Annotated in this window: 208 protein-coding genes, 7 tRNA genes, 6 rRNA genes, 1 other RNA gene and 2 pseudogenes (2 of these 224 running past the window's edge); 110 read left to right on the top strand and 114 right to left on the bottom strand. The window is 62.4% G+C overall.

Annotated elements, in window-relative coordinates:
- Positions 1-694 carry the 3' portion of an NADP-dependent oxidoreductase gene (locus tag AC1MBU_RS04755; RefSeq protein WP_479788953.1) on the top strand. The gene continues 236 nt to the left of window position 1, outside the view, so only the last 694 of its 930 coding nucleotides appear in the window; its start codon lies beyond the left edge, outside the window; it ends in the stop codon at positions 692-694.
- A 102-nt stretch (positions 695-796) separates the two neighbouring features.
- Here the strand turns inward: AC1MBU_RS04755 and AC1MBU_RS04750 are convergent, their stop codons facing one another.
- The 3 genes from AC1MBU_RS04750 to AC1MBU_RS04740 form a co-directional block, all read right to left on the bottom strand.
- Positions 797-2,074 (bottom strand): alpha/beta hydrolase, encoded by a 1,278-nt coding sequence (locus AC1MBU_RS04750; RefSeq protein ID WP_479788951.1) that lies wholly within the window; start codon positions 2,072-2,074, stop codon positions 797-799.
- Positions 2,075-2,170: 96 nt separating this feature from the next.
- Positions 2,171-2,710, bottom strand: a complete 540-nt coding sequence (locus tag AC1MBU_RS04745; RefSeq protein ID WP_479788949.1) for a helix-turn-helix domain-containing protein — start codon at positions 2,708-2,710, stop codon at positions 2,171-2,173.
- 112 nt (positions 2,711-2,822) lie between these two features.
- Positions 2,823-3,635, bottom strand: a complete 813-nt coding sequence (locus tag AC1MBU_RS04740) for a CPBP family intramembrane glutamic endopeptidase (protein WP_479788947.1) — start codon at positions 3,633-3,635, stop codon at positions 2,823-2,825.
- Between the two features lie 339 nt (positions 3,636-3,974).
- On the opposite strand from AC1MBU_RS04740, the gene AC1MBU_RS04735 reads away from it, so the two are divergent.
- From AC1MBU_RS04735 to AC1MBU_RS04725, 3 genes are all read left to right on the top strand, one after another.
- Complete coding sequence (locus AC1MBU_RS04735) at positions 3,975-4,544, top strand: cysteine hydrolase family protein (RefSeq protein WP_479788946.1); 570 nt, start codon at positions 3,975-3,977, stop codon at positions 4,542-4,544.
- Between the two features lie 749 nt (positions 4,545-5,293).
- Positions 5,294-5,503, top strand: coding sequence for a hypothetical protein (locus tag AC1MBU_RS04730; RefSeq protein ID WP_479788944.1), 210 nt, complete (start codon positions 5,294-5,296; stop codon positions 5,501-5,503).
- A 365-nt stretch (positions 5,504-5,868) separates the two neighbouring features.
- Positions 5,869-6,126 carry a hypothetical protein gene (locus AC1MBU_RS04725; RefSeq protein ID WP_479788942.1) on the top strand — a complete coding sequence of 86 codons (258 nt, stop codon included), beginning with the start codon at positions 5,869-5,871 and terminating at the stop codon, positions 6,124-6,126.
- 4 nt (positions 6,127-6,130) lie between these two features.
- Here the strand turns inward: AC1MBU_RS04725 and AC1MBU_RS04720 are convergent, their stop codons facing one another.
- The 5 genes from AC1MBU_RS04720 to AC1MBU_RS04700 form a co-directional block, all read right to left on the bottom strand.
- A complete protein-coding gene (locus AC1MBU_RS04720) occupies positions 6,131-6,574 on the bottom strand; it encodes a hypothetical protein (protein ID WP_479788940.1) in 444 nt (147 codons plus the stop codon).
- Positions 6,575-6,659: 85 nt separating this feature from the next.
- Positions 6,660-7,031 carry a hypothetical protein gene (locus AC1MBU_RS04715; protein ID WP_479788938.1) on the bottom strand — a complete coding sequence of 124 codons (372 nt, stop codon included), beginning with the start codon at positions 7,029-7,031 and terminating at the stop codon, positions 6,660-6,662.
- A 4-nt stretch (positions 7,032-7,035) separates the two neighbouring features.
- Entirely contained in the window at positions 7,036-7,389 is a 354-nt protein-coding gene (locus AC1MBU_RS04710) for a hypothetical protein (RefSeq protein WP_056546956.1), read from the bottom strand.
- 161 nt (positions 7,390-7,550) lie between these two features.
- On the bottom strand, positions 7,551-7,886 hold the full coding sequence (locus AC1MBU_RS04705; protein ID WP_479788936.1) for a hypothetical protein: 336 nt from the start codon (positions 7,884-7,886) through the stop codon (positions 7,551-7,553).
- Between the two features lie 243 nt (positions 7,887-8,129).
- A complete protein-coding gene (locus AC1MBU_RS04700) occupies positions 8,130-8,609 on the bottom strand; it encodes a hypothetical protein (RefSeq protein ID WP_479788934.1) in 480 nt (159 codons plus the stop codon).
- 115 nt (positions 8,610-8,724) lie between these two features.
- On the opposite strand from AC1MBU_RS04700, the gene AC1MBU_RS04695 reads away from it, so the two are divergent.
- Together AC1MBU_RS04695 and AC1MBU_RS04690 are read left to right on the top strand one after the other, a co-directional pair.
- A complete protein-coding gene (locus AC1MBU_RS04695; RefSeq protein ID WP_479788932.1) occupies positions 8,725-8,922 on the top strand; it encodes a helix-turn-helix transcriptional regulator in 198 nt (65 codons plus the stop codon).
- Positions 8,906-9,331, top strand: a complete 426-nt coding sequence (locus AC1MBU_RS04690; RefSeq protein WP_479788930.1) for a hypothetical protein — start codon at positions 8,906-8,908, stop codon at positions 9,329-9,331. The genes AC1MBU_RS04695 and AC1MBU_RS04690 overlap by 17 nt, the downstream gene beginning before the upstream one ends.
- 15 nt (positions 9,332-9,346) lie before the next feature.
- Here the strand turns inward: AC1MBU_RS04690 and AC1MBU_RS04685 are convergent, their stop codons facing one another.
- A complete protein-coding gene (locus tag AC1MBU_RS04685) occupies positions 9,347-9,505 on the bottom strand; it encodes a hypothetical protein (RefSeq protein ID WP_479788928.1) in 159 nt (52 codons plus the stop codon).
- Between the two features lie 141 nt (positions 9,506-9,646).
- Between AC1MBU_RS04685 and AC1MBU_RS04680 the strand changes: the two genes are divergently transcribed.
- From AC1MBU_RS04680 to AC1MBU_RS04670, 3 genes are all read left to right on the top strand, one after another.
- On the top strand, positions 9,647-10,372 hold the full coding sequence (locus tag AC1MBU_RS04680) for an SOS response-associated peptidase (protein ID WP_479788926.1): 726 nt from the start codon (positions 9,647-9,649) through the stop codon (positions 10,370-10,372).
- 2 nt (positions 10,373-10,374) lie between these two features.
- Positions 10,375-10,632: a hypothetical protein gene (locus AC1MBU_RS04675; protein ID WP_479788924.1), complete on the top strand. Its 258-nt coding sequence runs from the start codon at positions 10,375-10,377 to the stop codon at positions 10,630-10,632.
- A 415-nt stretch (positions 10,633-11,047) separates the two neighbouring features.
- Entirely contained in the window at positions 11,048-11,314 is a 267-nt protein-coding gene (locus AC1MBU_RS04670) for a YrhK family protein (RefSeq protein ID WP_479788922.1), read from the top strand.
- 35 nt (positions 11,315-11,349) lie between these two features.
- Here AC1MBU_RS04670 and AC1MBU_RS04665 read toward each other — a convergent pair whose 3' ends face one another.
- The 4 genes from AC1MBU_RS04665 to AC1MBU_RS04650 all read right to left on the bottom strand — a co-directional run bounded on the left by AC1MBU_RS04665 (position 11,350) and on the right by AC1MBU_RS04650 (position 13,148).
- Entirely contained in the window at positions 11,350-11,745 is a 396-nt protein-coding gene (locus AC1MBU_RS04665; RefSeq protein WP_479788920.1) for a hypothetical protein, read from the bottom strand.
- Positions 11,746-11,871: 126 nt separating this feature from the next.
- Positions 11,872-12,060 carry a hypothetical protein gene (locus AC1MBU_RS04660; protein WP_479788918.1) on the bottom strand — a complete coding sequence of 63 codons (189 nt, stop codon included), beginning with the start codon at positions 12,058-12,060 and terminating at the stop codon, positions 11,872-11,874.
- A gap of 193 nt (positions 12,061-12,253) precedes the next feature.
- Positions 12,254-12,796: an HAD domain-containing protein gene (locus tag AC1MBU_RS04655; protein WP_479788916.1), complete on the bottom strand. Its 543-nt coding sequence runs from the start codon at positions 12,794-12,796 to the stop codon at positions 12,254-12,256.
- Between the two features lie 22 nt (positions 12,797-12,818).
- Positions 12,819-13,148: a hypothetical protein gene (locus AC1MBU_RS04650; protein ID WP_479788914.1), complete on the bottom strand. Its 330-nt coding sequence runs from the start codon at positions 13,146-13,148 to the stop codon at positions 12,819-12,821.
- Positions 13,149-13,243: 95 nt separating this feature from the next.
- Between AC1MBU_RS04650 and AC1MBU_RS04645 the strand changes: the two genes are divergently transcribed.
- Positions 13,244-13,768: a hypothetical protein gene (locus tag AC1MBU_RS04645; RefSeq protein ID WP_479788912.1), complete on the top strand. Its 525-nt coding sequence runs from the start codon at positions 13,244-13,246 to the stop codon at positions 13,766-13,768.
- 36 nt (positions 13,769-13,804) lie between these two features.
- On the opposite strand, the gene AC1MBU_RS04640 is transcribed toward AC1MBU_RS04645, so the two are convergent.
- The 4 genes from AC1MBU_RS04640 to AC1MBU_RS04625 all read right to left on the bottom strand — a co-directional run bounded on the left by AC1MBU_RS04640 (position 13,805) and on the right by AC1MBU_RS04625 (position 19,921).
- Complete coding sequence (locus AC1MBU_RS04640; RefSeq protein ID WP_479789717.1) at positions 13,805-14,116, bottom strand: DUF3846 domain-containing protein; 312 nt, start codon at positions 14,114-14,116, stop codon at positions 13,805-13,807.
- Positions 14,117-14,219: 103 nt separating this feature from the next.
- Entirely contained in the window at positions 14,220-14,825 is a 606-nt protein-coding gene (locus AC1MBU_RS04635) for a hypothetical protein (protein WP_479788910.1), read from the bottom strand.
- A gap of 95 nt (positions 14,826-14,920) precedes the next feature.
- Entirely contained in the window at positions 14,921-18,484 is a 3,564-nt protein-coding gene (locus AC1MBU_RS04630) for a S8 family serine peptidase (RefSeq protein WP_479788908.1), read from the bottom strand.
- 1,254 nt (positions 18,485-19,738) lie between these two features.
- Positions 19,739-19,921, bottom strand: coding sequence for a hypothetical protein (locus AC1MBU_RS04625; protein WP_479788906.1), 183 nt, complete (start codon positions 19,919-19,921; stop codon positions 19,739-19,741).
- 374 nt (positions 19,922-20,295) lie between these two features.
- Here AC1MBU_RS04625 and AC1MBU_RS04620 point away from each other — a divergent pair, with 374 nt between their 5' ends.
- From AC1MBU_RS04620 to AC1MBU_RS04580, 9 genes are all read left to right on the top strand, one after another.
- Positions 20,296-20,964 carry a hypothetical protein gene (locus AC1MBU_RS04620; protein ID WP_479788904.1) on the top strand — a complete coding sequence of 223 codons (669 nt, stop codon included), beginning with the start codon at positions 20,296-20,298 and terminating at the stop codon, positions 20,962-20,964.
- A gap of 528 nt (positions 20,965-21,492) precedes the next feature.
- Positions 21,493-21,618: a hypothetical protein gene (locus tag AC1MBU_RS04615; protein WP_479788902.1), complete on the top strand. Its 126-nt coding sequence runs from the start codon at positions 21,493-21,495 to the stop codon at positions 21,616-21,618.
- Between the two features lie 50 nt (positions 21,619-21,668).
- Positions 21,669-22,076: a hypothetical protein gene (locus AC1MBU_RS04610; protein ID WP_479788900.1), complete on the top strand. Its 408-nt coding sequence runs from the start codon at positions 21,669-21,671 to the stop codon at positions 22,074-22,076.
- 34 nt (positions 22,077-22,110) lie between these two features.
- On the top strand, positions 22,111-22,473 hold the full coding sequence (locus tag AC1MBU_RS04605; RefSeq protein WP_479788898.1) for a hypothetical protein: 363 nt from the start codon (positions 22,111-22,113) through the stop codon (positions 22,471-22,473).
- 8 nt (positions 22,474-22,481) lie between these two features.
- Entirely contained in the window at positions 22,482-22,895 is a 414-nt protein-coding gene (locus tag AC1MBU_RS04600) for a hypothetical protein (RefSeq protein WP_479788897.1), read from the top strand.
- Positions 22,896-24,086: 1,191 nt separating this feature from the next.
- The gene (locus AC1MBU_RS04595) at positions 24,087-24,317 is read left to right on the top strand and encodes a hypothetical protein (RefSeq protein WP_479788895.1); all 231 of its coding nucleotides are present in this window, start codon (positions 24,087-24,089) and stop codon (positions 24,315-24,317) included.
- A complete protein-coding gene (locus AC1MBU_RS04590; RefSeq protein WP_479788893.1) occupies positions 24,314-25,714 on the top strand; it encodes a hypothetical protein in 1,401 nt (466 codons plus the stop codon). Before AC1MBU_RS04595 ends, AC1MBU_RS04590 begins: the two co-directional genes overlap by 4 nt.
- 592 nt (positions 25,715-26,306) lie before the next feature.
- Positions 26,307-29,012, top strand: a complete 2,706-nt coding sequence (locus AC1MBU_RS04585; RefSeq protein WP_479788891.1) for an N-6 DNA methylase — start codon at positions 26,307-26,309, stop codon at positions 29,010-29,012.
- Positions 29,013-29,015: 3 nt separating this feature from the next.
- Positions 29,016-29,222 (top strand): helix-turn-helix transcriptional regulator, encoded by a 207-nt coding sequence (locus tag AC1MBU_RS04580; RefSeq protein WP_479788887.1) that lies wholly within the window; start codon positions 29,016-29,018, stop codon positions 29,220-29,222.
- Between the two features lie 267 nt (positions 29,223-29,489).
- Here the strand turns inward: AC1MBU_RS04580 and AC1MBU_RS04575 are convergent, their stop codons facing one another.
- Complete coding sequence (locus tag AC1MBU_RS04575; protein ID WP_479788885.1) at positions 29,490-29,756, bottom strand: hypothetical protein; 267 nt, start codon at positions 29,754-29,756, stop codon at positions 29,490-29,492.
- A gap of 499 nt (positions 29,757-30,255) precedes the next feature.
- On the opposite strand from AC1MBU_RS04575, the gene AC1MBU_RS04570 reads away from it, so the two are divergent.
- The 4 genes from AC1MBU_RS04570 (at position 30,256) to AC1MBU_RS04555 (ending at position 31,838) form a co-directional block, all read left to right on the top strand.
- Positions 30,256-30,564, top strand: a complete 309-nt coding sequence (locus AC1MBU_RS04570) for a hypothetical protein (RefSeq protein WP_479788883.1) — start codon at positions 30,256-30,258, stop codon at positions 30,562-30,564.
- A 220-nt stretch (positions 30,565-30,784) separates the two neighbouring features.
- A complete protein-coding gene (locus tag AC1MBU_RS04565) occupies positions 30,785-31,177 on the top strand; it encodes a hypothetical protein (RefSeq protein WP_479788881.1) in 393 nt (130 codons plus the stop codon).
- Positions 31,174-31,563, top strand: coding sequence for a hypothetical protein (locus tag AC1MBU_RS04560; RefSeq protein ID WP_479788879.1), 390 nt, complete (start codon positions 31,174-31,176; stop codon positions 31,561-31,563). Before AC1MBU_RS04565 ends, AC1MBU_RS04560 begins: the two co-directional genes overlap by 4 nt.
- Positions 31,560-31,838 carry a hypothetical protein gene (locus tag AC1MBU_RS04555; protein ID WP_479788877.1) on the top strand — a complete coding sequence of 93 codons (279 nt, stop codon included), beginning with the start codon at positions 31,560-31,562 and terminating at the stop codon, positions 31,836-31,838. Before AC1MBU_RS04560 ends, AC1MBU_RS04555 begins: the two co-directional genes overlap by 4 nt.
- Positions 31,839-32,465: 627 nt before the next feature.
- Here AC1MBU_RS04555 and AC1MBU_RS04550 read toward each other — a convergent pair.
- Together AC1MBU_RS04550 and AC1MBU_RS04545 are read right to left on the bottom strand one after the other, a co-directional pair.
- The gene (locus AC1MBU_RS04550; RefSeq protein WP_479788875.1) at positions 32,466-32,813 is read right to left on the bottom strand and encodes a hypothetical protein; all 348 of its coding nucleotides are present in this window, start codon (positions 32,811-32,813) and stop codon (positions 32,466-32,468) included.
- Positions 32,814-32,913: 100 nt separating this feature from the next.
- Entirely contained in the window at positions 32,914-33,531 is a 618-nt protein-coding gene (locus AC1MBU_RS04545; RefSeq protein ID WP_479788873.1) for a site-specific integrase, read from the bottom strand.
- A 131-nt stretch (positions 33,532-33,662) separates the two neighbouring features.
- Here AC1MBU_RS04545 and AC1MBU_RS04540 point away from each other — a divergent pair.
- A protein-coding gene (locus AC1MBU_RS04540; protein WP_479788025.1) for an IS3 family transposase occupies positions 33,663-34,807 on the top strand; the annotation gives its coding sequence in 2 pieces (ribosomal slippage) (positions 33,663-33,939 and positions 33,939-34,807; 1,146 coding nt in all).
- Between the two features lie 9 nt (positions 34,808-34,816).
- On the opposite strand, the gene AC1MBU_RS04535 is transcribed toward AC1MBU_RS04540, so the two are convergent.
- From AC1MBU_RS04535 to AC1MBU_RS04520, 4 genes are all read right to left on the bottom strand, one after another.
- Positions 34,817-35,410 carry a tyrosine-type recombinase/integrase gene (locus tag AC1MBU_RS04535; RefSeq protein ID WP_479788871.1) on the bottom strand — a complete coding sequence of 198 codons (594 nt, stop codon included), beginning with the start codon at positions 35,408-35,410 and terminating at the stop codon, positions 34,817-34,819.
- Positions 35,410-35,607: a helix-turn-helix transcriptional regulator gene (locus tag AC1MBU_RS04530; protein ID WP_479788869.1), complete on the bottom strand. Its 198-nt coding sequence runs from the start codon at positions 35,605-35,607 to the stop codon at positions 35,410-35,412. Before AC1MBU_RS04530 ends, AC1MBU_RS04535 begins: the two co-directional genes overlap by 1 nt.
- A 151-nt stretch (positions 35,608-35,758) precedes the next feature.
- Positions 35,759-35,835: transfer RNA gene (locus tag AC1MBU_RS04525), tRNA-Thr, on the bottom strand.
- Between the two features lie 109 nt (positions 35,836-35,944).
- A complete protein-coding gene (locus AC1MBU_RS04520) occupies positions 35,945-36,805 on the bottom strand; it encodes a DsbA family protein (RefSeq protein WP_479788867.1) in 861 nt (286 codons plus the stop codon).
- Between the two features lie 121 nt (positions 36,806-36,926).
- Here AC1MBU_RS04520 and otsA point away from each other — a divergent pair, with 121 nt between their 5' ends.
- The 4 genes from otsA to AC1MBU_RS04500 all read left to right on the top strand — a co-directional run bounded on the left by otsA (position 36,927) and on the right by AC1MBU_RS04500 (position 41,861).
- Positions 36,927-38,372 carry an alpha,alpha-trehalose-phosphate synthase (UDP-forming) gene (otsA, locus tag AC1MBU_RS04515; RefSeq protein ID WP_204534256.1) on the top strand — a complete coding sequence of 482 codons (1,446 nt, stop codon included), beginning with the start codon at positions 36,927-36,929 and terminating at the stop codon, positions 38,370-38,372.
- On the top strand, positions 38,365-39,150 hold the full coding sequence (gene otsB / locus AC1MBU_RS04510; RefSeq protein ID WP_471672875.1) for a trehalose-phosphatase: 786 nt from the start codon (positions 38,365-38,367) through the stop codon (positions 39,148-39,150). The genes otsA and otsB overlap by 8 nt, the downstream gene beginning before the upstream one ends.
- Positions 39,151-39,287: 137 nt before the next feature.
- Complete coding sequence (locus AC1MBU_RS04505) at positions 39,288-40,376, top strand: ABC transporter ATP-binding protein (protein WP_277359107.1); 1,089 nt, start codon at positions 39,288-39,290, stop codon at positions 40,374-40,376.
- Between the two features lie 126 nt (positions 40,377-40,502).
- A complete protein-coding gene (locus AC1MBU_RS04500; RefSeq protein ID WP_277359106.1) occupies positions 40,503-41,861 on the top strand; it encodes a DUF4032 domain-containing protein in 1,359 nt (452 codons plus the stop codon).
- Between the two features lie 103 nt (positions 41,862-41,964).
- Here the strand turns inward: AC1MBU_RS04500 and AC1MBU_RS04495 are convergent, their stop codons facing one another.
- The 6 genes from AC1MBU_RS04495 to AC1MBU_RS04470 all read right to left on the bottom strand — a co-directional run bounded on the left by AC1MBU_RS04495 (position 41,965) and on the right by AC1MBU_RS04470 (position 50,126).
- A complete protein-coding gene (locus AC1MBU_RS04495) occupies positions 41,965-42,531 on the bottom strand; it encodes a hypothetical protein (RefSeq protein WP_479788864.1) in 567 nt (188 codons plus the stop codon).
- Positions 42,532-42,655: 124 nt separating this feature from the next.
- Positions 42,656-44,032 (bottom strand): FAD-binding oxidoreductase, encoded by a 1,377-nt coding sequence (locus AC1MBU_RS04490; protein WP_479788862.1) that lies wholly within the window; start codon positions 44,030-44,032, stop codon positions 42,656-42,658.
- A gap of 20 nt (positions 44,033-44,052) precedes the next feature.
- Positions 44,053-44,535, bottom strand: a complete 483-nt coding sequence (locus tag AC1MBU_RS04485) for an SRPBCC family protein (RefSeq protein WP_346028732.1) — start codon at positions 44,533-44,535, stop codon at positions 44,053-44,055.
- 83 nt (positions 44,536-44,618) lie between these two features.
- Positions 44,619-44,735 (bottom strand): 5S ribosomal RNA (rrf, locus tag AC1MBU_RS04480).
- 172 nt (positions 44,736-44,907) lie between these two features.
- Positions 44,908-48,059 (bottom strand): 23S ribosomal RNA (locus tag AC1MBU_RS04475).
- 544 nt (positions 48,060-48,603) lie between these two features.
- Positions 48,604-50,126 (bottom strand): 16S ribosomal RNA (locus AC1MBU_RS04470).
- Together the 16S, 23S and 5S rRNA genes form the textbook arrangement of a ribosomal RNA operon.
- Positions 50,127-50,169: 43 nt before the next feature.
- On the opposite strand from AC1MBU_RS04470, the gene AC1MBU_RS04465 reads away from it, so the two are divergent.
- Together AC1MBU_RS04465 and AC1MBU_RS04460 are read left to right on the top strand one after the other, a co-directional pair.
- Positions 50,170-50,457: a hypothetical protein gene (locus AC1MBU_RS04465; RefSeq protein ID WP_479788860.1), complete on the top strand. Its 288-nt coding sequence runs from the start codon at positions 50,170-50,172 to the stop codon at positions 50,455-50,457.
- 788 nt (positions 50,458-51,245) lie between these two features.
- Positions 51,246-52,625, top strand: a pseudogene (locus AC1MBU_RS04460) (IS3 family transposase).
- A 248-nt stretch (positions 52,626-52,873) separates the two neighbouring features.
- Here AC1MBU_RS04460 and rrf (AC1MBU_RS04455) read toward each other — a convergent pair.
- The 3 genes from rrf (AC1MBU_RS04455) to AC1MBU_RS04445 all read right to left on the bottom strand — a co-directional run bounded on the left by rrf (AC1MBU_RS04455) (position 52,874) and on the right by AC1MBU_RS04445 (position 58,381).
- A 5S ribosomal RNA gene (rrf, locus tag AC1MBU_RS04455) occupies positions 52,874-52,990 on the bottom strand.
- Between the two features lie 172 nt (positions 52,991-53,162).
- Positions 53,163-56,314 (bottom strand): 23S ribosomal RNA (locus tag AC1MBU_RS04450).
- 544 nt (positions 56,315-56,858) lie between these two features.
- Positions 56,859-58,381: ribosomal RNA gene (locus AC1MBU_RS04445) — 16S ribosomal RNA — on the bottom strand.
- 43 nt (positions 58,382-58,424) lie between these two features.
- Here AC1MBU_RS04445 and AC1MBU_RS04440 point away from each other — a divergent pair.
- Positions 58,425-58,688 carry a hypothetical protein gene (locus AC1MBU_RS04440; protein WP_479788858.1) on the top strand — a complete coding sequence of 88 codons (264 nt, stop codon included), beginning with the start codon at positions 58,425-58,427 and terminating at the stop codon, positions 58,686-58,688.
- Positions 58,689-58,800: 112 nt separating this feature from the next.
- On the opposite strand, the gene glgB is transcribed toward AC1MBU_RS04440, so the two are convergent.
- Genes glgB through AC1MBU_RS04425 form a run of 3 tightly spaced genes read right to left on the bottom strand, consistent with a single transcriptional unit; the run spans position 58,801 to position 66,247 of the window.
- Entirely contained in the window at positions 58,801-62,466 is a 3,666-nt protein-coding gene (gene glgB / locus AC1MBU_RS04435) for a 1,4-alpha-glucan branching protein GlgB (protein ID WP_479788856.1), read from the bottom strand.
- Positions 62,466-64,232, bottom strand: coding sequence for a maltose alpha-D-glucosyltransferase (treS, locus tag AC1MBU_RS04430; RefSeq protein WP_346028011.1), 1,767 nt, complete (start codon positions 64,230-64,232; stop codon positions 62,466-62,468). The genes glgB and treS overlap by 1 nt, the downstream gene beginning before the upstream one ends.
- Positions 64,232-66,247: an alpha-1,4-glucan--maltose-1-phosphate maltosyltransferase gene (locus AC1MBU_RS04425; protein WP_479788854.1), complete on the bottom strand. Its 2,016-nt coding sequence runs from the start codon at positions 66,245-66,247 to the stop codon at positions 64,232-64,234. Before AC1MBU_RS04425 ends, treS begins: the two co-directional genes overlap by 1 nt.
- A 189-nt stretch (positions 66,248-66,436) precedes the next feature.
- Between AC1MBU_RS04425 and glgP the strand changes: the two genes are divergently transcribed.
- Positions 66,437-69,049, top strand: a complete 2,613-nt coding sequence (gene glgP, locus AC1MBU_RS04420; RefSeq protein ID WP_346028009.1) for an alpha-glucan family phosphorylase — start codon at positions 66,437-66,439, stop codon at positions 69,047-69,049.
- Here the strand turns inward: glgP and glgX are convergent.
- From glgX to AC1MBU_RS04390, 6 genes are all read right to left on the bottom strand, one after another.
- Entirely contained in the window at positions 69,046-71,124 is a 2,079-nt protein-coding gene (gene glgX / locus AC1MBU_RS04415; protein WP_346028008.1) for a glycogen debranching protein GlgX, read from the bottom strand. The genes glgP and glgX overlap by 4 nt on opposite strands.
- Positions 71,125-71,140: 16 nt before the next feature.
- Positions 71,141-72,133 (bottom strand): 23S rRNA (guanosine(2251)-2'-O)-methyltransferase RlmB, encoded by a 993-nt coding sequence (rlmB, locus tag AC1MBU_RS04410; RefSeq protein ID WP_346028007.1) that lies wholly within the window; start codon positions 72,131-72,133, stop codon positions 71,141-71,143.
- 87 nt (positions 72,134-72,220) lie between these two features.
- Positions 72,221-73,684 (bottom strand): cysteine--tRNA ligase, encoded by a 1,464-nt coding sequence (cysS, locus tag AC1MBU_RS04405; RefSeq protein WP_479788849.1) that lies wholly within the window; start codon positions 73,682-73,684, stop codon positions 72,221-72,223.
- Between the two features lie 52 nt (positions 73,685-73,736).
- Positions 73,737-74,225: a 2-C-methyl-D-erythritol 2,4-cyclodiphosphate synthase gene (ispF, locus tag AC1MBU_RS04400; RefSeq protein WP_479788845.1), complete on the bottom strand. Its 489-nt coding sequence runs from the start codon at positions 74,223-74,225 to the stop codon at positions 73,737-73,739.
- Positions 74,222-74,866: a 2-C-methyl-D-erythritol 4-phosphate cytidylyltransferase gene (gene ispD, locus AC1MBU_RS04395; protein WP_471673529.1), complete on the bottom strand. Its 645-nt coding sequence runs from the start codon at positions 74,864-74,866 to the stop codon at positions 74,222-74,224. The genes ispF and ispD overlap by 4 nt, the downstream gene beginning before the upstream one ends.
- Before the next feature lie 437 nt (positions 74,867-75,303).
- A complete protein-coding gene (locus AC1MBU_RS04390; protein WP_167990786.1) occupies positions 75,304-75,786 on the bottom strand; it encodes a CarD family transcriptional regulator in 483 nt (160 codons plus the stop codon).
- Positions 75,787-76,053: 267 nt separating this feature from the next.
- Here AC1MBU_RS04390 and AC1MBU_RS04385 point away from each other — a divergent pair, with 267 nt between their 5' ends.
- Positions 76,054-76,584: a hypothetical protein gene (locus tag AC1MBU_RS04385; protein ID WP_056546369.1), complete on the top strand. Its 531-nt coding sequence runs from the start codon at positions 76,054-76,056 to the stop codon at positions 76,582-76,584.
- Here AC1MBU_RS04385 and AC1MBU_RS04380 read toward each other — a convergent pair.
- On the bottom strand, positions 76,581-77,261 hold the full coding sequence (locus AC1MBU_RS04380) for a response regulator transcription factor (protein ID WP_056546368.1): 681 nt from the start codon (positions 77,259-77,261) through the stop codon (positions 76,581-76,583). The genes AC1MBU_RS04385 and AC1MBU_RS04380 overlap by 4 nt on opposite strands.
- A complete protein-coding gene (locus AC1MBU_RS04375) occupies positions 77,258-78,502 on the bottom strand; it encodes a sensor histidine kinase (protein WP_277358018.1) in 1,245 nt (414 codons plus the stop codon). The genes AC1MBU_RS04380 and AC1MBU_RS04375 overlap by 4 nt, the downstream gene beginning before the upstream one ends.
- Positions 78,503-78,675: 173 nt before the next feature.
- Between AC1MBU_RS04375 and phoU the strand changes: the two genes are divergently transcribed.
- Complete coding sequence (phoU, locus tag AC1MBU_RS04370) at positions 78,676-79,335, top strand: phosphate signaling complex protein PhoU (protein ID WP_277358019.1); 660 nt, start codon at positions 78,676-78,678, stop codon at positions 79,333-79,335.
- A gap of 80 nt (positions 79,336-79,415) precedes the next feature.
- On the opposite strand, the gene AC1MBU_RS04365 is transcribed toward phoU, so the two are convergent.
- Positions 79,416-80,171, bottom strand: a complete 756-nt coding sequence (locus tag AC1MBU_RS04365; protein ID WP_346028003.1) for a phosphoglyceromutase — start codon at positions 80,169-80,171, stop codon at positions 79,416-79,418.
- A gap of 155 nt (positions 80,172-80,326) precedes the next feature.
- On the opposite strand from AC1MBU_RS04365, the gene AC1MBU_RS04360 reads away from it, so the two are divergent.
- Complete coding sequence (locus AC1MBU_RS04360) at positions 80,327-81,049, top strand: class I SAM-dependent methyltransferase (protein WP_479789716.1); 723 nt, start codon at positions 80,327-80,329, stop codon at positions 81,047-81,049.
- 14 nt (positions 81,050-81,063) lie between these two features.
- On the opposite strand, the gene AC1MBU_RS04355 is transcribed toward AC1MBU_RS04360, so the two are convergent.
- Complete coding sequence (locus AC1MBU_RS04355) at positions 81,064-81,384, bottom strand: DUF2516 family protein (protein ID WP_056546359.1); 321 nt, start codon at positions 81,382-81,384, stop codon at positions 81,064-81,066.
- Positions 81,385-81,393: 9 nt separating this feature from the next.
- Positions 81,394-82,539, bottom strand: a complete 1,146-nt coding sequence (locus AC1MBU_RS04350) for a trans-sulfuration enzyme family protein (RefSeq protein ID WP_479788830.1) — start codon at positions 82,537-82,539, stop codon at positions 81,394-81,396.
- A gap of 218 nt (positions 82,540-82,757) precedes the next feature.
- Between AC1MBU_RS04350 and tmk the strand changes: the two genes are divergently transcribed.
- The 4 genes from tmk to AC1MBU_RS04330 all read left to right on the top strand — a co-directional run bounded on the left by tmk (position 82,758) and on the right by AC1MBU_RS04330 (position 86,229).
- Complete coding sequence (tmk, locus tag AC1MBU_RS04345; protein ID WP_479789715.1) at positions 82,758-83,372, top strand: dTMP kinase; 615 nt, start codon at positions 82,758-82,760, stop codon at positions 83,370-83,372.
- Positions 83,369-84,532 (top strand): DNA polymerase III subunit delta', encoded by a 1,164-nt coding sequence (locus AC1MBU_RS04340; protein WP_479788826.1) that lies wholly within the window; start codon positions 83,369-83,371, stop codon positions 84,530-84,532. The genes tmk and AC1MBU_RS04340 overlap by 4 nt, the downstream gene beginning before the upstream one ends.
- Positions 84,529-86,076, top strand: coding sequence for an alpha/beta hydrolase (locus tag AC1MBU_RS04335; protein ID WP_479788822.1), 1,548 nt, complete (start codon positions 84,529-84,531; stop codon positions 86,074-86,076). The genes AC1MBU_RS04340 and AC1MBU_RS04335 overlap by 4 nt, the downstream gene beginning before the upstream one ends.
- Positions 86,077-86,156: 80 nt before the next feature.
- Positions 86,157-86,229, top strand: a tRNA-Thr gene (locus AC1MBU_RS04330).
- 58 nt (positions 86,230-86,287) lie between these two features.
- Here AC1MBU_RS04330 and AC1MBU_RS04325 read toward each other — a convergent pair.
- The 10 genes from AC1MBU_RS04325 to AC1MBU_RS04280 form a co-directional block, all read right to left on the bottom strand.
- Positions 86,288-87,517: an MFS transporter gene (locus tag AC1MBU_RS04325; protein WP_479788819.1), complete on the bottom strand. Its 1,230-nt coding sequence runs from the start codon at positions 87,515-87,517 to the stop codon at positions 86,288-86,290.
- Positions 87,518-87,557: 40 nt separating this feature from the next.
- The gene (locus AC1MBU_RS04320; RefSeq protein WP_479788814.1) at positions 87,558-88,112 is read right to left on the bottom strand and encodes a TetR/AcrR family transcriptional regulator; all 555 of its coding nucleotides are present in this window, start codon (positions 88,110-88,112) and stop codon (positions 87,558-87,560) included.
- A gap of 4 nt (positions 88,113-88,116) precedes the next feature.
- Complete coding sequence (locus tag AC1MBU_RS04315) at positions 88,117-88,695, bottom strand: sugar O-acetyltransferase (RefSeq protein WP_471672860.1); 579 nt, start codon at positions 88,693-88,695, stop codon at positions 88,117-88,119.
- 69 nt (positions 88,696-88,764) lie between these two features.
- Entirely contained in the window at positions 88,765-89,811 is a 1,047-nt protein-coding gene (locus tag AC1MBU_RS04310; RefSeq protein ID WP_479788810.1) for a lactonase family protein, read from the bottom strand.
- A gap of 130 nt (positions 89,812-89,941) precedes the next feature.
- Positions 89,942-90,781 (bottom strand): aldo/keto reductase, encoded by an 840-nt coding sequence (locus AC1MBU_RS04305; RefSeq protein WP_479788808.1) that lies wholly within the window; start codon positions 90,779-90,781, stop codon positions 89,942-89,944.
- 87 nt (positions 90,782-90,868) lie between these two features.
- A complete protein-coding gene (locus AC1MBU_RS04300; protein WP_479788804.1) occupies positions 90,869-91,327 on the bottom strand; it encodes a hypothetical protein in 459 nt (152 codons plus the stop codon).
- Positions 91,328-91,333: 6 nt separating this feature from the next.
- A complete protein-coding gene (locus tag AC1MBU_RS04295; RefSeq protein WP_277358033.1) occupies positions 91,334-91,972 on the bottom strand; it encodes a bacterial proteasome activator family protein in 639 nt (212 codons plus the stop codon).
- Between the two features lie 38 nt (positions 91,973-92,010).
- Positions 92,011-92,265: a hypothetical protein gene (locus tag AC1MBU_RS04290; RefSeq protein ID WP_277358034.1), complete on the bottom strand. Its 255-nt coding sequence runs from the start codon at positions 92,263-92,265 to the stop codon at positions 92,011-92,013.
- A 105-nt stretch (positions 92,266-92,370) separates the two neighbouring features.
- Positions 92,371-92,610, bottom strand: coding sequence for a hypothetical protein (locus AC1MBU_RS04285; protein WP_479788794.1), 240 nt, complete (start codon positions 92,608-92,610; stop codon positions 92,371-92,373).
- A 121-nt stretch (positions 92,611-92,731) separates the two neighbouring features.
- Entirely contained in the window at positions 92,732-93,703 is a 972-nt protein-coding gene (locus tag AC1MBU_RS04280; protein WP_479788789.1) for an NAD(P)H-quinone oxidoreductase, read from the bottom strand.
- 77 nt (positions 93,704-93,780) lie between these two features.
- Here AC1MBU_RS04280 and AC1MBU_RS04275 point away from each other — a divergent pair.
- The 3 genes from AC1MBU_RS04275 (at position 93,781) to AC1MBU_RS04265 (ending at position 99,318) form a co-directional block, all read left to right on the top strand.
- A tRNA-Ser gene (locus tag AC1MBU_RS04275) sits at positions 93,781-93,868 on the top strand.
- Positions 93,869-94,005: 137 nt separating this feature from the next.
- Positions 94,006-94,524: a septum formation family protein gene (locus AC1MBU_RS04270; RefSeq protein WP_479788787.1), complete on the top strand. Its 519-nt coding sequence runs from the start codon at positions 94,006-94,008 to the stop codon at positions 94,522-94,524.
- A 318-nt stretch (positions 94,525-94,842) separates the two neighbouring features.
- Positions 94,843-99,318 (top strand): ExeM/NucH family extracellular endonuclease, encoded by a 4,476-nt coding sequence (locus AC1MBU_RS04265; RefSeq protein ID WP_479788785.1) that lies wholly within the window; start codon positions 94,843-94,845, stop codon positions 99,316-99,318.
- A gap of 121 nt (positions 99,319-99,439) precedes the next feature.
- On the opposite strand, the gene AC1MBU_RS04260 is transcribed toward AC1MBU_RS04265, so the two are convergent.
- Both AC1MBU_RS04260 and AC1MBU_RS04255 read right to left on the bottom strand, forming a co-directional pair.
- Positions 99,440-101,356 (bottom strand): FAD/NAD(P)-binding protein, encoded by a 1,917-nt coding sequence (locus AC1MBU_RS04260; protein WP_479788783.1) that lies wholly within the window; start codon positions 101,354-101,356, stop codon positions 99,440-99,442.
- A gap of 60 nt (positions 101,357-101,416) precedes the next feature.
- Positions 101,417-103,774 (bottom strand): ATP-binding cassette domain-containing protein, encoded by a 2,358-nt coding sequence (locus AC1MBU_RS04255; RefSeq protein ID WP_479788781.1) that lies wholly within the window; start codon positions 103,772-103,774, stop codon positions 101,417-101,419.
- A gap of 91 nt (positions 103,775-103,865) precedes the next feature.
- On the opposite strand from AC1MBU_RS04255, the gene AC1MBU_RS04250 reads away from it, so the two are divergent.
- On the top strand, positions 103,866-105,956 hold the full coding sequence (locus tag AC1MBU_RS04250) for a prolyl oligopeptidase family serine peptidase (RefSeq protein ID WP_479788779.1): 2,091 nt from the start codon (positions 103,866-103,868) through the stop codon (positions 105,954-105,956).
- Positions 105,957-106,021: 65 nt separating this feature from the next.
- Positions 106,022-106,109 (top strand) — tRNA-Ser (locus tag AC1MBU_RS04245).
- 70 nt (positions 106,110-106,179) lie between these two features.
- On the opposite strand, the gene AC1MBU_RS04240 is transcribed toward AC1MBU_RS04245, so the two are convergent.
- Complete coding sequence (locus tag AC1MBU_RS04240; protein WP_479788777.1) at positions 106,180-108,294, bottom strand: RecQ family ATP-dependent DNA helicase; 2,115 nt, start codon at positions 108,292-108,294, stop codon at positions 106,180-106,182.
- Positions 108,295-108,417: 123 nt separating this feature from the next.
- Between AC1MBU_RS04240 and AC1MBU_RS04235 the strand changes: the two genes are divergently transcribed.
- Positions 108,418-109,824, top strand: coding sequence for a phosphomannomutase/phosphoglucomutase (locus tag AC1MBU_RS04235; protein WP_479788775.1), 1,407 nt, complete (start codon positions 108,418-108,420; stop codon positions 109,822-109,824).
- Between the two features lie 89 nt (positions 109,825-109,913).
- Here the strand turns inward: AC1MBU_RS04235 and AC1MBU_RS04230 are convergent, their stop codons facing one another.
- Positions 109,914-111,773, bottom strand: a complete 1,860-nt coding sequence (locus tag AC1MBU_RS04230) for a phosphoenolpyruvate carboxykinase (GTP) (protein ID WP_471672850.1) — start codon at positions 111,771-111,773, stop codon at positions 109,914-109,916.
- A gap of 292 nt (positions 111,774-112,065) precedes the next feature.
- Between AC1MBU_RS04230 and AC1MBU_RS04225 the strand changes: the two genes are divergently transcribed.
- Both AC1MBU_RS04225 and AC1MBU_RS04220 read left to right on the top strand, forming a co-directional pair.
- Positions 112,066-112,141: transfer RNA gene (locus AC1MBU_RS04225), tRNA-Arg, on the top strand.
- Positions 112,142-112,239: 98 nt separating this feature from the next.
- On the top strand, positions 112,240-113,652 hold the full coding sequence (locus AC1MBU_RS04220; RefSeq protein WP_471672849.1) for a dihydrolipoyl dehydrogenase family protein: 1,413 nt from the start codon (positions 112,240-112,242) through the stop codon (positions 113,650-113,652).
- Between the two features lie 14 nt (positions 113,653-113,666).
- Here AC1MBU_RS04220 and AC1MBU_RS04215 read toward each other — a convergent pair whose 3' ends face one another.
- Genes AC1MBU_RS04215 through AC1MBU_RS04195 form a run of 5 tightly spaced genes read right to left on the bottom strand, consistent with a single transcriptional unit; the run spans position 113,667 to position 120,506 of the window.
- The gene (locus AC1MBU_RS04215) at positions 113,667-114,923 is read right to left on the bottom strand and encodes an endo-1,4-beta-xylanase (RefSeq protein ID WP_277358045.1); all 1,257 of its coding nucleotides are present in this window, start codon (positions 114,921-114,923) and stop codon (positions 113,667-113,669) included.
- A complete protein-coding gene (locus AC1MBU_RS04210) occupies positions 114,920-117,292 on the bottom strand; it encodes a beta-xylosidase/alpha-l-arabinosidase (RefSeq protein ID WP_479788771.1) in 2,373 nt (790 codons plus the stop codon). The genes AC1MBU_RS04215 and AC1MBU_RS04210 overlap by 4 nt, the downstream gene beginning before the upstream one ends.
- A gap of 8 nt (positions 117,293-117,300) precedes the next feature.
- Positions 117,301-118,173 (bottom strand): carbohydrate ABC transporter permease, encoded by an 873-nt coding sequence (locus AC1MBU_RS04205; RefSeq protein ID WP_277358047.1) that lies wholly within the window; start codon positions 118,171-118,173, stop codon positions 117,301-117,303.
- Positions 118,173-119,198: a carbohydrate ABC transporter permease gene (locus AC1MBU_RS04200; RefSeq protein WP_277358048.1), complete on the bottom strand. Its 1,026-nt coding sequence runs from the start codon at positions 119,196-119,198 to the stop codon at positions 118,173-118,175. Before AC1MBU_RS04200 ends, AC1MBU_RS04205 begins: the two co-directional genes overlap by 1 nt.
- Before the next feature lie 9 nt (positions 119,199-119,207).
- Positions 119,208-120,506: an ABC transporter substrate-binding protein gene (locus tag AC1MBU_RS04195; RefSeq protein ID WP_479788764.1), complete on the bottom strand. Its 1,299-nt coding sequence runs from the start codon at positions 120,504-120,506 to the stop codon at positions 119,208-119,210.
- A gap of 120 nt (positions 120,507-120,626) precedes the next feature.
- On the opposite strand from AC1MBU_RS04195, the gene AC1MBU_RS04190 reads away from it, so the two are divergent.
- Complete coding sequence (locus AC1MBU_RS04190; RefSeq protein ID WP_277358050.1) at positions 120,627-121,643, top strand: LacI family DNA-binding transcriptional regulator; 1,017 nt, start codon at positions 120,627-120,629, stop codon at positions 121,641-121,643.
- A gap of 29 nt (positions 121,644-121,672) precedes the next feature.
- Here the strand turns inward: AC1MBU_RS04190 and AC1MBU_RS04185 are convergent, their stop codons facing one another.
- The 3 genes from AC1MBU_RS04185 to upp form a co-directional block, all read right to left on the bottom strand.
- Positions 121,673-122,197: a SixA phosphatase family protein gene (locus AC1MBU_RS04185; RefSeq protein WP_056546294.1), complete on the bottom strand. Its 525-nt coding sequence runs from the start codon at positions 122,195-122,197 to the stop codon at positions 121,673-121,675.
- 28 nt (positions 122,198-122,225) lie between these two features.
- Positions 122,226-123,068: a winged helix-turn-helix domain-containing protein gene (locus tag AC1MBU_RS04180; RefSeq protein ID WP_479788761.1), complete on the bottom strand. Its 843-nt coding sequence runs from the start codon at positions 123,066-123,068 to the stop codon at positions 122,226-122,228.
- 451 nt (positions 123,069-123,519) lie between these two features.
- The gene (gene upp / locus AC1MBU_RS04175) at positions 123,520-124,155 is read right to left on the bottom strand and encodes a uracil phosphoribosyltransferase (protein ID WP_056546288.1); all 636 of its coding nucleotides are present in this window, start codon (positions 124,153-124,155) and stop codon (positions 123,520-123,522) included.
- A 22-nt stretch (positions 124,156-124,177) separates the two neighbouring features.
- Between upp and tadA the strand changes: the two genes are divergently transcribed.
- The 14 genes from tadA (at position 124,178) to AC1MBU_RS04105 (ending at position 139,354) form a co-directional block, all read left to right on the top strand.
- Positions 124,178-124,657, top strand: a complete 480-nt coding sequence (gene tadA, locus AC1MBU_RS04170) for a tRNA adenosine(34) deaminase TadA (RefSeq protein ID WP_479788759.1) — start codon at positions 124,178-124,180, stop codon at positions 124,655-124,657.
- Between the two features lie 56 nt (positions 124,658-124,713).
- A complete protein-coding gene (locus tag AC1MBU_RS04165; RefSeq protein WP_479788757.1) occupies positions 124,714-125,196 on the top strand; it encodes a pyridoxamine 5'-phosphate oxidase family protein in 483 nt (160 codons plus the stop codon).
- Between the two features lie 50 nt (positions 125,197-125,246).
- Positions 125,247-125,336, top strand: a tRNA-Ser gene (locus AC1MBU_RS04160).
- Between the two features lie 217 nt (positions 125,337-125,553).
- A complete protein-coding gene (locus AC1MBU_RS04155) occupies positions 125,554-125,961 on the top strand; it encodes an ester cyclase (RefSeq protein ID WP_479788755.1) in 408 nt (135 codons plus the stop codon).
- Between the two features lie 91 nt (positions 125,962-126,052).
- Positions 126,053-126,520, top strand: a complete 468-nt coding sequence (locus AC1MBU_RS04150; RefSeq protein ID WP_479788750.1) for a 23S rRNA (pseudouridine(1915)-N(3))-methyltransferase RlmH — start codon at positions 126,053-126,055, stop codon at positions 126,518-126,520.
- A gap of 117 nt (positions 126,521-126,637) precedes the next feature.
- A complete protein-coding gene (locus tag AC1MBU_RS04145) occupies positions 126,638-127,237 on the top strand; it encodes a hypothetical protein (protein ID WP_479788747.1) in 600 nt (199 codons plus the stop codon).
- Positions 127,238-127,313: 76 nt separating this feature from the next.
- Positions 127,314-128,036, top strand: a complete 723-nt coding sequence (locus AC1MBU_RS04140) for a YcnI family copper-binding membrane protein (RefSeq protein WP_479788744.1) — start codon at positions 127,314-127,316, stop codon at positions 128,034-128,036.
- Positions 128,037-128,118: 82 nt separating this feature from the next.
- Positions 128,119-128,802 (top strand): DUF4232 domain-containing protein, encoded by a 684-nt coding sequence (locus AC1MBU_RS04135; RefSeq protein ID WP_479788740.1) that lies wholly within the window; start codon positions 128,119-128,121, stop codon positions 128,800-128,802.
- 72 nt (positions 128,803-128,874) lie between these two features.
- Positions 128,875-133,608: an ATP-dependent helicase gene (locus tag AC1MBU_RS04130; protein ID WP_479788738.1), complete on the top strand. Its 4,734-nt coding sequence runs from the start codon at positions 128,875-128,877 to the stop codon at positions 133,606-133,608.
- A complete protein-coding gene (locus AC1MBU_RS04125) occupies positions 133,601-134,395 on the top strand; it encodes an Fpg/Nei family DNA glycosylase (protein WP_346027977.1) in 795 nt (264 codons plus the stop codon). Before AC1MBU_RS04130 ends, AC1MBU_RS04125 begins: the two co-directional genes overlap by 8 nt.
- Positions 134,396-134,471: 76 nt before the next feature.
- On the top strand, positions 134,472-136,394 hold the full coding sequence (locus AC1MBU_RS04120; RefSeq protein WP_346027976.1) for a DUF6541 family protein: 1,923 nt from the start codon (positions 134,472-134,474) through the stop codon (positions 136,392-136,394).
- Positions 136,395-136,433: 39 nt separating this feature from the next.
- Complete coding sequence (locus AC1MBU_RS04115; RefSeq protein ID WP_479789714.1) at positions 136,434-137,342, top strand: RluA family pseudouridine synthase; 909 nt, start codon at positions 136,434-136,436, stop codon at positions 137,340-137,342.
- Between the two features lie 61 nt (positions 137,343-137,403).
- Positions 137,404-138,111, top strand: a complete 708-nt coding sequence (locus tag AC1MBU_RS04110; RefSeq protein ID WP_479788735.1) for a DedA family protein — start codon at positions 137,404-137,406, stop codon at positions 138,109-138,111.
- Positions 138,008-139,354 (top strand): hypothetical protein, encoded by a 1,347-nt coding sequence (locus AC1MBU_RS04105; protein ID WP_479788733.1) that lies wholly within the window; start codon positions 138,008-138,010, stop codon positions 139,352-139,354. Before AC1MBU_RS04110 ends, AC1MBU_RS04105 begins: the two co-directional genes overlap by 104 nt.
- Here AC1MBU_RS04105 and AC1MBU_RS04100 read toward each other — a convergent pair.
- The 4 genes from AC1MBU_RS04100 to AC1MBU_RS04085 form a co-directional block, all read right to left on the bottom strand.
- A complete protein-coding gene (locus AC1MBU_RS04100) occupies positions 139,351-140,274 on the bottom strand; it encodes an NADP-dependent oxidoreductase (protein ID WP_277359697.1) in 924 nt (307 codons plus the stop codon). The genes AC1MBU_RS04105 and AC1MBU_RS04100 overlap by 4 nt on opposite strands.
- A gap of 111 nt (positions 140,275-140,385) precedes the next feature.
- Positions 140,386-141,720 carry a cytochrome P450 gene (locus AC1MBU_RS04095; protein ID WP_479788730.1) on the bottom strand — a complete coding sequence of 445 codons (1,335 nt, stop codon included), beginning with the start codon at positions 141,718-141,720 and terminating at the stop codon, positions 140,386-140,388.
- Positions 141,721-141,788: 68 nt separating this feature from the next.
- Positions 141,789-142,994 carry an acyl-CoA dehydrogenase family protein gene (locus AC1MBU_RS04090; protein ID WP_479788728.1) on the bottom strand — a complete coding sequence of 402 codons (1,206 nt, stop codon included), beginning with the start codon at positions 142,992-142,994 and terminating at the stop codon, positions 141,789-141,791.
- Between the two features lie 39 nt (positions 142,995-143,033).
- On the bottom strand, positions 143,034-143,810 hold the full coding sequence (locus tag AC1MBU_RS04085) for a 3-hydroxyacyl-CoA dehydrogenase (protein WP_277359700.1): 777 nt from the start codon (positions 143,808-143,810) through the stop codon (positions 143,034-143,036).
- A 164-nt stretch (positions 143,811-143,974) separates the two neighbouring features.
- Between AC1MBU_RS04085 and AC1MBU_RS04080 the strand changes: the two genes are divergently transcribed.
- Positions 143,975-145,072: a glycoside hydrolase family 76 protein gene (locus tag AC1MBU_RS04080; protein WP_479788725.1), complete on the top strand. Its 1,098-nt coding sequence runs from the start codon at positions 143,975-143,977 to the stop codon at positions 145,070-145,072.
- Here the strand turns inward: AC1MBU_RS04080 and AC1MBU_RS04075 are convergent.
- Complete coding sequence (locus AC1MBU_RS04075) at positions 145,041-145,625, bottom strand: DUF2238 domain-containing protein (protein WP_056546241.1); 585 nt, start codon at positions 145,623-145,625, stop codon at positions 145,041-145,043. The genes AC1MBU_RS04080 and AC1MBU_RS04075 overlap by 32 nt on opposite strands.
- Before the next feature lie 145 nt (positions 145,626-145,770).
- Here AC1MBU_RS04075 and AC1MBU_RS04070 point away from each other — a divergent pair, with 145 nt between their 5' ends.
- Genes AC1MBU_RS04070 through AC1MBU_RS04060 form a run of 3 tightly spaced genes read left to right on the top strand, consistent with a single transcriptional unit; the run spans position 145,771 to position 147,223 of the window.
- Entirely contained in the window at positions 145,771-146,232 is a 462-nt protein-coding gene (locus AC1MBU_RS04070) for a hypothetical protein (RefSeq protein ID WP_479788723.1), read from the top strand.
- Position 146,233: 1 nt separating this feature from the next.
- Positions 146,234-146,455 carry a helix-turn-helix transcriptional regulator gene (locus AC1MBU_RS04065; RefSeq protein WP_277359924.1) on the top strand — a complete coding sequence of 74 codons (222 nt, stop codon included), beginning with the start codon at positions 146,234-146,236 and terminating at the stop codon, positions 146,453-146,455.
- Between the two features lie 9 nt (positions 146,456-146,464).
- The gene (locus tag AC1MBU_RS04060) at positions 146,465-147,223 is read left to right on the top strand and encodes a glycosyltransferase family 2 protein (RefSeq protein ID WP_471672832.1); all 759 of its coding nucleotides are present in this window, start codon (positions 146,465-146,467) and stop codon (positions 147,221-147,223) included.
- Between the two features lie 20 nt (positions 147,224-147,243).
- Here the strand turns inward: AC1MBU_RS04060 and idi are convergent, their stop codons facing one another.
- Positions 147,244-147,786, bottom strand: a complete 543-nt coding sequence (idi, locus tag AC1MBU_RS04055; RefSeq protein WP_471672831.1) for an isopentenyl-diphosphate Delta-isomerase — start codon at positions 147,784-147,786, stop codon at positions 147,244-147,246.
- A 35-nt stretch (positions 147,787-147,821) separates the two neighbouring features.
- Here idi and AC1MBU_RS04050 point away from each other — a divergent pair, with 35 nt between their 5' ends.
- The 6 genes from AC1MBU_RS04050 to AC1MBU_RS04025 are packed head-to-tail and all read left to right on the top strand — an operon-like array spanning position 147,822 to position 152,952.
- On the top strand, positions 147,822-148,892 hold the full coding sequence (locus AC1MBU_RS04050) for a polyprenyl synthetase family protein (protein ID WP_277359031.1): 1,071 nt from the start codon (positions 147,822-147,824) through the stop codon (positions 148,890-148,892).
- A complete protein-coding gene (locus AC1MBU_RS04045) occupies positions 148,889-149,803 on the top strand; it encodes a phytoene/squalene synthase family protein (protein WP_479788719.1) in 915 nt (304 codons plus the stop codon). Before AC1MBU_RS04050 ends, AC1MBU_RS04045 begins: the two co-directional genes overlap by 4 nt.
- Positions 149,800-151,407 (top strand): phytoene desaturase family protein, encoded by a 1,608-nt coding sequence (gene crtI, locus AC1MBU_RS04040; RefSeq protein ID WP_479788717.1) that lies wholly within the window; start codon positions 149,800-149,802, stop codon positions 151,405-151,407. The genes AC1MBU_RS04045 and crtI overlap by 4 nt, the downstream gene beginning before the upstream one ends.
- On the top strand, positions 151,407-151,772 hold the full coding sequence (locus AC1MBU_RS04035) for a lycopene cyclase domain-containing protein (protein ID WP_479788715.1): 366 nt from the start codon (positions 151,407-151,409) through the stop codon (positions 151,770-151,772). The genes crtI and AC1MBU_RS04035 overlap by 1 nt, the downstream gene beginning before the upstream one ends.
- A complete protein-coding gene (locus AC1MBU_RS04030; RefSeq protein ID WP_346027964.1) occupies positions 151,769-152,092 on the top strand; it encodes a lycopene cyclase domain-containing protein in 324 nt (107 codons plus the stop codon). Before AC1MBU_RS04035 ends, AC1MBU_RS04030 begins: the two co-directional genes overlap by 4 nt.
- A complete protein-coding gene (locus AC1MBU_RS04025) occupies positions 152,089-152,952 on the top strand; it encodes a prenyltransferase (RefSeq protein WP_471672828.1) in 864 nt (287 codons plus the stop codon). The genes AC1MBU_RS04030 and AC1MBU_RS04025 overlap by 4 nt, the downstream gene beginning before the upstream one ends.
- A 122-nt stretch (positions 152,953-153,074) precedes the next feature.
- On the opposite strand, the gene AC1MBU_RS04020 is transcribed toward AC1MBU_RS04025, so the two are convergent.
- A complete protein-coding gene (locus AC1MBU_RS04020) occupies positions 153,075-153,653 on the bottom strand; it encodes a recombinase family protein (RefSeq protein WP_277359025.1) in 579 nt (192 codons plus the stop codon).
- Between the two features lie 157 nt (positions 153,654-153,810).
- Between AC1MBU_RS04020 and AC1MBU_RS04015 the strand changes: the two genes are divergently transcribed.
- Positions 153,811-154,482 (top strand): Type 1 glutamine amidotransferase-like domain-containing protein, encoded by a 672-nt coding sequence (locus AC1MBU_RS04015; protein WP_277359024.1) that lies wholly within the window; start codon positions 153,811-153,813, stop codon positions 154,480-154,482.
- Between the two features lie 168 nt (positions 154,483-154,650).
- Here AC1MBU_RS04015 and AC1MBU_RS04010 read toward each other — a convergent pair whose 3' ends face one another.
- A complete protein-coding gene (locus AC1MBU_RS04010; protein WP_479788711.1) occupies positions 154,651-155,106 on the bottom strand; it encodes a toll/interleukin-1 receptor domain-containing protein in 456 nt (151 codons plus the stop codon).
- 474 nt (positions 155,107-155,580) lie between these two features.
- Positions 155,581-156,033, bottom strand: a complete 453-nt coding sequence (locus tag AC1MBU_RS04005) for a hypothetical protein (RefSeq protein ID WP_479788709.1) — start codon at positions 156,031-156,033, stop codon at positions 155,581-155,583.
- 322 nt (positions 156,034-156,355) lie between these two features.
- Here AC1MBU_RS04005 and AC1MBU_RS04000 point away from each other — a divergent pair.
- From AC1MBU_RS04000 to AC1MBU_RS03985, 4 genes and pseudogenes are all read left to right on the top strand, one after another.
- Positions 156,356-157,504 (top strand): annotated as a pseudogene (locus AC1MBU_RS04000) (IS3 family transposase).
- A 176-nt stretch (positions 157,505-157,680) separates the two neighbouring features.
- A complete protein-coding gene (locus tag AC1MBU_RS03995) occupies positions 157,681-158,286 on the top strand; it encodes an Abi family protein (RefSeq protein WP_479788707.1) in 606 nt (201 codons plus the stop codon).
- Positions 158,283-158,381 carry a hypothetical protein gene (locus tag AC1MBU_RS03990; protein WP_479788704.1) on the top strand — a complete coding sequence of 33 codons (99 nt, stop codon included), beginning with the start codon at positions 158,283-158,285 and terminating at the stop codon, positions 158,379-158,381. Before AC1MBU_RS03995 ends, AC1MBU_RS03990 begins: the two co-directional genes overlap by 4 nt.
- A 14-nt stretch (positions 158,382-158,395) precedes the next feature.
- On the top strand, positions 158,396-158,938 hold the full coding sequence (locus AC1MBU_RS03985) for a hypothetical protein (RefSeq protein WP_146070920.1): 543 nt from the start codon (positions 158,396-158,398) through the stop codon (positions 158,936-158,938).
- Positions 158,939-159,215: 277 nt separating this feature from the next.
- Here the strand turns inward: AC1MBU_RS03985 and AC1MBU_RS03980 are convergent, their stop codons facing one another.
- Positions 159,216-159,611, bottom strand: a complete 396-nt coding sequence (locus tag AC1MBU_RS03980) for a single-stranded DNA-binding protein (protein ID WP_479788702.1) — start codon at positions 159,609-159,611, stop codon at positions 159,216-159,218.
- Positions 159,612-159,709: 98 nt separating this feature from the next.
- Complete coding sequence (locus AC1MBU_RS03975; protein ID WP_479788700.1) at positions 159,710-159,982, bottom strand: glutaredoxin family protein; 273 nt, start codon at positions 159,980-159,982, stop codon at positions 159,710-159,712.
- Positions 159,983-160,761: 779 nt separating this feature from the next.
- On the opposite strand from AC1MBU_RS03975, the gene AC1MBU_RS03970 reads away from it, so the two are divergent.
- Positions 160,762-161,184, top strand: coding sequence for a hypothetical protein (locus AC1MBU_RS03970; RefSeq protein WP_479788698.1), 423 nt, complete (start codon positions 160,762-160,764; stop codon positions 161,182-161,184).
- 96 nt (positions 161,185-161,280) lie between these two features.
- Here the strand turns inward: AC1MBU_RS03970 and AC1MBU_RS03965 are convergent, their stop codons facing one another.
- Positions 161,281-161,718: a hypothetical protein gene (locus tag AC1MBU_RS03965; protein ID WP_479788696.1), complete on the bottom strand. Its 438-nt coding sequence runs from the start codon at positions 161,716-161,718 to the stop codon at positions 161,281-161,283.
- A 1,115-nt stretch (positions 161,719-162,833) separates the two neighbouring features.
- Here AC1MBU_RS03965 and AC1MBU_RS03960 point away from each other — a divergent pair.
- Both AC1MBU_RS03960 and AC1MBU_RS03955 read left to right on the top strand, forming a co-directional pair.
- On the top strand, positions 162,834-163,214 hold the full coding sequence (locus tag AC1MBU_RS03960) for a hypothetical protein (protein ID WP_479788693.1): 381 nt from the start codon (positions 162,834-162,836) through the stop codon (positions 163,212-163,214).
- A 421-nt stretch (positions 163,215-163,635) separates the two neighbouring features.
- Complete coding sequence (locus tag AC1MBU_RS03955) at positions 163,636-164,196, top strand: uridine kinase family protein (RefSeq protein ID WP_479788691.1); 561 nt, start codon at positions 163,636-163,638, stop codon at positions 164,194-164,196.
- 159 nt (positions 164,197-164,355) lie between these two features.
- Here the strand turns inward: AC1MBU_RS03955 and AC1MBU_RS03950 are convergent.
- Both AC1MBU_RS03950 and AC1MBU_RS03945 read right to left on the bottom strand, forming a co-directional pair.
- A protein-coding gene (locus AC1MBU_RS03950) for an IS3 family transposase (RefSeq protein ID WP_479788025.1) occupies positions 164,356-165,500 on the bottom strand; the annotation gives its coding sequence in 2 pieces (ribosomal slippage) (positions 164,356-165,224 and positions 165,224-165,500; 1,146 coding nt in all).
- Positions 165,501-166,007: 507 nt separating this feature from the next.
- Positions 166,008-167,152, bottom strand: a protein-coding gene (locus AC1MBU_RS03945) for an IS3 family transposase (RefSeq protein WP_479788025.1) whose coding sequence is annotated in 2 segments (ribosomal slippage) — positions 166,008-166,876 and positions 166,876-167,152 — 1,146 coding nt in all. Because the reading frame shifts where the segments join, the coding sequence is not laid out codon by codon here.
- Positions 167,153-168,093: 941 nt separating this feature from the next.
- Between AC1MBU_RS03945 and AC1MBU_RS03940 the strand changes: the two genes are divergently transcribed.
- From AC1MBU_RS03940 to AC1MBU_RS03915, 6 genes are all read left to right on the top strand, one after another.
- Complete coding sequence (locus tag AC1MBU_RS03940; RefSeq protein WP_479788689.1) at positions 168,094-169,392, top strand: MFS transporter; 1,299 nt, start codon at positions 168,094-168,096, stop codon at positions 169,390-169,392.
- Between the two features lie 1,171 nt (positions 169,393-170,563).
- The gene (locus AC1MBU_RS03935) at positions 170,564-170,899 is read left to right on the top strand and encodes a winged helix-turn-helix domain-containing protein (RefSeq protein WP_479788687.1); all 336 of its coding nucleotides are present in this window, start codon (positions 170,564-170,566) and stop codon (positions 170,897-170,899) included.
- An 884-nt stretch (positions 170,900-171,783) separates the two neighbouring features.
- Positions 171,784-171,939: a hypothetical protein gene (locus AC1MBU_RS03930; RefSeq protein ID WP_479788685.1), complete on the top strand. Its 156-nt coding sequence runs from the start codon at positions 171,784-171,786 to the stop codon at positions 171,937-171,939.
- Positions 171,940-173,028: 1,089 nt separating this feature from the next.
- Positions 173,029-173,472, top strand: coding sequence for a type III secretion system chaperone family protein (locus AC1MBU_RS03925; protein WP_479788683.1), 444 nt, complete (start codon positions 173,029-173,031; stop codon positions 173,470-173,472).
- Between the two features lie 370 nt (positions 173,473-173,842).
- A protein-coding gene (locus AC1MBU_RS03920; RefSeq protein ID WP_479788025.1) for an IS3 family transposase occupies positions 173,843-174,987 on the top strand; the annotation gives its coding sequence in 2 pieces (ribosomal slippage) (positions 173,843-174,119 and positions 174,119-174,987; 1,146 coding nt in all).
- A 589-nt stretch (positions 174,988-175,576) separates the two neighbouring features.
- A complete protein-coding gene (locus AC1MBU_RS03915; protein ID WP_479788681.1) occupies positions 175,577-175,774 on the top strand; it encodes a hypothetical protein in 198 nt (65 codons plus the stop codon).
- A 250-nt stretch (positions 175,775-176,024) separates the two neighbouring features.
- Here AC1MBU_RS03915 and AC1MBU_RS03910 read toward each other — a convergent pair.
- Both AC1MBU_RS03910 and AC1MBU_RS03905 read right to left on the bottom strand, forming a co-directional pair.
- A protein-coding gene (locus AC1MBU_RS03910) for an IS3 family transposase (RefSeq protein WP_479788679.1) occupies positions 176,025-177,172 on the bottom strand; the annotation gives its coding sequence in 2 pieces (ribosomal slippage) (positions 176,025-176,899 and positions 176,899-177,172; 1,149 coding nt in all).
- Between the two features lie 646 nt (positions 177,173-177,818).
- The gene (locus AC1MBU_RS03905) at positions 177,819-178,094 is read right to left on the bottom strand and encodes a PLDc N-terminal domain-containing protein (RefSeq protein ID WP_479788677.1); all 276 of its coding nucleotides are present in this window, start codon (positions 178,092-178,094) and stop codon (positions 177,819-177,821) included.
- 202 nt (positions 178,095-178,296) lie between these two features.
- On the opposite strand from AC1MBU_RS03905, the gene AC1MBU_RS03900 reads away from it, so the two are divergent.
- Positions 178,297-178,659 (top strand): hypothetical protein, encoded by a 363-nt coding sequence (locus AC1MBU_RS03900; protein ID WP_479788673.1) that lies wholly within the window; start codon positions 178,297-178,299, stop codon positions 178,657-178,659.
- 1,667 nt (positions 178,660-180,326) lie between these two features.
- On the opposite strand, the gene AC1MBU_RS03895 is transcribed toward AC1MBU_RS03900, so the two are convergent.
- From AC1MBU_RS03895 to AC1MBU_RS03875, 5 genes are all read right to left on the bottom strand, one after another.
- Positions 180,327-181,235, bottom strand: a complete 909-nt coding sequence (locus tag AC1MBU_RS03895; RefSeq protein ID WP_479788670.1) for a hypothetical protein — start codon at positions 181,233-181,235, stop codon at positions 180,327-180,329.
- Between the two features lie 112 nt (positions 181,236-181,347).
- Positions 181,348-182,706, bottom strand: coding sequence for a hypothetical protein (locus AC1MBU_RS03890; RefSeq protein ID WP_479788668.1), 1,359 nt, complete (start codon positions 182,704-182,706; stop codon positions 181,348-181,350).
- Between the two features lie 99 nt (positions 182,707-182,805).
- The gene (locus AC1MBU_RS03885) at positions 182,806-184,041 is read right to left on the bottom strand and encodes an MFS transporter (protein WP_479788666.1); all 1,236 of its coding nucleotides are present in this window, start codon (positions 184,039-184,041) and stop codon (positions 182,806-182,808) included.
- Positions 184,042-184,115: 74 nt separating this feature from the next.
- Positions 184,116-184,841 (bottom strand): AAA family ATPase, encoded by a 726-nt coding sequence (locus AC1MBU_RS03880; RefSeq protein WP_479788664.1) that lies wholly within the window; start codon positions 184,839-184,841, stop codon positions 184,116-184,118.
- 117 nt (positions 184,842-184,958) lie between these two features.
- Entirely contained in the window at positions 184,959-186,449 is a 1,491-nt protein-coding gene (locus tag AC1MBU_RS03875; protein ID WP_479788663.1) for a peptidase M16 family protein, read from the bottom strand.
- 148 nt (positions 186,450-186,597) lie between these two features.
- Here AC1MBU_RS03875 and AC1MBU_RS03870 point away from each other — a divergent pair, with 148 nt between their 5' ends.
- Positions 186,598-187,110 carry a hypothetical protein gene (locus AC1MBU_RS03870; protein WP_479788660.1) on the top strand — a complete coding sequence of 171 codons (513 nt, stop codon included), beginning with the start codon at positions 186,598-186,600 and terminating at the stop codon, positions 187,108-187,110.
- A 189-nt stretch (positions 187,111-187,299) separates the two neighbouring features.
- On the opposite strand, the gene AC1MBU_RS03865 is transcribed toward AC1MBU_RS03870, so the two are convergent.
- The 3 genes from AC1MBU_RS03865 to AC1MBU_RS03855 all read right to left on the bottom strand — a co-directional run bounded on the left by AC1MBU_RS03865 (position 187,300) and on the right by AC1MBU_RS03855 (position 189,769).
- Positions 187,300-188,190 carry a hypothetical protein gene (locus tag AC1MBU_RS03865; protein WP_479788658.1) on the bottom strand — a complete coding sequence of 297 codons (891 nt, stop codon included), beginning with the start codon at positions 188,188-188,190 and terminating at the stop codon, positions 187,300-187,302.
- Between the two features lie 239 nt (positions 188,191-188,429).
- On the bottom strand, positions 188,430-189,173 hold the full coding sequence (locus AC1MBU_RS03860; RefSeq protein ID WP_479788656.1) for a hypothetical protein: 744 nt from the start codon (positions 189,171-189,173) through the stop codon (positions 188,430-188,432).
- Positions 189,170-189,769, bottom strand: coding sequence for an RNA polymerase sigma factor (locus AC1MBU_RS03855; protein WP_479788654.1), 600 nt, complete (start codon positions 189,767-189,769; stop codon positions 189,170-189,172). Before AC1MBU_RS03855 ends, AC1MBU_RS03860 begins: the two co-directional genes overlap by 4 nt.
- Positions 189,770-190,227: 458 nt before the next feature.
- On the opposite strand from AC1MBU_RS03855, the gene AC1MBU_RS03850 reads away from it, so the two are divergent.
- Positions 190,228-190,428: a helix-hairpin-helix domain-containing protein gene (locus AC1MBU_RS03850; RefSeq protein WP_479788652.1), complete on the top strand. Its 201-nt coding sequence runs from the start codon at positions 190,228-190,230 to the stop codon at positions 190,426-190,428.
- Positions 190,429-190,551: 123 nt separating this feature from the next.
- Positions 190,552-191,040, top strand: coding sequence for a hypothetical protein (locus AC1MBU_RS03845; protein ID WP_479788650.1), 489 nt, complete (start codon positions 190,552-190,554; stop codon positions 191,038-191,040).
- A gap of 61 nt (positions 191,041-191,101) precedes the next feature.
- Here AC1MBU_RS03845 and AC1MBU_RS03840 read toward each other — a convergent pair whose 3' ends face one another.
- From AC1MBU_RS03840 to AC1MBU_RS03810, 7 genes are all read right to left on the bottom strand, one after another.
- Positions 191,102-191,350: a hypothetical protein gene (locus AC1MBU_RS03840; RefSeq protein ID WP_479788648.1), complete on the bottom strand. Its 249-nt coding sequence runs from the start codon at positions 191,348-191,350 to the stop codon at positions 191,102-191,104.
- A 704-nt stretch (positions 191,351-192,054) separates the two neighbouring features.
- Entirely contained in the window at positions 192,055-192,351 is a 297-nt protein-coding gene (locus AC1MBU_RS03835) for a toxin-antitoxin system YwqK family antitoxin (RefSeq protein WP_346027936.1), read from the bottom strand.
- 45 nt (positions 192,352-192,396) lie between these two features.
- Positions 192,397-192,960: a dihydrofolate reductase family protein gene (locus tag AC1MBU_RS03830; RefSeq protein WP_479788646.1), complete on the bottom strand. Its 564-nt coding sequence runs from the start codon at positions 192,958-192,960 to the stop codon at positions 192,397-192,399.
- Positions 192,961-192,988: 28 nt separating this feature from the next.
- Entirely contained in the window at positions 192,989-193,822 is an 834-nt protein-coding gene (locus AC1MBU_RS03825) for an alpha/beta fold hydrolase (RefSeq protein ID WP_479788644.1), read from the bottom strand.
- Between the two features lie 48 nt (positions 193,823-193,870).
- The gene (locus tag AC1MBU_RS03820) at positions 193,871-194,746 is read right to left on the bottom strand and encodes a class I SAM-dependent methyltransferase (protein WP_479788642.1); all 876 of its coding nucleotides are present in this window, start codon (positions 194,744-194,746) and stop codon (positions 193,871-193,873) included.
- Positions 194,747-194,838: 92 nt separating this feature from the next.
- Positions 194,839-195,555, bottom strand: a complete 717-nt coding sequence (locus AC1MBU_RS03815) for a VldE C-terminal domain-containing protein (protein WP_479788641.1) — start codon at positions 195,553-195,555, stop codon at positions 194,839-194,841.
- Positions 195,556-195,662: 107 nt separating this feature from the next.
- Positions 195,663-195,983, bottom strand: coding sequence for a hypothetical protein (locus tag AC1MBU_RS03810; protein WP_346027932.1), 321 nt, complete (start codon positions 195,981-195,983; stop codon positions 195,663-195,665).
- Positions 195,984-196,130: 147 nt separating this feature from the next.
- Between AC1MBU_RS03810 and AC1MBU_RS03805 the strand changes: the two genes are divergently transcribed.
- Positions 196,131-196,922 (top strand): tryptophan-rich sensory protein, encoded by a 792-nt coding sequence (locus AC1MBU_RS03805; RefSeq protein ID WP_479788638.1) that lies wholly within the window; start codon positions 196,131-196,133, stop codon positions 196,920-196,922.
- A gap of 8 nt (positions 196,923-196,930) precedes the next feature.
- Here AC1MBU_RS03805 and AC1MBU_RS03800 read toward each other — a convergent pair whose 3' ends face one another.
- On the bottom strand, positions 196,931-197,521 hold the full coding sequence (locus AC1MBU_RS03800; RefSeq protein ID WP_277359412.1) for a YdeI/OmpD-associated family protein: 591 nt from the start codon (positions 197,519-197,521) through the stop codon (positions 196,931-196,933).
- A gap of 68 nt (positions 197,522-197,589) precedes the next feature.
- Between AC1MBU_RS03800 and AC1MBU_RS03795 the strand changes: the two genes are divergently transcribed.
- The 6 genes from AC1MBU_RS03795 (at position 197,590) to AC1MBU_RS03770 (ending at position 203,126) form a co-directional block, all read left to right on the top strand.
- Entirely contained in the window at positions 197,590-198,282 is a 693-nt protein-coding gene (locus AC1MBU_RS03795; protein ID WP_479788636.1) for a VOC family protein, read from the top strand.
- Positions 198,283-198,363: 81 nt separating this feature from the next.
- A complete protein-coding gene (locus AC1MBU_RS03790) occupies positions 198,364-198,903 on the top strand; it encodes an NUDIX hydrolase family protein (protein ID WP_056546148.1) in 540 nt (179 codons plus the stop codon).
- A 72-nt stretch (positions 198,904-198,975) separates the two neighbouring features.
- Positions 198,976-199,836, top strand: a complete 861-nt coding sequence (locus tag AC1MBU_RS03785) for a DUF6707 family protein (RefSeq protein ID WP_479788631.1) — start codon at positions 198,976-198,978, stop codon at positions 199,834-199,836.
- A gap of 29 nt (positions 199,837-199,865) precedes the next feature.
- Positions 199,866-200,651, top strand: a complete 786-nt coding sequence (locus AC1MBU_RS03780) for an SRPBCC family protein (RefSeq protein ID WP_479788629.1) — start codon at positions 199,866-199,868, stop codon at positions 200,649-200,651.
- Between the two features lie 49 nt (positions 200,652-200,700).
- Entirely contained in the window at positions 200,701-201,951 is a 1,251-nt protein-coding gene (gene tgt / locus AC1MBU_RS03775; RefSeq protein WP_479788627.1) for a tRNA guanosine(34) transglycosylase Tgt, read from the top strand.
- Between the two features lie 236 nt (positions 201,952-202,187).
- Positions 202,188-203,126, top strand: coding sequence for a type IV toxin-antitoxin system AbiEi family antitoxin domain-containing protein (locus AC1MBU_RS03770; protein ID WP_479788625.1), 939 nt, complete (start codon positions 202,188-202,190; stop codon positions 203,124-203,126).
- Positions 203,127-203,220: 94 nt separating this feature from the next.
- Here AC1MBU_RS03770 and AC1MBU_RS03765 read toward each other — a convergent pair whose 3' ends face one another.
- Entirely contained in the window at positions 203,221-203,928 is a 708-nt protein-coding gene (locus AC1MBU_RS03765) for a queuosine precursor transporter (RefSeq protein ID WP_277359418.1), read from the bottom strand.
- A 159-nt stretch (positions 203,929-204,087) separates the two neighbouring features.
- Between AC1MBU_RS03765 and AC1MBU_RS03760 the strand changes: the two genes are divergently transcribed.
- From AC1MBU_RS03760 to AC1MBU_RS03750, 3 genes are all read left to right on the top strand, one after another.
- The gene (locus AC1MBU_RS03760; protein WP_056546138.1) at positions 204,088-204,537 is read left to right on the top strand and encodes a YdeI/OmpD-associated family protein; all 450 of its coding nucleotides are present in this window, start codon (positions 204,088-204,090) and stop codon (positions 204,535-204,537) included.
- A gap of 42 nt (positions 204,538-204,579) precedes the next feature.
- Positions 204,580-205,392 (top strand): bifunctional hydroxymethylpyrimidine kinase/phosphomethylpyrimidine kinase, encoded by an 813-nt coding sequence (gene thiD / locus AC1MBU_RS03755; protein WP_479788621.1) that lies wholly within the window; start codon positions 204,580-204,582, stop codon positions 205,390-205,392.
- Positions 205,393-205,631: 239 nt separating this feature from the next.
- Complete coding sequence (locus AC1MBU_RS03750) at positions 205,632-209,732, top strand: S8 family serine peptidase (RefSeq protein WP_479788619.1); 4,101 nt, start codon at positions 205,632-205,634, stop codon at positions 209,730-209,732.
- A gap of 87 nt (positions 209,733-209,819) precedes the next feature.
- On the opposite strand, the gene AC1MBU_RS03745 is transcribed toward AC1MBU_RS03750, so the two are convergent.
- Together AC1MBU_RS03745 and AC1MBU_RS03740 are read right to left on the bottom strand one after the other, a co-directional pair.
- Complete coding sequence (locus AC1MBU_RS03745) at positions 209,820-210,365, bottom strand: CGNR zinc finger domain-containing protein (RefSeq protein WP_346027923.1); 546 nt, start codon at positions 210,363-210,365, stop codon at positions 209,820-209,822.
- A gap of 26 nt (positions 210,366-210,391) precedes the next feature.
- The gene (locus AC1MBU_RS03740) at positions 210,392-211,873 is read right to left on the bottom strand and encodes a helix-turn-helix domain-containing protein (RefSeq protein WP_277359423.1); all 1,482 of its coding nucleotides are present in this window, start codon (positions 211,871-211,873) and stop codon (positions 210,392-210,394) included.
- Between the two features lie 132 nt (positions 211,874-212,005).
- Here AC1MBU_RS03740 and aceA point away from each other — a divergent pair, with 132 nt between their 5' ends.
- The 3 genes from aceA to AC1MBU_RS03725 all read left to right on the top strand — a co-directional run bounded on the left by aceA (position 212,006) and on the right by AC1MBU_RS03725 (position 215,788).
- Entirely contained in the window at positions 212,006-213,325 is a 1,320-nt protein-coding gene (aceA, locus tag AC1MBU_RS03735; protein WP_277359424.1) for an isocitrate lyase, read from the top strand.
- Between the two features lie 30 nt (positions 213,326-213,355).
- Positions 213,356-214,972, top strand: a complete 1,617-nt coding sequence (aceB, locus tag AC1MBU_RS03730) for a malate synthase A (RefSeq protein WP_479788615.1) — start codon at positions 213,356-213,358, stop codon at positions 214,970-214,972.
- 120 nt (positions 214,973-215,092) lie between these two features.
- Positions 215,093-215,788 (top strand): DsbA family oxidoreductase, encoded by a 696-nt coding sequence (locus AC1MBU_RS03725; RefSeq protein WP_346027920.1) that lies wholly within the window; start codon positions 215,093-215,095, stop codon positions 215,786-215,788.
- Positions 215,789-215,826: 38 nt separating this feature from the next.
- Here AC1MBU_RS03725 and AC1MBU_RS03720 read toward each other — a convergent pair whose 3' ends face one another.
- The 3 genes from AC1MBU_RS03720 to AC1MBU_RS03710 all read right to left on the bottom strand — a co-directional run bounded on the left by AC1MBU_RS03720 (position 215,827) and on the right by AC1MBU_RS03710 (position 218,015).
- Complete coding sequence (locus AC1MBU_RS03720; protein WP_056546125.1) at positions 215,827-216,507, bottom strand: LytR C-terminal domain-containing protein; 681 nt, start codon at positions 216,505-216,507, stop codon at positions 215,827-215,829.
- Positions 216,500-216,799 carry a type II toxin-antitoxin system VapB family antitoxin gene (locus AC1MBU_RS03715; RefSeq protein ID WP_056546123.1) on the bottom strand — a complete coding sequence of 100 codons (300 nt, stop codon included), beginning with the start codon at positions 216,797-216,799 and terminating at the stop codon, positions 216,500-216,502. Before AC1MBU_RS03715 ends, AC1MBU_RS03720 begins: the two co-directional genes overlap by 8 nt.
- Positions 216,800-216,911: 112 nt before the next feature.
- A complete protein-coding gene (locus AC1MBU_RS03710; protein ID WP_346027918.1) occupies positions 216,912-218,015 on the bottom strand; it encodes a multicopper oxidase domain-containing protein in 1,104 nt (367 codons plus the stop codon).
- An 82-nt stretch (positions 218,016-218,097) separates the two neighbouring features.
- Here AC1MBU_RS03710 and AC1MBU_RS03705 point away from each other — a divergent pair, with 82 nt between their 5' ends.
- Positions 218,098-218,517: a hypothetical protein gene (locus tag AC1MBU_RS03705; RefSeq protein ID WP_471672797.1), complete on the top strand. Its 420-nt coding sequence runs from the start codon at positions 218,098-218,100 to the stop codon at positions 218,515-218,517.
- Here AC1MBU_RS03705 and AC1MBU_RS03700 read toward each other — a convergent pair.
- Together AC1MBU_RS03700 and AC1MBU_RS03695 are read right to left on the bottom strand one after the other, a co-directional pair.
- Complete coding sequence (locus tag AC1MBU_RS03700) at positions 218,486-219,874, bottom strand: multicopper oxidase domain-containing protein (protein WP_471672796.1); 1,389 nt, start codon at positions 219,872-219,874, stop codon at positions 218,486-218,488. The genes AC1MBU_RS03705 and AC1MBU_RS03700 overlap by 32 nt on opposite strands.
- Positions 219,867-220,493 carry a hypothetical protein gene (locus AC1MBU_RS03695; protein ID WP_277359817.1) on the bottom strand — a complete coding sequence of 209 codons (627 nt, stop codon included), beginning with the start codon at positions 220,491-220,493 and terminating at the stop codon, positions 219,867-219,869. The genes AC1MBU_RS03700 and AC1MBU_RS03695 overlap by 8 nt, the downstream gene beginning before the upstream one ends.
- Before the next feature lie 119 nt (positions 220,494-220,612).
- Here AC1MBU_RS03695 and AC1MBU_RS03690 point away from each other — a divergent pair, with 119 nt between their 5' ends.
- Positions 220,613-221,503, top strand: coding sequence for a Cof-type HAD-IIB family hydrolase (locus tag AC1MBU_RS03690; RefSeq protein ID WP_479789713.1), 891 nt, complete (start codon positions 220,613-220,615; stop codon positions 221,501-221,503).
- Here the strand turns inward: AC1MBU_RS03690 and AC1MBU_RS03685 are convergent.
- Positions 221,500-221,958 (bottom strand): glutathione peroxidase, encoded by a 459-nt coding sequence (locus AC1MBU_RS03685; protein ID WP_056546787.1) that lies wholly within the window; start codon positions 221,956-221,958, stop codon positions 221,500-221,502. The genes AC1MBU_RS03690 and AC1MBU_RS03685 overlap by 4 nt on opposite strands.
- Positions 221,959-222,104: 146 nt before the next feature.
- Here AC1MBU_RS03685 and AC1MBU_RS03680 point away from each other — a divergent pair, with 146 nt between their 5' ends.
- Positions 222,105-223,022 (top strand): oxygenase MpaB family protein, encoded by a 918-nt coding sequence (locus AC1MBU_RS03680; protein WP_277359819.1) that lies wholly within the window; start codon positions 222,105-222,107, stop codon positions 223,020-223,022.
- 15 nt (positions 223,023-223,037) lie between these two features.
- Here the strand turns inward: AC1MBU_RS03680 and AC1MBU_RS03675 are convergent, their stop codons facing one another.
- The 3 genes from AC1MBU_RS03675 to AC1MBU_RS03665 form a co-directional block, all read right to left on the bottom strand.
- Entirely contained in the window at positions 223,038-224,216 is a 1,179-nt protein-coding gene (locus AC1MBU_RS03675; protein ID WP_277359820.1) for a fatty acid desaturase family protein, read from the bottom strand.
- 10 nt (positions 224,217-224,226) lie between these two features.
- Positions 224,227-225,288, bottom strand: coding sequence for a ferredoxin reductase (locus AC1MBU_RS03670; protein ID WP_346027915.1), 1,062 nt, complete (start codon positions 225,286-225,288; stop codon positions 224,227-224,229).
- Positions 225,289-225,505: 217 nt separating this feature from the next.
- Positions 225,506-225,590 (bottom strand) — tRNA-Ser (locus AC1MBU_RS03665).
- A 103-nt stretch (positions 225,591-225,693) separates the two neighbouring features.
- On the opposite strand from AC1MBU_RS03665, the gene ffs reads away from it, so the two are divergent.
- The 4 genes from ffs (at position 225,694) to recR (ending at position 229,936) form a co-directional block, all read left to right on the top strand.
- Positions 225,694-225,790, top strand: an RNA gene (gene ffs / locus AC1MBU_RS03660) — signal recognition particle sRNA small type.
- A gap of 45 nt (positions 225,791-225,835) precedes the next feature.
- Positions 225,836-226,756, top strand: coding sequence for a tRNA glutamyl-Q(34) synthetase GluQRS (gene gluQRS, locus AC1MBU_RS03655; RefSeq protein ID WP_479788607.1), 921 nt, complete (start codon positions 225,836-225,838; stop codon positions 226,754-226,756).
- A gap of 9 nt (positions 226,757-226,765) precedes the next feature.
- Positions 226,766-229,288, top strand: coding sequence for a DNA polymerase III subunit gamma and tau (locus AC1MBU_RS03650; protein ID WP_479788604.1), 2,523 nt, complete (start codon positions 226,766-226,768; stop codon positions 229,286-229,288).
- 51 nt (positions 229,289-229,339) lie between these two features.
- On the top strand, positions 229,340-229,936 hold the full coding sequence (gene recR, locus AC1MBU_RS03645; protein WP_056546101.1) for a recombination mediator RecR: 597 nt from the start codon (positions 229,340-229,342) through the stop codon (positions 229,934-229,936).
- Between the two features lie 68 nt (positions 229,937-230,004).
- Here the strand turns inward: recR and AC1MBU_RS03640 are convergent, their stop codons facing one another.
- Positions 230,005-230,686, bottom strand: the 3' portion of a protein-coding gene (locus tag AC1MBU_RS03640) for an ABC transporter permease (RefSeq protein ID WP_277358806.1). It continues 449 nt past the right edge of the window; the window shows 682 of its 1,131 coding nt (coding positions 450-1,131); the start codon falls outside the window, past its right edge — the gene reads right to left on this strand; it ends in the stop codon at positions 230,005-230,007.

Raw genomic sequence — 230,686 nt, 5'->3', positions numbered from 1 at the left:
GGAATGGCCGCCTGGGACGGCCGTCATGGCGTATTTAGGGACGCGGGATTCCGGAGGTACCGCCCGGTATGTTCTCGTCAGCGAAGCAGATGCGGCCCCGGTGCCCGAAACGGTGCCGCTGGTGGATGCAGCCGCGATACCTACCGCGGGCCTTACAGCCTTCCAAACGATCTACGAGCACGCCCTCGTGGCCGCGGGTGATCACGTCATGGTTCTAGGTGCCGGAGGTGGCGTCGGCTCTTTTGCCGTGCAGCTGTGCAAGCACGCTGGGGCGACGGTGAGCGCTGTGACGAGCAGGAGGAGCGCGGACCGGGCACGTGAGGTGGGTGCGGACGCCGTGTTCGTGGCCGGTGAGAGCCTGGATTTGCCTGGACCTGTTGACGTGCTCCTGGTTTTCGCGGAGGTGTCGCAGGACCAGTTGGCTGCAGCGGCCGCCCTGGTGCGCCCGGGCGGCAGGATCGTCTCTGCGACGACTTCCGTGACGGGATCCCTTGAGCTTCGTGCAGGGGTGACGACGAAGAACATGGTCGCGTACAGCTCCGGGAACGACCTGTCGAGGATCGCGTCGATCATCGACTCCGGGGGCTTCGACCTCGGCATCTCGGCGCGGCTTCCCATGGGCGATCTTGCGCGGGTGCATGCCCGCCACCACGCAGGTGAGCTGCACGGCAGGGTTGTCCTCCTCGCCGACTGAGGCGCCCCTTGGACCGCACCCGGCTGCCCACAGCCTGTCTCAGGGGCCCACCGACCACCTGAAAGGTCCTGCGGGACGGGCTGCGGGCAGGCGGGTCGACAGTCAGACGCGGGTGGTTGCGTGTGCCGCGACCCACTCGGTGACCAGGTCGACCGTGAGTGCGTCGGTGGGTTTGCGCATGAGTTTCTTGTAGCTGGCGAAGCTTGCCGGATTCGGGTCTGAGCGCAACAGGTGGGTGAGGTCGGCCGGTCGCTGGAGTTCCACCGGACCGGCGACCTGCTCGCGGATGATCTCGAGGTCATCCGGGTTCACCTGGAGGTCTTTACCTCCGGTGATGGCCAGGACGGGAGCGGTGATGCGCGGCAGCACCGTGGCAGGGTTGAAGTCGAGCAGTTCGCGCTGCCACCTCGCGTTGATCATCCTTCCCTGCATCCGGACGGTGTCGGTGTCGCTGGCGCGAAGTTTCGCGACGGACTTCCTCTGCTGTTTTGTGATGTCGATTCGCAGCAGTTTGATGAGCGCGTCGGCGACGGGGGGAAGTGCCCGGGCGAGCTGCTTGGTCTGCCAGGCCATCGTTTCCTCCCCTGTGGTCCCTGGTGCTGCGAGCAGGACGACGCCCGCGAGCTGGTCATGATCGGCGGCAAGAAGTTCCGCGATCATCGCTCCTTCGCTGTGGCCGATAAGGAAGACCGGCACAGCCGAGGCGGGGGCCGACTCCTGCAGCCAGGTCAGTGCAGCGGCGGCGTCGGCCTGATTGTCCGAGAGCCCGGCGTGGAGGTAGGAGCCTGAGGACCGACCCACTCCCCTCTTGTCATAGCGCAGGGACGCGATCCCTTTGGCAGCAAGGGCGTGGGCGAGATCACGACTGACACCGAGAGGGATCCTGCGGTGGTCCGCATCGCGGTTGACCTCACCGGACCCCGGCAGCAGCAGCACCTGCGCCACGGGATGCTCACCGGCGTGCGTATACGTTCCCGAGAGCCGTACATCGTCGGCGTCGATCGTCACCTCGGTCTCGGTAAGGATCGCCTGCGAAGATGCGGAAATCAGCGCTTCGGCGAGATCTGACGCCGCCTCAATGCTGAGTGCCAGCGTAGAAAACTTCTCGTCGCGGAGCCTGACGACAATACCTGCTTCGTTCTTCGCCACTGCGGTCAGAGTCCGCCGCCCGACCGATCTCCACGTGCCGATCCGCGCACGGGCGGGCAGGGCGAACCCCGGGGCCCGAAGGCCGGTGACCGACGCGAAAGGATCGTCGGAGACGGTAACTGAGACGACCGAGGAGACTGGAACGGCGAAATCCTGTACCAGCCCTAGCACCTTCTCGGCGCTCCTGAACCGAACCTTCAACTGACCGTCACGAACCTGAACCTGTGCCACTAGACATACTCCTCTATGACGCCGTCCGGACCATCCGGATACCTTTAATAATATTGACAACGCAACCGTTGTCAAGAGTGATAACGGTTGCGTTCGTCAGGCTGCGGGCATGATGATGCTGGTGACCAGTCGGCGGCGGCGGTTCTCCGACGGTCCGTGCTCCGAGGCGCGTGCGAGAGCACTGCTAAAGGTGGACAAAAGGTCAGTCAGTTCTTGGTCTGATAGCCAGACGGCGGTCTGTCGGTAGCCAACTCCGTCCCGGACGAGGTCGACGTCGTCCGACTGGTCGGCGTAGCTGTCGAAGCTTCCCAGGAGGCCGGCGATGAAGGACGTGAAGGCCTGCTTATGCTGCCCGGGGGTCATTGCGGCGAGCTCTTCGGCGGACAGTTCGCTGGCTTCGAGCCGGAGGGCATAGGTTCGCTCGACCGCTCCACGGATGCGCTGCTCCCGGACCACATCCAGGATTCCGGCGCCGGACAATGTGGCGATGTGACGGTAGAGGGTCGGCGTGGTCACTTCCGGCAGGTGCTCGGCGAGTTGCGTCGTCGTGAGCTGCCGGCCGCCTAGGAAGCTCTGGATGATGCGCAGGCGCACCGGGTGAAGAACCATATCTGCCGTGCTTTGATTGCGAGTCATACCATCCATCATTCTCATATTCGCAACCAATCGCAACCTTGTGGTGACCGGCATGCGTGGGCAGTAAGGGGCTTCGTTCGTCGGGGTGGCCCGTCGCCCTATGGGCGGGCGGTCAGACGGCGACCGTCGCGGTCGTTGTCCTCGGGGACAGCGGTGCATCCTGTCCCCGCTGGAGGATGGCTATGGTTCCGGCCGTCGCAGCGGTCGCAACGACGAAGATCCAAAACAGCTGGCCGTCGCCCCACAGCACATTCGTGGCAGCCCACCATGTGTTCATGGCTGCATGGAACAGGGCAGCGATCAGGATGCTGCCGCGCGTCCGATCGAAGATCCAGGTCATTATTACGCTGATCGAGACGATTAGGATCACGAAGCCCACGAAAGGGTAAGTCTGCCGTGTGCCCGTCACGAAGAACATTGGGATGTGCCATGCGCCCCAGATCAGTCCGAGCACAGTGCTGGCGGCCAACGGCCCGAACCTGGCGCGCAACCGGGGAAGGGCGAACCCCCGCCAGCCGAGCTCCTCGGTCAGCAGATGCAGCAGGACCTGAGTGAGCAGCAACGGAATGATCGCGGACGGCGCCACCAATGCGCCCATCTCATGACTGCCGCCCCTCGTGAAGTGGATTGCAAGCGCCACCACGGCAGGAACACCTGGGATCAGCAGGGCCGCAATGTACCACTTCACGTGAACCCGCCACAGAATCATGCGGCGGAACAGGTTTCTGATTCCGCTCCGTCCGGCAGACAAGGCCGTAACCGTAAGCGCTGCCATGGTGACCGCGATGAACGACAGCGGATCGCCCGGCAGTCTCCAGCCAAGGAGGCCGTTCTGAAAGGCGAGGGTAGTCCCCCAGATACCCCAGGAAAGCGCGAAGGTGAGGGCGAGAAACGCTACTAGGGCGCGACGGTCGGAGCGGAGCATCGGTTACAACCACCTTATTACTTGCAACAATGATAGTGTTATTACGCATGAGAATGTACCATGCGCAAGGACGTCAAATCCACACCTTCGCCATATTTATGAATCACGAAAATAGCGCGCTTCGTGACAGCCGGGCCACGCTTCCCCGACCAGGGGCGAAGGATCGTCATGTGGCGCGCAGACGGCGAGGAAGTACGCGCCGGCGCTGGCCTTTCACCGACGAACGAGGCGTGCACGAGATGTGGATGAGCCATGCTTGAGAGTCGACAGCTGCCCTGCGTGCCAACCTTAGATTCCGCGCACGCGCGCACCGGATCTACCAAGTGCTACTGTCCATCAATGATCACCTCTCGCATCGCGCTGGACCGACCCGCGCTTCTAGTGATTGACGTCCAGCAGGGCTTTGAAGACTCTGCGTTCTGGGGCGAAAGAGACAATCCCGCATGCGAGGACAACATTGCAGCGCTGGTCTCCAATTGGCGCCGGCAAGACTGGCCGGTCGTCTTCGTGCAGCACGATTCACAGGACCCGAGATCGCCACTCTCACCCTCGCAGTCCGGTCACGCCTTCAAAGAGATCCTCACGGGCCATCCCGATCTACTCGTTCGTAAGAGCGTGAACTCCAGCTTCTACGGAACACCGAATCTGCACGACTGGTTACAAGGCCAGAACATCACCCAAGTCGTCATTTGCGGTATCACAACCAATCACTGCTGCGAAACAACAGCCCGCATGGCCGGCAATCTGGGTTACGACACCTTTTTCGCCATTGATGCCACGCACACCTTCGGCCGCGTGTCGCCGAGCGGTGACCTGGTTTCTGCCGAGACACTCTCAGCTATTACCGCAACCAATCTTCACCAAGAATTTGCTACGGTACTCACCACCTCGGACCTCATCGACCGCTGAAAATCCTTTCTCCAGCCGAGGGCGCATGACCGCGCCCTGTCACCGGAGGCCTGAAGCGCAAAGTTGACGGCGAGTTCAAACCCGAGAAGCGATGGGCCAATAGGTCGTACACCGCGTTTACGGATGCAGGCACCCGCGTTATTGCGCATCTTCCACAAAGGTCTTAACGGCATCGGCGGGTCTTCAGCAGAGTTGCCGACACCGCGAAGACGCCACAAGCGCAACGGCGCCTCGGACCACCCTGTTCTCCTCTTGCCCTCTCGCCGAAGTCAGTCTGGTTGCGCACGCGTTCCTTGATGAAAATCAGCTCCAAAGACCACGAAAAAAATAGATTGACACTCATCGATATACAGATCCATAATTACATCGAAGGTTATCGATGTGAAGTGTGAAGTTCCAATCCGACTGTCAGCTCACGCCACTCGTTCCTCCCCTCGGAATCCAAACGTTAGAACGCCTCAACACGGCGTTATTTCTACCCTCAAATCGCCCCGAAAGAAGATCATGCTGAACTTGCCACCGGAATACTTCCTCCGCGACTATCACGAAGACCTTCGCCGTCGACAAGCTATGGAGAGCCGAAACCGTCGAGCAGCCTCTATCAGGACCGCGCCGCGTGGATTTACCCCCTCCCTACTGCTCGAAGGGATTCAAGCACAACTTAGGAAGGTGTTCTCAGACACCGCAACAACGCACAGCGGAACGGTGTGCTGTAGCCCAGGTATGTAAAGGGCACACACCTTTCAACCGTGTCGCCTGTACCTGCGGTGATCGTGCCGCCGGACCTCCACGGAGACTGGCTGAACCCGGCAACAGATGACGAGAACGAGGTGCGGCAGCTGCTGGAAGCCATCCCGGAACCGCACCTGCCCCTTCGCGTCGTGGACAAAGCGGTCGGCAACGTCCGCGCCCACGTCGATCGGATGCCAGAGTTTCCAGGTGTGTACCCACTGAACTAGCGCGGAACCACATGCATCCGCTTGAAGTGGACGAAGGGGGGGGCGAGGGCAGATGGCGGCCCTGTAAGGACTTGCGCATTCCGCAGCAATCTTTTTGAACTTGGTCCGTCCACGCGTCCCACACCTGGATGATGAAGGACTGGTACCTCGGATCGGTCAAACGCAACCCTGGGAGTCGGACGGGTCCTGCAGCTGCGCGTGGCAGTCGATTCAGACAGCGGCGACGATGTCATGTTCGCCTACGAAACCCCCAGCCGGCTTACCATCCGCGACTAGCCACACCACTACGGGCGTCCGACCGCACTCAACACAGCGCCACCCGCTACTAGGGCCATCAGCAGAAGGGTGATTCCCACTCGAAGTTGGTGGCCGAGTTGGAGCACCGCGGTTTGCGCAGTGTCTATCACGATCTTGAGGGCGTAGAACAGGGCGGCGAGCCGCATCCGACGTTCTACCGGGACCGAAATGACCAGCAGTCCCACCACGTCGACTATGCGTTCCTCAGCGCTGGCACGGCGGCGCGCATCACTATCGGTGATCGCGAGGACTGGCTCGAGCACAGCAGCCACATGCCGCTGATCCTCGACATCGAGCACGGCGCCAGGGTCATACCAGTAGGCTGAGGGCTCAGTCCTTGCCCGTCACAGTGATGCCGCCGTCGGCGCGCAGCCGGGAAAACTCTTCCTGCTCACGAATGAATCCCGTCCTGAGTTTGTCGAAGGCTGCTTTAGCGGCAGCATTCTGTGCTGATCCGGATGAGCGGAAGTGTCTCGGCTCCACGCCGGGCTCATAAGATGCAAACTCAATTTCGTACCCTTGGCCGAGCTCGTCAGCCAACAGTTGTGCGAGGCGGTTGCCCTCAACCGTGAATCGGCGTGCCAGATCGGCTAACCTCCACTCGAATTCGGGTGTCAGTGCTTCGTAGTAGGACAGCTCCCACGCCTGAAGGGCAGCGACCAGCCCAGGTCCCAACCCAGAGTCCTCATAGCCCACCGGCCCGTCGAACCACAAGGCAGTGTCCGCAATGTCCGGGAAGAGGCGAATGATCGGCGGTGTGGCTTGTTCCGGCATAGCCGAAGCTTATGCCAGCGCCGCGTCCGCCTAACGGATGGCATCGTGCTGTGCTGCAGATCAAAGCACCCGCACCGACGGTTTGCTACGGGTTGGCCTGCTCGAGGTCGGCGAGCAGATTAAGCCGGTCGACGAGCAATCCCCCTGCAACACTCATGCCCGTGAACGCGTAGATGATGACTACCGCAGCGAAAATCACCATCGCTATGACGGACCGGGCCGGGTAGCGCCGCTTGATGGTGAGGATGACGGCTGTGACGGCGCTGAGGATGGCAATCGTCTGCCCTGCCACGGTGGCGGCCGCCATGCGCAGCGCGCTGTCGACCGTCAGCGGACCGTAGCTGTTCAGTGCCAGCCCCAGCAGAACCGGTACCGCGATGACGCCCAGGAAGAGGATCGTGGAGCGGCGGATGCGGCGGGGCTGCTCAACGGCTGCTTCGACGTGCGCCTTGTTCACGCGCTCACTTTCGCTTCTGGCCGTAGTTGTCGCCCATGTGGTTCGCCGGCCTGTCCATCCAGGCCGGCCGATCCCCGAACATCGACGGACGTGCACTTGCTGCCTCAGGCTCTTGCCGGGAGTCCCAGGTCTGCACCGTATTCATGTACGAGCGCTTCAGGAGGAGGCCGCGGATGACCAGCACGGCGCTGGCCAGTACAGTCACCCCACCAGCGGCCAGGAAAAACCATGTTGATCCGTGGACGCCGGTGTCCCTCACGGTTGCCGTCGAATACTCTGAGATCCCGGGTGCCAGCAGGAGAAACCCTGCAATGAAAAGCGCGCCACCCAAGACGAACAACTTGCTGTACTTCTGCATAGCTCCCCCAACGCCGTCGTTGATCCAGCCTACTAATCAGCGCCGGCACAAGGCTTGGTTCTTCAAAGTGTTCGATTCTTCACTGTGTTCGATTCTTCACGGTGTTCCGAATGCGCGCCTGCTCAGAACCGCGCGCTGGATTCTTGCAGCACGCAGGTCACTCAGTCCTGGGGGCTGAGCCCGCTGCTGACCGTATCCGAAGCAGCTGGCGGAAGGCTGCGGTCCGCGATGTTGTGGCGGAGTTCGAAGAGCATCCGGTCCATGTCGTCGAGGTCCCGTACTGCCGCGCTGAGCAGTAATTGGGTGATGCTGGCGTTCTTCTTCTGGCACGCGGAAAGGGCTTCGAACACGGTCTGCACCAGGAGGGACCGGGTGTTTTCCAGCGACACCAACCTCAAGGTTTCTTTGTCCCGGGTAGGTCCGGGAGGCACCGACTCACTGAGGGGGCGCAGGCCCATTGTGGACGGAAAGTTCGCTGAGTCGAGTGGTCTGAGCATGGCAGGGGCCTCCGGTTGAGCTCGCCGTGCGGTCAGACGGTGATCAGTAATTCTCGTGCAGGCGGGGGTGACTCGAGGCCCTCGCGGTCCGCATCAATGCGTCCGCGAAGCTTCCCCGGCGCCCTGGTGCTCAATGCCGTGCTCTCAGCAGCGGCCCTTCTACGATGCCCGCAGCCGGAATGATTCGTCAAGGCCATCATCCGGTGCGTTTGCACACCGGGTACCCGGTTACCGGATGTGCGCTCATGCCTGATCGTCCACGATGAGATCGACGCCAACAGAGGCCAGAAGTCCGAAAGCGGTTCCCCACAGGATGATCGAAATGAGTTGCCAGAAGATCACCTTGTTCTTGGGCGCCCCAAACGAGACGAGGGCGGCTGAGGTGATCTGGCTGGGCAGGATCGTCTGACCGAGCAGGCTCACGCCGGCGATGCCGTACTTGTCGAAGGCTTCCCGCAGCCGGCGCCGTTTCGGAGACGCTTCGGCAGCTGGTCTGCCGAACCGGGATCGCACCGTGTGCGCTCCGAGCACCATGGCAAGCATCGTGGCGATGTTGCCGATGACGGCGGCCGCAATGGCAGTTGCGGTATTCATCCCTGCCATCACGCCGATGACAGCACCGAAATAGGACTCGATGAAGGGAATCGCTCCGGCCACTATCACCCCGAGCCATTGCAGGTAGGAAGGCATGGACTCGGTGAAGTTCTGGAGTGCCTCGAGCACGGGTCTACCTCCTGGTCTGTAGGGAATGTGGCCGGCAACGGCCGGCGAAATGGAAAGTGGGCTTGTCGACAAGCGTGCTTGACATCAAGTCGCAGTGTCAAGCAGGCTTGTCATCGTGAAAAGCCAGATACGTGAGCTGCGGCAGGCCAGCGGACAATCGCAGGAAGCATTAGCTGCGCAGCTGGGAGTGTCCCGACAGACGATCAACTCGATCGAAACGGGGCGGTACGAGCCGTCCTTGCGTCTCGCGGTGCACCTGGCGCAACACTTCGACAAACCAGTGGAGGAAATATTTGATGTCGACGCAGAATAGAAGCCGAACCACAGCCTCGATCGCGAACGCTGTGCTCGTCGGGATCCTAGTGCTCGGGGCAGCCGTCATAGCGTTCACCGGGCACTGGGTGGAAGCAGGACTACTTGGCGTACTGGCCCTCGTGGTGCTCGCAGCGGCGGCATACGCACGGCATCTCCAGCCCGAAGATGTCGCCAGGGTCAATGCGATGAAGTATCAGGACGAACGGGACCGGCATCTTGGGCAGGTCGGATTCGCCGCGGTCGGCGTGGCCGCCCTCGCCCTGTCCGCCGTTGAGTTCCTGGCTGTAACGCTCGTCGTGGATGGCCTGCAGTGGTCGCGGACCGCGCAACTCATCGCTGCCGGCCAACTCGTCCTGCTGTGCCTCGTCTGGGCTGTGGCGAACTCTATCGCGGCGCGACGCCAGTGAACCCGACCGCCTCAGTCAGGATGCTTTAGCGCGTTCCTCGTCCTGTTCTTTCCACACGGTGACCACCTTGTGTCCAGGGTTCAGGTAGGTGTGGTTCTCGGCGATGACCTTCTCGGTCTTCGGTGTGGAGACTGTCCATGTGCCAGGACAGGTCTTGCATTTGATTGTTCCCATATCCGCCCCAAAGTAATCCTGCTGTCGCAGTCGATAACAGCATCTGGCACTGACAAAGGAGCCGTCAACCGCCTTCGTCCAAACGTGAGACTCCTTTGAGGGAACCTTGAACTACCGACACCGTAGGGCAGAATCGATGCCATGTGCGGACGCTTCGTAGTGGCAGGGAACAAGGCCGACCTGGTCAACTCCTTCGAGATTCAGGAGGCACCGGCCGAGCCACGCCGCTCCTGGAACGTGGCTCCGATGACGGACATCCCGATCATCACCGAGAAAGCCGGTTCTGGAGAAGACACAGCCGACGGCGTGACGCGGCGGCTCGAGACGGCCCGGTGGGGTCTGGTGCCGTCCTGGTCGAAGGACCCGAAGGCCGGTGCACGGTTGATCAACGCACGCTCGGAGACAGTCCTGGAGAAGCCGTCGTTCCGGAAGGCCGCGGTGAAGCGCCGCGCACTTGTTCCTGCTGACGGGTTCTACGAGTGGTTGAAGGATCCTGACGGGTCCAAGACGCCGATCTACCTGCATCCGGAGGACGAGAACGAGCTGCTGGGTTTCGCGGCCCTGTACGAGTTCTGGCCGGACCCCGACCTTCCTGAGGATGATCCGGACAAGTGGCTGGTGACGGCGACCATCCTTACACGCACTGCCACTGATGCGCTGGGACACATCCACGATCGAACGCCCGTCATAGTGCCACCTGATCTGCGCGGAGACTGGCTGAACCCAGCCCTGGACGACAAAGACGAGGTGCGCCAACTGCTCGAAGCCATCCCGGAACCGCACCTGCTCCCCCGCGTCGTCGACAAAGCGGTCGGCAACGTCCGCAACGACGGGCCACATCTGATCGAACCGGTCGGTAAGGAGTAGTCGTGATGAAGCAAAGCATGGTCGCAGTCGCATCCGATTCCCCCGCTATCGGAGCGGTGATCGGTTTCGTGATACTCATCCTCCTCGTTGCCGGAGTCGTCACCCGGCTCATTGTGGTCCTAGCCCGCCGGGGTAGGAGCGGAGCCAAGAGGGACGTTGCTGGACCAATCGTCGGCTCTGGTGGCGTGCAGTCCGGACTGTACGGTTACAAGCCGACCGAGCATCAGGATATGAAACCGGAAGAGCCCCGAAAGAAGTGAGCGGGGCGGGGCGGTCCTGGGGGTGGGCGGCCCCGCCCGGCAAAGGAGCTCTCGCCCTCGTACGGCGGCTACTCCTGGCGCAAGCGTGAACGACGGGGCTTGTTGATTCCTTGGAGTGTGAGGCGGCGGGGCCTCGGCCGGGGAAACCGGGCCCCGCCTTGTGAGGAGGATCTCGCCAGCGTCCCGGCATCTCCTCGAACCATTGTGGCTGCGAGACGACCAACATGCCAGCGGCACCGGGCACTGTTTCCCGCTGCGCCACACACGTGAAGCTCATGACCGTTCCTACTGTCAAATATGAGCGCCGCATACCGGCCAAACTGATCGTCCGACTCGACAACGGCGAGGAGTTCGATGCGACCGCCGAAGACCGCACTAAGTTTGGTGCGCGCTGAATTTTTGAAAGGATTCCCAAATGGGCAATGATCTAGACCTAAATCTTGGACACAAGGACCTTATCCTCCACAACAGGTATGAGACCCTCTCAATCCTCAACGACGTAATGATCGCCCTCTGGTTCATCGTAGGCAGCATCCTCTTCTTCAACGAGAGCACCACCACTACGGGAACCTGGCTGTTCCTGGCAGGGTCAGTGGAATTACTGATCCGGCCCGTCATCCGGCTCACCCGGAATATCCACATCAAATCGGTATCAAATTCGAACGCGACGGATGACTTCTAACCAGTCAGCCCATGATGCCGGGGCCCGCCAGCGCCCTACGACGCCCGTAGCCGGGTGATGATCTCGTAGTCCGCACCGTGCGCGGCCCGGTCCTCATCGGACGGGTGGTGTCCAAGTGCCCGGAAGTATGCGGCCACCGTGTACACGGCCAGGGTGGTCTTGCCGCTCACCACTTTGCGGGCGATCTGTGCGTCATGGCCGACGGCTTCACCGAGCTGCTCGTAGTCGAGCCCTGAGTCCTCGAAGTCGGCTGCAAGCTTGGCTCGTGCTGTGCCGTCCAGGAGTGACCGGTTCGCCGCGTGGTAGTGGACGTCCCGGTCCGACCACATGTCCTTGATAGGCGCTGCATCCTCGAGACCGGTCAAGGCCGGCCCGTCGTAGCCGTATTCGGAGAGGTCGTTCCCGTCGGTGAAGATCAAGCGCGCCGGCACGTCGGCGGTGATGATCGGCCAGTCGTCTTACTGGTCTTCCTGGATGGCGTGCTCGCGCGCATAGGCCTCGGACAGGGTGACCCAGTCGGCCGGGTTGATGGCCCCGATACCTGGAGGCAGAGCCCGTTAGATGCGCACCGTGGCGTCCGGGTTTCCGCGGGCTGCCTGCAGCTGCCGGAGGGTCTCCTCATCGGCTTCACCGTGATACTCGGGATGCTCGTAGACGTCGTCGCCGAAGGCATCAGCGAGCTTATCCAGGGAGCTGCTGTAGCCGTCATTGCTGGGCGCCTGATGGAACACCCGATAATCGCTCACAGGCTCCATGCTAGCCCCGGAAAGCGCCACAGGAGCCTCCGCGTGCGAGGTGCTGGCGAACTGTCCGCCAGCAGTTATTCCGGGCGGCTGGCGGGGCTGGAAACTGGTCATGTCTGGTTGTGTGCGGCTGTCAGCTTACGTGTCGCCTTAGAAAGACTTTTCGATGCGGGACACACCATCACGCCCGGTCTTCCTATTGGTCGTCGGTACCGAGGAACCAGTCGATACGGCTCACTTCGGCGTCCGAGAGGCCGACGAATCCATCGGGCTCCACCAGAAGTAAATCGGATATGCGCGTGTGGCGCTCCAGCAGTGAGGCACGAGCGTCGGCGGCCCTGAAGAAGAAGGCGTCGTCGTCGATCCAGACGATGCGGATCTCTTCGGAGCCCGACTCGAGGAAGCGCTCCACCGCTGGCTTCTTCCACGAGCGTTGACTTCTCCCCCAGTCATACACCTCGTAGGGGTGCGGGTCGTAGAAAATCGGCAGCTGGGGCAGGCCGATCTGGTCCAGCCACTGCGCGCGCCAGCCCCAGGAAGATAGCCACTGCACATCCGCGCCGGACACCGCCCACCGATTCACGGCCTCAATGACCGAGGGCCGGGTCGCTATCTCGCGTGGCGACCACGGTGGGATTGCAACCCGTTGAGCAACCTCATCCGGGGCTGGCACGACCTTTCGGTGGCGCATCGGTGTCAGCACGCCATCGATGTCGATCAGAACCAGCGTTCGCTGCATCTATCCAACCTTTCTTACTGACTCAATCCTCGGCAAGCAGCACCCGTACCGTGTGCAGGACGAGCTCACGTTGGCGGGCGTTCAGCCTGCTCGCTGACTCCGGCAGGACGAACGGCTCCAACTCCCCCGCCGGCAGCTCCGCGGCTTCACGCAGCTTGGTCATCGGTATGTCCAAGGCCAGCGAGAACGCCTGGAGGATCTTTTCGCTGGGCTCCTCCGGCACCGCCCGCAGGTACTTCGAGATCGACGTGTTGGACACCTCCACACCCTTCGAGGCGGCGATGGCGGTAATCCGGCGGGCGGAGAGCTGCTCAGTATTCGAGTCGTTCAGCAGGTCGGACAGGACGCTCATGGTTTGAGCCTAATCGGTCTCCCTCTGTCCCCGATCGGCCTTACGCCCAGTCGGTTGCACGGGAACAATGGGAATCAGGAAACAAGGAGGGACAAATGGGCGCTGCAGTTCCCGAGCCGCTTAGCGCAGAGGCGGAGCGGGCCGTCATCAACCTACACCGCAGCATGGCTGCCCTTGGTGCCGCCGTTTTAGCGGTGAACGTGCCGGTCAGCCCTCAGATGGCCAGCGGCGTCCAGGCGACCGAGAACGCTTGGCGGGAAATCGAAGCAGAGTTCGGCTTCCTCAACGGCGTTGAAGTCGCCGGGCTCCTCGGCTCGCGCTCCAGCAACCCGACCGAATACGCAACGGACAAGCGGCGTGCCGGGAAGCTGATCGGCGTCCGCCGCCGCAACGCCTTCGTCTATCCGGGATTCCAGTTCGACCGCACGGAGGGGCAAGTCCTGCCGGTCATTCCCGAGCTGCTGAAGGTCGCCGAGAAGTACGACAAAACTCCGGAAGGTTTGACCCAATGGCTGTGCGCTCCCACCGGGCAACTCGACGGAGACCGACCCGTCGAGCATCTCCACGAACCAGGCATGGTCCTTGAGGCGGCGGAGAACCACTACGGCGTCGAGTGGTAACCGGACCAAAGGGTGTCTTCTTGGATAGTTAGCTGCCTATGCCGCGGATCTATTTCCTTCGGGAAGTTCTTCCAGCAGCTCGTTGAGGGCCGTGATGCTGGCATCATTCAGGTCGTTTAGCTCACCGTCGTCGGTGTAGCCGCCGGTGATGAGGATGTTCCCGACGATGTAGTCCTCCGGGGAGATGGACTCGAACCACCAGGCCAGCGTGGACGCCCGCTCGTTCAGTTCGAAGTCGCGCAGCTTGCCGTCCTCGGCGAGGATCATCAGGGCGTTGAGGCCGCGGATGCTGATGATCTGGAAGTCGCTGCCGACAGCACTGTAGAGCGATTCGACGTCCTCATTGATTTCCTCGACGCGGATCGGTTCGGACCGATCGGTGGGAATGACTGCCGCACGCCTGGCTACTCCTTCAGTGGTTGTCTGGGACCCATGTGTACGGAGTGGCCGGTCAGCGTCTCCGCTTCGAGGGCTTCACGATGACCACCGGATGCTCTGGCACCGGGATCGTTGAGGACCGCTGGAACACCTTCCGGCCGTTCCGGAACCTCTTCATCCTCGGGTCGACCGGCTCGAGACCTGCCAGCAGCTGCTCGAACAACTCGATTGCTCTCTCCGTTGTGAGCGTTCCCGCGTACGGGTCGCCGGTCACGCCGGAGATTGAGGCGTAGGCGACTTCGTTCGATGGATGCCGGGCCAGGACGCTGTCCCTGCGACTGTTCAGGTTCATCAGGGCAATCTGGTAGTCGAATGACCAGCGCTCGTACTTCCCGCGCCGGAGGGCCCGGCGATGCTTGTATCGACTGAGCCTGTCGCGCCCGGCCATTCCCCGGATGTCCGGGTATCCGACCGTCAGCGACGCGCAGTCGTGGCGGAAACGGAAGTAGAAGTAGCGGCGGCCGATGCGCCCATTGCCCTGGACGGGTACGAACCCGTGGAAGCCTGTGTCGAAACGCAGTCCCTGGTCCTGATACTTGGCTTCCAGACCCGCAAGCAGCGGCCCCTGATCATCGTTCGTGCGTGGGAATCTGCGGACGAATGATTTCGAAGATGGCATGGAAGACATGTGTGCGGAGTGCGGTAAGACCATCACCACCGACGGTACAAGGAAGGCCGCCACCCGTTTCCAGGTGGCGGCCTTCCAGGTGATAGCTAGGACAGGCTGTTCATGATGTTCCAGCCGCTTCCGGCCTGAACACGGCCGAGCCAGCCGCCCTTACCGTTGCCCTTATAGAGCCACAGTGCGCCGGCCTTGTCGCGGGCCAGGACATCGACGTTGCCGTCGCCGTTGAAGTCACCGGGGGTGACGAGGGCGGTGAAACCCTGCCAGCCGGAGCCTATCGACGCCTTGCCGAGCCAGCCGCCCTTGCCGTTGCCCTTGTAGAGGGAGAGTGCACCGCGGGAGTCGCGGGTCATTACGTCGGCGTTGCCGTCGCCGTTGAAGTCACCCGAACCATGGATGGCGTTGAAGCCGTTCCAGCCGGAGCCGATTGTGGTTTTGCCGAGCCAGCCGCCCTTGCCGTTGCCCTTGTAGAGCCACAGTGCGCCGGTCGTCGAGCGAGCCATCACGTCAACGTTGCCGTCGCCGCTGAAGTCACCCGGAGTGGTCAGATCAGTGAAACCCTGCCACCCGGAACCAATGGTCACCCGGGTCTTCCAGCCACCTTGGCCGTTGCCTGGGTAGAGGTGGAAGCCGCCGCGGGAGTCGCGGCCGATGACGTCAGGGTTTCCGTCGCCGTTGAAGTCACCGGGCGTCAGGATCGCGGTGAAGCCCTGCCAGCCGGAGCCGACCTGGACGCGTCCGAGCCATCCGCCCTTGCCGTTGCCCTTGTAGAGCCACAGCTTGCCTGCCGTATCGCGGGCCAGGACATCAGTCGTCCCGTCGCCGTTGAAATCATTCGACGCTGGCTGTGTGATAAGTCCGGCAACAGGTGCAGTTGCGGCCGAGGTCTTGTTGGCGGTGGTGTAGCCCTCCTTGGTTCCGGTGACCCGCACGGCGATTTTTTTGCCAGAGTCAGCATCAGTGAGCGCATACTGGACGGCTGTTGCTCCGCCGATGACTGTTCCGTCGCGCAGCCACTGGTAGGACAGGTTGGTTCCGGTTGTCCAGGTGCCCGGCGATGCCGTCAGCAGCTCGCCGACCTTCGCGGTACCGCTGATCGTCGGGGTAGGCGCAGTCAAGGTCCCCGCAGTTACAGGCGAGGATGCGCTGCTGGTTGCGGTTGCTGGCTGGTAGTTAGTGAAGTCCACGGTTACGCGAACGCTAACGACGAAGCCTCGGTCCTCTGGTGTGAGGGTGTATTTGTATGCTGTTGCTCCCTCTATCGGGATTGAACCACGCAGCCACAGGTAGGTGATCCCTGGTTCATTGGGGTCTGAGTACCCAAGGTCGGCGGAGAGTGTGTTGCCAACAGAGGGTGTGCCGCCGACAGTCAGTGGCGGCATCTGATACGGCGCCTCCTGTATCGCTACGGTCTCTTTGGTGGTCACACTCACATCGGCGTATCCCTGCTTGGAAGCCACGTACCTGACGCTTAGCTTCGCGCCGATGTCGGGGATGCGAGCAACGTACTGCGACCCGGTGGCGCCTGAAATCGGGGTTCCGTTGCGGAGCCACTGTCGCGACAGCGTAACGGGAGCGGGCCCCCAATTGCCGTCGTCAACGGTGAGTGTTCCGGCGAGCACGAAGTTGCCGGAGATGACGGGTGTGCCGGGGGTGATCGTCCCGGCACTGATCGGCGAGGTTGGCACGGTTCCGCGGGACACCGTGGTGTAACCGGCTTTGGCTCCGGTGACGGATCCTCCAATCGATTTTCCGACGTCTTCGGTCGTCAATGTGTAGCTGGTTGACGTGGCGCCCGGGATTGGGGTTCCGTCTCGAAGCCAGGAGTAAGTCAACGCAACGGGAGCCGGCCCCCAGGCACCGGGGGTCATCTTGAGCGTGGTTCCTACAACAAAGTCTCCGTCGGAGCCGAAAGCAGGGAATGGAGCGTTCAGTGTTCCGGGCTGGACAGCCGCGGTGCGGTTGGATTCGACGGTGACCGGTTCGAAGTCGGGCTTCGTCCCTGTGGCCTTTACCCAGAGCACCTGCCCAACGTCAGCCGGCTGAACCAGATAGTTGATTCCGGTTGCCCCAGCAATGGGGTTGTTGCCGCGCATCCACTGCAAGGCCACCTCGACGATAGCTGGCTCCCACACGGTCGAGGAGTATGTGAGGGTTTCACCGACGGCCGCATTCCCGTTGACTGTGACAATTCCCGGCTCAATGCTGGGCGCCGGTGCCGGAGGAAGCTCACCGGCGACGGCTGCTGCCACCGCCGCAGGCGCGTTGACGATGCCCGTACCGCAGGGGTACCAGCAGCTGTTGACCTGCTTGGTGGTGCCCTTCAGGAGTTCTTCAATCTTCGCCGGTGTCAGCGTCGGGTTGGCCGAGACCATGAGGGCGGCCAGACCTGCGACGTGAGGTGTCGCCATCGAGGTGCCCTGCATGAAGGCGTAGGAGCTTCCGCCGTCGATGGGTGCCTGTGAGCCGGTGTTGACGGTGGAAAGGACCGTCCCTTCGCCGCCGTACTGGTCGTCTCCGCCGGGTGCGCTCACATCGACCGGGGTGCCCCAGTTGGAGTAGTACGCCGCGTCTCCGGTGGGTCCGGTTGCGCCGACGGTGATGACGTTGTTGCAGCTGGCCGGTGAGTAGAACGCTGTGTCTTCGGCTGCGTTTCCTGCTGCTGCGATCACGACGCTGCCGCGAGAGACGGCTGCGTTGATGGCGTTCTGGTAGCTGATCGAGCAGGCACTCTTCCCGCCGAGGCTCAGGTTGATGACCTTGGCCGGGTTCGCGTTTGCCGGTACGTTCGCCACCGTGCCGCCGGAAGCCCAGGTGATGCCGTCGATGATGTCGGAGATGTAGCCGCTTCCGCAGCGTCCCAGCGCCCGGATCGGGATGACCTTGGCCGATGGTGCTACGCCGGCGATGCCTGCACCGTTGTTGGTGGCGGCCGCAATGGTTCCGGCCACATGGGAGCCATGCCAGGAGGAGTCGTCAGCGGCACAGTTGATGCCGTCGCCGTAGGTTCCTTCGTCACGCGGGTTGGAGTCGCGGCCGCCGCCGTCACGAGCCATGGCAGGGTCTGACATCATGTCGTAGCCGGGGAGGATGTTCGCGTCCAGATCCTCGTGGGCGACGATGCCGGAATCGATGACGGCTACGACGACACCAGCACCCGTGGAGGTATCCCAGGCCGGCTGGACGTCCAGCCCGTGAGGGACCTGGGTGTAATGCCACTGGTAGTCGTAGAACGGGTCGTTCGGAGCGACCGCCAGGGCTGACGCCAGGGTATCCACCTCGGCGTATTCGATAGCAGGGTTGGCTTCAAGGTCGGTGATGAACTCGTCCGCCTGGTCTGCGTTCAGCTCCGCGCCGGTCTGCACAACGTTGGCGCCGGTGCTGATGGTGCGAAGTTCTTTGACGCTGACACCGAGGTCCTTGGCTGCCACCCCGAACGCTTTGCCGCGGGCGGCCGACGTGGCGCCGGCTGTCTCCTTGAACTTCACGATGAAGCGGTCCGTCGGCAGCTGTTCCGGAGCCGTGCGGACCGTGTTGTCCACCTTCGGCTCGGGCAGCTCCTCGGCCGACGCCGGCACAGCGAAGAGGGTGGAGGTTAGGAGGGCTGAAATGGTTGCGGTGACTGCAGCGCTAGACAGGCGCGGTCGGCTCATGGTCGTCCTAGTGGTGAAAACCCGGTGCGACGGGCGACGGGAGCGCCCAGTTGCATCCCCCGCAGGTAGCCTATCTGAGAGACGACGGACGAAGTGATGCTCCGGGTCACCCGGCTTGTTGTCGGTGGAAAGGCTCATACAAGTAAACATGCGTAGACGCCAGAAAGGACTTCCGGGTGCACCGTCGGTCGCATGCAATAGCCGGGAAGTCTTTGCTCAGAGGATGCATCACCCGAGCACCCCTTGCCGTGTGCCAATTCACCACTGGCTGCCGGTCAGCAGACCATCCTACGGCGGGGGCGCTACTGCATATCCGTGTTGAGCCATCGTGCGACATCTTCGAACGCGCACAGGGCGGACAGAAGTTCCTCGCCGACAAGCATCCAGTCGTGCATTTCCAGGATGTAGTCCTTCCAGCTTTTGGGCCGGTGGGCAACGGGTGGCGTAAACAGCCAGGGCGCGAACCATCGGAGTTAGTTGCTGGGCCGGCCGGAGTGAGGTCAGCAGGTGTGCGTGGGCGGCGTTCGCGAGCTCCTCTTGGGAGGGCTGCGGGAGGGTCTGGGCCGGCTCTGAAAACGGGGGCTGGAGCAGTCAGCGTGATGGCCGGCTCCGAGTACTGGGGAGAGTGAACTGGGACCCGTTCAGATGAGCGGGAGCACCCCGGCGGCACCGAAACCAAGGTCTTGGGCCTGTCCGACCTGTCCGACCACTGTCCGACCAGGTGGTCGGACACCAACTTCCGCGCCGTTACTGGCCAAAAGGGGGTATATATCTATCTGTCCGACCAGTCCGACTTAAGTTAAGTACCTCTACACGCAAGGGACTCATATATAGGAGCTCTCCCTCCTCAGAGGTATATATACCCTTCCTCTCTTAAGTGTCCTGTTTTCCTCGCGGTCTGGTCGGACACGGCCGTTTTTCGACCCGAAAAGGGCCTCTGACTAGGCATTATGCTGTCCGACCACGACGCCGTTTTTGGTGGCCGGCGGTCGGACACGGTCGGACACAACAGCCCAAAAACCCCGTTTTCGGGTGTTTCAAGGCCCAAAACGCATCTCCTCCTCGCCTATCGTTTATCGATAAGAAGCATTGGAGGGGCCGTTTTTGGCCAGGATTCGAGTTACCGTCGAGACATCGGGGCACCCGGACAGACGTGATTATGACTTATTGCCGACGCTCCCGAGGGCCTCAAAGCATGGGAAAGGGCCGCTTCGAAGAGGAACGGCCCTTCAAAAAGCAGTTGCTGAAGCACCTTCAGGCGGCCCTGGCGAGGTCCAGAACCGGCAATAACCAGTCCATCCGGTTCTCTCGGGAGGCGGTCCGGCGAGGGGTCTGGACGTGGCCGTTGTACTCCTGATCGACCACCACATGAGTCCACGACGACGAATGCGCGCCGGTCATTTCGGGCTTGTCATCAACCGGGATATTGGCCCTCAAGAGGTCTTGTCATGGGTCAGAATCAGCCCCTATCCCACCCCTCACCAAACAGCCCTTGGATGCTCGAGATCCTGCCCGGTGCGCGAACATCAAGTAGATCACTGCAACAGCGGTACGAAATGATGTACGTCTCATCCATTATCCGCGCGACAACGATCTCAACGGGTAGAACCGCGAGTTCCAGATTGCATCCGCCGTCACGAAGGCAACCGTATAGAAGGCGGTGAACTGAAGCTCGAGAACGGCTCCGGTTCTTGATCGAGAGCCTGCCTGTACTCGGGGCGAGCCGACGCGACTCCCCCAGTGTGGCGGCGTCTCGATTGCTCCGTCAATACGCCATATCTGTCAACACGCCGAGAAGAAGAGAGAATGATATGAATCAAGCGGAAAAGCTTCTGGTTGCCAGATATGTCGTCACCCTGTGTGACCCCTTGGTCGACTTGGAATCCCGGACCGAGACCGAAAAGGCGATCGCGGATCTGGCCAGCACCGACCCACATTGGCTCGCCGCCTGGGCTTCCGGCCTACTATCGGACATCGTCCGTTCCCTGGACCCGGACGACCCGTGGCGCAATCTGAAGCAATCTGACCAGGGCGTCCTCCATCCGGATGGAAGCCCCTTCGGGTCGTATGTTGATGCGACCGATGTCGTTCACGCAAACACCGATGATCTACGTTCGGACTTGGGTCTTGTCGCGGTGGAAAAGCGCCTCTCCCCGGACGCCGCAACCCTCATCGCTGTCGCCAACCAGGGCTGGAGTAAAACCTTGGTCTGGATGCGCGCGAACATGATCTCGGACGCCGCTCTGTCGTCGGAGGAAGCGAAGAAGTTCTACGCCACGATTAATTCCGCGCTGCGCTGGGCCACATACCGTCGCCGGCTCTTCGTGGGCTTCGATGACCACTTCGTTCCTGTCTTCGGTGTGGAGTGGACGAACCGCGCCTACAAAATCCTTAGCGGTGAATCGTGGGATGAAGCCCGCGCCGCACGTTCCCTGCTCCAGGCTTGCGTCCCGCCAGGGTCATACGCACAGTTCACCTAACCCATGTGGCGGATGCCCCGCCTCTTTCCCCGCACACTTGTCATCTCAAGCAATACCGCTAATAAGCGTGATGCGTCACTGGGTGACCGTCCTGTCCGGGGGCTTGCAGCGATCTGGACTTACAATCTTGCTCCCTCCGCATTCGTCCCACTCCGACGACAGTCATCTCCACCAATCGCTCTGGGCCGCCTTGCGAAGTGAATCCACACGCGGATGTTCGGCCCGCGGTCGAGCGAAGTGCCGATCAACTCGCCGTCGCGATCGACGCAGACCTCCCTGGGAGGAAGACCACACTCCTAGCCGATCAGCTCAGCGAACCCAAGACACTCGTCCTCCTTCATCAGCTCGAGTATGCAGACAGCTCCGAGCTGCTCCATCTGTACCGCTCCTTGCCGAGCAACGTGGCCTGTTGGCGTCCAATCTGACCATCACCTCCCACCGGCGTCAGCATCCGCCCCATCGGTCTCGCCGTCTGGCGGCGGGCTCCCGGTGAATAGAGGAATACATGACGCCGCACACATGGTGGCCATGTCACGATCCACCATGAAGCCCGCACCCGCCCCGAAGAAGACGAGCCGCTTCCAGGTCGTCGTCACCCTCGTCCTCGTTTCGGTCCTCGCGACCAGTCTGCTCTCGGCGTTCACGGCTTTCTGATCGGTTACACTCGCTGGCAGTGCGCGAGGGCTCGCGTGGATCGGGGGATCATGACGGACACACCGCACGACGGCAAACTCCAGGGCGTCAAACGGCAGGACATCACACCAGCAGGATCATTTGCAGCGGTTGTGCTCTGCATCCTGGCCGTCGTGGTGTGCGCGCTGCCTGCCGCCATGGTTGGTGTAGCGATCGGCGACTTCCCGAGCCGGATGGTTTGCCCGCCGGGCTTCTATGCCAATGGCTGCGATGAAGGCTATCTCCTCCTGACCGGGATCTTCTTCCTTGTCCTGTTCATTCCGTGCACGCTGATGAGCTTGTGGTTGACGCTCTGCTGCCGCTGGCATAAGACACCGCTGATGAAGTGGCTGTCCTTCGCCGCACAGGTCGGGCTCACTTTGCTGATCGTGGCTGTGTACGCGGTCTCCGTGCTGCTGGATCCCCACGCGTACATTTGAGCCAAGCAGAAACGAGTTCAAGACGACGATGACCATGAAGGAATCAGCACAGCCTGCTACCCCCGAGCCGACACCGGGATCGCCCCTCATCGCGCTGTATCGTGCCGCGCTGGTGATCGCTTCCGTGTTCGTCGGCATCCTGCTGCCGTTGTACTTCCACCTCGAGATGCTCAGGAGTTCGTTCGCGTTCTTCGGCACGACGCTGCCGGCCCGGTCCGCTGAACTTGTCTTCCAGTACAAGCTGGACCTCGGCGTGTGCCTGGTCGTCCAGCTGGGGATCACCGTCCTTGCCTTCGTCGAAGACCGCCGCCGCCGTTACCCGCTCGGCCGTGCCTGGGCGGTCGCGTGTTCCATCGCCGCTGTCGCCCTGTTCCTGTTCGGCCTCCCCTTCGACTGAAAGCTGCCATGAGCCAACACCATTCATCTGAAGCGACGCCGGAGGATCCGCACCGTCACACGTCCGGTGTATCAAGCGTGCGGTCGGCGACGACCGAACCAAATGCGCCACGATCGATCTACCGCACCGTGCTCATCGTCGGGTCACTGATCCTGGGCCTTGCTGCGCCCCTGGTCCTGCTTGCCATCAGCTACATGCAGTCGACCAGCTTCCTCGGCGCTCTACCCAACGGATCTTCAGGAGAACTCGAAGCACTTAGATTTAATCTCGGCGTGTGCTTTTTCGCGCAAGTCATCGTCGTCGTCCTTGCCCTCATTGAAGGTGCCCGCCGCCGATTCCGCGCCGGGCTAGCGACGGCCATCTTCATGGCACTCCTGAGCGCCGCGTTCTTCTGGTTCAGTTTCCAGCTTCGCTACGTGTGAAGACACGACCGAGCCCGCTCTGCTGGGTCGGTGTTGTCCGGCGGTAGCCGCGGTCACGGGTGTCGGTTGGTGGCCGGTGGTGGATGGGCATAGAAGACGACTCGGGGCTGGCGCCCCTCGTCCTTCATGTGTTCCGTGATGTTCCCGTCGTGTTTTTCGATGTGGTTCTGTTCCCGTCATGATGCTCGTTGTGCTCCTGCCCTTCGTGCGCTGCGCGCCCTTGGGCGGTGTGTGTTGTGGCCGCGGCGCGGCCGGCGGCAGGTCGCCGACGTCGCGCTGACTTCCTCGTGACCGGTACGTGCCCTGGGCGCTGCGCGCGGGCGGTGTGTCCCGCCGGGTCGCTTTCACCTTCGTTCGCCGCGCTCTCTGCAATTTCCGCTTTCCCGGCTGTTCGGGTGCCTATCTTTTGTCCGTCTGCGCCGCTGCGCGGCTTGTCTCTTCTCGCTGTTCGTCTCCCGACATATGGTCGATGTGTCTTGCAGGGGCTGCGCCCCGCGGACGGGGATGCACATGGCCGGTAGTTGGTTTCCGGCTGAACGAGTTCAGTCTGCGTGTGAAACCTTGATGACATCTGGTCTCTGGCTGCGCCGCGGTCACGCTATCGTCCTGGCGTTCTGCATCGGGGTGCTGTCCAGTGATGCGCTGCGCGCTGCGGGAACGTGGACCATCCGTTCTGATGGACGATTCGGCAGTATGCGGGACCCGTCATGATTTCCAGGGCGGCGCCCACTCCGCGAAGCGATTTGCTGGCAGTTGCACAGCGAATCGTTCCCCATGAATTGCAGCCGTATGATCCATACCGCCGCCCGCAGGGCACCCACCAAAGAATCCTCAACGCTGAACATCCCAGCCACGGTCTAAAGGCCCGCCGCCGGGCGCCACCGGTCTCTCATCTGCACGTTTAGTCTTGGACCGACAAGTCAGCATTAAGTGATGACGGACTGTGCTGCGTCAGTAGCAAAATCTTCACCGGAGACAATCACAACGACAGCTTCACAGCAGACAGAAAGAGTGACGGTCAGAAGCGTGGCGAAGACCCCATCGAAAAGATCCCGTACCTGTGGCGGCATCCGGTGACCCGGCACCGATGATTCCGGGCGGGGAGGAGCAACGCTTCGCAGCGCCAGACACCCGTAATCTCCGGCCTGATGCGAGCACCCGTGCTCCCGTTATCTACGCATGTTCCTAGATATGGAACACATCATCTACGAGCTGGCCCGCACCGACAGGGGCGGGACCACGCCGGTTGCGCTCAGCAGGCGGCCCCTCACCTCCGCCTCCCCCGCAGGCTTCGCTGGCCACAACATCTCCCATACCTATCCATCGCTTGCTCCGCCTTTCGACGTCAGTTCGTCCTCCTCAGGAGTCGGTACGAAGCACTGGCCCAAGTTACAGAACGCCGTGTCAGGGGTCACCGTATGAGCTCCAGCGCTGTACCGACTCGCAGGTCCGGTGGCGATGCAGTGCACGCCGAACTGGTTCCATCTGCCTGCACTGATGATGAACTCGCCATGCACTCGCGACGTGATCCGTACTGGGATCAGCTCTGGGCTCCTGGCGCGCAAGCGCTCTGGGCTAATGGCGGCATGTCGAGGAAGTTCAACCGGGAGAACGGCGGGCGCGTCAACAACAGGCTTCTTATGGACGAGGAAGAGGCGATGCGCTACCTCACCTCAAACCGGAGCCGAGGACCACGTCAGGCACTGTGGGGTGTTGTCGATTCCTGGCGTACCGTGTCCGCCGAGCAGGCTGCCGCGATCTGCGGGTACAAGCTCCTGCTGGACCCGAACTTCTCTCAAGTCGCTGCATCCTTCGCGATGAACATCTTGGACATCGGCACATTCTTGAGTCCGCTGAAGACGCAGTCACGTCTTGGACGGACGAGCCTCTACAGACCGAGCGACTCCAATGTCTTCGAGAAGGAAATGAAGGACACTTTGACCTGGCCGGAGTGGCTGTCAGTCACCGGTAGTTACCCGTGGAAAGCCGGCGGCCAATACGACCGCCACAATGTTCTCTCGACAGAGCTTGCCCTCCGCGCCGCAGAGTTTCTTCCCATCGGGACAATTCTCGGCGAGAAGTTCTCGACCGTTGACCTGCTCGCAGGATCGGGGTTGGGAAAGAAGGTTAAGAAGCCTGACAACCGCAGCGCCGATGGCACCATCGTGCGGTCTGACGGCATGCGTGTGGCCTTTGAGCTAACCGCGTCGGCGACCAAGGGCTTCGAGAGCAAGATCCGGCGATGGGCGCAGATCATCAGCGAGCGTCCCCTGGAAACCTCCGGACTCACAGTCGTCTTTGTCGCGGCCCCGCATACCAATCACTCCGTGCGTGTGGGCACCGATCCACGCCAGGAAATCTACCGGCGCCTTGCCAAAGTCCTGCGCGAGTTCCCCGGCACCGGCAAGGACTCCCCCGCCGCCCGCATCGGTGTTGCCTCCTGGAGTGAATGGTTTCCGGCGCGGCACGAGATGAGCGAAGCGTTCTTCAGTCTCCGGGCCGACTTCGCGATCAACGACGCCAAGGGGTCGGACCGATGGGCAACTCGGAGTCTTCTCGACATGGAGTTCATGCCCTGGCATACCTTCGACGCGACCGCTGTCATCGAGAACTCCAAACTACTGACGGCCACGCCGCACTGGCTGCGGAAGGGTGAACACACCCACCTGATCGGTACACCCATGGACCGGGCAGGAGTTACGGTTCCGCACCCGGCGCCAGCCCGGCCCGAGCTGTCGAAAGGCCGCCCGCTGGGGGCCGGAGTCGGCGTCGCGGGGGACGCGCAATTACCTGACCGACTGCGCATCAACGGCCTTTGACGGCAGCTGCGCCCCTTTGAGGCAATGGACGGCAACAGGACCCATGACTACTCCAACCACCCAGGAGCCTGAAAATGTCTGGATCTCTCGCTACATGGTGACCTTGTGCGACCCACTAATCGGTTCCGATTCCCGAATCGAAATTGAACAGCAAGCTACCACCACTATTTGGCGGTTTGGGGCGCGGGATTTTTAGCTGACGTCGTCCGCTCACTCGGCCCGAATTACCCATGGCGGAAGCTCACCGCGTCAGTCGATGGTGCAACAAAGATCGATGAAACCCCGTTTGAGACCGATGCAGGGCTAGTTGTGATGTCCAACCTTCGTCAGAGCGCCCTTCGTGGTCATTCCATGATTATGATTCTTCAGACGACCTACTTCGAGCGCTCGCCTTAACCTATGAATTTCATGTGTCTTGCGGGCTGCCACGTTCTCAGCCTTCTCGGCTGCAAGCAGCGCGCGCCAACAATCAGGCTTCCCCGCTTACTGGCTCTTGCAACTTGAATCGCAGGGTACGGTCGCCTTGTGCGTACCGAGATTAATGTAAAGTTTTTGATACATAGTAAGAAACGTAAGTCGAGGATGGAGCGTCATGGCGACGTCGATTGAGCCCACGGTCGCCTCGTGGGCCGAAAAGCAAATAAGCACTTTCGGTTGGCAGCACGGACCCCAGCAGAATGGTCGCAACCTTGACGCCCGTGTGGATGACGCCTTAAGGAACGCGCCTACTAAATCCGGCGGCGATGGGGTGAATAAGCCCGACCACGTCATCATTCTCGACGACGGCGCGGTTCGCATCCCGGTGCTTTGTGAATGGAAGGGAACCAAGGGCGCGTTCCGAGACAAGAAGGTTGTGACACTACGGGACGCTGGCGGTTATCTACGCTACGGAGCCTCGGGCATCGACCGTTACGCCAGTCTTGGCGCCTCATACTACGCGAGCCGTGTCGTCGGCCCTACGGGCCACTCGCGCGCGTTAGCCCTGGCCGTCAACGGGTACTTCAAGGCCAACTCCGACCTTGGCCCTTTTTTTGAAGTTGCCCTGTACGTCGTTAGCAAGGACGACACTGAGAAGGTCATGTGGGTCGGTGACTACAAGGACCTCTCATTCCTCAAGAAGGAGAACTTGAAGTCCCTCCTCCAAGAGATCGAGGACGCCCTCGATCCCGAGACCGCCAAGCTCCGCAAAGCCAACAAGACTGAGTCGCTTGACGAAGCACTCAAGCGCCTTAACGAGTTTCTTCACGCCGAGCACGGTATCGTGCCGTCCCACCGAGTCAACGTCATATCGGCGCTAATGATCGCTTCCCTAGGTGTTCAGGACTCCAGCGGCGGAGTGCTGGTCAAGCCGTTAGTCGACGAGGACCTCTATGGAGGCAAGGGCAACGGGGCAGATGGCGCGATCATCCTCGCCCGCGTCGAGGACTACCTCAAGCAGCGCACGCCGAAGCTGCCGCAGGACAAACAGCAGTCGGTACTCAACGCGCTGCGGCCGACCTTGCTCGACTCCTCTCTGAGTGCCAAGAAGAAGACCGGCATGTCGGCGCTCAAGGCAGCCTTCCACATTGTCTCCCACGGCTTACTGCCGCACTATCACGACGATCGGGCCATAGATTTTGCAGGGAAGCTCTTCAATGAAATGTACGCTTGGATCGACGTGCCGGACTCCGGCGCGAACGACGTTGTACTCACTCCAAAGCGCACGACCGACCTTATGGTCCAACTCACGCGGGTCAACTCCGACTCCTACGTATGGGACTGGACGCTAGGCACCGGCGCATTCCTCGTCTCAGCAATGAATGTAATGATGGCCGACGCGCGTGAGCGCTACCAGGGCGATGCTCTGCGGAAGAAGGAAAACCAGATCAAGGTTGAGCAACTGCTTGGCATTGAGAAGTTGGGCTCAATCTACGTTCTCGCTGTGTTGAATATGATCCTCATGGGTGATGGCTCATCCAACATCATCCACGGAGACTCGCACGTCTACGACGGCATGTACCAAGAGCGCGAAGGACGCCAGCGTGAATACTTCCCGGCGACCGCCCTCGTGCTCAATCCTCCGTATTCAGCCCCAGGCAATGGACTCATCTTCGTAAAGGAAGCATTCACCATGATGAACGCGCGCCGCACGGGTGAGTACGGCGCCGTCATCATTCAGGATTCAGCGGGCTCCGGCAAGGCCGCCGACTACTGCAAAGACATCCTTAGGGGCTCGACGCTTGAAGCATCGATCAAGATGCCCGATGATCTCTTCATCGGCAAGTCGGGCGTGCAGACGTCGATCTACGTATTCAAGGTCGGCATGCCGCATCCAAAGGACCATTTGGTCAAATTCATCGACTTGCGCAACGACGGCTACAAACGTTTTAACCGCAAGAAGGTCAAAAATCCAAGCATCAATCTGCGCCCAGTGGACCACCCGGACGAGCGTTACGCCGAGGTCGCTGCCATAGTCACCGGGCGCAAGTACGACACCAACTACTATCCCCTCGGCGAGTACTACTTTGAGGACACCATCGACCCGACCGCGGGGAACGATTGGAACTTCGACCAACACATCAAGATCGACACAAAACCGACATTCGACGACTTTCGCCAGACTGTCGCCGACTATCAGGCATGGGAAGTCGACCGAGTCCTAAAAGGTGAATTCCCCGAGGCCGACAGCCGGTTGATGCAGGCTGACTTGGAGGCTTTTCACACATTGACCGAGAAAGAAGAAGCGGCTCTTCGCGAGTTCCACACGCGAGAGTTCGTCGATTTTCCGATCGGCGGCGAGGACGGCTTGTTCACTTTGATCAACAACCCGCAACTCGATCAGCGCAATTTTACCTTCGGGCCGAACAGTGAGTACCCCTACTTCACACGCACCGTGTACAACAACGGAATTCTGGGCTACGTCGATTACCTGAATGAGAAAAATCTCATCCCGGGGAACAGCTTGGCGGTGGGAATGATAGCTATGCGGTTCTTTTACATGGAGCATGACTTCTACGCGGGCCAGTTCACTAAGACGGCCTTGCCGACAAAGGCCGTCCTGAACAAGAAGACCGCACAGTACTTCATAACCTGCCTCAACCGGTTCCAGCGCCTTCACCAAGGCATGTTGGTCCGGGACTTCGCATCGACGTTCCATAACTCGAAAATCCCCCTGCCGGCAACGCTAGACGGAGCGCCTGACTACGAATGGATCGAGTCCTTTGTGGCTGCTCTTCAGAAGATCGCCACCAGCAACCTTGCGGATGAATTTGCGCAACGACTCAGCGCGACGCGGCACATCATGGGTCTTGCAGAGTAGCCCATGAATGCCAAGGAGCTTGGCCTGGCCATCCGGACCGCCCGAAAGAAACGCGGATGGTCCCAGACTGACCTCGCCGCGCGGGCTGGTATCTCTCGTCCGACTGTCGCCCGCGCCGAGGCCGGACGAGAAATTTCAACGGCCACCCTGGCGAAGATTGCTCGGGCATTGGAACTTAAGATGGAGCTCGAGCCGACTCATAAGTCCTAGGCGGGTGCTCGACCAGAGCTCGAGTACTTCTGGTGAATCTTTCTCAGCGGAGCAGCAATCTACCTCGCCCTCTTCAACGACAGCGAAGCTTATACGCTCCTGCTCTTCATCACCGGAGCGTCCTACTGGTGCTGTGTCCCTTCTGGGCTGAGTACTTCGTCAACGTCCGCTCGATCTCGGTACGAGAGGCTGTCCCGCTGACCGTGGTCTCCTTCGCATAAGGCGTGGGGCACATCCCCGTTCTATGCGCCCTGACATTGACGGCCGTTAGGCTTCCTGGGCCGGGTCGAGGTTGACGTCCCCAGCATCGACGATCGGGGTCACCAGCTCCGGCGCCACGCCCCGCCTGTACCGCTCGTTGATGAAGATGGTCAGCGTTCGCATAGTGTGCTCGTGCTGGATAACCGCCAGTTCCTGCGTCTGCTTCTTGGCTGCACGGCGTCCGCGGAAAGCAATCGTGTTGGGCTGGCTGCAGGATTTGCAAGCTCCGCCATGCCCGGTAGCTACGGTGCCTGGGGCCCGCTCACGGCTCATGCCCCGGGGTCGCATCGGTCTGCCGCACTCCTTGTTTTTACAGGACCGGTACTTCGATAGATAGGAGGCCATTCGAAAGGCTTTCAATGATCGGAGGGCTCTGGGGATCAAACTGCATCTGGGGATAAACAGCGTTCGGCGGAGGCTCCGTAGTCGCGCTCTTGGCGCACAAGTATTCGATGCGGCTGCTGTGCAACACTGTCATGTCTTCTGCTGTGCGGAGCTGACCTTGAAGAATGGTAGCGCAAAAAACTGACCAGGTGGAACATCGAAAACGGGTCCTTGCCTACTCCGAGCCGGCGACTCACGACCGGTTTCTTCAGTCTTACAAGCTAGAGGTTGGCGGACACCGCCGAAACCCCTGTTCCGGACTTCGACACGCCGCGCGTAACTGTCTTACATGTCGTCTCACCCGTACAGTCTCACAAGCCCTTGAGGACTGAGTGAGACAACCGCCGTGCTTTCCCAACTAATCGAACATGTGTTCTATATTTGATGAGTGGGCCAGAACAAGCGCTACGGTGCCGCGCACGTGGACAGGTGGATCGAGGGATGGATCCTCCGCGAAGAGCCCATGATGCTCACTCCCATTGAGATCGACCTCGAGAACCACCCGCCGACGGACTTTCCGATACCACGCAGGGTCAACGTTTGGATCAGATACCCCACCAAGGCCGTGCGTCTCAAAGCGCATGCCCTCGCCTGGAACAACCGGGCAGTGAAAATCCGCTTCCTTGAACCCACCATCAAGACCGAGCGCGAAGGCTGGGTGTGGGCCAATGCCGTAACTCCGGAAAAGCCCTCATAGGCGGCGCAAACAACTATCGCGAACCTGCAATAGTTGACAGATATGCGTCGGCATCAGCGCACATCGGTCAATATCCCTGTTCCGAGATCCGAGCTCACAATGCTCACACAAACACCGAACAGATGGTGTTCGAGGTGCAACCGGCGAAACTGGGCTCGACAAGTAAATATATCGCTGTGAACAGATTTATTTTGGGGGACCCCCGCCGTAACCTGTTCACATGGTCGAGCAGATACATGCAGCGGAGCACGGGGACTGGCAGATCCGCACCGCCAGCGGAACGATTTACCGCTTTGAGGCCTCGGCTGCCGGTTCATTCCTGACCCGGTATGCGCAAATCATGGCGACCACTCCCGAGTACCACCACTTGCCGGTGTATGACATGAGAAAGGACGGCGAGCCGATTCCCGTCCTCGCGTTCTCCGGAGTGCAGCTCGGCGAGGAGATTCTCTTCACACTGCAGCTCAGAAGCGACGGTGTTGAAACAATTCGTCGTACTACTCCGGCGGTTGGTATCGATGTCTGGGAGAGCGAGCCAACACCTGAGGAGCTACCGTACCGGTCTCCTCGTCGGCCGTGGGTTCCGGCCGAAATAAGGATCATCGAGCTATGACTGGTCGGCCCGCCAACGCATTGGTTGAGAAGGGCAGCCCATTTTACGACGTCGTTGGGCTGGCGGCCTGGCTGGGTCTCACTCGCCAGGAGATCCAAGAGCAGCGGGAAGCGAGAACACTCCTCGGTTGCCCTACGGCCGAAGGTGAGCTCATCTACCCGGTCTGGCAGTTCCAGGGAAACGGCGAGTTACTGGCGGGGCTATCCCCCGTTCTCAAGGTGCTGTCCGAGGGTACGGATGACAGTTGGACGTGGGTGCTGTGGCTTCAGACCGCCGTTCCGGGTGAACTGGATGGCAAGACGGTGACGGAGTGGCTGCGCGACGGAGGGGACGTTGAGCCGGTTCTCCAGCTTGCTGCTAACGATGCTGCAGCGTGGGCAACATGACGAGCCGGCACGCCGCTAGGCGCAGATCTGGGAGCGAGCGGGACGAGGAGGCGGTGCGCATCTACGCCGCAAGGCTCAGGATAACGACCGACCGCAAGCTCGGCAAGGAGACACCCGACTGGGTGAAAGAGCTAGCTGCCAGGCCGATTCCTGCACCTGAGAATGTTGACGAGACCGTGCGTATCTACGCGGCTAGGCTCAGGGTGACAACAGACCGCAAGCTCGGCAAAGAGACGCCTGATTGGGTGAAAGAGCTGGCTGCCACACGCCTCTGACGTGAATCGGATCGGAGCATGAATGCCGCCTCAGAACCAGCAATCCTGGTGAGCCAAGCCAAGTCTCGCCTGTCCTGAGATGCCACCCGCGGGCTTCGGCGCCAGCGGCCTGTAGCAGATCGAATGCCGGGAGGATGCGAGTCGTTCGCGGACCATGGCATGAAGGTCAGCCTTCAAGACTGTAATCCGCTGCTGCAGAGCTTCAGAGTTGAGCCGGTCCTTCACCTCTTCACCTCTTCACCTCTTCACCTCTTCACCTCTGACGATGCAGCCTGGCGGAAGCCGTACGGCGGATTAGGAAGTAGCGGGTGAGGTCCTTGTGTTAGCGACTCCACAGAGGGTGCCGTCCTCGGTGCGGACAATCGCGATTCGATTAGGCGTCCCATCCAAACTCACATCGGCAGCAGTCGGGAAGCGCATCAGGCTTCAGGATGGCGGTGAACTGCGCGCCAGCACCTACTTTGGAGGAGCTACGAGGTCCCGGAGTCCTCAACTCTCGAAGTCACGGCGTCCCGAACTCACGGAGCCTCGATGTCCCGGTGCCCCGATGCCCCGATGCCCCGGTGCCCCGAACTCACGAACTCAGCGGGGCGCGCGAGGGGTGTCCTTTATCGACATAAGGCAGGTTCACCCGTTCCAGCCGCCCTCAAGATAGCTGGTTACCGCGGCTGAAACATCGTGCCAGCGATTCTCACGGATGGCGGTCAGCGGAGTGCCTTCATCCAGGCGGGGGTTGCCGCAGATGAACCAGTTGCGAGCCGCATCCTCGCCTTCATCAGCTGCGAGAAGAGCCCAGTGCTCGTGCGCGAACCGAAGGCGCTGCGCAGACTCCGGGCAAGGCTCCGGGCCGTCAGGCTGCGCCCACTGCGCCGGTAGCTCTCGCTCCCTGGTCCCGGATAACGACGCGACCAGGGTTGGGCCAAGCACCGCAACGAGCGCCCGCGCGACCTGGTGAATGTCCGTACGCTCGGTCATAGCGTGTGTGCCTCGTTTCTCGTCATGGTCACCAAGTAACGCAGCATAAGGCAAGTTCTAACTCCTCCACACCGGCGAAACCCGCCGACCCGAGAGATCACTATTGGCTGCTCCCCATGAATGCCTCCAAGGTTGCTCGGTGGTCCTCCACCCGCTCTGGTCGCTGGATGTAGCTGCGTTCCGTTACGGCCAAGCTGGAGTGCCCAAGAACGGATCGCGCAGCTTCCGCACCGACCTCTAGAGCCAGGATAGTAGCTACGGTTCTCCTGAAGGTGTGAGGGGTGACGTCGAGATTCAATTTCAGGCCTGCTTCCTGCAGTGCGCTTCGGAATGACCGGCGTACCGAAGAAGGCTGGCGGAATGTGCCCTTGTTCGACCAGAACACGGCGTTTGCGAGGTTGTTCTCAGGGGAGGCAATCCGGCGCCGTAGCAACATGTCTACTACGAACCGCGGAATTGGAATCTCGCGGTAACCGCTCATGGACTTTGGCTTTGCCTGACGGTACTTCGGGCCTTTCCGTGGCTCGACGATGGTGCCGGTTATAAAAACAGTGGGCACCGGACCTTCCAGATTTACGTCAGTCCAACGGAGAGCGAGGGCTTCTCCAATCCGGACTCCGGTCGCCGCCAGCAAGTCAACGATGTCCGTCAAAGCGCCGTCGTTGGCCGGACCGAACAATCCCGGGGATGCCCGCCACTCACGAACAGCTTTGCGCACATCATGCATGGAAGAGGCATCGAGCGCCTGGGGCGACGTCCGCTTCCTCTTGGATGGATTTACGTGGGACTGCCCCCGGTTTTGTTGACTCCTTGACCTAGCGAGCTTGTGCTCGTGGAAGGATGTTGACCATGCCCACGGCTTATGGGGCGGAGTTCCGCCAGGATGTTATTGATGTGGCCCGGAAGGGCGAGGCCCCGCTAACTCAAATAGCGAAGGATTTCGGGCTGTCGGTCACGACGTTGAAGCGCTGGATGGCGATAGCTGATCGGAAGGATGCAGGCGCTGGTCCGGCGGTTGCGGAGTCCGCGGAGATGCGGGATCTGAAGAAACGCAACCGTTTATTGGAGCAGGAGAACGAGATCCTGCGTCGTGCCGCCGCCTACCTGGCGAGGGACATCAACCCAAAATGACGTACCCGCTGGTCACGGATCTTGCCGCCGAAGGGATTCCCGTGGCGGTGACCTGCAGGGTGTTGAAGTTCAGCAAGCAAGGCTATTACCGGTGGAGAGCCAACCCGGTGACCGACCGGGACTGGTCGGACGCCCACCTGATCAATGCCGCCCTGGACATTCACGCCGACGACCCGGCGTTCGGGTACCGGTTCATCGCCGACGAACTCCCAGAAAAGGGCGTCACAGCCGGCGAGAACAGGGTCCAGCGCCTGTGCCGGGACCATGGCATCTGGTCGGTGTTCTCCAAGAAACGAGGCCTGAACCGCAAGCCCGGGCCACCGGTTCATGATGACCTGGTGGAACGGGACTTCGCCGCTACAGCACCGAACGAACTGTGGCTCACGGACATCACCGAGCACCCCACCACCGAGGGCAAGCTCTACCTCTGCGCGGTGAAAGACGTCTACTCCGGCAGGATCGTTGGCTACTCGATGGACGCCCGCATGAAATCATCGCTGGCAGTCGCGGCGTTGGAGAACGCCGTACGGGCACGCCGCCCTGCAGGGACAGTGGTGCATTCCGATCGCGGTTCCCAGTTCCGGTCGCGCCGTTTCGTGGAATCACTGCGTCATCACGGGCTGACCGGTTCGATGGGCCGGGTCGGCGCGTGCGCGGATAACGCCGCCATGGAATCGTTTTTCTCGCTGCTGCAGAAGAACGTCCTTGACCGTCAACGCTGGCTCACACGGCAGGATCTGCGCCTCGCCATCACGACATGGATCGAGCGGTCTTACCACCGCCGACGCCGGCAGCGGCGTCTGGGGAAACTCACGCCAGTCGAATATGAAACAATCAACCGGTCCGCGCTCACCGCGGCCTAAGACCCCGAGTCAACTAAAGCCGGGGCAGTCCCCGTTGTTGATGGGGTTGTACGGAATGGTTTCGTCTTGGACCGCGACGTTGAGGATGCCCTTGAGCACTACGCGTGTCAACCGGGCTCGGGTAAGGCCAGTTCCTCCGTCAACCAGCTCCTCGAGGAAACTTGCGCACACCTTGGTCCCAACGTCGGCCACCTTCAACCCCCCGAGAGCGGGGTAGATGTGGTTGCGGTAGGTGGATCTGTACTGATCGAAGGTCTGACGGCGGATCCCGGCCTGGTATGCCGGCAGTAATTCGTCGCCCTTCGGGCCAACTTTCACGGGTGCGGGTTCAATGGCTTTGAACCAGCGTTCGGCCAGCTGACTGATGGTGGGGATGGCCTGATCGAGCGCTACTTGTTCCGCCTGGTCCCACAGCCGAACTCGAGCCGCAGCGGCCTCTTCGACAGCGCGAATCGCGATCGCCTTGGTGCGCCCCGTCCGCTTGATAACGCGAGTGAGACCGTCCTGATCACCGAACCGGGCCCATGCCTGCCACTGGCCCTTGCCGCTCTGCTGCGCGCCCGGTGTTCCCAACTCGCCCTTACCCAATCGATTCCGGCCCATCAGACAGCTGCCTTGAAAGATTCGTACCAGGTCAGGAACTGCGCTTCGTCATACCGCACGATGCCATGGAGTCGCATCGCGGGCGGTCCGATCCCTGAGGAGTGCCAATTAGCGAGCGTTTTCGGTGCCACCCCGAGGATCCTGGCGACATCGCTTCTGGTGAGGACTTTCACTACTGCAGACTCATGCTGCGTCATATTTTCATTCATGGGCACCATGTGTGCGGCGCCAAGAGGAACCCTAACCGCACCGGTGCTGGCCAAAACGTTCCTTAAACGTCCCCTGAACAAGTTGAACCGCATGACAAAACCCCTCCTACTGGTGTTTTGCCTAGTCAGAGGGGTCTAGTGGAGCCCCCTGTCGGATTCGAACCGACGACCCCCGCTTTACAAGAGCGGTGCTCTGGCCAACTGAGCTAAGGAGGCGGACTGGCTGAGCCAGCGGGCGCCGTCGTCGTTATCCAAATTCAACAGCGCTAGACAAGGTTAGCCCAGCGCCGCCGCCAGCGGGAAATCAACCGGGTCTCAGAGATCCTCAGTTCTTCGCTTCAATCTGCTCCTGGGTGACCGTGGCGAAGTCGGATACCGCATCCGGCACTTCTTCGCCGTCCACGAAAACCGTTGGAGTCCCGCTGACGCCATAGGTCTCTGCTGCCTGGGTGCCGAACTTCACCCATGGTCGGAAGGTATCTTCCTCCAGGCAGGCGGAGATGTCGCCGGCCCCGGCGGTTGCTGCCATCTCGGCGAGTTCCCCATCGGAGAGCTCGCCGTTCTCGAAGTTGCCGAACAAGGCTGCAGAGAAGTCCCAGTAGGCCCGCGGCGAGGTGTCCGCCACACAGGCAAGCGCCGCAGCACCGCGGGACGAATACTCCGTCTGCGAATTGGGATCCAGGTATGCCACATTCCGGTACTCGAACGTGATGGCGCCCTCATCCAGCCAGGTCTGAATTTGCTCGGCATGCGTCTGCTCGAAGTTGGCGCAGTGCACGCAGTTCACGTCGACGTATGCCACAACCTGTACAGGCTGGTCAGTAGCAGACGCCTCGACGCCGGGCGGAGGATCCGCTGCGTTCGGGGCTTCATCAGGGAGGGACGCGACGTCGACCGTTTCAATGGACGTTGTTGCCAGCTCCGTTGTGGAGGTCAGAGTGATACCGCCGTACTTATTGCCATGCGCAGGAGCCGGGCCGGCATCGGGAACCTGACTCCGAAGGTTTCCGGCAACGATCAACCCAATGATCACAAGGATTGCAACGATAGCGGCAACAACGCCCCACTTGATGAGGAACGATGCACGCTTCTCACGGCGCTCCCGCTCCTCCACCACCCGCCGTGCCTGCTCCCGCGACTCTGACTTCCGTTGTGCCTTGCTCGGTCTGGGGTTGCTGGAAGTCATCAGTCCTCATTGCTCACTCGGTTACGCGTCCTACCATTTTAGGTGATGCTGCTGTCCGCTCCCCCTACCCACCCAACCGGCTAAAGTCGTCAGTAGGCCTACGATCGTCAGAGGAGACAGTATGCAATCAGGGGACACACCGTACGGTGAGTTCGAATTCATTGTGGTGTCCAACCGACTTCCGGTTGACCGCGTGAACGACGACGACGGCAACGGCTCCTGGCGTCGCTCACCCGGCGGTCTGGTCACCGCACTGGCTCCTGTGATGGAGAAGGCCGACGGCGCATGGGTAGGATGGCACGGCGCCGCGGACGAGGCACTTGAATCCTTCGACCACAGTGAGATCCGGCTGGTTCCCGTTCCGCTGAGCGCTGAGGAAGTCGAGTTCTACTATGAGGGCTTCTCCAACGCGACCCTGTGGCCGCTCTACCACGACGTCATCGCCCCGCCTGAGTTTCACCGCCACTGGTGGGATTCCTACCGGAAGGTCAACGAGCGCTTCGCAGCGGAGACTGCGGCCGTCGCAGCCGAAGGCGCCACCATCTGGGTCCAGGACTACCAGCTTCAGCTCGTTCCCAAGCTGTTGCGCGAGGCCCGTCCTGATCTGAAGATCGGCTTCTTCAACCACATTCCGTTCCCTCCGCTCGAAATCTATGCCCAGCTCCCATGGCGGCGCCAGGTGATCGAGGGCCTGCTCGGCGCTGACCTGATCGGGTTCCAGCGACCGAGCGACGCCAGCAACTTCCTGCGCTGCGTACGCAGATTCCTGGGGCTCGCGGTCCGTCAGCAGCAGGTACAGGTGAAGGGCGCAGACGGATCCCCTGACTACGTTTCACGGGCAGAGGCGTTCCCCATTTCCATCGATGTCCAGCGCATCGTCGACCTCGCCAACCGCCCCGACATCATCGAGCGGTCTCAGGAGATCCGTCGTGAGCTCGGTAATCCCCGGCACATCCTGCTCGGAGTTGACCGGCTGGACTACACCAAGGGCATCGGCCACCGCCTGAAGGCCTACGAGGAACTACTCGCCGACGGCCTGATCCAGGTCGAGGACGCCGCCCTCATCCAGGTCGCCAGCCCCAGCCGTGAACGGGTGGAGCAATACAGGCTCCTGCGTGAAGAGGTGGAGGGCGCCGTCGGGCGTATCAACGGCACGTACGACACCATCAAGAACACTGCTATCCGCTACCTCCACCACAGCTATCCGGTGGAGGAAATGGTGGCTCTCTACCTGGCTGCCGACGTCATGCTCGTGACAGCGCTCCGCGACGGTATGAACCTCGTGGCGAAGGAGTATGTCGCAGCCCGTACGGGAAACCGCGGAGCGCTGGTCCTGAGCGAGTTCGCCGGAGCAGCTGACACGCTCCGGCAGGCAATCCTGGTCAATCCGCATGACATCGACGGTCTCAAGAGCGCCATCCGCGGTGCCCTCGATATGAGCGCCTCCGAGGCAACCCGCCGGATGCGCACCATGCGCCGTCAAGTACTGCAGAATGACGTGGAGCGCTGGTCGAAGGCCTTCCTCTCAGAACTGCAGAAAGGCGCACGGGAGGATCTCCTTGTCTGATTCACTCAGCCCGGAATTGCTTGCCGCTCTCGCGACGGCGGCCGCGACGAAGACGCTGCTGGTTGCGCTCGATTTCGACGGCACCATGTCCCCGCTGGTTGACCGCGCGGAAGACGCCCGTGCGCTGCCCGGATCGGCGGCAGCATTGCGCGATCTGGCGCAACTGCCAAGGACGACGACGGCGCTCATCTCCGGACGCGCTCTGGACAGTCTGCGCCGGGTCGCCTCTCCAGAGCCGGAAACGCTCCTCATCGGCAGTCACGGAGCTGAGGCGTGGACCGGTCCCGGTGGTGCGCCCCTTGAACTGACGCCCTCGCAGGTGGAAATCCTGCGCCATGCGACCGGCGCCGTCCAACAGGTGGTCGATGCCCATCCCGGTACGCTGCTGGAACTGAAACCAGCCGGCGTCGTGCTGCATATGCGGACGGCAGACGCAGAGACAGCCCAGTCGGCCGCAACTGCGGCGCGTGCCGCACTGTCATCGCTGGACGGCGTCCACCTGAGCAACGGCAAGAACGTCCTGGAACTCTCCGTGGTGCAGGCGGACAAGGGAAGGGGTCTGCAGTCCCTTCGTGAACTCACCGCGGCAACCGCAGTAGTGTTTGCCGGTGACGACGTCACCGACGAACACGCGCTGAAGACCCTCCAGGCACCCGACGTCGGGATCAAGGTCGGAGACGGAGAGAGCGCTGCGACGTACCGCATCACCTCCCCGGAGCAGCTCGTTGAGGTCCTTCAGGAGTTGGTGAGGTTACGTCGTGCTGGCGTCTCTACCTGACTTCGTGCCATACTTTTCCTTGTGACGCAGTTCACGGTGGGTCAACTTCGGCCTCCGTCCTGATCACGCCAACTGAATATTTCCATTCACAACGGATCGTCGGGCACGTACCTGCCCGTGAAAAGGATAAGAAAAAAATGGCAACGGTAACGTTTGACCAGGCTACGCGCCTGTACCCGGGCACTGACAAGCCCGCAGTAGACGGCCTCAACATCGAGATCGCAGACGGCGAATTCCTCGTTCTCGTCGGGCCCTCCGGTTGCGGAAAGTCCACCTCCCTCCGCATGCTGGCCGGCCTCGAGGATGTGAACTCCGGCCGCATCCTCATCGGTGACCGCGATGTCACCGACGTTCCGCCGAAAGACCGAGATATCGCGATGGTCTTCCAGAACTACGCGCTGTACCCGCACATGTCCGTTGCCGACAACATGGGCTTCGCACTGAAGATCGCGGGCATCTCCAAGGAAGAGCGCGCCCAGCGTGTCCGGGAAGCCGCAAAGCTCCTCGATCTCGAGGACTACCTCGACCGCAAGCCGAAGGCTCTTTCCGGTGGTCAGCGCCAGCGTGTTGCCATGGGTCGTGCAATCGTCCGCAACCCGCAGGTCTTCCTCATGGATGAGCCGCTGTCCAACCTCGATGCGAAGCTCCGCGTGCAGACCCGTACCCAGATCGCCTCGCTCACCCGTCGCCTCGGTGTCACCACCGTGTACGTGACCCACGACCAGGTCGAGGCCATGACCATGGGCGATCGCGTCGCAGTGCTGAAGGACGGCATCCTTCAGCAGGTGGATACCCCCCGCAACCTCTACGAGCGCCCGAAGAACGTCTTCGTTGCCGGCTTCATCGGCTCCCCCGCCATGAACCTGCTGGAGCTGCCGACCTCGGAGGACGGCGTGAAGTTTGGCGACACCACGTACCCGGTGGCGCGCGAGGTCCTGAGCTCCGCACACGGCGGTACAGTCACGCTGGGTGTTCGTCCCGAAGATCTTGGCCTCGTCGGTGCCGGCGAAGGCCTGCAGGTTGAGGTGGATGTCGTGGAGGAACTTGGCGCTGACGCTTACCTCTACGGCCACACCACGCTCAACGGCCAGGACCACGACATCGTGGCACGCGTAGACGGACGCCGCCCTCCAATGAAGGGTGACACGGTATATGTACGGCCGGTAAAGGGCCACGTGCACCTGTTCGACACCAAGGACGGCCTTCGCCTGGCCGACCACGTGTAGCAATTTGACCGCTAGCGGTTAGATGCACATTCCGCGGTGGCCCCTGTTGGTTGACGGTAAACTCAACCAGCGGGGGCCATCGTCGTTGTTAGGACATACAGGTCGCCGTGAGGACACCCAATCACCATGACTGATTCGACCGAAGCCAACTGGCATCACGAGCCAACGGACTATGACCAGGCCGGCAAACTGCCCAGGACCCGAAGTGCGTTCGGGGAAGGCTCGCTGGGATCGCTCAACATCACGGCAGCGGCCACCGACCCGGAGCTCCTCGACCTCCCATGGCATCTGGGACTGGAGGAGTGGCCGGCCGAGTATCTCGCTGCTCTGCCCCGTGGAATCTCCCGCCATATTGTCCGATTCGCCCACCTCGGCGGATCCGTGATCGCTGTGAAGGAAACCAGCGAACATATTGCACGCCACGAGTATCACATGCTCCGCAAGCTGCAGCGCCTGGACGTTCCGTGCGTGGAGCCGGTTGCCGTCATCGCAGGCCGGAAGACGCGTGACGGCGAGGACCTGAACCCGGTGCTGGTCACCCGCCACCTGAAGTTCTCCATGCCGTACCGGGCGCTGTTCTCACAGATGCTGCGCAAGGACACTCTGACCCGCCTCATCGATGCCCAGGCGCTGCTCCTTGTCCGTCTCCACCTCATCGGTTTCTATTGGGGAGACGTATCACTCTCCAATACCCTGTTCAGGCGAGATGCCGGGGCGTTCGCTGCTTACCTCGTGGACGCTGAGACCGGTGAACTGTATCCGGAATTGTCTACCGGGCAGCGCGAGTATGATCTCGAGATTGCCCGGGTGAACATCGCCGGTGAACTGATGGACCTGGCAGAGGGCGGTCTCATTGAGGAAAAGGTGGACCCACTGGCTACCAGCGAGCTCATCATGGACAGCTACCGACGCCTGTGGGCCGAACTCACCGACAAGGAGTCGTTCGAGCTCGGTGAGCGCTGGCGGGTGAACGCAAGGATTCGGCGCCTGAACGAACTCGGCTTCGACGTCGAGGAGTACGCCATACGGACAGTTTCCGAGACTTCCCAGATCCAGCTGCAGCCCAAAGTGGTCGACGCCGGGCATCACAGCCGTCGTCTTATCCGGCTCACCGGCATAGATGCCCAGGAGAACCAGGCCCGCCGGCTGCTCAATGACATGGACGCCTACCGGGCAGACAACAGTCCGGGCCTCGACGAAGAGATCAGCGCACACCAGTGGTTCAATGATGTCTTCGAGCCGATCGTTCGGGCAGTTCCGCGGGAGCTCGGCGGAAAGCTGGAGCCGGCGGAAGTGGTCCATGAGGTGCTGGAGCACCGATGGTACATGTCTGAAAAGCAAGACAGAAACGTTCCGCTTGCCGAAGCCGTGCAGTCATACCTGGATTCGGTGCTGCGGCATCGCCGCGACGAAGCCGCGATCATGCTGACTGCTGACACCAAGACGTTGGACATCATCAGCGGTGGGGCGCAAGAGGGCAGCTGAGCCGTCCTGTGAGCAAGCAATACCTAGAGAGCGTCTGCGGTCCCGGCTTGAGCCGGGACCGCAGACGCTCTCTGATTGGAAGTTTCCGCGCTTCCCGCCTTGCTTACGGGGTCAGCTGACTGCAGTCAATTTGCTGGCCCTGGAACTCCTGAATGCCGGGCCCTGCACTCTGGCAGAATTCGACGACCTCCTGCGAGAACGGAATGAGCGCAATCAAGCCGATTACCGCGATGATGCCCGTAATGACGCCGATCGCTCCGATGATAATGCCGGCAAGTGCGAAGCCATTGCCCATCCCGGCCTTCCTCGACTTCACCATCGCGACGATAGAGATGATCAGACCCACGATCGAAATGGGCCAGATGATAGAGCAGACCAGACCGACAATGCCGAGCGTCTTTCCAGGGTTCTCCGTCGGTTGACCGTAACCGCCGCCGTAGCCGCCGGGTGTGCCATACGGTGAAGCCGGCGCCTGGCCATAGCCCTGAACTGGCTGCTGGCCGTAGGACTGACCGGACTGCTGGCCATAAGACTGACCGTAACCGGACGGCTGCTGTCCCGAACGCTGGTCGGACGACCTGGGCTGCTGCCACTGCTGCCCCGCCGGGTATCGGCGGGAGTCGTCCTGGCCGTCATCGTTGCCCGGTTGACCGGTGGTGTTGTCTGACACGGTGTTGTCCCCATTCTTCAGTGCGATGCCACTGGCCTCTTCCAGGGCGCTGGCTCAATCCAGTCTATCCGTCTGGAAGGTTCGGCAACGGTAGCGGGATACCGATGGTTTCAGCGGCGTGTTCTCAGGTGATCGCCTTGCCCGGATTGAGTATCCCGAGTGGATCAAACGCTTCCTTGACCCGTCGTTGCAGGCTCAGCACCTCAGCACTCTGTTCCCACGCCAGCCAACGTAACTTGTACTGCCCCACCCCATGCTCGCCGGTGATGGTTCCACCCAGCCCCAGGGCAACCCGCACCGACTCGTCGAGCGCTGCCTGCAGCCTGAGCATTCCCGCCTGCCCTTCGTCTCGATTAACCCAGAACGTGGGGTGGAGGTTGCCGTCTCCCGCGTGCGCAACGAGGCGAAGCCTCACGCCGTGTTCCGCGGCCATCCGTTCAAGCTCACCCGCATAGTGCACCAACTGGGATCGCGGAACTGCGACATCCTCCCCAACGCGGAAATCGTCGTCGACGCCGTCGCCTCTCGCGTTGCGCCGCAAGTCGAGGAGCATAGCGGCTTCCGAGCCGTCCTCCGCTTCGACGGTCGCGCCTGCCTGGGTCAGGACTTTGCGCACGACGGCGGATTCCGCTTCAGCGCCAAAGCCGTCAGTCTGGATGAGCAGCAGGGCTCCGCCCCTGGCTGCAAGGTTCGATTGGAAGGCGGCGTCCAGGACGCCCAGGGTATTACCGTCAAGAAGTTCAAGAATGGCCGGCTGAACGCGGGCAGCACCAATGGCGAGAACGCCTGCGGCCGCTGCTGGAAAGTCCGGGAAGAAGGCGGCCAGAGTTCGGGTTTGGATCGGAAGGTACTTCAGGCGCACGGTGATTCCCACAACAATGCCGAGCGTACCTTCAGATCCCACGAATAGCGCGGTCAGGTCATACCCGGCAACGCCCTTGAACGTGGTGTGCCCCGTATGGATGAGCGTGCCGTCTGCAAGCACCACGTCGAGGGCCAGAACCGAATCCCGGGTTACACCATACTTGGCACACCGCAGCCCGCCCGCGTTGGTGGCGACGTTGCCGCCCAGTGTGGATATTGTGTGACTCGCCGGATCGGGTGCATACATCAAGCCGTGCGGTGCAACCGCGAGATTCAGGTCCGCGTTGATGACCCCCGGCTCCACAATGGCAAGCTCATCCTGCGGACGCACCTCGAGGATGCGATTCATCCGCTCAAGGCTGAGGACAATGCACCCGGACACCGCATGGGCGCCGCCCGAAAGGCTGGTCCCGGTTCCGCGTGCTACGACCGCCACCTTGAAGAGATGCGCACACCGCATAACGTGCTGCACTTCCTCAACGCTCTCCACCAGTACGACGACGGCGGGCATCGCCGGTTGCGTGACCGGGCCCTGATCCCGCGAATACTCCTCAAGCACCCCGCTGCTCATCAGAATGCGGGAGCTGTGCACGCCGAGGTGCAACTCCCTCACGAGGGAGGAGGTTTGATCGGACATTTCGCGCGCAGCCGCATTCGTCACGAAGCGCCACCCATGAATCGTCGATAGGAAGCCATCACGGTTGCCCAATTGGGCGCAGCAGCACGCTGCTCGTGACCCAGCTCGCCGTCGGTCCACCCGTCATGAACCAGGCTCACCTGCGTGCTTCCGCGACCCGCGGTGAAGGTGACCACGACACGACTCGACAAATTCGGGTTGCCAAGGTAGTGCCACCTGAGCTCCAGCTCTCCGCCAGATGTCTCTCCTGCCACGGTTGCCCATGACGCCGAGTTGCCCGCGGCATCCTCCTCAAAGAGCTCCCCGCTGGTGAATTCCGGATGGGTACCATCGCCGAATCGGGTCTGATCAACGGGCCACCACAGATGGATACCGTCGGTGAACCCTGCGAATGACTCGTCGCGGGTCCGAGGGACGGTCACCTCTGCAGTGAGTGGTCCCGGCTTAGTACCTGGTTCGCGATCTGTGGAGCCGGCATCACGATGGGAGAAGAGACTGTCCATAGTGGAACTCTAGTTGGTGTTGTTGGTGTGGGTTTAAAGCAGGAAAGGCCTCACCGTGAAGGTGAGGCCTTTCCGTAAGTGTTGTCCGGCGGTGTCCTACTCTCCCACACTCTCTCGGGTGCAGTACCATCGGCGCTGTGGGTCTTAGCTTCCGGGTTCGGAATGGGACCGGGCGTTTCCCCCACGCTATGACCGCCGTAACCCTTGTACCCGACCCCGTACCGGTGTGAGCGGTGGTGGGGTGGGAAGTATGTGGTTACAACTGTTCAGTGTAGTTGTACGTAATTGTCAATATTGTGTTGTGTGTTCCCTGGTAACCGGTGTTATTGGTTGGGAACCGCATAGTGGACGCGTAGCATTCGTGTTTTGTGTGGTGTCAAGTTATCGGCGTATTAGTACCGGTCAGCTTCACGAGTCGTTAGTCCTCGCTTCCACATCCGGCCTATCAACCCAGTGGTCTGGCTGGGGGCCTCTCACACCAAATGGTGTATGGAAATCTCATCTTGAAGCAGGCTTCCCGCTTAGATGCTTTCAGCGGTTATCCCATCCGAACGTAGCTAATCAGCGGTGCACTTGGCAGTACAACTGACACACCAGAGGTTCGTCCGTCCCGGTCCTCTCGTACTAAGGACAGCCCTTCTCAAATTTCCTACGCGCGCAGCGGATAGGGACCGAACTGTCTCACGACGTTCTAAACCCAGCTCGCGTACCGCTTTAATGGGCGAACAGCCCAACCCTTGGGACCTACTCCAGCCCCAGGATGCGACGAGCCGACATCGAGGTGCCAAACCATGCCGTCGATATGGACTCTTGGGCAAGATCAGCCTGTTATCCCCGAGGTACCTTTTATCCGTTGAGCGACGGCCATTCCACAATGTACCGCCGGATCACTAGTCCCGACTTTCGTCCCTGCTTGAGATGTCTCTCTCACAGTCAAGCTCCCTTGTGCACTTACACTCGACACCTGATTGCCAACCAGGCTGAGGGAACCTTTGGGCGCCTCCGTTACTTTTTAGGAGGCAACCGCCCCAGTTAAACTACCCATCAGGCACTGTCCCTGACCCGGATTACGGGCCGAAGTTAGATATCCAGAGTGACCAGAGTGGTATTTCAACGATGACTCCACCTGAACTAGCGTCCAAGCTTCACAGTCTCCCACCTATCCTACACAAGCCACACCGAACACCAATACCAAACTATAGTGAAGGTCTCGGGGTCTTTCCGTCCTGCTGCGCGTAACGAGCATCTTTACTCGTAGTGCAATTTCGCCGAGTTTATGGTTGAGACAGCGGGGAAGTCGTTACTCCATTCGTGCAGGTCGGAACTTACCCGACAAGGAATTTCGCTACCTTAGGATGGTTATAGTTACCACCGCCGTTTACTGGGGCTTGAATTCCCAGCTTCGCCCACAAGTGAGCTAACCGGTCCTCTTAACCTTCCAGCACCGGGCAGGAGTCAGTCCGTATACATCGTCTTGCGACTTCGCACGGACCTGTGTTTTTAGTAAACAGTCGCTTCCCCCTGGTCTCTGCGGCCCCGATCCGCCTCCCCACAGCAAGTGTGGTTCACGGTTGGGGCCCCCCTTCTCCCGAAGTTACGGGGGCATTTTGCCGAGTTCCTTAACCATAATTCTCTCGATCGCCTTAGTATTCTCTACCTGATCACCTGTGTCGGTTTGGGGTACGGGCAGTTGGAACCTCACGCCGATGCTTTTCTAGGCAGCATAGGATCATCGGATCCCCACCAAAAAGCGGGGCCCATCGGGTCTCAGAGACGGTATCAAAACCAGGACCACGGATTTGCCTATGGTCCCTCCTACATCCTTAGACCGGGACAACCATCGCCCGGCCCGACTACCTTCCTGCGTCACACCTGTTAATACGCTTACCTCCCAAGATCAGGTCCCACGCTCCCCATCAACACGGACCCCGAAGGGCACTGGAAAATGGTTTGGGCGGTTAGTATCCCTTGTTCAGTATGGGCGGTTCTTCACCGGTACGGGAATATCAACCCGTTGTCCATCGACTACGCCTGTCGGCCTCGCCTTAGGTCCCGACTTACCCAGGGCAGATTAGCTTGACCCTGGAACCCTTGATCATTCGGCGGACGGGTTTCTCACCCGTCTTTCGCTACTCATGCCTGCATTCTCACTCGTGTAGGCTCCACCGCTGGTTTACACCGCGACTTCACTGCCCACACGACGCTCCCCTACCACTCCAAACGCCTGAACTCAGGAGAACAAGTCTCCGGCTTGGCTAACATTTGAAATCCACAACTTCGGCGGTGTACTTGAGCCCCGCTACATTGTCGGCGCGGAATCACTTGACCAGTGAGCTATTACGCACTCTTTCAAGGATGGCTGCTTCTAAGCCAACCTCCTGGTTGTCTGAGCAACTCCACATCCTTTCCCACTTAGCACACGCTTAGGGGCCTTAGTTGGTGGTCTGGGCTGTTTCCCTCTCGACTATGAAGCTTATCCCCCACAGTCTCACTGCTGCGCTCTCACTTACCGGCATTCGGAGTTTGGCTGACGTCAGTAACCTTGTAGGGCCCATCGGCCATCCAGTAGCTCTACCTCCGGCAAGAAACACGCAACGCTGCACCTAAATGCATTTCGGGGAGAACCAGCTATCACGAAGTTTGATTGGCCTTTCACCCCTACCCACAGCTCATCCCCTCCATTTTCAACTGAAGTGGGTTCGGTCCTCCACGACGTCTTACCGTCGCTTCAACCTGGCCATGGGTAGATCACTTCGCTTCGGGTCTAGATCACGCCACTCACTCGCCCTATTCAGACTCGCTTTCGCTACGGCTACCCCACACGGGTTAACCTCGCGACGTAACACTAACTCGCAGGCTCATTCTTCAAAAGGCACGCCATCACAGGACAAAATCCCGCTCTGACGGATTGTAGGCACACGGTTTCAGGTACTATTTCACTCCCCTCCCGGGGTACTTTTCACCTTTCCCTCACGGTACTGGTCCGCTATCGGTCATCAGGGAGTATTTAGGCTTACCAGGTGGTCCTGGCAGATTCGCACGGGATTTCTCGGGCCCCGTACTACTTGGGATACTCTCCAAGCGGCAGCACGCATTACAGCTACGGGACTCTCACCCACTCCGGTCGGGCCTTCAAACCCGTTCACCTATACGCCTGCACTCACTTCACCAGTCCGGCAGAACTGATACGGAAAGTCCCGCAACCCCAGAGATGCAACGCCCGCCGGCTATCACACACCACTGGTTTAGCCTCATCCGCGTTCGCTCGCCACTACTAACGGAATCACTATTGTTTTCTCTTCCTGTGGGTACTGAGATGTTTCACTTCCCCACGTTCCCCCCACGCACCCTATGTGTTCAGGTACGGGTCACCCAGTCACTCGCGCGCTGAGCGGGGTTTCCCCATTCGGACATCCTGGGATCAAAGTTCGGTTATCAACTCCCCCAGGCTTATCGCAGATTCCCACGTCCTTCTTCGGCTCCTGATGCCAAGGCATCCACCGTGTGCCCTTAAAAACTTGACGATCACACACAACCAACACAACCAACCCCAAAGAGCCGGCCATGCCAAACGATTGCGTGCATACACAAAATTTAAGATGCTCGCGTCCACTATGCAGTTCTCAAACAACAACCCCAGTCAACACACCACCCACACCCCACAACCCCAAACAAACAGGATCAAGACATGAGCGGTAATGCCCAGGAAAACCAGAAACACCAGCCAACCAAACCCCCACCCGAAACAAACCACACAACCGTGCGACTCATCCCCAGCAGAAACCCAGCCCCTGTTGCCTCAGGACCCAACAGTGTGCCACACACTACCGAACCAGCAACCAACCAGCCCTTTCCCAAACCACACACCCCACCCCGCCAGGACAAACCCGACAGAACAGAAAACATGCGACCCGTACTCAAACCAACCAGCACCAACCCGGCACCTATTCATTGATATTCCACCCATGAGCACCCACCGCAGAACAAACGCCTGCGCAATGGGCATACTCCTGACAACCCCCACACCCCACACAACGCAGGATGCAAACAGTTGTAGGCGCTCCTTAGAAAGGAGGTGATCCAGCCGCACCTTCCGGTACGGCTACCTTGTTACGACTTAGTCCCAATCGCCGGTCCCACCTTCGACGGCTCCCCCCCAAAAGGGTTAGGCCACCGGCTTCGGGTGTTACCAACTTTCGTGACTTGACGGGCGGTGTGTACAAGGCCCGGGAACGTATTCACCGCAGCGTTGCTGATCTGCGATTACTAGCGACTCCGACTTCATGAGGTCGAGTTGCAGACCTCAATCCGAACTGAGACCGGCTTTTTGGGATTAGCTCCACCTCACAGCATCGCAACCCTTTGTACCGGCCATTGTAGCATGCGTGAAGCCCAAGACATAAGGGGCATGATGATTTGACGTCGTCCCCACCTTCCTCCGAGTTGACCCCGGCAGTCTCCCATGAGTCCCCGGCATAACCCGCTGGCAACATGGAACGAGGGTTGCGCTCGTTGCGGGACTTAACCCAACATCTCACGACACGAGCTGACGACAACCATGCACCACCTGTAAACCGGCCACAAGTGGCCGACACATCTCTGCGCCGTTCCGGTTCATGTCAAGCCTTGGTAAGGTTCTTCGCGTTGCATCGAATTAATCCGCATGCTCCGCCGCTTGTGCGGGCCCCCGTCAATTCCTTTGAGTTTTAGCCTTGCGGCCGTACTCCCCAGGCGGGGCACTTAATGCGTTAGCTACGGCGCGGAAAACGTGGAATGTCCCCCACACCTAGTGCCCAACGTTTACGGCATGGACTACCAGGGTATCTAATCCTGTTCGCTCCCCATGCTTTCGCTCCTCAGCGTCAGTTAATGCCCAGAGACCTGCCTTCGCCATCGGTGTTCCTCCTGATATCTGCGCATTTCACCGCTACACCAGGAATTCCAGTCTCCCCTACATCACTCAAGTCTGCCCGTACCCACCGCAGATCCGGAGTTAAGCCCCGGACTTTCACGGCAGACGCGACAAACCGCCTACGAGCTCTTTACGCCCAATAATTCCGGATAACGCTTGCGCCCTACGTATTACCGCGGCTGCTGGCACGTAGTTAGCCGGCGCTTCTTCTGCAGGTACCGTCACTTTCGCTTCTTCCCTACTGAAAGAGGTTTACAACCCGAAGGCCTTCATCCCTCACGCGGCGTCGCTGCATCAGGCTTGCGCCCATTGTGCAATATTCCCCACTGCTGCCTCCCGTAGGAGTCTGGGCCGTGTCTCAGTCCCAGTGTGGCCGTCCACCCTCTCAGGCCGGCTACCCGTCGTCGCCTTGGTAGGCCATTACCCCACCAACAAGCTGATAGGCCGCGAGTCCATCCAAAACCACAAAAGCTTTCCACCAACCACCATGCGATAGTCGGTCATATCCAGTATTAGACCCAGTTTCCCAGGCTTATCCCAGAGTCAAGGGCAGGTTACTCACGTGTTACTCACCCGTTCGCCACTAATCCCCCCAGCAAGCTAGGGATCATCGTTCGACTTGCATGTGTTAAGCACGCCGCCAGCGTTCATCCTGAGCCAGGATCAAACTCTCCGTAAAAAACTACGAACACAACACAAACCCCCCGGAAAAAGAGAAGCCCATGCTGCACAAAATTCGAAACCAGCCAAAAAACCAGCCACCCCACCAGGGCGAGATGACCAGCAAATCAACCAATCAAAAAACAATCGGTATCAACAAACATGGCACACTATTGAGTTCTCAAACAACAGAAACACCCGGCACCAAACACAACCATCAAGGCCGCATCATCGCTCCGGAGCAACTTTTCAAACTTACCCGCCAAACCCCACCCCGTCAAATCCGCCCTGTCGGGCTATCTGACCGGCTGTGGTGCTGTGCCGGCTCCCAAACAGGGCGCACTCCATGACGGAATACATCCAGATTGTGTTGGGAGTTTGTCGCTCTTGCCGGTAAATTTCACTGTCCCGGCCGCCGCGACTCAGAAAACATTACACAAGGATCCGGGGTGCGGCAAATCAGCCGTCGAGAGACCAAAAACCTCGCGGGCATGCGGATGCAGGGCACCACAATGCGCAAATGCACTACGGTTGACGCCGGCACGGTGACGTGACGTCAACCACAATCACGCGCACCTTTCAGTGAGTGGCGCATGCCCGATGGTCTTGCCCGCCCCGCGCGTGAAGCCAAGTAGTCTCGGCAGGGTGGCTATCCCATCGCTGCTGCAGATGTTGGCACAGGAGTCAGGAACACCCGGCCAGGAACACGCATCAGAACAGCTGCTCCGAACCCGCGGCACTGATGACGCCAGGACATCCTCGGCATAAAGAGAACAGAATCCTGCAGGGGGTGTCGCGTTACTTCCGCGCCGCTGTGGTCTCCTCGATCAGCATCGAGTCACCCCTCCTGAAACGCCGAGCACACAACTAGAGTGCGGCAAGCAGCAGCGAGCTGAGCATCCCAGCCGGTCGGGCTGTGTGCTGAATATCTCGTTCGCCGGCCACCGCCAGCAGGCGCTCCACCTCCGGTTGCCCGTGGTTCGACAGCTGGGCCCTCAGCGAGCAGGGGATCCCTACGTGTCAGGCTGGAGCGGTACCACGGTGACAGAGCAAGTCAGCTTAATCGCGTGGGGCGAGAACCAGGAAACCGATCATTATGTCTAATCTAGTTTTGGCCAAGGTAGGCCAAGATGGATCCATGGGTGGTTCCGGACCGCGTGCCGGTGGCCCGACCCCTCGAAGGTCTTTTACCCCAGCGCAGAAGCTTGAGTTTTTAGCGCAGTAGAGGATGCCTGCACCCGTCAGGAGGGCGGTGCGTTCCTGCGTGAGCATGGGCTGTATTCCTCTCAGATCGCTGAGTGGCGCAAGCTGCGTGATGGCGGTGTCCTGGCTGGCAAGAAAGCCGGGGAGACGATCGGGAAGCTGTCCCGGGAGCAGGCCGAGATCGCACGTCTGCGCCGCCAGTTGGAGGTGAGCGAGAGCCGGTTGAACAAGACCGAGGCAGCCTTGGAGGTCATGGGAAAACTCTCGGCGTTCTTCGAGAACGCCATCGCGGAATCGCCGGACGAGCCGAAGTCCAAGAAGAGATGACCAGCGCCTACCGGCAGTTGGTGAACGCTGCCGTTCCGACGCGGCAGGCCGCTGCCTTGGTCGGGCTTTCACGGACCACGATCTACCGCAAGCCTGCCGTACCGGTGGACCAGGAACCGGCGGTGCCGCCGAACAAGCTCAGCACCGCGGAGCGGGCCGAGATCCTGGCGGCCTTGAACTCGCCGGAGTTCGTGGACCTGGCACCGCTGCAGGTCTACGCGAAGCTGCTGGATGCGGGGACCTACCTGGGTTCGGTCTCCACGTTCTACCGGGTACTGGAGGAGAATAAGCAGGTCAAGGAACGCCGCCGGCTGGCCAAGCATCCGGCCCGGGCCATCCCGGAACTGGTTGCCACCGCCCCTGGACAAGTGCTCAGCTGGGATATCACCAAGCTCGCCGGCTCGGTCAAGGGCAAGTACTTCGACTGCTACCTGATGGTGGACATCTATTCGAGGTTCATCGTCGGGGCGCATGTGCACGCCACCGAATCAGGGATCCTGGCCGTGGAGATGATGCGGGAGATCTTCGGCGTCCATGGCATCCCGGAGGTGGTTCACGCCGACCGCGGGACGTCGATGACGTCGAAGACTGTGGCCGCGCTGCTCTCTGACCTGGAGATCACCCGATCCCATTCCCGACCCCGGGTGAGCAACGATAATCCATACTCAGAGTCGCTTTTCAAGTCCATGAAATACGGGCCGACATTCCCCGAACGCTTCGCCTCACTCGGCGGTGCGCGGGCCTTCATCAACGAATTCGTGGACTGGTACAACCACCATCACCAGCACTCCGGCATCGGGTTCCACACCCCGGCCAACGTGCACTACGGCTTCGCCGACGCAGTGGCCATGAAGCGCTCACAAACCCTGGCCGCGGCCAGGAACAAGCACACCGATTCAGTACCGCTACCGATCCCAAGATCCTCGCTCTACCCGGACCGGCATGGATCAACCAACCGACCGAAACCGCCGGAGAAACGGCGGCCTAACCTCCGTCTAACTCACCTTGGTACCGCTTGACTTGAAAAATTCCGGATCGGCACGGCGGGCCGGCCACCACGGAAGCGCCGCAAGCCTCATGGGATGCTCATGGCGGCCCCTACACCCTGATGCCGGGGAACAAGTTCCGCTCCTCCACCACGCTGGCCAGAGCAAATTCGGTCATGCGATGTGTTGTTGGTGTGGGTTTAAAGCAGGAAAGGCCTCACCGTGAAGGTGAGGCCTTTCCGTAAGTGTTGTCCGGCGGTGTCCTACTCTCCCACACTCTCTCGGGTGCAGTACCATCGGCGCTGTGGGTCTTAGCTTCCGGGTTCGGAATGGGACCGGGCGTTTCCCCCACGCTATGACCGCCGTAACCCTTGTACCCGACCCCGTACCGGTGTGAGCGGTGGTGGGGTGGGAAGTATGTGGTTACAACTGTTCAGTGTAGTTGTACGTAATTGTCAATATTGTGTTGTGTGTTCCCTGGTAACCGGTGTTATTGGTTGGGAACCGCATAGTGGACGCGTAGCATTCGTGTTTTGTGTGGTGTCAAGTTATCGGCGTATTAGTACCGGTCAGCTTCACGAGTCGTTAGTCCTCGCTTCCACATCCGGCCTATCAACCCAGTGGTCTGGCTGGGGGCCTCTCACACCAAATGGTGTATGGAAATCTCATCTTGAAGCAGGCTTCCCGCTTAGATGCTTTCAGCGGTTATCCCATCCGAACGTAGCTAATCAGCGGTGCACTTGGCAGTACAACTGACACACCAGAGGTTCGTCCGTCCCGGTCCTCTCGTACTAAGGACAGCCCTTCTCAAATTTCCTACGCGCGCAGCGGATAGGGACCGAACTGTCTCACGACGTTCTAAACCCAGCTCGCGTACCGCTTTAATGGGCGAACAGCCCAACCCTTGGGACCTACTCCAGCCCCAGGATGCGACGAGCCGACATCGAGGTGCCAAACCATGCCGTCGATATGGACTCTTGGGCAAGATCAGCCTGTTATCCCCGAGGTACCTTTTATCCGTTGAGCGACGGCCATTCCACAATGTACCGCCGGATCACTAGTCCCGACTTTCGTCCCTGCTTGAGATGTCTCTCTCACAGTCAAGCTCCCTTGTGCACTTACACTCGACACCTGATTGCCAACCAGGCTGAGGGAACCTTTGGGCGCCTCCGTTACTTTTTAGGAGGCAACCGCCCCAGTTAAACTACCCATCAGGCACTGTCCCTGACCCGGATTACGGGCCGAAGTTAGATATCCAGAGTGACCAGAGTGGTATTTCAACGATGACTCCACCTGAACTAGCGTCCAAGCTTCACAGTCTCCCACCTATCCTACACAAGCCACACCGAACACCAATACCAAACTATAGTGAAGGTCTCGGGGTCTTTCCGTCCTGCTGCGCGTAACGAGCATCTTTACTCGTAGTGCAATTTCGCCGAGTTTATGGTTGAGACAGCGGGGAAGTCGTTACTCCATTCGTGCAGGTCGGAACTTACCCGACAAGGAATTTCGCTACCTTAGGATGGTTATAGTTACCACCGCCGTTTACTGGGGCTTGAATTCCCAGCTTCGCCCACAAGTGAGCTAACCGGTCCTCTTAACCTTCCAGCACCGGGCAGGAGTCAGTCCGTATACATCGTCTTGCGACTTCGCACGGACCTGTGTTTTTAGTAAACAGTCGCTTCCCCCTGGTCTCTGCGGCCCCGATCCGCCTCCCCACAGCAAGTGTGGTTCACGGTTGGGGCCCCCCTTCTCCCGAAGTTACGGGGGCATTTTGCCGAGTTCCTTAACCATAATTCTCTCGATCGCCTTAGTATTCTCTACCTGATCACCTGTGTCGGTTTGGGGTACGGGCAGTTGGAACCTCACGCCGATGCTTTTCTAGGCAGCATAGGATCATCGGATCCCCACCAAAAAGCGGGGCCCATCGGGTCTCAGAGACGGTATCAAAACCAGGACCACGGATTTGCCTATGGTCCCTCCTACATCCTTAGACCGGGACAACCATCGCCCGGCCCGACTACCTTCCTGCGTCACACCTGTTAATACGCTTACCTCCCAAGATCAGGTCCCACGCTCCCCATCAACACGGACCCCGAAGGGCACTGGAAAATGGTTTGGGCGGTTAGTATCCCTTGTTCAGTATGGGCGGTTCTTCACCGGTACGGGAATATCAACCCGTTGTCCATCGACTACGCCTGTCGGCCTCGCCTTAGGTCCCGACTTACCCAGGGCAGATTAGCTTGACCCTGGAACCCTTGATCATTCGGCGGACGGGTTTCTCACCCGTCTTTCGCTACTCATGCCTGCATTCTCACTCGTGTAGGCTCCACCGCTGGTTTACACCGCGACTTCACTGCCCACACGACGCTCCCCTACCACTCCAAACGCCTGAACTCAGGAGAACAAGTCTCCGGCTTGGCTAACATTTGAAATCCACAACTTCGGCGGTGTACTTGAGCCCCGCTACATTGTCGGCGCGGAATCACTTGACCAGTGAGCTATTACGCACTCTTTCAAGGATGGCTGCTTCTAAGCCAACCTCCTGGTTGTCTGAGCAACTCCACATCCTTTCCCACTTAGCACACGCTTAGGGGCCTTAGTTGGTGGTCTGGGCTGTTTCCCTCTCGACTATGAAGCTTATCCCCCACAGTCTCACTGCTGCGCTCTCACTTACCGGCATTCGGAGTTTGGCTGACGTCAGTAACCTTGTAGGGCCCATCGGCCATCCAGTAGCTCTACCTCCGGCAAGAAACACGCAACGCTGCACCTAAATGCATTTCGGGGAGAACCAGCTATCACGAAGTTTGATTGGCCTTTCACCCCTACCCACAGCTCATCCCCTCCATTTTCAACTGAAGTGGGTTCGGTCCTCCACGACGTCTTACCGTCGCTTCAACCTGGCCATGGGTAGATCACTTCGCTTCGGGTCTAGATCACGCCACTCACTCGCCCTATTCAGACTCGCTTTCGCTACGGCTACCCCACACGGGTTAACCTCGCGACGTAACACTAACTCGCAGGCTCATTCTTCAAAAGGCACGCCATCACAGGACAAAATCCCGCTCTGACGGATTGTAGGCACACGGTTTCAGGTACTATTTCACTCCCCTCCCGGGGTACTTTTCACCTTTCCCTCACGGTACTGGTCCGCTATCGGTCATCAGGGAGTATTTAGGCTTACCAGGTGGTCCTGGCAGATTCGCACGGGATTTCTCGGGCCCCGTACTACTTGGGATACTCTCCAAGCGGCAGCACGCATTACAGCTACGGGACTCTCACCCACTCCGGTCGGGCCTTCAAACCCGTTCACCTATACGCCTGCACTCACTTCACCAGCCCGGCAGAACTGATACGGAAAGTCCCGCAACCCCAGAGATGCAACGCCCGCCGGCTATCACACACCACTGGTTTAGCCTCATCCGCGTTCGCTCGCCACTACTAACGGAATCACTATTGTTTTCTCTTCCTGTGGGTACTGAGATGTTTCACTTCCCCACGTTCCCCCCACGCACCCTATGTGTTCAGGTACGGGTCACCCAGTCACTCGCGCGCTGAGCGGGGTTTCCCCATTCGGACATCCTGGGATCAAAGTTCGGTTATCAACTCCCCCAGGCTTATCGCAGATTCCCACGTCCTTCTTCGGCTCCTGATGCCAAGGCATCCACCGTGTGCCCTTAAAAACTTGACGATCACACACAACCAACACAACCAACCCCAAAGAGCCGGCCATGCCAAACGATTGCGTGCATACACAAAATTTAAGATGCTCGCGTCCACTATGCAGTTCTCAAACAACAACCCCAGTCAACACACCACCCACACCCCACAACCCCAAACAAACAGGATCAAGACATGAGCGGTAATGCCCAGGAAAACCAGAAACACCAGCCAACCAAACCCCCACCCGAAACAAACCACACAACCGTGCGACTCATCCCCAGCAGAAACCCAGCCCCTGTTGCCTCAGGACCCAACAGTGTGCCACACACTACCGAACCAGCAACCAACCAGCCCTTTCCCAAACCACACACCCCACCCCGCCAGGACAAACCCGACAGAACAGAAAACATGCGACCCGTACTCAAACCAACCAGCACCAACCCGGCACCTATTCATTGATATTCCACCCATGAGCACCCACCGCAGAACAAACGCCTGCGCAATGGGCATACTCCTGACAACCCCCACACCCCACACAACGCAGGATGCAAACAGTTGTAGGCGCTCCTTAGAAAGGAGGTGATCCAGCCGCACCTTCCGGTACGGCTACCTTGTTACGACTTAGTCCCAATCGCCGGTCCCACCTTCGACGGCTCCCCCCCAAAAGGGTTAGGCCACCGGCTTCGGGTGTTACCAACTTTCGTGACTTGACGGGCGGTGTGTACAAGGCCCGGGAACGTATTCACCGCAGCGTTGCTGATCTGCGATTACTAGCGACTCCGACTTCATGAGGTCGAGTTGCAGACCTCAATCCGAACTGAGACCGGCTTTTTGGGATTAGCTCCACCTCACAGCATCGCAACCCTTTGTACCGGCCATTGTAGCATGCGTGAAGCCCAAGACATAAGGGGCATGATGATTTGACGTCGTCCCCACCTTCCTCCGAGTTGACCCCGGCAGTCTCCCATGAGTCCCCGGCATAACCCGCTGGCAACATGGAACGAGGGTTGCGCTCGTTGCGGGACTTAACCCAACATCTCACGACACGAGCTGACGACAACCATGCACCACCTGTAAACCGGCCACAAGTGGCCGACACATCTCTGCGCCGTTCCGGTTCATGTCAAGCCTTGGTAAGGTTCTTCGCGTTGCATCGAATTAATCCGCATGCTCCGCCGCTTGTGCGGGCCCCCGTCAATTCCTTTGAGTTTTAGCCTTGCGGCCGTACTCCCCAGGCGGGGCACTTAATGCGTTAGCTACGGCGCGGAAAACGTGGAATGTCCCCCACACCTAGTGCCCAACGTTTACGGCATGGACTACCAGGGTATCTAATCCTGTTCGCTCCCCATGCTTTCGCTCCTCAGCGTCAGTTAATGCCCAGAGACCTGCCTTCGCCATCGGTGTTCCTCCTGATATCTGCGCATTTCACCGCTACACCAGGAATTCCAGTCTCCCCTACATCACTCAAGTCTGCCCGTACCCACCGCAGATCCGGAGTTAAGCCCCGGACTTTCACGGCAGACGCGACAAACCGCCTACGAGCTCTTTACGCCCAATAATTCCGGATAACGCTTGCGCCCTACGTATTACCGCGGCTGCTGGCACGTAGTTAGCCGGCGCTTCTTCTGCAGGTACCGTCACTTTCGCTTCTTCCCTACTGAAAGAGGTTTACAACCCGAAGGCCTTCATCCCTCACGCGGCGTCGCTGCATCAGGCTTGCGCCCATTGTGCAATATTCCCCACTGCTGCCTCCCGTAGGAGTCTGGGCCGTGTCTCAGTCCCAGTGTGGCCGTCCACCCTCTCAGGCCGGCTACCCGTCGTCGCCTTGGTAGGCCATTACCCCACCAACAAGCTGATAGGCCGCGAGTCCATCCAAAACCACAAAAGCTTTCCACCAACCACCATGCGATAGTCGGTCATATCCAGTATTAGACCCAGTTTCCCAGGCTTATCCCAGAGTCAAGGGCAGGTTACTCACGTGTTACTCACCCGTTCGCCACTAATCCCCCCAGCAAGCTAGGGATCATCGTTCGACTTGCATGTGTTAAGCACGCCGCCAGCGTTCATCCTGAGCCAGGATCAAACTCTCCGTAAAAAACTACGAACACAACACAAACCCCCCGGAAAAAGAGAAGCCCATGCTGCACAAAATTCGAAACCAGCCAAAAAACCAGCCACCCCACCAGGGCGAGATGACCAGCAAATCAACCAATCAAAAAACAATCGGTATCAACAAACATGGCACACTATTGAGTTCTCAAACAACAGAAACACCCGGCACCAAACACAACCATCAAGGCCGCATCATCGCTCCGGAGCAACTTTTCAAACTTACCCGCCAAACCCCACCCCGTCAAATCCTGCCTTCATTCACAGTCCGCTGCGATCAGAAACGAATCTGATTCCTGCGAATTGTGGATGTCGGCCTGACCCGAAGTGATCGTCGGCGCGGATATAAACTCTAGCACCCCGGAAGCGCAGTTGTAAATCCAGCTTCCGGGGTAGCGGTTCGGGCTAGATGTGGGCTGGGGTCAGATAGAGAACTCCCAGCGGCGGAACCCGCAGATCCGCGTACGCGGGCAGCCCGTTATGCGCTCCTTCTACCGCCTCAACCGGGCCGACGTTCCGTACTCCAGAACCGCCGAACTCCTCGGCATCAGTGTTGAGCAGCTCGGTCCACTGCCCCGACCACGGCATTCCAACCCGGTAGCCCTCGTGCGGCGAACCGGAGAAGTTCGCAACGCAGACAAGAGGATTTCCCTGCGTGTCCCACCGGATGAAGGACAAGGTGTTGTGGGCGCCGTCATTCTCGTCGATCCATTGGAATCCTGAAGGATCGTTATCACGCGCATACAGTGCCGGCGTCTGCCGGTAGATGAAGTTGAGAGACCTGACCATCTCTTGCACGCCCTTATGCGGGATTGTGTCCGACAGCCACCAATCCAGTCCGTACTGTTCGGACCACTCCGACTCCTGGGCAAACTCGGTACCCATGAAGATCAGCTGCTTGCCCGGATGCGCCCACTGGAAAGCTAGATATGCGCGGACGTTGGCCAGCTGCTGCCACCGGTCGCCGGGCATTTTCCGAAGCAGTGAGCCCTTCCCGTGCACGACCTCGTCGTGGCTGATCGGAAGCATGAAGTTTTCGGTGTAGGCGTACACCATGGAGAAGGTAGCTTTGCCGTGATGGTGCACACGGTTGATCGGATCCTCGGCGATGTACTGCAAGGAATCATGCATCCACCCCATGTTCCATTTGATTCCGAAGCCCAGCCCGCCCTGTGAGGTTGGACGGGTAACGCCATCGAAGGCCGTTGATTCCTCGGCGATCATCACGATGCCCGGCACACGCTTGTAGGCGGTCGCATTGACCTCCTGGAGGAAAGAGATTGCCTCAAGGTTTTCACGGCCGCCAAACCTGTTCGGCTGCCATTGACCGTCCTCGCGTGAATAGTCCAGGTACAGCATTGAGGCGACTGCATCGACTCTCAACCCGTCGATGTGGAATTCTTCCAGCCAGTACAAGGCATTGGCCACCAGGAAATTACGCACTTCCCGTCGACCGTAATCAAAGATCAGCGTGCCCCAGTCCGGATGCTCGCCCAGCTGAGGGTTGCCGTGCTCGTAGAGAGTGTCGCCGTCGAACCGGGCGAGAGCCCATTCGTCCTTCGGGAAGTGGGCCGGCACCCAGTCCATGATGACGCCGATACCCGCCTGGTGCAGCTTGTCCACAAGGTATTTGAAGTCGTCCGGGTGCCCGAAACGGGCGGTCGGCGCGAAGTAGGACGTCACCTGGTAGCCCCATGACCCGCCGAACGGGTGCTCAGCGACCGGCATCAGCTCGACGTGGGTGAATCCCTGCCACTGCAGGTACTCAACCAGTTGTTCGGCGAGCTGCTTGTAGTCCAGCCCCAGCCGCCAGGACCCAAGGTGCACTTCGTAGACGCTCATCGGACCGTTGTGTGGATCCTTGGAAGCGCGATCCTTGATCCACTCGTCATCTCCGAATACGTAGCGGGACTCCACCACCCGGGACCCGGTAAGCGGCGGAATTTCCGTGCCTCGTGCCATGGGATCGGCTTTCTCACGCCATTGCCCGTCACGACCAAGGATTTCGAACTTGTAGCGGGCGCCCGCCTCTGCTCCCGGAACGAAGAGCTCCCAAATTCCGGAGCTACCGAGCGACCTCATAGCGTGGACCGAGCCGTCCCAGCCGTTGAAGTCGGCCTTGACCCGGACCGACTGGGCATTCGGAGCCCATACAGCAAAGCTGACCCCAGCGATGTCACCGAGCTCGGAAGCGTAGCGGCGTACATGAGCACCCAGAGCCGTCCACAGGGTCTCGTGCCTTCCTTCCGCAAGTAGGTGCATATCGATTTCGCCCAGAGTGGGCAGGAAGCGGTAGGCATCGTCGACCATTTGGGGAGCGCCGTCATACACCACTTCCAAGCGGTAGTCCGGGACGTGTCCGGGCAGCTCAGGTTCAACAGTGCCAACCCAGATGCCGTTGTGTTCATGGCTCAGCTCGGTCCGGCCACTGCCGGTCACCACAGTGACGCTCTCCGCGAGCCGGCGAAGGGTGCGGATGGTTACGTGCCCGTGTTGGTCCAGGTGGGCTCCGAGTACTGCATGCGGCTGGTAGTACCGCCCTTCGGACACCTGCTGAAGGACATCCGGATCCACCTGGATAGGATCACCGGAAGGTGCGGTGGCGACAGGCTGGTCCTGCGCCGCCGCCGTCGCGCCCGCATCCTCAGGGGAATCCTGATTCGATGCTTCTTCTTTGGCGGACCCGCCGCCCTTGAGCATTCGTCGAACTGCTGACACGGGTACGTCCACCCAATCTGGTCGGTTTCTCAATTCGTACACCACCTCGTAGAGTGCCTTGTCAAGCCATAGCGCACGGAAAAGGGAGCCGGCGCGATCGACCGTTGTTCCAGCCTCACTGGAATAGCCGTCGAGGAAGGCAGTCACTGAATCCGTTGCCCAGGCCTCAGCGGCCGATGGCGAGACTACCGCTTCGTGTACGCCCACTCCTGCCGCGTACTCCAAAGAACGCACGAGCCCGACGACGTCGCGCACAGGAACATCCGGCACGCTTCGTTCGGATGCCGGCCGCAGCGGTTCACCTTCAAAGTCGAGGACGAGCCATTTACTCCCGCGCGTTGCAAGAATCTGCCCCAGGTGCAGATCCGCATGGATGCGTTGAAGTTCGGGAAGTTCTTTCAATCCCTGCACTTCGCCGATGACTGCCTGGATCTGCTCGTCGTATGGTCCTACGGTGGCCCCAGCCTCACGCCACGCCCACTCGATACGGCTGGCCAGGGACTGCCGAAACTCAGCCGACTCCTGTTCGGTTGCGGCGCGGCTCCCGAAGGCCTGTGCGAGCTGATTGTGGATGCGTGCGATGACCCGTCCGAGCTCACCCGCCTCCGTGGTGAACGGTTGTCCCGCTTCCAAGGCGGTGACGGCCTGCCGCCAGGCATCCTTGCTGCCCGGAATGAATTCCCGAAGCACGCTGAGATGCCCGGTGACCCATTCATCAGCGGACCTGGTGTCCTGCCAACTGCCCATCACCCAACCGAAAGTCTGCGGTACGTCGGTTGATCCGGCATCGGTGAGTTTTGCGCTCACCAGGACATCAGGGCTCTCCCCGGCTGCGAGGACCCGGAAGAATTTCAGGATGGTCGGCGTCCCACCGGAGGAAATGACCACGGAGGTGTTCGACTGTTCGCCGCCGAGCACCGAGATATCAGCCGACGCAGGGACGCTGGGAGAGGAACCGAAGTCGCCGAGTGAGGTTGCCCTGGTTCGGCCGTCATCCGTGCCGCCCTGAGTCCGGATGAGCTCGAGCCACGCGGCAATGAATACGGGATCATGGGTGCCGTCGTAGACGTACCTGCGTCCCAGTTCGGCGTGGTCGGTCTCTCCGAGCAGCGCCGACTCCGCCCCCTTGAGGGGCTCCGACCGAAAAGTAAGCGGCACATTGACGACGTCCAGCCGTCTTCCGGACTCAACCGCAACGAGATGCACCTCCAACCCCACTTCATCCGCCGGGTCCTCCAACCGGACACCACCGGCGCGGCTCAGGGATATCTCCCTGCCTTTCGAAGGGAACCAGCGCTGGGTGGGCATCCAGGCCGTGAGCAGTTCGGGAACGGATGACGTCGATACGGCCATTACTGTACTGCCTTCGAGATAGGAATTACGGGCATCGCTTCGGTATGCGGAGAGGCCACATTGGAACTGGCCGAACGCAACCGCAGCCAGTAGAAGTCATGGCTGCCCAGCGTCAGGGTGAGATCGCCGTCATCGCCGAACGCCGGGAACGGGGTACCGCCGAAGAGATCACGCAGTCCCCTGCCCGAGTACTCCGGCAGGTGCAGCCGTGCTGCTACCGGATGCTGCGACAGGTTGAACACGCACAGGATCACCTCCGGCTGCTCCCCTTCAGGGTTGTCGGCCGGAACTTCACGGATGAACGCGAGCACCGGCTCGGCCTCAGTGGGTACGTTGCGATAAGAGCCAAGACCGAACGCGGGGTGGGATCGCCGCACCGCGAGCATCTGCCGCATCCAGTGAAGCAACGAACTCGAGCTTGCGAGCTGCGCTTCGACGTTCACATGGTTGTAGTGATAAACGAGCGATTGAACCACCGGAAGGTAAAGCTTGCCGGGATCGGCGGTCGAGAAGCCCGCGTTCCTGTCCGGGTTCCATTGCATGGGCGTTCGGGAGGCATCGCGGTCCTCAAGCCAGATGTTGTCTCCCATGCCGATCTCATCGCCGTAGTACAGGAACGGGCTGCCTGGCAGGGAGAGCAGCAGTGCATGGATGAGTTCCACTTCCGCCCGCGAGTTGTCCAGCAGCGGCGAAAGACGACGCCGGATACCGATATTGGCGCGCATCCGGGAATCAGGTGCGTACCAGCCAAGCATCGCTTCGCGTTCCTCGTTAGTCACCATCTCCAGCGTGAGTTCATCATGGTTCCGCAGGAAGGTTCCCCACTGGGCACCGGCCGGGATGTCAGGCGTCTCGGCCATCGTCTCGATGATCGGGGCTGCTTTCTGGTCCCGCAGGGCGTAAAAGAGCCGCGGCATGATCGGAAAGTGAAAGCACATGTGGCACTCTGCGCCCTCTTCATCACCGAAGTACTCCACAACCTCGTCGGGCATCTGGTTTGCTTCAGCGATGATGACGCGTCCGGGATAGTTCTCGTCCACCATGGCCCGTAGTTCCTTGAGGAAGGTGTGAGTGGCGGGAAGGTTCTCGCAGTTGGTTCCCTCCTCTTCGAAGAGGTAGGGAATGGCATCTGCCCGGAAGCCGTCAATCCCCTGGTCCAGCCAGAACCGCACGACGTCGAACAGTGCCTCCGTCACCTTCGGGTTCTCGAAGTTGAGGTCAGGCTGGTGGCTGAAGAACCTGTGCCAGAAGAACTGCCGGCGGACTGGATCGAAAGTCCAGTTGGACTCCTCCGTGTCAACGAATATGATCCGGGCGTCCTGGTACTTCTCGTCGGTGTCGCTCCACACGTAGAAGTCGCCGTACGGCCCGTCCGGGTCTGTGCGCGACTCCTCAAACCACTGGTGTTTGTCGGAAGTGTGGTTCAGCGGAAGGTCGATGATGACACGAACGCCACGTGCGTGCGCTTCGGCCACCAGCCGCTTGAAGTCGCTCAGGCTGCCAAACTCGTCGAGCACATCATAGTAATCCGCGATGTCATAGCCGCCATCACGCAGCGGGGACTTGAAGAACGGTGGAAGCCAGAGGCAGTCGACTCCGAGCCACTGCAGATAGTCGAGTTTGTCGATCAGGCCGGTGAAATCCCCGGAGCCATCGCCGTTCGCGTCGGCGAAACCTCGAACCAACACTTCATAGAACACGGCCTTGCGGTACCAGTGCGGGTCATGTGCAAGGCCTGGGGCATGCAGCTGAAACGGATTCGCCACTAACGAGTCCTCCTGACGGAAAGGATGTGAGCCGGTTCCACGTGAGCATCCAGCCTGACATAGTTGTGTGCTCCCCACTGCCAGCTTTGGCCGGTGATGAGGTCATCCACCCAGAAGGTGCCATCCTCATTCCAGTCGCCGTCCGCAAGACCGAGGGCACCGAGGTTGAGGGACACGGTGGACTCCCGTGCGCTGTGCGGATCGACATTGACGACAACGATGAGTGTGTCCTTTTCCTGGCCATCCTCCCCCAGGCCTTCCTTGTGCTTGGAGAAAACCAGGGTGGCCTCGTCCGTGCTGCTGTGGACCGTGAGGTTCTCGAGATCACCGAGTGCCGGATGGGAGCGGCGGATCTCATTCAACCGTGCAAGGAAGGGTGCGAGGCTTCGCCCCTGAGCTTCGGCCGCTTCGTAGTCACGGGGACGGTACTCGAACTTTTCATTGTCGATGTACTCCTCCGCACCCGGCCGGGCAACGTGTTCGTATAGCTCATAGCCGGCGTACACACCCCAGAGCGGGCTTGCCATGGAGGCAAGCACGGCCCTCACCTTGAACGCTGCCGGCCCACCGTACTGGAGGTACTCGGTGAGGATGTCCGGTGTGTTCACAAAGAAGTTGGGGCGGAAGAACGCCGCAGTGTCCCGGCTGACCTCGGTGAAGTACTGCTCCAACTCCTCCTTGGTGTTGCGCCAGGTGAAGTAGGTGTAGGACTGCTGGAAGCCTGCCCGTCCGAGGGCATGCATCATGGCCGGCCGCGTAAACGCCTCGGCCAGGAACACGACATCGGGATGTTTCCTGTTCACCTGCGCGATGAGCCATTCCCAGAACTGCACCGGCTTGGTATGGGGGTTGTCCACGCGGAAAATACGGACGCCGTGGCTCACCCACAGCAGAACTATGCGCAGCACCTCGTTGTAGATGCCGTCCGGATCATTGTCGAAATTGATCGGATAGATGTCCTGGTACTTCTTCGGCGGGTTCTCGGCGTAGGCGATAGACCCGTCCACGCGTGTGGTGAACCACTCGGGGTGTTCCGTGACCCAGGGATGGTCAGGCGAAGCCTGCAGCGCAAGGTCCAGGGCCACTTCGAGGTTCAGGTCATGAGCCCGCTGGACAAAGGCATCGAAGTCCTCGAAAGTTCCCAGATCCGGGTGGATGGCGTCATGACCACCCTCCGGACCGCCGATTGCCCACGGGGAACCGGGATCCCCCGGCCCTGCGTTCAAGGTGTTGTTCGGGCCTTTGCGGTGCGTTTTACCGATCGGGTGGATCGGAGGGAGGTAGACGACGTCGAAACCCATCTGTGCAACAGCGGGGAGCCTTTGGGCTGCGGTGACGAAGTTTCCCGAGGTCCACTCTGCGGCGCCGGGGTCATAACTGGCGCCTTCTGAGCGCGGGAAGAACTCGTACCAGGCGCCCCGGCCGGCAGCCTCGCGCTCCACGAGGATCGGGTACGCGCGGGACGGCGTCACAAGAGCCCGCAACGGCTCACGCTCGACCGCTGCGCGAATGTCCGGGGCGTGCCCGGCGGCGAGACGCTCATCAATGGGCAACTCCCGGTTCCGGAGCCGCTCCGCGGTGGCGAGGAACAGGTCCTTCTCCGGCGCGGGCCGGGAGGAAGACTGGGAGGTGAAGAGCACCGCCCCCTCTTCGAGCATCAGCTCGACGTCGACGCCCACTTCAATTTTTACGGTGGCGTTATGGTGCCAGGTTTCATACAGATCACTCCAGCCCTCGATCAGGAAGGAATGAAGCCCGACGGCGGCTGGCCGGAGCCGGCCTTCATAGTGATCCGTTCCCATCCCGAGCGGCGCCAGCCGTACCCGCTGCACTTCCGCGCCCTGTGGGTCGAGCAGTACTGCCGATACACCGAGTTGGTCGTGGCCCTCCCGGAAAACCGTTGCTCCCACCACAATGTCGGATCCCGGTACGGCCTTCGAGGGGAACAAGCCGCCCTCGACCACCGGAGACACCTTGGTGATGGGAATCCGTCCGAACCGTAAATCTTCGCTCATGGATGCGCCTGCCCTTTTTCGTGTCGCCTCGCTCGAAGTGGTCACAGACTAGACGTTATCCATTATCGCGTCAGATTGCTAAGGCGACTTTCTAAAGGGGACAAGTGTTGCACTTCACATTGCAAGCGTTTACGCACATGAGGGGCCAAGACGTACTCCGGCTCGGAAATGTACGCTAACCTACCCAACGTGAAGGCAATCCGTAGGTTTACTGTCCGTACCGTTCTTCCGCCGAGCATCGCTCCCCTAGGTAAGCTGGCTGGCAATCTGCGCTGGTCCTGGCATTTGCCTACTGCGAGACTGTTCCATGACATCAATCCCGAGGCGTGGGAATCCAGCGGCCACGATCCCGTCCAGTTCCTCGGATCCATCACCCGGGAGCAGCTGAAGCGTATTGCCGTGAACCAGGAACTGGTGTCGCGGATTCAGGATCTCGGAGCTGACCTGGAGCAGTACCTGTCAGAGCCACGGTGGTACCAATCGCTCGGTGAGGACGCACCCAAGTCCATCGCCTACTTCTCCCCCGAGTACGGCATCAGCGCTGTGCTTCCCCAATATTCCGGCGGCCTCGGCATTCTGGCCGGTGACCACCTCAAGGCGGCATCCGACCTGGGCGTGCCGCTGGTCGGTGTCGGGCTTCTTTACCAAGCGGGCTACTTCAAACAGTCCCTCTCCCGCGACGCATGGCAGCAGGAAACCTATCCCGTCCTCGACCCGGACGGACTCCCCCTTACGCTCCTCCGTGAGGAGGACGGCGCCGCTGCAACGGTAGTGCTCCCGCTTCCCAACGGGCGTGAGCTGCGCGCCCACATCTGGAGGGCCGACGTCGGGCGCGTTCCGTTGCTGCTCCTAGATTCCAATGTTCCAGGCAATGACGAAGCGGCGCGCAACGTCACCGACCGCCTGTACGGCGGCGGCGGCGACCAGCGTCTGCAGCAGGAGCTGCTGCTGGGTATGGGCGGAGTGAAGGCACTGCGCATCTTCGAGCGGCTGACCGGTCTTCCCGCCCCCGAGGTCTTCCACACCAACGAGGGACACGCCGGGTTCCTCGGCATTGAGCGCATCCGCGAGCTCATGGACTCCTCCAATGAGCAGCCGATGTCCTGGGAGGAAGCTCTGACAGCCGGCCGTGCATCTACGGTCTTCACCACACATACCCCGGTTCCGGCCGGTATTGACCGATTTGAACGGGCACAGATCCAGCATTTCTTCGATGCTGGGCTGGCGCCTTCCGTTCCCACCGAGCGTGTCCTCGAACTGGGAGCAGAAAATTACGACGGCGGTGACGGGTCGAAGTTCAATATGGCGGTCATGGGCCTGCGGCTGGCGCAGCGCGCCAACGGTGTTGCCAAGCTGCACGGCGAGGTGTCACGCGAAATGTTCTCGGGACTATGGCCGGGCTTCGACTCCCGGGAAGTTCCCATCACCTCGGTGACGAACGGCGTCCACGTACCCACCTGGGTGGACCCCCTCATCGCCGACTTCGCACGGGAGAACTTCGGCGCGGAATCCGTGCTGGACCCGCAGTGGGCACGCGTGTATGACGTTGAGGACGCCGACATCTGGCGGCTGAGGCGGATCATGCGCTCCAACCTCATCGATGATGTCCGCTCCCGGTTGCGGTCTTCCTGGAAGAAGCGCGGCGCAGCCGACGCCGAGCTGGCCTGGACGGATAGTGTCCTCGACCCGGACGTGCTCACCATCGGATTCGCGCGCCGCGTACCCACCTACAAGCGGCTCACCCTGATGCTGCGCGATGCAGACCGCCTCAAGGCGCTTCTGCTGCACCCCACCAATCCCATCCAGCTCGTCATCGCAGGAAAGTCGCACCCCGCAGATGAGCAGGGCAAGCGCATGATCCAGGACCTCGTCCGGTTCACTGACGACCCCGAGGTGCGCCACCGGATTGTGTTCCTGCCGAACTACGACATCGCCATGGCACGCACACTGTTCCCGGGTTGCGATGTGTGGCTCAACAACCCCCTCCGCCCGCTCGAGGCGTGCGGGACGTCCGGGATGAAGTCAGCCATCAACGGTGGGCTCAACCTGTCGGTGCTGGACGGCTGGTGGGATGAAATGTACGACGGCGACAACGGCTGGGCAATCCCGACCGCCAACAACGGTGCCTCCGCCGACGAGCGTGACGACATCGAGGCAGCAGCCCTGTATGACCTCATCGAAGAGCAGGTGGCTCCCCGCTTCTACAGCACGGTCCGCGCACCGGGCGTAAGCGCTGCCGGTCCCTCGTCACCGTCCAGCGACGGCGTCCCGCATCAGTGGGTGTCGATGATCAAGCACACCATGGCGAAGCTGGGCCCTGCGGTTTCCGCCGAGCGCATGCTCCAGGACTATGTAGGCCAGCTGTACCAGCCCGCCTGCCGTGCAGGACGACTGGCAGTCCGCGACGGCTACAGCTCGGCGAAGCAGATGGCCTCCTGGCGTTCGAAGATCAAGGACGGCTGGTCTGCCGTGCAGGTTGAACACGTTGACTCGCTTGGTGTGTCCGAGGAACCACAGATCGGAGACACGCTCACCGTCAACGCCTACGTCTCGCTGGGTAGCGTAGGGCCCGAAGACGTGTCGGTGGAAGTGGTCTACGGCCGCGCCTCCGATAGTGACGACCTGAGCGAGGTAGCCGTAGCGGATCTTCAGGTTGGCGAGGATCTGGGCCGCGGACGGTTCCTGTTCAGTGGAGAGATTGTCATTGACCACTCCGGCTCGTTCGGGTACACCGTCCGCGTGCTGCCCCAACACGAGAGCCTTGCTTCCCGGGCTGAACTTGGACTCGTGGTGAACGCCTAAACGCGATAGACAGTTACTGAGTTCGCCGCCGCGGTGTCCGTTTCTCCTCCACAGAGACGGGCACCGCGGCGTTTTGCGTTGGCATCCGCTGTGGTGAACCGCAGCTCGAACATCTGGTTCTGACTCTCGGGGAAACCCAGCCCATGCAGTGCTGCTGCCGTGGGAAGAACCAGGCTGCGGTCCTCCAGATGTCCATTGACCACAATCAGACCGTCGACGTCCCCGCCGGGCGATCCAAGCAGCAGCTGGACGGTCCGGCACTCAGGATCCGACCATTGCTCCTGGCGCATCGGCTCGCCGTCCGCGTTGAACCAGAGCAGGTACGAGGTATCTTCCCGCGCGGGGTATCCGGCGGGCTGCTCGGTGAGGAACTCCCGGCGGATACGCAGCAGTTCGCGTGTTGCCGTGAGCATGCCGCGAGCGTCCTCGTTGTGGTTCCAGTGGACCCACGCCAGTTCATTGTCCTGGCAGTAAGCGTTGTTGTTCCCATGCTGGGTGCGGCCGAACTCATCGCCGGCCGTGATCATCGGGACCCCGAGCGCGAGCAGCTGCGTAGCCATCAGGTTCCGGGCTGTGAGGGAACGGGCGGCAAGAATGGCCTCCTGCTCCGTTGGTCCCTCGACACCGTGGTTGTAGCTGCGGTTGTCGTTGTGTCCGTCGCGGTTGGCCTCGCCGTTGGCCTCGTTGTGCTTCCGGTTGTAGGCCGTCAGGTCCGCCAGAGTGAAGCCGTCGTGGGCGGTGACGAAGTTGATTGAAGACACCGCCGTCCGACCGGACCGGCCGAACACCTCGGCTGAGCCGGCCAGACAACTGGCCAGGCGTGCCACGGTGCCGCCGCGCCGTCCCTCGGCCAGGGCCGCCTGGTCCGACAGCCAGAAGTCGCGGGCGGTGTCCCGGAAGCGGTCGTTCCAGTCCGCCCAGCCCTGGGGAAAGTTTCCCGTCTGCCAGCCGTTGTAGCCGACGTCCCACGGTTCAGCAATCAGCTTGACACCGCTGAGCACGGTGTCTGCGGCGATGGCGATCAGCAGGGGGTGGCGCGGCGTGAACTGGTGGCTTTCATCCCGGCAGAGGGCGACGGCGAGGTCAAAGCGGAAGCCATCGATCCCGAACTCGTCGACCCAGTACCGCAGAGAGTCCAGCGCGAACTGAATTACGCGCGGTTCGGTGAAATTGACCGTGTTTCCGCAACCGGTGGTGTCGAGGTAACGGCCGTCGTCGTGGTGGCGGTAGTACTTCATCTCACTCAGCCCGCGCCAGCAGAGTGCGGGGCCGCCCTGCGGGCCCTCGGCGGTGTGGTTGTAGACAACATCGAGGATGACCTCGATCCCGGCCTCGTGGAGGAGCCGGACCATGCCCTTCAGCTCGTCCTGCACCGCTTTTGGTCCAGCCTCGCGTGCGGCCTCAGTGGCGTACTCCGGGTGGGGCGCGAAAAACCCGAGCGTGTTGTAGCCCCAGTAGTTGCTCAGCCCGAGCGGTTCCAGGTGGGGCTCATCAATGTGGAAGTGGATCGGCAGGAGCTCAACGGCTGTAACTCCAAGCTCCAACAGGTGCCGGATCATTGCCGGATGAGCCAGGCCCGCGTAAGTGCCGCGGAGCTCCTCAGGCACATCCGGGTGCAGCTGCGTGAGACCTTTGACGTGCGCCTCGTAAATAACGCTGTCCCTCCAGCGGGTACCCGGACGGCGGGATGAGCCCCAGTTGAACGCCTGATCGACCACTACGGAGAAGTAGACCGGGTTTTCATCCACCCGGACGGTGTCGATGGCGCGGCCGTACGGGTCCAGCAACAGCTGCGATGTGCCGGGCTCACCCTGCAGCGGCGCATCGTCAGGCCAGAACGCGTACCTGGAGGATTCGCCCATCCCCTCCACCAAACCGTGGTGAACCCCGTCCGTGAGTTCCGGAAGCACAACGGCGTTCCAGCTGCCCTGAGAGTCCTGATAATGAACCGCCACTGTATCCAGGTCAGGTGCGTACACGGCCACGTCGAACAGGTTCGACTGGTTTCCGGCGCACCGGCGGACCCCCAGCGGGAAAGCTTGGGAACGTTGGGTGATCTCGGTGGTCAGGCTCATAGGGGGAATTCGTTTCCTAACGGGCTTCGGCCGCCCGCTGACGCGAGATTTCATAGAGACTGATGCCCACAGCCATAGAAGCGTTCAGAGATTCCATGGCGGAGTCAATCGGAATGGACACGATTTGGTCGCAGTTCTCCCGCACCAGCCGTGACAGGCCCTTGCCCTCTGAACCCACCACCAGGCATACAGGCTCGACGCCGAGGGTGATTTCCGGCAACGAGACGTCGCCATCCCCGTCCAGCCCCAGAACAAAAATGCCCATGTCCTTGAAGGATTTCAGGGTGGAGTTCAGGTTGCCTACACGGGCAACCGGTACCCGCACAGCCGCTCCGGCACTCGTTTTCCAGGCGGAAGCCGTCACACCGACCGAGCGCCGTTCCGGCACAAGAACGCCGTGGCCGCTGAACGCGGACAGCGACCGGATGATGGCGCCGAGGTTACGGGGGTCAGTGATGCCGTCCAGCGCCACGAACAGCGGCGCCTGGCTGATGTGCCCCTTCTTCCATTTGGCGATGGTCTCGCTGGCGAGGTCGAGGCCGTCTGCGTATTCATACGGCGGAATCTGCAGCATCATGCCCTGGTGAACGGAGCCGTCCGCGAGACGGTCCAGCTCAGGCTTACCCGTTTCCATGAGGGGAATGCCGCGCTCTGTTGCTAGCTTGAGCGACTCACGGACGCGGTCATCCACGTCGATCCGGATGGCGACATACAGTGCCTTGGCAGGGATGCCGGCCCGTAGCGCTTCCACGACGGCGTTCCGCCCGGTGACGTACTCTTCCCCCGGCTTTGCCTTGGACCGGCCGGGAGCTACCCTGCCGGCAAGCCGCTTTGCGGCGGAGCGCTCAGCCAACTGCTTGCTCTTGTGCGACTTGTGGTACGGGCGGTCTTCAGCCTTGGGCGTGGGCCCCTTGCCCTCAAGCGACTTCCGTCCGTGGCCGCCCGTGCCGATGGTGGGACCCTTCTTGGTCTTGCGGATAGCACCAGGACGTCCGTGGGGGTTGGCCATGGGGAAACACCTTCAGATAGGGGACTTGCGTCAGTCCAGTTTACGCGGGCGGATGCCTGGTCCCTCCCCTGCCGATTTTCGGGACCGTCAGTCGCGGGAGAGGCTCCAGCGCGCACCGTCCGGAGAGTCCTCGACCACGACGCCGGCTCCCGCCAGTGCGTCCCGGATGGCATCCGCCCGGGCCCAGTCCCTGGCTGCGCGGGCCGAGGCGCGTTCGCTGAGCTGCGATCGGATCAGGGCGTCGAGGGCTCCGTGTTCCGGGCTCTCCCGGTTCCCTTCGGCCGACCTCGCATCATCAAGCCCCAGCGCAGCGGTCATGGCGGTGACTGCGGCTGCTGCCCGGGCGGCGCCGTCGTCGTCCTTGTTTGCCAGCGCCGAATTGCCGGCACGCACCGTCTCGTGGAGGACAGCGAGTGCGCGGGGAACATTCAGATCCTCGTCCATGGCCTCGGCGAAGGCCTCCGGTAGGTCCTGCCACCGCGGCGCGCTCCCCCCGTCACTCGACTTTGCTGTACCCGCCTTCGCAAGGAACCCGTCAATGCGTTCGACGGCGGCAGCAGCCTCCTGGAGCGACGTGGGCCGGTAGTCGAGAACGGAGCGGTAATGCGCCTGGCCCAGGTAGTAGCGGACTACCCTGGCGTCGGCGAGCTGCAGCATCTCATCCGGGCTGATGGTGTTACCCACCGACTTGGACATTTTCTCGCCCTCGTAGGTCACCATCCCGTTGTGCATCCAGAACCGGGCGAAGGCATGCCCTGCGGCCTGCGACTGCGCCATCTCGTTCTCGTGATGGGGGAAGCGCAGGTCCAGGCCGCCGCCGTGGATGTCGAACTCGGCGCCAAGGTACTTGGTCACCATCGCAGAGCACTCAAGGTGCCAGCCGGGACGGCCCGGGCCCCACGGACTGGGCCACGCCGCCGTCTCCGGTTCGCCCTCTTTCCAACCCTTCCAGAGAGCGAAGTCACGTGGGTCTTTCTTGCGGTTGCTGAACTGCGCTTCGACATCCGGTGCGGCTTGCATGTCATCAACGTCCTGGTTGGTGAGGCTGCCGTAAGCAGGCCAGGACCGCACATCGAAGTAGACGTCACCTGAGCCGTCCGCAGCCGGATACGCATGGCCGCGGTCGATGAGTTGCCCGATGAGCTGGTGCATTTCCAGGATGTGCCCGGTGGCGCGGGGTTCATAGGTGGGCCGCTGCACGCCTAGGGTGTCATACGCCTTAAGGAACTCCTGCTCGTAGCGGTAGGCCAATGCCCACCACTCTTCGTTGGGCACAGCGTCCGGATCTGTGGGCACTTCCTCGAAGGAGGCTTTGGACTTGGCAAGGATTTTGTCATCAATGTCCGTGACGTTCCGGACCACGGTCACCGCGTAACCGCGGATACGCAGCCAGCGGGTGAGCTGGTCGAAGGCGATTGCGGAACGGACGTGCCCCACATGCGGCATCCCCTGGACGGTGGCCCCGCAATAGTAGACCCGCGCTTCCCCGGGATGTACCGGTGTGAACTCTCGGATTACTGCCGTTGCGGTGTCATAGAATCTCAGGCTCACCGATCCAGACTACCGAATCGGGCGGCACCGGCCGGCAGCCGCCGGCGAAGTGTCAGAGCTGAACGACGACGGCGGTGGCGATCGCCGCTATTCCCTCACCACGGCCAGTGAAACCCAGTCCGTCGCTGGTGGTTGACGAGACGCTGACCAATGCTCCGATCGCCGCAGAGAGGAGCGCTTCCGCTTCCGGGCGGCGGGGCGTGAACCGCGGACGGTTCCCAACCAGCTGGACGGCGACATTGCCAATTTCAAAGCCAGCGGCGCGAACAATCCGGGCGGCTTCCGTCAGGAGCAGGACGCCGGACGCACCGGCATATTCGGGACGGTCGGTGCCGAAGTTGGTGCCGAGGTCGCCTGTTCCTGAGGCAGAGAACAGGGCATCGGCTGCTGCGTGCGCAACGGCGTCGCCGTCGGAATGGCCGGCCAGCCCGCGCTCGCCCGGCCATTGAAGCCCGGCCAGCCACAGCGTGCGCGGCTGGTCATCGGGCGCAAAGGCATGGACGTCGATGCCGATACCGGTGCGTGGAAGATTAGCGCTCACTGCTGCTCCCCTGCGTGTTCGCGAGCCCGGCGCACAAGCGCTTCGGCGAGCATCAGATCAAGGGGCGTAGTGACCTTGAAGGCCTCGGGGTGGCCCTCAACTACACGAACAGGCACCCCGAGTGACTCGACTAGCATCGCGTCGTCGGTGATGTCGGCATCGCTCGTTTCCGAATGCACACGCCGCAGGAGCTGCAGAGTAAATCCCTGCGGCGTTTGGATCGCCCGCAGTCCGGCGCGAGCTGGGGTAGCCGCAACCCAGCCGTCGCTCACGCTCTTGATGGTGTCAGCTACCGCGACACCCGGAGTGACCGCTTCTGCGCCGTCCATGAGCGTCTGCAACACACGCCGGAATACTTCTGGTGGCGTCAGTGCGCGAGCCGCGTCATGAACTAGCACGTACCGGACCGTTGAAGGGAGGGTGGATAAGCCCGCTCGCACTGATGCCTGACGTGTCACGCCCCCCTCAACTACGGTCACCGATGGCCCGCCGGAGTGATCAACTACTGCCCGCAAAGTATCGTCGCCAGGCGGGAGAACAACGCACACGTGGGCATCAATTCGAGATGCCAGACATGCTCGGAGGGCGTGCTCCAAGATGGTGGCGTCGCCGATACGCACTTGCGCTTTGGGAACGCCCATTCCGAGGCGGCTACCGGAACCAGCCGCAACAAGAACAATGGCTTGCTTAGGATTCACCACTAACCAGACGATACGCCAATAGTTTGCCAAGCACGCAGAGCGTAGTGCTTGTGTGCTCGCAGGACCATAGGTCGGAACCTCTGGTCCTGCCATAGTGATTTGCTTCGCCGGCGCGGGCGTGGGGTTGTTCCTAGCGGTTATTGCCATCTTCGCTGCCTTGGTCTCCGCTACCACGCCTTGGATTATCGCCGCTTGCGCGGCTAGGGGAGTGTCAGGTTGGGAGTGGCACCGCGAGCTATCTCGACGAGCGCGAACTTGAGAAAATAAGCACTGCTGCTCGCAAGGATCCTCGCTCAGGATTGTGTGCGAAGGCCCCTTGCGAGCAGCAGCCCGGCCATAAGAAAAGGACCGCAGCTATGCGGTCCTTTTCTTTCCTGCTAGGAAGCCAGTACCTCGTCGAGTACCGTAGCTGCCTTCTCTTCGTCTGTTTTCTCCGCCAGGGCCAGCTCGGAGATCAGGATCTGGCGAGCCTTCGCCAGCATCCGTTTCTCACCGGCAGACAGACCGCGATCGTGATCGCGGCGCCAGAGGTCCCGAACTACTTCGGCAACCTTGATGACGTCTCCCGATGCGAGCTTCTCCAGGTTTGCCTTGTACCGGCGTGACCAGTTGGTAGGCTCCTCCGTGAATTCAGCCCGGAGTACGTCGAAGACGTGCTCAAGACCTTCCTTGCCCACAACATCACGTACGCCGACAAGGTCAACGTTCTCTGCTGGAACTTCAATGGTCAGATCACCCTGTGCCACCTTGAGCTTGAGATACATCTTCTCTTCGCCCTTGATGGTGCGCATCTTGATCTCTTCGATCTTCGCTGCGCCGTGGTGAGGGTAAACAACTGTTTCGCCGACCTCAAAAACCATGTGGATAAACCCCTTTCCCGCAGATCAGTTTATCACGGAAACGACACGCCGATGACGCGTTTACGCAGGTCAGCGGGGAGAAGAGCGACCAATTGGATATCATTCCGCTCTTGACGCAGAGCAAAATTGGTGCTTGCGAGGGTGCTTCCACCGGTCACCGGCGGCTGATGAACTTCGTTGAAATCCAACAATCACCCTCTTTGCCGATAGGCTGTTCACCAGTGTTATCCGTCGGTCCGCGCGACCATACCCACAGGAGTTAGTGCCGTGAACAGTGCCCCGAAGAAACGAGTACAGCTGGCAGCTGCCGGAACCGCTGTACTGGCTCTCCTTGGAGCAACCGGCTGTTCCGCAGTGAATGAGCAGGCCACCACCATCGAGTATTCCGCCTCGGACGGAATCGTGGACCGCGTGGGCCCCGTGCTTCTGCGCAACATCCTCATCATCACGTCGGATGAGGGCGAGCCGGGAACCCTGCTGGGTACTCTCTTCAACGAGTCAGACTCCCCTGTCCAGGTAACGATTGACGGCGAGAATGAAAACTCGCAGGTCACCATCGACGCAAACGGCAAGTATGTCTTCGAAGACGAAGTGGGCGACGACGGCATTCTGGAAGGCATCAGCGAGATTCCTGGAGCGCTGGTTGACCTCGAATTCACCGTGAACTCCGAGAGCGAGAGTATCCGGGTGCCGGTCCTCGACGGAACGCTCGAGGAGTACCGCGAGTTTGTTCCCGGCGGTTACACCCCGCCGCCCACCCCCATCGAAGAAGTTGTTGAAGAAGAGGAAGAGCTTTAGGGCTCGTACTTGTAGCCCAGCCCCCGCACCGTCACAAGGTGCCGGGGGCTTGAAGGATCCGGTTCAATTTTTCCGCGCAGACGCTTCACATGGACATCGAGGGTCTTGGTGTCCCCCACATAGTCCGAGCCCCACACCCTGTCAATGAGCTGCCCGCGGGTCAGCACACGCCCGGAATTACGCAGCAGCATCTCGAGCAGCTCGAACTCCTTCAACGGCAGCGAAACCTGCTCCCCGCTGACACTCACAACGTGGCGCTCCACATCCATGCGGACCGGCCCAGCCGCGACAGTGCTTGAGACCAACTCTTCCGGCTCACCCTGCCTGCGCAGCACAGCGCGCACCCTGGCCACCAGCTCCCGTGATGAGTAGGGCTTGGTGACGTAATCATCGGCACCCAGTTCCAGTCCCACGACCTTGTCAATCTCTGAATCCTTGGCGGTCAGCATGATGACCGGGACGCTTGAGCGCTGCCGCAGCTGGCGGCATACTTCCGTACCGGAAAGGCCCGGCAGCTGGAGGTCGAGGAGGACCAGGTCCGCGCCCCCGCGGTCGAACTCGGTCAGCGCATCAAGCCCGTTGTCCACGACGACGGCGTCAAAGCCCTCCTTGCCCAGCAGGTAGGACAGGGGGTCGCTGAAGGATTCTTCGTCTTCAACGATCAGGATGCGGCTCACGCTTTCACTCCTTGATTCTGGACACTGCTGCCCTTGTCATTGCCGGCACTTTCGTGCCTGCTCTCCTGCACCGCGCCCGAGGTGACACTCGCCGCCGGCCCGGCGCCGTCGTCGTCGGCTGTTTCCATCTCCGGCAGACGGACGGTGAACGTGCTGCCCTGGCCCTGCTGCGACCACACCGTCACTTCACCGCCGTGATTCGACACCACATGCTTCACGATGCTCAGCCCGAGGCCCGTGCCGCCGGTCTGCCGTGAACGCGCCGCGTCGATGCGGTAGAAGCGCTCGAAGATCCGCTCCTGCTCCTCGGGAGTGATGCCCAGGCCCTGGTCCGTAACGGAAATCTGCGCCAGGCCGTCGCGTGAGCGCAGCCCAACACCCACCCTGGTTCCATCCGGCGAATAGCGGATGGCATTGTCGATCAGATTCCGGAAGGCGGTCATGAGGAGGTCCGGGTCTCCGTAGACCGGTGCGTCGATCTTTCCGCCGACCACGATGTCGATCTGCTTGCTCTCGGCGGGAAGCTTGTTGCGGTCCACTGCTTCGGCAATCACCGCATTGATATTGACGGCCTTGCCGCGGCGGACGACGTCGGTTCCCTGGAGCCGTGACAGCTCGATGATGTCCTGGACCAGGGCTGAGAGCCTGCCTGATTCCTTATGCATCCGCTGGGCGAACCTGCGGACCGCCACCTCATCGGAGGCTGCATCATCAAGGGCTTCGGCGAGGAGGGAGATAGCACCGACGGGTGTCTTCAGTTCATGGGATACGTTCGCGACGAAGTCATTGCGGATCTCCTCGGTGCGGGTGATCTCGGTGCGGTCGTCCGCGAGGATGAGGATGTATTCCTCGCCGAGGGCCGCGATGCGGGCATGCACAATGATGGTGCCCTGCCCCAGCGGGCCGCGCGGCAGTTCCAGCTGGCGCTCCTCGATGACTCCGTCCCGGCGCACCCGTGCGGTGAGGTCAAGGAGTTCGCTGTGCACGATGGTGTGGCCGCGGACCAGACCGAAAGCGTACGCCGCAGGACTGGCGCGGACAACGCCGTCGATCCCATCGACGATGACATACGCGCGGCCCACGACGGAAAGGACATCAGCAGCCCCTTTGGGGAGCACCGGCTCATCACTATCAAGGCGGGCACGGCGTTGCGCCTCGCTGGCCCGGAACGCCAGCATGCCGGCCACACCGATGGCGAGACCGACCAGCCCGGCCACGAGCATCAGCAGTACAGGATCCACGGATCCAGCTTAGGCCGTGAATGCACCCACCCCTGCTGATCCGGTGGCTTTGGACCGGTGGTTCAACTAACGTTCACCTAAAGATGCGTAACAGTTAAGGGGCAGCTGAAAACGTGCTGAACAGGACTGCGCATCTGCGCCCGTTCAGCACCTCAAAGGGAAAGGACGCCCACGTGCGTAAGGTTTTTCAGGCGGAGCTTCACCAAATCGGCGAAGAACTCATCGAGATCTCGAAGCTGGTTTCGGAGGCCATGCAGAAGGCCACCACAGCGTTCGAGGCAGCGGATACAGAGCTTGCACAGGAAGTCATCGCCGCGGATGCACGCATCGACTTCCTGCAGAACGACCTCGACGAACGCGCGATTGACGTACTCGCCCTCCAGGGACCGGTTGCAAGTGACCTGCGCATGATTGTGGGCGCCCTGCGAATGAGTGCGTCGCTTGAGCGGATGGGCGATCTCGCCCGGCACATCGCGCAATTGGCCCGCCTGCGCTTCCCGGAGAATGTGATTCCAGAGAGCATCCGGCCCACCTTCGTTGAGCTGGCGCAGCTCGACATTGCGATTGCCAACAAGGTCACCGAGTTGCTCGAAACGCGCAACCTCGAGCTGAGCCTCGAGATCAACACCCACAACGCGCGGATCAACGAGCTGCACGCGGGCGTCTTCAAGGCGGTTGCCGCTGCTGACTGGAATGCGTCCGCTCCTACCACCGTGGATGTCACCCTTGCCAGCCGGTACTTCGAGCGTTTCGCCGACCACGGCATCTCCGTTGCGCGTAAGGTCACCTACCTGGTCACCGGTGAGTGGCAGCCCAGCGCTCCGCTGAACTGATGCAACCACCGACGACGGCGGCCCGCTTCCTTTGGGAGGCGGGCCGCCGTCGTGGGTGGGTGCTGGGCGTCGCTCGGCTGCTAGTGCTTGGCCTTGCCCTGGTTGGCGACAGCTTCAATTGCGGCAGCGGCGGCGTCGGCGTCGAGGTAGGTACCACCGGCCTTGACGGGCTTGAGGTCCTCATCCAGTTCATAGACCAGCGGGATGCCGGTGGGGATGTTGAGGGAGGCGATGTCCTCATCACTGATGCCGTCGAGGTGCTTGACGAGGGCACGGAGGGAATTGCCGTGGGCGGCGATAAGGACGGTCTTGCCGGCCTTGATGTCAACACTGATGTCCGATTCCCAGTACGGCAGGAACCGCTCGAGGACGTCCTTTAGGCACTCGGTGCGCGGAAGATCATCGCCGAGGTCCGCGTAACGGGGGTCATTGGCCTGGGAGTACTCGCTCGAATCGTCGAGCGGCGGCGGCGGCGTGTCATAGGAGCGGCGCCACTCCATGAACTGCTCCTCGCCGAACTCGGCGAGGGTCTGGGCCTTGTCCTTGCCCTGCAGGGCACCGTAGTGGCGCTCATTGAGGCGCCAGTTGCGCTTGACGTCGATCCAGGTGCGGTCAGCCGCCTCCAGCGCGAGGTTGGCGGTGATGGTGGCCCGCTTCTGGCGCGAGGTGTACACGATGTCCGGCAGGAGGTCATGCTCCACCAGGAGCTCGCCGCCGCGGACGGCCTCCTTGCGGCCCAGTTCCGTCAGCGCCACGTCCACCCAGCCCGTGAAAAGGTTCTTTTCATTCCACTCGCTCTGGCCATGGCGCAGCAGGATCAGTTTGTAAGAAGTCATGGATCCAGTCTGCCGTATTTGGCCAGCCGGGGCACATGATGTGCTGCGGCAAGCGGTTTCATTACCCGTAACCTTGAACGGTGCCGATACGACAGCCCGCGAAGCCCGTTGGGGCGATCACACGCGGCACAACCAACCCGAACCGCCTTCGGCGCATGGACCGCTGGCTGGCCGGCCCGCAGGCGTGGCGCATCCGGACAGCGGAGGATCCGCTCGTGGTTGACCTCGGTTACGGCGCGACGCCGGTCACGGCTGTTGAACTCTTCACCCGCCTGCGTACGGTGAGGAATGACGTTCAGGTGGTCGGTGTGGAGATAGATCCCGGGCGGGTCCGCGCTGCGCTTCCGCTTGAGCGGCCGGGATTGAGCTTTGTCCAGGGCGGGTTCGAGTTGCCGTTGCAGGGCCGGCGTCCCGTGGTTGTCCGAGCGTTCAACGTGTTGCGCCAGTACGGCGAGGATGAGTACCTGGTGCATTGGGACCGTGTGCGAAGCCGGTTGTCGGAGAACGGGCTCTTTATCGACGGGACCTGCGACGAAATTGGGCGCCGGTCCACCTGGGCGGCGATCAGCGTGGACGGCCCGTCGTCGCTGAGCATCTCGCTGCGGTTCGGCGGATTCGCGGTGCCCTCCGATGTGGCCGAGCGTCTGCCAAAGGCGCTGATCCACCGGAACGTTCCCGGTGAACGCGTATTCGACTACCTGCAGGCGCTCGACCGCGCGTGGCTCGACGCGGCGCCCCTGGGCTCCTTCGGAAACCGGCAGCGCTGGCTGGGGATGTGCTCGGCGATGTCCGACGCCGGATGGCCGCTTCTCGACGGCCCGTCACGGTGGCGTCTGGGCGAGATTACTGTTGCCTGGGACGCAGTTGCTCCTCGGTGAAATGAAGGCAGGGCCTACCAGGGGCCGTACGGCCCGCTTCCCTGGACCTCGCTCACCGCAGGCTTCACGTCAGCGAGGTACACGCAGGCGGCAATAATCGCAACGAGCTGCAGAAGTCCGAACAGGCCGAAACCGCCGAAGTACGCGGTGAGCGCCCCGATCGCTGCAGAGCCAGCAGTCAGGCCGAGCCAGAAACTCTTGGTGCGCTTGAACGTAGCCTCGAAGGAGGCTGGCTTGCGCCGGGCACAATCGACCAGGGCCCACAGTTCAATGGCGAGCGCGAGGTAGCCGAGAACACGAAAGAGCCACAACTCGGTCAGCAGCACAATTTCCACGGATTCAGCCTACCGGGTATTCGCCGCTGAGGAGAGTGCCGCATTCAGGTCCGACCAGAGATCTTCAACGTTCTCAATGCCGACGGACAGCCGGACCAGCGCCTCAGGCACCGTTGTAGGCTCACCGGGCTGGCGCCGTCGTCGTTCAACCAGCGATTCAACGCCGCCCAGCGAGGTGGCGGGCAGCCACAGGCGGACCGCTTCGACCAGCGCGTCAGCGGCTTCTCTGCTGCCAAGTTCGATACTGATGATGCCGCCGTAGCCCTTGAGCTGTGCTGTGGCGCGCTCGTGGCCGGGATCGTTGGGCAGCCCCGGATAGCGAACCCGTTGGACGGCGGCATGCTGCTCGAGTCTGACGGCCAGTTCCAGCGCATTGGCCTGGCTGCGTTCCATCCGGAGCGCGAGTGTGCGTAGACCGCGGAGGGCCAGCCACACCTCGAACGGCCCCGCGATGGCACCGTGAAGTGTCCGGTAGGAGGTCAGCTGGGAGCGCAGCTCAGGATCGGAGGTGACCAGCGCGCCGAGGACGACGTCGGAATGGCCGGCCAGATACTTGGTGACGGAGTGAAGGACGACGTCCGCACCGTAGTCCAGCGGCCGGCACACCAGCGGGGTGTTGAAGGTGTTATCAACGACGACGACGGCGCCCGCTGCGTGGGCAGCTTCCGTCAGCACCGCGGTTTCAGCGACCTCGAGCATCGGGTTGGTGGGACTTTCGAGCCACAGCATGTCAACGCCGTCGAGCTGTGACAGGACCTGCTCGGTGTCAGCAATGTCGACCTGCCTGACCGAGAGGCGGCCGCGCGCTTCCTCTGCGAGCGCGAGCGAAACCGATCCACCATACGCGTGGCGGGGAATGACCACTACTCCCCCGGTGGGCACGAGCGAGAGCGCTGCGGCTGCGGCACCGAGTCCGGAGGCGAAGGCGAGCGCCGGAAGCGCGGCACCTTCCAGCTGCCCGAGGGCTTCCTCGAAGGGATCCCAGGTGGGGTTGGACATGCGCGCGTAGATGCGGTCGGACCCGGTGGGCGGTGCGGTTTCGTGGAAGGTCGATGACAGCACAATGGGCGGGTTGACCGGGGAATCGTGCTCACGGGGCGGGCGGCCTGCGGCCACAGTGAGGGTATCCGGGGCAAGGTCCGCGTGCTGGGTCATTGGATCAGGTTAAGTTGCCGAATGATGCGGGCGGTAATCCAGCGCCGCGGATGACGCGCGCGCTGAAGATAGCCGGTTGAACTATCAACTCTGAGTTGGCAGTTGCCCGGCACAGCCGGTGGATCGATTCTATGTGTTCTCCACAGGCTGCGCGGGCTGTAGGGCTGAGTCGGTAGGCTGATCCAGTGACATCCCAGACTTCCCGCCCTACCCGCGGCATGTTCATTGCCTTCGAGGGCGGAGACAGCGCCGGCAAGTCCACGCAGGCCGCGCGCCTGGCGGAGTCTCTTCAGGCCGACGGCCAAACGGTGGTGCGCACCCGCGAGCCCGGTGGTACTGAAATCGGTGAGAAGCTGCGTTCCCTGGTGCTTGATCACGGGCACGGGCACATCGACGCGCGGACGGAAGCACTGATCTTCGCCGCTTCGCGTGCCGCCCACGTGCATCAGGTGATCCTGCCCGCTCTGGAGCGCGGCGACGTCGTCATCTGTGACAGATACATCGACTCCTCCGTGGCCTACCAGGGCGTGGGCCGTGGTCTCGGAGCGGACAGCGTGCTGGAGATCAATTTATGGGCGGTGGAGGGGCTCCGGCCGGATTTGACGGTATTGCTCGATGTTGACCACGTGGAAGGCCGCAGCCGCCGGACCTCCACAGCGGCACAGGAAGACCGCATGGAATCGGAGCCGGACTCATTTCACGAGCAGATCCGGGCGGCTTTCCGGGACCAGGCGGCGTTGAATCCGGAGGCGTATCTGGTACTGAACGCGTCGGATCCCGCTGATGAGCTGGCAGCGATAATCGCGAGCGCCGTACGGGAGCGTCTGGCATGAGCGTCTGGACGTTCCTGACCGGTCAGGCTGCCGCCGTTGAACAACTGCGCCGCGCCGCGGCCGCTGAGCAGCCCAACCACGCGTGGTTGTTCACCGGACCACCCGGCTCCGGACGCTCCAACGCCGCACGGGCTTTCGCCGCCGCTCTGCTCTGCGACCGCCCGCTGCTGGAGGAACGCGGTTGCGGGGAGTGCAAGGCCTGCACGACGGCGTTGGCCGGCTCGCATGCGGACGTCACCAATGTGACCACCGAGAAAGTCACCATCAGCATCGATGAAGCCCGCGAGCTGGTGCGGAAGGCGCAGGACAAGCCGTCAACGGGCCGCTGGCGCGTCATCATCGTCGAGGATGCGGACCGCATGCAGGAGCGCAGCACCAACGTCCTTTTGAAGGCAATCGAGGAACCGCCCCCGCGCACTATCTGGCTGCTCTGCGCGCCCAGTCCCGGGGACGTGCTGGTGACTATCCGTTCCCGCTGCCGCTCAGTCAGCCTGCGCGTTCCGCCCGTTGACGCTGTCACAGACCTGCTGGTGCGGCGTGACGGGATTGATCCGATCATCGCCGAGGCTGCGGCCCGCGCTGCCCAGAGCCACATTGGAGTGGCGAAGCGCCTTGCCACGGACAGCGATGCCCGCGAGCGGCGCAACCAGATAGTGCGGCTACCCCTCAACCTGCGCAACATTGCCGGCGCCATGAGGGCGGCTGCGGATCTCGTGAAGCTCGCCGAAGCCGAGGCGCAGAGCTCCTTCGAGCAACGCGACGCCGAGGAGAAGGCCGCGCTGCTGGTCTCCCTCGGTGCGCCCGAATCCGGCACCCTCCCGCCTGCCATCCGTGCGCAGGTCAAACGGCTGGAGGACGATCAGAACCGGCGGGCCAAGCGCTCCAAGAACGACTACTTCGACCGCGCGCTGACCGATCTCACCTCGTTCTACCGTGACGTCCTCATGCTGCAGCTCGGCACCTCCGGATACCTGGTGAACGAGCCGTTGCGGCCTGAGCTTGAGCGCTACGCCGAACACGGCACGCCGGAGGAGACCCTGGGGCGCATTGAGGCCATCAACAAAGTGCGCACGCGGATCGTTGGAACAAATATTGCCCCCCTGCTGGCCATCGAAGCGATGGCCGTCAGCCTGCTCCCAGAGAAGGAACTTTCCGCGTGACCCACTCCCAACCCGCGCGCCGCTCACCGCTGCGTGCGCTGGCAGGTGCTGCCGCCGTCGTCGTTGCTCTGGTGCTTTCCGGGTGCACTGCGGGCCCCGAGACCGGCGCGACGACGGCACCGGCCGAGGTGATCGGTGAAGTTCCGGAAGACCTCCGGGAGTTCTACTCGCAGGAGGTTGTCTGGGAGGAGTGCGAGGGAGATTTCGCCTGTGCCACAGTCGAGGTTCCTCTTGATTACAGCGATCCGGGACGGGAATCGATCGAGATCGCGGCCATCCGGCTGGATGCGTCAGGGGATTCGCAGGGCTCTCTCCTGGTCAACCCGGGCGGACCGGGAGCTTCCGGCTATAACCTGGTCCGCGACTCCGCTGAGTTCATCCTCAGCGATCGGCTGCGCCAGTCCTACGACGTGATTGGGTTTGACCCCCGCGGGGTCAACCGGTCTTCTGCGGTGAAGTGCCTGACGGATGAGGAACGCGACGAGGCCCGGACCGAGACGATACCGGCGGATGCCACCGATGCGGAGGCCCTCGAGATTCTCGAAGCGGACTCAGCGGAGTACGCCGAACTGTGCGCCGAGCGCACTGGTGAGTTGCTGGGCTACATCGACACCGTGAGCGCCGCGAAGGACATGGACATCCTGCGCGCCCTTGTCGGTGAGGAACAGCTCGACTATCTCGGGTTTTCCTATGGCACCCAGCTGGGCGCTGCGTACGCAGAGCTGTTCCCCGACAACGTCGGGCGCTTTGTGCTTGATGGCGCTGTAGATCCTTCCCTGAGCTCGGCGGAGATCACTGCCGGGCAGGTCGCGGCGTTCGATGAGGCGCTGCGCAGTTACGTCGCAGACTGCCAATCGCAGGGCGAGTGCCCGCTCCCCGGTGATGTTGACGAGGGTGTGGCTGTTGTGGATGCGTTGTTCGAGTCCGTTGAGGAGAGCCCCATGACGGCTACCGACGGGCGACTGGTCACCATCGGGACCTTCTTTCAGGGCTTTGTGCTTCCGCTGTATGACAGTGCCAGCTGGCCGGCCCTGACCGCCGCAATCGATCAGGCGCTGCAGGGTGACCCCACGGAATTCCTCCGCTTCGCTGACCTCGGCGCAGAGCGGGAGCCCGACGGCGATTACCTCACCAACGCGTCTGCCGCCTTCACCGCAGTGACCTGCCTCGACTACCCCATGCCGGCTGACCCGGCGGTCATGGAGGAACAGGCGGAAGCGCTCGAAGCCTCATCCGCGGTCTTCGGTGAATATCTGAGCTACGGCGCGCTCGCCTGCAAGGAGTGGGCGCACGAACCGGTGCTCGAGCCCTCCCCCGCCAGCGCGCCGGACGCGCCGCCGATGCTCGTGATTGGAACTACCGGAGATCCCGCGACACCCTACGACTGGTCGCTGGCCCTCGCGGACCAGCTGGAGTCCGCCGTGCATGTGACCTGGGAGGGGCAGGGGCATACCGCCTACGGCCGGTCCGGCGAATGCATCGAGTCTCTCGTGGATGATTTCCTGATCGACGGCACCGTTCCCGAGGACGGCGTTCGCTGCTGATTTTGACCGGTGAGCTTATGCTCTTATACAGTTATTCCTTGTGGAATGAGCCTTTGCGCTAGCGAAGTTCACCCGCATCAGCCTCCTTAGCTCAGTCGGTAGAGCGTCTCACTCGTAATGAGAAGGTCGCCAGTTCGACTCTGGCAGGAGGCTCTTTTTGTGCCCTCTTTCTGCGGCAGCCACCGTGAATGACTGGGGCTGCCCGCCCGAGTCAGGACCGGTGCCGCTTCGCGCGCTCGGAGGACAGAACCCCGGCCAGCAGGATGACCAGCAGCCCTGCGAACGGCACCACCAGGAGTCCTACGCGCAGGCTCAGCGAGTCGGCGATCAGGCCGACGACGGGCGGTGAGACCAGGAAGCCCACCCGCATGAGCCAGCTGATCACGGTCAGACCGGTTCCGGGCCGCAGCCCGCGCAGTTCGTCGGCGCCGTGCATAGCGGCGGGAACCAGCGTGGCAACACCAAAGCCCGCGAGGCCGAACCCGATGATCGTTCCGGTGACGGATGGGAAGGCGAGGGCCGCTCCCATACCGAGGAAAACGATCACGCCGCCCGCCCGGGCGACAGCGCGTTGCCCGAAGCGGTCCACGAGCCCGTCGCCCAGCAGTCGCCCGATGAACTGTGCGCCCACCATCGCAACAAAACCGAGGGCAGCGATGCTGACACTGGCGTCCAACTGCCCCGAGAGGTAGACCGCCGCCCATGTACTGCCGGCATCCTCGACCAGCGTCCCGCCAACCGCGATGAGCACCAGCGCAGCAAGTGTGAGGTATGGGCCGGTCCGCCGCGTCTTAGGCGCGCCCCCGTGGACATCGGGTCCCGGAGACACCACCGTCCGCTCGACAGGCTCCGGACCTGCCAGAAGGAACCGGTAGGCAATCAACACGGCGGCAACGCAGAGTGCGCCGGTGACTGAGAGATGGATTCCGCGCGGTACATCGAGTGCAACCGCCAACCCTCCCATCAGCCCACCGGTAACGGCTCCGATCGACCAGACGGCATGGAAGGAGTTTAGGATGGACCGGCCGTACAACCGCTGGACCCGCAAACCATGTGAGTTTTGAGCTACGTCGGTCACCGCATCCATTGCACCGGCGAAGAACAGCGCGCCCGCCAGGGCAATCCAGGTCGGTGAAACACCCGCGATCAACACACCAACCGCAACGAACAGCGTCCCGGCCACCGCCACTCTGGAGGAACGGAATCGGCGGATCAGGGTTGCCGCGGCCAACCCTGCAATCAGGGCGCCCAGCGGAAACGATGCGATTGCCAGCCCGTACTCCGCGTTACTGAGCCCAAGGTCCCGCTTGATCTCCGGATAGCGCGGCAGGAGGTTGGCGAAGATGGCGCCGTTGGTGAAGAACAGCACCGCCACTGCGATCCGTGCGTTTCGTGCGTCCCGTGGAACAGCTACGCGCTGCTCGGTGGTCATTGAGCTCATGAGCGTCTTTCTCGAAATGATTCTGGTGATCGGGGCACGTTCAGTGCACGGGCGCGTCAGTGAGGAAGCGGCGAACCGCCCGTTCGGTGCCTGCCCGGGAGCGGGGCTGCTGGTCAAGGCTCACGTGAATGAACAACCCTTCAATGAGCGCATCCACTTCGAATGCCGCGGTAGCATCCATGTGCCGCTCAAGGACGGCGCGGCTCTGCCCCATCCAGTCGTGGGTGATCCGCCGGAAGTCCGGCTTTCGCGCAGCCAGCGTGTACAGCTCGAGGGTGAGGACCACATCCTCGGGACTCTCGCTGAGGTCGTGATGCACAAGATCGGCGATCGCAGCCACCAGCTGGTCGGTGCCGGACACAGAAGCCAAACGGTCAGCAAAACGCCGGGCGATGCGCCTGGCGTAGCGCGTGAACGCCTCGCGGAGCAGCTCATCCATGTCTGCGAAGTGGTACGTCATGGACCCGAGCGGTACATCGGCATGCTTCGCCACCTTGCGGTGCGTGGTGCCCGCTACGCCATGTTCGGCGATGGTTGCCAATGCGCTGTCGATGATCCGGTCCCGCCGCTCCGGATCATGCCTTCGCTGGCTCATGCGGTCAGATCTCCCGAATCACGCGGGCAGGATTCCCCACGGCGACGACATTCGCCGGAACATCCTTCGTGACGACGGCGCCGGCACCAATGACGCTGTTCTCACCAATCGTCACTCCCGGCAGCACAATAGCCCCGCCACCGAGCCATACATTGTCCCCGATAGTGATGGGAAGGGCCGCTTCGAGCTTGTCGCGACGCGGCTGCGCCTCGACCGGATGCGTGGGAGTCAACAGCTGAACGCTCGGGCCGATCTGGCAGTCCCGGCCGATGGCAATGGGAGCGACGTCAAGTGCGGTGAAGTTGCAGTTGATGAAGGTACCGGCGCCGATGGTGATGTACGTGCCATAGTCCACGGCGAGCGGCGGCCGGATGTGGGCACCTTCGCCAAGCTGACCAATAAGGGATTCAAGGATCGGCCGGGCGGAGTCCACATCCTGGGCGTACGCCTCGTTGTAGTCGTGGGCCAGCTTGACTGCCCTTTGGTGGCCGGCAGCGAGGTCGGGATCGTCGGCGATGTACAGATCACCGGCGAGCATCCGCTCCTTGTTCGTTCTGGAATCACCCTCGAAATAGTTCTGCATGTGTACAAGCGTACATACTATCTGGACGCTCGTACACATCGGGCGTCGGCCGCGGGTCCAAGCAAGCGCTCAATCGGCGGGAATAACGCAAGCCGGCACCGGCAACGCAAGGGAATACACCTGCTCAACGTGACCAACGCCGTCCACGCGCAGCACATCGAGCGTTGACGAGTACTGGTTCGCCGCCACAATGAGGTCCGCGCCATCATCACTGTCGGGTACCACCGCGAAATGCCGCGGCCATGCGCCGCCGATCGGTGAGTCCGACAGATGCCTGAGCGTCTGCCCGTCCTCCACCGCAAACACGGCCAGGACATCGGGCCCTCTGGTTGCTGCGTACAGCAGGTTCCGTGTGGCCGGGGAAACTCCGACATCGATATGCGAGGGCTGGCTCGGCTGCCCGGATGGCACCGGCGTTGCAAGCGCGGCCACGCTCGAGAGGATCGATCCACTCCCGTCAGAGGCCAGAACATGCAGGCGGGAGTCCAGTTCACCGACAACGACGACGGCGCCGCCCGGCAGCGCTGCCTGGTGCCGTGGGCCTGTGGCCGGCGGCAGCACGGCCGCAAGGCCGTCCGGCCCAGACACAGTGAATCGACGGATCTCATCAGTTCCGAGGTCACTTACCCAGACGGACCCGTTGCCGGTGTCATGAACAAAGTGGGCGTGCGGCCCTTCCTGCCGTTCACTGTTGGGTCCCGAACCGGAGTTCCGGTACACGGCAGGCATTCCCGTCGGCTCGCCGTCGTCGTTCAGGTCCAGGCGGCTGACCACGCCATCACCGTAGTTGGCAACCCACAGTGCGTCGTTGAAGGCGAGGAGGTGACACGGGAACGAGCCACCGGTCGGCACTGTGGCTTGAAGTAACAGGTTTTCGCCCTGCACGCTGAACGCGCTCACTTGGCCCTGCTCTGTCTCCTGGACTGCATAAAGCATGTTTCCGGAAGGGTGGAGTGCGAGGAAAGATGGCGCCGTCGTCGTCGTAATGAGGTGATCGCCGCTCAGTGCGCCGCTGCGCCGGTCCAGGGTTACACGCCAGATGCCTTCACCGGATCCCGGCTCGGCGCCGTCGCTCGCGTAGGTCCCGATCAGAAGGTTCACAATGTCGCTGTCCATGGGCACTATTGTTCCCACAAAACGGTGCAGGCACTGCATGCGTTGAAAGCAACGCATGCAGTGCCTGCACTAGTTTGAATGACCTACCGCCGCGGCGATCGAGTCACTCGGGTCAACCGGGGGGAAACGATCAGGCGAAGTCAGCCGTTGCGGGATTGGCGCCGATACGGCCGCTCTCACCCTTGTCGAGGCCGTTAATCGCCTCAATGTCCTCTTCGCTCAGCGAGACCTCGAGCGCACCCCAGTTTTCGATGATGCGCGACTCCGTCACCGACTTTGGAATGACAACGAGCCCGAGTGCGAGGTGCCACGCAATCACAACCTGCGCCGGAGTGGCGCCCAACTTTTCTGCGATACCGGCGAGCACCGGATCCTCAAGCAGGCCCTTGCCGGAACCGAGCGGGGACCAGGACTCGTGGAGGATCCCCTTGTCCGCCTCGAAAGCGCGCAGTTCGGCCTGGTTCAGGTACGGGTGGGTCTCGACCTGGTTGATTGCCGGCACGACGCCGGTTGCGTCAAGGATTTCCTGCAGTGCTTCGACCGTGAAGTTGGAGACACCGATTGAATGGACGCGGCCGCGCTTCTGCAATTCAACGAGCGCCTTCCATGTGTCCACATACTTGCCCTGCTTTGGCTGGAGCCAATGGATCAGGTAGAGGTCGAGTGTTTCGAGGCCCAGCCGCTGCATGGACTCCTCGAATGCCTGGAGGGTGCTCTCATACCCCTGATCGGCGTTCCACAGCTTGGTGGTGATGAACAGTTCCTCGGGGCTGAGACCCGAGGCTTCAATCGCGCGGCCCACGCCTGCTTCATTGCCGTAGATCTTCGCGGTGTCGATGTGCCGGTAGCCGGCCTTGAAAGCTCGTCCGACGACGTCCTCTGCCGTTGCGTCATCGACCTGCCACACGCCGTAACCCAACTGGGGAATGGTGCGGCCGTCGTTGAACGTCAGGTTTGGTGAGGTACTCATATATCCCTTTCGAAGACTGTTGCTCTTGTCGAATGGTGGCAACCTCCACCCGACGGCAAGTATTCCGACAGGTTGCTCTTGACGTAGCTATTGACCGGGAACTGACAGCAAGCGTTCAGCTTCGATGACGTCCTCAGCGACTACTTCCGCCCGGCGCCGGACGTTCTCCAGTCCGGCCGACGCGACACCCCACCGTTCGCCGTCCAGGCGGGCCATCGCGGCCGCCTCCGCTGTGGTTGCCAGGGCGTTGCCCGCGCGGGACAGAGCACGATGTACCTGAAGAAGGGCCCCGGGGATGTCCAGCCCCTCGCTCGGATGCTGAGCCTGCGCGGTGACGCAGCACTCGCGCACGCGCGGCAGCAATTGGGCAAGCTGATTGGCGAAACCCGCCAACTCGTTATAGACGGCGTCATCCTCAACGCCCTCAAGAATCTGGTGATACCGGTCAAGCCCGCGCCGAAAGCGGTCATGCGCGCGCCGCCACACTCCCGTACCGAGCTCCGCGTCATCCTTGCGGCCCTGTCGGGCCGCCGCAAAAAGTGCCACGCGCGTCTAGAGGTACTGGCCCGGACCGTGAGTGTCCGGCATCTGGGGGGAACCGGGCCGCACTCCGGGAGCGCGTTTCGGTTCACCGTCATCGCCGACCACCACGCCCGGAGCAAGAACGGTGCCGGGCGGCAGCTGCTTCAACTGCAGTTGCGCGGCCAGCTGCTGATTGGCCATCTGCTGAGCGGCAAGCGCGGTTTGAATACCGTGGAAGAGACCCTCCAGCCATCCGACCAGCTGTGCCTGTGCAACGCGCAGTTCGGCATCGGTCGGAACAGAGTCTTCCGTGAACGGAAGGTTGATCCGCTGCAGTTCCTCGACCAGTTCCGGGGCAAGTCCGTCCTCAAGCTCACGCACGGACCGCTCATGAATCTCGGCCAGTCGGCTGCGCCCGGCATCATCCAGGGGAGCGCTGCGCACCTCCTCGAGCAACTGCTTGAGCATGGTACCGATGCGCATGACCTTGGCGGGCTCGTCCACCAGTTCAGTCAGTTTGGTGCCCTGCGCCTTTTCACTGCGGGAGCCGCCGTCGTCGTTCTGTTCCGGAAGACCACGCCCCGCGTCCAGTTCTCCGGACAGGACCGGGCTCTCTTTCGACGCATGCTCGGGAGTGCCGTTGTGGTGCTCGGGCTGCTGTTCGGTCATAGCAACATGCTCTCATGCGGCGCGTATGCCGAAGCGTGTCAGTCGGCCTCGTCCCGGTGCGCAAGCTCCTCCTCGCGGCCCTCCTTGTACTCGCCCCCGGGGCTCACCCCTGGAACACGCTGGCCTGCGTTGAGCTGCCCGGAGGTGAAGTGACTTTCGGAGAATTCGGGGCCGCCGTCATTTTCATCGGAGGGAGTGTTGACGTCTTCACGCAAGTGCTCGTCCTCGGATTCAGCGCCGGGTCCGGACGCGCCGATGTCTTCACGAAGGTGTTCAGGAAGGTTCTCAGTCATCACCCCAGCAAACCACGCGCAGTTCGCGGGCGCTAGGGAGTTTTGCGCAGATCAGGCGTGTTCGCCCCCGGTCAAACCCGCCTGATCTGCACTATATTTCGGCGTTCAGTGTGTCGGGTCGTCCCGGCCGTCACGGGAGTTGGATCCCTCGCTGAGGCTGGAGTGCGTGTCCGTCCGTGAGTCAGGCCCGTCATTGGCGGTGTCGTGCGGATTATTCTTCACGCCGTCGTTCACCTGGTCGGCGAGATTCTCTGCCCAACTCTCGGCGGCACGCTCCAGACCGGACTCCTCGTCCTTGCCGTGCGTTGCGCCGTCCGGCTTGCCGTCTGCCCTGTGCTTGGCCATGGTTCCTCCTTGGAGTTCAGGTGAAAGCAAGCTTGTCACACCGCCCGGAATCCACAAAGCAGCCTTAGTGCCCCCGTCTGCGCTCGGCATCGAATTCGCCGCTCACGCCAAATGAGCGGTTCTAAAGCGTCAGAAGTACTTTTCCAGTGTGCTGCCCGGAGTCGAAATACTCATGCGCCTGAACCACTTCTGCGAGCCGAAAGGTGCGGTCAACGGGCACGGAAATGGACCCGTTAGAGATCAGCGGCCAGACATTCTCGCGTACCCCGGCCATAATGGCCGCCTTCTCCTCCCCCGGCCGTGAACGCAGCGTGGTTCCCGTCACGGACGCGCGCTTTCCCATGAGCGAGCCGAGGTTGATCTCGGCTTTTGCGCCGCCCTGCAGTCCGATGACCACAAGGCGGCCTCCTATCGCCAGGGCCTCAATGTTGCGGCCGAGGTATTTTGCGCCAACAACATCGAGAATCACGTCAGCACCGCGCCCATCGGTAGCTGCGTCCACCTCGGCAACGAAATCCTGCTCCCGGTAATTTACGCAGACCTCTGCACCCAGTGACCGGGCGAAATCGAGCTTGTCGGCCGTTCCGGCGGTCACGATCGTACGGGCACCCAGAGCGCGTGCAAGCTGGATAGCCATAGTCCCGATACCCCCGGAAGCACCGTGAATGAGAAGGGTTTCGCCGTTGCGCAGACCCGCAACCAGGACAAGGTTGGAGTAGACCGTCGCAGCCACTTCGGGTAGCGCGGCGGCGGCCACGAGATCCACGCCTGCGGGCACGGGCAATACCTGCCCGGCGGACACTGCCACCTGTTCGGCATAACCGCCGCCCGCAAGGAGCGCGACGACGGCGTCGCCCGGCTGGAACCCCGACTCCCCCGGGTCAGCGATCCTTCCGGAAACCTCAAGGCCCGGATACTCGGAGGCACCGGGAGGCGGCGGGTACACACCCAACCGCTGCTGCACATCCGCGCGGTTCAATCCGGCCGCGACGACGTCGATGAGCACCTCACCGGCCTGGAGACCGGGCGGCGCCACATCGGCTACCTGAAGAACGTCCGGTTCACCGAACCCGCGAAGCACTACTGCTTTCATGATTTCCCTTTCCGGACCTCACCCTGCTGGCTGGAGTTTTGTGCAGCCTGCTCTGCATGAAACACTATTCCCCGTATGGAAGGTTGTCCGAGCGGCCGAAGGAGCTGGTCTTGAAAACCAGTGGACGGTAACCCCGTCTCAAGGGTTCGAATCCCTTACCTTCCGCATCGAGCTGAGCCGAGCTCACCAGTTGCACCCCGTCCTGATGGACGGGGTGCAACTGGTTTAAGGTCCTTCCGGGCGCTTCGAATCCCATCGGGTAGGCTCCGGAAGTGCCTAGTCTCACTCCAAGGAGCCTTTCAATGACGACTGCCGCCCTGCGGCGATTTCTCCTGCCTGCTGCCCTGATAGCGGCAGCTGCAGTGACCGGCTGCACCGCCGGGAACGACGACGGCGCCTCACCTTCCGAACTGACCTCAGCAGCTAGCAGTGCAGCAGCGGAGGCGCAGAAGGCCTCGAGCGTCACGGCAAACGACCTGCAAGAGGGTCAGTGCGTGACCGATTCCGGCACCGCGGCGGAGCCGGACATTCAGGTAATTCCCTGCGAAGAACCTCACGCGTTCGAAGTATTCGCGACAACCGAGCTGGATGAAGGCATTTACCCCGGGCTCGGGGAAGCGGACGCTCAGGCGCAGGAGTTCTGCCGCGGTGAATTCGCTGCGTTCGTCGGCGTGGAGTATGACGCGTCTGCCCTGGAACTCCAGTACTTTTACCCGGTCGAGTCGGAATGGACTGACGAAGGCGGCCGCTCGGTGATTTGCCTCGTCGGCAGTGCCGGCGGTGAGCCCTCAACGGGAACACTCCGCGACTCCAGCCAGTAGTTCCCAACAGCAAGTACTCGTGCTTGAATGTGCAAGGCGCCTGATGTGGTCTACATCACTACGAAGTGGTGAATATTAGGACGCCGACGTCCGGCACCACCGGGCCGACGATGGGAAACGCGTTGATGGTCTCAACCCGGCTGCTCTGTTCTCCGCGAGGTAACCACCCGTTCATTGCGGCGTGCTTGGCTTGCCGCGACCGGAATGTCACCGGCAGATCCTATTGTCACTTTCGTGGCCAGTTCCGCCGAGGCTCACTGCCGAAGCAGGCATCACTCGCGGCCGTAATCCGGCCAAAAGCAAGGAGAAACAGGACGAATGAAAAATTCGTGGAGGGGCGCGCTGTGCTCAGCGCTTTCGGTCGGGCTCATTGCCTCACCGATGGCGTTCTCGCCAGCCAGCGCAGAGGAAACCGTCGACGCCCAAGCGGGCGCCGGCGTCGTTATCAATGAGGCGTACGTCAACGGGGGCAGTGCCAACGCACCGTTCACGCACAAGTTCGTAGAACTGATCAACACCACCGATGCGCCGGTGAGCCTGGACGGCTGGTCGCTCCAGTACCGTTCAGCGACGGGGGTAGTTGCTCCGACCGGCGTTGCGCCGCTGAAGGGAAGCATCCCGGCAAACGGAAACTTCCTCATCCAGGCGTCCAGCAACGGCTCTGTTGGCGCAGCACTTCCGGCGGCTGATGTGACCAGCTCGCTGAATATCAGCGGGAGCAGCGGGACCATCGTCCTGTCCGATCAAGCTACTGCTGTCAGCAACCTGCCTGTCGGCTCTGTTGTGGCCGCGCCCGGCGTCGTTGACCTGTTGGGATACGGAGAGTCCAACACCTTCGAGGCCGCAGGCGAAGAAGGCCCCGGCGGCACCCGCAACCCGCTGTCGATGAACCGCGCAGGCGGAGTTGACACCGACAACAATCTGACAGACTTCACCGTTTCCGAAACCGTCACTCCCACCAATGCCGCTGGTGAGACGGCCGGAAGCGAACCCGAGCCAGAACCGGAACCGCCCACGCCGGGCGAAGTGATCCCCATCGATCAGATCCAGGGCACGGGTGGAGCAACGCCGTATGGAGGGCAGGTTGTCACCACCCGCGGCGTAGTAACTGCCACTTACCCCACCGGCGGATTTGATGGCTACTACATCCAGACCCCCGGGACCGGCGGTGACCTCGGTGCGGATCATGCCGCCTCTGACGGCATCTTCATCTACTCGACCGCCACGGTTGCTGACGTTGCTGTTGGTGACCTCGTGGAGGTCACCGGCACCGCTGGAGAATACTTCGGCCTCTCACAGATCACCGTCCTGGCCGGCGGAATGACCAAGCCCGGGGAGCCCGCGGAGGCTGTGAAGACCGCCTCTATCGCGTACCCCGCGGATGATGTCGCGCGCGAAGCACTCGAGGGAATGCTCGTGCAGCCGACCAACGGCTTCACGGTCTCGGACAACTACTCACTGAACCAGTATGGGGAAATCACTCTTGCCGTCGGGGACAGTCCCCTGGTGCAGCCCACGGAAATCGCTCCGCCGGGAACGGCCGAGAATGCTGCTGTCTCCGCTGACAACGCTGCCCGCCGGGTCAAGCTCGACGACGGCGCCACCACCAATTTCCTCAGCAGCGCCAACATGGACCAGCCGTTGCCCTACCTCACACCGGAGCAGCCGGTGCGGGTCAACTCATCGGCAACTTTCACCTCGCCAGTGGTCTTCGATTTCCGCAACAGCTCCTGGAAGTTCCAGCCGCTGACCGCTCTCACTGCAGTGAACTCCGCCGAAGTTCAGCCCGTCGTGTTCGAGGGCTCACGTCCTGACGCACCGGAGAACGTTGGCGGCAACGTCAAAATTGCGTCCTTCAACGTGCTGAACTACTTCACCACCACAGGTGACCAGCTCAGCGGGTGCACGTACTACGAGGACCGCGACGGCAATCCCGTCACCGTCCGCGGCGGCTGTGATGCCCGCGGCGCCGCGAATGCAGAGAATCTGGAGCGCCAGGAAGCGAAGATCGTTGCGGCGATCAACGGACTGGACGCGGACGTGGTCTCCCTCGAGGAGATTGAGAACTCGGCCACGTTCGGCAAGGACCGGGACGCCGCCCTTGCCACGCTGACTGCCGCGCTCAATGAGGCTGCCCCCGGTGTGTGGGACTACGTCCGTTCACCGGACGCTTTGCCCGCCATCGAGAACGAGGACGTCATCAGGACCGCGTTCATCTACAAGAAGTCGGTTGTGGAGCCCGTTGGCCAGTCCGTCATCCTCGATGACAACGTCGCCTTCTCAAATGCCCGCAAGCCCCTGGCGCAGTCCTTCAACATTGTCGGCGGTGATGACTCCACCAAGTTCCTCGCCATCGCAAACCACTTCAAGTCCAAGGGATCAGGCAGCGGCGAAAACGCAGACCAGGGTGACGGACAGGGCGCATCCAATGCCGACCGCGTTGAGCAGGCAACCGCTCTCGTCGCCTTCGCTGAACAGCTGAAGACTGAAGCGGGCACAGACAAGGTCTTCCTTGCCGGTGACTTCAACTCCTACTCGGCTGAGGATCCCATGCAGGTCCTGTACGAGGCCGGCTACATCAATCAGGGCGCCAAGACTGATGGATACTCCTACGTTTTCTCCGGACTCGTTGGTTCCCTTGACCACATCCTCGCCTCCCCCGCAGCAGACGCGGCGGTATCCGGCGTGGACGTATGGAACATCAACGCGGTGGAATCCGTAGCGCTTGAGTACAGCCGCTACAACTACAACGCCACCGACTTCTACGCGCCGAACCAGTTCCGGGCGAGTGACCACGATCCGGTGATCGTCGGTCTGAACCTGGCACCGGCGGACACCACGACCGAGCTCAACCTCATGGGCATCAATGACTTCCATGGGCGTATCGACTCGAACACCGTGAAGTTCGCTGGAACCATCGAGGAACTGCGCGCCCAGTACGGCGAGGAGAACTCGCTGTTCCTCTCCGCCGGAGACAACATCGGAGCATCACTCTTCGCCTCCTCGGTTGCACAGGACCAACCAACCATCGACGTCCTCAACGCTCTGGATCTTCGCGCTTCGGCTGTCGGTAACCACGAGTTCGACGGCGGTTTTGCGGACCTGGCCGGTCGTGTGGCCGACGCCGCGGAGTTCCCGTACCTGGGCGCCAACGTGTACCAGAAGGGAACCACCACGCCTGCCCTGCAGGAGTACGAAATTGTGAACGTGGGCGGTATTGATGTTGCCATCATCGGTGCCGTCACCCAGGAAACACCTTCGCTGGTGAGCCCTGACGGAATCGCCGCTCTCGACTTCGGCGATCCCGTCGAGGCCGTAAACCGCGTGGCGCAGCAGATCGAGGACCAGGGTCTGGCCGACGTCATCGTTGCCGAGTATCACGAGGGAGCCGGAGACGGCGCCGTCGAGGGTTCCACCATCGAGGCAGAGGTGGCCGCGGGAGGCGCCTTCGCTGACATCGTCACCGGCACCTCGCCGCTCGTCGACGCCATCTTCACCGGCCACACGCACAAGCAGTACGCGTGGGATGCACCTGTACCCGGTGCTGAGGGCGAAACCCGTCCGATCATCCAGACAGGCTCCTACGGCGAGTTCATCGGCCACATCACCCTCACCGTGGATAACGCCACCGGCGAGGTCGAGTCGTATACGGCGCAGAATGTTGCACGCACGGCCACTGACCCGGCTGCGCTGGTAGCAACCTATCCGAGGGTCGCCGAGGTCAAGACGATTGTTGACGCGGCGCTCGCCGAAGCAGCAGTCATCGGCAACCAGCCCGTTGGATCCGTGACAGCGGACATCACTACAGCCTTCGTCAACGGCAAGCGTGATGACCGGACGTCCGAGTCAACGCTCGGCAACCTGATCGCTGACTCACTGCGGGACTCGCTCTCATCCGCTGAACGCGGTGGAGCCGAGATCGGTGTCATCAATCCCGGCGGCATGCGCAACGAGCTCTACTACGGTGAGGACGGCGTCATCACCTACGCCGAAGCGAATGCGGTACTGCCGTTCCTCAACAATCTGTGGACGGTCACCCTGACCGGTGAGCAGTTCATCACGATGCTGGAGCAGCAGTGGCAGCCGGAAGGCTCCTCCCGGTCCTTCCTGGCGCTCGGGCTGTCGGACAACGTGTCCTACACCTACAACCCTGATCTTGCAGCCGGCTCCCGCATCACGTCGGTCACGATTGACGGCGCACCGCTGGACCCGGCTGCAGAGTACCGGATCGGCACCTTCAGTTTCCTGGCGCAGGGCGGCGATAACTTCACCGTCTTCCAGCAGGGAACCGACGTCCGTGACTCGGGACTTGTAGACCGCGACGCCTGGATCAGCTACATCGAGCAGAACAGCCCACTGTCCCCGAGCTTCGACCGTCGCTCAGTGATCGTGAAGAATGCACCGGCCACCGTCACGGCTGGTGACACTGTCACCTTCGACGTTGCAAAGCTGAACCTCACGTCGCTAGGCAGCCCGATCAACACCAGCGTGTCGGCGAGCTTCGTCGACGCCGCCGGCAAGGTCACCCAGCTGGGCACCACGCCCGTCACGGACGGCGCGGCGCAGGTCACGGTCACCGTTCCCGCAGCAACACCGGGAGCGGGGAGCATCGTTCTGGTGGCCAAGGAATCCGGCACGACGGTGACCCTTCCGGTCACCATCGAAGCGGTTGCCGGCGCAGAGTGCGTCGCCCCGGTCAAGCCGGAGCGCGGTCCTGGCGCCGGGCACCCGAACAGCTACGGCAAGGCCATGGCCGAGTACCGCAAGTGCCTTGCGGATGCCCGTCGCGGCTAGATTTCGTCGCGGCCGGTAAGGCCTTGGTGAACCAATGAAGAAGCGCTCCTCCGTGCAGCGGAGGAGCGCTTCTTCGTTCAGCGGCATGTTGTCGGAAAGCTCACGTCAATAACGGCACCCGTCAGGCAAGGATTGCGCGCGCGATGTCGTCGGCGTCCCGCAGCGTACGGCTGCCGGCATCGAGGGAGGCGCCGGCTTCCGCGGCGATCGCCGTCCCCCACTGCACGGAACTCAGCTGCAGGCCGAGGACATAGAGGTTCTCCTGCGCCAGACCATTGGCGCCGATTGCCCGGTACGGCGGCTTGCTGACATCGATTCCGGGAGACACTTCAGGCACGCCATCTTCCGACATCATGGTGCGTGCCCGGACCAGGCCGTCCTCCAATAGCCGGCGAAGCAGGACCGACCGGTTCTGCGCCACACGGTTAGCCGGCATCATCGCCTCAACGAGGACACCGGCGTCGTACTTTCTGCCCTCCACCCAGGGTGAGGAAACAGTGAACCGGCCAAGGGCGGCATCCAGCTCGAACCGCGGCGCAGGGCCCGCAAAACGGACGATGCCCGCGCGTGCCAGCGCTGCCAGTTGCTCGATCCGCAGGGCCGGCGGCCCGCTGGCAAGGCCCTCGACGAGGGGCTCGAACCAACCGCGCAGTTCCGCAGTCCACGACGCCTCGGTGAGACCGCCGTCGGCCACGATCCCCTTGATGACGGACCGGCCGGCGTTCATGGCTCCGATCGCCATCTTCAATGGGTCATTCTCGCCGCGGTCGGAACCGGCGGCGTCCTTTTCCAGATAGTCGAGCACGGCACGGTTGTACTCCTCCTCAGAGGCAAACCGTTGCCGCCAGAAGGGCCGGGCGAGCGCTTCCAGATTCAACCGGTCAGCCGGAGCCACCGTTGCATCGAGGAGCTCCTCCAGCCGTCGGCGCCAGACGTGATCGGCGGCATCCAGCACCTCCTGAAGCGAGGGAAGAAAAGTATCTGGCAAACCTGCTGTGCGCGCCAGCGTCCCGTAGTAAGCCCAGACAGCGTCCCGGTGCAGCAGCGGCCACAGGTCGTGATCGAAGCCGGGCTGGATTCCCTCAGCCGCGAAGCTGGATGCGCGGGTAGGTGTGCAGTAGCGGAGCTGGATGCTGCGCGGCACATAGCTGTCCAGCTTTGCCTTGGCACGGTAAGGGGTGCCGCGACGCGACGCGGCGACTACCAGCGGCTCACGGCCTGAAGGATGGTAATCCAACGCCCGCCCTGCCGGCAGACCACTGGATACGAAGCTTCCACCCCTGCCCTCGGTGAGGTGGGTGATGATGTCGAAAAAGTTAAGGCCGAGCCCGCGCACCAGCACGGGTTTGCGCGCCGGCAACCGGTTCCAATCCGCGTCTGCGGGTACGTTCGGCGCCCAGTACTGCAGGCCGAGCCGGGCCGCGCCGTCGCGCAGCGCTTCCTGTTCCGGATTGAGTTGAGCGGGTAGATGGCCCAACGCAAGCACGACGGCATCACTGACTACCGTGCCGCCCTCACTCAGCCTTACCCGGAAACCCGCAGTCAGCGGCTTCACGTGTTGCGCCTCTGACCGGTGGACCACTACCTCGAAGCCGTCCCCAAGGGCCGCGGTCAGCGAGCTGTAGATCCATTCCAGGTAGCGGCCGTAGAGGGCGCGGCTGGGGAAATCAGCGGAGGTGAGCGACTGGAGTTCCTTCCGGTCATCGTCACTGAGACGATCGTCCGGAGAGTCCGCCATCAGCTGGCGCCAGTCGTCGAAGGACAGCGGAACAAGCGATGGCGCCCGTTCCGCAGCAGCCTCACCCACCGGCACCACCGTGGGAAACAGCGCCGGGGTGTTCATCAGGAAATGCCGTGACTGATCGGTACGCCACACATGGCCCGGCCCTGGCTCGTAGGGCTCGATCAGGTGGACCGCGATGCGCGTCCGGTTGGCTTTGGGCAGGGCCGCCCAGTTGGCTGCCAGACGTTCGAGTACGGAGGTACCACGCGGACCGGCGCCAATGATGGCTACCGTCACCGTCCGCGTTGTTTTCATCCGTCTAGATTATCGGCCGCGCAGCATCCGCCGGTTCAACCGGATGTCCGGCGCATCCGGTCAGCTTCGTCCCACATAGGCGGCCAAGTGCTGGCCCGTGAGGGTGGAACCTCCGCCAGCCACCAGTTCTGCCGGCGTTCCCTCGAAAACGATCCTGCCGCCGTCGTGCCCGGCACCGGGACCAAGATCGATGATCCAGTCAGCGTGCGCCATCACTGCCTGATGGTGCTCGATGACCAGAACCGACTTCCCGGAGTCGACGAGGCGGTCCAGCAAACCGAGCAGCTGCTCGACGTCGGCCAGGTGCAGACCGGTGGTCGGCTCATCGAGAACGTAGATGTCTCCCTTTTCGCCCATCTGGCTGGCCAGCTTCAGGCGTTGCCGCTCACCGCCGGAGAGCGTGGTGAGCGGTTGGCCGAGGCTGAGGTAACCAAGACCGACGTCGGCCAACCGGTCGAGGACCTTGTGCGCCGCCGGGGTGCGGGCATCACCCTCACCGAAGAACGCGGTGGCATCCGACACGGGCATCGCAAGTACCTCGGCAATGTTCATTCCACCCAGGGTGTACTCCAGCACAGATGCCTGAAACCGCTTGCCCTCACAGTCCTCGCACGTGGATTCCATGGTGGCCATGACCCCAAGTTCGGTGTAGATAACGCCGGCGCCGTTGCAGGTGGGGCACGCGCCTTCCGAGTTGGAGCTGAACAGCGCGGGCTTGACCCCGTTCGCTTTGGCGAACGCCTTGCGGATGGGCTCAAGCAGGCCGGTGTACGTGGCGGGATTGCTTCTCCGCGATCCTCGGATGGCTCCCTGGTCGATGACCACGACGCCGTCCCGCTTGGCCACCGAGCCGTGGATCAGTGAGCTTTTGCCTGATCCGGCCACGCCGGTGACAACACACAGCACGCCGAGCGGAATGTCGACGTCCACGTTCTGCAGGTTGTGCGTCGACGCTCCCCTGACCTCCAGCGCCTTCGCCGCCGGACGGACAGTGTCTTTGAGCTTGGCCCGGTCGTCGAGGTGGCGACCGGTGATGGTGTCGGATTTTCGCAGTCCCTCAACGGTTCCCTCGAAGCAGAGGGTCCCGCCCTTCGTGCCTGCTCCGGGTCCCAGGTCGATGACGTGGTCGCCGATCGTGATGGTCTCCGGCTTGTGTTCAACGACGAGCACCGTGTTCCCTTTGTCCCGCAGCTGAAGCAGGAGCCGGTTCATCCGTTCGATGTCGTGCGGATGGAGACCGATGCTGGGCTCGTCGAAAACGTAGGTGACGTCGGTGAGTGAGGAACCGAGGTGGCGGATCATCTTGGTCCGCTGCGCTTCGCCGCCGGAAAGCGTGCCAGCGGGCCGGTCGAGCGAGAGGTAGCCCAGGCCGATGTCGGCGAAAGAATCGAGAAGGTGCTGCAACCCCTTGAGGAGCGGCGCCACGGTGGGTTCTTTGAGATCGCGCAGCCAGTCGGCCAGGTCGCTGATCTGCATCGCGCAGAGCTCGGCGATGTTCTTGCCGTTGATTTTCGAGGAGAGCGCCTCCTTGGTGAGACGTGTCCCTTTGCATTCCGGGCAGGTCTGGAACGTCACTGCGCGTTCGACGAACCGGCGCACGTGCGGCTGCATCGCCTCAGGGTCCTTGGAGAGCATCGACTTCTGGATCTTCGGGATGATGCCCTCATAGGTGAGGTTGATTCCTTCGACCTTGATCTTGGTGGGCTCCGCGTACAGCATGGTGTCGAGCTGTTTCGCTGTGAATTTGGCGATCGGCTTGTCCATCGGCAATCCCATGCCCTCGAACAACCTGCCGTACCAGCCGTCCATTGAGTAACCGGGAACGGTCAGCGCGCCGTCGGCGAGCGTCTTCGCGTCGTCATACAGGGCCGTTCGATCGATGTCATTGACGTTGCCCATCCCCTCGCACCGCGGGCACATCCCACCCAGGTAGACGGCCTGGCTGACAACACTCTTTTCCACCCGGCCGCCCTTGTCTGTCGACATGACGCCGCTCGCCTTGCGGGTAGGAACGTTGAAGGAGTAGGCGGTGGGCGGACCGACGTATGGGGATCCGAGCCTGCTGAAGAGGATGCGCAGCATGGCGTTGGCATCGGTGGCCGTACCGACGGTTGAGCGCGGATTGGCGCCCATCCGCTCCTGATCAACGATGATCGCGGTGGTTACCCCCTCGAGCAGATCGACGTCGGGACGCGCAAGCGTGGGCATGAATCCCTGCACGAAGGCGCTATAGGTTTCGTTGATCATCCGCTGTGACTCCGCGGCGATCGTGGCGAAGACCAGTGAGCTTTTACCGGATCCCGAGACCCCCGTGAAAACGGTCAGCCGCCGTTTGGGGATCTCGACGCTGATGTCCTTCAGGTTGTTTTCCCGCGCACCCTGCACGCGGATCAGGTCATGGGTGTCGGCAATGTGCATGGCTCTATCCAATCAGGTAGGGCAAGCAATGGGCAGACCCTGATTGATCAGGCAATGAGCACTCACGAGGCAGGTTGCCTAAGATAACGGTATGACGTCCACCATGCCTGATCCCATCCCTACCAGCGACGACGAATTCCTCTGGCTTGAGGATATCTACGGCGAAGAACCCCTCCAGTGGGTGCGCGGCCAGAATGCAGAGACGGAGGATGTTCTGGTCAACGACGCCTTCCTCGCAGACGAACAGCGCCTTCTCGAGGTTCTTGACTCCACCGACCGGATTCCGATGGTCGTAAAGCGCGGTGAGCACTACTACAACTTCTGGCGGGACAAGGAACACCCGAAGGGGCTTTGGCGGCGGACCACCTGGGACAGCTACCTCACCGATGCGCCGGAGTGGGACACGCTTCTCGACGTCGATGAGCTGGCGACTGCCGACGGTCAGGAGTGGGTTTGGGGCGGCGCGATGTTCCTGCGTCCGGCTGACGGCGATCCCTACCGGCGGGCACTGATCGCCCTTTCACCCGACGGCGGGGACGCGCAGCGCTACCGTGAGTATGACCTCGCTGACCGCTCCTTTGTGAAGGGCGGCTTCGATATTCCGGTGGCAAAGAGCAGGATCAGTTGGGCCGGGCCGGATGCGCTGCATGTCGGCACGGACTTCGGGCCGGGATCTATGACCACGAGCTCCTACCCCCGCACTGTGCGCACCCATCGGCGTGGTGAACCGCTGGACGCTGCGCAGCTCTACTTCGAGATCCCTGAGAACTCGATGATGGCCGCAGTGGCCCATGATCAGACGCCGGGCTTCCAACGCGATATCGCCGCCCACATTATCGACTTCTACTCAAGCCGCACCTACCTGCGCCGCGAAGAGGAGTGGGTGCACATCGACGTCCCCGACGACGTCAACGTGTCGCTGCACCGCCAGTGGCTGCTGCTGCGGCCACGGACCGATTTCGAACTCGACGGCGTCACGTACCGCGGAGGCTCGCTTCAGGCGGCCCTTCTGGAGGACTTCCTCGCCGGGCGCCGCGGACTGACAACCGTCTTCGAGCCGGATGCGCACACTGCCCTGCAGTCCTGGAGCTGGACGAGGGACTACCTCCTGCTCAACCTGCTCAGGGATGTTTCTTCGGAAATCCGCGTGCTCAACCCTGCCGATTCGTGGACGGCCGAACTGCTGGATGCCTGCCCGCCCCTGCACTCGGTGGATGCGTATGCGGTCGATGACGAGGACGACGACGCCGGTAATGACTACTGGCTGGTTGCCACCGGCTTCCTCACTCCCACTACGGTGGTGCGCGGCACCATCGGTGGAGCGCACGCGGAAGTGAAGGAGTCGCCGTCGTACTTTGATGAGTCCTCCTTCACCGTCTCGCAGCACTTCGCGCAATCGAGTGACGGCACCCGGGTTCCCTACTTCCAGGTGGCGTCCAAGGACCTGGTGCTCGACGGCGGCAACCCTACGCTGCTCTCCGGCTACGGAGGATTCGAACATGCCATGACACCCGCGTACAGCGGAGTGACCGGGCGCGGCTGGCTGGAACGCCGGACCGAGGACGGCCGGTCCGGTGTGTACGTGCTGGCCAATATCCGGGGCGGCGGCGAGTATGGGCCCGCCTGGCACCAGGCGGCGCTGCACGCCAACCGGCACCGGGCCTACGAGGATTTCGCCGCGATCGCCCAGGATCTGGTGGACCGCGGAGTGACCCGGCCGGAGCTGCTCGGCTGCACGGGCAGGAGCAACGGCGGGTTGCTGGTGGGCAACATGCTCACCAAATACCCGCACCTCTTCGGCGCCATCTCGTGTGGTGTCCCCCTGCTGGACATGAAGCGGTACACCAAACTCTCCGCGGGCTACTCGTGGATTGCCGAGTACGGCGATCCGGACAAGCCGGAGCAGTGGGAGTACGTTCAGACGTTCTCGCCGTATCACCAGCTGCAGAAGCGGACGGCGTACCCGAAGACCCTGATCTGGACCGCTACGAGCGATGATCGGGTGGGCCCGGTGCAGGCACGGAAGATGGCCGCCCGGATGAAGGCGCTCGGGGTGAAGAACGTATGGTTCCACGAGGCGCTCGAGGGCGGGCATGCCGGAGCCTCTGATAACCGCCAGGCGGCGCGCATGCACGCCATGTCCCACGAGTTTGTGTGGAAAGCGCTGACGGGCAAGCTGTAGGGCCCGCGTTATTTTGCTCTTGCCCTGAGGTTCTGGGTAGTCTTGGGTGGCTAGTAATAGCTGCTGGAGACGTGCCAGAGCGGCCGAATGGGCTTCACTGCTAATGAAGTGTGGGCCTAAAGCCTACCGGGGGTTCAAATCCCCCCGTCTCCGCGTTTCGAAAAGGCGCCCCGGTCCTGGACCGGGGCGCCTTTTCCTTTACACGAACGTGTCTGCTGAACGGTTAGGCCTTCAGTGCGAGGACAAAGGGAAGCACCTCCTGGGCGCCTGCCTGCCTCAGTGCCCTTCCGGCGACTGTGAGGCTCCACCGGCTGTCCGCCAGATCATCGACCAGCAGCACCGGGCCGGGATTCGCCGCGAACCAGGCACGGCCTTCGTCCGGTACCGCAAACCTCTCCCACACCGCTGCGAGACGGAACGCACTATTGCCGCCGGAGCTGCCGCTCGGCCAGCCCTGCGGCAGTTGAAGTGCCCCCAGGTGAGGGATTCGGCCCACGCCGGCCAAGCTTTCGGCGAGCGAACGGATCAGCAGAGCGCGCCGTCGTGATGGCATGCTGACCACCGCCACCGGTCGGGTGTCCCACTGCCATTCTGCGAGCACCCGCACACAGGCCTGCACGGCTGCCGGGTCCAGCGCGGCGTCTTCGGATGAGTCCGCAAGGAGTTCCCGTACCCGGTTCCCCCAGCCGAGGTCAGTCATGCGTGCGAGTGCACGTCCGGCGGAGACCTGCTGGTCCGCGGGGATGCGTCCCTTGACGGGGACACCGAGCTTGTCCATCCCGGATGGCCATTGGCTCCTGGGTTCCAGAAGGACACCGACCCTGCCGAGCGCGCTGGCGGCACTCTCCGAGGCATCGTGTGACACCTCATCCGAGAACCAGGACCCGGCACAGTTGTCGCAGCGGCCGCAGGGCGCAGCCAGCGGATCATCGAGCGCGGCAGCGAGGAATTCCATCCGGCAGCCACTGGTATTTTCATAGTCGAGCATTGAGTTCTGCTCTTGCACACGAGCTGCCGAAATGCGCGAATACCGCTCGCGGTCATACTCCCAGGGCCTCCCGGTGGCCTGCCAACCTCCGGTCACCTTCTGCACCGCACCGTCCACGTCAAGCACCTTCAGGAGAAGCTCGAGCGGCGATCGCCGCACGTCCACCCGGGCTTCGAGGGCCGGCGTGGAGAGCACCGTTCCTCCTGCCAGTTCCGCCAGGATCCGCTGCGCCTTGTCCTCGGCGGGCATGGACGAGGTGGCGAAGTACTCCCAGATCTCGCGGTCCTCATTTCCTGGAAGCAGCAGCACATCCGCGTTGGGGGTTCCTCGGCCGGCGCGGCCCACCTGCTGGTAATAGGCGACCGGAGAGGACGGCGCGCCAAGGTGCACCACGAACCCGAGATCGGGTTTGTCGAAGCCCATGCCGAGGGCACTCGTGGCGATCAACGCCTTCACCTCGTTGTTCTTGAGTGCCTTCTCCGCCGCTTCACGATCCGCCGGGTCTGTTCGGCCGGTGTAGGCCAGCACGGAATGGCCGCTCTCCCGCAGGAGGCGTGCAGTGTCTTCAGCTGCAGAGACGGTGAGGGTATAGATAATCCCGCTTCCAGACAGATCATTCAGGTGGGTCAGGAGCCACGCGAGCCGTGAGCGGGGGCTCGGAAGGCGTAGCACACCGAGCCGCAGCGACTTGCGGGCAAGTTCTCCGCGCAGCGTGTAGACAGCGGTTCCGTCGGTGCCGAGCTGATCTTCGACGTCCTTGACCACGCGGGAGTTGGCGGTGGCCGTGGTTGCAAGCACGGGCACGCCCTGCGGCAGCGTGGTGATGAGATCGCGGAGGCGCCGGTAGTCCGGCCGGAAATCATGACCCCAATCAGAGATGCAGTGGGCCTCGTCAATCACCAGCAGCCCGGTGCGACGGATAAGTTCCGGCAGCTGGTTCTCGCGGAAGGCCGGGTTATTCAGCCGCTCCGGGGACACCAGGAGCACGTCCAGTTGGTCCGCGTCGAGCGTGGTGGTGATCTCTTGCCACTCGGTTTGGTTTGCCGAATTGATGGCAGCGGCCCGGACACCTGCGCGCTCGGCGGCAGCCACCTGGTCCCGCATCAGCGCGAGCAGCGGAGACACGATGAGGGTGGGTCCCGCACCCATGGCGCGCAGCAGCAGGCTCGCAACGAAGTACACGGCGGATTTCCCCCACCCGGTGCGCTGCACCACCAGGGCCCGGCGCCCACCACTGACCAGCGCTTCGATAGCCTCGAACTGGCCCTCATGAAATGCGGCGTCCTCGCGCCCCACGAGTGTTCGAAGAATCGCGAGCGCCTGCTGGTGGAGGGTGGTTGTTTCAGCCATGCGCCCCAGTATGGCAGTTGGTACTGACGCATTCGGCGGGCTTCGGTGCAGTGTGGACAACCGTCGTCGTCCATTACTCCCCAGCCTCCGGACGGCCGAAGCCAAGCGGTTAGACTTTCCAGCGTGAACACAACCATCGATCTGTCCGCATCGTTCAAAGCCTATGACGTACGAGGGATCGTCGGTGAGACCATCACCACGGAGTCCGTCCGGGCAGTGGGCGCCGCCTTCGTTGATGTGCTGAAACTGTCCGGGGAAACCGTCCTGGTTGGCGGCGACATGCGCCCTTCCTCGCCGGAGTTTTCCGAGGCCTTCGCGGAAGGCGCTACCACCCGCGGCGCAGATGTGGTGTTCCTCGGTCTGATCTCCACTGATGAGCTCTACTACGCCAGCGGCAGGTACAACGCCGCAGGCGTCACCTTCACAGCCAGTCACAATCCCGCCCAGTACAACGGTATGAAGATGTCCCGCCCCGGCGCAGTCCCGGTGTCCTCCGAGACGGGCCTTGCGGAGATCCGGGAGCTGGCGGAGAAGTACCTTGCCGAAGGCACCATTCCGGCAGGCGAGCGGCGTGGCTCCACTTCCTCACGGGATGTACTGAAGGATTACGCCGAGTATCTGCGTTCGCTGGTGGATCTCTCGGGCAGCCGCCCGATGAAGGTTGTTGTGGATGCAGGTAACGGCATGGCAGGGCTCACTACGCCAGCAGTGCTTGGGGCCGAGTACCTGGACGCTTTGCCGTTCGAGATCATTCCGCTCTACTTCGAGCTGGACGGCACCTTCCCCAACCATCCCGCCAATCCCCTCGAGCCGGAAAACCTCCGCGACCTGCAGCAGGCAGTGGTCAGTAACGGCGCGGACATCGGGCTCGGTTTCGACGGGGACGCGGACCGGTGCTTTGTCATCGATGAGCAGGGCAACCCGGTTTCGCCCAGCGCAATCACGGGCATGGTGGCGCGCAGGGAGATCCGCCGTGCGCAGGCTGCCGGCGAGCAGGAACCCGTGATCATCCACAACCTGATCACCTCACGCGCCGTGCCGGAACTGGTTCGCGCAGAGGGCGGCCGGCCGGTGCGCACGCGCGTGGGCCACTCCTTCATCAAGGCCGTCATGGCAGAGGAGGGCGCGGTCTTCGGCGGCGAACACTCGGCTCACTATTACTTCCGTGAGTTCTGGAACGCAGACACCGGAATGCTCGCAGCCATGCATGTGCTCGCCGCGCTCGGCGAACAGGATCAGCCGCTGTCCGAGCTCGGCCGTGAATACGAGCCCTACTTCGCCTCCGGCGAGATCAACACCCGGCTCGACGACGTCGCTGCCGCGACCGCGCGCGTCCGGCAGGAATTCGAGAACGACGGCGTCACAGTGGACGAGGTTGATGGCCTCACCTTTACTGCCGACGACGGCTCCTGGTGGTTCAACCTCCGGGCGTCCAATACGGAGCCGTTCCTGAGGCTCAATGCGGAAGCCGAAAAGCCTGAGACCCTCGAAAGCCTCACCACTGCGGTTCTCGAGCAGATCCGGCAGTAACTGCCCTTCTTAAGTCAGTGTGGCCGGCCCCCCGTTGGAAGAACCGGCCACACTGTTACGGACTACTCGCCGCTAGGGCTTACCCGCCGCTAGACCGCGAAACGCTCCTTCAACCGCTGCAGTTCTCCGGATAGCTCCGCGGGCAGTGACTCCCCGAACTGCTGGTACCACTGCTCGATGCCCTCCAGCTCGGCAGCCCACTCGTCAGCATCCACCCGGACCGCCTGCTCAACGTCAGCGGCGGTGAGGTCCAGGCCGGTGAGATCGATCGCGTCCGGCGCCGGCACGTACCCGATCGGGGTCTCAACGGCATCGGCCTGGCCCTCGAGCCGTTCGATGATCCACTTGAGCACCCGTGAGTTGTCACCGAAGCCCGGCCACGCAAAGCCGCCGTCCGCGGTGCGGCGGAACCAGTTCACGAGGAAGATCTTCGGCAACCGCGTCTGGTCTGCCTGGCCGCTGACTTTCAGCCAGTGGCTGAGGTAATCACCGGCATCGTAACCAATGAAGGGCAGCATCGCCATTGGATCGCGGCGCACCCTGCCAACCGCTCCGGCAGCGGCGGCCGTGGTCTCCGAGGACAGGGTGGAGCCCATGAAGATGCCGTTGGTCCAGTCGCGTGACTGCGTCACGAGGGGGACGGTGGTCTTTCGGCGGCCGCCGAAGAGGATCGCCGACAGTTCAACGCCCTCAGGGTCGTTGAATTCTTCGGCAAGCATGTCGATCTGGTCGATCGGCGTGCAGAACCGGGCATTGGGATGGGCAGCCGGGTTGTCCGAGGAGGGCGTCCAGTCGTTGCCCTGCCAGTCCATCAGGTGTGCAGGCACGTCCTCGGTCATGCCCTCCCACCAGACACCGCCGTCGTCAGTCAATGCAACATTGGTGAACACGGAATTGCCCTTGGCGATGGCACGCATGGCGTTGGGATTCGTGTCCCACCCGGTGCCGGGCGCCACGCCGAACAGGCCGGCTTCGGGGTTGACCGCCCGCAATTCGCCCTCTTTCCCGAAACGCATCCATGTGATGTCGTCTCCGAGTGTCTCGACCTTCCACCCCTCAATGGTCGGGTCGAGGAGGGCGAGGTTCGTCTTGCCGCAAGCGGACGGGAAGGCTGCGGAAACGTAGTACGTCTTGTTCTCCGGAGAAGTGAGCTTCAGGATGAGCATGTGCTCAGCGAGCCAGCCCTCGTCCCGGGCCATCACCGAAGCAATGCGAAGGGCATAGCACTTCTTGCCAAGCAAAGCGTTTCCGCCGTAACCGGATCCGAAGGACCAGATTGAGCGCTCCTCCGGGAAGTGCACAATCCACTTTTCCTCGTTGCACGGCCACGCGACGTCCTGCTGCCCCGGCTCCAGCGGCGCACCTACGGAATGAAGGGCCGGGACAAACTCGGCATTGAGTTCGGTCAGCCGGTCCAGGACCTCGGTACCGATGGTCGCCATGATGCGCATGGAGGTCACTACATAGGCGCTGTCCGTGATCTCGACGCCGAACTTCGGGCTCCGCGCATCGAGGTGGCCCATGACGAAGGGGATCACATACATGGTCCTGCCGCGCATGGAGCCGGCGAACAGGCCGCGCAGCTTCTCCTTCATCTTGTCCGGGTCCATCCAGTTGTTGGTGAATCCGGCGTCCCGCTCGTTCTGCGAGCAGATGAAGGTCTGCTCCTCGACCCGGGCAACATCGGCCGGGTCGGAGAACGCTGCGAAAGAGTTGGGGAAGAGCTTGGGATTGAGGCGCTTGAAGGTGCCGGCGGAGACCAGCTCATCGCTGAGCTGTGCGTTCTCCTCAGCGGATCCGTTGACCCAATACACCCGGTCCGGCTGCGTCAGCGCGGCAGTCTCCTCGACCCAGGCCAGCAGTTCCCGATGAGTTGTAGGTGCAGCCATTACTGCATCGTGCTCAGTCGCTCGGTCAGCAAGCAACGGCTGCCGCACAGAATCGCCCATGTCTCGTCCCTTCGTTGGGTGGGTGGTGTGTATTGATGCTAGGGGCGGTATCAGCGCGGATTTCCGCCGTCGAAGGCGTACTGTTGGTCCTGCGAACGCGGTGATCCGCGCAAGTACGCGGTTTTACCTAACTCCTCACCCTGCTTAGTGTGATAAACGTCACGTAGACCGGTCTAGCCCGCTCTGCGGCTGTAATCGAGCACTTCCGCCAATTAGCATTAGGTTCCGAATGGCTGTAAAGTTATCTACGGCCAAACGGCCATGGAGAAGTCATTCACAACGGCTTTGAACTGCGTGCGTAGCTCAACGGATAGAGCATCTGACTACGGATCAGAAGGTTGGGGGTTCGAATCCCTTCGCGCGCACCACTAAACAAACCGCTCCGGGCAACCGGGGCGGTTTTGGTTTAACCTCTCCCGTTCTTCGGAGCTTGCCCCACCGCATCTCCGGTGCCAAGCTCAGGACCATGAGTGCCGAGCAGACCACCGACGTCATTGTTATCGGAGCCGGCGCGGTGGGCGAGAATGCTGCCGCCCGTGTGATTCAGGGAGGGCTCTCCGCCACCCTCGTCGAATCGGAACTGGTGGGCGGCGAGTGTTCCTACTGGGCCTGCATGCCGTCGAAGGCACTGCTGCGGCCGGGTTCCGCCCTGCACTCCGCGCGCGCGGTCGCGGGCTCACGTGAAGCAGTCACCGGCACCCTTGATGCCCAGCAGGTACTGGCCCGCCGCGACGAATTCACCTCGCACTGGGATGATTCCTCGCAGGTCGAATGGGTGGAGAAGACCGGAATCACACTGGTCCGCGGCCGCGCCCGCCTCACCGGCGAGCGTCGGGTCGAGGTGACCACCGACGACGGCGCCACCACCCTGGTTGCGCGCCACGCCGTCGCTCTCGCTACGGGATCCGCGCCGACCATTCCTCCTATCGACGGTCTTGACGGCCTCAACTTCTGGGGTACGCGGGAAGCGACATCTGCCAAGGAAGTGCCGGAATCGCTCACAGTGCTGGGCGGCGGAGTTGCAGGTGCAGAACTGGCGCAGGCCTACGCCCGGCTTGGTTCAGCGGTCACCCTGATCGCCCGGAGCGCGCTGCTGGGCAGCTACCCGGAACCCGCGGCGCGGCTGGTGCAGCAGGGCCTGGAGCACGACGGCGTTACCCTTCATCTGAACACCGGCACCGAATCGGTTGCTTACGATGGCGAACGCTTCCGCGTGAGCCTCGCCGGCGGAACCGTTGTGGAGTCAGAGAAGCTCCTCGTCTCCACCGGCCGCCATCCTGCCCTGGCAGGTCTCGGTGTGGAGAAACTCGGGCTCGAACCACGGCGGCTGGACACTGATGACTCCGGCCAGGTCAGCGGCCATCCCTGGCTCTACGCAGTGGGCGACGCCGCCGGGAAAGTGCTCCTCACACATCAGGGAAAATACGAGGCCCGGATGACCGGGGATGCGATCGTTGCCCGCGCGAAGGGCGAGTTGCAGGGGCCGCCGGAAAGGTGGGGGCCGTTTGCAGCCACCGCGGATTCGTACGCCGTCCCCCAGGTTGTCTTCACCGATCCGGAAATCGCCATGGCGGGCCGGACACTCGAGACAGCACGCAAGGACGGGCTGAACGTCAGCGAGACGTCACTGGAGCTGTCGGTTGCCGGATCTTCCCTCCACGCCGACGGCTACCAGGGTTGGGCGCAGATGGTGGTGGACGAGGAACGGAAGGTTCTGGTGGGCGTGACCTTCGCCGGACCGGACGTAGCCGAACTCCTGCACGCTGCGACCATCGCCATTGCCGGTGAGGTTCCGCTGCACCGCCTCTGGCACGCCGTGCCCGCGTACCCAACGATCAGCGAAGTGTGGCTCCGGCTGCTTGAGAAGTACGGGCTTTAGGGCGTGTCTGTCTCTCAGCGGAATCGGGCGGTGGCCGTTTCACGCCCCCGCCCGAGCGAGACCGGCGCACTCTGCCCGTCGCGCTTGATCACGTAATCACCGAAGAAACCCGTAATCGTCAAGCGTGCGTCATGATCCGTGCGCATCGTCGTTCCCGGCAGCCACCACTCGCCCTTGATCAGCGACCGCAGAGCGTGAAACGAAGGTTTCGGCGTGCCGTCGGCGCGAACAAGCCCGCCCGGCGCACCGAGCCACGCTCCGTCGTCGGTGAGCCCCCAGTAGGTGATGGCCTGCACGGCCGGGTGGCCCACGAGTGAGCGATAGTGGCGGACGACCTCGTCCGCTTGCCTGCCCTCTCCCTCGGGCGTCGACGGCCAGGATGGGATCTGATAGTCGTTGAGGTCGACGATCCCCGGCGGCATGAGGTCCCCCGACAGCAGAGTCGTCTCGGTCAGATGGAGGGGCAGCCCGAAGCGGGCGAACCGGTCGACCATCGCGAGCATGGTCTCTTCTCCCCAATACCCCTGATGCATGTGCGTCTGCAGGCCGATCGCATCCACAGCGATTCCCGCTTCAAGCGCGCCCTCGATCAGGGCTTCGTAGTCGCTCGACAAGTCGAAGTCGTTCAGGACGAGCGTCGCCGAAGGGTTCGAGGCACGAGCTTCCTCGAACGCGAGCTGAATCATGGGCACGCGGCCAATGCTCCGCGCAAGCCGGGTGATACCGTTTTCCTCTGCCGTGAACACGGGCATGATGACGACTTCGTTGATGGCGTCCCACGAGTCGATGACCCCGGAAAAGCCGGTCACCTCGCGTCGGATCCTCTCGCGCTGCAGCCGCTCGATCTCCGCCACCGGTAGACCGGTGAGCCACTCGGGCGCCAGCGTGTGCCAAGTAAGCGGATGCCCCTTCACCGCCACTCCGCGCTCAGCGAACCACGAGGCGGCCCGGAGAAGCCTTCGGGTGTCAGGCTTGCCGCGGGTCGGCTCGAATCCTCGCCAGTAGAACGGAAGGGTCGCAGTGTTGAAGAGGTCGAGCCACATCGTCTCGAGCTCCGGCAGGCCCGCAGAACCTGCCCCTCCGAAAACGGGCTCCGCCGCGGCGGCCTGCTCGGTCTCCCCATTGGCGAGCGGGATGAAGTCGAAACCGATGTTGCCGAAGGTGAAGTCATGACTCAGCTGTTCGACGGTGACATCCGCGTTGCGCGCGGGATTGCCGAAGGAGTCCAGCACGGTGACCTGCGCCGTCACCCGGCGGTGATCGACACTCAAGAGGCGCTCCGCGCGATCTCGTTGAAACTCGGATGGAAGGCCCGGTCGAAGCCCACGATGCGGGCTTCCCCAGAGAGCTGCACCGAGTGAGTGATCCGTATGTCGGTGCTCGACGCTCCAAGACCAAAGACGATCTCTCCCGGTTCGACGATCCGCTCGCCGTTTCGGCCGGTGAAGCCGGTGACATCAGCGGGAACGTGTATCGAGAGCTCGACGGATTCGCCCGGCAACAGGTCAACGCGCTGAAAACCGACCAGACGCTGCACCGGGCGCACCACTGACGCGACCGGATCGTGGACGTAAATCTGGACGATTTCTGTCCCGGCACGGTCCCCGGTGTTGCGCAGACGGAGGCCGAGGGTCGCCGTGCCATCGACTCCGACCGTACCCGGCCCGTGCTCGCCGGCGCTCCAGTCAAAGGTCGTATACCCGATCCCATGCCCGAACGCGAAGACCGCGGTCGGGTCGATGTTCGACACTCCGTTGGAGCGCGCCAGGGGAGCGGCCAGGTATGTGGACGGCTGCGTTCCCTCTGAGGCCGGGATGCTCACAGGCAGGCGCCCGCTCGGATTGACCCGGCCGGAGAGGATGCCGGCGAGCGCGGCGGTTCCTTCTTCTCCTGCGAAGAAGGCCTGCACGATCGCGCTGGCGCCCGTGACAGCGGATCCCAGTGCGTACGGTCGTCCAGCGAGCAGGGTGACCACGGCAGGAGTCGATGTTGCCAGGACGGCATCGAGAAGGTTTTGTTGGGCACCGGGCAGGCGGAGTGATTCGACGTCGCAGCCCTCACCGCTCGTGCCACGGCCAAAAAGCCCGGCCCGGTCGCCGAGGGCGACGATGACGACGTCCGCCCGCGTTGCAGCATCCACCGCTGCGGGGATCCCGGCGGTTTCTCCTCCGTCGATCGTCGTGCCTGGTACGTGTTCGATGTCGGCTTCGGGAAACTCGATGCGAAGGCTATCCAGCAGGGTAGGCAGTTCGATACCGACGGGTATGCCAGGATGCTGCACGCCGACATGCGCAGGGAAGGAGTAGCAGCCGAGAACGGCGAAGGGGTCGTCGGTCGTCGGCCCGACGACAGCAATGCGGCGCGGGGCGGCGAGCGGAAGGGTCCCGTCGTTGCTCACAAGCACGATGGACTGTTCGGCGATCTCGCGGGCGACCGCCCGATTGCCGGCGTTGTCCAGGTCGATGGTGCCGTGGATGCCTTCCGTGTTGTCCACGTCTGCGTCCCGCAACGCTTCGGGTGTGGCATCCCAGTCAGGATCAAGCAGTCCGAGTTCGACCTTCTGGCGCAGCACACGCCGGAGGGCACGATTTATGACCGCCTCGGGCAGGTCGCCCGACCGGACCGCTTCAGCCAGCGGCGCACCGAAGGTCTTCACCGTCGGCAGTTCGACGTCCACGCCCGCCTTGAGCGCGAGAGCAGCGGCCTCGCCCCACGAACCCGCGACGCCGTGAAGCAGTTTCAGGAAGGCGATCCCGAAGTAGTCGGCGACGACGGTGCCGTCGAAACCCCAGGTGTCGCGCAGGACCCCGGTGAGCAGCGACTCGTCAGTTGCGGATGGCACGCCGTCGACGTCGGTATAGGAGTGCATGACCGAACGCGGCTTGCCTTCACGCATGACCATTTCGAACGGGACGAGCAGCACGTCAGCGAGTTCACGCGGACCGATTGAGACCGGCGCGAGGTTACGGCCGGCTTTCGACGCCGAGTATCCGACGAAGTGCTTGAGAGTTGCGACGATTCCTGCGGACTCGAGGCCACGGACGTACGCCGTTCCGATGGTGCCGATGAGATACGGGTCCTCACCGATGGTCTCTTCGACGCGGCCCCAGCGGGCATCCCGCACCACGTCGAGCACCGGGGCAAGGCCCTGGTGGATGCCGACCGAGCGCATGTCGGACCCGATGCGGTGTGACATCCGCTCAATGAGCCCCGGATTGAACGAGGCACCCCAGGCCAGGGGCACCGGATAGGCGGTCGCCCCCCAGGTGGCGAAGCCGGCAAGACACTCTTCATGCGCAACAGCCGGGATGCCGAACCGGTTGGATGCCGCGATCCGGCGCTGGCTGCGGAGGAGGGACAGCGCCCCGAGCGCTGGGTCGACCGGAGCCGAGCCGAACGGTCGAGTCAACTGGCCGAGCCCGTTCGGCAGAAGGGCATCGAGGTCGACGACGTCGTCCATGTCGTTCTGATGCGGGGCAACGTCCCCGCCCTCGCTGGACGCACCGACCCAGACGCCGAACAGCTGGGCGATCTTCTCCTCGAGCGTGAGCTCGGTGAGGAGTGCTTCGACGCGGTCGGAAGCGGATGCGGTGACGTCCTGCCATGCAGGCGTGGTCGTCGTGGATGTTGTGGTGCTCAAGGGAAGTCCTAACCTTTGACGGCGCCGGTGAGTCCGCCGACGATGCGACGCTCGAACAGCGTGAAAAATATCAGTGCCGGAATCATGGACAGTGAGGTGAAGGCGAGTACCTTGGCCGTGTCCACCGAATACTGCGAAGCGAACGCCTGAACGCCGAGCGGCAGGGTGTACGTCTCCTGGTTGCTGAGGATGAACAGCGGCAGAAGATAGCTGTTCCAGCTCGCCACGAAAGCAAGGATGCCCGTCGTCACCACGCCCGGCAGCGACAAAGGAACGACCATCCGGAAGAAGAAGCCCAGCCGGCTCGTGCCGTCGATCGACGCCGCCTCTTCGATCTCATCGGGGATGGCTTTGAGGAACGGGACCAGGATGATGATTGTCACCGGCAAGCCGAAGGCGATCTGCGGGAGGATCACGCCAGCCAGGCTGTTCATCAGGCCGAGATCCCTGACGAGGATGTAGAGCGGCGTGATCGCCACGGTCATCGGGAACATGAGCCCGGCGGCGAACAATGAATACATCGCTCCACGACCGGCAAACGTGTATCGCGCAAGGATGAAGCTCGCCATCAGGCCCAGCACCACCACACCGATGGTCGTGGCGATCCCGGCAATCGCCGAGTTGCCGACCTGCTGCCAGAAGGTCGGGCTCGCGAGCACCTCAGCGTAGTTGTCGAAATTCCACGGGTTCGGGAGTCCCGCGGGCGAATTGGTGATCTGCGAGTTGTCGCGGAACCCACCGAGGATGATGTAGACGACGGGTCCGAGACAGAGCGCGATGAAGACAAAGGCGATGAAGTAGGTCGCCGGGCTGCCCCATGGCTGGCGGTTACTCGGTCGACGCTTTTCGCGCGTGGGTGTGGGAGCTTCGAGAACAGTCATCACTTCTTTCCTTCCGTGAGGGCGCCGGCGGTGTCGCGTTGGAGAACGAACCGCTGGTAGATCAAGGCGATGACGAGGGAGATCAGGAACATGACGACGGCGACAGCACTGCCGTAGCCGAAGTTGCCCGACGTGCGTCCGTTGGCGACCATGTAGGTGGCCATGGTCGAGGTGCCCGCAGTCGAGGCGACGTACTGGCCCCAGATGATGAAGACCAGGTCGAACAGCTGCAGCGAGCCGATGATTGACAGGAACGCCCAGATCCGCAAGGTCGGCCCGAGGAGCGGCAGCGTGATGGTGCGCTGGGTCTGCCAGTAGCTGGCGCCGTCGATCGAGGCCGCCTCGAACAATTCGTCTGGGATGCTCTGCAGTCCGGCGAGAAAGAGTATGACGGCGAAGCCGATGTACTTCCACGAGATGATCACCATCAGGGACCAGATGGCGATGCTCGGATCAGAGAGCCAGTCTGCCTGGAAAGCTCCCAATCCGATGCTTTCGAGCAGCCCATTGACGGCACCGGACGTCTGCAGCATGAGACCCCAGCCAATCCCGACGATGACTTCGGAAATGATGTACGGGACGAAGATGAGGACGCGGATGATCGACCGGCCACGGATCTTCCGGTTGAGCAGGAGTGCGAGGACGACCGCAATGGGGCCCTGGATGACCAGGGAGAGCACCAAAATGAACCCGTTGTGGCGCAGCACGTCGTGGAACGCGCTGTCCTGAAAGATGATCAGGTAATTTTCGAAACCGACGAAGTCGGTGGCCGGCCCAAAGCCCTTCCAGCGGAAGAAGCCGTAGTAGCCGGCGAGGACGACCGGGAAGATGACGAAGGCGACAAAAACGATGATCGCCGGCCCGGCCAGAAGCATGATCTCGAGGCGCTTGCGCCAGTCCGTTGGACGCCGTTTGGGCCGCGGTGCGGCAGGGGACGACGCGCGAACGCCGTCACCTGCCGTTACCGTGCCCTGCGGCGGCTGCTTGTCGGTCAACAACGGAGCACCCACGGCAGGTTCAGTCATTATCTGCTGCTATCCCTTTGCTGCGGCATCGTTCACGGCGGAGACGATGTCTTCAGCTGTGCCCTGACCGGCGAACATGTCGACAACGCCCTTGTTCAGCGCGTTCCCGACGTTCTGGCCGAACAGGGTGTCCAGCCACACCATGACGTACGGTGCGTCGTTGTACGCCTCCAGGATCGACTGGAGCGCCGGGTCAGTGACAACCGCCTGGGCGTCCTGGTTGGCGGGGAGAGTCTGGAACGCCTCTGCGTAGGCCTCCTGATGTTCCTGCTGCATAAAGAAGTTCAGGAATGCAGTGCACTCTTCTTTCGGGGCCTGAGCGGAGCAGGTGAAGCCGTCGACGCCACCCATCATGGCACCCTCGGCGCCTTCGCCTCCCTCAACCTCAGGAAACGGGAACCAGCCGAGGTCAGGCAGCGGCTTCTCGTCAGGGGTCAGCGATGCAATGACACCTGGGTTCCAGGCGCCCATGAGTTCCATTGCTGCTTTTTGATTCGCAAGGAGACCTGCAGAGCTTCCTGCTCCCTGCTGCGCCGATGTGGTGAGGAATCCGTTGTTGAACGGTTCCGTCTTCACGAACTGCTCCAGTTCTTTTCCGGCCTCGAGCCAGCATGGGTCGTCAAATTGCTTCGACTCGGCCGCTTCGTTCATCGCATCCTGCGAGCATGCCCGCAACGCGAAGAAGTAGTACCAGTGCGCTGCCGGCCACGCATCCTTCGCGCCGACGGCGATGGGGTCGATTCCTGCACTCTTGAGCTTGTCAACGACGGAACCGAGCTCGTCGATGGTCGTCGGTGTTCCCTCGACGCCCGCTTCGGCGAAGAGGTCCTGGCTGTAGAACATGCCGCCAGGCAGCACCGCGGTCGGCATTCCGTAGATCTTGTCGTCAACCTCGAAGGCGCTCAATACGCCTTCGGGCACAGCGGCCCTGGTGGCGTCGTCGATGGAATCCGAGATGTCCATGGCCTGTCCTGCTGCAACGACGTCCGCAAGCTTGCCGCCGCCGCGCGCCATGAAGATGTCCGGTGCATCGCCGGAGTTCAGCGCCGTCTGGAGCTTCCCGTCCATCTCTTCGTTCTGGATGGACTGCATCTCAATCGTGACGCCGGGGTTTGCCTCCTCGAACGCTGCGACCGTCTTCTCCCAGTACGCCTTGCCGGCACCGGTCGTCGAGTTCTGCCAGAACGTCATGGTGACGTCGCCACCTTCTGTTGCTCCATCGCTGGAGCCACACGCTGACAGTCCGCCGAGGGCGACTGCTGTCGCCACCCCAACGGTCAACAGCTTCCTGGTGTTCTGCTTGTTCATCTTTGAACGCCTCTCGAAAGTTTCGACATTTGCGCCGAAAGTTGTTAGTATGGTGCGAGCCTAAACATTGCTCCTGTGAAAGGCAAGAGTTTTCCGCAACGAATAGAGATTGGGTTCCTCATGATCGACTCAGGTAGCAAGGTCAAGCTCAATGAATTAGCCGATGAGGCCGGAGTTTCGGTCTCCACTGTCTCGAAAGTCCTCAACGGACGGTCCGACGTTTCCGCGCAGACGCGGGCGAAAATCGAAGAACTCCTCTCCAAGCAGGGATACCAACGACGCCCGGGCCTGCCCAACAGGGGCACCTTGATCGAGCTCGTTTTCCCCGAATTAGAGACGGCCTGGGCCATGGAGATCATCCGCGGAGTCGAAAATGTCGCTCGCGCCAACGATTTGAGCGTCGTGCTTACCGAGTCGGGTGACCGCCACTCCCCATCCCCGGCCTGGATCACCGGGGTTCTCCGCCGGCGCCCGGTCGGGGTGGTGCTCGTCTTCGCCGGTCTCGCAGCGGAAGCGAAGGCGACCCTCCAATCCCGCGCCATCCCGTTCGTGATCATCGACCCGGCCGGCGATCCAGCCCCGGATGTCCCCTCGGTCGGGTCGGCGAACTGGTCCGGTGGCCTCGTCGCCACCCGCCATCTCATCGAACTGGGACACACCCGGATTGCCGCGATCACCGGTCGCGACGACATGATGTGCTCCTTCGCCCGCGTCGACGGATACCGATCCGCCATGAACTCGGCCGGTATTGAGATCGATGAACGCTTCGTGCGATTCGGCAACTTCCAGGTCGACGGTGGCCGCAGCACCGCTCTCGAACTCCTGGCGCTGCCCGACCGCCCCACAGCGATCTTCGCGGGGAGCGACCTCCAGGCGCTCGGCGTCATCGAGGCTGCCAGGACCCTCGGGCTCCGGGTGCCCGTTGATTTGTCAATCGTCGGTTACGACGATCTGCAGCTCGCTCAGTGGTCCAGTCCTGCGCTCACAACCGTGCATCAGCCGCTCACGGCAATGGCCGAGGAAGCGGCGCGGCTCGTAATCCGTATGAGTGAGAGCACCCTCGAAACCATCCCCAGGATGGACCTCGCAACGCGGCTCGTCGTCCGTGAAAGTACGGCCGCGCCGGCTGCGGGCTGACGTGCCGAGGCTGAGGTGTTGCCCTTCCTCTAAGCGCGGCGGACCACGAAGTTGCTCACCTCGGCGTCACGCCCGTCCAGTTCCCCCCACTGCGAGGCATGACTGAGGACGGTGAGTCCCGCCGTCGGATAGTGGCTGGCAAGGTCAACCACAGCGTCCTCATCGGAGTCCACAGACGCGAGCCGCATGGCGAGGTTCTGGATGCCGGGCAGGTGCCCGATCACCAGGACGCTTGTTGCGGTGTCCGGCACCTGGTTGATCACCGCGAGTATCTCCGTGGCGGTTGCCGCATACAGTTTCGGCTCGAGCCGGGGAGTCGGAGCCTTCTCCCCCAACTCCTGGCACACCCAGATGCAGGTCTGGCGCGCGCGTAGTGCGCTGGACGTCAGAATGAGGTCCGGCAGGGCGTCGTGCTCCACCATCCACCGCCCAATCAGTGGCGCGTCCCGGTGTCCCCGTCCGCTCAGGGGCCGCTCATGGTCCGGCACATCCGAATGCCAGTCCGACTTCGCGTGCCGCAGGAGCATCAGGCGCTTCAGATGGTGGGAAGACATTCCCTCACCCTACTTGGAAAGCGGCACCTTAGATGGAGTACTCCGGGGCAGCCCACACCACAACTTCAGGGTGCTCATAGAAGCGGTAACCCTGCCCGCGAACCGTGCGCACCGTGTTGGCCAGACGGCCAAGCTTCGAGCGCAGGCGGCGGATGTGCACGTCAATGGTGCGCTCATTTGGAACCTCATCGGCGTTGCGCCACAACCCGCTGAGCAGTTCCTCACGGCCAACTGTCCGCGAGGCATTTTCGACCAGGTAGTTAAGGAGTTCGAACTCCTTGAAGGTCAGGTTCAGAATGTCACCGTCGAGGTGCACCTCGCGCCGGGACAGGTCAATCAGCACTCCGGTGGGACGTGGAGCCGGAGGAGGTGTGGGCTGCTGTTCGGTGCGCTGACGGCGGTTCACCGTAGGGTCACCCAGCGCCTGCCGGACAACATCAATATCGGTGCCGACGGCGTCTGCCGGAGCAAGCGCGACGGCGGCGTGGCTCTGTGCGCCGGGGACGAGTGTGCGGACGTAGGCCCGCACGTCCTGTGCCAGCTTGCTCAGCGTGGTGTCATTCTCGGCAGCGGTGTCCTCGTCCAGTGCAACGTAGAGAACAAATCCACGGGCGGTGGTGTCCGCCGTTACCGCCTGCGGTCCAGGAATCCCGTTGGGAGTGACCACCGGGACCGGCGCAGTGATGGGGTTGCCAGAGTCAGCAGGTGTAGGCACTGGCTTCAACTGTCCGTAGGCCGGCGCATACGAGGGTGCGGTCGGTTGGGTGTAGGTCGGAAACCCCGGGCGCTGCCCGTAAGTCTGGCGCTGAATACTCGCGCGGTTTTGTGCGTTGCGGAGGGAAATGTGGACGTATCCGGAAGAAACGGTCATGTTTTAAACAACCTCATGGTGAATCGCCGTCATCACGGCTCGAATGCAGGGGTGTGCCCGGTCGAGATGGAGCTTCTGTGGAGCCCGCCGTTGGGCTAGGGAATGCGTAAGAGGGTGGGGTAAACCGTTACGCGCACATTCGACAGCAGCGAGATTCCTGCGCGGACATGATGCCCGGGGAATAAGCTGCGGCTGCAGATGCTGCTGAGTTGGTGTTCACAATCCGAATTATTACACGTAACAATCAGCTACGCACAAGTAACAATGGTAGGGCGTCCGCATGGTGGACGCTTCGAGTGAAGACAAAATGTCAAACCATCAGCATCGTTGCGCGGCACTTGAAGACGAAAAGGTGGCGAGGCGCATCTGTGAGCGGCATATTGTCCAGAGAACCTCTGGATGTCCGGAAGTGCTCAGGGGTGAGCGCCCGGATAGTGGACAATCGACCCAGCTAGCCGACGACGCCGTAGAGGCGGTCTCCTGCGTCACCGAGGCCAGGCACGATGTAGGCGTTTTCATTCAGTTTCTCGTCGATGGAGGCGAGGACGATGGTGACGTTTTTGCCCTCCAGTTCCTGCTTGAGGACCTCGAGGCCCTCGGGCGCGGCAAGGAGGCAGATGCAGGTGACATCAGCTGCACCGCGGCGGAACAGGAACTTGATGGCCTCACGGAGGGTTCCTCCCGTAGCCAGCATGGGATCGAGCACGAACACCTGCCGGCCCGTGAGGTCATCAGGGAGCCGTTCAGCGTAAGTGATGGCCTCGAGGGTCTCCTCATTCCGGGCCATTCCCAAAAAACCGACTTCCGCGGTGGGCACGAGGCGGGTCATTCCCTCGAGCATGCCCAGACCGGCGCGGAGAATGGGAACGACGAGGGGTGTCGGCTTGACCAGGCCGGTTCCGACCGTTGTGGTGACAGGAGTCTCGATCTGCACCGGCTCAACGCGCACATCCCGGGTGGCCTCATACGCGAGCAGTGTCACCAGTTCCTCCGTGAGTAACCGGAAGACCGGAGACGGAGTGTTCTTGTCCCTCAGGACCGTCAATTTATGGGACACCAGGGGATGGTCCACTACCAGAACGCGCATTGCTCAAAAGTATCATTGGCACATGTCCAGCCACCGCGTCCCCGCAGAGCGGGACCATGCCGCGTGGATGCAGCTGGCGCTGGCCGCCGCCCGGCACACGGGTGAGACGGCGGACGTGCCGATTGGCGCCGTCGTCGTCGGTCCTGATGGAACGGTGCTGGGCACCGGCTGGAATGAGCGTGAGGTAACCGGTGATCCCACCGCCCACGCGGAAGTACTGGCCATCCGGCGGGCGGCTGCCGCGCTGGGCGCCTGGCGGCTGGAAGGCTGCACGCTGGTGGTGACGCTCGAGCCGTGTTCGATGTGCGCGGGTGCAAGCGTGCTTGCGCGGATTCCCCGCGTGGTTTTCGGCGCCTGGGATGAGAAAGCGGGCGCCGCCGGGTCAGTATTTGACGTGCTGCGTGAACGCCGACTGAATCACTGGACCGAAGTTTTCCCCGGGGTCCGCGAGGACGAGTGCGCAGCCCTGTTGAAGGAGTTCTTCGCCGCCCGGAGGGGATGACGTAGGGTGATTGCTAAGTGTACTTACCAATCGCGCCACCGAGATAAGGAGCAGGAATGAATTCGCAACAGGACAGCATGAAGGAACTCAGGAAGATTGTGAAGGACGCTGATATCGCGATCCTCACCACTGTGAACGCCCAGGGCCAGCTTGTGAGCCGGCCGCTCGCGGTGCAGGAGGCAGAGTTCGACGGCGACCTGTGGTTCTTCACGGAGGACCCCTCCCCGAAGGCGGATGAAATCCGCGCCAACCCACAGGTGAACGTGTCCATCAGCAGCGGCAAGGGCTATCTGTCCGTAGCGGGGACGGCGACGCTGACGAAGGACCGCGCCAAGATTGATGAGCTGTGGAGTTCTTCGGTCAAGCCGTGGTTCGACGGCAAGGATGATCCGTCCGTTGCCCTGATCAAGGTGGACGCCGACACCGCCGAATACTGGTCGCTTGATACTCCACGAGTGGTGGCGGCTTTCGAGATTGCCAAGGGCATGGTTACCGGCGAGCGCCCTGATCCGGGGAAGAACGACGTCGTCGACCTCTAGCGTCCGCCGTTTTGGGCACAGAGTCACTCAGCCGGTAAAGTGTTGGCGTTGGTGACGTGTCCGAGCGGCCGAAGGTGCAACACTCGAAATGTTGTTTGGTGTAAAAGCCAACGTGGGTTCAAATCCCACCGTCACCGCCACCTGAGAAGGCCCTGTTTCCCTCGTCACAACGGGAAACAGGGCCTTTTGCTTCCTCGAGAAAAGTCCTGCGGTGTGGAGCAATAGCAGAATTTCTGCCGTGCTTCGCTACACGTACGGCTCGATACCCAGAGACCAGACAGCCCACGGGTTGCGCCCGGCAACCTTTACGGCAATGGTGGGTAGTAAGGCTACTGACAATCCAAGGAGGACTCATCCATGTCCAGCGATATCAATCTCAAGGCACAGGAAAAGCTCGGCTCCATCATCGCTGCCCGGGAGGTGGACCGGCTGGATGAAGTGTTTGCGCAGGACGTCGTTGACCATGACCCCGCGCCGGACGCCGCTCCGGGTGTCCGCGGCATTATCGACTTCTGGGTTGACTTCCTGAACGCCTTCCCGGACCTCGAGCTTAATCCTGAAGTGATGATGGCAGACGAAGACAAGGTCACCGTAGTACTGACTCTCGCTGGGACACACCATGGTCCTTTTCAGGGTATTGAACCGACCGGACGCAGCATCCGCATCCGCGGAATCCAGGTGGCCCGCTTCGAGAACGGGTTGATCGTGGAACGCTGGGGCTGCTCCGACGAGGCAGGTATCCTCAAGCAGCTCGGCGCTGCATAGGTCGCATCTGAGTACAGCGGGTCAGCAGCCATCGTGCCCTTTGCGGCACTATGACTGCTGACCCGCTTCGCGTCGGCGTTAGCGTTGGAGCATGGCATTACGCGCGCTGGCCGTCGGCCGGAAACATGAACCCTGGGTTGCCGACGGCATTGCCCGCTACGAGAAGCGGCTGAAGAAGCCCTTTGACCTTTCCTGGCAACTCATCCCGCATTCCGCCCGCGAAGGCGACGCCGCCCGGGACGAGGAGTCGGCACGCCTCCTCGAACGGCTGGGCGGGAAGAACGCCGCCGATTACGTCTTCCTCCTCGATGAGCGGGGCAAAGCCATAGACTCCCCCACCCTCGCTGCCCGGCTCCAGCAGCCCCTCGACAATTCCCGCAACATCACATTGATCATCGGCGGAGCCTACGGCGTCAATCCCGAAGTGCACGAACGCGCCGACTTTGTCTGGTCTCTCTCACCGCTCGTCTTTCCGCACCAGCTGGTCCGGCTCATCCTCGCCGAGCAGCTCTACCGGTCCCAGGAAATTGCAGGGCGCCGGCCCTACCATCACGAGTAGCCGCCCTGACCATCACGAGCGGTAGGACCGAGCCAAAGCGTCAGCGGCAGCGAATAGAGTAGGAAGAACCTACTACTTCTACAGGAAGTAGAACGGCATCGCGGGAGGAGGAGACTGATGGCCAGCACGCACGCGCGCCTCGTACGCGCGATTGCCACCGCCGTCGTTATCTTCTTCCTTGCCGCAGGCGCTCACCTTGCCGGTGGAGCAGCGCTTCCCAGCCCGCTCATCCTCGGAACGCTCGCGGTCACCACGCTGCTCGCGGTGACCATCCTGTCGCGGAAAAAACTGCCGCTCCCCGCCGTGCTGGGTACCCTCGGCGCCGGTCAGGTACTGCTTCATCAGGCGTTCACAACACTGACGACGACGGCGGCCTGCGTCCCTACCTCCAGCGTCCACTTCGGTCCGCAACAGGTTCACTGCACGCCCGCCGGCGGCATGGAGCACGCGCATGCCTTCTCGATGTTCGACAACCCGCTGATGCTCGCGGCGCACGCCGGTGCGGTCATTGTCACCGCGCTGATGCTTTATCACGGGGAAGCGTCGCTGGAACTGGCGGCGCAGTGGCTGCGGCCCCTTGCCGCGCTGCCGCGGCTGGTGGCTTTTCCGCCGCTGGCCGATCTCCCGGTCATCCCTGCAGCTCCCGTCCACGACTACCTCGCGCCGCTGCTGAGCATGAGGCTGCTGCGCGGTCCGCCCCTGTCCACCTCTCACTAGCCAACACCGGCGCCACATCAGCGCCCTTTCCACACTTCAGCTTGTTCCTGGACAAGCACCTTTGAGAGGTAACACCATGAAATCTTCAGTTCGCCGTACCCTGACCGCAGCCGCCGCAACCACTGGCCTGATGGGCCTTGGCCTCACCGGCGCCGCAGCACACGTCAACATCACCCCCGACACCACGGCGGCGGGCGCACACGCCCTGCTGACTGTGTCGTTCTCGCACGACTGCGAGGGTTCGCCCACCAACAAGCTCACCATTTCCCTGCCGGAACCCCTGGTGGACGCCAAGCCGGAGATTGTTCCCGGGTGGACGGTGGAGAAGGTAACCGAGACGCTTGATGAGCCGCTGACACTGGATAACGGAAGCAGCGTGACCGAGCGCGTCGGGCAGATCGTATACACAGCCGAGACCCCTGTGCAGGACGGCTACCTGCAGCAGTTCGACATGTCGGTTCAGCTGCCGGAGCGCGAGGGTGAAACGCTTGCGTTCCCCGTCCTGCAGAGCTGTGTGGAGGGAGAGACCGACTGGGCGGAAATCCCCGCTGAGGGCGAGGACCCGCACAGCCTCGAGGCACCCGCACCCACCATCACGCTGACCGGAGCCGAGGAGCACGGCCACGCTGAGGAAGCGGCAACGGAAACCACCGCCGAAGAAGCTGATCTGGAAAGCGCGTCCGCCAGCAATGACTCCTCCGGCGCCTCCACCGTTGGCTACGTAGGACTTGGAGCCGGCTTGCTCGGGCTGATCGCCGGCGTCACCGCCCTCCTGCGCACGCGCAACGCCAAGGCGTAAGGGTCTAACGTTCCCTGCCTCAATCGGCCACGCGCCGTCGCGGCTGTTTGACGCAGGGAACGTTCCCCACGAGGGTGGGTTCATGACCACCCGTGTACCCGCTTCCCGCCTGCTCGCCGCCGCCGTCGCACTTGGAACGCTCGCCCTGACGGGTTGCGCCTCCGGCGAGCCGGCAGCGGAAGAGACCGGTCCCGCGTCGTCTGCTAGCGCGGAGCCGACGACCGCGGAGGAGCCGACGCCTTCCCAATCGACCTCGAAGTCCGCCTCCGCAGAGCCCTCCGAGAGCAGCGAACCCACGCAATCCGCCACCGCAGATGCGAGCCCGACGGCGTCGCCTGCGGACGGCGTCTGCACCGCCCACATGCTCAGCGCGGTCCTCGAAACCGAAATGGGCGGCGGCGCAGCGGGCAGCGTCTACCGGCAGATCATCTTCACGAATACGGCCAGCGAGGAGTGCGAGATCACCGGCTACCCGGGGGTGTCCTATGTGGACGCCGCCGGCAACCAGGTGGGCGCACCCGCAGACCGCGAGCCCGCGGAATCCGCCGAGGTGATCCTGGCTCCAGGTGAATCCGCTGTTGCACCCGTGAAGCAGACAAACGCACAGAACTACGGTGCTGACTGCGAGCTGACGGACGTTGCCGGCCTGCGCGTGTACCCGCCGAATGACACCGAGTCGCTGATCGTCGACCAGACGGGCACCGCGTGCGCAGCCGAAGACATCGTGCTCATGACGGTAGCTCCCACGAAACCGCTGTCACCCTGACAGCAAACTCTCGGCACCGTGTGCTCCCACCGCAGCTGACAGAATGTCGGAGGGGTAGGAGATGATGAATCGATGACATCGGTGCTTGAGAAATTCACGCCCGCCACACGCCAGTGGTTCGAGGGCGCCTTCTCAGCACCCACCCCTGCCCAGGAGGGGGCGTGGAACGCGGTCTCTGCGGGCTCGCACGCGCTGGTCGTCGCGCCAACCGGATCGGGGAAAACCCTCGCCGCGTTCCTCTGGGCCCTGGACAGTTTCATTGCACGTCCCGTAGAGGGCAAGCGGTCCACCCGCGTGCTGTATATCTCTCCGTTGAAGGCGCTCGGCGTCGATGTTGAGCGCAACCTGCGCGCTCCGCTCATCGGCATCACCCAGACCGCCAAGCGACTGGACCTGCCGGCACCGTCCGTCTCCGTGGGCGTGCGCTCCGGGGACACGCCTCAAGCTGAGCGCCGCGCCCTGCTCACCCGGCCGCCGGACATCCTGATCACCACGCCGGAGTCGCTCTTCCTCATGCTCACCTCCCGGGCGAGGGAAACCCTGATGGACTTGGACACCGTCATCATCGACGAGGTCCATGCCGTGGCCGGAACCAAGCGGGGCGCGCACCTCGCAGTTTCCCTGGCGCGGCTCGATGCGATGCTGGAGAAGCCGGTCCAGCGGATTGGCCTCTCAGCGACGGTGGAGCCCAAGGAAACGGTGGCCCGCTTCCTCGCGGGGAATGCTCCGGTGGAGATCGTGGCTCCGCCTTCGAAGAAGTCGTGGGACCTCACGGTCACCGTTCCCGTGGAAGACATGACCGAGCTGGGCGGCGCACCCACCACCGACGACGACGACGGCGGCCCCACTGCCTCGCCGAGCATCTGGCCTCATGTGGAGGAGCGGATTGTCGACCTGATCCAGACCAAGCGGTCAACGATCGTCTTCGCCAACTCCCGCCGGCTGGCCGAGCGGCTCACCGCCCGGCTGAACGAGATTCATGCTGAGCGGCTGGAAGCCGCGTCCTTCTGGGATCCACCCGCGAATGCGCCCTCGGTTGCGCCTGCGGATTCTCTTCAGAATCCCCAGGCGGATCCTGCGGTGGACCCGCAAGCAGGCGGGAAAACCGAACTGAAGCGCACGCCCGCCGAACTGATGGCCCAGGCAGGGCAGACCGAGGGCGCCGAGCCGTTGCTCGCCCGCGCCCACCACGGCTCTGTATCGAAAGACCAGCGCGCGCTCATTGAGGATGACCTGAAGTCCGGCCGGCTGCGGTGTGTTGTGGCGACGTCGTCCTTGGAACTGGGCATCGACATGGGCGCCGTTGACCTGGTGATCCAGGTCGAGTCCCCGCACTCCGTGGCCAGCGGCCTCCAGCGCGTGGGCCGGGCCGGGCACCAAGTGGGCGAGGTCTCCGAGGGCGTGCTGTTTCCCAAGCACCGCGGAGACCTCGTGAACACCGCCGTCACCGTCGAACGGATGCTGGCCGGTCAGATCGAACCGCTCTACATTCCCACCAACCCGCTGGATATCCTTGCCCAGCAAACCGTCGCGGCCACTGCCCTTGAGACCATTGATGTGGAGGAATGGTTCGACGTGGTCCGCGCATCCGCGCCCTTCGCCACGCTTCCCCGCTCCGCCTTTGAGGCGACGCTCGATCTCCTGGCCGGCCGGTACCCGTCGGATGAATTCGCCGAACTGCGGCCGCGCATCGTCTGGGACCGGGTGGAAGGGACCATCACCGGCAGGCCCGGCGCCCAGCGTCTGGCCGTTACCTCCGGCGGCACCATCCCGGACCGCGGGCTGTTCGGCGTCTACCTCGTGGGGTCCGAGGACGCCGGATCAAACCGCGGCGGCCGGCGGGTCGGTGAGCTGGACGAGGAGATGGTCTACGAATCGCGCGTCGGTGATGTCTTCGCCCTCGGTGCAACCAGTTGGCGCATCGAGGACATCACCCATGACCGCGTGCTGGTTTCTCCTGCCTTCGGGCAGCCGGGCAAGCTTCCCTTCTGGAAGGGCGATTCCCTGGGCAGGCCGGTGGAACTGGGCCGGGCACTCGGCAAGTTCGTCCGCGAACTTTCGAATGCATCGGAGGACGACGCCGCTGCCCGGTGCCGCGCGAGCGGCCTGGACGAGTGGGCGGCCGGCAACCTGCTCGCGTATCTCCGTGAGCAGCAGCAGTCCACGGAAGTGGTGCCGAGTGACCGCACGCTGGTGGTTGAGCGCTTCCACGATGAGCTCGGTGACTGGCGGGTAGTCCTCCACAGCCCGTTCGGCATGCCCGTGCATGCGCCGTGGGCGCTCGCGGTCGGTGCCCGCCTTGAGCAGCGGTACGGGATGGACGGCTCCGCCATGGCGTCCGATGACGGCATTGTGCTGCGAGTGCCGCTCATGGAAGACGAGCCTCCCGGCGCCGACCTGTTCCTCTTCGATGCGGAGGAACTGGACGGCATTGTCACGGCGCAGGTAGGCGGGTCAGCGCTCTTCGCATCCCGGTTCCGGGAATGTGCAGCGCGGGCGTTGCTGCTGCCACGGAACAACCCGTCCAAGCGCAGCCCGCTGTGGCAGCAGCGGCAGCGCTCCGCACAACTGCTGGACGTGGCACGCAAGTTCCCCACCTTCCCGATCATCCTCGAGACAGTCCGCGAGTGCCTCCAGGACGTTTATGATCTTCCGGCGCTCAAGGACATCGCCGCGCAGATCGACCGCCGTGAACTCCGGATTGTCGAGACCACCACGTCCCAACCGTCGCCGTTCGCGCGCACCATGCTGTTCGGGTACGTTGCGTCCTTCCTCTACGAGGGCGACTCACCGCTCGCCGAGCGCCGCGCCGCAGCGCTCTCGCTCGACCCCACGCTCCTCAACGAACTGCTGGGCCGGGCGGAACTACGTGAACTCCTCGACGCTGGCGTCATCGCTGACACCGAGCAGGAGCTTCAGCGCCTCGCTCCTGACCGGAAAGCACGCGGCCTCGAGGGCGTCGCGGACCTCCTGCGCCTGCTTGGCCCCCTGACCCCCGCCGAAATCGCCGAGCGGTCCGAGGAACCCGGGGAAGCGGCCACGTCCGCGGACGCGCTGGTCAAGGCCAACCGGGCACTGCGCGTCAACGTTGCCGGGGAAGAACGCATTGCTGCCATCGAGGACGCCGCGCGGTTGCGTGATGCCCTCGGAGTGCCGCTGCCCATGGGTGTCCCGCTGGCGTTCATCGAACCGGTCCCGGACCCGCTGGGTGACCTCGTCGGCCGCTACGCCCGCACGCATGGTCCCTTCACGGCAGCGGAAGCCGCCGCGCGGCTGGGACTGGGTGTCGCCGTCGTCGTCACCGCCCTGCAGCGGCTGGTCGCGGATGGCCGCGTGGTGGAGGGCGAGTTCCGCCCCACGGCTTCAGCCCCGGGCCATGAGGCTGCCTCGAGCGAGTGGTGCGATGCCGAGGTGCTTCGCCGGCTCCGCCGCCGGTCGCTCGCTGCGTTGCGCCACGAAGTGGAGCCGGTGGACCCTGCCGCCTATGGCCGGTTCCTGCCCGCGTGGCAGCATGTCGGTTCCGGCCTGCGCGGTCTCGACGGCGTGGCCACGGTCATCGACCAGCTCTCGGGAGTGCCGATTCCAGCCTCGGCGTGGGAGCCGCTGATCCTGCGCACGCGGGTATCGAACTACAGCGCGGCGATGCTGGATGAGCTGGCGGCGACGGGTGAAGTGGTGTGGTCCGGTGCCGGGTCGCTGCCCGGGAACGACGGCTGGATCTCCCTTCACCTCGCGGAGAACGCGCCGCTTACCCTACGCCCGGATCCGGAGTTTGAGCCCAGCCCCCTGCAACAGGAACTCCTTGACCTGCTTTCCGGCGGCGGCGCCTACTTCTTCCGGCAGCTTGTCCAGGGCCTGACCAACGGTAACCAACCCGCCGACGCCGCGGTGACCGCCGCACTGTGGGATTTGGTCTGGGCCGGGCGGATCGGCAATGACACGTTCACTCCGGTACGTTCCCTGCTGGCCGGCGGAAAAACCGCGCACAAGCAGCGTACGCCCACTCCACGAGCGCGGACCGCGCGGATGGGACGGCTCGGCAGGGCGCCGTCCATGACCGGCGGCAGCCTGCGGACCAGCGCGTTGTCAACCGGAAACGACGGCGGGACCGGCTACCAGCGCAGCACTCCTCCACAGGTTGCCGGGCGGTGGTCGCTGCTGCCGGGCATCGAAGGTGACACCACCATCCGGGCACACGCCACCGCGGAACTGCTCATGGACCGCTACGGCGTGCTCACCCGCGGTTCCGTTGCGAGTGAGGGTATTCCGGGCGGATTCGGTCTCATGTACAAGATGCTGTCGCGCCTGGAGGAAATGGGGCGGTGCCGCCGCGGCTACTTCATCGAGCATCTCGGCGCCGCGCAGTTCGCGGTGCCGGCCACGGTGGACCGGCTGCGCTCCTTCAGCGCGGACGCGCGCCCGGATGCCGCCCTCGCGAAGAAGCCCACCGCCGTCGCGCTTGCTGCTACAGATCCGGCGAACCCCTTCGGAGCGGCGCTGGGCTGGCCACAGCACGACGGCGGACACCGGCCCGGCCGCAAAGCCGGCGCCCTGGTGGTACTGGTCGACGGGCAGCTTGCGCTCTATGTTGAGCGCGGCGGTAAAACCATGCTTACCTACACCGCAGACACCGAACCCCTCACCGCCGCAGCGGAGGCGCTGGTTGCCGCAATCCGGCACGGGGCAGCGGACAAGATGGCCGTCGAGAAAATCAACGGCGAATCCGTCCTCGACTCCGCAGCCGGACGAGCCCTTGCCGATGCCGGCTTCTACAGCACGCCCCGGGGGCTGAGAATCCGTGCCTGAGGGAGATACCGTCTGGCGCGCCGCCCGCGACCTCAACCGCGCACTCCACGGCAAGGAGCTCACCCGCTGCGACATCCGCGTGCCGAAATTCGCGACGGTGGATTTCACCGGCCGGACGGTGCGCGACGTCGTCGCCCGCGGCAAGCATCTGCTCATTCGTGTGGAGGAAGAGTGGAGCATCCACTCCCACCTGAAGATGGAGGGCCTCTGGCACGTCTATCCCAAAGGCGGGAAGTGGCGCCGCCCAGCGTTCAAGGCACGCTGCATCCTGGAAACGGAAACCTCCACAATCGTGGGTTTCGAACTCGGATTCCTCCGCATCATCCCGCAGGCAGAGGAGGACGACGCCGTCGGCTACCTCGGACCCGACCTGCTCGGGCCCGACTGGAACGCCGAGGAAGCGCTGCGCCGGCTGCGCGCGGACCCGGCTCGCCCCGTGGGCCTGGCGCTGCTCGATCAGCGGAACCTCGCCGGCATCGGTAACGTTTACCGATGCGAGTTGTGTTTCCTCGCTGGGGAGCATCCGCTCACCCCGGTGGGCGAAGTCAAAAACCTTCCGCGTATGGTGGAACTCGCTCACCGGCTGCTCGAGGTGAACAAAGGCAGGTCAACGCGCGTCACCACCGGGTCCATGCTGCGTGACCCGCTGTGGGTGTACGGGCGGACGGACCGGGGCTGCCTGCGTTGCGGAACCCGCGTTGTGCGCAGCGAGCTCGGCGACAACGAGTTGGAGCAGCGGGTGCTCTATCACTGCCCGCACTGCCAGCCCGCGCGGGATACGGCGTGAGCATCATCCGCGCGCACATGACCATCCGCAGCACCCTGACCATCCGTACCATCCGCACTGACTACCGAGGGAGACCATGAGCTGGCTCAGCACGCTTCCAGGCTTCTTCGTTGCGCTGCTGGTGCTCCTTGGCCCCGGGCTGCTGTGGGGCGCCGTCTTCGGTCTGCGTCGCCTCACACTGCTTGCACTGGCCGGTCCGCTGAGCGTCAGTGCCGTGGTCATCGCCTCCGAGTCGGCCGCGCTGGCGGGCGTCCGCTGGTCGATTGTGCCGCTGCTCGGAGTCACCGCCGCTGTAGCACTCCTGCTCTGGCTCATCCGGCGACGCTTCGGGGAGGCGGTCGCCACGGACCCCGGCGGGCCACTGCGGCACTCGCTTGCTGCGTGGGCTGCTGCGGCGATCCCGGTCGGTCTGATCACGCTGTGGATCTTCGGTGACCCGGAAAACATCGCGCAGTCACACGACAACATTTTCCATCTCAACGCTGTCCGGTACATCGCGGAAACCGGCAACGCGTCCTCCCCGGACCTCGGATACCTGGGAACACGGGCGGCCACGTTCTACCCGGCGGGATGGCACGCCATCGTGTCGGTGGTCCTCCTGTCTTCCGGGCTGTCCGTACCCGCAGCCATCAATGTGGTGAACCTCGCCATAGTCCTGGCGATCTGGTGTATCGGGTGCCTTTTCCTGGTGACCCGTGTGACCGGCGAGCGCCGCACGGCCCTGCTTAGCGCCGCCGTGCTGTCCGGTGCCTACAGCAGTTTCCCCTACCTCCTGTATGAATTCGGCGTGGTCTATCCATTCATGCTGTCCATCGCCCTGCTGCCGGCTGTGCTCGGCCTGGTGGTGCAGCTGATGCGCGTCGGCGCACCGTTGCGTACGACGACGGCGGCCAACCTCCTGCTGCTGTTGGGGGTTCTGCCGGGGCTGGCTCTGGCGCACCCATCGTCGGTGGTCGGCGCACTCGGCCTCAGCCTGCCCATGGTGCTCGCGGCAGCGTACAGCAGACTTCGCCGCAGCGCTGAGCCGGCCTGGCGCACCCTCGTACCCACAGCGGTTTTCCTGGTGGTCCTCGCAGTTGTCTGGATGCGGATCCGGCCCTCGCGCGGCAGCTCGGACAACTGGAACGAACTCGGTAACGCCGGCGTCGCCCTGATCGAGGTGGTCCTGCACTCCCCGCTTTTCCGGCCACCAGCCTATTTGGTGGCGGCGCTGACACTAGTGGGTGCCGCCGTCGTACTCCGCCGCAAACGGCACCGCTGGACGCTTGCCCTGTACGGCTTCGCGGCGATGCTGTTTGTGGTCGCGAACTGGAAGGAAGCCCCGGACCTGCGGTGGATCGTGGCCGGCGTCTGGTACAACGACTACTTCCGGATCAGCGCCATGCTGCCGGTGGCTGGGATCATCATTGCCTCCCTCGGAGCGGTGGCCCTCGTCGACCTCGCGAAACGCCTGCCGAAGGTGCGTGCTCTCCTCCGTGAGGGGAGCAGGAAGCGGGGAGCCGCCGTCGTCGTCGTGCTGGTTGTTGTGGGTGTGCTGCTGGCGCCGCTGGGAGCGGTACAGCGCGGGGTTGCGGAAGCCGCCGCGAAGTACCGGTTCACCGAGGATTCCCAACTGCTGACTGTCGATGAGCTCGCGCTCATCGAGCGGGTGCCGGAGACTGTGGAGGAGGGGTCAGGCATTGTGGGGGTTCCGCTGACGGGGGCGTCGTTGTCCTACTCCTACACGGGAATCCCCACGCTGCTGCCGTACGGAACCCTACCTGCATCGGCCGCCGGCAAGATCATCTACGAGTCCCTGGACGAGCTCACCACCAATCCGGAAGTCTGCCCTGCGGCTCAGGAGATGGGGGTGGAGTACGTCCTCGATTTCGGCATCAGCTCCGTGCATCCGGGAGAAACGGAGGTAGTGCCGGGGCTGCAGGATCTGACCCCGGAGAACGGGTTCGAACGCGTGGACAGCGAGGGAGAAGCCGTTCTCTACCGGATCGTGGGTTGCTGAGAGCGTGCCGGCTCCCAGTCCCGCTACCCTAGATAAGTGATGCAATCCCCTCTTCCCGTGCGCAACGGCGTGAACGCCACGCGGCTGCGGCTTCCCTCGGAGGGGCCGTGGGATACCGCGCTGGAGTACATCCTGGACCGCTGGAACCACGTGGACCCGGACGGAATTGCCGAGCGCTTTGACCGCGGTGAAGTGGTTGCCCTGGGCGGTGAGCGGCTTACCCGGGCAACTCCCCTCAACGAGCACACGTTCATTTGGTACTACCGGGAACTGCCGGTGGAGAAGCGCCTGCCGGTGGAGCTGAGCATCCTGCACCAGGACGAGAACCTGCTGGTCGTGGATAAACCGCACTTCCTGCCGACGACGCCGGGCGGAATGTATGTGGCGGAGTCGGCTCTGGTGCGGCTGCGGGTGCAGCTGGACCTGCCGGACCTGATTCCCATGCACCGCCTCGACCGGGTGACCGCCGGAATCCTCATGTTCTCCATCAACCCGGCAACGCGCGGCGCGTACCAGCTCCTGTTCGAGAATCGCCGCATCCGCAAAGAGTATGAGGCCGCTGCTCCCATCGATCCGTCTTTGAAGCTCGACACTCATCCGCGCACCGTCCACAGCCGCATCGTTAAATCCCGCGACTACCTCCTCGCGCAGGAGGTCCCCGGTGACCCCAACGCGGAAACCAGGGTGCAGCTTGTCGGGGAGCACCACGGCGTGGGCCGCTACCGGCTGCAGCCGCACACCGGGAAGACGCATCAGCTGCGGCTGCATATGGCCGGCCTGGGCCTCGGAATTGTCAACGATCCGTTTTACCCGGTCCTGCAGCCGCAGCAGGAAGACGACTACTCGAAACCCCTGCAACTCCTGGCCCGGCACATCGAGTTTGTCGACCCGCTGTCCTCCCGGCCGGCGTCCTTCACGAGCGGGTTGGAACTGTCTTCGCTCGGGTGAGGTCCCAGAATCTGTGCCGGCAGCCGGTCACGCCTTGGCGTCCCGCTGTAAATTGGTACGGGTGGACCTGTCAACCATTGCCGAGTGGTCCCTCATGATCCATCCGGTCACGCTTCTGGTGGTCATCGCTGACGTTTTCGCGCCCATAATGCCCTCTGAATTCCTGGTCATCGCATCAGGCTCGCTTGCATCCGAGGGCTCAGTGCTCCTTTCCATCGCCCTCCTGACCGCTGCAACCGGCAGCCTGCTGGGGGACCTCGCTCTGTACCTGCTCTTCCGAAAAAAGCTGACACACTGGCTGGACCGCTTCCGCTGGGGCCGCGCCGTCCACCGCGGCATCCGCAACGCAGTCGAGAAGGCGGGCAAGTCCCCCACCTACGCCGGCCTGGTTGCTCTCCGGTTCCTTCCGGGCGGTCGGACCGCGGGTATTGCCGCTGCCGGGATCGCCGAACTGCCCCTGCGGCCTTTCCTGGGATTTGCCGCCGTGGGCGGGGTGCTGTGGTCCATTTGGCTGGTGGGCCTTGGGTACATTTCGGACGTCACAACCGGTTTCCCTATGTGGGCCAGTGCACTTCTGGGAATGGGGGTGGGTACTCTGGTGGGACTGATCATTGCAGCGTTCTTCGCGCTGAAGCAGCGCCGGGAGGTCCGAAAGACACATGAGCATGCCGACTCCGTCCAATCACCGGCTGCCCCAGGTTCCGCCCGTACCGCCCGGGGAGAACACCGAAGCCACCCCTCCGCGGACCGAGACGAGCAGCGTCCTTGAGCGGCTGAAAGCCGCACAACCGAAGGCGCAGGTCTCCGCCGGTGATGAAAAACCGGGAACGACGACGGCGGCACCGCCGACCGCTGGTCCCACAGCAACCGCCGGTGCCACAGTGCCCGCCGGTGCTGCTCCCAGCCCAACCCGCAACACCGACCTGGCGCAGGACGACCAGGCGCAAGCACGTGAGAAGGCCCGCGCTGCGGAACTCAGGGCGGCGCGTGCAGAGAAGTTGAAAGCGGCCTCCGCCGCCGCCTCCGCATGGGCCGCCAAGTCAGGGAGACAGACCGCCGCCTGGACCGCGACCACCTCCCGGAGCGCTGCAGCAAACGTTCGGTCGTGGCGGGCTGACCAGGTACGACGCAATCTTGTCACCCTGACGGTGATCGGCGCACTGGTGGGAACCGCGTCCGTGGCCGGGTTCTTCGGTGGAACTGAAATCTGGACCAGTGAACTGCTGCGTCCCGACCTCACACTCGTCTCCCCCAGCCTCAACTCGCTGTACATCTGGGCCTTGATCGGGCTCGGCCTGATCGCCTACACCGTTCACCAATGGCTGCCCGGCCAGGCAGACAGCCCGCGGCACCGCCGGTTGGGCTGGGTGGTCATCGCCGCCCTGTTACTGAATCTTGCGTTGGCCCTCACCATCCAAGCGGAGCTCTACGCACCGAGCCTGATGGTGCACGGCGTGCTGCTCGTCCTGCTCCTGGTGTCGCTGCGCTGGCTGAACCGGTGGTCGGCCGCCACCCGGCTGGAAGGAACGCTGGTCGACGTACCGCTCGGCCTTTTCCTGGGCTGGACGGGCTTCACGGCGCTCAGCCATACCGCGGCGTTCCTGTCCCTTGAGGGGTTTTCCTGGCTCACGGAAAACGAGTTCGCCTGGGCACTTGCGGGCCTCGGCGTCGTCGTCGTGATGGGAAGTGCAGTCTGCTCGATGGACCGCGGCCGCATTGCGGTTGCCCTTGCCCTGGTGTGGGGCCTGGGCTGGATTATCGTGGAGAGGCTCATCGGGGAACCGCAGTCGCTGCCCACGGCCGCGGCGACGGCGCTGGCGGTCTTCCTCGTCCTCATCACCGCCGGATCGCGCCGTCACCGCGTGGACCACTCCTATCGCCGGGCCCTGCGCCGTCACCAGACCGCCAACCTCCCACCGATTGACCTCGCTGATGATGACGACGATGAGTACGAATACGACGACGACCACCACGACGGTGAGGAAGTGCACGGCGGCCCGGCGCGGGCTTAGCCGACCGTGATCGCGATCTTCCCGCGCGTGTGACCCTCCATGTTGGCTGCAAAGGCTTCCGCCGCTCGCTCCAACGGATAGGTCTCGGCAAGCACCGGCTTCACCGTGCCGGCTTCGATCAGGTCAGCAAGCGTGGCGAGGTCGGCAGCTACCGGGCGCACAAAGACGTACCGCCCGCCGTGTTCCTTCACACCGGCGTCGGCAATGGATGCAACGCGCCCCTGCCGGGTGAGGTTGTCCAGTGATGCCTGCCAGTCGTCGCCGCCCACGAAGTCGACGACGGCGCTGACACCGTCCGGTGCAATCTCACGGACACGATCAGCGACACCCTCGCCGTAGGAGACGGGTTCAGCGCCGAGTTCACGCAGGAAGTCGTGGTTCCGCTCGGACGCGGTGGCAATGACGCGGGCTCCGCGGCCACGTGCAATCTGGATGGCGAAAGTGCCCACGCCGCCAGCACCGTTGTGGATCAGCACGGTGTCACCGCTGGAGACGTCCAGCGCGTCCAGCGTCTGCAGTGCGGTGAGGCCGGTCAGCGGGACAGTTGCCGCCTCTGCCCACGAGAGGTTCGCGGGTTTGCGGGAGAGGGTTCGCACCGGCGCGGCGACACGCTCCGCGAAGGTTCCCTGGCCAACGGTGTCCATCCGGACGTAGCCCATGACCTCGTCACCAGCGGAAAATTCAGGAACTGCGGGGCCGGGCTGAACAACGACGCCGGAAACATCCCACCCCGGGATTACCGGGAAGTGCGCGGTGATGGCACCGTCAAGGTAACCCGCCATGACCTTCCAGTCCACCGGGTTGACCGATGCCGCTTTGACCTCGATGAGGACCGTGTCCGGGCCTACCTTCGGTTCCGGCTGGTCACCATACTCAAGGACGCCCGGGTCACCGTACGTTGAATAGAACACTGCTTTCACTGCTGATTCCTTCCATCGGGTACTGAGGACTCACTCGGTGGAACCCCGGACACCCGCGCGTCATTCCAGAATCGAACCGTGCATCGGGTCACAGTAGGTGCGGTAACTTCCTCAACGGTAGGCAGGGGCCGTCGTGAAGCGCAGTGAATAGTTGTCGAGGGTGCCCGGCAACGGTCCGACATTCAGCCGCTCCGCCGACTCCAGCTGCAGCTCCGTTCCGTCCAGAACGTGGGCAAGGAAGGCGCTGGTCAGCATCAACACGAGGTGGCGTCCCGGGCACGCGGCAGGGCCTTCACTGAAGGGAATGAGCGCCCAGTCGCCGTCGTCGTCGTTGTTCAGCCAGCGTTCCGGAGTGTACGCATCCGGCTGGGGGACGGTCCGCTGATCGCGATGGAAAAAGGGAGCGTAGATGAGAACACCGCACTTGGTCGGCATGGTCCCCGCGTCCCAGGACACCTCCCCCGTGGACTGCCGCAGCACCATGGGCGTGGTCGGCCAGAGCCGCAGGGACTCCAGGACACAGGCCCGGAGCCAGGGGAGATACTCCCGCCGTGAGCGGTTTTCGGCGACTTCCCGAAGCGCCCTGGCTCGAACCTCCGGATGCGCCGCCACGGCAGCGAGCGCACGGAACGTTGCCATGCCGGCAGGATCGAAGGCGAACAGCCACTGCGGGATCTGCTCAACCGGCGCGGTGCTGTCCTGTGGGTTCATCCCCGACATCACAGACGCGAGGCTGCCCTGCGGTGCCGCCTGCATTCGATGCCCGACGGCGGCGAGAAACTGTGCGCGCAGTTTCCGTTTGCGGGGCTTCAGAAACGCCCAGTTTCCGTCAGCGCGGAGCTGGGCGAGCATATCCGTGAGTTCCTCGTCATGTGCGGCCGCATCCCCGAAGACCACCCGCCGAACCATCCGGTACCAGGACTGGATGAACTCATCCCAGGTCAACGCGCCGGACCTGCGCACCACGCGCAACAGATCCTCCGCCTCCTCGGCGACGATGGGAAGGAACGACTCCGCCAAGCGGTGCACAGGGCTTCCTGAATCCAACACCTGGTCCTGCAGAGCCCGCCGCACGCTCCGCTCCCTGCCCGAGGAGATGAGGGAGTTCCGCGGCTGGAAGTGCGACAGGGCTGCCTTCTTTTCGCTGCTGGCAGCGGCGAAAGGCTCCGGAGTTTCGGCAAGGATACGGTGCACGTCCCTGGGCTCCAGGACTATCGCCTGTCGGCGCAGCGGCAAGCGGAGGAGAACGGGCGAGGCCGGATACTTCGCCGCCAGCTGAGTGAGGGTGGCGACTGCCCGCTCATCGAGGTGCAACTTCTCTGCAAGCGCGACCATCCGTGACCGCCGGATGATCGGTCCCTTGGCCAGGGTGGGCACAAACACCTTCGACAGGAAGGTTGCGGTTTCCCGGACTGTCAGCTGGGGCAGCGATTCAACAGAGCTCATACTCCACTGTCCCGGTGGATTGCTCACCCTGGCAACCACCACTTCCGCGCTGGCTGCAGCAACAACCGTCAGAGGATCGCAGATACTCCCGTGACCGCACGCCCCACAATGAGGGTATTGATTTCGAAAGAACCCTCGTAGGTGTAGATTGCCTCGGCGTCCGCGAAAATCTTCGCCATCTTGTAGTCCGTCACGATCCCGTTGCCGCCGAAGATCGACCTGCCCATTGCCACCGTCTCCCGCATCAGGGACGACGTGTAGGACTTCGCGAGCGCGGCCTGCGCCATGTCCGCTCCGCTGCGCTGCTCCTGCTGCTGTCCTTCGTGCAATCCGCGGTGCTCGTCTTCCTGCAACTGCGCAACCCGCGCCATCATGCCGAGGCTCGCGGTGGTGTTACCCAGCATGCGCACCAGCTGCTGCTGGATCAGCTGGAAGCTCGCCAGCGGACGCCCGAACTGATGGCGCTCGACGGCGTAGGCACGCGCTGCGTCGAACGCCGCCAACTGCTGGCCCACCGCCTGCCAGCCCACCAGGATGCGGGAACCGCGCAGCAGGTGCTTGGTGTCAGTGAAAGTGTTGATTCCTGCGAAGCGGTCTGCTTCTGACACCCTGACGTTGTCCAGGATGATGTCCGCGTTCTGCACCGTCCGCAGCGCAATCTTGTTCTCGATGGCCGTCCGGGTAATCCCGGGCAGTGTGGCGTCCAGGATGAAGCCCCGCACGGCGCCGTCCGCGGTGTCCCGCGCCCACAAGAGCATGTAGTCGCAGAACGTTCCGTTTCCAATCCAGCGCTTTGCGCCGTTCAGGATCCAGGTGTCCCCGTCCCGCGTTGCGGTGGTTGCCATGCCGCCCGCCACATCGGACCCGTGCTGGGGCTCGGTGAGGGCAAAGGCACCCGTGATGGTGAGGTCCATGGCATCGTTCAGCAGCCGTGCCTTCTGATCCTCTGTCCCGAACTCGTGCAAGGCCTCAACGAAGAGATCGTGATGCACCATGAAGAACGTTGCCAGCGACGTATCGGACCGGGTGAGTTCGGCGATGACCATGCCGCTGAACAGGTAGCTGTACCCCTGTTGGACCGGCGTACTCAGGTTCAGGGCGGCAAGTTTGGGCAGCACCTCCAACGGAAATTCCGCCCGGTTCCACCAATCGGTGGCGAACGGCGCCACTTCCTTGGCGAGGAAGTCCCGCACGTCCTGCAGCTTCGCCCGTTCGGCGTCACTGAGCAGGGACTCGAATCCGTAGAAGTCTGCGGATGGGAGGCTGCTCTCCATTGAGCTGTCCTTTCGGGTGTTCTCAGAAATCAAGAGGATCTACTTCGGTGCCATGCGGATGGCACCGTCAAGCCGGATGGTCTCGCCGTTCAGCATCTGGTTCTCAACGATGTGCGCAACCAGCGAAGCGTATTCGGTGGCCTTGCCGAGCCTGGATGGGTGCGGCACCTGCTTCCCGAGGGAGTCCTGGGCCTCCTGCGGCAACCCGGCCATCATGGGGGTTTCGAAGATGCCCGGGGCGATGGTCATGACCCGGATGAAGGACCGCGCGAGTTCACGCGCAATCGGCAGGGTCATCGCCGCAACAGCACCCTTGGATGCCGAGTACGCGGGCTGCCCAATCTGCCCGTCGAACGCCGCGACGGATGCCGTGTTGATGATGACCCCGCGCTCGTTCGTGCCGGTCGACGTCTGTACCGGCTCGGTGGCTACCATGGCGGCCGCCGCCAGCCGCAGCACGTTGAAGGTGCCGATCAGGTTGATGCTGATGACCTTGTTGAACTGCTCCAGCGGCAGCACGCCGTCCCTGCCCAGTACCTTGCCGGGCGTTGCCACTCCTGCGCAGTTGACAACAATGCGCAGCGGGCCCAGCTCAACCGCCGCGTCCACCGCAGCCTGAACCTGTTCCTCGCTGGTCACGTCAGCAGGAACAAACCGCGCCCGCGCCCCCAGCGACTGGGCAAAATCTGCGCCATCCGACTGCGGAAGATCCAGGATCACCACTGATGCGCCGTCGTCATACAGCCGCTGCGCCGTCGCCCGGCCGAGCCCGGACGCTCCGCCGGTCACCAGGGCTACCGTTCCTGCACACTCCATGACATCTCCTTTGCGTCGGGGGTCGATTCGAGGGGTGAGTCGAAGACTCAGCTGCGAACACTCCTTCGAGCCTACTGTGATGCAGCACACCGCAGCATCCACCGGCCGCCGCACTGTGCATAGTGCTCAAACATAAGGACGACGGCGCCCTTTAGGGTGGCTCTATGCCCACAGAACTGCCCGCCGAGAAACTCCCTGAAGAACATCGGGAAGCACAACTGCGCGCCGCAGCAGCCGCCGCGTCCGTCCCCGCGGCCTTCGGCCACCGGCTGCTCGGCCTGCCCGGAACGCACCTCGCGCAGGTCAATCTCCCGAACCGGAGCACAGTTCCGTGGCACTACTGGTGGCAGGCGCACTATCTCGATTGCCTCCTCGATGCGGCGGAGCGCGCAGACATCACCCATCACGACGACGGCGCCGCTCACCGCACGCGCGCTCGCCGCCTCCTGCGCACCATCCGCCTGCGCAACGGCGGGCGCTGGAGAAACAGCTACTACGACGACATGGCCTGGCTAGCCCTCGCTGCCCTGCGCTCAGCCGATATCGCAGACACCAGCCCGCTTCCCACACTGACCGCGGCCCTGATCTCAGCACACACTTCAGACCTCGGCGGCGGCCTCTTCTGGAACACATCCCGCGATTTCAAGAACACCCCGGCTACGGCCCCGGCGGCGCTCTACTTCGCACGCATCGGGCGGAAGGACGAGTCGGCACAATTGGTGGACTGGCTCTTCGCCCGGCTGCTGGACCCGGCAACCGGGCTCCTCTTCGATGGCATCCGCATGCCCGGCGAACGGCTGGTCACCGACCTCTACACCTACAACCAGGGCCCGGTCCTGGGTGCCTTGCTGGCCCTTGGAGACCAACGAAGCCTGGAGCGCGCCAGCGGCCTGATCACCGCCATAGCAACGCACCTCGTCCAGCCGGACGGCGCCCTGCGCACCCACGGCGGCGGTGACGGCGGCCTGTTCACGGGAATCCTCGCCCGCTACCTTGCGCTCGCGGCGGTTTCACCGCACCTGCCGGAAGCAACCCGCACAATCGCCCGCACCCTGATCACGACGACGGCGCGCGCCCTGTGGGAGGGGCGCACGGAGCGGGAAGCCGGCGGCCGCCGTCGTCGTACTGTCCTGGTCTTTCCTGCCGCGCCGGGAGCTTCGGCCGGTAAGGGCTCAGTAGAACTGTCCACGCAACTTCAGGCGTGGATGATTTTCGAAGCCGCGTGGCAGGCTACTGGTAGGACCGGACGCGCGGGCGGCTGAGCGCTACGAGCAGAATCCCCGCCGCGAGTGACCCGAGGGTGGCAACGGCGAGGTCGCCCATGGTGTCCGCATAGGTTACGTAGATGTCCTCGGTGACCCAGGCATCACCGGCCCACTCGGCGAATTCCCACAGGACGCTGAGCGCCATGCCGAGGAGCACCACCTGCAGCACCACACCCACGCGGTTCCGGCGTCCGTGGCCGGCGGCGGGCAAGACCTGCAGGTGCGATCCAAGCACGTACGCCATGCCGGCCACCGGCCCGGTGCAGACGCAGTGCACCAGCAGGTCCCACCAGGCAATAAGTTCGTACACATTCAGGACGCTGCTCCAGCATGCGAACAGCAGCGCGCATCCGTACACCGCATCGAACACCGGGTGCGGACGGGCATAGCGGGACAACGTGAGGCCACCGAGCGCGAGGAAGAACACGGCTACGTCCACCGGCCCCCACCAGAACACCATCACGATGGTGCTGAGTACGGCTGCAGCCCGCACGCCGTCCGCTGCGACTTCGGCGTGCGTGGCCGGCCGTCGGATGAGGTCGGCGATCATGAACTCAAGCCTACTGGCCGCGTTGCGCGCTGTGCGTGAGGCCTTCCAAAGCGCCCCTGCCTGGCAGTGAATGGCGCTTGACAGTAGACAGCGTGTAAAGCAAACTTGTCATGTAAAGCAAGGTTTACATGATGGAGAGGAACCAATGCACGATCAACAGGTACGCACACCGTGGGGCACCACAAAAAGGGGCGGTTTCCCAGCACTGGGGGTAGCTATTCCCGCCGGGCTGGCGCTAGCGGCAGCGCTCGGGGTGGTGGCAGCTGCAATGGGCGCCACCGAGTCCAATCCGATGCTTGGCGGCGTGGTCTTTGCCCTTTGCCTGGCCCTGCCCTTGGTCGCCCTCGTCTACGCCGTCGTGGTGGACCGCGGCACCATCAAGGGTGCCGCCGACCGGCCGGAGGAATCCGTTGAATCCGGGTGGTATGACCGTGCGGCCGCCGGCGCGTTCACCGACCTCGTCCTGCTCGCCGGAGCGGGCGCGACCATCCTTGCGTTCATCCCCGCAAACTTTCCCGTCGACCTCAAGCTCGTCCTTCCCGCTGTTGTGCTCGCGTTCTTTGCCTCCTTCGGCATCCGCTACCTGGTCCTCCAACGCAAGGGCTGATGTGCGCAACTCTGTCCACGATTCCCGCCAGCGGTTGGCGTGGTCCCAACAGCGGCTCGCCGATGAACTGGGCGTCTCGCGACAAACCATCATCTCCATCGAACGCGGCCGGTTTGATCCCTCCCTGCCGCTGGCATTCCGGCTGGCCGCGATCTTCGGCTGCACCATCGAGGATCTCTTCTTCCCTGGAGACGACACCGAAAGAACTGCAGGCGGCGGCTAGGATCAGCACATGCCGTCCCTGTCCGTGGTGATTCCCTGCAAGGACGACGCCGGTCCCCTGACTCGCTGCCTCGAAGCACTCGCCGCGCAGACAGTGGCCCCGCTGGAGGTCATCGTGGTGGACAACAACTCCACCGACAGCAGCGCGGAGATAGCTGCCCAGCTCGGCGCCCGCGTGCTGACGGAGCCAGTGCCCGGAATCGCTGCTGCTGCCTCCGCCGGCTACGACGCCGCGCTCGGCAGCATCATTGTCCGCTGCGACGCGGACACACTTCCGCCCACGGACTGGCTCCAACGCATCGCGAACCGCTTCGATACGGAACCCGACCTCGCCGTACTGACCGGTCCCGGAAACTTTTACGACGCCGGACCCCTCCGTGCGTGGCTGGCCAACCTTGCTTATATGCAGGCGTACTTCGTCTCCATGGGGCTCGCCATGGCCCACTGGCCGCCGTTCGGCTCGAACTGCGCCTTCCGGCGCGCGGACTGGGAGAGCGTGCGTTCCCGGATCCATCGCAGGGATCCGGACGTCCACGACGACGTCGATCTCGGATTCGCGCTCGACCCTTCGCAGCGCACGGCGTACGACCGCTCCCTCAAAGTGGGCATCTCGGCCCGCTCACTGGCTGGCGGCGCTGCCGGCCGCCGACGCTTCCGCCGCGCCTTTCATACACTGGCGCTCCACTGGCGGCTGGCTCCACCCTGGGAGCGCTGGAGGCAAGCAATCAGCGCAGGACGGGAGCGCCGTCGTCGGACAGTGCACCACTGACCTTCTGCATAGAACAGCCGTCAGACGGAGGCGGCGAACCGCTCCGGGTAGAGCAGCGGCAACTGCAGGGTCAGCCACGGGCTGAAGGCCCAGGGTGCGGCGGCAACGGCCGCGGTGAGCTGCAGCGGGTCCGCCCACTGCACCTGCATCACCTCGTCCTCGCGGGGGTTCACCGGGGAAACCGCGCGTGCCGTGTAAACGGGGCAGATCTCGTTTTCCACCACGCCCGAGGCATCCACCGCCCGGTACCGGAAGTCCGGAAGCCGTAGCTCAATCAGATCAAGGCGCAGCCCCAGCTCGTGGTCCGCGCGGCGCGCCACGGCATCCTCGGTTGCCTCACCCGGGCCCGGGTGGCCGCAGAAGGAGTTGGTCCACACGCCCGGCCAGGTGCGCTTGGACAGCGCGCGGCGCGTGAGGAGGATGCGGCCGGCGTCGTCATACACGTGCGTCGAGAAGGCCAGGTGCAGCGGGGTGGAGGTCGAATGGACCGTCGCCTTGTCCGCCGTGCCGACGGGCGTTCCGTCGTCAGCCGCCAGGACAACCAGCTCTGCGGTGCGGTTCATTTCCCTCCAATGGGTGACGCGTGTTTACTTTACCTATGGACAAGGAGATCACACTGGCTGGATCCACCGACAGCCAGCTGGTAGATGACGTCCTGACGTCCTTCTTCGCCCGGTCCAAATCACGCGCCGAAGCGATGCATCCCGATTACCGCACCATGTGGGAGCACCTCGAAACGTGCACCGTGGGAGGCAAGCGGTTCCGCCCCCGCCTCGTGATGACTGTCTACAGCCTGCTGGGCGGCACTGAAAGGGTCACGGCGGCCACCGTCGCTGCATCCTTCGAACTCCTCCACACCTCGCTGATTGTGCATGACGACGTCGTGGACCGGGACTTTACCCGCCGTGGAATCCCCAACGTGTCAGGGACGTACCGCAACCTCGCCGCCGCGCAGGGAAGCAGTCCCTCGCGTGCCGAGCATGCCGGGCTGTCCGTGGGAGTGATTGCCGGTGATTTGGCGCTGTCCAACGCCTACCGGCTGCTCGGCGAGGTGGACACAGACCTCGCTACCCGGCAGCGGCTGGGAGATCTTCTCGATGAAGCCATCTTTGCGTCCGCGGCCGGCGAACTACTTGATGTGTTAGCTCCTTTTGATCCAACTCCGCAGCCTGTTGAGGAAGTGCTCGACATGGCGCGGCTGAAAACTGCTGTGTACTCCTTCGAAGCGCCGCTGCAGGCCGGTGCGGTGCTTGCCGGCGGCGATGACCTGCTGGTGAACGCGCTGGGAGAGTTCGGCCGCTGCATCGGGATTGCGTACCAGGTGGCTGATGACCTGATCGGCGTCTTCGGCGACGAGAGCCGCACGGGCAAAGTCGGCTGGAGTGACCTGCGCGAGGGTAAACGTACTGCGCTGATCTCCTACGCAGCGGACCAGCCGCAGTGGCCGCGGATCGCGGCGCTGCTGGCGGACCCGGACCTGACCGCAACCGGTGCGGCGGAGGTCCGAGAGCTGCTGATTGAATCGGGTGCGCGCGACCAAGCCACCCGTCTCGCCGCCGACCTGACCGAGCGCGCGCTGCAGGCCCTCGTGGAACCGTATGTGCCGCAGGCCCTGCGTGACGGTCTGGCGCCCATCTCCGACGTCGTCAGCGAAAGGGTTCGGGCGTGAGCCGGGACCGCGATGCGCTCGCTGACTACACGGCTGCTGCACTGAAGTCTTCCGCCGTAGTGCTGCGCTCCTACTCGACCTCCTTCGGGTTGGCTTCGCGGCTGTTCGAGGGCAGCGTGCGCCGGCAGGTGGAGTCCGTGTACGCGCTGGTGCGGGTTGCTGATGAAATTGTCGACGGCGTCACCTCCGCCGCGGGATTGACTCCTGAGGACACCCGGCGCCAGCTTGACGACTTCGAACGCGAAACGGAACGCGCGCTGGATACCGGGTACAGCACCAACCTGGTGGTCCACGCTTTTGCCCATTCCGCCCGCCGCACCGGGATCGGCACTGACCTTACCCGCCCATTCTTTGCCTCCATGCGCGCGGACCTGGAGCAGGCGGAACACACCCCTGAGTCCTTCGCCGTGTACGTCTACGGATCCGCGGAAGTAGTCGGGCTGATGTGCCTGAAGTGCTTCCTCGACGGGCACGCGGTGAGCGCCACGGAAACGAAGAAGCTCGAGCGCGGCGCCCGGCACCTCGGCGCAGCCTTCCAGAAGGTCAACTTCCTCCGGGACCTCGCCGAGGATTTCGAGTCGCTTGGCCGCAGCTACTTCCCGGACGTCTCCCCCGACAACTTCGATGAGGCGCACAAGGAACGGTTGCTTGCGGACATCGAACACGATCTGAGCGAATCCCGTGCCGTGCTCCGCGGGCTGCCCCCATCCAGCCGCAGGGCCGTGGCCCTGGCACAGGAACTGTTCGCCGAACTGGCCGCGCGCATCCGCGCGACTCCTGCCTCAGAACTGATGCGCACGCGAATCAGCGTGCCCAACACGGTGAAGCTGCGCATCGCGGCCGCTGTCCTCACCGGCAAGCGCGGGCTGGAACCCTCCAGCCCGCATCCATCCCGCGTGGAGGCACAGTGAAGGCACGCACACCGTCCGGACGCGCCGTCGTCGTCATCGGTGGCGGTATCAGCGGACTGGCAACCGCAGCGCTGCTGGCCACCGAAGGCCATTCCGTCACGGTGCTGGAAAAGCAGGACACCGTGGGCGGCAGGGCCGGCTCCTGGAGCGAGGACGGCTTCCGGTTTGACGCCGGGCCCTCCTGGTACCTCATGCCCGAGGTGATCGACCACTACTTCCGGCTGCTGGGCACCTCGGCCGATGAGCAGCTGGACCTCGTGAAACTCGATCCGGGCTACCGGCTCCTGTCCGAGGGCTACCCCGAACCCGTTGATGTTCCCGCCGAGAGGCACCGGGTGGTGGAACTCTTCGAGCGGCTGGAACCGGGTGCCGGCGCAAAGCTGGAGCAGTACCTCGATTCCGCTGCGGACACATACACCATGGCCACGCGCCGGTTCCTCTACTCCACCTTCGAATCGTTCACTTCGCTGTTGACACCGGATGTGCTCGGGCGCCTGCCGCGGCTCGGCCGGCTGCTGCTGGAACCGCTCCACAACTACGCCCGCCGCTATGTGAGCGACCCGCGGCTGCAGCAGATCCTCGAATACCCTGCGGTGTTCCTCGGGACCTCCCCGTTCACCGCGCCCAGCATGTACCACCTGATGAGCCATCTGGACCTCGACGACGGCGTGCTCTATCCCATGGGCGGCTTCACCCGGCTGGTGGACGCGCTGGAGGGCCTGGCCCGGAATGCCGGCGTCACCATCACCACGGGCGCCGAGGTCACCGGGATCGAGACCACTGCGACGGCCTCCCGCAAGCGACCCGCGGCCGTCCGTGGGGTGAGCTACCGCTCCGCTGACAGGAGGGAGCACACCATCGCGGCCGACGTCGTCGTCTCCGCAGCGGACCTTCACCACACCGAAACCACGCTGCTCCCCCGCGAACTGCAGACCTATCCCCAGCGGTACTGGAACCGCAGCACAGCCGGGCCCAGCGCCCTTCTGCTCTACCTGGGCGTCCGCGGCGAGCTGCCGGAGCTGCAGCACCACACACTGCTGTTCACGGGTGACTGGGAGGAGAACTTCCGTGCGATCTTCGGCCGAACTCCCTTCATTCCCACGCCCGCGTCCATGTATGTGTGCAAGCCCAGCGCCACGGATCCCACCGTGGCTCCGGAGGGACACGAGAACGTCTTTGTCCTGGTCCCGATCCCGGCGGATCCAAGCCTGGGAGGTGCGGGCGGCGAGCGCATCGAGCGCGTCGCTGATGCTGTTATCCAACAGCTGAGCGAGTGGGCCGGCATCCCGGACCTCGCGGACCGCATCGTACTCCGGCGCAGCTACGGCCCGGCGGACTTCGAGCGCGACTACCACTCGTGGAAAGGCACCTCGCTGGGCCCGGCCCACACCCTGCAGCAGAGCGCGTTCTTCCGCGCGGGCAACGTCAGCCGCAAGGTTCAGGGCCTGTACTACGCGGGCGGTTCCACCATCCCCGGGATCGGGATCCCGATGTGCCTGATCAGCGCCGAACTGGTGATCAAGCGGCTGCGCAGGGACCTGAGCACCGGCCCGCTTCCCGTGCCGCTGCGGGCAGGCAGGGTCCGCGAAAACACGGTCACGTGATGGGCGCTGCCTACCTGCTGTTCCTCCTGATCTCGCTGGGCTGCATGGTGCTTCTCGACCAGCGCCTGCGCCTGTTCTTCTGGAACGACGCCCGCCGGGCCGCCGTCGTTCTGATCACCGGAGTGCTGTTTTTCCTCGTATGGGACCTCGCCGGGATCGGGCTGGGGATCTTCTACCGGGGTACCGCAGCGATGACGGGAGTGATGCTCGCACCCGAGTTGCCCCTGGAGGAACCGATCTTCCTCGCCTTCCTGTGCTATCTGGTGATGAACCTGTTCCTGTGGTTCCGGCGCATCTTCACCGAGCGCAGCAGCAGTCCCCGGGATGCACGGCAACTGTCGGACGAGCCGGGAGGGCAATCGTGACCTACTGGGCGCTCAATGCGGTGTTCCTCCTTCCGGCGCTTCTTGTCGGCGGCCTAACAGCGGCGGCATTGAAAGACGGCAGGCGCAGGACTGCGCTCGCTGCGGCAGGTGCCGCCGCCGTCGTCGTGCTGGTTCTGACCGCCGTGTTCGACAGCATGATGATCGCGTTCGGGCTCTTCAGTTACTCCGAGGAGCTGATCTCCGGCGTCTACATCGGGTTCGCTCCGATTGAAGACTTCGCCTATCCCGTGGCGGCTGTGCTCCTGCTACCCGCGCTGTGGATCCTGCTGGGCAAACGGGCGGGGAAGCCGCAGCCATGAAGACCCTCCGCACCTTGCTGGTGTCCTCGCGCCCGCTGTCCTGGGTGAACACGGCGTTCCCGTTTGCGGCCGCCTACCTGCTGACCGCCGGGCGGATCGACCTCGCCTGGATTATTGGAACCCTCTACTTCCTGATCCCCTACAACCTGGCGATGTACGGGATCAATGACGTGTTCGACTACGAGTCTGACCTCCGCAATCCCCGCAAGGGCGGCGTGGAAGGTGCCGTGCTTGACCGGACCATGCACGCGACCACTCTCCGCGCGGCGATTGCCACCAATGTGCCGTTCCTCGCGGCGCTGGTTTTGCTGGGCGGGCCGTTGTCCTGGCTGGTGCTGGCCGTCAGCGTCTTCGCGGTCATCGCGTACAGCGCTCCGAAACTCCGCTTCAAGGAACGCCCCTTCCTGGACTCAATCACCTCGAGCACGCACTTTGTCAGCCCGGCGGTCTATGGGCTGGTGCTGGCGCAGGCCGAGTTCACGCCGGCGCTGTGGGCACTGCTGGCCTCGTTTTTCCTGTGGGGCGTGGCGAGCCAGGCGTTCGGCGCGGTGCAGGACGTCGTGGCAGACCGGGCCGGCGGTATCGCCTCCATTGCGACGGTGACCGGTGGCCGGGCGACCGTGAGGTTTGCCATCGCCTCCTATCTGGTCAGCGGTGCTCTCCTGCTCTTCACCCCGTGGCCTGGACCGCTGGCCTCCTTCCTGGTTCTGCTGTATGTGGTCAATATCGTCCCCTTTGCTTCCCTGGAGGACGACGACGCCGAGCTCGCCCACCGCGGTTGGGAACGGTTCCTGTGGCTGAACTATGTCACCGGGTTCTTTGTAACGATGCTGCTCATCTGGTACGCGGTAACCCGCTGACTCGGCAATTACGCAACGCTCTTGTTGCGCCGGCGCGGCTGCCGGCGGGCTGCTGACCGCACTGCTCGGTGCGCCGTACTTCGTATACCTGCTGTTCCGTAGCCGGCTTACGCGGTGAGGGTTCAGGATTTCGACGCCGCGGCGCGTCTCTTGATCTCGCGATAAATAGTTGTCCGGGAGACTGAGAATATCTCCGCCAGTTCCATCTGTGTGTACTTGTCTTCGTCGACCAGCTCGTACAGGTGACGGCGGCGAGTGAGAGACAGTTTGGGCGGCTTGCCCCGCAGCCGGCCTTTGGCTTTCGCCACGGCCATGCCTTCACGCGTGCGGGCTCGAATCAGGTCTGACTCGAACTCGGCGACCATGCCGAGCACGTTGAACATGAGGCGGCCCACCGGATCAGTCGGATCGTAGACACTGCTGCCCAGGCTCAATGACACTCCCTTGCGCGTAAGCTCATCCGCGATATCCCGAGCGTCGGGTAACGACCGCGCAAGCCGGTCGAGTTTGGTGACGACAAGCGTGTCACCGGCCCGGACTGCCGCCAGTGCCTGGAGAAGTCCGGGTCGGGCTCGGTTGGTGCCGGTCAGCCCGTGGTCGACGTAAGTGTTGTCCGCTTCAACTCCGAGCGCTGCCAGGCCTTCCCTTTGAATGGTGAGGTCTTGCTGATGTGTAGAGACTCGCGCGTAGCCGATCTTCACCATTTCAGTGTTGCACTTATCGTGCCTTCACGGGGCTTTTCATAGTGCGGGTTTTACGTGCATTTGATGGTCGGTCGAGTACTCGGTGGCAATGGGCCCAGCGAGCGCCGACCGATCGAGTCGCGGTGCTACGAGCCGCAGCCGCTAGGATGGCGCCGTGAAGCTTCTCCTTACGTCGGCAGGCGTCACCAATCCAACGATCTTCGCTGCACTCGAAGAACTGATCGGCAAGCCGATCAGCGAGTCCAACGCACTGTGCATTCCCACCGCCCAATATGGTCACCCATGGGTCGGCCCCGGCATCAAGGCATGGGAATTTATCAGTGGAAGATCCGAGAATCCCATGGTTGACCTGGGATGGGAATCGGTCGGCGTGCTGGAATTGACCGCGCTGCCGAGCATCGATGAAGAGCGGTGGAAGCCACTCGTTCTCGAAACCGACGTGTTACTGGCGGCTGGCGGTGACGCTCTATACCTCAACCACTGGGTGCAGCAGTCCGGACTGGCCGATATGTTCCCGTCGCTGACGAAAACTGTGTGGGTTGGGATGAGCGCTGGCAGCATGGTGATGACCCCGCAGATCGGTCGTGAGTTCGTCGGCTGGAAGTCGATGACCGGTGACGACAGCACACTGGGAGTAGTTCCCTTTTCGATTTGCCCGCACCTCGCGCCCGACGGTGCACCCGGTAACTCTTTAGCGGCAGCAGAGAAATGGGCTGGCGGTATACAGCAACCGTCCTACGCCATCGATGACCAAACGGCCATCAGCGTGACTGATGATGCGGTAGACGTCCTCACAGAGGGCATCTGGCGGTACTTCCCAAAGTAGACGACGGCCAACCTCACCGCCAGAAGGACCGGCTTGCGGGCAGTGGGGCAGTCGTCAGATGCCTATCGGAACGCTGAGGGTTCGGCTTACGACCGGCTTACGGGCAAGCCGCTGATGTCGTTAACCGGACGGTAAGCATTGGCGCTGGTGGAGGCTTGCTACTCAGCGCTAATTGTCGGCCGATTTCATGCGGAGTTCGTCAGCCTCTTCCTCCGTAACGATTCCGACGAGCTCGGCAATCTTCACGACGATGTCTTCTAAGGGCTCTTCGGCCGTGCTGAATCCACCACGCGACGCGAGTGTCGGGGTGACCTGGTCGAGCTCCTCGAACGTTACCCCGTGCATGACTGGTACTAAGAGGCTCCGGCGCAGCAGCGCGCTGAGCTCATTGCTCGCAATGCTGCGGTCTGTACGCAGCTTGTCGAGCATGGCGGGCGTCACCAGCACGATCCCCATGCGCGAACTCACCAATCCACGGTCGATGGCTACTCGCATGTCCGTGCCAGGTCTCAGACTCACCTCACTGAACCACACCGACACGTTTTCTCCGAGAAGCAACTCGTAGACGTCATTCGCGGCCGCCTGACGGTCGGGCCAGGCATGACAGAGGAACACGTCATTCACCTGAGTCCGTAAGACTGTCGCCGCGCGCACAGACGTTAGATCGCGCACCTGCTGCTCCGTATACGAGGCAGTCGACCCGCTGGGCTGCCAAGCCGGGCGGGCGACACCACGTCCCCCGCCCCCGCTACCGCCCGACAGGCTCCCGCTCCTACGTACAGGCGCGGCCGGTGTGGGGTAGGACGGGTACGACCGAGGCGGCGAGTATGAAGAACGTCCATAGCCGGACGAGCATGCAGGGCAATTCGCCCGACCGCTTGCAGTGCGGTGGCCTTCTCTTGGAGCTGTGCATTGAGACATGCGCTGATGATACTTCAGACCTGCGACACCGAGTGCAGCAATGGCCCGTCGGTGCTCGTAAGCCGATCGAAGTAGCTCAGAGGGGTATCGGCTGCTGGTCCACGATGGTTTTCATGACCAATGTTGAGCTGAGAATTTGACTCCTGGAAGGGCTGAGAGTCTGTCGTCGTTGAGACGCTAGGGTGGGCTATTTCCGGACTTTCCGCCCTCCGCGTCACGCTTAGTAGCGGTCAGCGCCAATGCAATCAGTGCGAGCAAGCTGACGCCGTAAAGGATCCCGCTCCAAGGGGCATGGTCCCCTCCGGATGTAGCGAAAGCATCAGCGATGCTCATTCCAGGATTGAAAGATGCGAAGAAGTAGGTCGGTGTACCGAGCACGAGCAGGGTGAGAAACCAACGCGTGATCGTCCAGCGTAGATCTGGAACCTTCACGATGGCGTAGATGCCTACTGCAACGGCTATGGCCGGCCCCAGAACAGCCCAGCCATATACGGGTCCTTCCCGAAGTGGTTCATTAGCTGCGGCCATAGCCGCCTTGATTTCCTCGATTCCTATTCCAGGAACCGCGGCCATTGGATTCCATACAAGGATTTGCATCGCACCGATCCACGCATAGGCGGCGATGGCCACGACCCCTGCCATCACGAGCGGCAATGCACGTCGCTGCTGTCGATCCAGTAGTCTCCCCATCACCACATACTAGTTGCGGCGCTGCTTACCCTCGTCGGTCTAGCAGCCGCGCATCAGTCTTGTCCCACATGTGGGCGAGGGTGGCCACACTCATCGCAAAGTCATGGAGCTTATGAACAGGTACAGGCAATTAGACCCGAAAAGGGCACGGTGGAGGATATAGAAAGCGAGTTGTGTGCTCGTGGTTGGGTCCCTGGGTAGGAGTCCGGTGACTGTGTGAGTTTCGCATCCGATAATGGGTGCAGGAGGAAATTCACAGATTATGGCACGTAGGCATACCCCGGATCAGGTCGTCGCGAAGGTCCGGCAGGGGCAGAAAATGCTCAATGACGGCAAGCCGATGATCGAGGTCATCAAGGAGCTGCAGGTCACCGAGGCAACCTGGTATCGGTGGCTGCAGCAGTACGGTTCCGAGCAGAACGCAGCCCAAACCAAAGCGGTCAAGGACTTGGAGAAGGAAAACGCCCGGCTGAAGCGGTTGCTGGCCGAGAAGGAACTGGCCATCGACATCCTGAACGAGGTGGCTAAGGGAAAATTCTGAGCCCCGAACCTCGCCGCCGGGCAGTGCGCATGGCGGTGGAGAAGTTCGGGGCGTCCGAGAGATTCGCGTGCAAGGTGCTGGGTCAGAACCGTTCCGCGCTGCGCAAGTCACGCCCAGCGGTCAGCTTCGAGGAAGCCCGGCTACGCGCGGCGTTGCGGGCCATCGCCGGGGAGCATCCGGCGTGGGGGGTGGCGGAAGGCCCGCTGGCACCTGCTCGCCCAGCCGGAGTGGGCTGGCGTGGTGCTCAACGCTAAGCGGGTGCGCCGGCTCTGGCGGGCCGAGGGACTGACCTGTAAACCGAGGGCGCGTAAGCGTCGCCGCACCGGGCCCGGCGCCGGGGAGCAGAAGCGGCTGAAGGCCGAGTACCCGATGCATGTGATCAGCTTCGACTTCCAGTCCGATGTGACCTCCTGCGGGAGGCATGTCCGGTTCTTCAACGTCATTGACGAGTACACCCGGACCGCCCTGGCGATCGTTCCGCGCAGGTCCTTCACCGCCACCGATGTAGTCGCGGTGCTGGAGAACATCATCGCCGAAACCGGCGTCACCCCAACCTATGTGCGCTCCGACAACGGACCGGAATTCACCGCCGCAGCGCTGGTCAACTGGTGCGCCACTGCCGGGGTAGATACGGCGTTCATTGACCCGGGATCGCCTTGGCAGAACGGGTTCGCCGAGTCATTCAACGCCCAATTCAGAAGGGAACAACTCACTGGGGAAATCATCGACACCATGGCCGAAGCGAAGTACTTGGCCGACGAGTGGAAGAACATCTACAATCATGAACGGCCCCACGGGTCCCTCGACGGCATGACGCCGAAACAGTACTGGGACATCTGGACGCAGAAAAATCAACTAGCTATCGCATAGCCACTGGACTGCTAACCGGGACCCAATCACTCGCCATAAACTCTGCAGCTTTGCCGCCATCCACCTCGATCTTCAACTCTCAGAACTGTGTGGTACATTCTAGATATCAGACATCGCCCCCCTCTGAGCTTCGGCTCAAGGGGGCGATTTTCATTTGTGCGAAGTACGGTGAGCGCGTGGAGTACACGAAGGATTTCAAGGAGCGCGACGAGTTGCTTCAGCAACTTGAGGACCGCGGCCTCGCCGTTCCGGACCGTAGCGCTGCGCTTAACTTCCTTACACGCGTGGGTTACTTCCGCTCGGGGGCCTACCGATATGTCTTTCGTCAATTGCTCCCGCCTGAAGAGGTAAATGAGCGCCTACGCCAGTACCGCAGAGATGAGTACATTCCTGGTGCTAATTTCGAGCAAGTCATGCAGCTTGAAGCATTCGACTTCAAGTTGGCGCGGGTCTGCTTAGAGGGTTTGCTGGACTTTGAGGTCCGCTTGCGGGCTGCGATAGCGCATACTCTTGCGGCAAAGAACGTAGCTGCACACACCTCCAAGGAGTTCCTTGACAGACAAATCTGTGACCAACTCAGCGGAGACCAAACCAAGTTCGATGCTTGGATGGAAACCTGTCGGGAAGCTGTTCGCTCGGGCGCCGAGGATGAGGACTTCATCGCCCACCACCTACTGAAGTATCCACAGCAGCCGCTGCCCATCTGGGCAGTCACTGAAGTACTCAGTTTCGGGGAGTCGCCGCACACGAGATCGGCCACACCATCGGGCTGGCTGATGTGAACTACCAGACGCTTATGGCCGGAAATACGCCACTCCGTGGAGGGATCTACTACCCCACCAACGACGAGATCACCGGAATTAACAGGCTCTACTGAGGGGGATAAGGACGATGAACAAGACAAAAATAGGTGGCATACTGCTGGTCGCAGGATTGATGCTGACAGGGTGTGGCACCGGACAGAGTAGCGAAGCGAACAAGGTAATGAGCCTTACCCCAAGCTACGCAGAACTGTTCACGACTGTTCCTGGTCTGACTAAGGCCGCCGATGCAGTGGTCGTGGGAACGGTGACCGCATCCGTCGATGCTCCACCTGTGGACGGACTTCCATTTACCAATGCTCTGGTGGAGGTTGAGGAATGGGTGAAGGGCGGCGCGGAAGATAACCAAGTCACCATCCACCAAACTGGGGGCACCCTCGACGGCGTAGCCTTCCTGGATGAGGACAACCCGCTATTAGAGGTAGGAGAGCGCGGTATCTTCTATCTCCAGAAAGTTCCGGCCGGCTATGTAACCCTGAGCGGCCCAACTGGACGAATGACCATTGCCGAAGGCAAAGCACTACCTCTGCCAGCATCCACACTGACCGACATCGGTACATTCAAGGATGTCTCTGCGGTTATCGCCGAAACCGAAAGACTCAGCACCGAATAAGGCCGACGCGCAATAGAGGGGGACGTTATCACCGTGTAGAGGTAACGTCCCCCTTTTGCTGCTTTTTCCAATCTGCCCCATAAAGTCACTACTCCTTGACTGCGTCCAACGGTGGCGCTGGGGCCACGCATAACCGTCACAACAACCCGGCGAGTCATGAAGTGGGGCCAGAAATAGCCGTCCTACCGGGGCCAACTAAACCTGTCACAGCCACCTGACCTCCCGACAACCAAACCGAAGGCCAACTCACGGGTACTCGACCAGCACCTCAGACCCCCTAACTTGAGTTCCCACCTATCGAGGCTTCAGTTTTCTCGAACCCACGGGGGACGGAGGCGTAGCGCAAGCTCGGGCCCACCTCGTCACACTCGAGCTCCATCACGGTGCGCTTCTCGCCTTCCTTGGTGTCATAGGAGCGGGACCGCAGCCGGCCCTGGGCGATGACACGGGCTCCCTTGGTAAGGGTCTCGGCGACGTTCTCAGCCGATTCACGCCACACCGAGCAGCGCAGGAACAAGGTTTCCCCGTCCTTCCATTCATTGGACTGCCGATCGAACGTGCGCGGCGTGGAGGCGATGGTGAAGTTCGCTACCGCGGATCCACTCGGGGTAAAGCGCAGCTCGGGGTCTGCGGTGAGGTTCCCAATGACGGTGATGATGGTTTCGCCTGACATGATGATCAACTTGCCTCTCGTGGTGGTTGTGGTGTGTCGTTGCTGCGGTGAGTATTTGAGTAAATGAGTGTTTGAGTGAGTCAGTTCTTGGGTACGTTTTATTCGCTGGCATCCAGGGCGATGACCTGCTTGATCTTGGTCGGGTTAAGTCCTGACCAGTGATCTTCACTGCCGCCCTTGTCATACACGACGACTGGTGCCTGGGAGTAACCGAGTCCGCCGTCTGCAGGATCACCGGTGACGTACTCCAGGGCGTGCGTGTTGGTGGTGATGTCCACGGCGGTGAACGTCACGCCGGCTGCGGTGAACAGCTGCTTCGTCTTGTCGCACCCAAAGCACCCGGTGGGCTTGATGTAGATGGTCAGAGTCATAACATTCAGTCCTCGGTTTCGTGGTGGTGTTAGTGAGAGTCAACTGCTGTACTGCTCGGTCCTTGTCCCTCCCCGACGCTTCTATGCCTGTCAAGCGGCTGGAATCGGGTGCTGGCGTGGACCAGTGGAGAGGCGGCTTAGGTGACCGACCAGCTTCCCCTCCCCCGTTGTTTTGGCTGCTGGCGAAGCTTGCGGAGCTGTGGCCGACGGAGGCCTGTCTACCCGCAGGGCAAGGGGCAGGAAATTCCCAGAGGAAATCAGCGACGAAGGAGCGCCGCAGGGACATTTCCTGCACCGCAGGCCCCGACGAAGGAGGGGCTAGACGGCCGGAGCGGACACGTACAATCCGACAGGACAGCAGCCAAAACGTCGTAGATAGAACAGGGTCAGAGACGGCTAGCCCTGCGGAGCCGGCACTGGCCCCACCACAGCCGGGCGCGCCAGCGGACGCCCTTTTCCTGGTGAGCCCTGCTAACCCTCCATCAGCACCCCGAGTCTCCATTCGGCATTCCTGGCTTCGACAGCCGCGCGCACCCGGTCGCGGGCACTGAGTGTGCGAGTGGCGGTCCGCCGCAGCCGACCCACAGCAAAAGCCGACCACGACGGCGGACCGCCAGCGGTGACCGGCCGGCTTACGGGCATGGCGGGCGAGTGTCGTCAGGCGCTTGGCCGCAGCACTATGGGCCGCTGAAACTATTTCGTGGAAATGTTCGCGCTCCAACGGTATTGCCCCCCCAGCAAGGAACAATGGTCACAGTTCCAATCAGGAGGCAGAAGCTTTGAAAAGGTTTTATGTTGCGTCGAGCTTCAGGAATATCGTCAACGTCCGGCACGTCGCGCAAACCTTGGAAAGCAAGGGCTACGTCAACACGTACGACTGGACCCAGAACGCGTTGACGCGCGATGCGGGCACACTCACCCTAGAGGACCTGCGCTCCATCGGGCAGCATGAGAGAGATGCAGTGATAGGTGCCGACGTCGTCGTGATCCTGCTTCCAGGCGGGAAGTCCACGCATGTTGAGCTTGGCATCGCGATCGCCCAAGGCAGAAGAACAATCCTGCATTCGCCGGACGAAGTCATCAACAACCTGGAGACCACGAGCACGTTCTACCACCTACCTGAGTTGGAGAAGTGCCACGGAACTCTCGACGACCTCATAGCTATGATCGTCGGCCGAGAAGTGACCGTTGCCGCCGTCTGACTCGATCCTGTCGCAGTGAGGGATCGTCGCTGACCGCGATTTTGGCTTAGGTCCCGCGTTAAGCTCAAGGATTCATCGCGTAGGGCACGCCCTGTCTCACTCACCCGGCATTATGGAGGTCCTTTGCCTGGTGCCTATGGCTTCGACTGCTGCGGCGATGCCAAGCAAGACGGCTGTACCGAAAGTAGTACCGAAGGCGACAAGTATCGCCCCGACCGCCCACAGGCCGCCCGAATCTATGGCAGAGGCAGTGCTGATCCATGCAAGCGTGAAGGAAGCAGGAAGTACCAGCAGGGCAACGATAAAATGCAGGAGCCGGTAGGCGAGCCCTACCACCACGATGCCGCACAGGAACGCTGCCACTCCCTGCCATATCTCGTACGGTCCAGTCATTCTTCCGGTAGCCGCGTCGTACTGGTACTCGGTATCCCACCCGAACCAGCCGAACCAGAGCCCTGCTGACAGGAGGGCAATCAGGACCACGGACGACCATTGCTCAAGGGGCGACCAGTCACGGCTTCGGGTCAGGCGCATCCTCCACTCTAAGTCTCAGCCGAATATCGGTTAACCCCGCCACCGAGAGTTCATGCCGCCATACTCCCGCGGCCGGGCCGGTCACTGTCCCTGTAGGAGGATGGCGATGGTTCTTTTGCAGTCACGGGTGAACCACGGTTCTGCTCATGCCTAGCCGCCTCGCGCCTCAGGTTGTAGCTTTCTTGAACAGCCGGACTTCAGCGGCTACTAAACCTAGAGGGGGCTAGCTGGTGAGCTTATTGGGGCTACGCAGCAATAGGGAACGATTCGAGGAGTTCGGCACCCCGCTGCTGAGTCTCCTACCCAACAACCGATTCCTGCTCGACCGAATCAACTGGGAAGGCACAGACACCGACCCGACAGATGTCTCCGAGGTGTCCTACTTGGACTCTTCGCGCACAGACCTACAAGTAAGAATTTCTATCCGGACTTTCAAGAATGGAGGTGTCGTTCGGGACGTCATTGACTCGGGCACCGCCCTTTACCAACACCTGGTGACTGCTTGCGTGAGCCAAATCCTTCCTGCAGAACAGTCCGCGCGCGAAATGCCTCAACGGTTAGAGCAGTTCGCCCGCCGCACCGCCGGCATCGGCTTACGGGACTCCGCACTCGATATAGATGGGGAGAGAATCGACTGTCGAATCGGTAGCTTCGATTTCCTATCGGCGGCGGAAGTCGTCCTCGATGACCGCGTTGCGACCTTGGTCGGTCCAGACGGATTCCTCGAGACACCAATGACGAGTAGATCTCTTCCGAAGCGTTAACAGGGGCCACGTACGTCGTGCAGGGTCGGCCCTCGCCATGGCCTGGTGTTTGTTGCTCTGGATCAGCACAAGAAAGCGTGTGTTGCTGAGCGCCGCTGCGGAATGAGTTTTCATTACTTCCTCACCTTGGGAGTAGATCCTCGACTCCACAGGTAGTATCCGAAGAATGATGACCTCCGGCACCCAGTCAATCTTGCGGTGAGCAACCGAAGCGGGCTCCTCTTCGCGTTTGCACTCATCGAAATCACCACGGCTTGTTCAGGGGGCGGAACCAACGGGCCACTTACAGTCGGAAGCGACTCAGAAACATGTACGCCCACCCCCGATGAAGGGTTCGCAGCGTTCGGTGAAGTGGTCACCAATGACGGGGCGGCCGATTTAATCCTCACCGACGCAAACCTGCTCACCTCACGAGGTCTTCAGCATGAAGAAAGCTACGTCATGCTAATCGAGGGAATGGCGGACTGGAATTCTGGTGCAGTACTTGGAACTGCCAGCACCGTTCCGGCGAGCCCGGCCGAGACTGAAGCCTGGGAAAAGCGGAAAATCCTTGAAGAATTCACTCTGAAACCCGGAGAATCCGCAAACGTCATAGTTACCCTGAGCCTTTCCGACTCGGCCACCAATGGGACAGCCGAAGGCATCCGGATGACGTATGCAAGTGGTAGCCGTAACTTCACTGCTGACATAACCAATAGAATCGTGCTTACCGGTCAGGAGAGCTGCGCATAGCAGAGGAACGACCTCGCCCTCAGGGCTGCTTCAGTTTGCAGTGGCCTATCTAGTTGATCTCGGCCCGGGTGCGTTGAGGGATCGACTAGTGCGGGGAAGGGCACGGAGTTTATTGCGGATTTTTTCTCTGACCGGTTTGAGGTGTGTTTTGGGTGCTCTCCTTTGGTCAGTGTTGGGTAGATGCAGGGAAGTTCACCCTGGTATCCGAATGGGAACCCGAAGATGGGGATCCGTACCACAGACCACACCACGTTCACCGCGATTGATCTCCTCCGCATGTAGCACGAAGTGCTGGGTACCGAGACCGATCAACTGGGCACGGGAAACGAGATAGAGAAGGGCGGAGTGTCTCGGCTGCCCTGCTGCGTCTTCGACGCATCGCAGATGGGTCGCGTTGGCGAGCTTGTGTAAGGCTGGCTTGATGAATGACTCAGTAGAGAACACACTCGATCAGATATACGCAATAACGGTGGAGAGTCCTGTTCCCGGCGTGCGCCTGGTCGGTATCGACGGACCCGCCGGGTCGGGTAAATCCACTGTCGCTAGGGAGCTATCAGCAAAATTTGGGTGGCCCGTGCTGGAGATCGACGACTTCTTCACCTGGGTTAGTTTCGACAGTTGGTGGCCTCGATTTCAGGCCCAGGTAATCACCCCTCTTCTTGACGGTCAGGACATTCGCTATCAGGTCCGAGACTGGGCTGGCGACGAGTTCGGAGAAGGTTTGGCTGGCTGGAAAGAACTTCAGTGGAGCCCAATTATCATTATCGAAGGCGTCGGATCAACTAGGTCGGATGTCGCGACGGCCCTAGCCTGCCGTGTGTGGGTTGACGCTCCCGCTGCGCAACGTTTGGAACGCGGAATCACGCGGGATGGTGAGTCACACCGAGAACTTTGGCAGAGTTACACCCTGCGAGAGAACAACTTTTATGCGGAGGACCGCACAATAGAACGCGCCGACGTTCTGATCGATAGCAGTTCATAACAGGCACTGCGCATGTGGGCCATGAACTGACTGCCCGCCAGACGGGCCTAGCAACAAAATAAGGCACGGTGGAGGATCCGCCGCGATTCGATTCGGGTGCTGCACGGCCTCACATCAGCTCGTCGGGGGGACTGCCCCGGCTTTAGTTGACTCGGGGTCTTAGGCCGCGGTGAGCGCGGACCGGTTGATTGTTTCATATTCGACTGGCGTGAGTTTCCCCAGACGCCGCTGCCGGCGTCGGCGGTGGTAAGACCGCTCGATCCATGTCGTGATGGCGAGGCGCAGATCCTGCCGTGTGAGCCAGCGTTGACGGTCAAGGACGTTCTTCTGCAGCAGCGAGAAAAACGATTCCATGGCGGCGTTATCCGCGCACGCGCCGACCCGGCCCATCGAACCGGTCAGCCCGTGATGACGCAGTGATTCCACGAAACGGCGCGACCGGAACTGGGAACCGCGATCGGAATGCACCACTGTCCCTGCAGGGCGGCGTGCCCGTACGGCGTTCTCCAACGCCGCGACTGCCAGCGATGATTTCATGCGGGCGTCCATCGAGTAGCCAACGATCCTGCCGGAGTAGACGTCTTTCACCGCGCAGAGGTAGAGCTTGCCCTCGGTGGTGGGGTGCTCGGTGATGTCCGTGAGCCACAGTTCGTTCGGTGCTGTAGCGGCGAAGTCCCGTTCCACCAGGTCATCATGAACCGGTGGCCCGGGCTTGCGGTTCAGGCCTCGTTTCTTGGAGAACACCGACCAGATGCCATGGTCCCGGCACAGGCGCTGGACCCTGTTCTCGCCGGCTGTGACGCCCTTTTCTGGGAGTTCGTCGGCGATGAACCGGTACCCGAACGCCGGGTCGTCGGCGTGAATGTCCAGGGCGGCATTGATCAGGTGGGCGTCCGACCAGTCCCGGTCGGTCACCGGGTTGGCTCTCCACCGGTAATAGCCTTGCTTGCTGAACTTCAACACCCTGCAGGTCACCGCCACGGGAATCCCTTCGGCGGCAAGATCCGTGACCAGCGGGTACGTCATTTTGGGTTGATGTCCCTCGCCAGGTAGGCGGCGGCACGACGCAGGATCTCGTTCTCCTGCTCCAATAAACGGTTGCGTTTCTTCAGATCCCGCATCTCCGCGGACTCCGCAACCGCCGGACCAGCGCCTGCATCCTTCCGATCAGCTATCGCCATCCAGCGCTTCAACGTCGTGACCGACAGCCCGAAATCCTTCGCTATTTGAGTTAGCGGGGCCTCGCCCTTCCGGGCCACATCAATAACATCCTGGCGGAACTCCGCCCCATAAGCCGTGGGCATGGTCAACATCCTTCCACGAGCACAAGCTCGCTAGGTCAAGGAGTCAACAAAACCGGGGGCAGTCCCGGGCTACAGTCCGAGTCTGAATAAACTTCGATGAGGCGCGTGGGTGAATCCGGATAACCAGCCGCCGCTAATCCCGCGCGAACATCAGCTCTAACTGCCTCGACGTAGGCATAGCCTTCGAGCCGATACGCGGGTATCTGGCGATCTTCGCTCGAGTCGGACTCCGACAAAATCTTTTTCCATTCCTGCAGCTCGGCAGAAGAAACATCAGATTCCTGAAGCGATTGCAGGGCTATGTTGGATGCCTCTTTGGGAACCTCGTCTGCCAGTGGCTCAAGCCACCAGCGCGCATCACATTGCCCGCTTTGAACTGAAAAACTCTCTTCTCGTTCAGGCGTGCCATACGAAGAACCACACGCCGACAAAAGCCCTACACCTAAGACCGCCGTAGCGAACCTCAATAAAAGTTGGGACTGCCCCGGCTTTAGTTGACTCGGGGTCTTAGGCCGCGGTGAGCGCGGACCGGTTGATTGTTTCATATTCGACTGGCGTGAGTTTCCCCAGACGCCGCTGCCGGCGTCGGCGGTGGTAAGACCGCTCGATCCATGTCGTGATGGCGAGGCGCAGATCCTGCCGTGTGAGCCAGCGTTGACGGTCAAGGACGTTCTTCTGCAGCAGCGAGAAAAACGATTCCATGGCGGCGTTATCCGCGCACGCGCCGACCCGGCCCATCGAACCGGTCAGCCCGTGATGACGCAGTGATTCCACGAAACGGCGCGACCGGAACTGGGAACCGCGATCGGAATGCACCACTGTCCCTGCAGGGCGGCGTGCCCGTACGGCGTTCTCCAACGCCGCGACTGCCAGCGATGATTTCATGCGGGCGTCCATCGAGTAGCCAACGATCCTGCCGGAGTAGACGTCTTTCACCGCGCAGAGGTAGAGCTTGCCCTCGGTGGTGGGGTGCTCGGTGATGTCCGTGAGCCACAGTTCGTTCGGTGCTGTAGCGGCGAAGTCCCGTTCCACCAGGTCATCATGAACCGGTGGCCCGGGCTTGCGGTTCAGGCCTCGTTTCTTGGAGAACACCGACCAGATGCCATGGTCCCGGCACAGGCGCTGGACCCTGTTCTCGCCGGCTGTGACGCCCTTTTCTGGGAGTTCGTCGGCGATGAACCGGTACCCGAACGCCGGGTCGTCGGCGTGAATGTCCAGGGCGGCATTGATCAGGTGGGCGTCCGACCAGTCCCGGTCGGTCACCGGGTTGGCTCTCCACCGGTAATAGCCTTGCTTGCTGAACTTCAACACCCTGCAGGTCACCGCCACGGGAATCCCTTCGGCGGCAAGATCCGTGACCAGCGGGTACGTCATTTTGGGTTGATGTCCCTCGCCAGGTAGGCGGCGGCACGACGCAGGATCTCGTTCTCCTGCTCCAATAAACGGTTGCGTTTCTTCAGATCCCGCATCTCCGCGGACTCCGCAACCGCCGGACCAGCGCCTGCATCCTTCCGATCAGCTATCGCCATCCAGCGCTTCAACGTCGTGACCGACAGCCCGAAATCCTTCGCTATTTGAGTTAGCGGGGCCTCGCCCTTCCGGGCCACATCAATAACATCCTGGCGGAACTCCGCCCCATAAGCCGTGGGCATGGTCAACATCCTTCCACGAGCACAAGCTCGCTAGGTCAAGGAGTCAACAAAACCGGGGGCAGTCCCGTTTCCCCATAATGCAACCGTACTAGCGGCTGCAAGATCGAGCTCCCCGACTGGGCGCTGAGGGATCGAATGCGCGCCAAGGTTCCGGCTCATGACCGTGTTTCATCGTCCCGGCGTCAGCCAGCGAGTCAGGCATCGTCAAGGTGAGTGACGTCCCGGCCTGTATCTCGTAACCTCGTGCTATGGGGAGAATTATTTGGTTCGGAATGATTGCAATCGCTGTAGGGCTAGCGGGGTGTGCAGCCGAACCAGGGGCCCCCATACCCGAATCGACCGTGAAGCAGTCCGTCTCGCCCGGATCGATTGCCGAGTCAGAGATGCAAGGTCCACTTCCCGCGGAGGCAATCACCGCAGAGCAGAGTTCCGTGCCGCAGGATTCGTCCTATCCCTTTCCTAGGGCTGGATGGCTTGATGGAGGCGCTAAGTTCGCCATAGTAATCGCGGGAAGTTCAAGCTGCCCCGCATTTCCGTCGTCGATCGAGGTCGTCGACTCTTATCGCTTAGTTGGTACGGATCGTCGAGAAGCTGCCGCGTGCTCAGCTGACATGGCCCCGCGCACCCATGTGCTGATCACCCCAACAGAAATCGATCGCACTCACGGGGTCACCATTGAGTACAGCGATGGAACAACTGTCGTCTTGCCGCCGCTCTAACGGTTGTCCCGAGCGGGCTGGGCCTCTGACCGATCTCGGGAGCTGAGCCGCGTTCCTGTTCGCCGGTCCGCTTTCTAGGGTGCTGGACAATTGCGACGGTAGTCCTATAGCGTCCTTTTCCATGGGGTTCATGGCTGTCGCGTTTATCGCTCGTATCGCTTTCTGACTGACGAATTTTCCCTTCAATCCAGAAAGCCCACTTTGTTATGAGCGGAAGACTCCATGTCTATCAATATGCCCAAAAACCGCCCGGACCCGGCGGAATCAAAATCAGAAACTGCCTCATTCAGGCATAACCCTCGTTTCCGTGTTCTTCTATCCGCAGTAGCCCTAGGTGCTGTAACAACTGGCATCCTGAATATCGCCACCGATCTGGTCGCAATCTACGCCCTCGGCGCTTCAGCCACCGAGATCGGAATCCTCAACGCCGCCTCGAGCATCTGCTTTCTCGTATTCGGCATTCCGGCCGGGATGCTTGTGGACCGCTTTGACCGGCAAAACGTCATGGTCGCCTCAATGCTCACCGGTGGAGCGTTCATCGGCAGCATCCCCATCGCCTGGCTGCTCGGCGCCTTATCCTTCCCCCATCTCCTCCTCGCCTCGTTCATCGTCGGGCTCACCGGCATGGTGTTCGGGATAGCAAGCGGCAGCGTGCTGCCCGCAATTGTGGCTAAGGACTTCCTTGCCGCTGGCTTTTCCCGCCGGCAGACAGTCGAATCCGCTGCTGAGGTGGCTATGCCTGGGCTGACGGGGCTCTTGATGAGCGTCATCGCCGCGCCGTTCGCTCTGGTTCTAGCTGCCGGCACCGCAATCCTGTCAGCGCTAGCGCTGATTCTCGGGTTGCGCGGACGGGAACCTGCCAGTGAGGTGGAGCCGACTACCCGGAAAACTCCTTTGCGTGTTTCGCTGCGCGAGGGAACCGCTTTCACGCTGCGGAACCGGCCGATCCTGTTGCTCATCGTGTCCTCGGCTCTGCTCAATGTGGGTCTTGCCCTGGGCTCAGCAGTGGAAATGGTCTACTACGTAAGAGCGCTTGCGTTCGATCCTGCGTTGATCGGTTTTCTCTTCTCGATGGCCGCAGTCGGGGGTCTTGTCGGGTCTCTGATCGTTCCATCCCTGGTGAGCAGATGGGGTGAGCGGCGCTCCTTGCTGACCGTGGCCGTTCTCTTCCCATTCCTCGTCGTACCTCTACCATTGGCTTCCATCTTCTTAAACGCTTCCGTCGTTCTTGTCCTCTCCCATGCTGTGGGGTACGGGGCACTCGTCGTTGCGTACAACGCTCTGGCGTTCACCATCCTGGCCCGACTCACACCACCGGAGATGATGGGCAGGCAACAGGGCTTTAGGATCGTCGCCACAATGGGACTCGTCCCGTTCGTCGGCATAATCGGTGGGCTACTCGGAGACAGTTGGGGCCTTACCCAAGTGATGTGGACCTGGGTAGCAATCTCAGCCATCGTGGTGATCCCAGTGCTCCTGCAGCGACACCAATCGGCCAGCTCCGGACATGCAAATGGTTGAACCGACGACAGAGAGTGAGAACCAGGCTCCATTCACTGCAACAGTCGTGCCTGTGCGGACGTTCGTTGAGGGATCGCGGTGGAGCACGGCTCAGATGCGGGATAAGGTCGGCCTGTGGATGCTGGAGCGCTCAACACAATTGTCCTAGGCCTCGTCGTCGCAGGCGTCTTCTTCTATGTGCTGTATGGGGTGGTGCGAGCTGCGGTGCGTGACGGGATACGGCAAGCTCAAACGAAACGCGACCAACTCACGGATCCTTCGGAGAACACAGCGAAGTAACCAGAGCGCGGTGAAGGATCCTGATGATGACGCTCTAGGAGATGAACCAGCGACTCGGACGGAGACCTTCAAGTCTGGCCGCTCGGCCTATAGGCTTCGGTCTACTTGGATCCAACATGCTTGATGATTTTCGTTCCGCTGGAGGATGAATGTTACCTAAACGAGGGCAGGTCTGGACCTATAAGGAACGAACCCGATTATTGGCCCTCCTTGGGGCTATCCCGGTCATTTTCTTCATTGTCGTGGGAATCTATTTCGGTGTTACTGAAGCGAACTGGTTGATATTGGTCACCGGAATAGTAGCGCTGGGAGGACTCACACTGTATTTCGTCAGCAACGAACGAAAGTACCGGGGAGAGCCATAGAATGCTGCCGCGCTAGCAGAAGTCTTCTGCGGTCTCTTACATCGCTTGCGCGAGCGTCTGTCCCCGTCGCCACAAATTGTTGTTGACGGTTCGTTAAGTTGTCAATAGTGTGTATACATGAATGGGCGTATCTTCCACCGCGATGAAGTGCCACCTCCCGCGAACGGAGACCCCACTAAGCAGCGGATCTCCAGCCTGCGCGAGGCACTTAACCTCGGCCTGTGGGCAGTTATAGGTGCCGTGTTTGTTGTGGTCTACCTAATGGTGGGGGGCGATCTGTGGTCCGGTGCCCGCGGCCCTCTCTTATTCGGGGGTCTGGTGCTATTGGCAGTACTGTTCAACCTCCATCGTGCCCGCGTTCGGACGGTGCGTCCTCGACATTTCAACAGGGTTGAAGGCTTGGTGGCGTTGTGGCTCGGGATAGGTACTGGGATCACTGGACAGGTTTTAGGGGTTGCCGGAGGAAATGATGTTTCGGCTGGGATCGCCTTGCTGGCCGCCTTGCTTCTCACTGCCCCTGTGTTCGCATGCGCGGTGTGGTTGGCGGTGCGGGGCAGGTGAGCCTGGGTGAGGCCAGGGCCCGGCTCGATGAGGTGGTGCACTCCCCGATGCGGTTCACCATCATGGCCGCGCTGTCCACAGTCGATGACGCGACATATCAGGTCCTCAAGGAAGAACTCGGGGTCAGCTATGCGCTGCTGTCCAAGCACGCCGCGATCCTTGAGGAACACGGCTACCTGGAGGTGCACAAGTCATTTCTGGCCAAGAAGCCGCAGACCGTCTTCCGCCTCACCCGCGCGGGTCGAAAGGCATACAAGGGACACATCGATGCTCTGCAGGAAATTCAGCGCGGCCTGCAGTGACCCATCCACCCGTTCGTCGGAGGTTCGGCTAAAGCCGCATCGCAGGACCGCCTGCGTTGCTTGGTCGCTCGCGGCGCGGACTGCTAGAACTGACTTATGGGTTGGCTAGACAAAAGGCTCGACGAAGTGGACTGGCCGAAGGACCCTCATTTGGACGCATTCCGAGATGCGGTGTGGGAACTGTCGCTGAACGGTGAACCTATGGGATGGGTTACCACCGGAGTCATGCCTATGCGGTCGTTTCCCTTCTTCTGGTTAAGCAGGAGCAGATGTGGACACAGGTGCACTGGCTCAATGGGAAGCACGAATACCTGGAGGAGGACTACGGTCCTGACTGGCCAACTGCGGAGGAACTGCGGGGCGGGCACTTTGTCACTTCCCATCCTCGAACCGGCTTCGACTTAAGGCTCGATGCAACAGCCGTTATCGGTCCCGACCGTGATCGGCTTTGGGCGCGATTGGAACATGGCGTGGAACCGCATAACCGGAATACGTAGCTTCCCCTGCCAGATCTTAAACCGGTCCGGAAGGTATCGCGCTGGGGGTTACTGCATGCGAAGCAACAGGAGCACTGATATTTTCGGGTAGCCCTACTCGTGCGCTTGTTCAAAGCCACTGTTACCCTGACTGCAGGACCAGCGGTGCGGATGCTTAGCGATGCCGCTGGCGGCGCAAGAGGTGATGACTTGAAGAAGTTCGGAGCTATGGTTCTCGTCTGGTTCCTGGGGGTTCTCGCGGGCGCTGGTATCTTTGCCCTCTTTCCCAACCCAGGCGATAGAGGTTACTGGTCAAGTGTGGCCGGACTGGCCGCTTTTCTCTTGGCAATGGTCGTCGCCAATTGGATACGATCCGACAGACCCGAACGGGCCCATGCATTTTGGGCAATGGCAGCTGCCCTCATCGTCCCTGCACTCATCATCACACTCTCGCTCGGGCCTCTCACCGCGTTGGGCGGGCTGCTTGGCGGCCTTGTAGTTGCGCTCATCATCACTTGGCCATATCTGGCAGGCAAAGAATCAGTACCGAGGGCTGGCAACTGAGACCGTCCCAAATGCCATAGCAATCATTAGGAACCTACGGGGCGAGGTTCAGAGTCCCAAGTTTGACTGGGCCACGTTCTGCCCGGTCGGGTTCGACTTACGGGCTCTGAGCGACCGACTATCGGGCGGGTCACCGCCCCACCGGGTTAGGAGAGAAACGCTCACGAGGGGGTTCAAGCTTCAGCTGGCGCTGCGCATAAGATTGAGAGGTGGGGAAGAGCGAAGGGCAGGATCGATTGGTGCGCCAGGATGAGGGCGTCCAGATCATCGAGCTCGGAACGGATCCGCTGGGCGAACCGCCGCTTCAACGCGCCGAGCAACCTGTAGATCCGATCCGGAAACGAATCGTGGTGGGTGGCCTCGCAGCGGTCGTGTTGTTGGGTGGGTTCGCATTTCTGACTATGAACCGTGACGCTCCTCTCCCCGAGGAGGGTCAGACCACAGCTAAGCGTGCTCCGGCGATACCAAACGCGTGCGATGCCATTGGAGAGACATCGCAAACCGGCGGATCCTCAAGCATCCACTTCCTGTCTGGGTACAGGTGGTACGCCGCAGAGACGCCCGAGCGTACCTTTAGCAATATTGGCCTCGTTCATCCTGATGGTTCCATTCAACTATGCGAGGAATCCGCGCAAGAAGCCTCGCTCAATATCCAATTTCCCACCGAGGCGGACTTAGGTGAGCTCCCTGAGAACTTAACTTACGCATACACCTCGGCCCACGATCCCCCAAACGATGGCTTGTTGAGTCTTGCCCTAGAAGGGGTTCGCTTACCTGACGGGCTAGTCGTCGAAAGTCTGACCCTTGCAGATGGGCGCGTTGTCCCGGCTAACCCCATGCCCGGCTCCTAGCTCAGGGTGAAATCGTGCTGTGAAAGCTCACTTCCGATTCGTGATCCATGTCGGCTAGTTAGCCCGGGACGTTGAGCTCGGGACGACTACTGACCTTCAGCTTGGCACGAAGCGCAGTTTCGCAGGTAGACCCCAAAGAACCGCGCGTTAAGGGATCAATCTATGAGCGGCGTTGAAGAGACGCATAACGGCATCTAGCTCAGCGATCCGCCGCTTGCCCGATAGCCTGCAAGGAACAATGCGGATCGAAGGGGGCGACGTGCAGTTGAAGCGCTATACGGCAGTCATAATTGGGGCGGTAATTCTCTTGTCGATTACTGGTTGTAGCGGTGGCGACGGAATATCTGCTCTTGATCGAGACGCAACCGCCGAAGACAAGCTCCCCGAATACGTTTCTCCTCAGAATCTTGACCTCGATTCCGTCCGGCGAGTAGCAGAGCAGGACGGCATCACATATTTCATTGCCAGGCAGGATGAAGACCCCGGCTTCTGCGTCATTCGTACTAAGGGGCAGGACGAAGCAGCGTGGGGAACCGCCTGCGGCACAGGCGCCGGCAGAGTCATCACCAACACCACTATCGGCATCCCTGAATCAGTCACGCTCGTGACCGATGGATACACGACTGGCGACCTCGAAGAAGAGGGATGGACGAAAATCAGTGACAACTTGCTCGCCAGGTAAACAGCGTGCGCTGAGCGATCGCGACTGACAGCAGCCCTGTTCTCAGGGCTGCGCGCTTGAGATCCCCGTTGATAGGCCATCCGTAAGACCTTGCCCCTGGGAGCATCTTCCTTGTGGCGCGATCCGGGAGAACACAAATGCTCTCCGCCGACGCAAGCGTTCCATTCCGAGAAGACAACACGGACTAATGAGACGGGCGGCAGACAAGAGGCCGCCGCGAACGCTACCTGGAGTTTGGCCCGCGGTCGACTCCGTCGTAGTACGACCGCACCCCGTGTTTCACAGCCAATCGAATGATCCAATAGGGACTGCCCCCGGTTTTGTTGACTCCTTGACCTAGCGAGCTTGTGCTCGTGGAAGGATGTTGACCATGCCCACGGCTTATGGGGCGGAGTTCCGCCAGGATGTTATTGATGTGGCCCGGAAGGGCGAGGCCCCGCTAACTCAAATAGCGAAGGATTTCGGGCTGTCGGTCACGACGTTGAAGCGCTGGATGGCGATAGCTGATCGGAAGGATGCAGGCGCTGGTCCGGCGGTTGCGGAGTCCGCGGAGATGCGGGATCTGAAGAAACGCAACCGTTTATTGGAGCAGGAGAACGAGATCCTGCGTCGTGCCGCCGCCTACCTGGCGAGGGACATCAACCCAAAATGACGTACCCGCTGGTCACGGATCTTGCCGCCGAAGGGATTCCCGTGGCGGTGACCTGCAGGGTGTTGAAGTTCAGCAAGCAAGGCTATTACCGGTGGAGAGCCAACCCGGTGACCGACCGGGACTGGTCGGACGCCCACCTGATCAATGCCGCCCTGGACATTCACGCCGACGACCCGGCGTTCGGGTACCGGTTCATCGCCGACGAACTCCCAGAAAAGGGCGTCACAGCCGGCGAGAACAGGGTCCAGCGCCTGTGCCGGGACCATGGCATCTGGTCGGTGTTCTCCAAGAAACGAGGCCTGAACCGCAAGCCCGGGCCACCGGTTCATGATGACCTGGTGGAACGGGACTTCGCCGCTACAGCACCGAACGAACTGTGGCTCACGGACATCACCGAGCACCCCACCACCGAGGGCAAGCTCTACCTCTGCGCGGTGAAAGACGTCTACTCCGGCAGGATCGTTGGCTACTCGATGGACGCCCGCATGAAATCATCGCTGGCAGTCGCGGCGTTGGAGAACGCCGTACGGGCACGCCGCCCTGCAGGGACAGTGGTGCATTCCGATCGCGGTTCCCAGTTCCGGTCGCGCCGTTTCGTGGAATCACTGCGTCATCACGGGCTGACCGGTTCGATGGGCCGGGTCGGCGCGTGCGCGGATAACGCCGCCATGGAATCGTTTTTCTCGCTGCTGCAGAAGAACGTCCTTGACCGTCAACGCTGGCTCACACGGCAGGATCTGCGCCTCGCCATCACGACATGGATCGAGCGGTCTTACCACCGCCGACGCCGGCAGCGGCGTCTGGGGAAACTCACGCCAGTCGAATATGAAACAATCAACCGGTCCGCGCTCACCGCGGCCTAAGACCCCGAGTCAACTAAAGCCGGGGCAGTCCCGATGAGACCCTGGGATCTGCTGTCAGGTTCGTCGTTGACCCGGAGGACGAGTCGCGCCCTATCGCTGTGGGCTCACCTGAGGACTGGGACGAAGAGCCATTCGGTATTGGGCTAACCCTCGCCCTAGTTACGCTCGCCCTCGTCCTTGGCGGCCTAGTTGCCTCGCGACTCGTCCCAGAAGGTCTCGGCGGTCCCCCCGCGCGGACCTCGAGAATGCGCCGAAAAAACCGGGCTCCGCGACAACGCGGTTAGGTGTTTCAAGGGTTACTCTGTCGGATGAAGCAATGCCCGGTGAGGGATCGCTCACCGCGCACCACCCGCGCGGTGAGCCACGGGTGAATGGTTACCGCCGACATCAGCGGCGATTAGGAGCAGGATTGCTTGTTCGTAAGCAGCATTTTCAACGTGTTGTCAGCGGTGAGCCTGCGCATTCCGTCCGTGTAAGAAATTCGTAGAGCTTCGGATGTCCCATTCGTCTCAGGATTTGCCAGGGACAGAGCGACAATGACGTTGGCCGCCTCCCCAGGTTCTAGGACAACCTTCCCCAGCCTGGTGCGGTGCTTCCAATCTGCGACGTCCTCTGGACTATCCAGGGCAGTACTGCCCCCTCCGAGGACAGCATCATCGGTTGTCTCATCGATCACCATCAGGTAGCTATCCGCATGAACGAGATTGTCCGCGCTGACAAGTTCCACTCCGGTGATCGTCAGCTCCCGGGCGCTGTCGTTATGGATGACATCACCAAAGGCGGCTAACCCCTCACCGGGCACAGGCACACAAACCTCCGAAGGAGCACCACCGGCCCGAAGTGGCCTATCTAAACTCAGCCACAGCATGAGTGAAACGATGGCAGCGACGCCCACGAGAGCTGTGCGCCAGACGATTTTTCTCGACCGCTTCGTTACGCTCCAAAGTCTCGTCATGCTGCTTCCCCCTATTTGCGGCCAGGCCTCAACGATGGAGGTTGAGGTTACTGTAATTGGGTCCCGGTTAGCAGTCCAGTGGCTATGCGATAGCTAGTTGATTTTTCTGCGTCCAGATGTCCCAGTACTGTTTCGGCGTCATGCCGTCGAGGGACCCGTGGGGCCGTTCATGATTGTAGATGTTCTTCCATTCCTCGGCCAAGTACTTCGCTTCGGCCATGGTGTCGATGGTTTCCCCAGTGAGTTGTTCCCTTCTGAATTGGGCGTTGAATGACTCGGCGAACCCGTTCTGCCAAGGCGATCCCGGGTCAATGAACGCCGTATCTACCCCGGCAGTGGCGCACCAGTTGACCAGCGCTGCGGCGGTGAATTCCGGTCCGTTGTCGGAGCGCACATAGGTTGGGGTGACGCCGGTTTCGGCGATGATGTTCTCCAGCACCGCGACTACATCGGTGGCGGTGAAGGACCTGCGCGGAACGATCGCCAGGGCGGTCCGGGTGTACTCGTCAATGACGTTGAAGAACCGGACATGCCTCCCGCAGGAGGTCACATCGGATTGGAAGTCGAAGCTGATCACATGCATCGGGTACTCGGCCTTCAGCCGCTTCTGCTCCCCGGCGCCGGGCCCGGTGCGGCGACGCTTACGCGCCCTCGGTTTACAGGTCAGTCCCTCGGCCCGCCAGAGCCGGCGCACCCGCTTAGCGTTGAGCACCACGCCAGCCCACTCCGGCTGGGCCAGCAGATGCCAACGAGCCTTCCGCCACCCCCACGCCGGATGCTCCCCGGCGATGGCCCGCAACGCCGCGCGTAGCCGGGCTTCCTCGAAGCTGACCGCTGGGCGTGACTTGCGCAGCGCGGAACGGTTCTGACCCAGCACCTTGCACGCGAATCTCTCGGACGCCCCGAACTTCTCCACCGCCATGCGCACTGCCCGGCGGCGAGGTTCGGGGCTCAGAATTTTCCCTTAGCCACCTCGTTCAGGATGTCGATGGCCAGTTCCTTCTCGGCCAGCAACCGCTTCAGCCGGGCGTTTTCCTTCTCCAAGTCCTTGACCGCTTTGGTTTGGGCTGCGTTCTGCTCGGAGCCGTACTGCTGCAGCCACCGGTACCAGGTTGCCTCGGTGACCTGCAGCTCCTTGATGACCTCGATCATCGGCTTGCCGTCATTGAGCATTTTCTGCCCCTGCCGGACCTTCGCGACGACCTGATCCGGGGTATGCCTACGTGCCATAATCTGTGAATTTCCTCCTGCACCCATTATCGGATGCGAAACTCACACAGTCACCGGACTCCTACCCAGGGACCCAACCAACTGTACTGCCCTCAACTAGCCAGAGGGTGAAGGGCGCACTCATCCATCCGCCGGCCGCCCATCATTGTGGCGCCGTCGAGAGCTCATCCCTCACCGCGCCCTATTGGTGGCGGTTGAAGTATTTCCACCCCTCGTCTGAGTCCGGCTCCGGCAAAGTGGCGCGTTGCACTGGCGGCTGAGAGATGTCCTCCGACCAATCCAATACGCCAAGCAAGATCCTGGTGGGCCCACTCGCTTCTACTGCCCAGATGAAACTAGCAACAGGTCGCGGTTCCCTTGGTTGGCGAGCCCATTCAAGGACTTCCCAGATAGAAGCCTCGGTTATCCGAGCGGAGGTCTCAGCCTCAGCAGGTCCACCGATACCGATGCTGAACCAGTCCCTCACTTCGAAGGACGTTTCGTATTGCTCCAAGGGAGTCGAGCGAGGATCTATCGGGGACTCGATATTCATAAGGGCCTCCGTCGGCATACGCGCACCTGCGGTGATTCAAGCTGAGTCACCTCAGCCTAGACCCGGACATCGCAGCCGGTCGGATCCCTTACCGTGCCAGTAAGAACTAGGTCTTCATCTGGCGCTGCTGGCGGGGCTCGTCTTGACACCGCGGGTTGCGGCGTTGCCGGAGCGACCGATGACGAGCCACAGAAGTGGGCCCACTAGGGGCAAGGCGAGCACGAGGAGCGCCCACACGGCCCGTGCAAGTCCGGTGAGTCGGCGGGAGCGCGCAATGTCGATAAGAGTTACGACGAATAGGAGTAGCGCGAGCAGTCCAATCCCTAGGACAGTGAATTCCCACTGATTTGGGATGAGCGGGTTGGAGCTTTGAGTTGTCCATGCCAGCATTACAGTTCCCCTAGTACTTCCGTCCGTCCTGTACGAAACCTACCTCAACCCTAGACGGAGGCTTGCCACAATTTCAGTGTGTCAAGTATCCCTGCCCCGCTGGTTATCGATGACGGCCGAAAAGTGAGCCATCGTCACGTGATTCAGATCTGTCTCACGAGCAACTTGGTGCCTCGGCCGAAGACTGCAGAGAGTAACGACCATGCCTACTGATGCGCATTCGCTTCTTCACTCGATAGAAGAACTGCTCGATCGACGCGAACCGTTCTTACTACCTGAAGTTCTCTGGGTCGGTGGACGTGCTCTGTCCGACGATTCGCTGGTCGTGCTTTACCGAGAGACAGAAACCGGTCCCATCCTCGGCCGGATGTATAACGTTCCCCAATTCGGAGCTCTCTTCGGAAACGAGCTTTCAACCCAGGAGATGGCACAGATCATTGTGAACGACGAAATCCTTGAACCCACAGGACGCGGTATTGCGATGTGCACTGAATGGGCCCGCGGCCTTGTGCGGCCAGAAGAAACCGTTGAATGGGTAGGAATCTCAGCCGAAGAAAGACCTTGAGTGGTGTCAACGAACGTCTGCCTGGACGGGCGGGGAGCTTTGTCGTGACCGACCTGCAATAAACACGGTCCGACGTGCCAAGTTGGATCAGCACGAAATCTGCCAAGAAATTGAGCCATGCTCCCACCGAAACGCATTGTGCCGGGCAGTTGCTCGCAACCCCTCGTGTAGCGCCGGATACGAGGATCCCTCACCGCACCCTATTGGTGGCGATTGAAGTACTTCCAACCCTCGTCTGAGTCCGGCTCCGGCAGAGTGGCGCGTTGCACTGGCGGCTGAGAGATGTCCTCCGACCAATCCAATACGCCAAGCAGGACCCTTGTTGGCCCACTAGCTTCTACTGCCCAAATGAAACTAGCAACAGGTCGCGGTTCCCTTGGTTGGCTAGCCCATTCAAGGACTTCCCAGATAGAAGCCTCGGTTATCCGAGCGGAGGTCTCAGCCTCAGCAGGTCCACCAGTATCGATGCCGAACCAGTCCCTCACTTCGAAGGACGTTTCGTATTGCTCAAAGGGAATCAAGCGAGGATCTATCGGGGACTCGATATTCATAACGGCCTCCGTCGGCATACGCACGCCAGCCCTAATTCATGGGCTGAGTGACCTCAGCCTAGCGCCGGACAGAACAGCCCGGTCGGATCCCTCACCGTTCGGGGCGGGATCCTGTCGGAGCGACGCTACTGAACCTCCTAGTCCCGCGCTCCGCGCCACTGACTAGGAGGGGAAGGCCTCCAGATCCAGGCAACGACTCCAATGGCAATCAGCAGACCCGCGAAGGCAAACAGTCCTTGTTCGCTGGGAGTCGCGCTCACCAGATGATCGAATGTGGCCGATCCTTCCTCTACTCCTGAATCTTCAACCCAGAAGTATCTGGACATGAGCGATGCGAACAGCGTTGCGCAGATTACGAATCCGACACCAAGAAGCGCAGAGACTAGAAGTGTTCTTGAGCGGCGAAGTTCGCTTCGCTCCTTTGAGTTCCCCATCTGGCCCATTGTTGTCCCCGTGATACTCAGCAACAAGACCATCAGCTCGACGGATCCCTCACCGCCCTGGACTTCGGCGGCGATGGGTACATCAGGCGTGACTGATTGCGAAGTAGGGTAACGCAGGTACCTCGTTGGGTCAGCCCAGAGTTCACCTTTGCCTCTGGCGGGCGCGCATCGGAGGAAGTCGTACTGCCATCGGGGGAAGGTCTCGACGTCCCTCGTAGGGTCTATTCCATATCGCGTCCCAATGCTTGAATGGAGTATCGAACTCTGGGGGAATGATGTCTCACACCAAGCTGCTGAATATCGGCGGAACTTTACTTATTCTCGGTCTTATCACCTTCGCGCTTCAGTTCTCCGATGTCTTCGAGGGCGAAAGCGCTCCTTTGGCAGTTGCGATCCTCGTCGCCGCGTCACTCCTCATAGGAGCTGGTGGTGTGGTGACAATCGTCGGACTGTCCGCTCGCCGCAGGGACTTGAGCCGAACGCGGACCTACAGCGACTTGCCAGATGGCGAGAGATTTCATCGCGGAGCGGGCCGTGAGTATCAGGGCGCGCGAGGAGCAGTGCAAGGATATTCGGCTGGCGATCCCTGCCCCTAAACCCGACTAGTAACGGATCGCTCAGCGCACCTACTGAAAGGGGATGCCCACTGATCTAGTGGGCAGGCCTGGCTTTTCTACCTGGCAGCGGGCATCTGCCCGGTGAAGGCGTATTTCTGGTGAACCTTTCGCAGCAGTATGGTCAGGTCCGCTAGTACGAGTTTCGGTATGTCTGATTCATCCGTCTGCAGTATGCGGTCCAGGCTCGGCGTGATGTGGCCGATGATCCTGAGACCCTTCTTCCGCATGCGTGTAGACGTTGGTTCCTGTCCAGTGTGCATAGCTGCAGCGCCAGGGTACATGGCGCGACTTTCGGCGATCCCGAACTCCACTGCCCGTAAGGGTCCACTCAACCACCACTGCCGCCATGATTCGGATGCGTTGATGTCCATGGCCACTTCTCTCATGGTTGCCCGATATAACTGCACCCGGCGAGGAGCATGTCCGAGCTGTTCTGCATATTCGAGGAAGCGCGGTTCGTCATCACGAGGTTTGAGGGGCCACAGCGTATTGGTGCTGCGCTCATAGGCTTCCTCGAACGCATCTGGGAGTCCGTTCCCAATCATGCCCTCGAAGAAGTCGAACATTGCAGGCCGATCAGGCTGCTCCAGAAAGTGTCCATCGGACGGTGGGACATTGCCGACGAGGACTTGATACAGGCACCAGCCCTTCAGCCACTGCTCGTAGCTGAAGGGCTGCGGGTCATCCACCCTGCCCAGTAATGGAGGGGCTGCGGGGTCAAAGTCCTGGGGGTTTGGCGGATTGCCCTTGTCCGGTTTAACGGTCTTCGCCGCGAAGAGTGCCTGGGACTCGGGCCTAGCCTCCCATTGGATGAATAACTCGGACGCGCTGCGCTGGGCTTGCCCGAAGAGATCAATGATCGTCTCAGCGTCCTCAGAGCTGAGCTTCTTCACCAGCGCATTGTGCTGGGGACCCGGATCCCGGTTCCACAGCCTGGCCTGCATCACAAAAACTTCAAGATCCATAAGTCCTTCACCAAATACGAACGGTCAACGCAAGCCACCAAAAGCACTTCTCGCAGAATCTACCGGCTCCGGCCAAAACCGGATCCCTCACCGTGCTGGTTCTCAGTTGGTGTTAGATGTCGAGGACACCGTTGGTTGCAGCGGATACGGGTGGGATGTTCCCTGTGTGGAGGTCCTCGTCGAGGTGAACGGTGGCGTACGCCCATTCGCGAGGACGCCCGGCATCGTTGAATACGCGGTAGCGTCTGCGCAGGCGAAGGTTCGGCACCGTGATGTGCTCGAATGACACGACGATCTCGGTAGCTGGCCAGGCTTCTTCTTCCGTGACACTCACGTTCCGGTAGTCGCTGCGCCCGAGCCGGAGTGACGGGTGGTCATACGTCCACACGATGTTGGGTCTCGCGAGGGTTTCAAACTGTTCCCGGAGTTTGGAGGTAGCGCCAGTGCGCGCTTCCTCACGAAGGTTACGGAGGGGCCATGCAGCGCCCTGGACGCCGTCCAGCTCGAGACGGTCTTGCCACTGAGCGGCGGCGACTTGGTGCCGCCCATAGTCTTGCTCAGACTCTTCCTCGTAGTCCTGCGGTGCCGGTTTCGACGGGAGCTGCTCGGTCTCGATTCTCTCCGGTAGCCCGTCTGCAATGTCGATGACGACCTGTTCGGGTTCATACACGACATCCCAGCCGAGATCATTGCCGAGTGGGACCTGCCGTGGTCCGGTAGGAAAGTACTGGAGTGTCAAGGTGTCCTGGGAGACATCTACACGGTGCACGAGGTGATCAACCTGAATCACGGTCCGTTTACCGTCAGTACTGATTCGCACGAGCTCGGTCCCAGGAGTCGGCAATGGAGGACCCGGCTCACCAACCGACGTGTCATCATCGGCAGCGGTGCCGAAATGAGTTAGGCACCCGGTCCGCTGTCCTGCATCGCTTGCGCCGCCGGCATGTTCAAACACTGGCGCCGAGACCGCAGCCGTGCCCTCGCTCCCTGCTTCGCCGGGCCAGAACGGTTCCGACGGAACCCACTCCATCCCCTCGGTAGTGAGGTCTTCCGTCCCAACCGCTTCCTTCGCGGTCTCTGCGGAATCAGGCGATTCCATCCACGCCGATGCGTCCCGTGGATCACCGACCCACAAACCGTCGGCATCAACACCCACCGGTCGGCCCTGCCCAAGATCGCATGCCGCGGTGACACCGTTCGGGGTGACGAAGACAGCCGTTCGCTGCACCAGATAATCGGGGCCTTCTGTATCCTCAGCCTGATAGATCACCCACGTCCCCTTGGACGTGGGCAGGAGTTGCACCTCGCCGATCGCACGGTCGGGCAAGGGAGCCTCAGGCCAGGTGACCCACCGGACTGTCTGATCCTCGTCAATAATTGCCGCGACGGGCCTTTCCGCATCGGGTACGATCACGGTCCGACCAATCATGACGGCGCCGAGAGGCACGAGCGGGTTCCGGGGCGTAGACACGCGCCAATGCTACAACGCACTCAAACAGCGCATCCGGACCCACACCAGTACCATCGGTCACCGGACGGATAGGACGGAGGAACAATGAGCTGTTGCCGTTTACGGGCGCGGGATGGTTGCTGGTTGTTCTGTGGGTATGTCTTGCACTCCCAGTCGGCGGATGGCCCAAGGTCCAAGTGCGGCTCCGGAGAGGATGATTAGTCCGGAGATCAGGCATGCCGCCTGCCAGGAACTGAATTCGTAGAGCAAGCCGGCGGCGAATGCTCCTATGGCTGCTCCGATCAGCCCTGCGGAAGTGTAGATGCCCATGGCGCGGCCGACCTGTCCGGGTGCCGCTTCTGCGATGACGGCTTGCTCGATCGGCATCAGCATAGCCCAGGCGGCCCCGCATAAAATCCACAAGGCGGCTATCACCGCGGGTCCCGGTGCCCACGCCAGGGACACGGCAAAGATACCGCTGAACACCGAAGCTGCAATCACCGCGCGGCGGCGCCCGACGCGGAGGACCAGCTTGTGCAGCAATGGCGGTAATACGCCCATGGCAATCGCTCCGGGCAGGAATACGTACGCGGTTTGGATGACACCAAGATTGAATCCTCTTTGCAGGTGCAGCAGCAGCAAGATGCCCACGGCCGATTCGGCCAAGGCGGTCATTACGACGGTGATCAGCATTGGCCGCAACTTCATCGCAACGGCACGGGAGCTTGAGCCGGTCAGCCCGACCGCCGCACGTGCTGCGCTGGCCGCCTCGATCGACATGGCCGGACTGGCGAACAGCACCACCGCACCAACCAGGCAGGCTGCTCCGCAGGCCAGAAACACCGGCGGGAAGAGATCAGTTTGTGCCAGCAACAGCAGACCGGCGACGAAGGCGACCCACATGCCCGTCTCCTGCGCCGACATCAAACGGGCAAAAACGCTGGAGTCGGTGGACAGACGCTCACTGATGACCGCCCGCAGCGATACCCACAGCAGGGCACCTCCAACACCTCCGAGTATGGCAGCCAAATAGGCGATGGCCATGGAGTCAGCAATCGCATACCCGCCACAGGACAGCCCGTAAAGAACCGCGCCTATGCCGGCAAGAGTCCGTCGCTCCCTTATATCTGCTAACCAACCGGCCACCGGCCGCGCCAAAACAGAGACGATCAGTTCAGCCGCTACCAAAAACCCGACCTGGGAGGCTCCCACACCAAGGGCAATTCCGGCCCATAACGGGATGAGGAAATCAATCAGTTCAGCCGGCCCGTTCGTGAACCCACCAGCGAGCAGTGCCGCCCCTTCACGGCTCCGTAAATTTCTGATCCCCCGAGACATTGCTTCATCATTGGCCAAGCACAAATCGCCAGGGAGAGTCCCGCTCACCGATCCTTCAACGGGCAGGCTCAACTTGAGCTCTCGCTGGCGTGTTAGATGTGCCGTAGGTATCTCTGCGGCACGTCCAGGAACGACCGCCAATTTGTAACGAGGTCAAGATCTTCCCAGCGGCGGTCCCGCAAACCCCATGTGCCCACTTCGAGGATTCGCGCGCCTGGAAGAGCCGCTAGGAGTGGTGAGTGTGTTGACATGATGACTTGGGACTTTCCTTGGGCTAAGAGGTCCTTTAGTGCTGCAAGGAGAGTGAGGCAGCCGGTGAAGGACAAGGCGGATTCAGGTTCATCGAGAACCCACAGTCCGTGCCCTCGGAAGCGATCTGCAGCCAGTTCCAGGAATGACTCGCCGTGGGACATTTCATGGAACGGGATATCCGGCCGGTCGGGAGGGCGGGGATTGGCTTCAAGGTAGGTGAAGAAGCCATGCATCGTTTCAGCACGCAAAAAGTATCCCCGCCTGGTGGTACCGGCATTTCTGACGAGCTGCAGGTGGTCGGCGAGTACGGACTCGCTTGACCTAGTAGTGTGCCGCGCCCCCGTTGAACCACCTTCCGCGGACAAACCGTAGGCCAGTGCGATGGCTTCCACGAGGGTCGATTTCCCTGACCCGTTCTCGCCCACCAGGATGGTTGCTGACGTCAGATCGAGACCCTCGTCAAGCAGTTGAGTGACAGGTGGCAGGCTCGCCGGCCATTGCCCACGATCAAGAACATTCCCAGGGTCCTCAGCCAACCGCCGGATCGGATACTTGTGGAGAGGCATGCGCCCATTCTCGCAGGCGCTCTCTCCAGCGCCCGGACAGTGTGCACTCCACCTTCGGCTCTCAGCCCGATCCCTCACCGCCCGCTGGCTACTGCTGAAGTTATGGCATGTAGGCGCTCACCATGTTTTGGGGAAGGTGCGGATAATTTCGGGTGGGAAGGCGGACATTAGGGCTCGTCGGAGGTTTCTACTGTTTTTCCATTGGTGGACGTCGAGCTCGGTGCTTCGTCCGCGACTGTCCAGGAGCGCGATTTCTCCGCTGCTGCGGTCTCCGACCAGGACGACATCTGTCAGTTTGATGGCCTTGGTTTTGGAGCTTCGGTGTTTCACCAGATGCGTGTCGGTGAGCTGTAGAACGCTCTTATTCGATTTGTTCGGCCACACATTCGGTTGAGGACCAGTTTGATCCTGTTGAGGTTCGGTTGTGTCATGGTCTTGCCAGATCTCATACGGGTCGATCGTTAGACTTGCGTCCCGGCATTTCTTCTTCTTGGGTTTGACGTCACTGTCCATTGCGACGATCAAGGTCTTCAGGCTGTCCTTCAACGTCGCGGTTAGAGCCGCTGCGTCCGTTTCGCCTTCTAGCTCGAGCAGTTCTTCACGGGTAGGTGTTTTTACTTGGAAGAGCCCGTCGATGGCGATTTGGTCGAGATATTGGGTTGGTACGGTTTCATCCCAGGCAAGATCCACAACGTAATCGTTGTGGGCGGACTCGACCGCATGAGCACTGAACCCGGATCTGGCAATGTCGCTGAGAGCTTTGAGTGTTTCGTTCAGGGTCTTGTGGGTGCTCTCCTCAATCGGATCGAGCACAAGATCAAGCTGCACGGTGTCTTGGCCTAGGACGGTAATGATCGGATCGACTGAGTAGATCAAACCGTGATCGTGACTCAGCCGCTTCCGTAGCTCGTGGTACAACGCGTCGGCCAGGAGCGCGCCGTGACGAATGGGGACGGTCAGGGACAGGGCGATGCCTACCTTCGATGACATGACCAAGGTCGGTTCTGTGATAACCGGGATCGGTTCGTCGCGGACTGTTGGACTGCCAGAAGGCAGTCGGACATCAAGAGCAGCTGGCACGGGGCCGCTGAATGTCAGAGCGGCATTCGCGCTGGAGAACCAGCTTTTCGCCCAATCAGTAGCCTCATCTGCGGTGATCGCGGATAGCGTCGGGGCGCCGATCTGCGCGGTCCCAGGTCCTTTGGCTCCGAATCGGTAAGTCAGGAGCCCTGCGGATAGGTTCTGGAATTCCCATGGGTTCTCCGCTTGGATGGACGCTTTCTCCAGCGCCAAGTCCTCTTCTGTGAGGGCTGCGAAGTCCGAAAGGACTTCAGCGGCGCTGTTGAGGAACGCAGCCACCGCATCGGGCTTGCCGGAGGCGTGGAATTCCGTGGTGTTCGTATCGACGCTTCCTCCATGGCGCACGGTCATTGGCTGGACGCGACGCAGCACGATGTGTTCGATCAGATGCGTGATGCCGGCCAACGCAACAGGTTCATCGCGGAGTCCAACCCCGAAGACCAATGTGCCCGTGCACATACGGTCATCGGTATCAAGCCAATACGACTGGATACCGTTGTGATCATTTCTTTCGACCCTTTGCAGCATGAATCGAATTCTCTCAGCAGACGTGACGGCGAAGTGACCACGACATCCCCCACTCTCGCTAGCACGCAGGATCCCTCACCCCGTGCCAGGTAGCAGTCTGGAACTACACGATGCTGTTGTCCATCTGCCAGTAATGGAGAATCGTTTCATGATGAGCACAGCAATGCTTGAGGGTCTCCTGGTCCGGGTCGGCGGGCAGCCGCGAACCGAAGTCGTCCAGTCATTGCGGGATGCAGGCGTGCAGCTCAACGTCCATGCAGAGACCCTGCTCGCTCACCCAGCGTTCGATGCACCAGTGAGTCAAACACTACGAATCGTGGAACGAACCGTCGCGCAGCTCGGCCTGGAGGAAGGTGCTGCCCAGTCCCAGGTCTTCGCCTCCGCGAGGAGCCAGGGGCTGGAACTCTGTCCCTTGGTGACCGGCCCTTATCTCCGGTTGGCGCTGAAGGACCAGGCGAACGCACCGGACTCCGTCCTGTCCGCCGGTCGCGCGCCGAGTGGAGCGATCCACATCGCGTCCGAACCCGTAAGCGAGGACGTGGAGTACCCGAAGGGGTTCTACCTCCGGGTCGTGGACGGGCAGCCTTGGCTACGAGGTTACAGCTGCGATGACACGTATGTGTGGGGCCCGGAGCAGTGGCTCGCGTTTCTACTGCCGTAGAGCGAATAAAGAGATGGACCGGAGGCGCGAGAAGTGATTGTCCAACAGCTCGTTGGACAATCACCGGGTAGAAGTCCTCCGCCAAGTGCAACGAAACTCTTCTGGCAACGTCCAGCTCTGGGTAGCCGCACCTTGTTTGGCCTAGGTCGGCTCTAACGATCCCTCAGCGTACAAACCGTCGCGCCTTCGTTATTTCGGAAGTTGCGTCCACGCTTCTTCTTGAGGTGAGGGGCGGTGCCATGCCTGTCGTGGTGCTTCCCATTCTCGAGCCACGTCGGTGAGCCAGAATGTGCGGTCTGGGTCCCAGCCGGCGATGACCGATGACGTGTCGGAATCAACGGGGAGTGCCCGGCCAGCGCTGCTGAGGTAACCCAAGCCTGTCAGGTGCACGGCGTCCCATTCATCGGCCACTCGTTCCCAGTCCGGGAGGACCCAGCGGCCGTTCCGGCCAGTTGTCTTGAACCAGTCGTGTCGGCGTGAGGCGGTGACTTCCAGCGGGTGCTTCCGGCACAGTGTTATCCAGTCATCTGCGGTGCGGATTTTATACGTTGTGCCAATTCCGCGGACGGGGATGACGGTTGCCTGTTCCCAGCCCAAGGAATCCTCGATGAGATTTAGCCCTGCCGGGATCTGGCCGACGGTGCTGATGATTCCTTGCGGTATGGACCACCAGGTTCCGGACCAGTTGGCTTGTGGATCCTTCGGGCGTTCCCGGGAGGCACGTAGTTCTTCCGCTCGTTCGTCCTGTGCCCATTTCGATAGTGCTTGCCGGGGTGCACGTGGCAACGGGGCCGGATCATCAGTTGATCGCCAATCGATCGCCCACTGTTCGATGCGCCGCGGCTCGCAGAGCCATTGCATTGACGGCAGAGCCAAGATCTTATCCGCGATGGGTGCGAAGGCTTCGCGTACTTCAGGAAGTCCAGCGAGGATGTCTTCTCCGTCTGGTTCCTGCCAGTACCGCGCCGCCTCTACTGACCGTTGCAGAGCGGCGTTGGCCGCACCAGCACCGACATGAGCCGAGTCGAGCGAAACGATTGCCTCTGCTAGCTCGGCCGGAGACCAACCGAGGAACGGCACGGCGGTTTCCCCAGTATCGGCTCCTATCAAGACCCTCGATTTTCCACTTGCCGGATCGAGGCTGTGCGCCAACCGAAAAGCACTCTGCCTGATATCAGGATCCAGCTCCATCGCGAGCTCCAAACACAGACGTCTCCCGCGAGGCCCATCCAGAAGCAACTGTGAAGGAATTTTCATCAGCTCATCCTTACATCCCCACCTGCAGCCGAGAACCGATCCTTCACCGCACGTGCCGGGGATTACCAGCTTCCGGCGTGGAATTCGCCTATGACGGTTTCTCCGTCGGATTCGTATACCGGGACCATGAGCGTTGTTCCTTTGACAGACTCCATGTATTCGAGTGCCTCTTCCGGGTTGTTGATCTCCGGTCCCTGCAGGTCCTTGGCGTAGACGTAGCCGAGTTTCCCGTTTGTCGCGATGGCCGAAATGAGGTCGGGTTCCCCTCCTTCGTTGGTTGTGCCGTAGGTGTCCCCGTTGTCGTTGAGCGCCCACTCGGTGGGTGTCCGGTTCTCGTAGTTGGCTTTCACCTCGTATCTGACGTCGGGCTCACTGGCCTTCACCTGTGTGGTGGTCTGGCCCGCCCCCAATGGGAGAGACATGGTTCCCTGTGCTCCTTCGTCCTTGGCTGTGCAAGTCATATTCGCTCCGCCCTCCCAGTAGATGGTGCCGGTACTGAGGCAGGTCAGGCGCACGACAACGTGGGTGGTCCCCTCCGGCCGGGGACCGAGGTCGATGGTTTGGGTTCCGGTGTAAGCCCCTGCAATGGGAGCCCCGAGTTCGGTGACGATGTCGCTTCCTGGCTCGGTGAAGAATCCTGCGGTGGCGGCGCCTACTCCGCCGATGAGTCCGACACCGGCAAAGGCTCCTGCGCCTATCCACCAGCGGTGCCGTCGAACCTTCGCTGAAGAGCTGGTGTTGACCTGCTCGACGAGTGCAGCGCGTAAGCCTTGGCTGAAAGTTTTGTCCATCTGTTCGAGGTTCATGAGGGTCTCTCCTCGGAGAGGGTAAGCAGTCGTGGTTCATCGGCGTCGTGCAGCTCGGCCCGTAGTTTGTGCCGAGCTCGGTGCAGCCTGGTCTTCGCGGTGCCCGGGCTGAGTTCGAGAATGGTCGCGGCGGCGGAGATGTCGTATCCCTCCAGGGCGACCAGCGTGATCAGCTGCAGGTCCCCCGGTTTCAAGGCGCGCAGCGCTGCTGCAAGGCGCTCCCCGACGGCGTCCAGCCCACTGCTTTGTAGGTAGGTATCCGCTGGATCGGCTGCGTCAGGGGTACGGGGCAGCTTTCGCAGCAAGGCGTCGTAGCGACGGGTCGCACGGCGGAGATTCAGTGCGCAGTTTGTAGTGGTGACCAGCAGCCAGGGGAGGACAGATCCCTGCACGAGATGGACTTTGCGTCGCTGGCGCCACAACTCGAGGAACGCTGCAGCGCTCGTATCCTCAGCATCGTGTCGGTTCCGCGCGAGCCGGTACGCGTGTCTGTACACGCGATCCCGGTGACGGTCGAACAGGACACCGAAAGCATCCCCATCACCGGTAAGGCTGCGCGACCACAAGTCGCCATCGCCAGGATTCATCGTCCCCATACCCTGTAGTGTCCGCCCATCCCCGGAAAGTTACACCGCAGACGAACATCTTCTCTTACGGGCATCTACCGGTCAGCCACAATCCCTCACCGTTCGAGCACTGTGCTTGGGTCCTAATGGTCCACTGGGCTTCGGTAGTCTGTAGCGATCATCTCAGTCTCGTGTTTGGGGGAAGCTAGTGCAGGTTGGTGGGATCGATTTCGTTATTGTCATGCTCGTTCTGTGGATTCTTTTGATCGCAGTTGTTGCCTTTGTCCTGTACTGGATCATTCGATTTGCCGTGAAACACGGCTTACGCTCGTACCACGAGGGCGTCGACCAAGGGTCCAAGGAGTAGTCAGCGGACGCCCTTGTTTTGTCATTGTGTGCGGACGTCGCCGGTGCGGTGACCTCGGCGCTGAACGGTTACCGCGAAATTGCGCCGCTCCTGCATCCCGACCACAAGTGAAGGAGACGGTATGACCGACAACAGCGGTGTTTCCCGCGACCGCGGCCCGACATTCGACGGGATAAAAATCGGTCGGCCAGCAACCGGCGCCCTCATCGACGCTGGTTACAACTCGCTGCCGGACCTACCCGCCAACCTTGATGAGTTAAGGGACGTCCATGGAGTCGGCCCAAAGGCCCTAAAGCTATTGAAGGATGCACGCAATCTGTAACCGGCGGGATGATCGCATGGGAGCGACCGTCTGGGCTGAGCCGATCCTCCACCGTACGCTTTCTCGGGCGGTGGATAACGCGTCCCTTGGGAAGTTTTGGGCCCGTTCGGTTACGGTTCACCTGTGAATGATGAGAGCGCAGCGAAAGCTCGTGTGACCTTCTGGGTAACCTTCCTCGGGCCGGTTGCGTTTGGGGTAGTGGCCGGTTTGGTGCGGCTGGTGTTGCCGGGTTTGTCTCCGGAGGGGTCCAGCGCTCCGCCGGCTGAACGTTTTTCATCGCCTGTTGTTGCCGGGATTATCGTGGCGTTAATTCTGCAGATCGGTCGTTGGTGGCTGTACGACAAAAACGGAGACCGGCAATTGGAGCGTCTAAGGACGCTGTGTGCTGTGACTTCTCTTGTTGTTTTTGCAGCCATAGGGTTTGTTGCCCTGGTCCAACCGGTAGCACTGGTGCTGTTCCTCCCTCTGGCTCTCTTCGGGGTTGTTCTTTGGCTATGGCCACGGAAGAAGGTCATACTGCCGGAAAATAGGAATCTCGGCACTTACTGCATCTGCATCCTGTGCCTCTTGGTTTCAGCCGGCTCCGTATCAATGTCCCTGACAACGGCATAGATAAACACCGCCCTCTGAACTCGATCCCTGACCGGACAGTTCATGCCGGAGCTGTTTCTCTTTACCGACTGCGGCGGAAAAAGCTGGCGAGGGCGGCTTGAGCATCATCCAGGGCGCGGTCGTACGCGGCAGCATCGAAGGTGATGGGTGGTGCGTTGGTGATCAGAGCATCTTCGGTGATGCCGTCGGACTCATCAATCCAACCAAACCTCTGCCACGTCACTGTGCTCTGGCCCCGACTGACCTGTACGCCGAGGATTCCGTCCGATACGTCGAAACATTCCCCGCAATAGAACAGCTCAGCGGTCATCGGTCTACCTCCGGGACTTGACCCACGGAGCTGCCCTAGCTGTATCAGAGCTTCCCGCATCGATGATCGAGAAAGGCGAGTGACTAGGGGCGGTACGGGTACGGGTACGTCGAAGTCGTACTCCGGTTGTTCCCAGTCCCGCCACCACAATCGCAAAGGCCGGCCATCAATGAGGATGTCTAACCGCTTGCTCTCTCGACGTCTTGAGCGGCGGGATCTGTGGCTGAACTCCGAAGCGACAAAGACAGAATCCTGCGGACGGAACATCAGGACGTTCAAGGAGCTCATCACTGCATCCTAAGCGGAGGGCGTACGTCGATCGGCTTCGGCCTGACCTGAACCGCCCCTAAGCCGAACCCGCAATGTGCACCTGAACGCTGACGGATCGAATTGCGCCACAGCTTGTGGCGCAATTCGATCCCTCAGCGAACACTCTTCGCGTTTAGCTTCTGGGGTTCTTGTTGCGATGGAGCCGGACCGTGGCGATAGCCAGCAGGATTGCGCCAGTCGCACCAATACCGCCACCGAGAATGAGCAAAAACCCAGGAGGATAGGCACCGAATTCGGGTGAAGCATCCTTGAGTACAGCATCAAAGCGAACATAGCCGCCACAAGGGTCGCTCCAATAGCCATGATGATCATGCCGATCAGCCTTAAATCCTTCATTTCCCCCTTAATTTTCGGATCGTACCTTCCTTGCAGCGTTACCCGCTTCTTGAATCCCGCCCAAAGTCCTGGTCTGGCAGCTTTGCACTGACTTGGCCCCGATCAGTCACCTTGTATGGCTTGCCGTCTTTGTCATATGTGGTCCATTGCCCCACCGGCTCGCCGGCGTCGAAATATCCAGACCGTTTTACGGTGCCATCTATTCGGTACCACTCCCAGTAGCCGACCGGATTCCCATTCTCGATGCGTCCCTTCGACCACCGGGTAGTACCGTTCGCGTGGTACTTGACGGTGTAACCATCGATGACTTCAGACTTCTTCGCGTTTGCAGCCATCCGCCTACTCTATGCCCGGGAAATTTCACAAACGGGAACAGGCGTTCAGCGCCTGGTCTCGTACCTGGCCACGACCACATCATTGGGGAACGTCCGGATTTCTACCAGGCTTAGGTTCACCCAGTTGTCCAGGGCCGTGAAGAACGGCGTGCCGCCGCCCACCAACACGGGATGGGTGACGAGTACATACTCGTCGATTAGGCCTGCCCGCATGGCCGCCGATGCGAGGGTGGCGCCGCCGATGTCCATGCGGCCGCCGTCGTCGGCTTTGAGCCGGGTGATCTCGGCAACCGCGTCGCAGGTAACCAAGCGGGCGTTCCAGTCAACCGTGCTGATTGTCGAGGAGAACACCACTTTCGGCATCTCCCGCCAGCGGCCCGCGTACTCAATCTGCGCCGGTGTTGCGCCTGGCTGCTGGTCCGCGGTCGGCCAGTGTGAGCTCATCGTCTCCCACAGTTTGCGCCCGTACAGCGCCAAATCAGTCGACCCGACGCGGTCGGACCACCATTGGAACAGCTCGTCGCTCGAAACACCCCAGCCGAGCCCGTCACCCGACGCAGCGGTGTAGCCGTCCAGGCTCAGATTCATTGCGAAGGTCAGGTTGCGCATGGCATCAGTCTTCCCGGGACGGCATTCATCAGCGAGCCCTTTCGCGCACCAACTCTGCGATGAGGGCGGGCTTCTCGAGGCCGGGCAGGTGTGCCACCTCGGGTAAGACCTGTACGGCCCCTTGCCCGATCCGGCGTGCTGTCTCCTCGTAGAACGGCACATCACAGGGCAGATCGAGATCACCCCAGGTGCACAGCACCGGCACGCTCACCTCACCAAGTCGGGTCCAGGCATCAGTACCGCTGCTGCCGGCTGAGTCTGGCGCAGCGACCGCGAGAATCTTCCGGTTCATCGCATTGAAGAGGTCACGGGCTTCACCCGCGACTCGGCCTTCCGCGGCCCCTGGCCCATCCAGCCACAGATGAGCAAGCGCACGAATCCTGTCGTCTTCTGTCGCCTTGGGGTCATCTGCGCGCGCCATGAGCGGTCGGGACGCGTCATCCGGCTGCCAGTCAAACGGAGTGTCCTCGTCGGTCATGCCAGACACCGCAGCACCGATAAGTACCAGTCCCTTGACTCGATCAGGGTGCATCAGCGCAGTATCGAGCGCGACTGCCCCACCCATCGAGTTGCCAACGAGGAGGACTCGCTCGAGGCCCAGATTGTCGATGATAGTGAGCAGATCCTCAACGTGTGTAAATGATGAAGACTCCACAGCGGCCGGGGTGTCACCGTAACCCCGCCGATCATATGCGACGAGGTCGAAACCGTCTCCCTGGAGCTCAGCCGCAACCGCGGTCCAGGAACGTCTATCCGCTACTCCAGCGTGTAAGAAGACGATTGCAGGTCCCGGGGCTTGCCACCGGCTCACAGCGAGCTGACTGCCATCCGAAGCCTCGACCAGGAGGTGCTGGGGATTCATGGGCCCAAACTTACTTCAAACATGAGGCGATCGTCAGGGGGTTCATGTTCACAGCGGCGGTTCACCGGGCTGGGGTGGCGTTGCGTCGTCGTCCGCTTTCGACAACGTGAATATCCCATAGCGCATCGCGCCGGTGCGGTAGGCCAGGATCAGACGCGGGATGCTTAGAACGAAGATGCGATTGCGCGCTCTGAAAGCGAGGCGCCGGGTGTCACGGTCGAGGAGCAAGGCCTTCACAAGTCGACGGGCGCAAATCGTCCAGGTGCGCGCAACCCGGCCGCTGACATCCTCATAGTCAGTGACCACGAAACCAGCCGCCATTGCCATCGCCTCATACTCCTCCCGAGTACCCATCGAGGGCAGCCGTCCCTCACGGCAAATCGGCTCGAGCAGGTGCCTAACCTTCCAACCGCTTGCATCTGTCTCCGCGAGCCACGCGCACACGACCAAGCGGCCGCCAGGCGCCAGCACGCGATGCGCCTCGGCGAAAAACCGGGGCTTGTCGACCATGTGCTCGCTCGACTCGATCGCCCATGCGGCATGGGCCGAGGCGTCCCTCAGCCCGTTGTCGAGCCAGTCGCGGACTTGAATGTCCACATTGGGCTCGGGGTGCTCGGCAGCGTAGTGGGCCTGTTCAGCGGAGAGGGTGAAGCCGGTGACGTGAACCTTACGTGTCTCAGCGAGCTGCCGAGCGGTGGAACCATAGCCGCAGCCAATATCGACGCATTCGTCGCCAGGCATCAAGTTCAGTCGATCGCCGACCGTCTCAGCCAGTGCGACGACGGCCTCGGCGGGTGTCTCATGGCCCGTCGCCCAGAGCCCATGATGGACATGATCGCCCCATACGTGCCGGTAAACCGGATCGAGCTCGTCGTAGTGATCGGCGACTGCCACGGCGTTTTGAACGGTGTTGGGAAGGATCACGCGATCACACTACAGCGCTGATTCGTCCCATCGGAAGGTCTCAGGGTGTCCGGCGGCGGCATCAACCGTCCTCTGAAGCAACCGCCGCAGGTTCAGTCAGTCCCTCCACGCAGCACGTCGACATGCACATGATCGAGGTGGCGCAGGATCTCGTTGCTCGGGTCAGGCGCATCGTAATCGTGCCATCCACCTCGAGCCAGGTGCGCGCTCCAGAACCGATCGTCGAAGATGACGTACTGAATGTCGAACTCTTCGGCATGAGCCACAAGCCAATGGGCCAGAATCCACCCTTCGCGCCGGTTTTCCTCGGTCACCGGACGGAAGAAGACGTCAATGGCGCGTCCGTCATAGTGGGTCGAGTCAGCTCCGTGCCCCTGACCGACACCTCCCGGAGCAAACCCGCCTAGGCTCTGGTCACCGAACACCTCCATCATCGCCACGCGCAACTGCTCCGCGCGGGGAGTCAGTCCGGTGATAGTCAACTGCTGTTCGGGCAGGTCACTGGCCGCTGATCCGCGGCAGCTCAAGCTGGGACCGGCGTCCTCGGGCGGGCCCTCGGCCAGCCGCTGCAATACCGCCTCGTCAATGGTGGAAGTGTCCGGAGCGTCCATACCGCGAGCCAACAGCGCCACGGCCGTCGTCGCCAGCTGAGCCTCGTCACGGTTGAGTCCAACTTCTCCTTCCGAAGTCTCCACCGTGCATTCAGCGAGTCCCAGCAGAGAGCCGCCGCCCGCCTGCAAGCCGTCGACCAATCGGGGACCGAGGAACACCACCGAGGCGAGCAGCGCGAGCAACACAGCGCTGGTCACAGTGATCCTGCGTACGATGACGTGTGCCTTCCGGTGGATCGCGGAACTTCAGCGAAAGCGAACTTCAATGTGAAGACTTAACCGCCAGTCGAAGCTGATAGTTCCGGTCACGAGCCGACGGCGGAGTACTCCCCATTGAGTTCATCGGCAACGCGCTCAATGTCCCAGGTTGATGGCTCACCCGTTGCCACATCCGTCAGTCTCTGCTCCGAGGTCAGTTTGCCTTCATCTGCAGGCACAATCGGCCTGCCAGCCGGATCAGCTTCACACTGCAGCACTTCGTCGACCGCTGCGTAAGCGTCATCCATGGAACTGAAGGTCGCCAGACCGTCGTCGTCGCTTTGGTTCTGGCCTGAGCACGCTGTCAGGAGGACAGCGGCAAGGAGAGCCGTCGCTACTGAGCCGGTGAGACGTCGTCGTCCTATCACTTTTGAACCCCCATATGCGTGTTGACAGCACTCTTCCACTAACCCGCCCACAGGTGAAGCCTTCGCGCGCCGTCGAAACCGCAGACGCCCTTTCACTAGCCCGGCTGATGTGTCTATGGTGGAGATAAAGCGAGGAAGGGAGAACCGATGACTTCGGATCGGGTTCGGCAGACCGGCGTGACGGTTGCCTTTGTTCTGTGCATCGTCGGCACCGCCATCGGTTCCGGCGCGCTCGGCGGCACACCGATCGACGAGGCCGCCGGCGGCGCACTCAGCTCGAACGCCACGCTCCTGGCACCGGCCGGCGCGGCGTTCAGCATCTGGAGCGTCATCTACGCAGGCCTGGGCGCGTACACCGTCTACCAGTGGTTCCCCTCGCAGCGCACCGCGCGCCGCCAGCGCCGTCTCGGCTGGTGGGTTGCCGCGTCGATGCTGCTCAACGCCGCGTGGATCCTGTCGATCCAGGCCGGCCTACTTGGCGGCAGCGTCCTGGTCATTCTCGTCCTGCTCGCAGTGCTGGCTGTTCTCTTCGCCATCTTCACCGCCACGAAGCCCACCTCCACGATCGATGGAATCGTAACGGACGGCACGCTCGGACTCTACCTGGGCTGGGTCTGCGTGGCGGTCTGCGCGAACATCACCGCAGCTCTCGTCGCAGGGGGCTTCGGCGGCTTCGGCATCCCACCGGCGGCCTGGGCCGCAATCGTTCTCGCCGTCGTTGCCGGAATCGGCGTGCTCCTCGCATTTCGCGGCAGCGGACGCTTTGCGATTGCGGCTGCCATCTGTTGGGGGCTGGCCTGGATCGTGGTGGGGCGCACCTTCGGCGCGCCGGAATCGACGACGACGGCGGTTGCGGCAGGACTCGCGGCGGTCACCGTCATCCTCACAACCGTTGCGGTCAGAGCCAGGCGGCGGTCACATCCCGCGACTGGCAGCTGACGCTAGCCTCAGGGCTTCCGCTTCTGCGGATAGGGCGCCTCGTGCCGTGCGAGCATGTCCACGAAGGCCTCGATTCTTTTCCTCCGCCCGGCCTCTGTCTTCAGCTGACCGAGCCGGAAGATGAGCGCATACCGGTTCTGGGAGGTGAGCACGTCGAACATCGCCTGCGCGTCCGGATTCACCGCTATTGCGGCTGCAAGATCATCCGGCACGACGGCGGTGGCAGACCCCGCATACGCGCGCTCCCACCGGCCGTTGGCCTTTGCCCGTTCGACGGCGGCGCGACCCGCATCCCGCATCTTGCCTTCAGCTTCCAGCCGTTCAATGTGCCCTACATTTCGCAGCGACCAGATGCTCTGCGGCCCGCGAGGCGTGAATCGCTGGAAGCTGCTCTCGCCGTCGCGCTTTCTGGCCTGGCCGTCAATCCAACCGAAACACAACGCCTCGTCGAGGGCAGTAGCCCAGGTCAGGGTGGTCACCGCTCCACCCTTCTTGTGGAGGACCAGCCACACTCCCGACGACGACGCATGGTTCTCTTCCAGCCACACCCGCCAGCGCTGGGCATCGGGCAGGAGGAGTTCGGGCAGTTCAGCGGCCATGGGTTGAGAGTACTGGACGCCGTGTTGCGCTAGATTGCAAGCGGCACATCCAGGTGGAGGAGAAGTAAATGCTCAGGGTACGGCCCATCGTTTTCACCCCGAACTTCGACGCCTTCTCGGACCTGTTCACCGCTCTCGGATTGCGTCAGGTCGAGGATGCACCGGGTTGGCGGGTTTTCACCGCGGACGGTGGGCACGTTGCCTTGCACGTTGCACACCAGCCGTCAGTGAGCTTCAGCTTCGAGGTCGGGGCCGTCTCCGAGTTCGCCCGCCGTACCGCTGAAGCAGGGACAGCCGCCGTCGTTATTGACACTGCAGATGGGCCGGCAGCGCAGGTTACCGCGGAGGACGGGCGGACGTTCCTCGCCTATGAGGCCGCGCTCCGCGGTACAGCGCCCGCGGAGGAAGGGCTGGCGGTTATGCCCATCTGGTTGGCGACGAACGTGGCAGCCGCCGCGAAGGTGTTCAGTGACATCGGCGCCCGAAAGCGGTTCAGCTCGGAGGCGGGGTCCCGGGTGCACTTCACGGCGAAGAACGGCGGTCTGATCGCGGTTCACGGAGCCGGCAAGGGCAGCACGGAGCTCGCCTTCGAGTTCTCCGGTGACGTGGAGATCCTGCAGCCGCGCATCCCCACCGCGGCGATCCTGATCGATGAGAACTACGGGCGATCCCTGCGACTTCCCAACCCGGACGGCGGCGAGATCCGGGTCAAGCAGCGGCAGGAAGACCTCAACGACTACACCGAAAACACCGCTTCCTGAGCGTCCCCCGCTATTCAGCCATTGGCCGAAGTGCAGCGAGTCAGGGACGCCGCAGCCCTTCTCTGCTATAAAACAGAAGGTATGAACCTGCGCACCCCAGACCCCAACCCCGGATGGCTCAATGAGGATGACCTCTACGAAGCACGCCGCCGGCTGCCCATGGTCTATGTTGAGGCCATCCCGGTCCGATGCGATTCCCTCGGGTATGTCACCGAGGTGGGGTTGCTGCTGCAGGCCAATGACCAGGGCGAGATGGTGCGCACCTTCGTATCCGGCCGCGTGATGTACCGGGAAACTATTCGGGCCGCCCTGCTGCGGCACCTCGAGAAGGACCTCGGGCCCTTCGCGCTCCCCCAGCTGCCGCCTTGCCCCACGCCGTTCACTGTTGCGGAGTATTTCCCCTCCCCCTCCGAGACCGGGTTGACCGATGACCGGCAGCACGCCGTCGCGTTGGCGTACCTCATTCCGGTCACCGGCGAATGCAACCCGCGGCAGGATGCCCTGGAACTGACGTGGCTGACGCCCGAGGAAGCTCTCAGCCCCGCAGTCAGCGCCGAGTTCTCCGGCGGACGCGACAGCCTCCTGCGCCAGGCGCTCGCCTACGCCGGTTGGGGCCGCTGAGGCGTTACCGTTTCTTTATCGACCGGTTCCGTTCGAACCGGGGCAACAGGTGCAGTGAGGCAGGACTTCCCAATGATCGACAGCGACGTGGACGCGCAGCTACAACCGCTCGCCGCCGAGGCCGTGAAGGCCGGCCGCAAACTCCTCCTTCCGGGAGGCGAGCGCACCAGTGAAGTGGTGGACACCGCCGTCGAGCATGATGATTTCGGTGTTCCGGCCATTGTGGTGGCCACGCTTGAGTCGGGTGAAACGGTGCGGATTGCCACCGGATCGACCGTCCAGGCGGAGGCGCCCGATGAACTCGCGCACATCGTCACCGACGAGGGGTCGCCGGAGGCGCTGGTCGCCCACGTCGCCGCCATCCATGCCGAGAGCCCGCGTGTGAATGAGCTCGCCGAACGGCTCACCCGCGGCGTCAATTTCAAGTCGGGCAGCAGTCTGCAGGACATCCGGGACCTCGCGTTGACGCTGTACGTGGACCTGTCCGACGCCACGAGCGCGCTCCGGGTCTGCGACCTGCTCACGGACCAGCCGTTTGACGGCAACTTCGGCCGCTGGAATTTGATCGAGGGCTGTCTTGCGCTCGCTGCGCACCTCACCCAGGACGACGGCGACGGTTCCCGTGCCGCTGGGTATTCCGCTGCGCTTCGAACGGCCGACGACGCCGAGACAGACCCGCTGAAGGCGAAACTCGCTGCTGCAGTGCGCCAGCGGCAACTGAACGAGCCGAACCTGTATGACCGGGAAATCGCGCGGTCTACGAAGGACCCCGCGGCCGAAAAGGACTGGCGGGGCCTGCGCCTGACGGTCCTGCTGTACCTGCGCGCGCACGGCGGCTCTGAGACCCTTGGGGCTGAAGCGCTGGACCGGCGCATCGGGCATGAGTTGCTCGCCATTCGTGCACTGAACGGGAAAACTGCCGCCTCTGGTTAGCCTGCAGGTGCGGGAGTAGAGTGGCGCGCATGAGCGAGCAGGCGGATTCCCTCACACAGTCCAGCACCGAACAGCACCCTGCGCAGGAGGTGCCGGTGGCAGATTCAAACCCGTTGAGCGTGCACATCAATGCGGACGCCCGGCAAATCTGGCTCATGCTCCGGGAACCACGACTGGTCCGGCAGTGGCACGGCTGGGAAGCCGACACCCTGGATGAGGAAATTCAGTCCATTTTCTTTGCGCCGTCAGTGGTTGAAGGGCCCAACCATACGTTCCTGACCGTCGACGGCGGTGACACGTTCCGGATCGAACCGGTGCAGGACGGCTGTGTGGTCACGATTGAGCGGGTTGAAGCCGAGGCTGATGAGATCACGGAGGGCTGGATCACTTTCCTCCAGCAGCTGCGTTTTGCGCTCGAGCGGCACCCCTCCAGCTCCCGGCGCACCGCATTTTTCATGGGTGAGCCGGCTGACGGCGGTTCGATCATCGGGAAGCTGAGTGCCGAGCAGCTACAGCAGCCCGGGGACTCCTACTCCCTCAACCTCCCGGACGGGCATGAGCTGACCGGATCGGTGTGGTTCCGCACGGAGAACCAGGTGGGTTTGACGGTCTCGGAGTACGCCGATCATGGCGAGGGGCTGGTGATCCTCGCCGATCAGCCATCTCTCGAAGGCCCGGGGTCCAGCCTCGTTGTCATCTCAACTTATGGTCTGGGGGCGAAGTCACTGCGCACTGCCTGGGGTAGTTGGGATGCTTTCCGGCGGCAGCACTACCCGTCTTCGGGTCCCCTCGAGACCTCGCAGCTGGACAGCTAGCTTCTTCCCTGACGCGGGCGCCTCCGTCTATTCCTGAGAAGATGGGCGGGTGCCACAATCAGACTTTTCGTTCTCCATCGGTAAACGCCTCAGCGAGACCACCGCGTCCGGCGAGGGCCTGCATGGCCGCACCGGGACCATCACCACTCCCCATGGCGAGATTCAGACGCCGGCCTTCATCGCCGTCGGGACCAAGGCCACCGTGAAGGCAGTGCTCCCGGAGTCCATGAGGGAGGCCGGCGCGCAGGCGCTGCTCGCCAACGCCTACCATCTCTACCTGCAGCCGGGAGCGGACGTTCTTGACGAGGCCGGCGGGCTGGGGAAGTTCATGAACTGGAATGGGCCTACCTTCACCGATTCGGGCGGCTTCCAGGTGATGAGCCTGGGTTCTGGCTTCAAGAAGGTCATCACCATGGACTCCGCTGCGGCGTCGGAGCATGCCGGGGATGATGACCGCGTCGCGGTAGGCAAGGAGCGCCTCGCCCACATCGACGACGACGGCGTGTGGTTCGTCTCGCACCTCAACGGAGACCGGCACAGATTCACCCCGGAGATTTCGATGCAGGTGCAGCACCAGCTCGGAGCCGACGTCATGTTCGCGTTCGATGAGCTGACCACCCTGATGAATTCGCGGGGGTATCAGGAGGAGTCTCTGGAGCGGACCCGGCTGTGGGCGGAGCGGTGCATCGCCGAGCATGAGCGGCTGACCGACGTGCGGTCGGACAAGCCGTACCAGGCGCTGTTCGGCGTGATTCAGGGAGCACAGTATGAAGATCTCCGGCGGAAGGCTTCGCGCGATCTCGGGGCGATGAATTTCGACGGGTTCGGTGTTGGAGGCGCACTAGAGAAGGAGAACCTCGGTACCATCTTGGGCTGGTGCGCGGATGAGTTGCCGGAATCGAAGCCGAGGCATCTGCTGGGCATCTCGGAGCCGGACGATCTGTTCACGGGTATTGAGAACGGCGCGGACACCTTTGACTGCGTCTCCCCCACCCGGGTTGCCCGGAACTCAGCGTTCTACGTGCCCGATGGTCGGTGGAACCTGTCCAATGCCCGGTTCAAGCGCGACTTCACGCCCCTCATGGAGGGCTGCGACTGCTACACCTGCACCCACTACACCCGGGCCTACATTCACCACCTGTTCAAGGCCAAGGAGATGGTCTCGGCAACGCTGATCTCGATCCACAACGAGCGGTTTGTGATCCGGATGGTCGACGACGCCCGCGCTGCGATCGAGGACGGAACGTACTTCGATCTCAAGGCCGAGGTGCTGGGCCGCTACTACGCGTCGAAGCGCTAGCTCGCACTCTCGCCCGCGCACCCCGCACCGCCGCGCACCCCGTCTCTTCCGCCCGCGCACCCGCACACCCACCCTCCTCTCCGCCCTCCCGCAAAAGCGCCGTTCTTGTGCAGGATCGTGGGGACGTCCCCACGATCCTGCACAACGTCGGCGTCTTTGCGTACTGGACGCAGAGGTTTATCCACAAATGCGCGACGACGGCCACGGGGCCACGCTTCGCCGGTCAAGCTAGTGCAATGGACGCGAACGCATACTCCTGGCTGAGCGGATCGGCCCGTTCCTGGCGCACCACCGAGCTGGAGCAGATGGGGGTCAGCCGCCGCGCGATCACGCGACTGGTCGAGCGGGGCATCCTCGTCCGTCTGCAGGTCAACGCCTATGTGCCAACAAAGTACTGGAGATCCCTGACCGAAGCTGAGCAGGATCGGTTCAGGATCACAGCCCACAGCCGTGCCAGCCATGCGCTGACGCAAGCCGCGTATAGCCATACGTCCGCAGCACGCGTTCACGGCCTCAGCCTGTGGGATGTGGACAGCAGGATTCACATCACGCAGCCGCTTTCCGGATCATCGCGGGAGCACAACGCTGATGTTGTTCGACACCGAGCAAAGCTGCTGCCCGGCGAGGTGGACATGGTCGACGGGTTGCAGGTTACCTCGCGCGCCCGCACCGTTGTGGACTCGGCCAGACTGTTGTCCTACAGGCAGGGGCTGATCACTGCGGATCACGCGCTTCATCTGGGTGTCCAGCGCGCCGAGCTACACCAGGTCCTTCAACGCCAGGCAGGCTACAAGGGCGTACAGATTGCTCGTGAGGTCGTGGAGAATGCCAGCGTCCTGTCTGAGTCAGCGGGTGAGTCCCTCACCGCGCACCTGATAGCCGGCATGCCGATACCCCAGCCGGAACAACAGTTGGTCGTGCACACCCGATTCGGTGAGCACCGCATCGATTTCGGTTGGCGCGAGCAGAAGCTTGCCCTCGAGTTTGACGGCAAGACAAAGTACTTCGACTACGCTCCGACCCCCGAGGTGCTGTTTCAGGAGCGTCGACGTGAGAAGGCACTCATGGAACAGGGGTGGGTTTTCATCAGGCTCGAGTGGGCGGACCTGTTTCAGGAAGCCACCCGGGGGCGAATTCTGAAAGCGTGGTGGAACTGCACCAGGAGTGCCGCGTAGTGACAGGATCGTGGGGACGTCCCCACGATCCTGCACAACAAACGGCACTTTTGCGGAGGGCGGCGCAAGGGGACGGGGTTCTTGACGGGCGCCGCTAGGCGGCCGCGTAGCTCGGTTCCCGACGCTTCACCCAGCGGATGGCCGCGGTCGTGACCGGCAGCAGGAGCACCTCCACCAGCGTCTTGTAGACGAAGCCAAAGAAGAGGTAATTCAAAAACGTCGGGAAATCCGTAATGCCGATCACCGAGGCGGCAATGGCGCAGAAGATCAGCGTGTCAGCGAATTCCCCGACACCGGTCGAGGCGATGAGGCGGGCCACCATGCTGCGCTCGCCGAACCGCGACTTCATCCGCACCAACACCAGCGAGTTGAGCGTCTGCCCCACAACGAACCCCAGCAGAGACGCGAGCACAATCAGCGGTACCGGACCGAGCGCCAACTCCAGCGCTTCCTGCTTGGCGAGACCAAAGTCATCGTCGAACCCCGGCAGCGCAATGATGACGGCGTAGGCGAGCGATGCAAAGACCGACAGCACAAACGTCACGATGATCCCGAGCCGGGCGGCCTTGAAGCCGTACACCTCGCTGATGACGTCACCGATGATGTACGCGAGCGGGAAGAGGAAGAACCCGCCGTCCGTGATGATGCTGAAGTCGCCGATGATCGGCCCGATCACTACACCTTTCGATGCGCCGATATTGGAAAGGATGACGACGACGGCAAGAACCGCCAGCATGATCGAGAAGTTTGCGCTGCCGGCGGTCGCGTAACGCGCGCGGGCATGGTCCTGCAGTTGAGTCATTGTTTCTCATTCGTGGAAGTGGTTCGCGCAGCCCAAAGGGCCCGCTGTATTAGCACTGTCGCCCGGCTGCCCCCAGGCGTCTGATAATTGTCCCACGTCGGCCTTCGGGATAATCTGCAGCCAACGTCGTTCAGAGCACCTCGACAGGTGGAGGCAACGATGCAGTTTCGCGCTGAGCTCGAATCATCCGGCAAGAACACGGCAGGGTTCGAAGTTCCGGAATCCATCGTCGAGCAACTCGGGGGCGGGAAACACCCGAAGATTGTCGCGACCGTCAACGGCTTCACCTTCCGCACTTCGATCGCGTCAATGGGTGGCCGGTTCATGTTCGGACTCAGCGCGGACAGGCGCCAGGAAGCCGGTGTCCAGGCCGGCGAAGTGCATGATGTCGAGGTGGAACTCGACACAGCCCCACGCGAGGTGGAGGTACCTGAGGACCTTGCGGGCGCGCTCGAGAAGGACCCTGCAGCCAAGGCGTTCTGGGACACCCTCTCCTACAGCAACAAGAGTTGGCACGCGCTGCAGGTCACCGGCGCCAAGAAAGCTGAGACCCGGGCAGCACGGATCGAGAAGTCCGTCGGGATGCTGCACGAGGGCCGGGCACGGTGATGCTGTTGGCGCAAGCCGCGAGGCGTCGGGCAGACTGGTGCAATGGCTACTGACGCACCCGCAATTACGCTGACCATCGCAGGTTCCGAGGCCACCGGCGGCGCCGGCGCGCAGGTGGACCTGAAGACGTTCCAGGTGCTGGGCACCTACGGCATCGCCGCTCTCACCTGCATTGTCTCGTTCGATCCGAAGGACAGCTGGAACCATCGGTTCGTTCCCGTTGATGCCCAGGTCATCGCAGATCAGCTTGAAGCTATCCAGTCCTGCTATGCGATCGGCACCGTGAAGATCGGCATGCTGGGCACTCCGCAAACCATCGACACTGTTGCCGGTGCGCTGAAGTCCCAGGAGTGGAAGAACGTAGTGCTGGATCCCGTGCTGATCTGCAAGGGCCAGGAGCCTGGCGCGGCACTCGACACTGATCAGGCGCTGAAGGCGAACATCCTGCCCCTGGCAACGTTCGTCACGCCGAACCACTTCGAGGCGGAGTCGCTCGCGGGAATCGAGATCCGTTCGGTGGAGGATCTGAAGGAAGCGGCGCGGCGCATCCATGAGGCAAGCGGCGCCGTCGTACTGGCGAAAGGTGGCGTGAGGCTGGAAGGCAGCGACGCCGTGGATGTCTATTACGACGGCGAGACGCTGGAAGTTCTCCGCGCCCCCAAGGTGGGGAACGTCGCAGTCAGCGGTGCCGGCTGCACGCTTGCGGCCGCGGTCGCTGCGGAGCTGGCCAAGGGTGCAGCGCCGCTGGAAGCCGCCCGTACTGCCAAGGCTTTCGTGACCGAGGGGATCAGGAACAGGGTCTCTTCGAACGCACCGTTCGATGCGGTCTGGCAGGGCGGCGCTGCGGCCGTCTAGCGCCGCGTAGGAAAATCTCGACCGGTTAGCTACCTTAACGAACCAAATCCGTTGACTTGTGACTCGTGACACATGAAGCTGTAAGGGTGAAGCCTGAACGGGCTTCACATCTCTGCTGGCACCCATCGCAACACATGGAATAACACTCACACCGGTCTTGGCCGTGCCAGCAGTGCTGCGGGGGGCTAGGAATGGACTCAAGCGGTATGGGCCTTGACTCTTCCTTCGTAAGGAGCAGCATGAGCAAGTCATACCGCCGGAGATCAGGAAGGGCTGTGCTGGCGTCGCTGACCGGCCTCGCCCTGGCCTCCAGCATGTGGGCACCGGCTTCGGCAGTGCAGGCGCCGGATTCCGACAGCCCCACCGCTGAGGGAATAACGCTTCAGCCCGCAATCGATTCCAAAATCAGCCGGGACCTCGCCGAGAAAACGGGAACGACGGCGGCCTACGTCCAGTTCGCTGGCAAGGGAGCCTTTGAGCAGACGCAGCCGGCTGAAGTACGCAGCAACGGGTTCACCACGCCGATTCAGCGGACCGACCGCGTTCTTGAAATCCGTGCCGGCATCCAGGCACAAGCGGACGAGGTGGCAGCCGAAGCCGGCGCTTCCCAGCTGTACACCACCACCAACACCCTTCCCGGCGTCGCCATCCAGGGCGATGCTGAGGCAATCAAGGCGCTCGCTGCCCGTCCGGACGTCGTGAAGATCACCGGAATAGTCCCCAAAACCATCGAGAACAAGGGCGCGGATATTGACACTCGCGCGCTCGAAGCATGGACGGCCCGGGACAATACCGGCGAGGGAATCACCATTGCCGTGCTGGACACCGGTCTTGACTACACCCATGCGGGCTTCGGCGGACCGGGCACCATCGAGGCCTTCAATCAGGCCAAGGCTGATGCCGAACCTGATCCCGCGCTCTACGATGCCGCCAAGTTCCTCGGCGGTTATGACCTGGTGGGCGATGCCTACGACGCCGGCTCAACCGATCCCGCACGCACAATTCCCCAGCCGGACCTCAATCCCCTTGACTGCCAGAGCCACGGATCACACGTTGCAGGCACCTCTTCGGGTTATGGAGTCAACGCTGACGGCACCACGTTCGAAGGTGACTACAGCACCCTCACGGCGGAGACCGTCAACGAGATGCGAATCGGCCCGGGATCTGCCCCTGAGTCCGGCATTGTTGCCCTCCGCGTTTTCGGTTGCGAGGGTTCAAGCCTCGTGGTGGGAAAGGCCCTGGACTACGTCCTGGACCCCAACGGCGACGGCAACTTCGACGACCGCGCACAGGTAGTCAACATGTCGCTGGGCTCCTCCTTCCCGGCGTACGACGACCCCGAAAACGACATTGTCAATGAACTGACCGAACAGGGCGTCCTGTCGGTCGTATCCTCCGGTAACGACGGCGATGTCTACGACATCGGCGGCTCACCCGGCAGCGCCGAATCCGCACTGACTGTTGCGGCCAGCGTTGGTTCCCAGGTAACCCTGGACCGCGTTGATGTACTGGCACCCGAGGCCGTGGCGGGACCTGCTTCCGGGCAGTACACCGTCAACTTCGATTACGCCGCTGAAGGAGTTACTCCCGAAACGCTTCGGGGTGAAGTGGTGATGGGACCTGACGGAGCCAACAATGACGGCTGCGACGCCCTGCCTGTGGCCGGAGCCAACGCCGGCAAATGGGTGTGGCTGTTCTGGGATGACAATGACACCACTCGTGACTGCGGCTCAGCCGATCGGTGGAACAACGCCGCCGCCGCCGGGTACGCCGGCGTCGTCATCGGCACAACGCTTGACGTGTTCCCTGCCGGTATCGGCGGCAACGACAAGATCCCGGGCCTCCAGCTCACCGCCGCTGACACCGCCAGGCTGATGCCGGCGGCGGAGGCGGGAACGCTTGTCCTCCAGCTCGACCCCTCGTATCAGGCAACGGCTACCGGACCCTCCAACGCGAAGGACACCCTTGCGGCGTTCTCCTCGCGGGGCGTCCATGGCTCCAACGGCGTGGTCAAGCCGGATGTGACTGCTCCCGGTGTTTCCATTGGCTCAGTTCAGGTAGGAACCGGCAACGGGGCCTCGACGAAGAGCGGCACCTCGATGGCCGCACCTCACACGGCAGGCATTGCTGCGCTGGTCCTCTCCGCGAACGAGTACAACCCGTACCAGGCCAAGAGCGTCATCATGAACACGGCGACGCATGATCTCCTGACTGCAGATGGAATTCCCTACGCACCGAACCGCGTGGGATCCGGACGCGTTGACGCGATGCAAGCCCTGGAAACATCCGTTCTGGCCTACGCGACGGAGCAGCCGGCCCTCACCTCGGTAAACTTCGGCGTGCTGGAACTCGGCACTGAAGCTCTGACGGTCACCAAGCAGGTCACCGTCCAGAACACGTCCAATGCTCCGGTCACTTATGACGCCAGCTACCTTGCAGCGTCGACAATGCCTGGCGTTGCCATCTCGGTGTCACCAGCGGTGATTTCTGTTCCGGCCAACAACCCGGCAACGCTGACCGTCACACTGACGATTGCCGATCCTGCGGCTCTCGCCAAAACAATCGATCCGGCGGCAGAAGAGATTCAGGCCGGCATTCCGCGTCAGTACCTCGCCGACGTTTCCGGCCGGATTCAGCTCCTCGGCGCTGATGGGCAGGAACTTCGTGTGCCCGTCTACTCGGCACCGAAGCCCACCTCGGATATTTCGGCCGGAACTGAAATTGCCTTCGACGGCGCCTCTGACCTCCTGAGCAGCATTGCACTCGAAGGCCGCGGGCTCTCGCAGGGAGTTCCTGGAGAATCCGCCTACCAGTCCATCGTTTCACCGCTGGTCCTCGGCGCTGAGAGCCCCAAGGCAGCGGAGCGTCCGCTTGAGTCTCTCTACTCGTTTGACCTCCGCGCAGTAGGCGCTGCCTCAACGGTTCCGGCGCTGGTTGATGCTGCCGGAGACCCGACAACCGGTGTGCTGAACTTCGGTATCAGCACCTGGCAGAACTGGGCGCAGCTCGGCGGCAACAACGGAGTGTCAATCGAGCTCGATACCGACGGCGACAGCACGGTCGATTACGTTGTCCAGACCCTGCGTTACTCGGATCTTGGTCCCGGAGCTCCAACACTGGACATGATCCTGTTCGAGGTTGTCACCATCGATGATGCGGGAGCACCCGTCTTTGATACCGACCTCTACTTCGCCAACGGGGTGGACGGCAGTGTGGACACCAACACGTTCGACACCAACGTTGTGACCCTTCCGGTTCCGGTAACGGAGCTGGGTATGAACGCCGCAACGCTGGGCGCCTCGGCGCCGATCAAGTACCGGGTGTCGACGGCGAGCGCTTTCAACGTTGACGAGAACGGTGTTTCCGGTGGCCCGGTCGACACCACCGACTGGATCGACTTCAACGTCACCGAACCGGCACTGTGGTTCGAGGGCGGCGAGCCGGCAGCGGCGTCCTTCGCTTCGGCGGCTGGAGTCACACTGAACGTCAACCGCCAGGAGTCCGTCACGGACGCGAAGGCGCTGTTCATTCATCACCACAATGCAACGGGTGACAAGCAGGAGATCGTCCCGATTTCGGTCGCGGGTGCAACCGTCAACGAAGACCTGGATGGTGACGGCAATCCGGATGTGGTTGTCCGCAACTCCGCCGGCCAACTGCTGCTCTACCCGGGCAACGGCACCGGTGGGTTCCTTCCGCGGCAGGTGCTAGGCACGGGATGGAACATCATGAACGCCATCCTCGTTCCCGGCGACTTCAACGGTGACGGCGATGCGGATGTTATGGCACGCGACACCGCTGGCCGTCTGTGGCTGTACAAGGGCACCGGTACCGGCACAATCAATCCACGCGTTCAGATCGGGAAGGGTTGGCAGGGTCTGGAAATTGCCTCGCCGGGCGATTTCGACGGGGATGGGAGCGTCGACCTGATGGCTCGCTTCCGGAGTGGCAATTTGTATCTATACCCCGGTGATGGTGCCGGGGGCTTCCTGCCCCGAATGCAGATCGGCGCGGGGTGGAACCCCTACACCATCGTCGGCCCAGGCGACTTCAGCGGAGACGGCGACGCCGACCTACTCGCACGTGACTCTGACGGACGCCTCTTCCTCTACCCCGGTGATGGTGCCAGCGGCTTCCTGCCCCGAATGCAGATCGGCGCGGGGTGGAACCCCTACACCATCGTCGGCCCGGGCGACTTCAGCGGAGACGGCGACGCCGACCTACTCGCACGTGACTCTGGCGGACGGCTCTTCCTCTACTACGGGGACGGCTCAGGCGGCTTCCTGCCAAGAGTCCAGAACGGAACCGGTTGGGGCGGTTTCACCTGGATGGTGCCGTAACCTCACCGTTGAGTAGGTAGGTACTGATCGAAGAAACCCCCGGTCCAAAAAATGGGCCGGGGGTTTCTTTTTGCCGGACTCGAAAGGTCAGGCGGACTCCGCACGCTCAGCGAGCCGGGCGCGGTACGCCGCCGCCGCAGCCCGGTTCCCGCAACCCGATTCGCAGAACCGCCGCGACCGGTTCTTCGACAGATCCACCAGCACGTTCCCGCAGTCCGGCGATGCACACAGCCGCAATCGGCTCAGCTCCCGGCTACGCACCAGGTCAACGAAAGCCATTGCCGCCTCGACGGCCATTCGCGCCGACAGCGGCGCCTCCCGCGGGACTGCGTGGATGTGGTAATCCCAGGAATCATGCCGCACCAGCTGCGGCAGGGCGTTGAACTCGCGCAGCAGGGAGTTCACCGTCTCCACCACGTAGTCCTCATCGCCGTCCCATAAGGCGCGCAAACGCGGGCGAAGGCGACGGACGGCGCCCAGTTCTGCGTCATCGAGCGCGAGGTTACCGGTCCAGTTCCAGTTCCGGGCAAACCGGTGCAGGGAGCCGACGTCGGGAAGCTGCTCCCCATCCTCGGTATTCACGAGCGCGGCCGCGCTGCGCAAACCCTCTTCAGTGTCATTGGCAAAAAGCATGAGGCTCCTGTCAGTCTCGCTCCAGACTAGCCCGAGTGCGCCTGCAGGAAGGAGTACACCTCGGTCTCGTCAACACCGGGAAATGCGCCGGGCGGCATGGCCGCCAGCAGGTGGGAGTGCGCACGCGCGCTGGGCCAGGCGAAGCCTGACCACTCACCCGCCAATGACGACGGCGGCAGCTTGCAGCATGATTCCTCCGGACAGCGGGACTCACCACGGATGGAAGTTTCACGTCCGCGGAACCACTTCACATGCGCATAGGGCACGCCGACGCTGAGGGAGAACTCGCCGGCAGCGGCCCGCTCGGTGCGGGCAGTGCACCAGTAGGTGCCGCTCGGTGTGTCGGTGTACTGGCTGTAGGCGGAAAAGCGGTCCGGAACATCGAACACCACGCGGGACGTCCACTTCCTGCACGAGGGCTGGCCCTCGATGGCGCCGGTGTGATCCTGCGGAAAGGTCACGCCGTCGTTCTCGTAGGCCTTGTAAATGATCCCGCTCTGGTGGGTCTTTTGGAAGTGGGTGGGGATGCCCAGGTGCTGGGTTGCGAGGTTGGTGAACCGGTGGGCCGCGGTCTCATAGGAGACGGCGAACGCGTCCCGAACGTCCTCGACCGCGATCTCTTTGGCGGACTTTGCCGTCTGGAGGAAATCGACCGTTGCCTTCTCGGGCAGCAGGAGCGCCGCCGCGAAGTAGTTCGTGGCCACCCGCTGCCTCAGAAACTCCCGATAGTTTTCCGGTGTCTCATGCTGCAGAACGTAGTGGCCGAGAGCCTGCAGCAGGACCGACCGCGGGTCATGGTCCGTCCGTTGCGACTGCGTGAGATAGATACGCCGGTTCTTCAGATCCGTCACCGATCGGGTGGAATGCGGCAGGTCCCCCACATGGTGCAACGTGAACCCGAGATGCGCAGCGATATCGGCGATGAGGTGCTGCGAGAGCGGCCCGCTGGTGTGGCCGACGGAGGCAAGGACCTTCTGTGCCTCGGCCTCGATATCCGGGAAATAGTTGTTCTGCCTGCGCATGATGCCGCGGAGCTCGGCGTTGGCGCGGCGGGCCTCCTCCGGCGTTGCCACCTGCTCATTTAACCGGCGCTCGAGCTCCGCCTGCAGACCCACCAACGCTTCAAGGGCCTCCATCGGCAGCCGCGCCGACGTGCGGACTTTCGGCAGCCCGAGCGACTCGTACAGCGGACCCCGCTGAGCCCGCTCGAGGGCGATCTCCAACGCAGCCCGCCGGCTGGGCGGTTCCGCACCCAGCAGTTGGTCGATGCTCACCCCGAGCGCTTTCGCGAGCGACTGCAGCATGCCCAACCGGGGCTCACGCTTGCCGTTCTCCATCAATGAGAGCTGGGACGGCGCTGTCCCGACGACGGCGCCCAGCTCCTCCAGCGTCATGCGCCGGCTCTTGCGGAGGTGCCGCAGGCGGCGGCCGAGGCTGATCGCGTCCTCACCCTCGGGAACGGATTCAAGTTCGGGCTGCCGGGTGCGATTCCAGCTCGAAGTAGTCATTTCTTGACGATACGCGAAGAAATGCGTTTCTTTCCATAGGTTTGCTCTGGTTCGGGGGTGCAGGATGCTGAATCGTTGCTCTCACCAGCAGTTACCGCAGAGGCACCAATGCCTCCCGGAAGGAGAAACGCAATGACGCAGGAAGCCGGAACCCCAGGCAGCAATACCCGCACCGAAGCGGTCCACGAACTCGAGCTGGAGTGGGCAGCTGATCCGCGTTGGGAAGGGATCCAGCGTGATTACTCGGCCGCCGACGTCGTACGCCTTCGTGGAAGCGTCCAGGAGGAACACACACTCGCCCGCCGGGGCGCCGAGAAGTTGTGGCAGCAGCTCACCACCCAGGCAGAAACGGGCGAATACACCCACGCCCTCGGCGCACTGACCGGCAACCAGGCAGTGCAGCAGGTGAAGGCCGGGCTGAAGGCCATCTACCTGTCCGGTTGGCAGGTTGCAGCCGACGCCAATCTTTCCGGCCAGACATACCCGGACCAGTCGCTGTACCCGGCCAACTCGGTCCCACAGGTGGTGCGCCGCATCAACAACGCGCTGCAGCGTGCGGACCAGATCGAGTGGGCAGAAGGGACGCAGTCAGTCGAAGACTGGCTCGTGCCGATCGTCGCAGACGCAGAGGCCGGGTTCGGCGGGCCGCTCAACGCGTTCGAGCTGATGAAGTCGATGATCGTAGCCGGCGCTTCAGGCGTGCACTGGGAAGACCAGCTGGCGTCCGAGAAGAAGTGCGGGCACCTCGGCGGCAAGGTCCTCATCCCCACGCAACAGCACGTCCGCACGCTGAACGCGGCGAGACTGGCAGCCGACGTCGCCGGCGTTCCATCGGTCATCGTGGCCCGGACCGACGCCGAAGCGGCGACACTTCTCACGTCCGACGTCGACGAGCGGGACCGCCCGTTCCTCACCGGAGGACGCACACCGGAAGGGTTTTACGAGGTCCGCAACGGAATCGATCCCTGCATTACGCGGGCACACGCCTACGCTCCGTACGCGGACCTGATCTGGATGGAAACCGGCACCCCGGACCTTGAGCTCGCCAGGCGCTTCGCTGAGTCCGTCAAGACCGAGTTTCCCGATCAGATGCTCGCCTACAACTGCTCGCCGTCGTTCAACTGGCGCAAGCACCTCGACGACGCGACCATCGCCAAGTTCCAGCGCGAGCTCGGCGCCATGGGTTTCACCTTCCAGTTCATCACCCTCGCCGGGTTCCATGCGCTGAACTACTCGATGTTCGACCTCGCCCACGGCTACGCGGCCGACGGCATGAGCGCCTACGTGGAACTTCAGGAAAAGGAATTCGCCTCTGAAGCACGCGGCTACACCGCCACACGCCACCAGCGCGAGGTCGGCACCGGTTACTTCGACCAGGTGGCAAGCGCCCTCAACCCCAAGGGCAGCACCCTGGCCCTCGCCGGCTCCACCGAGACCCAGCAGTTCCACTAAACCCCTCCCCGTTTTGAAGGAGCACCTTCCATGAACACACACGGCATCAGGCTGACCGCACCGCCCATCCCCCGCCAGGACGAAATCCTCACCCCCGAAGCGCTCAATTTCCTCAGCGAACTCCACGCCTTCGCCGAGCCACGACGCCAGGAGCTGCTCCAGCGGCGCAGGGAAACCCGGAACCGGATCGCGCGCGGCGAGGACCCGCGATTCCTGGCCCACACCGCACACATCAGGAACGACGGCGGCTGGCAGGTTGCGCCCCCGGCTCCCGGCTTGGAGGACCGCCGGGTCGAAATCACCGGTCCGGTGGACCGCAAGATGACGGTCAACGCCCTGAACTCCGGCGCCAACGTATGGCTGGCGGACCTCGAAGATTCGCTGACCCCCACCTGGCCCAACGTCATCAACGGACAGCTCAACCTGCATGACGCGTTGCGACGCCGCATCGACTTCACCACCGAGGAGGGCAGGGAGTACCGGCTCGGCGAAAAGCTGCCCACCGTCGTCGTGCGTCCGCGGGGCTGGCATCTGCCGGAGCAGCATCTGCTGGTCGACGGCGAACCGCTCTCGGGCAGCATCGTGGACTTCGGGCTCTACTTCTTCCACAACGCCCACCGGCTGATCGATTCCGGCCGAGGACCCTACTTCTACCTGCCGAAGCTGGAGAACCACCTCGAAGCGCGGCTGTGGAACGACATCTTTCTCCGCTCCCAGCAGCTGCTCGGCATCCCCCGCGGCACCATCCGCGCCACCGTGCTCATCGAGACCATCACCGCCGCCTTCGAGATGGAGGAGATCCTCTACGAACTCCGCGAGCACTCGTCCGGCCTGAATGCCGGGCGGTGGGACTACATCTTCTCGCTCATCAAGAACTTCCGGCTCCGTGGCCCCCGCTTTGTCCTGCCTGACCGGACCATGGTCACCATGACCGCCCCGTTCATGCGGGCCTACACCGAGCAGTTGGTGCGCGCCTGCCATCGGCGCGGCGCCCACGCCATCGGCGGACCCGCCGCCTTCGTTCCCAGCCGCCGCGATGACGCCATCAACGCCATCGCCAGGGAACAGGCCCGCACCGAAAAGTCCCGCGAGGCCGGCGACGGCTTTGACGGCGCCTGGGTGGCTCACCCGGACCTGGTCCCGGTGGCGCGGGCCGTGTTCGACGTGGTGCTCGGCGACCGCCCACACCAGTTGGACCGCCAGCGCACGGACGTGGTGCCCGATGACCGCGCCCTCATCGACCTGACCGGAACGCAGGGCCTCATCACGGAAACCGGGATCCGGACCAACCTGACGGTGGGCGTCCGCTACCTTGAAACGTGGCTCCGCGGCCATGGCGCGGTGACCCTGAAGAACCTGATGGAGGACGCCGCCACCGCGGAGATCTCCCGTTCGCAGATCTGGCAGTGGATCCACGTCCATGCCGTGACTGACACCGGCGAGGTCATCACGCGTGAGTGGGTGGAACAGCTGTTGGAGGATGAATTTGACCGGCTGCCGCGCTTCGATGATGACCGGTACGACGACGCCCGTCGGCTCTTCGAGGAAGTGGCCCTCCGCGAGGACTTCCCCGAATTCCTGACTCTCCCCGCCTACACCCGGCACCTCCGCGCCGGGCAGCGGCCGGCGCTGGCCCTGCAGCGCTAACCCCAGCCGTTGATCTGGCAGGACACCCCTCTTGCGGAGCGCTAAGGGGCGTGTCCTGCCAAATCAACGCGAGGTGGTGCGGCGGGAATAGCGCGCCGCCGTCGTCCCGTTGGGAAAGGTATGCACATTGAAATCTGGTCTGACGTCAAATGCCCGTGGTGCTTCGTCGGTAAGCGCCGCTTCGAGAAAGCCCTTGCTGAATTCCCGCACCGGGACAGCGTGGAAGTGACGTGGAAGAGCTTCCAGCTGGACCCCACCCTCCCCGAGCACTATGACGGAACCGAGCAGCAGTACCTTTCCGAACGCAAGGGAATTGCCCCTGAGCAGGTCCGCCAAATGTGGAACCAGCTCACCACGTCAGCGGCCGATGTCGGCGTGAACTTCGACTTCGACTCCGTGGTTGTCGGCAACAGCTTCCCCGCCCACCGGTTCCTGCACCTCGCGAAGTCGCTTGGTCACGGCAACGAAGCGAAGGAAGCCATCCTTTCGGCGCACTTCGAGCAGGGTCTGAACACCTCCGATACCGACGTGCTCGTGAAACTGGGCAATGACCTCGGCATCGATGAGCAGTCTGTCCGTGACACCATGGCCGGCGACCGCTTCGCCGACGACGTACGGCGGGACATCAGCGAGGCCCAGACCCTCGGGGTGAGCGGCGTGCCGTTCTTCGTGATTGACCGGAAGTACGGCATCTCCGGCGCACAGCCCGTCGAGCTCTTCCGGCAGGCTCTGGACCAGGCGTGGCAGGAAGCCCATCCCCTGATCCCGGTATCCACCTCGCCCGATGGCGAGGTCTGCGGACCAGACGGCTGCTAGCTGACCGGCGCGCGCCGTCGTCGTCTGCGGTTCCGTTCCTACGGAGCAGCTGACGACGGCGCGGGCGTGGGGCTCGCTGTGGACGGCAGTTCACAGACCAGCCCGCCCGGTTCGGCGTTGACTTCCTCAGCGGGCACCAGCGCCTCGAACTCGGAGCCAAGCACAACGTCCACGGTGGCGTCCGGCCGCTCATCCTCGACGTAGATTGTTCCGGGAATGGTTCGCTGCAGCGTAAATGCCTGTGCATACCCGGACGGCCCGGAGACGATGATCGCGGTCATGTTGGTCTGACCAACGGACCGGTTGCCGACGGAGTTCACCGTGAAGCCGCGTTCCTCCAGAGCCGCCGAACCATTCCCTGCCAGCCCGGCGATGCTGGTGCTGTTGAGCACGTTCACGGTCACTGTGGCAGGATCAACGAGCTCGAACGGACCGGCAGGGCAGGCGCTGACGGGGCTCGCCGATGGCTGGCTGGCGGTGAGCTGGATGTCCCCCCGGGCCAAGGCCAGCGCGAAGAGCACGGCGGCGGTCACCAGAGCGAGGAGCAGTACCAGCACCACACCGTGGCGCAGCCTGCGCATGTAGACGTGCGGGCGTTCGACATTTCCGTCATCGGCGAAGACCGTCTCGAGATCGTTCTCGGTCACAATGCGGTGACCGTGCCATTCGATCGGGTTCTTCTTCGATCGGATCGGCTTGCGTTTCGGTGTCCTAGCCATCGATAACCAGAACGCGCGCGTGCAGGATGGTCCGCTGGTGAAGTGCCGTACGGACTGCCCGATGCAGCCCGTCCTCCAGGTACAACGTGTTGTTCCACTGCACCACATGCGGGAAGAGGTCCCCGAAGAAGGTTGAGTCTTCGGCCAGCAGCGCCTCGAGGTCTAGCGTGGTCTTGGTGGTGACGAGTTCGTCCAGCCGAACCTGGCGTGGGGCTACGTTGGCCCAGTCTTTGGGGGTCACGTGTCCGTGGTCGGGGTACGGGCGTCCATCGCTCACTGCTTTGAAGATCACCAACACAGCCTAGGCAAGATATTGCCCCAAGGGAATGTGGCGCTCTGGCAGCGTGCCCGTCGTCGCCAAAGAGTTACCGGAAAAGTCCTCCTTCACGGGGTGGCATTGAGTGTCAGGTCGCGTCGATCGGGATGGTGCGTGTACCGAGGACCGCCCCGGTGACCCAGTCCTCCCACTGCACCCGAAGGTAGTACCGACCGGCCGTCGGCGGATGCAGCAGCATGTCGAAGCGCTCGGCGGCGCCGTAGGCGAGCCTGCTGGCGGTCAACGGATAACCGGCATCACGGCAACTCGGTGCGGGGACATTCGGAACGGAAGTGTCCCGGAACGGCCGGCCATCGTGGGAGATCAATTCGGCGATACGCGCTTCGGTTCCATCCGCGTCGGTAAAGATCAGCGTTGTGGGCAGGTAGTTGGCGTTGAGCGTCCGCAGGAGCGTCGGCTTCTTCGGACCGCCCTTCACATTGGCGCGCAGGCTGGAAAGACTCCACACCACTTCCTTGCCGGCAGGACGGCGGGCAAGTTCCCCGCCCAGGACGTAGAAATGCTCGGGCTCAAACCGGTTGAGGCCGGCGTCTTCTCCAGACAGACCGTCAGCATGGTTCATCTCATGCCACCGCGGATCCAGCGAGTAGGGCGCGAGCAACGCCTCGGTATCGATGTCATACTCCGGTCCGTCCACAAAGGCACGGCGAGCGCCGGGGCTCACCGGATAGGCAGGGTGCACCACCGGATCGATGACCAGTGGACCGAACATCCCCATCTGGACGTGCAGCGGCGTATTGACGTGACAGTGGTAGAAGTACGTTCCCGCTGCCCCGTAGTTCGGGTCGCCGGGCCGTCCCGGTTCGGGCTGCATCTGGTAGGTGTATTGCCCGTCCACCTCGAATGACGTGTGCCCCACGCCGTCGTTCCGGGGGTCAGGTTCCATGCCATGCCAGTGAATGGTGTGCGGTCCCTTGCTCGGGTGCACCGTTGCGTGAAACACCTTCCCCTCCTGGACCCGCAGGGTGGGGCCGGGAAAGCCCCGCTCGTGCGTGTCGTCCTCGAAGCTCCACATCTCGAATTCCGCGCCATCGTCCATGACGAGGTCGCGGCTGTGGAAGTCGAAGTCGACGGCAACCGCGGGGGTCTGCAGGAATTCCGTCACGGGGTTTTCCACCTCCAGCTGGTCCGAGCTGAAATCCACCTGGCTCTGGAAGCGGTGATGCAGCACCGGTTCCACCCCTCCGACCGGATCCGGCTGTTCCGTTGGTTCAGCCGTTGCGGTCGGCTCCGCGGTGGTGGTGGGCTCCGCTGTGACCGTTGGATCCGCTGTCGCCGACGGCGTGACGGATTCAGAGGCGGTGGCCGTTGGAGTGGCGCTCTGGGTGGCGGAAGCGGTGGCACTGGGAGTGGCGCCCGCCGTTGCGGTCGCGCTTGCCGACGCAGACGCCGACGACGACGCACTCGGCTTCGGTGACACGCTCGGCTTCGGTGACACGCTCGGCTTGGGCGAAGACCGCCGCCTGCGGCGCTCTGCCGCCGCCGCTCGCCGGCGTTCCTCCTCCCGCCTGCGGCGCTCAGCTGCCTCCCGCCGTCGTTCCTCTTCACGACGACGGCGTTCGGCGACTTCCTGGGCTCTTTCGATTGCGCGGATCGAGCGGCGACTCGAGCGTCTCTCACTCCGCTTGCGGCTGAAAATACTCACGGTGTGGCTCCTGGGATCGGGCCCTTGAGGGTCCAGTGGGCAACAAGCCCGCCGGGGTACATGCCGCCGGCGGCGGTCTGAGACGGCTCAGCGTGGCAGTGCATCGGGTAGACCCAGTCACCGGTACGTGCAAACCAAACCGGGTCGATGGCGTCCGGCGGACGTTTGATCGGGATGATGCAGTCCTTGGTGTCCATCTGCGCCAGTTCAACGACGTCCTCCCACTGCTGGAGGACCACGTGGCCTTCGTTGTCGACGAACCCCTCGTGCCGCGGCCAGTCCACGTTGTTTCGGCGGACCGTCCAGATGTGGTTCCCATGAAAGTGCATCTGGTGCAGGCAGATCCCGGGGTTGATCAGGCGCACCAGCTGGCCGCCGCGGAGCGTGCCCGCCTCCGTTCCCTCACCGAACTGGCGTACGTCCAGTTGCCTCGGATAGCCCGAGATCAGGGTTTCCTCCTCGGTGGCGAGATTGACGGTGTCGTCGAAGGTGATGCCCAGGGATTCAAACCCGCTGCGCCCGTTGAGCGTGAAGTAGCGCGGCAGCGCCGGCGTCTGCACAGGATCCACGGTTTGTCCCGCAGCTTCCATGGACGCCCAGCGTGATTCCACGCAGTGGCAGATCCACACCCACTGCCGCTCAAACGTTGCAAGGTCCTCCGCAATATCCCACTGGTGCTCCGGGTCCATGACCACGAGCACCCCGAACAGGCCGAGTACACGTTCGACCGGCGCGTTGGTCGGGTCGGCGAAGATGTAGGTTCCCGGTCGCGGGCAGGGGAAATCAAGGGTGGCCACGGAGTCGGGGGCAACAGGGCCGGTCGTGAGGTCACCGCCGTCGGCCCCGGCACCGAAGACGGTGAGGGTGTGCGGTTTGCCCAGACGGTTCTGAATGCGCAAGCGGATGGTGCTACCCAATTCGGCGATGATGGTCCGCGCCGGGAAGTAGCTCGCCCAGTAGTTGCGGCGGATCAGGAACTGGCCGGGATTGGCCGCATCAGCCCGCAGCGGCGCCGGTGTTCCGCGCGGAGGCAGCGGAGCCTCAAGCGGGTAACTGCGGCTGGGAATCACGTCACCTGCAACGGTGATCACCGTCGGGTCCATGGTGAGGCTCGGGTTCGGGTCATCAACGTCGGTCGGTCGGCTGCCGAACCCGCGGTGGTAGACAAGCGTGTCGTCCACCATCTTCAGGTAGCCCTCGTTGATGTAGAGGTCCAGCACCCCTGGCTGCGCAGCGAGCGCCAACGGGACCGGCGTCCGTGCAACGCGGTTCCGCGGAGCGGAGGGCTGCACCAGCGGCAGGGCCGCAAAGCCCAGCCCGGCCGCTGCTCCCAACTTGAGGAGATCCCCGCGCGCCAGTATTTCGGGAGGGAGCTGCTCAGCCATGGTTGTCCTCCAGTGAGCCTGGTCGAAGGGAGATCCGGGGAAGCGCCAACGCCAACGGAGCCGGGCCGCCCCAGGGATCGGTGAACTGTGCGGCTAGTCCCGCTACGCCGCTCGGAACCAGGAAACTGACCCACACGCTGCGGTGGGAGCCGGCCGTGAGCAGGATCTTGGCGACGTCGGCACCACGGTTCGTCACCGTCGTCGTCTTCGCCACGAGGAGGCGCAGCTGTCCCGGCGCAAACAGCACGTTGCGCTCGGAGGTGTTGCGTACCTCCAGTTTCACTGCCAGGTGTTCGCCCCAGGTGTGGTTGAACGGTTGCGCTGAAGCGCCTGGCGGAGCGGCCCCGTGCGCTGCGCTACTCGCGTGGCCTCCCACCGCGCCAACCATGCGGGCCTGCCGTTCAGCCGCTGCAATCCGAACGGTTCCGAATGACGTCGGAACCTCCTCGGTGCCACCGGCGGCGGAGACAATCCCCCAACCCGCTGCGGTGCCAAGTGCACCGGTACCTATCAAAATGCCAAACACTCGTCGCGTCAGTCCGATGGGACGGTCGGCTGCCTCCCCAGGCATCAGGTCAGCCGCATCCTGCTCGGCCAGCGCGATCTTTTCAATCGCCATTACTCGCCTCAATATCGTGCCTTGGATGCTGCAGGAATTCAGTGTCATCTTCAGACCTTGGGGAAACCCTGCGCGTCACCGATTTCCCCGCGGCGGCCCGAGACGCGGATACTGGGGCGGTGACTGCTTCGGTGTTCTCCTCCACAACCGCGCCCGCTCCCATCGGCCTGCTGCTCGACGTCGACGGGCCGGTTGCCAGCCCCGTTACACGCACCGTGCGGCCGGAAATCATTGATGCGCTGATCGCGCTGGCAGGAGCAGGATGGCCGGTGATCTTCAATACCGGCCGCTCGGATGAGTTCATCCGCGAAGAGGTTCTGAAGCCGATGCTGGCCGCCGGGATCCCTGCCGGGATCACCTTCCACGCCATCTGCGAGAAGGGTGCAACCTGGTTCAGTTTCACCACTGAGGGCGCCACCGAAGTGCACGTCGACGAGACCCTCGCGCTGCCGCAGGAGTTCGGCGATGAGGTCCGTCGGTTGGTGGAGGAACAGTTCGCCGACCACATGTTCTTCGACGAGACCAAGCGCGCCATGGTGTCGATCGAGCAGCGCGTTGATGTCGGGAACCAGGACTACCTCGACAGGCAGGGCCCCTTCGATGCCGCCGTCCTGGACATCATGCGGCACTTCGACATGGGCGTCTGCCGGCTGGCGCACCACCTGCCGGACAGCGATGACAGCGTCGACTACCGGGTTGACCCCACCATCATCTCCACGGACATTGAATCCGTGCGCGTCGGCAAGGACCTGGGTGCAGAGCGTGCGCTGCGCCTGATCGACGGAGACATCCCCCATACCTGGCGGACCGTAGGCGATTCACGCACTGATTACGCCATGGCCGACTACCTCCACGAGCATGGCTACAGCGTTGCGCACGTCGATGTCCGGCCCGCCGACGGCGTTCCGGAAAAGCCCTACCCGGTCCTCATCGAAGGTGAGCTGACCAACGACGACGCCGGTGCCGCCTTCCTGCTGCGCTGCGCCGAAACGGCGGTTTCCCGCGCCTAAGCGGCGAGTGCGGCCTCGATCGCCGTGACAATCTCCTCGGAGTCCGGCTCCACTGTGGGGGCGAACCGCGCAACGACGGTGCCGGCGTCGTTCACCAGGAATTTTTCGAAGTTCCACTTCACGAGGCCCGGCATCATGCCCGTCCGGAACCGGGTCAGTTCTGCATACAGGGGGTGCTGGTTCCGTCCCCGGACGTCGCTCTTCGTGGTGAGTGGGAACGTCACGCCGAAGTTCATCGAGCAGAAGGCCTGGATGTCCGCTTCAGTTCCCGGCTCCTGGCCCATGAACTGATTGCTCGGAACACCGAGCACCACAAACCCCTGGTCCGCGTACTTCCGGTAGAGCTCCTCGAGGCCCGCGTACTGAGGGGTGAAGCCGCACTGCGAGGCGACATTCACCACGAGGACCGTCTTGCCCCGGAAATCGCCGAAGCTGCGCTCGGTCCCGTCGATCATGGTCAGCGGGATGTCGTGAAGGTTCTGCGGGGACACTGGTGCTCCTTGAAGTGAAACGGTGTTCGGCTTGAAATTGTCGCTGAAGGCGGTTCGTCAGCCAACCCTTTCTGGATGGGACTCACGGGTTGACCCTGCATACTGGTGCCATGGCGTCACCCTTCACCCGCCTCCGCGTCGAGCTCAAGAACACTTTCACGGGCACCGGCGCCCAGCCGCCTGCCTGGACGGAGGAACTGGCTGACGGCGATGACGCCGGCTACTTCGCTCCCGGCTCAGCCGTCTGGGCAGTCCACAGTTCAATGACCCCGACAGTGGGCGGCATTCGTGCGCTCCTGCTGCAGGCGTTGCATCCCGGGGCGATGGCGGGAGTGTATGCCCACTCGAACTTCCGCGAGGACCCGCTTGGCCGGTTGGCCAACACCATCCGTTGGATTTTCACCGTGACCTACGGGTCAACGGATGCCGCACGCGGCGCGTCCGCCTGGGTGCGCCGCCTGCATGAGAAGGTGACCGGCACGTACGTGGACGCAAACGGCGTCGAACGCGCCTACAGCGCCAATGATCCCCATCTGCTGCGCTGGGTGCATCTGGCCTTCACCGACGCCTTCCTCAGCGCGCACCAACAGTATGGGCTCAGCTTTCCCGGCGGCGCGGACGAGTATGTCCGGCAGTGGGCGAAAGCCGGTGAATTGATGGGCGTGAGCGACCCGCCGCGGAGCGCCGGCGAACTGCGTGAGCAGCTTGCCGCGTACGACGGCGAACTCACTTCCAGCGAACAGGTTCAGGACGCGCTGGCCTACATCCGGCGTCCGCCGCTTCCGCGCTCACAGCGCCTTGGGTACCGGGTACTGTTCGCCGGTGCTGTGGCCACGCTGACTCCCCGGCAACGCGAACTCCTCGGCCTGTCCCTGCCACATCTTGGGCCGGTTAGGCTGCCGGTGAAGCCGGCGGTCCTGCTCGTGCTGGGGGTTATGAAGCTCGGCCTGGGCAGTCAGAGTCCCACCGAGCAGGCAGCACTGCGCCGGATCAGGCGGGTGCAGAAGCACCCGCCCGCCGGCGCCTGAAGTGCGCTGCGTCTCCTAGCTGGTCTTGGGCGTCCGGTCAGGAAGCGCCAGCCGGAAAACCTTGGCCCACGCGGAGCCAACCTGCTTCAGGAGCGGCCCGGTGGTGTACGGCAGGTTGTAGCGGGCACAGATCTCACGGATCTTGGGCGCTACCTCGTGGTAACGGTTGGACGGCAGGTCCGGGAAGAGGTGATGCTCAACCTGATGGGACAGGTTGCCCGTCATCAGGTGCATGAACTTGGAGCCGGAGATGTTGGCCGAGCCGATCATCTGGCGTACGTACCAGTCACCGCGGGTCTCGCCGTCGACCATTTCCTCCGTGAAGGTGTCAGCGCCGGTGGGGAAATGTCCGCAGAAAATGACTGCGTGAGCCCACACGTTACGCACCGCATTCGCGGTCAGCGTTCCGATCAGCGCCTGCTTGCCGGAACCGGTGAGCATGGCCACCGCGGGTGTCGCGGCGTAGTCCTTGCCGAACTGCTTGGCCGCTTTCAGCCCCAGTGCCCGGAGGTCCTTGCGCAGGGCCTCCTTGGACTTGAGCCCTTCCTTGTACTCCGGGAGCTCCAAATCATAGAGGGCGATTCCCCATTCAAAGACCGGCGCCAGGATGGCGTTGTACAGCGGGTTGCCCAGGTTGAAGGGCTTCCAGGGCTGGTCATCATCCATCCGCAGGAGGTTGTAGCCGACATCGCGATCCTTGCCCACAACGTTGGTCCAGCGGTGGTGCAGATCATTATGCGTGTGCTGCCAGGAGCGCGCAGGGGTGACGAAGTCCCACTCCCACGTGGTGGAGTGGATATCCGGATCCCGCATCCAGTCCCACTGTCCGTGGAGGATATTGTGGCCGAGCTCCATGTTTTCCAGGATCTTGGCGAAGCTGAGCATTGTAGTGCCGGCTACCCAGGCCGCTTTGTTCCGGCTGAACAGCAGCGCTGCCCGTCCACCGAACTCCAGCGCGCGCTGCGCCTTGATGACCCGGCGGATGTAGTCGGCGTCGTGCTTGCCGCGGCGGTCGAGCACTTCGTCGCGAATGGCATCCAGTTCGCGGCCCAGCTCGGCAACCTGCTCATCGGAGAGGTGTGCAGCGGCAGGCGGACGGACCAGCGGGTGGCCGGTTGCCGCCAGCGCTCCCGGCCGTCGCCGGGGCTTCTCAACACTCGTGTCCTCTGACACTTTTTCTACGAGGTCTGTCATACCCACTCCTTCAGATATCGAGGTTCACCGGTCCGGCCGCCGCCGAAACGCAGGTTTGTATCAATTGACCGGGGTCTCCATGTACTTCGTTGGTACGGAGGTCCCGGACTTGCCCCGCTCGGAGCGGAAGCAAACAGCTGTGGCAGATGCCCATGCGGCAACCGCTCGGCATGAGCAGCCCGGCATCCTCGCCTACTTCAAGGAGCGGGGTATCTCCGTCAGCTTCCACCTCCCGGTCGGAGGCTTCAAAGGTGACCAGTCCGCCGTCGTTCCCGGTGCCATCAGCCAGCGCTGTGCTGAAGCGCTCGATGGTCAGGCTGCCCGAAGGCAGTTTCGCCTGCTTTTCCCACAGCGACTCGGCACTCTCGAGGAACTCCTCGGGTCCGCAAGCGTAGGCCGCCCGGTCCCGCCAGTCATCACAGATTTCGTCCAGCGCAGCCGGAGAGCTGAAATCGATGCGGCCTTGCTCGGAGGTGAACCAGAGCTTCACGCGGAACTGGCGGAACTGGTCAGCGAGTTCGCGAAGTTCCTCCACGAAGAGCGTCTTCATGGGAGTCCGCGCTGAATGAATCAGGACAACGTCCGCGTCGGGACGGCGGGGAACCAGCGTGCGGATCATGGACATCACCGGGGTAATGCCGCTGCCGGCCGTCAGCATCAACAGCGGCCGTGGCCGATCCGGCAGGACGAAGGTTCCCTGCGGCGGCGCCAGGAACAGGATGTCTCCCGGCTTGGTTTCACGGACCAGCACACCGGACACCGCTCCCATGTCTGTCACGGTAATTGCCGGATCCTGTCCCGCAGCAGTGCTCAGGGAGTAGGAGCGCCAGTGGCGGACACCATCAAGTTCAACTCCGATGCGCGCCCACTGCCCTGCACGGTGCGCTTTCCAGCCCCGCCCCGGACGAAAGTGGATGGTCACCGAGTCAGCGGTTTCAGGCACTACCTTGGTGACGATGCCGCGCAACTGCCGCGCGGAAAACACGGGGTTGAAGAGCGACATAAAGTCTTCCGGCGCCAACGGTGTGGTCAGCGCGGACAGCGCGTGACTGAGCTTCGGTCGCCTGGTCATTCCTGCAGGTCCAATCGCAACTCCTCACAGGATGGGCACGTGGCCGAACATATCAATCCCTGCGATTGACGCTATCCGGCGTACTCCATGATTCACTCTTCGGACGGTTCACTCAAGATTACTTTACTCAGCAGGCTTATCATTACCGCTGGAGCGACATTGTGCAGTGCCGGAAAACACAACACCCCGACTACACGAGCCGGGGTGTTGCAGAAAGCGGAGGATGGGGGATTTGAACCCCCGAGGGCGTGAACCCAACACGCGTTCCAGGCGTGCGCCATAGGCCGCTAGGCGAATCCTCCTTGTTTGGAGCAGGTTCCAGAATACCCGTACATCCCCCATGTACCGAATCGGGAGATGCGCATCTCAGCGGGCGACCCTCCCGTCGGTTTGTGTAGACTATTACGCGGCCCCTCATGTGGTGTCATCCTGTTGAACTCCCCCAGGACCGGAAGGTAGCAAGGGTAAGCGGGCTCTGGCAGGTGCATGGGGGGTCTTTACGTTCCCTGGCAGCACATTGCCTGCAGTGATTTCCTGAAGGAGTTCTGTGACCGCCGGCCGCTTCGCGCCAAGCCCCACGGGTGAACTTCATGTGGGGAACCTCCGCACCGCAATCCTGGCCTGGCTCTTCGCGCGCTCCACCGGCCGGCAGTTCCTGCTGCGGGTCGAAGACCTCGACCGGGTCCGTGCGGGAGCCGAGGAAGCGCAGCTCGCTGAGCTCACCGCCGTCGGGCTCACCTGGGACGGTGAGGTCGCCCGCCAAAGCGGTCGGCAGGCCCATTACGACGACGCCGTCACCCGCCTGCGCAGGGCTGACCACCTTTTCGAGTGCTTCTGCACGCGCCGCGACATCGCCGAAGCAGCGTCTGCGCCGCATGTCCTGCCGGGCCACTACCCCGGCACCTGCCGGAACCTGTCGGAGGCTGAGCGGGAGGCCGCCCGCAGGGTGCGGCCGGCGGCGCTGCGGCTGCGCACCGACGTCGGGCAGTATGAAATCCGGGACGTACTGCACGGTGGATATACCGGGGCGGTGGATGATTTTGTGGTGGTCCGCAATGACGGGGTGCCTGCGTACAACCTCGCCGTCGTCGTCGATGATGCGCAGCAGGGCATCGACCAGGTGGTGCGCGGCGACGATCTACTCAGCTCGGCTCCTCGGCAGGCGTATCTCGGCTCGCTGCTTGGATTGCCGCCGGTTGAGTATGCGCACGTACCGCTGGCCCTCAACCCGGAACGACGCCGGCTGGCCAAGCGGGACGGCGCCGTAACTCTCGAAGCGCTCGCCGCGGAGGGCTGGGAGGCAGCGGCAGTGCGGTCGCTCATCCTGCGCTCACTCGGCCTGCCGGACACCTCGCTCGACGCTGCGCTGGGTGCGTTTGATCCTTTCCGGCTGCCTCGTGAACCATGGATTGTTGACCCGTCCCACCTGTCCTCCACCGATGCCGCGACCGTTCCACCCAACCGATAGAGTTCTTCTGTGAGTACAGCCCTTTACCGCCGGTATCGTCCGGAGACGTTCTCCGACGTGATCGGCCAGGAGCACGTCACCGAACCATTGATGACGGCGATCTCCAAGAACAGGGTCAACCACGCCTATCTTTTCTCCGGTCCGCGCGGCTGCGGCAAGACCACCTCAGCGCGCATCCTTGCGCGCTGCCTCAACTGCGCGCAGGGGCCAACGCCGGTCCCCTGCGGCACCTGTGACAGCTGCGTCGAACTGGCCCGTAACGGCTCGGGAAGCCTGGATGTCATCGAAATTGATGCGGCCTCCCACGGTGGCGTGGATGATGCCCGGGACCTCCGCGAGCGCGCCACCTTTGCACCGGTCCGGGACCGCTTCAAAATCTTCATCATTGATGAGGCACACATGGTCACCAGCGCCGGCTTCAACGCGCTGCTGAAAATCGTCGAAGAGCCGCCGGAGCACATCAAGTTCATCTTTGCCACAACTGAGCCGGATAAAGTGATCGGAACCATCCGTTCCCGGACCCACCATTATCCATTCCGGCTCGTTCCACCCGAGCCGCTCATGGCGTACCTGGAGCTGCTGTGCAACCAGGAGAGCATCCCGGTGGCGCCGGGCGTACTGTCCCTGGTGGTTCGTGCGGGTGGCGGATCAGTCCGCGATTCCCTGTCTGTGCTGGATCAGCTGATGGCCGGGGCGGGGGCGTCCGGCCTTGATTACGAGCTGGCGGTTTCGCTGCTCGGTTACACGCACGCCTCCCTGCTCGACGACGTCGTTGACGCCATTGCAGCCGGTGATTCCGCGACCGTCTTCGGTGCCGTTGATCGCGTCATCCAGACGGGCCATGACCCGCGTCGCTTTGTTGAGGACCTGCTGGAGCGCTTTCGGGACCTGATCATCGTCAATGCAGTCCCCGACGCCGCCGCGTCCATCCTCCGGGGCATCCCTGATGACCAACTGAACCGGATGCGGACCCAGTCGCAGCAGCTTGGACGCGCCGAGCTTTCCCGAGCTGCTGACATCACCAATACCGCGTTGACCGAAATGACTGGCGCAACCTCTCCGCGATTGCACCTCGAACTGCTCTGTGCCCGCATCCTGCTGCCCGCTGCGGACCAGTCGGAGCAGGGCACGCTTGCCCGTGTTGACCGGATTGAGCGCCGGCTCAGCTACGCGAGCGGCCTCCCCGAGGCGGGAGGCTCCGCTGGTGCGGGTACAGCGGGATCGCTGCCCGCGCCATCCGTGGTTCCGGCTGGTCCTGCCTCGGCTGCGAAGCCGGAACCGGCGCCGGCCGCCGTTCTCCAACCCGCTGCCTCCAACACATCAGAAGATGCACCGCCCGCAGTTTCGGCATCCCGAGGCGCCGGCCAACAGCCGCCCGAGACTCAGCAGGAAGCTCCGGCTTCAGCGGCAACACCGGCCCCCGCAGAGAAACTGGAGCGGGCCCCGGAGCCTGCCCAGGAACCTGGTGCTGCCGACTGGGGCGGCGGATGGGGTTTGCCCTCCGATGCACCCAACACCGAAGAGCGTCCTTCGACCGCTACGCGCGAGCCGCACGCGCCGGCATCTCCCGCCACGCAACCCTCGCAGGAGCAGGCAGCGCAGTCTCCTTCGCAATCAGCGCAGGCGTCCGGTCAGATCGAGATGATCCGCAGGGCGTGGCCGGAGATCATGGACGAGCTGGCTCGTATCAAGCGCAGCACCTGGCTGAACGTCAACGCCGACGCGAAGCCGCGTTCCTTCAGCGACAACCAGCTCATACTGGCGTTCGCTTCGCAGGGCAATGCGCTCGGTTTCCAGCGCGGCCAGCACACAGACAACCTGAAGCAGGCCATCAATAAGGTGCTCGGCCTGAGCTGCAGCATCGAAGCCATCCACGACGGCTCCGCGGCAGCGGGTGAACCCCACCCAAAAGTATTAACTAGCCGGGATCAGCCGGCAGAGGCGCAGGAACCGCGGGTCGTCAGTCCAGCCGTTACCGCCGTCGCTCCAGCCGTCACTCCCGTCACCCCCGTTCCATCAGCTACGCCCGTTCCGGCGGGCGAAGCCAAGTCAGCAATGGTGGACGATGCGTGGGGGCTTCCTACCGCCGCTCCGGCGTCCCAGCCTAGCGGTGGCACGACCTCAGTGCCGTCAACACCCGTAGCTGCGACTGCGCCCGCCGTTCAACCTACTCCCCCAGACCGGTCACCAGCCGATCGGGCAACAGGAGACCCGTCACCAGCCGCCGACAGTTGGCTGGCCGCGGAACCGGCGAAGGATCCTGATGACCCTGGCCCTGAGGAACCCTCGTTCGAGGGGGAACCTCCCGCGCGGCCGAGCCGCTACCAACAGCTGCTCGATGAAGCTGCACGTGCAGAAGCCGCCCGACCGAAGCAGCAGGAGCGCCCCGCCGGCGCCGTAGACTTGAGCTACGTTGAAGACATTCCCAGTGCGGATGATGAGACCATCGAACAATCCGGATTGGTCGGCCGCCAGGCCATCGAACGGATCCTCAACGGCCGGTTGATCGAGGAACGCAGCCTCGATCAGTAGTCGGGCCGTCCAGAACCAGCCCAGCACCACCTACAGCTAAGGCATACACCCGTGTACGAAGGCGCAGTTCAGGAGCTCATCGACGAGCTGGGACGCCTTCCCGGCGTGGGCCCCAAATCGGCACAGCGCATCGCGTTCTACATCCTCGAATCTGACGGGGAAGACACCAAGCGCCTCGTCAACGCCATTGTCACCGTGAAGGAACGGGTCAAATTCTGCACCATCTGCGGGAACGTTGCAGAGCAGGAAACCTGCGGGATCTGCCGCGATCCGCGGCGGGACCCAAGCGCAATCTGCGTGGTCGAAGAGTCCAAGGACGTCATCGCCGTTGAACGCACCCGTTCTTTCCGCGGCAAGTACCACGTTCTCGGGGGGTCCATCAACCCGATCGCGGGAATCGGTCCCGAGCAGTTGCGCATCCGTGAACTGTTAAGCCGCCTCTCGGATGACCAGGTCCAGGAGATCATTATTGCCACCGACCCCAACCTCGAGGGCGAAGCAACAGCAACGTACCTGGTGCGCATGCTTAAAACCATCGGCATCAAGGTCACGCGCCTGGCCTCCGGGCTCCCCGTGGGCGGGGACCTCGAGTATGCCGACGAGATCACCCTTGGCCGCGCCTTCGAGGGCCGCCGCACCGTCTCCTGACTTTTGCGCTGGCCAAGCGTGCCCGCTCCGGTTTCATCAGGCTGGTGCGCAACTTCTATCAGGCGCGGTCACGCGATGCGCGTGCCCCGCGCGAGACGACGAACCGGCGTCACCAGCTTCCGACGGCCCGCCCATAGCACCAGGCCGGCCAGTGCACCCTGCAGGGCAAGGCCCAGCGGCCAGATCGGCAGTGGCTCGGAGTCGATGTCACGGGAACCGGGTCCAAAGAACTGCGCCTCCTCACAGGTGACCTCGTAGTCCGGACCGGCTTGGGCAAGGCGGACCTGCTCGCTGATGCTTTCCATCACTCCGGGAGCACGGTAGTTTGCGGTCAGTACGCCGGAGTTCGCATCTCCGGCATCACGGTCATACGGCACTGCGTCGGCCACAAGCACAAACGGATTGGCAGCGAGAAGCCACGCAGTTCTTTCGGTGTGCAGGACCGGCGTGAGCACCTCGTTGGTGACGCACTCCAGATCCTCCTCGGTGAGCATCTGCCCGCTCTCGATGGCTTCCTGGGGATAGTCGTAGAAGGACTGCGTGACCCGCACGTCCTCCTCGATCACCAGCGACATGCTCAGGCCGAAGGCAATCAGCGTACCGATGCACAGCAGCGCAACCATCATGTAGGTGGTGACGATCGAGAACAGGGGCCTGCCCGCAAGCGCCGAAATCCCGACACCGAGTGCGCACACAAGGCCCAGCTCAATGGCCAGCACCAGCAGCGAGACGAACGCCTCAAGCGGGTTG

This window comes from Arthrobacter sp. PTI12 (assembly GCF_056679915.1).
Note: the sequence above shows the minus strand (reverse complement) of the source record. Positions and strands in the feature narration are given on the sequence as shown.

Bases quoted from the DNA above. Each gene is read 5' to 3' on its own strand.
- AC1MBU_RS04465 (WP_479788860.1), top strand. From the start codon at position 50,170: ATGCTGCACAAAATTCGAAACCAGCCAAAAAACCAGCCACCCCACCAG.
- AC1MBU_RS03840 (WP_479788648.1), bottom strand. From the start codon at position 191,350: ATGACCGCTGAGCTGTTCTATTGCGGGGAATGTTTCGACGTATCGGAC.
- AC1MBU_RS04155 (WP_479788755.1), top strand. From the start codon at position 125,554: ATGTCCAGCGATATCAATCTCAAGGCACAGGAAAAGCTCGGCTCCATC.
- AC1MBU_RS04735 (WP_479788946.1), top strand. From the start codon at position 3,975: ATGATCACCTCTCGCATCGCGCTGGACCGACCCGCGCTTCTAGTGATT.
- AC1MBU_RS04240 (WP_479788777.1), bottom strand. From the start codon at position 108,294: ATGGCTGAAACAACCACCCTCCACCAGCAGGCGCTCGCGATTCTTCGA.
- AC1MBU_RS03860 (WP_479788656.1), bottom strand. From the start codon at position 189,173: ATGAACCTCGAACAGATGGACAAAACTTTCAGCCAAGGCTTACGCGCT.
- AC1MBU_RS03740 (WP_277359423.1), bottom strand. From the start codon at position 211,873: ATGACTACTTCGAGCTGGAATCGCACCCGGCAGCCCGAACTTGAATCC.
- AC1MBU_RS04365 (WP_346028003.1), bottom strand. From the start codon at position 80,171: ATGACTTCTTACAAACTGATCCTGCTGCGCCATGGCCAGAGCGAGTGG.
- AC1MBU_RS03700 (WP_471672796.1), bottom strand. From the start codon at position 219,874: ATGGCTGAGCAGCTCCCTCCCGAAATACTGGCGCGCGGGGATCTCCTC.
- AC1MBU_RS03830 (WP_479788646.1), bottom strand. From the start codon at position 192,960: ATGCGCAACCTGACCTTCGCAATGAATCTGAGCCTGGACGGCTACACC.
- AC1MBU_RS04085 (WP_277359700.1), bottom strand. From the start codon at position 143,810: ATGGAGTGTGCAGGAACGGTAGCCCTGGTGACCGGCGGAGCGTCCGGG.
- AC1MBU_RS04505 (WP_277359107.1), top strand. From the start codon at position 39,288: ATGGCAACGGTAACGTTTGACCAGGCTACGCGCCTGTACCCGGGCACT.
- AC1MBU_RS04585 (WP_479788891.1), top strand. From the start codon at position 26,307: ATGGCGACGTCGATTGAGCCCACGGTCGCCTCGTGGGCCGAAAAGCAA.
- AC1MBU_RS04745 (WP_479788949.1), bottom strand. From the start codon at position 2,710: ATGACTCGCAATCAAAGCACGGCAGATATGGTTCTTCACCCGGTGCGC.
- AC1MBU_RS03975 (WP_479788700.1), bottom strand. From the start codon at position 159,982: ATGACTCTGACCATCTACATCAAGCCCACCGGGTGCTTTGGGTGCGAC.
- AC1MBU_RS03955 (WP_479788691.1), top strand. From the start codon at position 163,636: ATGAATGACTCAGTAGAGAACACACTCGATCAGATATACGCAATAACG.
- AC1MBU_RS03855 (WP_479788654.1), bottom strand. From the start codon at position 189,769: ATGGGGACGATGAATCCTGGCGATGGCGACTTGTGGTCGCGCAGCCTT.
- AC1MBU_RS04145 (WP_479788747.1), top strand. From the start codon at position 126,638: ATGGCCAGCACGCACGCGCGCCTCGTACGCGCGATTGCCACCGCCGTC.
- AC1MBU_RS04290 (WP_277358034.1), bottom strand. From the start codon at position 92,265: ATGACTGAGAACCTTCCTGAACACCTTCGTGAAGACATCGGCGCGTCC.
- AC1MBU_RS04565 (WP_479788881.1), top strand. From the start codon at position 30,785: ATGGTCGAGCAGATACATGCAGCGGAGCACGGGGACTGGCAGATCCGC.
- AC1MBU_RS04295 (WP_277358033.1), bottom strand. From the start codon at position 91,972: ATGACCGAACAGCAGCCCGAGCACCACAACGGCACTCCCGAGCATGCG.
- AC1MBU_RS04340 (WP_479788826.1), top strand. From the start codon at position 83,369: ATGAGCGTCTGGACGTTCCTGACCGGTCAGGCTGCCGCCGTTGAACAA.
- AC1MBU_RS03825 (WP_479788644.1), bottom strand. From the start codon at position 193,822: ATGAATCCCCAGCACCTCCTGGTCGAGGCTTCGGATGGCAGTCAGCTC.
- AC1MBU_RS03875 (WP_479788663.1), bottom strand. From the start codon at position 186,449: ATGCTGCAAAGGGTCGAAAGAAATGATCACAACGGTATCCAGTCGTAT.
- AC1MBU_RS04655 (WP_479788916.1), bottom strand. From the start codon at position 12,796: ATGCAGCGAACGCTGGTTCTGATCGACATCGATGGCGTGCTGACACCG.
- AC1MBU_RS03790 (WP_056546148.1), top strand. From the start codon at position 198,364: ATGAACCTGCGCACCCCAGACCCCAACCCCGGATGGCTCAATGAGGAT.
- AC1MBU_RS04220 (WP_471672849.1), top strand. From the start codon at position 112,240: ATGAGTGCCGAGCAGACCACCGACGTCATTGTTATCGGAGCCGGCGCG.
- AC1MBU_RS04360 (WP_479789716.1), top strand. From the start codon at position 80,327: ATGGACCGCTGGCTGGCCGGCCCGCAGGCGTGGCGCATCCGGACAGCG.
- aceA (WP_277359424.1), top strand. From the start codon at position 212,006: ATGACGCAGGAAGCCGGAACCCCAGGCAGCAATACCCGCACCGAAGCG.
- AC1MBU_RS04710 (WP_056546956.1), bottom strand. From the start codon at position 7,389: ATGCAGAAGTACAGCAAGTTGTTCGTCTTGGGTGGCGCGCTTTTCATT.
- AC1MBU_RS04485 (WP_346028732.1), bottom strand. From the start codon at position 44,535: ATGGACAGTCTCTTCTCCCATCGTGATGCCGGCTCCACAGATCGCGAA.
- AC1MBU_RS03895 (WP_479788670.1), bottom strand. From the start codon at position 181,235: ATGGATCTTGAAGTTTTTGTGATGCAGGCCAGGCTGTGGAACCGGGAT.
- AC1MBU_RS04050 (WP_277359031.1), top strand. From the start codon at position 147,822: ATGGACAAGGAGATCACACTGGCTGGATCCACCGACAGCCAGCTGGTA.
- AC1MBU_RS03835 (WP_346027936.1), bottom strand. From the start codon at position 192,351: ATGGCTGCAAACGCGAAGAAGTCTGAAGTCATCGATGGTTACACCGTC.
- AC1MBU_RS04320 (WP_479788814.1), bottom strand. From the start codon at position 88,112: ATGAGCCAGCGAAGGCATGATCCGGAGCGGCGGGACCGGATCATCGAC.
- AC1MBU_RS04685 (WP_479788928.1), bottom strand. From the start codon at position 9,505: ATGGGAACAATCAAATGCAAGACCTGTCCTGGCACATGGACAGTCTCC.
- AC1MBU_RS03935 (WP_479788687.1), top strand. From the start codon at position 170,564: ATGCGCGGTGTGGTTGGCGGTGCGGGGCAGGTGAGCCTGGGTGAGGCC.
- AC1MBU_RS04740 (WP_479788947.1), bottom strand. From the start codon at position 3,635: ATGCTCCGCTCCGACCGTCGCGCCCTAGTAGCGTTTCTCGCCCTCACC.
- AC1MBU_RS03930 (WP_479788685.1), top strand. From the start codon at position 171,784: ATGGCAGCTGCCCTCATCGTCCCTGCACTCATCATCACACTCTCGCTC.
- AC1MBU_RS04205 (WP_277358047.1), bottom strand. From the start codon at position 118,173: ATGACTGTTCTCGAAGCTCCCACACCCACGCGCGAAAAGCGTCGACCG.
- AC1MBU_RS04630 (WP_479788908.1), bottom strand. From the start codon at position 18,484: ATGAGCCGACCGCGCCTGTCTAGCGCTGCAGTCACCGCAACCATTTCA.
- AC1MBU_RS04390 (WP_167990786.1), bottom strand. From the start codon at position 75,786: ATGGTTTTTGAGGTCGGCGAAACAGTTGTTTACCCTCACCACGGCGCA.
- AC1MBU_RS04140 (WP_479788744.1), top strand. From the start codon at position 127,314: ATGAAATCTTCAGTTCGCCGTACCCTGACCGCAGCCGCCGCAACCACT.
- AC1MBU_RS03965 (WP_479788696.1), bottom strand. From the start codon at position 161,718: ATGCGCCTGACCCGAAGCCGTGACTGGTCGCCCCTTGAGCAATGGTCG.
- AC1MBU_RS04135 (WP_479788740.1), top strand. From the start codon at position 128,119: ATGACCACCCGTGTACCCGCTTCCCGCCTGCTCGCCGCCGCCGTCGCA.
- AC1MBU_RS03780 (WP_479788629.1), top strand. From the start codon at position 199,866: ATGAGCGAGCAGGCGGATTCCCTCACACAGTCCAGCACCGAACAGCAC.
- AC1MBU_RS04105 (WP_479788733.1), top strand. From the start codon at position 138,008: ATGCCGACTCCGTCCAATCACCGGCTGCCCCAGGTTCCGCCCGTACCG.
- AC1MBU_RS04535 (WP_479788871.1), bottom strand. From the start codon at position 35,410: ATGGGCCGGAATCGATTGGGTAAGGGCGAGTTGGGAACACCGGGCGCG.
- AC1MBU_RS04440 (WP_479788858.1), top strand. From the start codon at position 58,425: ATGCTGCACAAAATTCGAAACCAGCCAAAAAACCAGCCACCCCACCAG.
- AC1MBU_RS04250 (WP_479788779.1), top strand. From the start codon at position 103,866: ATGACGTCCACCATGCCTGATCCCATCCCTACCAGCGACGACGAATTC.
- AC1MBU_RS04605 (WP_479788898.1), top strand. From the start codon at position 22,111: ATGAAGGAATCAGCACAGCCTGCTACCCCCGAGCCGACACCGGGATCG.
- AC1MBU_RS04090 (WP_479788728.1), bottom strand. From the start codon at position 142,994: ATGGAGAGCAGCCTCCCATCCGCAGACTTCTACGGATTCGAGTCCCTG.
- AC1MBU_RS04270 (WP_479788787.1), top strand. From the start codon at position 94,006: ATGACGACTGCCGCCCTGCGGCGATTTCTCCTGCCTGCTGCCCTGATA.
- AC1MBU_RS04230 (WP_471672850.1), bottom strand. From the start codon at position 111,773: ATGGGCGATTCTGTGCGGCAGCCGTTGCTTGCTGACCGAGCGACTGAG.
- AC1MBU_RS03900 (WP_479788673.1), top strand. From the start codon at position 178,297: ATGCCTACTGATGCGCATTCGCTTCTTCACTCGATAGAAGAACTGCTC.
- AC1MBU_RS03795 (WP_479788636.1), top strand. From the start codon at position 197,590: ATGCTCAGGGTACGGCCCATCGTTTTCACCCCGAACTTCGACGCCTTC.
- AC1MBU_RS04255 (WP_479788781.1), bottom strand. From the start codon at position 103,774: ATGCACATTGCCGACACCCATGACCTGATCCGCGTGCAGGGTGCGCGG.
- tadA (WP_479788759.1), top strand. From the start codon at position 124,178: ATGTCCAGCCACCGCGTCCCCGCAGAGCGGGACCATGCCGCGTGGATG.
- AC1MBU_RS03980 (WP_479788702.1), bottom strand. From the start codon at position 159,611: ATGTCAGGCGAAACCATCATCACCGTCATTGGGAACCTCACCGCAGAC.
- AC1MBU_RS03785 (WP_479788631.1), top strand. From the start codon at position 198,976: ATGATCGACAGCGACGTGGACGCGCAGCTACAACCGCTCGCCGCCGAG.
- thiD (WP_479788621.1), top strand. From the start codon at position 204,580: ATGGCTACTGACGCACCCGCAATTACGCTGACCATCGCAGGTTCCGAG.
- AC1MBU_RS04680 (WP_479788926.1), top strand. From the start codon at position 9,647: ATGTGCGGACGCTTCGTAGTGGCAGGGAACAAGGCCGACCTGGTCAAC.
- AC1MBU_RS04120 (WP_346027976.1), top strand. From the start codon at position 134,472: ATGAGCTGGCTCAGCACGCTTCCAGGCTTCTTCGTTGCGCTGCTGGTG.
- AC1MBU_RS04500 (WP_277359106.1), top strand. From the start codon at position 40,503: ATGACTGATTCGACCGAAGCCAACTGGCATCACGAGCCAACGGACTAT.
- AC1MBU_RS04025 (WP_471672828.1), top strand. From the start codon at position 152,089: ATGAAGACCCTCCGCACCTTGCTGGTGTCCTCGCGCCCGCTGTCCTGG.
- AC1MBU_RS04130 (WP_479788738.1), top strand. From the start codon at position 128,875: ATGACATCGGTGCTTGAGAAATTCACGCCCGCCACACGCCAGTGGTTC.
- AC1MBU_RS04350 (WP_479788830.1), bottom strand. From the start codon at position 82,539: ATGACCCAGCACGCGGACCTTGCCCCGGATACCCTCACTGTGGCCGCA.
- aceB (WP_479788615.1), top strand. From the start codon at position 213,356: ATGAACACACACGGCATCAGGCTGACCGCACCGCCCATCCCCCGCCAG.
- AC1MBU_RS04490 (WP_479788862.1), bottom strand. From the start codon at position 44,032: ATGTCCGATCAAACCTCCTCCCTCGTGAGGGAGTTGCACCTCGGCGTG.
- AC1MBU_RS03905 (WP_479788677.1), bottom strand. From the start codon at position 178,094: ATGCTGGCATGGACAACTCAAAGCTCCAACCCGCTCATCCCAAATCAG.
- AC1MBU_RS04165 (WP_479788757.1), top strand. From the start codon at position 124,714: ATGAATTCGCAACAGGACAGCATGAAGGAACTCAGGAAGATTGTGAAG.
- AC1MBU_RS04070 (WP_479788723.1), top strand. From the start codon at position 145,771: ATGCACGATCAACAGGTACGCACACCGTGGGGCACCACAAAAAGGGGC.
- AC1MBU_RS04645 (WP_479788912.1), top strand. From the start codon at position 13,244: ATGGGCGCTGCAGTTCCCGAGCCGCTTAGCGCAGAGGCGGAGCGGGCC.
- AC1MBU_RS04310 (WP_479788810.1), bottom strand. From the start codon at position 89,811: ATGGACAGCGACATTGTGAACCTTCTGATCGGGACCTACGCGAGCGAC.
- AC1MBU_RS03750 (WP_479788619.1), top strand. From the start codon at position 205,632: ATGAGCAAGTCATACCGCCGGAGATCAGGAAGGGCTGTGCTGGCGTCG.
- AC1MBU_RS04615 (WP_479788902.1), top strand. From the start codon at position 21,493: ATGTCACGATCCACCATGAAGCCCGCACCCGCCCCGAAGAAGACGAGC.
- rlmB (WP_346028007.1), bottom strand. From the start codon at position 72,133: ATGGCCAACCCCCACGGACGTCCTGGTGCTATCCGCAAGACCAAGAAG.
- AC1MBU_RS04560 (WP_479788879.1), top strand. From the start codon at position 31,174: ATGACTGGTCGGCCCGCCAACGCATTGGTTGAGAAGGGCAGCCCATTT.
- AC1MBU_RS04720 (WP_479788940.1), bottom strand. From the start codon at position 6,574: ATGCCGGAACAAGCCACACCGCCGATCATTCGCCTCTTCCCGGACATT.
- AC1MBU_RS04280 (WP_479788789.1), bottom strand. From the start codon at position 93,703: ATGAAAGCAGTAGTGCTTCGCGGGTTCGGTGAACCGGACGTTCTTCAG.
- AC1MBU_RS04265 (WP_479788785.1), top strand. From the start codon at position 94,843: ATGAAAAATTCGTGGAGGGGCGCGCTGTGCTCAGCGCTTTCGGTCGGG.
- AC1MBU_RS03745 (WP_346027923.1), bottom strand. From the start codon at position 210,365: ATGCTTTTTGCCAATGACACTGAAGAGGGTTTGCGCAGCGCGGCCGCG.
- ispD (WP_471673529.1), bottom strand. From the start codon at position 74,866: ATGGGCGTTCCCAAAGCGCAAGTGCGTATCGGCGACGCCACCATCTTG.
- AC1MBU_RS03805 (WP_479788638.1), top strand. From the start codon at position 196,131: ATGACTTCGGATCGGGTTCGGCAGACCGGCGTGACGGTTGCCTTTGTT.
- AC1MBU_RS04095 (WP_479788730.1), bottom strand. From the start codon at position 141,720: ATGAGCTCTGTTGAATCGCTGCCCCAGCTGACAGTCCGGGAAACCGCA.
- AC1MBU_RS03770 (WP_479788625.1), top strand. From the start codon at position 202,188: ATGGACGCGAACGCATACTCCTGGCTGAGCGGATCGGCCCGTTCCTGG.
- AC1MBU_RS04035 (WP_479788715.1), top strand. From the start codon at position 151,407: ATGGGCGCTGCCTACCTGCTGTTCCTCCTGATCTCGCTGGGCTGCATG.
- AC1MBU_RS04635 (WP_479788910.1), bottom strand. From the start codon at position 14,825: ATGCCATCTTCGAAATCATTCGTCCGCAGATTCCCACGCACGAACGAT.
- AC1MBU_RS03675 (WP_277359820.1), bottom strand. From the start codon at position 224,216: ATGACAGACCTCGTAGAAAAAGTGTCAGAGGACACGAGTGTTGAGAAG.
- upp (WP_056546288.1), bottom strand. From the start codon at position 124,155: ATGCGCGTTCTGGTAGTGGACCATCCCCTGGTGTCCCATAAATTGACG.
- AC1MBU_RS04580 (WP_479788887.1), top strand. From the start codon at position 29,016: ATGAATGCCAAGGAGCTTGGCCTGGCCATCCGGACCGCCCGAAAGAAA.
- AC1MBU_RS04150 (WP_479788750.1), top strand. From the start codon at position 126,053: ATGGCATTACGCGCGCTGGCCGTCGGCCGGAAACATGAACCCTGGGTT.
- AC1MBU_RS04315 (WP_471672860.1), bottom strand. From the start codon at position 88,695: ATGCAGAACTATTTCGAGGGTGATTCCAGAACGAACAAGGAGCGGATG.
- AC1MBU_RS03765 (WP_277359418.1), bottom strand. From the start codon at position 203,928: ATGACTCAACTGCAGGACCATGCCCGCGCGCGTTACGCGACCGCCGGC.
- AC1MBU_RS04060 (WP_471672832.1), top strand. From the start codon at position 146,465: ATGCCGTCCCTGTCCGTGGTGATTCCCTGCAAGGACGACGCCGGTCCC.
- AC1MBU_RS03760 (WP_056546138.1), top strand. From the start codon at position 204,088: ATGCAGTTTCGCGCTGAGCTCGAATCATCCGGCAAGAACACGGCAGGG.
- AC1MBU_RS04190 (WP_277358050.1), top strand. From the start codon at position 120,627: ATGATCGACTCAGGTAGCAAGGTCAAGCTCAATGAATTAGCCGATGAG.
- AC1MBU_RS03800 (WP_277359412.1), bottom strand. From the start codon at position 197,521: ATGGCCGCTGAACTGCCCGAACTCCTCCTGCCCGATGCCCAGCGCTGG.
- AC1MBU_RS04075 (WP_056546241.1), bottom strand. From the start codon at position 145,625: ATGATCGCCGACCTCATCCGACGGCCGGCCACGCACGCCGAAGTCGCA.
- otsA (WP_204534256.1), top strand. From the start codon at position 36,927: ATGCAATCAGGGGACACACCGTACGGTGAGTTCGAATTCATTGTGGTG.
- AC1MBU_RS03680 (WP_277359819.1), top strand. From the start codon at position 222,105: ATGGCGTCACCCTTCACCCGCCTCCGCGTCGAGCTCAAGAACACTTTC.
- AC1MBU_RS04195 (WP_479788764.1), bottom strand. From the start codon at position 120,506: ATGAACAAGCAGAACACCAGGAAGCTGTTGACCGTTGGGGTGGCGACA.
- AC1MBU_RS04425 (WP_479788854.1), bottom strand. From the start codon at position 66,247: ATGAGCGAAGATTTACGGTTCGGACGGATTCCCATCACCAAGGTGTCT.
- AC1MBU_RS04520 (WP_479788867.1), bottom strand. From the start codon at position 36,805: ATGACTTCCAGCAACCCCAGACCGAGCAAGGCACAACGGAAGTCAGAG.
- AC1MBU_RS03925 (WP_479788683.1), top strand. From the start codon at position 173,029: ATGCGGATCGAAGGGGGCGACGTGCAGTTGAAGCGCTATACGGCAGTC.
- AC1MBU_RS03880 (WP_479788664.1), bottom strand. From the start codon at position 184,841: ATGCCTCTCCACAAGTATCCGATCCGGCGGTTGGCTGAGGACCCTGGG.
- AC1MBU_RS04690 (WP_479788930.1), top strand. From the start codon at position 8,906: ATGTCGACGCAGAATAGAAGCCGAACCACAGCCTCGATCGCGAACGCT.
- AC1MBU_RS04115 (WP_479789714.1), top strand. From the start codon at position 136,434: ATGCAATCCCCTCTTCCCGTGCGCAACGGCGTGAACGCCACGCGGCTG.
- AC1MBU_RS03850 (WP_479788652.1), top strand. From the start codon at position 190,228: ATGACCGACAACAGCGGTGTTTCCCGCGACCGCGGCCCGACATTCGAC.
- AC1MBU_RS03725 (WP_346027920.1), top strand. From the start codon at position 215,093: ATGCACATTGAAATCTGGTCTGACGTCAAATGCCCGTGGTGCTTCGTC.
- AC1MBU_RS04260 (WP_479788783.1), bottom strand. From the start codon at position 101,356: ATGAAAACAACGCGGACGGTGACGGTAGCCATCATTGGCGCCGGTCCG.
- tmk (WP_479789715.1), top strand. From the start codon at position 82,758: ATGTTCATTGCCTTCGAGGGCGGAGACAGCGCCGGCAAGTCCACGCAG.
- AC1MBU_RS03870 (WP_479788660.1), top strand. From the start codon at position 186,598: ATGATGAGCACAGCAATGCTTGAGGGTCTCCTGGTCCGGGTCGGCGGG.
- AC1MBU_RS04575 (WP_479788885.1), bottom strand. From the start codon at position 29,756: ATGAGCCGTGAGCGGGCCCCAGGCACCGTAGCTACCGGGCATGGCGGA.
- AC1MBU_RS04595 (WP_479788895.1), top strand. From the start codon at position 24,087: ATGGAACACATCATCTACGAGCTGGCCCGCACCGACAGGGGCGGGACC.
- AC1MBU_RS04185 (WP_056546294.1), bottom strand. From the start codon at position 122,197: ATGTCTTCCCACCATCTGAAGCGCCTGATGCTCCTGCGGCACGCGAAG.
- AC1MBU_RS04285 (WP_479788794.1), bottom strand. From the start codon at position 92,610: ATGGCCAAGCACAGGGCAGACGGCAAGCCGGACGGCGCAACGCACGGC.
- AC1MBU_RS04530 (WP_479788869.1), bottom strand. From the start codon at position 35,607: ATGACGCAGCATGAGTCTGCAGTAGTGAAAGTCCTCACCAGAAGCGAT.
- AC1MBU_RS04650 (WP_479788914.1), bottom strand. From the start codon at position 13,148: ATGAGCGTCCTGTCCGACCTGCTGAACGACTCGAATACTGAGCAGCTC.
- AC1MBU_RS04600 (WP_479788897.1), top strand. From the start codon at position 22,482: ATGAGCCAACACCATTCATCTGAAGCGACGCCGGAGGATCCGCACCGT.
- AC1MBU_RS04200 (WP_277358048.1), bottom strand. From the start codon at position 119,198: ATGACTGAACCTGCCGTGGGTGCTCCGTTGTTGACCGACAAGCAGCCG.
- AC1MBU_RS03985 (WP_146070920.1), top strand. From the start codon at position 158,396: ATGAACAAGACAAAAATAGGTGGCATACTGCTGGTCGCAGGATTGATG.
- AC1MBU_RS04325 (WP_479788819.1), bottom strand. From the start codon at position 87,517: ATGAGCTCAATGACCACCGAGCAGCGCGTAGCTGTTCCACGGGACGCA.
- AC1MBU_RS03720 (WP_056546125.1), bottom strand. From the start codon at position 216,507: ATGGCTAGGACACCGAAACGCAAGCCGATCCGATCGAAGAAGAACCCG.
- AC1MBU_RS04590 (WP_479788893.1), top strand. From the start codon at position 24,314: ATGAGCTCCAGCGCTGTACCGACTCGCAGGTCCGGTGGCGATGCAGTG.
- AC1MBU_RS04080 (WP_479788725.1), top strand. From the start codon at position 143,975: ATGCCCACAGAACTGCCCGCCGAGAAACTCCCTGAAGAACATCGGGAA.
- AC1MBU_RS04180 (WP_479788761.1), bottom strand. From the start codon at position 123,068: ATGACCGTTTCTTCCGGATACGTCCACATTTCCCTCCGCAACGCACAA.
- AC1MBU_RS03695 (WP_277359817.1), bottom strand. From the start codon at position 220,493: ATGGCGATTGAAAAGATCGCGCTGGCCGAGCAGGATGCGGCTGACCTG.
- AC1MBU_RS04550 (WP_479788875.1), bottom strand. From the start codon at position 32,813: ATGACCGAGCGTACGGACATTCACCAGGTCGCGCGGGCGCTCGTTGCG.
- AC1MBU_RS03940 (WP_479788689.1), top strand. From the start codon at position 168,094: ATGTCTATCAATATGCCCAAAAACCGCCCGGACCCGGCGGAATCAAAA.
- AC1MBU_RS03670 (WP_346027915.1), bottom strand. From the start codon at position 225,288: ATGACCAGGCGACCGAAGCTCAGTCACGCGCTGTCCGCGCTGACCACA.
- AC1MBU_RS04555 (WP_479788877.1), top strand. From the start codon at position 31,560: ATGACGAGCCGGCACGCCGCTAGGCGCAGATCTGGGAGCGAGCGGGAC.
- AC1MBU_RS04670 (WP_479788922.1), top strand. From the start codon at position 11,048: ATGGGCAATGATCTAGACCTAAATCTTGGACACAAGGACCTTATCCTC.
- AC1MBU_RS04620 (WP_479788904.1), top strand. From the start codon at position 20,296: ATGAATCAAGCGGAAAAGCTTCTGGTTGCCAGATATGTCGTCACCCTG.
- AC1MBU_RS04705 (WP_479788936.1), bottom strand. From the start codon at position 7,886: ATGCTCAGACCACTCGACTCAGCGAACTTTCCGTCCACAATGGGCCTG.
- glgB (WP_479788856.1), bottom strand. From the start codon at position 62,466: ATGGCCGTATCGACGTCATCCGTTCCCGAACTGCTCACGGCCTGGATG.
- AC1MBU_RS04610 (WP_479788900.1), top strand. From the start codon at position 21,669: ATGACGGACACACCGCACGACGGCAAACTCCAGGGCGTCAAACGGCAG.
- glgX (WP_346028008.1), bottom strand. From the start codon at position 71,124: ATGAGCCTGACCACCGAGATCACCCAACGTTCCCAAGCTTTCCCGCTG.
- AC1MBU_RS04305 (WP_479788808.1), bottom strand. From the start codon at position 90,781: ATGAGTACCTCACCAAACCTGACGTTCAACGACGGCCGCACCATTCCC.
- AC1MBU_RS03685 (WP_056546787.1), bottom strand. From the start codon at position 221,958: ATGATCGACGGGACCGAGCGCAGCTTCGGCGATTTCCGGGGCAAGACG.
- idi (WP_471672831.1), bottom strand. From the start codon at position 147,786: ATGAACCGCACCGCAGAGCTGGTTGTCCTGGCGGCTGACGACGGAACG.